Source organism: Bacillus sp. SYZHCR11 (genome assembly GCF_057196865.1).
In genome coordinates this window covers 226,800-406,056 of record NZ_JBXUND010000004.1, presented here as the reverse complement: position 1 = coordinate 406,056, position 179,257 = coordinate 226,800, and the positions used below count along the sequence as shown (strand labels likewise).

Sequence of the window (179,257 nt, the reverse complement as noted above, 5' to 3'; positions counted from 1 at the left end):
CCGAACACGGAAGTTAAGCTCTTCAGCGCCGATGGTAGTCGGGGGTTTCCCCCTGTGAGAGTAGGACGCCGCCAAGCTGTCTTAAACCAGTTCATGATGAACTGGTTTTTTTATTTGAAAGATCACATAGATATATAAAGCTAATGCCTTTCAAAGGCATTAGCTTTTTTGTTTACATTGATTTTGCTTTGCTGTTGTGATTTTGAAGATTGTTTGATTTTATTGTCTCGAGTATTCTTAAACTGAACACAATCAGCAGCATAAGGAGCATCAGTGCAGTAAACAGCCAGAACGCGGTTTGTGCGGGATATTCATCTAAGCTCCAACCGACGGCGATCGGAAGGAGTGAACCTCCTAATCCGTTTGAAGCGAGCAGAATACTGGTAGTCGTTTCTGTCTTTCCGGGATAAAAATGATTCGTGATGATTAGGGCTATTGCAAACATGCCTGCCATGAACAGCCCTAAAAAGAAGCAAAGGGCAAAACCGAACCATACGTTTTTACTTAGTGCCAATACGGTAAGTGCTGCCAGACCGCCAATGCTTATGAGACGAAGATAACGGTGATATGTCAGCTTTTCTGATACCGGGCCTGTTAATAACCTTCCGATGATCATCCCCGTCCAATACACTGTAACTGTTATCGTTGCCAAAGAGTTGGGGATATCCCATTTCTCAGAGAAAATGGAGGGGATAAAATGTACAATTGAAACTTCACTGCCTCCGTAAAAGAAGAAGTAAGCCCCCGCCAAGGCAATAAACAGCAATCCGTGTGACCGATAACCGGTGCTTTCTTTTTTAGTGTCATCGGAAGAGACCTCTTTTCGGATGAGAAGCTGATCAATACTGCCGAAACTCATCTGCTTCCATGCGATTAAAAGTGCAAAACTGGATAACCCTAATACTAAAAAAGCAATTGTCCACATGTGGTTGTTGATAAGAAAGCCTGAGAGCAGAGGCATGAAAAGCGCACCTAATCCGTAGGCCACTTCCATCTTGCTCATGGCCACAGCCTGTCTTTCTTTAATAGCGGTGAGGATAATCGTGCCTACACAGGATTCCACCAATCCGGCGCCAAGCCCCGCGATGCTGACGAGAAGAAAGAGCAGCGGCCAGGGCGGCAGGAAGGTGATGAACATTTCGCAGCTGATGAGTGCCAGGCCAAAGATAACGACGTTTTTGCGCCCAAGCTTTTTCACCATGTATGGCATGCCAATAACACCGATGAGAAAGCCCATGAACTGAGAGAATACCAATACACCGCCATTACTGTAGCTTTGTGAATAATGTGTGAGTAACTCAGGCAGTACGGCTCCCAGAATAACAAGTGTAAAAGCAATCGATCCATAAGAAAAACAGCTTATCCACAGCAGACGAGATTTCATCATTTTATCTCCTTATTCGTAAAATAATATTTCTCTCTACTCGTATGACATGACGTTTTTACAAAAAATCCAAGTATTGTTACTATATCACATAACTTTTTCTCGTACATCCCTTATGGTAACGTTAACAAATTGTTAACATTTTTTACAAGAAAGATCGTTGACATTATTTTCAATAATTAATACGATAAAAAGCGAAATTCTAATAATTTCATAGGGGTGGTATTTGTGGGAACGAAGGAAATCACGAATCCAGACAGCTTGTATTACAGTGTTGACGATGTAGTAATGGAGCGCGGAGAAGGGATTTACCTGTACGATCAAGAGGGGAATGAGTACATTGATTGCGCTTCTGCCACATTTAACTTGAATTTAGGATACGGTAACAAAGAAGTCATTGATACGGTTAAAGAACAAGCCGATAAGCTGATCCATGTGACATCATCTTTTCAAACAGACGCCGTAAATAAACTGGCAGAAAAACTAGTAGAAATCGCCCCCGATAATCTCACAAAAGTACACCCTAAAGTCAGCAGCGGTTCCGGTGCAAATGAAGGAGCTATTAAAATGGCTCAGTATTACTCCGGAAAAACCGATGTCATCTCCTTATTTCGAAGCCACCTCGGACAAACGTATATGACTTCCGCTTTGTCCGGCAACTCATTCAGAAAAGAACCTTTCCCGCCGCAAATTTCTTTTGGCCTTCAAGTCCCCGATCCGTATTGCAGCCGCTGTTTTTATAATCAGAAACCTGATTCATGCGGTATGCTGTGCGTAGAAAGAATTAATGATTTTATTGAGTATGCGAGCAATGGAAAAATTGCCGCCATGATTATTGAACCGATATCCGGAAACGGTGGAAACGTCGTTCCGCCTAAAGAGTATTTTAAACAGCTGAGACAGCTTTGTGATGAACACGATATCGCCCTGATTTTTGATGAAATTCAGACCGGGTTCGGACGGACGGGCAAAATGTTTGCCGCGGAACACTTCGATGTGAAACCTAATATGATGACGGTAGCAAAAGGGCTCGGGGGCACAGGCTTCCAAGTCGCCGCCACTCTGACGGAGGACAAGTATACCGGGCTTCCGGGGTATACGCACTCCTTCACGTACGGCTCAAATGTGATGGCCGCTGCTGCCGCGTGTAAAACCATAGATATCATGCAGCGTCCGGGATTTTTGGAAAATGTAACGACGGTCGGTCATTATATTATGGATCGCTTAGAAACGATGAAAGAGGATTTCGCTTTTATTTCTGAGGTAAGAGGCGTCGGTCTTATGATCGGTGTGGAGATTGTAAAAGAGAACAATGAACCGGATGTGGAGCTGACCAATTATATTGCAAAACGGGCAATGGATTACGGGCTGATTCTCCGGACATCCCGTTACGGGTTCGGAAATGTATTTAAAATCCGTCCGCCTTTAACCATTACACTTAGTGAAGCCGAAGTGCTCTGCTACAGACTTCGCAAGCTATTGGAGGAAATCAAGTGAGAGACTATATCATCGGGCTTGGACAATTTGTTTATCATAAGGTGAAAAGTCAAAAAGGCACGCTGAAAAACCGGCTCGTAAACGGCTATTCTCCGGGAGGCGACGCCCAATTTAACATAGACGCCGCTGCTGAGGAGGCGGTGCTGGATTATATTCAAGATAAGGGCCATCCGGTTGCTTTTTACACGGAGGATGGCGGCCTGAAGCTGATTGGAGAAGATCCGCAATATATTTTAATTGTAGATCCGATAGACGGAACGCGTCCGGCCGCCGCGGGGCTTGAAATGTCGTGTATTTCGATTGCGCTTGCTTCATATAAGCCAAACGCAAAGATTAAGGATATCGAATTTGCTTTTTTGCTTGAATTGAAATCGGGCGCTTACATGTACGGTGATATTTACAGCGACGCCATTCAGTTTGAGGGGTATCAGGGAGAATTACCGAATTTGAGCGGAGTGCGGGATATTAAAAATATGTTTTGGAGCCTTGAGTTTAACGGGCATCCGGCACAGCTGATGACGGATGCATACGGTCATCTGATTGACCGGTCAGCCAATAATGGCGGGGTTTTTGTTTTCAACAGCGCTTCTTATTCGATTTCACGAATTATCACGGGGCAGATGGATGCTTATGTGGATATCGGCAATCGTCTGCTGAAAGATGATCCGAAGCTGCTTTCAGATTTTCAGCAGGTCGGAAACGGAGAGGTGCTGCATTTGTTTCCTTATGATATTGCCGCAAGCGTCTTTTTGGCGAAGAAAGCAGGAGTGGTCATTACGGATGCATACGGCCGGTCTTTGGACGAAACGCTTCTGACAGATTTAAGTTATCAGAACCAGCAATCATGTATTGCGGCATCAACGAAGGAGCTTCATCAAACATTGTTAGACCAAATCCGCTGGGGCAGAAAGGAAGAGAAATATGAAGGCGTTGGTCTGGACTCCTAATGATAAGCTTGAATATCAAGAGGTGGACGAGCCTCAAATTCGGAAATCCAATGATGTGAAAGTGAAAATTTTCGGCACCGGTATCTGCGGAACGGATTTAAATGTGCTGAAAGGAAAAATGAATGCAACCCATCATATGATTATGGGGCATGAATCGGTGGGAGCGGTCGTGGAAATCGGACCGGACGTGACAAATGTAAAAGTCGGAGACCGCGTCGTGATTGATCCTACGCAGTTTTGCGGGAAATGTCATTATTGCCGGAGAGGGCTGACGTGTTATTGCGAAACCTTCGAGGATTGGCAGCTCGGAATCGGGGCACACGGAACGTTTGCGGAATATTACGTCGGAGAAGACAGGTTCATGTACAGAATTCCGGATTCAATGGAATGGGAGCGGGCCACATTGGTTGAGCCTCTCTCCTGTGTGCTGAATGTTGTGGATAAAGCTTCGATTCAGCCGGAGGACTCGGTCTTGGTTTTGGGGTCCGGACCGATCGGACTGCTTGTGCAAATGATGGTGAAAAAACTGGCGCGATTGACGGTTGCGACTGAAATAGGCAGTTTCCGAAGCGAGGCGGCGAGCCGGATATCGGATTATGTCTACCACCCTGAAGCATTAACCGTGGATGAAGTGAAACGGATTAATCAAGGAAGAAAATTTGATGTAATTTTTGACGCGATCGGCAATCAGCTTGATTGGGCTTATCCTTTTATTGAAAAGGGAGGCAGAATCGTGCCGATGGGCTTTGATGATACGTATGAGATGACAGTCAGGCCGTACCAGCTGCTGTCAAACGGCGTAACGATTGTGGGCACAGGTGAAGCCCGTCAGATCATGGAGGCTGCGTTAGCATGCGCGTCCGACCTTCCGCAGCTCTATGATTTTATTACGGAAAAGACGGAACTGAAGAATTATGAAGAAGCCATTGATCATCTCATGGGCATCGACCCGGTGACAAAAGAAAGAAAGGATATCAGCGCAATAAAAACGATTCTTGTGTCTGATCCGGAACTTTTATAAAAGCGGAAACGGCTCCAGTGAGAGCCGTTTTTTTTCTTATTTATGGTCTTGCACATTTCTTTAAAGTTTAATATGATACTCTTTGTTAACCATTCCTTTCCTCAACGACATTATACTCTGAGCGTGTCCCCTTTTCCCCGTAAGCTTGCCTCATATTCCCCAGATAAAAATCAATGTTTCCAACTGATAGGGTGCGGATTTTTATAGTGAAAAGGAGTCGTTATCATTTGAAAGATTATACGTTACAGCAGCAATGGTTCGGGAATGTCCGTAAAGACATTCTGGCCGGTATTCTGGTTGCTCTCGCTCTGATCCCTGAGGCGATCGGATTTTCAATTATTGCAGGTGTCGATCCGATGGTCGGCCTTTATGCATCATTTTGTATCGCGATTATTATTTCTATCTTCGGCGGCAGACCGGGAATGATTTCAGCCGCTACAGGTTCAATGGCGGTTGTCATGGTGACATTGGTGGCTGATTACGGGCTGCAGTATTTGTTTGCGGCAACCATTTTGACAGGTATTATTCAATTTATTCTTGGTATCAGTAAGATAGCGAAATTGATGAAATTTATTCCGCGTTCGGTCATGATCGGATTTGTGAATGCTTTGGCGATCTTGATTTTTTCTGCGCAGCTGCCGCAGTTCAAAGGAGCTTCATGGGTCATGTACGCCATGCTTGCCGGATCACTGGCTATCATATATCTTTTGCCGAAGGTTACGACGGCTGTACCGTCTCCGCTGGTGGCGATTATTGTCATGACGATCATTGCGGTGGTCTTCCATGCGGATGTCCGCACGGTCGGTGATATGGGCGGGATTACAAGTTCACTTCCGCATTTCTTGATACCGGATGTTCCGTGGACGTTTGAGACATTGCGAATTATTTTCCCGTATTCACTGGCGCTTGCATTCGTCGGATTGCTTGAGTCGTTGCTGACGGCCCAGATCATTGACGAAATGACGGATACGGATAGTGATAAGAACAAAGAAAGCCGCGGACAAGGCATCGCCAATATTGTGAACGGGTTTTTCGGAGGCATGGCCGGATGCGCTATGATCGGCCAGTCTGTCATTAATACGAAAGCCGGCGGTCGCGGCCGGTTGTCGGCTTTTACGGCCGGAGCGTTTTTAATGTTTTTAATTGCCGTATTAAGCGGTATCGTCGTGAAAATTCCGATGGCTGCGCTTGTGGCCGTGATGGTTATGGTGTCCATCGGCACGTTCGACTGGTCATCGATTAAAGGTTTGCGGAAATCGCCCCTTACTGATTCGATCGTTATGGTGATTACCGTCGTGACAGTCGTTCTGACAAATGATTTATCGAAGGGTGTTTTCGCGGGTGTGCTGCTAAGCGCGATCTTTTTTACGGCGAAAATTTCTAAGCTGAAGATTGTGTCACATTCCGAACAGAAAGATGTCAGAACTTATAAGGTAACGGGACAGATCTTTTTTGCTTCCGTGTCTGAACTGATGAATGCCATCGTTTATGATGAAGATGTGAAACGGATTATCATCGATTTGACCGATGCCCACGTGTGGGATGATTCTGGAGCGGCTGCTCTTGAGAAGATTGTCGCCAAATGTAAAGAATACGAAATTGAGGCTGAATTAAAGGGATTAAATCAGAAAAGCCGAGATTTAATGAAACAAATGGCATAGAATTTGTGAAGTCCGGATGAATATATCCGGGCTTTTTTTCGGTTAAATTTGCCGGTGTGCATTGTTATAATGAATGAGACTTGAAAACCGTATATAGGAGACTTGCATATGATGTGGCTTCAGAAGTTGAACCAAGTGTTGGGGAGAATCATGCCGCTTTTGACTCCGTCTAGTGTGGCGGCGGGTGTGCTGTTATCTCAGCATATCAGCTGGATGGCCGGCGCTGTGCCGTGGATATTTGCATTTATTACATTTACGGGCAGTCTGAGTGCCAATTTTCAATCGCTGAAGCGCAGTATCGAGAAGCCGCTCCCGATGATCATGGCATTGTTTGTTCTGCATATTTTCATGCCTGTTTTTGCATGGGGAAGCGGCCATCTGATTTTCAGCGGTGACCCTTTAACTGTGACGGGGCTGATTATGGGTGTGGTGATTCCGACCGGAATTACGAGTTTGATTTGGGCTGCGATGTATAAGGGAAATGTCGGATTGACGCTGTCTATTATCCTGGTTGATACCGTGCTTTCTCCTTTTATCGTACCATTAAGCCTGTCTGTCCTGGCCGGGGCGAATGTTCAGATGGATGTGTGGGGCATGATGAAAGGGCTGGCGGAGATGGTGGTGATTCCGTCCATCGCAGGGATGATGGTTAACCAGTTTTCCCCGCCGGTAAGGACTCAGGCGATAAGCCGGTCACTGTCTCCTTTTTCAAAAATCTGTCTGATGATTGTCATTGCCATTAACAGTTCGGAAATCGCGCCGTATGTCACGCACGTGGATATCAAATTTGCGGGCATCGCAGGCACGGTATTTTTTATTGCCATGACCGGTTATGCCGTGGCTTGGCTGATCGGAAGACTGATGAAGCGGAGCCAGGATGAAATCGTGTCTCTGATTTATACAGGGGGCATGCGCAATATCAGCGCCGGAGCCGTTCTCGCCGTGTCTTTTTTTCCGTCTCAAGTGGCGGTTCCGGTCGTCATCGGGATGCTCTTTCAGCAAATCCTTGCCGCTTTGTTCGGCTATTTGCTGAGACGCTTTGAACTTAAGCCGGTCGTGATCAAGTATGAAAAAAACCGCTCAGTCACGTGAGCGGTTTTTTCCGTACAGCCAGCTTAGTGCTGAATTAAATTGTCGTTTGAACGCTTCTTGATGGTGCACGGCGCCCTCTTCGACAGTGAAAGAGAGCTGAGATTGAGAAAAGCCTTTTTGCCTCAGGCTTTCATGCACTTCTTTATTTTGTCCGATCATGGTGTTTTGGATGTTACATTTTTGCTCTGCTTCACGGCTGCCGACAGACATAAAGATACGCTGCCGTGCCGGCCGCAAAGGTGCGGAGCGGACATAATCTGCTGATTTTTCATACCAGAAGGAACCGGAAATACAGCCGATTCTGCCGAATATTTCAGGCTTTTGCAGCATCGCGTATATCGAAAACAGTCCGCCTAATGACGCACCGATCAGTCCTCTCGTTTCCGGATGCGCAGCAATGTGATGCGTATCTTCAACAGTGGGAATAATGACATTTGTCAGCTCCTCGAGAAAGAGCCTCCCTTTGCCGCCGAAATCATGAAACGCAGGGCTCAGGGAAGGCGCGGGCCACGGTGTGTACTCATCGAGTCTGTCAGCCGGTCTGATGCCGATGAAAATCAATTCGGGAAGTGTTCCGTTCGTAAATTGGGATTCAAGCTTATCTATCTGTTCTAAAAACAAAGAACCCCCGTCAAGTACGTACACACAGGGTAAAGCCCCTGTTTGAACCGAATAGGAAGGAGGAAGATACACAGTGCATTCCCTTCCGTTTATCGGGTGTTCTGTAAGGGTGCCTCTCATGCGTCCATCCCCTTTTTTTGCTTAAACAGAAGAAAAAAGAAATAAGGAACGCCGAGAATTGCAAGGATAATTCCCGCCGGCACTTCTGAAGGCTGAAAGAACAATTTGCCCGCAAAGTCGGCGGATATGACGAGGAGCATACCGACCAGTCCGCTGACCGGTAATGAGTATCTGTGCTCAATCCCGGCGAGCCTGCGGGAAATATGGGGCGCGATCAGTCCGACAAATGCCATGCTGCCCGCTGCGGTTACACATGCGCTGATCAAAGCGATGCAGGCAATGAGCAAAATGGTTTTTTCTTTATTGGTTGAAACACCGAGGCTTTTCACCGTGTCCTCATCGAAACGAATGGTATCCAGCAATGACGTTTTCGCCATAAGAAGAGGAATGAACAAGATCAGCCACGGAAGGATTGCCGTAATGGTCATCCAGTTTGCCGACCAGATGCTGCCGTTTTTCCAAACCATCGCCATCTCATAATCCTGCGGGTCCATTTTTAATGATAGAAATAAAGACAGCGCACTGAATCCGGAATTCATGGCGATCCCGACGAGAATAATTCTGCCCGATTCCAGATGCCCCCGGTGCCAGGCGAAAATATAGATCAGCACGGCCGCCATCAGTCCTCCGATGAGGCCGAAGACAGGCATACCCATCGCAGAGGCAAGTGCCGTCGCTTCAGATTGTCCCTGAAACAGAAGCATAAACGTGACGATTCCCGCTCCGGCTCCTGCATTAATGCCCAAAATACCGGGATCGGCAAGACCGTTTTTGGTAATGGCCTGAATAACGGCTCCGGCTATCCCCAATCCGAGTCCGATGGCAGCAGCCATGACAATGCGCGGCAGCCTCAGCTGAAACAGCAAAATGTCATATTGCGGATTCGGATGGATGCGGAAAAGCGTACTGAGCAGTTCACCCGGCTTTGCGGAAAAAGAACCGCTTGTCATGCTGAAATAACTTACGAGCAATATGAGAGCAATCAGAATGATATAAATTCCTGCCATTTTACGCACCACGCTGATCCCCTCCTTTTCTTTTAATCAAATAAAGAAAGAAAGGAACACCGATGATAGAAGTGACAACTTCAATAGGCGTTTCAAACGGATAATTGATGAATCGGCTCGCAAGGTCGCAAAGGGTCAGAAAGACGCCGCCGATAATGCACGCGCATGGGATCAGCCTGCTGTAGTCCGATCCGACGAGAAAACGTGTGATGTGCGGAACGACTAAACCGACAAAGGCAATTTTTCCGGCGAGCGCCACCGAGCTTCCGGTCAATATGACAACAGCCGCCATCGCCATGAGTTTGATGGTTCTTTTCTGCTGTCCCAGACTTTTTGAAATGTCGTCTCCTAATGATACGGCAGTGACCTTTTTGCTGAGAATCATGGCCGTAATGATTCCGATCGCAAAAAACGGGACGGCCAGTTTCAAAAAATCAAGGTTCATTTGATGCAGTCTCGCACTGTACCAAAAACTGAGATCCTGCGAAATTTGAAAATAAATCGAAAGCGCAGCCGACAGACTGCTGAGAAGCATACTGGTCACCGTTCCGATAATGGCAAGCTGCACCGGGGTAAAACCGCCGGGAAGAATGGAGGCCAGCCCGAAAACAAGAGCGGCGCCGAATGCGGAACCGATAAACGAGTAGATGATCATTTCAATGGATGTCGATTGAGGGAGCAATACCATGCAAAGGGTGATGATAAAAGCGGAGCCGTCCGACACACCCATGATCGAAGGCGAGGCCAGATAGTTCCGTGTGATTCCCTGCATGAGCGCTCCGGAAACAGCAAGGGCGGCGCCGATAAACATAGCGCCGGCAGCCCTCGGGATTCTTGAATGCCATATGATCTGATGGTCGGTATTCTCCGGATTAAAGTGCAGCAATGCGGAGAACACGGTATGGATGTCAAGCTGCTTTGCGCCGTATAAAACGGAAAGGAGCAGTGACAGAACAATGGCAATCGGTGAAGCAATGATAATAATGTGTGTCCGCCGTTTTGCATACATGTGAAAAACCTACTCTTTATTAGTCTTGAGTCAATTTGTCAGCCGCAACCTGTAAGAAGCTGATTTTACTCCACGCGGTTCCGCCTTGGGCTAATGGATCAATCGTATTGACGTATACATGGTCTTTTTTGACTGCCTTCAGGCTCTTCCAGATCGGATTTTTCTCTAAGTCTTTCAAAGCGTCAGGCTTATCTGCGTTTTCGTCATCAGAAAATTGTACGAAGATATGGTCAGGGTTCATTTCGCTTAATTTTTCAAGAGAAATCAGTTCCTGCGCTTTCGCCGCTTTGACTTCGTCCGGCGCCTTCAGGCCTAAATCACCGTAAAGCGTGGAGTTGAAATAAACTTGCTCAGGATAAATATAAATATTGCCTTGTCTGATTCTGATAACCAGCGCGTTTGACTGTTTCGCTTTGCTGTTGATCTTTGTTTTTGTCTTTTTCAGGTCCTGTTCGTAATCTGCGATGATTTTTTTCGCTTTTTTCTCTTTATCTGTAAGCTGGGCGAGCAGCATCATGTTTTCTTTCCAGTTTGATGAGATATGAGAGACAGGGATCGTTTCAGCGGTGCCGCTCAATTTTTTCAAGGTTTTTTCCGGGAATTTGGTTGATGCCAGAATGACGTCCGGCTGCAGCTCAAGAATTTTTTCCATATTCGGCTGCATTTTTTCTCCCGTTGATACGGATTTATCTGTAATATCTTTAAACAGTTCCGGGAATTTGCCGGAGAAAGAAATTGCTCCTGCCGGATGAACGTCAAGCAATTTGGCGTCTTCCATTGATTCTACGCTGCCTGTAATGGCGATTTTGTCAGTCGGCGCTTTGACTTCATATGTTTTTCCGAGATATTCGATTTTCTTTTTATCTGAAGAAGCGTCCTTTCCTTTACTTGCTGTATCAGATGTTTCTGAGCTTCCGCAAGCCGCGGCCGTGAAAGCCAAAAGCAAAATCATGAAAGCGAATGCCAATTTCTTCATCTATTGTTCCTCCTGTTCAATTGATAACTATTATCAATTGGAATTATAGAGAATGAATAGGGATAAGACCATGGATAATTTCCGGCATTACCATGGACGATCTTCGGATAAAATGGAAATGCTTTGCTCGATCATCCGCTGATGTCCGCTTGGAGAATATTCAATCCACGGGTCAGATGAAATGGGAAACACGCGTTTATTGCTGACGGCACTAAGGTTCTGCCATATCCCGGACTGCTGAATCCGCTGAAAATAGCGAAGCGTTTCCGGTTCTTTACAAGTGAAAAGCATGATGCAGTCAGCCTGGCAATCCGCCAGCATTTCCAAGGAAATCTTTTCGTCAGGAGCAAAAGATTCCGGTTTTGCGGAGGCAAAGTCTAAATCACCGAAGAAGACTTCCTCAATACTGTTGTTATGGGCGATGTACATATTTTCTTTATATACACGGACAAATAAGAACCGCTGGTGCTGCACGTGTTTAAGAGCATCTTTCGCTGTATGGGTGAGACTTTGATAAGTTTTAAGCCAGTGCCGCGCTTCCTGCTCTTCATTCAGATATGCGGCTGTGCGAAGAAACTGGTCTCTCCAATTCTCTTGAGCCGGAAGATAAAAAACTTCAGTGATGTCATTCAGGCGCTGTTTTTCTTCTTCACTGACAGAATCGAGACTGAAAATGATGTCTGGGGCAGCTTGAGACAGCGTATGCAGGTTGTCTTCCCAATTTGCATTATAGCGGTAAGCGCTCAGGTGAACCGGAATATCGGAAGAGAATTGTTTGTAATAATAGGCCGTCCATTTCGGGTGCAGCGCCGCAGCGTAAGGCACGTGATGCAGGGGAATCAGATGCCCCATCGTTTCTTTTCCGTACGCGGCCATTTTTGTTCGTCTTTTTTTCATATAGCTTGTAGGTGAGCTGCCGGTATGTTTTTTAAAGATGCGGCTGAAATAAAATTCGTCCTGGTAGCCGATTTGATGAGCGATTTCCCGCAGTTTGCAGCTTGCCTTGGCCATCAGTTTTTTCGCATTGGTTATGCGGATGTCTGTGATATATTCAGTTACGCTCTGCCCGTATAGTTTTTTAAAGGTTTCACTGTAATGCTTGGGACTGATTCCCGCCATATGAGCGAGCTGGGTGAGCGTGATTTTTGTGTCGGACTGAGCATGTATGAATTGTTTTGTCTGTTCGATCGCCGCTTTCGTATTATTTTGATGGCATATTTTTGCGGCATAAAGGTCGTACATCAGCTGCTGAAAGTCGGCGGTATATTTCATTTTCTGCAATCCATCCGCCGATCGCACGTTTTCAGAAAGTGATTGAAGCCGGCTTGTCAAATGATCAACCGTTTGTAAATTCATTTGCTGAAGTCCGTGGAAGATGTCTTCCCCGTTATCCGGAAGCATCGCTTCATCATCTGAGGAATAGGAGAAAACACGGAGTCTGACGATATACAAATGGATGCCGCCTGACGATATAGGGGCAATATTGAATGTCTCATCACAAGGACAGATGTAGAGCGTTTCCTTCTGCAGCGGAAAGCTGTCTGTTCCGATATCAATTTGTCCCTCGCCTTTCACATGAAAGATCAATACGGGGGAATCAGTGAGCTGATGCTCTGACAGAAGGTCGGCTGTTTTTTTCGCGGAGATGATATCAATGGGCTGAAAGAATAATGTGTTTTTCATGAGAAACCACCTTTTAAGAAACATTCATTTAAATGATAACTGTTATCAATTAAATTGTACCAAATAAATGAATGTTTTCCTATAAAAAGCGGAAATGTGAAATGCGACAAAATGTTACACGTGTAACACGGATGTTGTCAGTATATGAGGTATTGTTTTCTTAGAGTTTTGAATTGGTCCAGCCGGCGTTGATATGTGCCGGTGATGTCTTCAATGGAAGCGCCTTTTTCTATTTTTTTGCGTACCCAGCCGTTACCGATCAGCTTGTCAAAAGAGCCTGTCGGCAAGAATGAAAAGTCATTCGGATATAAGTCATGCATGGTTTTCAGAATGGAGAGCCCTGTTTTTGCCGCTTCAAATGTGTTTCTGTTTGTTACGTAGACTTGTACGCCGTGGCACAGCTTGCCCTGGTGCTTGGAGAAGCTGGGGATGAATGAAGCGGCTCTGAAGGTGACGCCCGGAAGCTTGAGACTGTTCAGGCGTTCTTCGAGCTCGGTGCTTTTCATATAAGGCGCGCCGATAAGTTCAAACGGCTTTGTCGAGCCCCTTCCTTCGGACACGTTTGTGCCTTCGATTAGTCCTGTTGCCGAATATGCAAATATGCTGTCCGGGGTCGGGATATTAGGCGAAGGGAGGACGAACGGCAGTCCGGTATCTTCAATCGTCATCGTCCGCTTCCAGCGCTTCATTTTTACGACGGTGAGGTCGGCGCCAATATGAAACTCTTTATTGAATAAAAGAGCAAGCTCACCGATCGTCATGCCGTGCTTCAGCGGGATCGGATACAGTCCGACAAATGAAGCGTAATCCGGTTCAAGAACCGGGCCGTCCGGATTTCGTCCGTCTTGCGGATTCGGCCGGTCCAAGACATAAAAAGGAATGCCCTTTTCTTTGGCCGCTTCCATGGCATAGGCCATTGTATAAATGTAGGTGTAGTACCGGGTTCCGACATCCTGAATATCGAAAATCAGCACATCTGTATCTTTCAGCATGTCAGGTGTCGGTTTCCTCGTCTCCCCGTATAGGCTGTAGACGGGAAGCCCTGTTTTTTCGTCTATATAGGATGTGACTTTATCTCCGGCCTGAGCATCGCCGCGGACACCGTGCTCCGGTCCGAATAATGCCGTCAGGCGGATGTCTGGCGCCTCATACAGCACGTCAACGCTGCTTTTCAATGATGCGTTCACACCGGTCGGGTTGGTGATCAGCCCGACTCTTTTTCCCTTCAGTTCCTGTTTATAATCTTTCAGCAGGCGGTCGATGCCTGTTTGGATGCTTGGTTTCTTGGCGGTATGAAGGTTTCTGTCAGAAGCCGCCGAGACTGCCGACATAGCACTGATGACGACAAGTCCGGCGAGAAGTGCAGCCGTATGTGTTTTCATAATCAGCCCTCCTGTTTAAAGCGGTTTTCCGGTCTTCAGATTGATACCGAAACCATAAGGATACAGTGTCGTTCCCGGATGCGTGACGGAAGGAATGTCAGCGGGCAGCCTGCCTTGCGGTGTTGTCTCTCCGAATATCGCTTCAATGCCTGCCGGAATGTTTGGCTGGAGGAATTGTCCGTCTGTATATCCTCTAAAGCCGTAGACTGCGATAAGGGCTTCAGCTTCTTCAAAATTCGCGGCGTCGTAAGGATTACGCAGGCTCATCAGCACAAAGGGTTTTTGGTTCGATTGTGCGGCTTTCATGACGGCCCGCGGAAATGCGGTCGTCCACTTGCCGGGATCTGTGACGGAATCGTCAATCACGCCGTCGTTTACGACAGGGTCATTTTTTACGACATAGGAGCCTGTAATCACGTAATCCGCGTCGGATACCAGCTTTTTGTGTTCATCATGAAATGTGCGCTCGGCGAAGTTCATTTTACTGATGGTTACCGGCCGGATTTTTTTCTTCTTGATGAGCTGCCGAATGGTTTGTTCCATTGCCGCTGTTTGATCTTCATAAGGAGCGGCAATGAGAACGCGGCTGTTCTTTTTCGGTTTGAATGGGAGCGTGCGGTTTTTGTTTTGTAAGACGGTGACGGATCTTTCCGCGATTTGTTTTTCAGCTTTCAGGTGATTTTTGCTGCCGACGGTTTTCTTTGCTTTTGCAATCTTCTTTTTCAGATTTGTCTCTTTCGGTGCGGGATATATCCCTCGTTTTATTTTCAGGGAAATGATGCGTTCCGCTGATTTGTTAATTTGCTGCAGCGGAATATCCCCTTTTTGTACCGCCTTTTTTAACGCGGAATGAACCCGGGCAAAGCGGTTTTCCGTTTGCAGCGATGTCACTTGGGCCGGCATCAGGGCAATATCGACTCCTGCTTTTACTGCCATGACGACCGCCTCTTCCTGACCGAAATGATCGGCAATGGCTTTCATATTTAATGCATCCGTAACGATGACGCCGTTAAATCCCATTTCCTTACGGAGAAGATGAGTCATCACTTTTTTCGAGAGTGTGGCGGGTACGAGGATGTCTGAACCGTCCAGCTTGCTTTTATAGGTTGTATCGTCAAAAGCGGGAAATTGCACATGGGCTGTCATGATCATATCAGCTCCGGCCTGAATGGCCTGCCGGAACGGATAAAGTTCAATCTGACGCAGCCTTTCTTGATTGTGGGTGACAAGCGGAAGACCGTAGTGGCTGTCGACATCCGTGTCGCCGTGTCCCGGGAAATGTTTGACGGCGGCAGCGACATTCTGCTTTTGCTGAGCCTTCATTGAGGCAAGGCCGAGTGAAGCTGTCAGATCACGGTCTGAACTGAACGACCTGACGCCGATGACAGGGTTTCCGGGATTATTATTGATATCGAGAACGGGAGCGAAATTCGTATTAATGCCCAGTGCTTTCAGTTCTTTCCCGATAATGGCGCCGGTCTGGGACGCATAGGCTGTTTTCCTAGCGGCCCCGAGCGCCATATTGCCTGGGAAATGAGTGCCCTCACCAAGTCTAGTTACGATGCCGCCCTCCTGATCAATGCTTAATAATAGCGGAATGTCAGGGCTCGCCTTTTGAAAGGCATCTGTCAGGCGTACCGTTTGCTCAGTATTTTTTACATTTTCTGCAAATAAGATAACGCCGCCGAACCGGTACTTTTGAATAAGCCTTGCGACTTCGTCATTCATTTGGGTAAGAGCCTCAGGTGATGACTGCCCCTTTTTTTGCCAATTTCGAAAATCAGGCATGAGCATCTGCCCTAATTTTTCATCTAATGTCATACGGGATACCGCTTGTTCCGCCTGTGACGGAATGTCCGGTTTTGTTGATGCATGATGCGTGCCGAATACAATGAACAACAGTAATACAGCTGAGATGAAAAGTTTCATGATGGTGCCCTCCTGCCGTCATAGTTTGGACAAAAGACATGGGTTGTCATTCAATGGCTTCATAAATCGCTTTTATGACGCTGCCGTAGCTTCCGGTCGGGAAAAGATCCCCTTCAAAAACATTCGGGTTTTCACCGGGGCTGACGACGGGGGAATGCTTTTTATTGGTCAAAAGTGCGATCCCCAGCTTATAAGCGGGATCAATAATCGTGATGGTGCCGGTCCATCCCGTATGGCCGTATGCCTGCCTGCTTGCATAAGGTCCGAACATCCACTCCATATCCGGGCTGCCGTTTTTCCGCCAGCCGAGAGCGAAAGTCGGATCAGAGGATGCCGCCGTTGTGAACAAATCGGCCGTTCTTTTATTGAAGAGAGAAACGTGTTTATAACTGCCTCTGTTCAGCATGACTTGAAGAAGGACGGCCATATCATCAGCTCTGGAAAACAGCCCGGCGTGACCGGACACCCCTCCCATTGAGTAAAATGCTTTTTCATCGTGAACTTCCCCCTGCAGCGTATACGTCCTGATGTGAGGGAAATGGATGACTCCGTCACGTGTGTTGCCTAAACGTTCAGTAGCTGCGAATGCTTTTTCTTTGAAACCTTTTTGCAGCGGATTGAACAGTGTGTGCGTCAGTTTCAGCGGTTTGTACAGTTCTTGTTCCGCATAGGTATCAAGGGTTTTTCCGGTTATGTTTTCAATGATGCAGCCGAGAATCATGTAACCGATATCGCTGTATACGTGTTTTGTTCCCGGCTTGTATTCAAGCGGGATTTGGGTGAGAAAACGGATCGTTTTATCCCGTTCTTGTGAATATAAAGGGCCTGCGGTGTCCGGCTGATAGAAATAAAAGCTTGCCGGCAGACCGGATTGATGCTGGAGCACATCGATGACGCGTATGCGGTCTTTTTCTTGAATCGGATCGCTTTTTCTGTCTTTGAAATCAGGAAGGTAAGCCGAGACTTTTTGATACACATCAAGCTTTCCCTGGCTGACGAGTCGCTGTAGTGCAAAATTGGCCGCGTACATTTTTGTATTGGAAGCTAAATCAAACATGGTTGATGTTTTCATTTTTTTCGGACGAGATAAAAGGGTGTTCCCATCATATTTTTTGCTGTAGCCGTATGCTTTCTTTTTGATCACCCGTCCGTCCTTTACGACGACGAGGACGGCTCCGGGGAATCCTGCTGCGATGTCTTTTTCAATCATTTGATCAACCTTTCTGAGCTTTGCTGCGTCGTATAATTTGGATTGGGCTTCGGCTTTGTGCTGCGGCAGAAAAGAGAGGCTGATGACCATTGTGAGTATGGCGGCTGTCAGTGTTTTCATATTCTGATCCCTCCCGGTTTATTCAAATTCAGCAGCCATGTCATCCTTAAATCCGAACGCATAAGTGAAGACAAAGCCCGCCGCGTAAGAGATGAAGAGACCGATGATATACATAACGATTTGAGCCGGCTGTACGAGAAACGAGAGCGGAAGGCCGGAGACACCGATTGAAAAAGTCGCCACTTGAAAATGGGCTTGAAAGGCGCCGCCTATACCCGCTCCTAAACACGCCGTCAAAAACGGCCGGCCGAGCGGGAGCGTGACGCCGAAGATAAGCGGCTCCCCGATTCCGAGCAGACCGGATGGAAGTCCGCCGCCGATCGCTCTTTTTAATGAGGCTTTTTTTGTTTTCATAAAGATGGCGAAGGCCGCGCCTACTTGACCCGCGCCTCCCATCGCGAGAATCGGAAGAAGCGGGTCATCTCCGATTGATCGGATTAATTCCAAATGTACGGGAGTCAAGCCCTGATGCAGGCCGGTGACGACAAGAGGCAGGAAGGCGGCTCCCAGTACAAACCCTGAGAGCACTCCCCCGATATTCAGCAGCGACAATAAACCTGATGTAATCAGATCAGAAATAAAACCGCCTGCAGGGATAAAAACGACATATGTCACCAGCCCGGTGATAAGTAAAGACAATGTAGGCGTGACGATAATGTCGATGGATTGATGGACGTGCTTTCTGATAAACCGTTCGGTATAAGCGATAAAAACCGCCGCGAAAAGAACGCCGATTAATCCTCCCCTGCCAGGGAGCAGATTCTCTCCGAACAAACTGATATTGGCGATCTCAGGGTTAAGGATCAATATGCCCGCAAGGCCGCCCAACGCGGGTGTCCCGCCGAATTCCTTCGCCGCATTGATGCCGACAAGGACGCCGAGGTAAGCGAACAAGCCTGAACCGATAACCGTTAAAATAAGTGCGATTTGGGATTCTTTCGGGAGCCAGCCGGCCTGAATGACGGCTTTCGTAATACCGGTGATTAAACCTGATGCAATGAGTGCGGGAATAAGGGGAATGAAGATGCTTGATATTTTTCTCAGAAACAATTTGATGGGTGTGGTGTTTTTTCTGTTGAGATCGGCTTTTTTCCGTGAGGCGGCTTCTTTTAAATCAATGTTTTTTCCGGATGGCATAAGTTTTGCGAAAGCGTCGGCGACATGATTGACGACACCCGTGCCGAGAATGATCTGCAGTGTTTCGGCTTCGACGACGCCTATTACCCCGTCAAGCCGTTTCAGCGCCTCAATATCCGTTTTGTCCCGATCTAAAGGTGTAATCCTCAGGCGTGTCATACAGTGGGTAAAGCCTGAAATATTCGATGAACCGCCGCAATTGTCCAGGATATCTTTGGCCAGTGACTGATAAAATGCCTCTTTGCTCATGGAGATCCTCCTTTTTCCGTACGATTTTTCCCGGGGAGCTATGCCTGAAACGCGTCCTAAAAGCGCCTGCGCCGAACATGAAAACGGCGCGGGCTCGTAAAAGCACAATATTTTTCACCAAAGAACGATCAGCGTTCTTTTTCTCTTGAAACGTGCTGTTCAATGGCTTTATCAATGAATCCTTCTGATTCTTTGAGCAGTGCCTTCGCGTGTGTTTCGTCCGAATTCGTCTTCAGCATGACGATTGCCGTTTTGACATGGCTGCCTGCGGCCTCAAGCGTTTCTTTTGCCTTGTCGTACGGAACGCCCGTGATGCTTTGGATAATGCCGATTGCGCGTTCTTTCAATTTTTCGTTGCTGACATGAACGTCCACCATTAAATTTTCGTACACTTTGCCGCTTTTAATCATCACGGCCGTGGAAATCATGTTCAGAATCATTTTATGTGCCGTCGCGGCTTTCATTCGTGTTGACCCTGTAATCACTTCGGGGCCGACAATGACTTCGATGCTGTGATCGGCAAAGGTGCTGATCAAGGAGTTCTTATTGCATGTGAGCGCGACGGTTTTGGCGCCGATTGTTTTTGCATATTTCAGCGCACCGGCCGCATACGGCGTGCGCCCGCTTGCCGCGATGGCGATCACGGTGTCTTCTGCGGTAAGCCCGATCGTTTTGAGATCGAGAGCGCCGGTTTCCTCGCTGTCTTCTATACCTTCAGCCGCTTGCAAAAAGGCGTCTGCCCCTCCGGCCATCAGACCGATGACGGTGTCGGGACTTACGCTGTATGTAGGCGGGCATTCAACCGCATCCAGTACACCGAGTCTGCCGCTTGTCCCCGCTCCCGCATAAATCAGCCTGCCGTTTCGCCGTAAGGACTGATGGGCGAATTGAACGGCAATCTGAATATCGGGCAGCACCTGCTGAACGGCTTCAGCCACTTTGAAATCCTCTTCGTTAATGATGCGGAGAATTTCCATTGTGTCTGCCTGATGGATTGAAGCGGTCTGCGGATTTCTGGTTTCTGTGGTCAATCTGTGAATGTTAAGCCGGTCTGTCATGATTGTACCCTCCCAAGTCGTTAATACTTGAAGTATATGGGCTTCTGAATAGATGTTTCAAGAAAAATCGGCAAGGATGAGATGAATAATCAAGCGCTTTCACAAAAAATGATGCAGAATGTGCTGTTCACCGATCGGGCCGATCCTGCGCCGCCCTTTGTCAATAAAACCGGAAGACCGGTACAGGTTCTTTGCACGTTGATTGCGATGGTTTACAGCAAGCACGATTTCATCACACCAAGGAAAGTAATTTGCAACAAAAGCGGGGAGCTGCAGCATCGCTTGTTTGGCATAACCTTTTCCCTGATGCGGCGCATGTAATGACAGCGCACTCAGCAAAATGGCAGACACATTGTTCGAATACGGAGCAATGGTTTCTTTTGAGGTATGTAAAATAAAAAAACCGACGGGGCGGTCTTCTTTTAAAATGACTGTCGGGTAGCGATCCCGGATGACAAGCGCCTGCGGCAGGACATCTATCGGCAGAGCTGTGAACTTTTTATCTTCTTCACTCAGCACAAACCCGTTCAGCCCGTCTGCATGCTCCGGTTTATAAAAGGACAGGGCTACATCCATGATATCTACTCTCCTTTTTTATAATTGATCCAATTCATCTTCTGATAGAACACGGTAGCCTGCCCGTTTTAAAAGAGCGGAAGTGATGCCGTCTCCGAGTATTTTTTTTCCTGAGAAAGTGCCGTCATAGATAAAGCTGCTGCCGCAGGACGGACTGTTTTCTTTAAGGATGACCGTTGCGGCGCCTATTTCTTTTGCGTATGCTAACGTTTTTTCCGCGCCGTCCATATATAAAGCTGTAACGTCTTCGCCTGATGCCGTTACGATTCTTGCCGCTCCGTTCAGCACGTCTTCACCCGTGCCGCCGATGATTTCCGCCGGTTCGCGGGGAGTGGTGAAGCCGCCCAAAAGTTCGGGGCAGACCATAACAGCTTTCTTTTCTTCTACGAGTCTGCGGATTTTTTCCGAAGCGGCGTGAGAGCCGTTATATCTGCATTCGATACCGCCGAGACAAGAGCTGACTAAGATCATCTGTGTCCATTCCCTTCAATATTTTGATACTTTCATCATAAATGAAATAAGAGAGGAGGGATGAGTTTTTCAGTTAAAAAACGGGTAAAAAAGTTTGAAAATAAAAAAAATAATTTTTCTCTTTACAAATGGGGTACAACCTGTATATAATAACTTTTGTCAGCTCGACGCGGACACAGCGGCCCGTTGGTCAAGCGGTTAAGACACCGCCCTTTCACGGCGGTAACACGGGTTCGAATCCCGTACGGGTCATATGGAGGATTAGCTCAGCTGGGAGAGCATCTGCCTTACAAGCAGAGGGTCGGCGGTTCGAGCCCGTCATCCTCCACCATATTTGCCGGCCTAGCTCAATTGGTAGAGCAACTGACTTGTAATCAGTAGGTTGGGGGTTCAAGTCCTCTGGCCGGCACTGTTTTCCAAAAAAATACGGAGGGGTAGCGAAGTGGCTAAACGCGGCGGACTGTAAATCCGCTCCCTCAGGGTTCGGCAGTTCGAATCTGCCCCCCTCCACCATTTTTGGGCTATAGCCAAGCGGTAAGGCAACGGACTTTGACTCCGTCATGCGTTGGTTCGAATCCAGCTAGCCCAGTCTCAGACACCTTTTGCATAAAGGTGTCTTTTTTTATCGGCATTTTGTTTCGATTTTTGATTGTTCATCAGATATACTATTTTTAAGCTGCTGTTAAGGCAGTATATTCTGTATTTTCCATCTACACCCTGCCTGAAATTTGGTAAAATAAATGTAATAAAAAAATGAAACCTTTTAAAACAATCAACGTATAGATACAGACCGGTGAAGGGCAGAGGTAAGATAAAACATGGAAAACCTGATTAAAAAAAGAATCAAGCAAGTCAAAAAAGGCGATCAAAATGCGTTTGCAGAAATCGTTGACCTTTATAAAGATAAGATTTACCAGCTTTGCTACCGCATGCTCGGCAATGTGCACGAAGCGGAAGATATTGCGCAGGAAGCTTTTATCAGAGCGTATGTCAATATCGACAGTTTCGATATCAACAGAAAGTTTTCAACGTGGCTTTACAGAATTGCGACCAACCTGACCATTGACCGCATCCGCAAGAAAAAGCCTGATTACTATCTGGACGCAGAAGTAGCGGGAGCAGAAGGGCTGACGATGTATTCGCAGATCGCCGCGGACGGGGTTCTCCCTGAAGACGCCGTATTGTCATTGGAGCTGTCGGACACAATTCAGAAAAAGATTTTAAAGCTGCCTGACAAGTACAGAACGGTTATTGTATTAAAGTATATTGACGAACTCTCTTTAATTGAAATCGGGGAGATTCTGAATATCCCTGTCGGCACCGTCAAGACAAGGATACACAGAGGCAGAGAGGCTCTTAGAAAACAATTGAGGGATCTTTAAGTGGGGTGATGAAATGAGCTGTCCTGAACAGATTGTGCAGCTTATGCATAAGCATCTTGATGGAGATATCCTTCCTGAAGATGAAAACGTATTAAAACAACATTTGCAGTCATGCGGGAATTGCAAACGGCATTTTCATGAAATGGAGAAATCCGTAGCACTCGTCCGAAGCACATCGCATGTCACGGCCCCTGCTGATTTTACTGCCAAAGTTATGGCGAATCTTCCAAAAGAGAAAAAACGCGCTTCTGTAAAACGATGGATCAAAACTCATCCGATGATTGCAGCCGCAGCGGTTTTTGTGATTTTAATGGGCGGCGGTTTTTTCAACAGCTGGCATAATGACCACAATTTCAGTGTGTCCAAACAGCCGAACCTTGTCGTGCAGAATCACACGGTCACCGTCCCTGAAGGCGAGACCGTAAAGGGCGATGTCACAGTAAAAAACGGCAAGCTGTTCATTGAAGGAAAAGTCGACGGCAATGTGACCGTCGTCAACGGAGAAAAATACATGGCCTCAGCCGGACAAGTCACCGGGCAGATTGAAGAGATTAACCAATTGTTTGACTGGGTCTGGTACGAACTGAAATCGGCGGGACAGGGCGTCGTAAGCGCTTTGGACCCGAATGAAGATGAGTAAAGCGTATAATCGCTTTACTCTTTTTTTGTGCAACGCCGCGCCGGCTCATTTCACTTGAGAAATCAAAATGTGGTATAATGAGCACGCTATATGATGTACATATTGCTCATGCAGCACAATTCATAACGGAAAAAACGAAATGACTGAATTCTTGGAGGACGAGGAAATGGCTTTTGAGGACATCCCATTTTTGCAATACCTCGGCAATGCCGTTGATATTCTCCTTGTTTGGTATGTGATATATAAATTAATCATGGTCATACGCGGGACGAAGGCGGTTCAGCTTTTAAAAGGAATCGTCGTCATCGTATTGGTCCGGATGGCCAGTTCATATTTGGGACTCAGCACGCTTCAGTGGCTGATGGACCAAGCGATAACATGGGGATTTTTAGCGATCATCATTATATTCCAGCCTGAGCTGAGACGGGCGCTTGAACAGCTCGGACGGGGCCGGTTCTTTTCCAGGAGCGGAACCCCCGTGGAGGAAGCGCAGCATAAGACAATTGAAGCGATTACAAAATCGATCAGCTACATGGCGAAACGCCGCATCGGCGCACTCATCGCCATTGAGCGCGATACGGGAATGGGCGATTATATTGAGACGGGCATCCCGCTTAATGCGCAGGTCAGCTCGGAGCTTTTGATTAATATCTTCATCCCGAATACACCGCTGCATGATGGAGCGGTCATTATGAAAAATAACGAGATTGCGGCGGCTGCCTGTTATCTGCCGCTTTCTGAAAGCCCGTTTATTTCAAAGGAGCTGGGGACGCGTCACAGAGCGGCTGTCGGCATCAGTGAAGTGACGGACAGCTTAACCATTATTGTATCTGAAGAGACGGGCGCCATCAGTGTGGCCAAAAACGGAGACCTTCACAGAGAATTGACGGAAGAAGCACTGAAAGAAATGCTTGAAGCCGAGTTTAAGAAGAACGCCAGAGACACTTCTTCTAACCGCTGGTACTGGAGGGGCAAGAAAAATGGATAAATTCTTAAACAACCGCTGGGCTGTAAAGATCATTGCATTGCTCTTGGCGCTGCTGCTTTACGTTGCGGTTAACAACAACCAGGCGCCGACTCCGAAAAAGCCGGGGGAATCCTTTTTTCCGACATCAACGACTGACGAGGCTACGCTTACTGATATTCCTGTAAAAGCATACTACGATGAAGCGAACTATGTCGTCACCGGCGTGCCCCAGACGGTAAATGTCACGATTAAAGGCTCGACAAGCGCGGTGAAAAAGGCGAGACAGACGAAGAATTTTGAGATATACGCCGATATGAATAAGCTGAAGACCGGGACTCATAAGGTCGAATTGAAGGCGAAAAACGTATCGGACGGACTGACGATCTCCATTAACCCATCAGTCACGACGGTTACGATTCAGGAAAAAACGGCTGAGAGTTTTCCCGTGGAAGTTGAATACTACAATAAAAGCAAAATGAAAAAGGGATATACCCCTCAGCAGCCGATTATCAGCCCGAAAAACGTGCAGATTACAGGTTCGAAAAATGTGATTGATAACATTTCGCTTGTCAAAGCATCCGTGAACCTTGAAAATGCAAATGAGACCATTGAAAAGGAAGTGAAGGTGACCGTCTATGACAAAGACGGCAACGCACTTCCTGTTGATGTTGAACCGTCAGTCATTAAAGTGACGGTTCCCGTAGCCAGTCCGAGCAAAAAGCTTCCTTTCAAAATCGAAAGGAAGGGAAGTCTTCCGGACGGGGTGAGTGTTGCGAGTATTGACTCGAATCCGAGTGAGGTGACGGTTTACGGCCCGCAGGATGTGCTGGATTCACTGGAATTTATTGACGGCGTATCTCTTGATTTAGGCAAAATTGATAAAGATACCGATATCAATGCCGATATCCCGCTTCCTAAGGGCGTCACTAAGGTATCACCGGAAAAAATCACGCTTCATGTTAAAGTGGACAGTGAAGACAAAAAGGATTTTGACAATGTCGCAATCAAGACGGTCGGACTGGGAGGCTCACAGCAGATTGAGTTTCTCGACCCTGAATCGCAGGCGATAAATATTACGGCCAAAGGCTCTCCCGCCAACATTAAGGCGCTGAAAAAGTCGGACATTGAATTGTATGCCAATGTCTCGGACTTGGATGACGGAGAGCACTCTGTAAAGCTTGAAGTAAACGGCCCGCAAAACGTCACATGGTCCCTGTCAAAAGACACGGTTAAGATCAAGCTGACTTCTAAGAAAAACACAAGTTCAAATAAAAATGACGGCGGCTCCGCTGATTCCGGCAATAAGAACGGCACAAGCGGAGACGCAGACAAAGACAAGAGCAAGAACCGGGAAGACGACACTGACAGCGATCAGAATAAAAGTCAAAACCAGGATCAAAATCAAGACCAGGATGAAGACGGATCAAGCGCTGATTCTTCTTCAACAGAATGAAAAAGGAGCGATACAAAATGGGCAAGTATTTTGGAACAGATGGTGTAAGAGGTGTTGCCAACAGCGAGCTTACGCCAGAGCTGGCCTTTAAAGTGGGGCGTTTTGGCGGTTATGTCCTGACCAAAGATAAGCAGCGCCCGAAAGTGCTGATCGGCCGTGATACACGTATCTCCGGACATATGCTGGAGGGAGCCCTTGTCGCCGGACTTTTATCGATCGGAGCTGAAGTGATGCGCCTCGGCGTTATTTCTACGCCGGGGGTATCCTATTTAACGAAAGCCATGGATGCTGAGGCGGGCGTCATGATCTCCGCTTCTCACAACCCCGTACAGGATAACGGAATTAAATTTTTCGGAGGGGACGGCTTTAAGCTTTCTGATGAGCAGGAGGCCGAGATTGAACGTCTCATGGAGGAACCGGAAGATAAGCTGCCGAGACCGACAGGCGCGGACCTCGGGCTTGTGAACGATTATTTTGAAGGCGTTCAAAAGTATCTGCAATTTTTAAAACAGACGGCGGACGAAGATTTTACAGGCATTCATGTAGCGCTTGACTGCGCCCATGGTGCGACATCTTCCATTGCGACGCACCTTTTTGCCGATCTCGATGCTGACGTATCTACAATGGGGACGTCTCCGAACGGATTAAACATTAATGATGGCGTCGGTTCTACACACCCGGAAGCGCTGAGTGCTTTCGTCAAAGAAAAAAACGCCGATATCGGCCTTGCGTTTGACGGAGACGGCGACCGCCTCATTGCCGTTGATGAAAAAGGAAACATCGTCGACGGCGATCAGATCATGTACATATGCGCGAAGTATTTGAAATCAGAAGGCCGTCTGAAGGATGATACCGTCGTATCGACCGTGATGAGCAACCTCGGTTTCTACAAAGCGCTTGAAAAAGAAGAAATCAAAAGCGTTCAAACGGCAGTCGGCGATCGCTATGTCGTAGAAGCGATGAAAAAAGACGGCTATAATGTCGGCGGCGAGCAGTCAGGGCACCTTATTTTCCTTGATTACAACACTACCGGCGACGGTCTTTTGTCCGCGATCATGCTTGTGAATACGCTGAAGGCGTCCGGCAAAACCCTTTCAGAACTTGCGGATGAAATGAAAAAATTCCCGCAGCTCTTAGTGAACGTGAAAGTGACGGATAAATATAAGGTAGAAGAAAACGCTAAGGTGAAGGCCGTGATTTCTGAAGTGGAAAAAGAAATGAACGGAGACGGCCGGATTTTAGTGCGCCCGTCAGGCACCGAACCGCTCGTACGCGTGATGGCGGAAGCGAGAACAAAAGAGCTTTGTGACGAATATGTCACAAAAATCGTGGATGTCGTGCGGACAGAAATGGGAGCGGAGTAGCGAAGTTTATAAGCAGAGAGCGAACAAGACAAGTGCGATCAGCATAAAATGATAGTAAACATGATGCCGGGGCGGCAAAAAATAATTGACCGTCCTTGGCACATGCTGTAAAATCAAGCTTGTTCAGCCTTTGTTTTTCACTTGCAGGAAAGGCGGGATTGTTTGCATCTTTTATAATTACAGCGCCCGAACTAAGCGCCCGAAAAACGGCTTAGTTGACGAGGATGGAGGTTATCGAATTTTCGGCGGATGCCTCCCGGCTGATTCATTTAGATCACAGCCGTAAGGATTTCTTCAAACCGGAGGGGCGACTCTCCGAACAAAGGGAAATCACATGATCTTCCAAAAAAACATGTGGGAGGGGACGATTGAAAGTCCCCTTGTAATTTGACTTTCTTCGTCTCCTTTTACACCTTTAGGAGGAAGAAAATATGTGTGGAATTGTAGGTTACATCGGTCAGCTTGATGCGAAAGAGATTTTGTTAAAAGGATTAGAGAAGCTTGAGTACCGCGGCTATGACTCTGCCGGTATCGCTGTGGCGAATGAGCAGGGCGTGCATGTGTACAAAGAAAAAGGCCGCATCGCCGACCTTCGTGAAGTGGTGGATCACACGGTTGAATCTCAAGCGGGAATCGGCCATACACGCTGGGCGACTCACGGCGAACCAAGCTTCCTGAACGCTCACCCGCATCAAAGCGCACTCGGCCGCTTTACACTTGTTCATAACGGTGTGATCGAGAACTATGTTCAGCTGAAGCGCGAGTATCTTGAAAACGTTGAACTGAAAAGCGACACGGACACTGAAGTAGTCGTTCAAATGATCGAGCAATTTGTGGCGGGAGGACTCAGCACAGAAGAAGCGTTCCGCAAAACACTGACTCTGTTAAAAGGCTCTTACGCAATTGCATTATTTGACGGTGAAAACACAGACACCATTTACGTTGCAAAAAACAAAAGCCCTCTGTTAATCGGCCTTGGAGATACGTTTAACGTCGTGGCATCTGACGCGATGGCTATGCTTCAAGTAACGAATGAATACGTTGAGCTTTTGGACAAAGAAATGGTGATCGTGACAAAAGACGAAGCCGTGATTAAAAATCTTGACGGTGAAGTCATGACACGTGCGTCTTATATCGCTGAGCTTGACGCCAGTGATATCGAAAAAGGCACATACCCTCACTACATGTTAAAAGAAACGGATGAGCAGCCGCTTGTTATGCGCAAAATCATCCAAACGTATCAGGACGAAAACGGCAGACTGGCCGTGGCGGGCGATGTCGCTGACGCCGTGGCGGAAGCGGACCGCATTTATATCGTGGCTTGCGGAACGAGCTATCACGCCGGTCTTGTCGGGAAACAATATATTGAAATGTGGGCAAACGTACCGGTTGAAGTGCATGTAGCGAGTGAATTCTCTTACAACATGCCGCTTCTGTCTAAGAAGCCGCTCTTTATCTTCCTTTCTCAAAGCGGAGAAACAGCGGACAGCCGCGCCGTGCTTGTTCAAGTCAAAGCGCTGGGTCACAAAGCGCTGACGATTACAAACGTTCCGGGATCAACGCTTTCCCGTGAAGCGGATTACACATTGCTTCTGCACGCAGGCCCTGAGATCGCCGTGGCATCAACAAAAGCGTATACGGCTCAGATTGCCGTGCTTGCGATCCTTGCGTCCGTTGCAGCAGAACGCAACGGCGTTGATATCGGTTTTGATTTAGTCAAAGAATTAGGTATCGCGGCAAATGCCATGGAAGCTCTCTGCGACCAGAAGGACGAAATGGAAATGATCGCGCGTGAGTACCTGACTGTTTCAAGAAACGCTTTCTTCATCGGCCGCGGCATCGACTACTTCGTTTGTGTCGAAGGCGCCCTGAAGCTGAAAGAGATTTCTTACATCCAGGCGGAAGGCTTCGCCGGCGGCGAGCTGAAGCATGGAACAATCGCTCTGATTGAAGAAGGAACACCGGTCTTTGCGCTTGCGACACAAGAACACGTCAACCTGAGCATCCGCGGAAACGTGAAGGAAGTCGCAGCCCGCGGCGCCAACACTTGCATCATCTCGCTGAAAGGCTTAGAAGACGCAGACGACAGATTCATCCTGCCGGAAGTCAACCCTGCGCTTGCTCCGTTGGTATCTGTTGTGCCATTGCAGCTGATCGCTTACTACGCTGCGCTGCACCGCGGCTGTGACGTTGATAAACCGCGCAACCTTGCGAAGAGTGTGACTGTGGAATAGGAATAAATAATTCACGATAAACTTAAAATATAGTCGGAAAGTTTGACCCCTCTGGTTTTAGATAAACCAGAGGGGTTTTTAGTATGAAAATAAGAAGTGTTCGCCTGTTGATAAACTGAAGAATTTTATATTTATAAAGAAATCCCCATATATATATTGAAAAGAAGTAACGCCTATTTTATAATATAAATATATTCCAGTTTAAACCCATAAATGTAACCATTAGTAAAGAATGGTAGCGATCAAATATTGGTTTTTGAATAAGTATTTGTTTGGTGTTTTATTCCCATGTCTGATTACTTGGACATACTTCACTCTTGAACGGGCTACTCAATTAGACAATAAATCTGTTATCTGATGAGACTACATATATAGATTATAGAATACACATTTTCTTTTCCAGCATGTAAGTCACCTCCAGCAGTTTTCATTATGAATATCCCATTATATAAACCTAATCAATCGATTACACTTCCATATTATGCTTAAGACTTTAAAATCCCTTTTGTATTTCCCGACTCCTGATCCATTATGAATACCTAGACCAGATATGAAAATCACAACATTTTTGCAATAATCCGGTTCAATTCTTAAAAAAGTCCTGACAACAATGATAGGAGTGGAATGATGTCAAACCTTTTAGAAATCAGAAACATCAGCAAATCTTTTGGTCATAAAGCTGTTTTAAAGGATGTTACATTCAATGTGCCTGCCGGATCAATTGTCGGTTTTATCGGTGATAACGGCGCAGGCAAGTCAACAACATTTAAAACGATATTAGGATTAATTTCTCAGGATAGAGGTAAAGTGAAAATCTTTGGTAAAGAGAATCTGAATAAACATATAAAGTTTAAAGAAGATATTGGGGTCGTATTTGATGCGATGAATCTTCCTGCGCACCTTACGATAAAGCAGCTGAATCATGTATTTAAGAAACTGTTCGACGCTTGGGACCAAGATCAATTTTACCAGTTGGTTCATTCTTTCTCTTTACCTATGGACAAAAAAGTGAATACATTCTCGCGCGGCATGTCAATGAAGTTATCTGTAGCTGTTGCTTTGTCGCATAATGCAAAATTATTACTTCTGGATGAAGCAACGGGAGGGCTTGATCCCTCTTCAAGAGATGATCTGTTAAATGAATTAAAAAGCTTTGTGAGTAAAAGCAACGGAGGTATTTTACTTTCATCGCACATTATGACTGATGTCGAGAAGATAGCCAGCCATATCATTATTATGAAAGATGGCGAAATTTTATTAAATGAAGAGAAAGATAAGGTTCTTGAAAGCTATACCGTTATAGACGTTGATGAAGGTCAATTGGCTGAGATTGACGAAGATATCGTTCTAGCAAAAAGGAATCATGGATCTTATTGGAGTGTGCTTGTATCGGATCAACAGAAATTGCCTTATGGCGTAACGGCCAACACCATTTCCATAGAAAAAATCAGCGTCTTTTTAACGAGGAGTGAAAACATTGAGAGGTCTGTTACTGACTAACTATTACTTGGTTTATCGGAGTTTCTTTGCATACACGGGGTTGGCCATATTGGTATCAGCAGTCATTTTTTATTTTGGGGATGCTTCAATGCATCGTTTTGTTGCTATGCTGATTATTTTGTTTGTCGTTATGCCCGCACTTGAGGTTATAAAGTATGAGAGCAAGTCAGGCTATGACAGGTATGTTCTGACTTTACCGGTCAGCAGAACAAATATTGTTCAAAGTCACTATTTCTTTTATCTTTTGATTGTTGTGATCGGAGCTGTAATATCTTATGGTATTTTCCTTGTATACAGCCTGGGTTCTGATGAACCAATTGACGGTATATTTAATATTGTCTCTTTTGGAACGTTCATCGTTCTCTTTGCCGGTGCAATCGTTTATCCTCTTCTCTACATGATAGGCCCGGAAAAATCCGATGCTATCGTGATTGGAGGGGCAATGGGGGGACTTTTTGCTACCTTTGGATTACAAAGTGTCGTTGGGTATGCAGCAGAACAAGTACCGCTGTCATTTTTGCACATAAATCCTTCTTTATATGTCCCGATTATATATCTCATGATCGGCGTTATCTTATATATCATTTCATTTTTCATCGCCGCAGCTATATATCATAAAAAAGAATTTTAGCGCGTGTGTATTGATTTTATGCTGATCAAGTTATAACAGGATAAGGTGTTGTCTTTGCATATAAAGAACTTTGTGACCTTGAGGGTTAATATTTAGTATATAAAAATGGGGGGGCTTTTATGGAAGGCAACATGCTATATCATCAATATCTGAAGGCGAATTCCGAGTATTTCGGGAAACAAGAGATGACAATGAATACATATGAAGTGAATGACATCCCTGATACATATACTGTTATCTCAGATAGTAACTCAGTATGGAAATATTATCATGTTAAGGGTGTATCGTTACCAGAGCAGGGGTGGAAAATTCATTTAACTTCATTGTTAGAGGACGCACAAAGTGTATTGGATAGGGTTGCCCGCTTTTGTATGGGTAAGAAAATTGAATTTAAACACCTAAAGGATATGCATAGTTTTATTAACATGAATTCAAAAAATGCAAATCGAGCTTCTTCCGGCAAATTTATAACGGTGTACCCGGCTAATGAAGAAATCTTTGTTGAATTGTTGCAAGACTTATCTGAAATAACAAAGGATTTCAAAAAAGGTCCCTATATACTCAGTGATAAGAGGTGGAATAATACTAATGTATTTTACAGATATGGCGGATTTAAGCTTATTTTTAATGAACATGGTGAGCACTGTATTAGGGATGAAAGTGGTAATTTAATTAAGGATCAAAGAACACCCTTTTATCAGATCCCTGATTTTGTAAAAGACTTTGATGATTATCTTAATACGATCAATCATTCTGACGACTCAGAACAACAGGGGGAAAGCCATTTAGCGAAGTATGATATCATTACTGCACTGAGCTACAGTAACGCAGGGGGGGTATATCTTGCGACTCGAAAGAAAGATAACTTGAAAGTTATTCTTAAAGAAGCCAGACCAAATGCTGGTTTAGATGGAGGACCCAGAGATGCGTTAGAAAGGCAAAAAATTGAATATGATACTTTAAAAAAGCTTAAGAACATACATGGCGTGGTCAATCTAATTGAGTACTTCCAAGAATGGGAACATTACTTTTTAGTAGAGGAATTCATTGAAGGAAGAGATTTGAGACAATGGATTGCACAAGAGTATCCATTCTTTAGAGATGAAGATGGCGATAGTATATGTAATCATGCTAAGAATATAAAAAAAATATTGTTACAACTCTTTGCTCTGATAGATCAAATGCATAATAACGGAGTTGCTATGGGTGATTTGCAGCCAGCAAATGTGATGGTAACTGAAGACTTAACCGTTAAGATAATAGATTTTGAGACTGCAATGCCCGTAGAGTCTGAAGAAAAACCTAGTATGGCAACAATCGGGTTTGTTTCTCAAGAAATGAAGGCAGGTGGTTCTAGAGACTGGTTTGGGTTAAAGAGATTAATAAGATATTTAGCCCTGCCAGTGCTCTCTTCAGACGATATGGATGGGTATCTGCAAGATAACCATTTATACTGGATAAAGATGAATTATGGAGAATCATTTTATCATTTCATTTTAGAGTTGCAAAAAAAATGTGATGATAAAATAAAAGGTTATCACAAATATCTTCCCCGAGAGATTAACCTTTATAACAAGAAAAGGGATATCAACTTATATTCCATGATTAATAAGTTGATAAAGGGTCTAGAAAACAATTTAATAGATGATGAAAGGCTCGTAAACGGTGACATTCGTCAGTTTGAAATGAACGGAGGAAAATTCAACTTTCTCACTGGGGGGAGTGGCGCTGCCTATATTCTTACCAGATGTAACTCGAAGTCTGAGAATGTAGATAATTGGATTCAAAGTTTTTTGGTGGATAACCTATCGAGTGGCGATGATAATGGTTTATTAACTGGAAAAACAGGAATGCTGGCTCTGCTTTATGAGAAGGGGTACAAGGAAACTGTTTTAAATGAATTGAATGTTCTGAGAAGTAATGTAAATGAAACAACCAACATTTCTTTACGATCAGGTCTTTCAGGAATAGGCCTGTTCTTAATCAGTTTATATTTTGAGACGGAAAGTAAAGAATACTTGGAGTTTGCGAAAGAGATAGAAAAATTGATTGACCTAAATAAGGTTAAAGACGAGTCATTAAAAGTTAATGACTGGATGGCGGTAGGTATAGGTTTAATTGATGGGTTATCTGGCGTCTCTCTGTTTTATTCAGCGCTTTATTCAGCAACCAATAATAAAAGATATTTAGAGGAAGCTGAGTTATTTTTAAAGAAAGACTTGGAAAAGACAAAAAAAGATGATGTAACCGGTGTATTACAGACTTTAGATGATAGAAACCGATTATTGCCATATCTCTCTGGAGGGTCTATTGGAGTCGCTGCGTCAATTTGGTTTTTAAACCATGTAAGTGGACAAGATCTATTTAAAGAAGAATTTAGAGCCATTTTAAATCTATCAAAGATACGCTGCACAATCAGTGGAGGTTTATTTGATGGTGCAGGAAGCTTCCTTTTAATCCCTTCTATGGTTGATAATAGAAAAATGCGGGAGGGAATTCTTATGGAAGTAATGGATCTGCTTAATATCTTTTTAATTGAGAAAAATGATTATTATGTTTATCCGGGGCAATTTTCTTATAGATTATCTGATGATGTTTATACAGGCAGCTCAGGTATAGTGTTAGCATTAATGGGAATTGTTAAAAGCAATCCACTTTATTGGTTACCATTGGTCAACACAGATAAATTTTTAGCGGAAACAAAAATGAAAGATATTCCAGTTGGAATAAATTGATAATATTATCCCCATTAGATGATAAATGAATGTCTGTTAACACTCGAAAGGAGGTGAGAAAAGTGAATGATGTTTTGGAATTGCAAAAGTTAGAGAAAGAGACAGATGGTAAAGGTATAGCTGTGGATGCGACAATTACAACGACATGGACAGTAACAACAACTAGCGGTTTTGTTTCTTCAGTAAGTAATCATTGTTAAAACAATCTTGCTTCATTAAATATTAATGAAGTATAAATGATGAACACTGTATTGGACTGTCGGAGAAGCCTTAAGTTTATCATTTCTTGGGTGCTTGTAGTTAAAATCAGCACCCAAGAGTTCTTAATTATAATTAACAAATCATGAAAAAACTATAGAAGGTGACAACAATTAAAAAGTTATTAGAATTGGCAAAAAACCCTGAACCATTTGAAGAAGGCACACAAGAGGTATGGCTTGATCCAGATAGAGCTGAACTTGTTTTGAAATCACATTTTGATGAGAATATACCCGGCGGCAGCAAAGGGAGCTCATTTGTTGATGAGACTGTGGATTTTATTACAAAAATAGCACCAATAGAATGTAATAATAAAATTATTGACTTAGGATGTGGCCCGGGGCTCTATTCTCAAAATTTAGCATTAAAAGGCTACAACGTGACTGGTGTAGATTATAATAAAAAATCAATCGATTATGCTATTAGTGAAGCGGATAAAATGAATTTACAAATAGATTATAAGATTGAAGATATTACGAATCTCGAAATCGAAAGTGAATTTGATGTAGCTCTGCTCATTTATCAAATCTATGGTGTTTTTAGTCCGACCAACAGAAGAAAAATACTTAACAACATCTATCGCGGTTTAAAACCTGGAGGATTAGTTCTATTAGATGTCTTATCAGAGAAGAGTTATGAAAAATTTGAAGAGAATTTAATGTGGTTCCTATCAAAAAAGGACAGTCTGATATCGGATAAGGAACATTTGACCTTATACGCTGCAATTAAATATCCTGATAATGTTACTTTGGCAAAAAATGTTTTGATTTTTGACGATGGGAAATTAGTGAATTATAATTATTGGAACCAGCATTTTAGCATTGAAAATTTAGAAAAAGAAGTGAATGAAGCAGGGTTTAACCTTGAAAAAGTCTATGCAGATGTCAATGGCGAGGAATATAAAAATAACGGAGAGTTTTTTGCAGCCGTCTTAAAGAAAAAATAAGGACTAAACGTATCTAAAAATAGCCGAGTTGAGTACTTAAAATAAATATTCCATTTAGGATTCAGTGTTAGCCATAATAGATGAAAGGTGTACTCCTTATGGCTCTAACACTGAGTGTTAAAATTGATAGGCCTTTAAGCCATATTGAAATCGTACATTGTGTTTGTTAGCGAGAACTAGATAAAGATTCAGAAAAAAGCTGACGAATGATGCCGTCAGCTTTTCTTTATGTGTTTTTTTAAAACTCCTCATACTCCGCCGGGTCTTGGCCGTTTATGCGTCCGTGGGGGCGGGTAAGCGAGTCGATGATGTTCATGTCGTTTTCATCAAGGGAGAAATCAAAAACAGAGATGTTTTCAAGCTGGCGCTCGGGCGATGCTGATTTTGGAATCGGGATGGCGCCCAGCTGGATATGCCAGCGCAAAATGACTTGAGAAATGGTTTTGCCGTATTTGTCCGCAATCTGTCCGAGTTTTTGATCGTTTAATACTTCGCCGGCGCGGGATAACGGACTCCATGATTCTGTCACGATGCCCTGTTCTTCGTGCCATTGGCGCTGCTGCTGCTGATTAAAAGCGGGATGCAGTTCAATTTGGTTGATGCCTGGCTTTACGCCGGTTTCACGTTCGAGCCGTTCGATATGCTCAGGCAGGAAATTACAGACGCCGATGGAGCGGATCAGGCCCCATTTTTTCGCATCAATCAGTGCCTGCCATGCTTCCAGATAGCGGTCTTGTTTCGGATTCGGCCAATGGACGAGATACAGGTCATAGTAGTCCAGACCGGCGCGGTATAAAGATTCTTGGATGGTTTGTACAGCTTTGTCATAGTCATGGTAGCGCCCGGGCAGCTTGGACGTCACGTATAGCTGTTCTCTCGGAACAGAACTTCTGCGGATGGCTTCTCCGACCGTCCCTTCATTTTCATAGTTATAAGCGGTATCAATCAGACGGTAGCCGATATCAATGGCGCTGGTAATGGCATGAACGCCATTGTTTCCATTAAGAGCGTATGTACCGAAGCCGATCGCGGGAATGTTTGTCCCATCCAGCAGTTTCTTTTGCGGAATTGTCCCAGTCATCATTAAATCCCTCCTTGTTTTCTACTTTACCATTATTCTTACAAATGAAACATAATAATGGAAGGAAATGAAGTGATCCGCACATGAAAAAAGCTGACGGAGAACCGCCGGCTTTAAATTTGAAACATCCATGCTACGACGGGGCCGAAGACCGATCCTAACACGGCGCAGAGCGTCATGGATACAGAACTCATGGAGACCGTTAATTCTCCGTACTCCATTGCTTTTGAGGTGCCGAGCGCATGGGAAGCGCTCCCGAATGCAATTCCTTTCCCGAGTGAGCTGCGGATGCGGATCCACTTGAGAAGCAGCGGTCCTAAGATAACGCCGGAAAACCCTGCGATCATGACGAATACGACTGTCATGGAAGGGACACCGCCGATACCGGACGCAATCTGTATGGCGACAGGCGTCGTAATTGATTTTGGGATAATTGACAAAATCAAACTCCGGCTGATGCCGAACAGCTCTGCAAATAGCAGGCCGCTGACCATTCCGGAGAATAAACCGGCCAACACGCCGCCGATGATCGGAAACATATACTTGATTAACACCCGGCGCTGCTTATAAAGCGGGTATGCCAAAGCCACCACGGCGGGGCCGAGCAGTGAATTGATCCATTGCCCGCCGATCATATAGTCTTTATACGGAATATGAAAAACAAGCAGCACGGCGATAATGAAAATCGTAGTCGTCAAAACCGGTATGAGAAAGGGATATGGAAAGCGCACATATAATTTCACCATAGCCAGATAGGCGGCGGCCGTGAACAAAATTATAAGGATTGCGATACATGCTTGCTGCACTTCTTTTTCTCCTTTCTCTGATTGGCTTTATGCTCTAACAGCTGGCTGGCGTACCCTGCAGCGATCATTGTGACGATGGTGCTCAGCACGATGATCAGAAACAGAGCAGCCCCGCTGGCGGAAAACAGTGACGGGTAATTGATGACGCCCGTCATGGCCGGAATGAATAACAGCGGAAGAAAAGACAGCAAAAATCCGGCTCCGTCTTCAATCATTTTGACGGGAATGATCTTAACCGATAAACATATGATCAGCAGGATCAAACCGATGATGCTTCCGGGAATGGGCAGGTGAAAGAACTGCTGAACGGCTCCCCCGATAAAAGAAAATGCGAATAAAATAATGATTTGCAAGATGATGCGTATGACTTTCACGACAATGCTGTTCTTTGGAGAAGAGCAGCTTCCCCCTTTCTTGATGTTTCTATAAGTTTCTTTACTTTTGGCACATATATTTGTACTATACAAATATATGTATGCAAAATATTTCTATATGTTTTCTGAGTAAATGTGCATATGTTTGTATTATACAACTAATATTGCTGTTGTCAATGTAAGGAGTGAGGCGTTTGTCAAAACAAGATCCGATTGAATTAATTGAATATGAGCTCACCACTTTTATCAGGAGAGCTGTTTATCTGGATAACTCCGACCGTAAAATCGGACATCTGGAAAGAGCTGCGTATTTGTTATTACGGCAGCTGGATGAATTCGGGCCGGCGCGTGTGAAGGAATTGGCCGAATCATTTAAGCTGGATATTTCCACATTATCACGCCAGGCAGCGGCCTTGGAGTCGAAAGAGCTGATCCAGCGTTTTTCTGATCCTTCTGACGGGCGGGTCAGTCTGTTTGCGATTACGAAGCTTGGCAAACAGAGGTTAAAAGCTGATAAAAAGATGCGTCTTGAGCGGTATCATCGTATGCTTGACGATTGGTCCGGCGATGAAAAAGAAATGTTCGGCCGGCTTTTGCTGCGGCTGAATGAGGCATTTATCGATTAATGCATGATTTTTGCCGGGTTAAGCAGGATTATGGCGTATACAAGGGAGAATGGAAGAGAGTAAGGCTTTACGCCATTCTGCTTAGCAAAAATAATATTGGATAGGGGGCGGAAAACGTTTCTCCTGGGAAATAATGTTTCTCGGAGGCTGCGGCAGTTATTATCTCAATATTCACAATTCAATAAAAATGAAAGCGCTTTATTTTTAGTCCGTTGGTTCAGAGTGTAAGGTGTTTGCCTGAAAAAAACAATTGTATTTTCCACGAAAATTTATTATGATGGAATAAGGAAATTGGAGATTATATAACGATAGGAAGATAGAATATTTCCAATATTGCGGGAAATGAAGAGTGAGTTAGGTTCAACAGGTGCACCTTCTGCTTCATTATTTCACATATATCAGAGCTGTTAAGAGGAGGAAGCGAAGTGGCAAACAAAGAATTAAAGAGAGGCTTAGGCGCTCGTCATATACAGATGATTGCGCTGGGCGGCACGATCGGTGTCGGTTTATTCATGGGGTCATCCAGCACGATCGGATGGACCGGACCGTCTGTCCTGCTGGCTTATGCGATCTCGGGTATCTTTATCTTTTTTATCATGCGTGCGATGGGCGAAATGCTCTATGTAGAGCCGAGTACAGGGTCGTTTGCGACATTCGGCCATAAGTATATACATCCGTTAGCCGGCTATATGACGGCGTGGAGCAACTGGTTTCAATGGGTGATCGTCGGGATGTCTGAAATTATCGCCGTCGGTTCGTATATGAAATATTGGTTTCCTGATCTGCCGGCATGGATTCCCGGCATTATCGCCATGGCCATTCTCGGTGCGGCGAATTTAATTTCAGTAAAATCTTTCGGTGAGTTTGAATTTTGGTTTGCCATGATCAAAATCGTCACCATTATTCTGATGATTGTGGCCGGAATCGGAATTATTTTCTTCGGTTTCGGTAACGGAGGGCATGCGATCGGATTATCTAATTTATGGTCGCACGGCGGTTTCTTTACAAATGGTTTTTCAGGATTTTTCTTTGCTTTGTCTTTGGTTGTTGCGGCCTATCAAGGGGTCGAGCTGATCGGAATTACGGCAGGGGAAGCGAAGGACCCGCAAAAAACGCTGCGAAGCGCGATTCAGAGTATTATCTGGCGGATTTTGATTTTTTACATCGGTGCGATTTTCGTAATCGTTACCGTATATCCGTGGAATGAGCTTCACTCACTCGGCAGTCCGTTTGTTTCGACATTTGCGAAAGTCGGGATTACGGCGGCGGCCGGTTTGATTAACTTTGTGGTGATTACCGCTGCGATGTCCGGATGCAACAGCGGGATATTCAGTGCGGGACGTATGCTTTATACGTTAGGCGTGAACGGACAGGCACCGAAATTCTTTAAGAAAGTTTCTTCGAGCGGTGTGCCGATATTCGGTACGCTTGCGGTATTAATCGGACTTGTGATCGGTGTCGTGCTGAACTACATCGCGCCTCCGAAAATCTTTGTTTATGTGTACAGCGCGAGTGTGCTGCCGGGAATGATTCCGTGGTTCGTCATTTTGATCAGCCATCTCGGTTTCAGAAGAGCGAAAGGCGCTGAGCTTGATAAGCATCCGTTTAAAATGCCTTTTGCGCCGTTTACAAACTATTTGACGATCGCTTTCTTACTCATGGTATTGATCGGCATGTGGTTTAACAAAGATACGCGGATTTCTTTGGTTGTCGGGGTGATTTTCCTGGCGATTGTGACGGTCAGCTATTATGCGTTCGGTATCGGCAAGCGCATGCCTGGTGAAAAATCGAAAATAGAAGACGCTGTATAATTCAAAAAGACACCTCTCTTACAGGGGTGTCTTTTTCGGCTTGTCCGCGAGTGGTATACTGGTTAAAAAAAGCAGAACCGGGGGAAACATCGATGAGTCATTACCGTACGTTATTATTTGATATAGACAATACGCTGCTGGATTTTACCGCTTCAGAAACCGATGCTCTTCAAAAATTGTTCCAAGGTTCAAAGCTGGAGCTGACGGCAGAGGTGGAAGCCCGTTATAAAGCGTTAAATCAAGGGCTGTGGAAGGCGTTTGAAGAGGGGGAAATGACCCGCGATGAAGTGGTGAATACACGGTTTGCCCTTTTGTTTAAAGAATACGGCCTTGAAGCCGACGGCGTGCTGATGAATCAGGCGTACCGCCAATACTTAGAAGAAGGGCACCAGATGATAGACGGAGCTTATGAGCTGATTGAACGGCTGAGTCCTTTATTTGATTTATACATCGTGACGAACGGCGTCTCAACATCACAATATAAGCGGCTGGGCGACTCCGGTCTGTATCCGTTTTTTAAAGATGTGTTTGTATCTGAGGACACGGGTTTTCAAAAGCCGATGAAGGAATACTTTGATTATGTATTTGCGAGAATTCCCGGTTTTTCTGCCGGGCACGGGCTTATTATCGGCGATTCATTGAGCGCGGACATAAAAGGCGGTCAGATGGCGGGAATGGATACGTGCTGGTTTAATCCCGGAAAGAAAGCAAATGAGTCCGGGATCATCCCGACGTATGAAATTCATTCGCTTGATGAGCTGTATGATGTGCTGAACGTGGAGCGAAAAGCCGCCGCTCATCTGTAAGGAGAATACGATGAAGATTGCACATACGAAGTTACTGATCAGGGGTTTTGCATTACTATCAATCTTTCATGCGATTCTTCAGCTTCCTCCCGGCCGGGGGGAGCTGAAGGTTTTTTTGTCTGTGCTCGTGATGATGCTGACGGCTAATGACTGCCTGCGGCCGCTATATATGAAGAGAAGGCCGGCTGTATATCAAGGCTCTTTTCTCCTGAGCAACGTTATCGCGGGAGTTCTTTTGTACAATGTCTATAGTGTGGGGACACAGGCCGTAATGGTGCTTTTATTGGCGGAGGTGCTTATTACTGATCAGCAGATTCCGGCTGTTTTGTTAACGGTGAATGCCGCCGCATTTGCAGCAGCTTTATACGCCGGAGGAGCGGGTGTCAGTGATATCGTGCCGCCATACTTCATCATGTTTGCGGTGATTTATTTATATCGGAAGAACCTGCAGGAGAAGTCGAAGGTAGAATTGCTGAACCGAGAGCTGAAAACCGCTAATGACACACTGAAGGAATATTCAGACCGGATTGAGGAACTGGCCGTTACGAAAGAAAGAACAAGAATTGCGCAGGAGCTGCATGATTCTCTCGGTCATTATCTGGCTGCTCTGAAAATGAATTTAGAATTTGCCGGGAAGACAGCCGGGCATCAGCCGGACAAAGTGAAGCAGATCATTCATAAGGCGCATGATCTTACGAAAGAATCTATTTTAAAGCTTCGCCAGGCGGTTACGCTGCTGCAGGGCTCTTTGTCCGGGCGGGCGTTTGAGCAAGAGCTCCGTGACATTTTCAGTCATTTTCAAGAGGCGGGAGGCATTCGCTTCGAGCTGGAGACGGACGCGGCCATAGAAGCGGAACAGCCGGATGTGAAGCATTGTCTTTATCAATCCGTTCAGGAAACGATTACGAATGCGATAAAGCATGGACATGCTTCATATGTTTCTGTCCGGATTCAAAAAAACCGAAACATGATATTGGCGCATATTCATAATAACGGCTCAGCCTGCGGAACGATCATAAAATCAAATGGTCTGAAAGGAATTGAGAAAAGAGCGGCCGCACTTGGCGGAGAGGCTGTTTTCTCTTCCGGGAAGGAAACGGGTTTTGACGTGAAAATAAGGATTCCATGCAAGGAGGAATAATCAAGTGAATGTCATGATTGCAGACGACCAGTCCATTGTGAGAGAGGGGCTGAAAATGATTCTGAGTCTTCACGAAGGAATTCAAATATCGGGAGAGGCTTCTTGCGGCGAAGAGGTTCTCCGGCTGCTTTCTCAAACCGAAACCGATGTGATTTTGATGGATATCAGAATGCCCGGTATGGACGGAATCGAAACGACAAAAGCGGTAAAAGCGCGATATCCTTCCGTAAAAGTCATCATTCTGACAACGTTTGAAGATGATCACTATATTTTTGCCGGGCTGAAAAGCGGAGCCGACGGCTATCTCTTGAAGGATGCTGATTCAGATGAAATTACCGCCTCCCTTCAAGCCGTTTATGAAGGGAAAATGATGCTGAATCCCAAAATCACGGTTTCCGTCGTAAAAGCGCTGAACAACATGGAGATCCCTGCGGTGCAGAAAGAGCCGCGGTCAAAGCTGAAGGAGATTCTCACGCCGAGAGAGCTTGATGTGGCGAAACACATTATGGAAGGCAAAAGCAATAAACGCATTGCCGCAGACTTATTTCTGACTGAAGGCACTGTGAAAAACTATGTATCCAGAATCCTCGATAAACTTGAAGTGTCAAACAGAACCGAGCTTACTTTATATTTGCAAAAATTGCTATAACCCCGCTTCACCCTCCTCTCTCCCTTTTTATCACTAAACATATGACGAAAGTAATACCCATATCGAGTACGAAAGTGAATAGAAAACAAGGATCGCCAAGAGTAGAATAAGTGCAGACATGACACAAGGAGTGCTGCACGAATGCTCGAATTAACGGATTTGACAAAAAAGTACGGCGATTTTACCGCTGTCAATCATATATCACTGCGCATCGAAAAAGGAGAGATATTCGGTCTGCTGGGACCAAACGGCGCCGGTAAATCAACAACGGTGTCGATGATCAGCACCGTGCTCCCGCCGACGGGCGGAACAATCTGCATTGACGGAATCTCATTACAGGAGCAGCCTGCGGCCATAAAAAAAGTGATGGGAGTCGTCCCGCAGGAAATCGCTTTATATCAAGCGTTAAGCGCAAAGGATAATTTGGCTTTTTTTGGAAGTCTGTACGGACTTTCCGGTAAGGAACTTTGTAAACGGGTTGATGAAGTGCTGGACATCATCGAATTACAGGAACAGCGAAATCAAAGAATATCTGAGTTTTCGGGCGGCATGAAAAGACGGGTGAATATCGGTGCCGCGCTAATGAATGAACCGAAACTATTCATTTTAGATGAACCGACCGTCGGAATTGATCCGCAATCCAGACACCACATTCTTGAAACCGTGAAGACGTTAAATCAAGAAAAAGGGATGACCGTCATCTACACGAGTCATTACATGGAAGAGGTCGAATACCTCTGTGAAAAAGCGGCGATCATGGATCACGGCTCAATCATTGCCTGCGGGACGAAAGACGAATTGAAGCAGTCAGCCAAAGCCTCTGATACCCTGACCGTGAATGCAGAGGGGCTGAATGATGATGCCGTTAAAAAAATCCGCCGCATTCCCGGTGTTGCCGAGGCTGCTGTCAGCCGGCAGACCATTACGATGCTCGTCTCTGCGGCAGATCGCAATATCCTTGATATTGCGGATGATATCAGGAAAACCGGTATCACCATTAAGGGCATTCATTTCGAGGAAGCCAATCTGGAAAGCATTTTCCTCCGGCTCACCGGCAAAACGCTGCGGGATTCATAGGGGGCGTCATGAAAATATTATTCAGGCTGATCTTATTAGATTTTCGGTTATTGGCCGGCGCAAAGTCTTTCTATATAAAACTGCTTCTGTTTCCGGCGCTGATGATTTTCATTTTAGGAACGGTTTTTCACGGCGATTCAAAAGTGAAGCCATTTCAGACTGCGTTTTATAATGCGGATCACGCGGAGAGTTCTTTGGGTGACCAATTAAAGAATGACGTGCTGAACCAAAACGATCTCATCCGTGTAAAAGATATAGGCAGTTACCAAGAAGGGAAACAGCTTGTCGAAAGCGGTAAAGTCTCCGTTTTTGTATACGTGCCGAAAGGCTTTGCAAAAGCGGCGGAACACAATGAAAAAACAAGTATCAAAGTCATCTCGGACCAACAAGGCTCTGTAAACGGAGACATTGTGGAAATGATGGCCGATTCGTTTGTCACCAGAGTAAAAGCGGAATTCAGCGAAGAAAAAGCGGTGCTGAAGCAGTCGGGACATCTGTCAAAGGGAGATGTCAGCAAAATCATCAGCGGCCTTTCGGGTGAACGTGGACAGACTGTCACCATTCCGAAACAGTCGGCCGGCAATCACGCGGCTCCGATTGATGCGATGCAGTATTATTCAATCGCAATGGTCGTCATGTTCTCCATTATGACCGCGTTTGCGCTCATTCACGGGATAGTGGAAGAGAGACAGCAGCACACGTTATTCAGAATCAAATCAATGCCTGTTTTACGTATCCAATACGTGGCGGGTAAGCTTTTGGGAATCATGTTTGCCATCCTGATGCAAATGGCTGCCGTCATCATCGCAAGCAGCATCTTGTATCAGGTAAAATGGGGCAATTTGTTTGAAGTATTGCTGGTGACGATCGTTTATTCATTTGCGATCGGCAGTATTGTGCTCCTTTGGGGGGTTACTGCAAAAAACCACGAGACCGTCTCAAGCATGGCGGCTCCTATTCTGTATGGCTTCAGTTTTTTAGGCGGAAGTTTTATCGCAAAAGACGGCTTGCCTGACAGTTTGAAAATCGTGCAGGAGCTGATACCGAACGGCAAAGCGATCAACAGCTATGTCAGTGTCACGCAGCATGCCGGTCTGAGCGGTATTGCGGCGGATTTGGCAGAGCTTGCCGCCATCGGCGCCGTGTTTTTATGTTTGACCGTCTGGGTGTTTAAACGGAAGGAGGCTGTTTCATGATGCAGCTGTTATTCATGATCAGACATCAGCTGAAACTGATGCTGCAAAATCGGGCTGCCATCTTTGCGACGATTTCCGCTCCGCTCCTTCTCACATATTTCTTTTCCTTTTCTGCGGATGGCAGTCAGCAGAAGGAAGTATATGTAGCTGATGAGGATCAGAGCGCCTATTCAGCGCAATTTATGAAAATGATTCAGACAGCCGGCCATATAAAAGTCACGAAGGTCACGGAGGACGTATTAAAAACAAAGGTTAATCATCAGGATATATCCTTTGGATTGCTGATCGGCTCTCATTTTGAAGAGACATTATTTTCCGGAGATGAATTGAACGTTTCATTTATTCAGAATGAAGAAAAGGGTGATGCTGTTTTGACAGAGCAGCTGATTGCGCAGCAGGCGGGCGCGCTGAAAAAAATAGTCCGCGATGCAAAAGTGATATCCCGTACGCTGCACACCGATGGAAAGCAGGCGGCAGCTGATCTCTTGAAGGATATTCAGGGTCATTCCGCCGTCACCGTTGACCGCCATCACGTTTATGCAGGCGGGCAGGCGGCTGACAGACTCATCGGATTTTTAGTGATGTTTATCTGGTTCGTTGCAGTCCAAAGCCTGCGATCATTTATAGATGAACAAGAAAATCATACATACGACAGATTGCTGAGCACGCCCGTTTCCTATACGGCATATGCCATCTCTAAGTTTGCGGCGGCGTATCTTTTCGGACTTCTCCATATTATCGTGATTCTCGCTGCCGGAACATTCATGCTGCACATCCGTTTTGCTGATCATGTTTTTGCTGCTGGAGCGGTGCTTGCGGCCTGCTCGTTTGCGCTGACTGCTGTAACGATGGCCGTGATACCGTTCATGAAGAGCCAAAAGCAATTCACGTCGCTTGCTTCCGTTTTTATAGCTGTCACGGGTTTATTGGGAGGGGCTTTCTTCACATTAGACACGGCTCCGGAGTACATGCGGATGCTGTCATTGTTTACCCCTGAAAAATGGGCGATCGGTGCATTTCAAAACAATGGCGGAGACAGCATGCAGATAGTGACGCTGAGCCTGTTTCTTGCCGCCGGTGCAGCGTCATTGGTTTTATCACTCTATTTGATAAACCGTAATATGAAAAAACACAGTTAGGAGGATGGCTGCTTTGTATATGGCAGAAATCATCGGAATCATAGAAGTGCTTGCTGGAGCCGCAATGAACGTATGGATCGGCTGGCTCGGAAAAACCTTTTTCGGTAAGGATGACAGAAGCTCAAGAGTCGTGTTAAGAATCTGCGGCATCTTTCTCATAATCAATGGCGTTTCCAGAGCGTTTCATATCTAGTTCACAAAATATTCCGGACTCTTTTATGAAATGTAATCTTTTTCCTTGGGAATCATGTAAAATAGTATAGGATTCTACGAAAAGATTAAGAGGAGGAAGAAACATGAAAAAGAGACTCGTTATGCTATTTGCCGCGGCCGCCGCTGCTTTGTTGCTTGTGAGCGGGTTGTGGGTTCCGTCAGCGTCTGCGGCGCCGGCTCCTGCTTTAACACAAATCCGTATTATCGGTGTGACGTCTGACGGTCAGAATTACCAATGGGAAAATATCGGTCCGAACCAAATCAGCGCATCAAAACCGATGAAGGGGACAACGGGTTATTTAGCCGTATATTTCCAAGGGTATCCGAACAATAATACGATCCAGGCGTTTAACAACGGAACGAATATTACAAATCTTACGTCAAAAGCGCTGGAAGATGAATATACGAAAAACGGCAATATCGTTACAGGCTATATTAAATATTACAGCGTTCCTCTTTCTTATGTCAGTTCAGGAACGTTCTCTTTCTCCGCAACGGGGCTGAACGGGCCGTACACGCCGTTAAGCAGCGGATTTTTCTCCATTCAGGTACAGAGTTAAAACAGCCGCCCGGTGCTTTCATGTATAGTTTTCCTCTCTTTCCGGGAAGCTATTCCTAAAGAAAAGGGAGGGCTTACATGATGGACAGGACACTCGGATATTTGCGCGAGTCGCTTTCGAACCACTTGGAGCATGATGTGTGCCGGGGGATTTATAAAAAGCTTCAGGTGAAGCATTATGCAAATGAGGGCGAGTTCGTGAAAGATCTAAATGATCTGGAAATGGATGCGTTGAATCAGGTGCTTGAAAAGGAAATCAAATATGCTGAGAACGAGCAGGATGAGAAGCGCACGATGGAATTGAATGAAGTATATGAGCTTCTATTTTAAAGAGCCTCCCGGCGGCCGGGAGGCTTTTTATTGTTTCGGAACCAGTTTACAGAATCATCCAACCCTTTGTATAATGGATAGTTGTGAAAAACACAGACGGAGGAGAAACATGAACGAAATAAAAAAACAGACGGTTCTTGAGTTGTCATCGGTTGAAAAAGCTTTGGTTTATCTGGTGCCGCCATTATTGGGGCTGGTCATCGGATGGTTTCTGCCGGTCATTGCGAAGTGGGCCGTAACATTGGATTGGCTGCCTTTTCACGGGCCGCTGGAAATAATCGCTTCCTTTCACGGATGGAAGGCTGCGGCTGCAACCGCCGTTATCGGCTTAATTGGGGGAGTGTGGCTGACGCGGGCAGCTTTTAAAGAAAGTCTTGTGGCAGTCGTGACGGACAGCGAGGTGTCCTTAACCATATATAATGAAGAAAGCGTGTTTTCGAAAGACAGCATTTCCGGTGTGTTTACGGATGGGAAGTATCTTGTCTTATTAGGCACTGAAGGACAGGAGCTTTTTCGGGAGAAGCTTGAGCCGGCGGTTGAAAAAGCGGCTGATGCGTTTCGCGCGCATGGGTATGTCTGGCTGGGGACGGAAGATCCTTTTAAAGAAGAATACAAACGGTGGGTGCCGGACACGCCGGATTTGGAGCCTGGGGCAAATGCTCTTTTAAAAGCGAGAGAAAAGGCGCTGAAAGAGGAGGAAAAGGCTGATGCGAAAGAGCTGAAAGCGGAAATATCCAAACTGGGCATTACCGTGCGGGAGAAAGGATCGCGCCAATATTGGCGGATCTATAAAACGCCGTCTGCATAAAAAAAGCTGCCGCCGTTTGATACGGCCGGGCAGCCCGGGAACAGATTATTTCTTCTTGTCATCATAATATTGAACCGGGTACATGGAGCCTTCGGATACCATTTTGTTATCTTCAATATCTTCGGGATGCGGGTTGCCTGCTTTGTTGACGGGGAATGATTCAATATCCTGCTTCCCGGAGAGCGATGTTTTCATATTGCGGATAAAGTTCATCACCTTTTGGCGGTTTGATTTATCTTTGAGCAGGTAGGAAGTCACTCCGACAGTCGACACGGCAAGTCCTGAAATGAGCAGTTTTTGTTTCACGATAAAAACTCCTTTCTATTTCTGGCTTGCAGTAGTTATTCCCGCTTAACGGCTGTTTAAACATCGGAAGGTTAATTTTGGCTTGCCGCTTTAATGCGATAAAGATTGACAAAACTATTTTCAGAATAATATTATAAATATATGATAGCGCTGGAGTCATATTTTAATTGAAAGGTGTTAACTTTATGAATCAATTACATCGCAGAATGGGAACGTTTGCACTCATGATGGTCGGACTTGGGTCGATGATTGGCTCCGGTTGGTTATTCGGGGCGTGGCGGGCGGCTCAGATTGCGGGACCTGCCGCAATTATTTCCTGGATTATCGGTATGATCGTTATTTTGTTTATCGCACTTTCTTACAGTGAATTGGGTTCAATGTTCCCGGAAGCCGGGGGAATGGTAAAATATACTCAATATTCTCATGGATCATTTATTGGATTTATCGCAGGATGGGCAAACTGGATTGCGATTGTTTCCGTTATTCCGGTGGAGGCGGTTGCGTCTGTTCAATATATGAGCTCATGGCCGTGGGACTGGGCAAAGTGGACAAGCAATCTCGTTCACAACGGCACACTTACGGGAGAGGGGCTCGGCTTCGCATCCGTATTGCTGATTATTTACTTTTTACTGAATTATTGGACAGTTAACTTGTTTTCAAAAGCGAATTCATTGATTACCATCTTTAAAATTATTATTCCGGGGCTGACAATCGGAGCGCTGCTGTTTACCGGTTTTCACGGCGGAAACTTCACATCCGGTTCAAGCATTGCGCCGAACGGCTGGGCGAGCGTGCTGACGGCGGTGGCCACATCAGGTATCGTATTTGCGTTTAACGGGTTTCAAAGCCCGATTAACATGGCCGGAGAAGCAAAAAATCCCGGCAAATCGATTCCGATTGCGGTTGTCGGTTCGCTGCTGGTCGCAACTGTCATTTACGTCCTATTGCAAATCGCATTTATCGGTGCGGTTGAACCTTCCATGATCGTTCACGGCTGGAGTCACCTGAACTTTAACTCTCCATTTGCCGATTTGGCGATCGCATTGAATATCAACTGGCTTGTCATTATTCTTTATGCGGATGCGTTCGTATCTCCGTCGGGAACGGGTATCACATATACCGCTACGACGTCACGCATGATTTACGGCATGGAAAAAAATAAATATATGCCGAGCATTTTCGGAAAGCTTCATCCGCTGTACGGCGTGCCGCGCCAAGCGATGATTTTCAACCTGATCGTATCGTTTATCTTTCTGTTTTTATTCAGAGGATGGGGCGTGCTTGCTGAAATCATTTCCGTAGCGACGCTGATTTCTTATATCACGGGTCCCGTGACGGTAATGACGCTGCGGAGGACGGCGGCGGATTTGTACAGGCCTCTCCGTCTGAAAGGACTCAGCGTGGTTGCACCGCTCGGCTTCGTGTTCGCGTCTCTCGTGCTGTATTGGGCGCGCTGGCCGTTAACAGGGCAGGTGCTGTTTATCATTTTGATCGGCCTTCCGATTTATTTCTACTACCAAGCGAAAGCGAAGTGGAAAGGATTCCGCAGAAACTTTAAAGGCGGCGTTTGGATGGTTGTCTATCTGCTCAGCATGATGGTCATTTCATGGCTCGGAAGTGAAAAATTCGGCGGTCTGAACATCATTCCGTACGGATGGGATATGGGGCTGATCGCAATCGTTGCCCTTGCCTTCTATGCGTGGGCGCTGAAGAGCGGATTCAAGACTGAGTATTTGAAAGACGCCAAAGCAATCAACGATCAATTAAAAGGCGGGCAGGCGGAAGCCGCTGCCGGAAAAGAATAATGATTGATAAAAACCTTGCGGTAACGTTTCCGCAAGGTTTTTTGATCAGGCAAAAAAACATGGGTTCGGCATCATCTCCGAACCCATGCTGGCTTTATGATTTATATTCTTTTTTAACCTTTTGAAATATATCCGCATAGTTGGTAAACACACCGGTTACGCCCCAATTCAGCAGACGGCGCATGTCCGTCTCGCTGTTCACGGTGTAAGGGTGAAGCAGTAGGCCGTGGCTGCGAATGTTTCGGACATTTTGAGCGTTCAGCGCTTTGTAATCCGGTCCGATTCCGACGGCATATGTTTTGATGTCTGTTAAATCTGCGTCAGTCATTGAGGTCATCTGTTCCGCTTCAAGCAATTGGACGGCGGGAAGTTTCGGATCGAGCTGTTTGATTTTCAGAAGGCTCTCCCTGCTGAAAGACTGAATGATAACTTGTCCAAGTTTCGCATGCTTACCTGCCAGTTTGTATTTTTTCAGTGAGGCGATCAGTTTTTCTTCCATACCCGGATATGTTTCGGGCGCCTTTGTTTCAATATAATAGTTTGCATGTCTGCCGAACCGTTTTAACACGTCATCAAGTGTGGGAACGCGAAGTCCGGCGTATTGCGGTTTTGCTTTTTCCGGATAGGCCTTATTGAACCAAGAACCGGCGTCGAGCTTTTGAATCTCTGCTAATGTATGATCCTTCACCCAGCCTTGTCCGTTTGTGGTGCGGTCCAGTTTTTCATCATGCATGACGATCAGCTTGCCGTCTTTTGTCATTTGTAAATCCAGCTCAATATAGTCAGCCTTCATTTTTTGCGCAGTTTCATAAGAAAGGATCGTGTGCTCCGGGACATACCCCGAAGCACCGCGATGGGCAATGGTTAAAATTCTGTCAGGAGACAAGAGGTTTCCTTTTCCCGCCGCCGATACAGGCGTGACGATGAATGACAATAAACCGAATGAAAGCAATACCAAAGCAAACAACTTATGTTTCCGCATGTTTTCTTCCCCCTTAAAAATCAATATCTGTCTCTAGTGTAGAAAATCGTTGTAAATGCTGTACTGCAAAAATATTAATCTTTTATGTTGTTTTCTTACACATGCTCCGCCCGCTTGCCCGTATTCCACGTCATCGCCAAGAAGACGATGGACAGCACGCATGAGGAGATAAGCATGATAAAGCCGCCGTTCCAGTCAAAGCGGTCTACGACATAACCCATGATGGCGTTGGCGAAAGCAGAGCCACCGATGTAGCCGAAAAACCCGGTTAAGCCGGCTGCTGTTCCCGCCGCTTTTTTAGGCGCAAGGTCAATGGCCTGAAGTCCGATCAGCATGACAGGCCCATAGATTAAGAATCCGATGCTGATCAGCGCGATATTATCGATGAGCGGATGACCGGCAGGGTTAAGCCAGTAGACCAATACAGCGATAAATACGCCGGCCATGAACAGCACGCCGGCCGGTGCGCGGCGGCTTTTGAAAAATCGGTCGCTGATCCAGCCGCACAAAATCGTTCCCGGAATTCCCGCATATTCATAAAGGAAATAAGACCATCTGGAATCTTCAGGAGAGAACCCTTTCGCTTCCGTCAAATAAGTCGGCGCCCAGTCAACGACACCGTACCGCACGAAATAAACAAAGACATTGGCAAATGCGATATACCACAGAAATTTATTATTCAGCACGTATTTGAAAAGAATTTCTTTGGTCGTCATCTCTTTTTCCTGGTCTTTGAACGCATGTTTCGGATAGTCATTCCGGTATTCTTCAATCGGCGGAAGCCCGCAGGATTGCGGCGTGTCCCGAACGAGAAGAACAATCACAAATGAAATGACGATGGCGATAATCGCCGGAAAGAAAAATACGCTTTTCCAAGTAACAAACATGGCGATGCCGAGAGTCACGAGCGGGGCGAGAATACCTCCGCCTATGTTATGGGCGACATTCCATATCGACATTTTCGTTCCGCGTTCACTGATGGAAAACCAATGAGCCATCGTCCGTCCGCAAGGCGGCCAGCCCATCCCTTGAAACCATCCGTTAATAAACATAAAAATGAACATAATCGTCACGCTTGACGTGACCCATGGCATGGAAACAAATAAAATGTTGACGACACCTGACAAAAACAGACCTGTCGCAAGGAAATACCTCGGGTTGCAGCGGTCAGACACCATCCCCATAATAAATTTGCTGAAGCCGTAAGCGATTGATACGGCCGCAAGCACCAAGCCAAGTTCCCCTTTTGAAAACCCTTGTTCCTGAAAATAAGGAATAGCGAAGGCAAAGTTTTTGCGAAGTAAATAATACCCGGCATACCCGATGAAAATCCCCAAAAACACCTGCAGCCTGAGCCGTTTATAGGCCGCATCCGTCTTTGAATCATCCAATCTCTCAATATGCGGAGCCGGCTTGAACAATTGAAACATCATATCCTCCCCTTTGCTGAACGTCTATCATGATGTATGTATGACTCCTTTCCTTGAAAATGACAAAAAGAACCAGAAATCACCCTTATGAAAGGGCGCGGTTTCCTGGTTCTCCTCATCTCCATCCAAAAATCATTAACTTGTATATGATAGCGCTTTCTTAAATTATCACAGTCTGGCGTGAATGTAAACGCTTTAAGGAAAGTTTTCATTTTTTTGAATAAATAACCGGAGGGAATATCAGCCGGAGCGCGAAAGATTTGATGTACTCGATTTTGTACTCAGGCATAAGATGTGTTAGGCCGAACTAAGAAAAGCGAAGGGAGTGCATCTGTTGATTGATGAATTGGATTTTGCGTTCGGTGTTCTGCCGCTTTGTATCATCATCCTGTCAGTCGCCGGAACGTACCTGTTTAAAAACGCGTTCATTATGCCGGCTGCCGCTTTGGCCGTTTGCCTTATATGCACCTTTACCATATTGAATTTCTCGTTTATCGGGTGGGCCGTCGTGTACACGCTCGTCTCTTTCGCGTTATCGCATATTACGATGGTGGTGATCAGCCAAAATAAAAAATAGGATCGGCGGCAGCCGATCCAGCTATCAAAAGCAGAGATGCGTTCTCTGCTTTGTTTTATTTATGAATGTGCAGGAATTCCTTGATGACCGCGGTCTGTTCTTCTTTCGGATAGCTTCTGTACAGATGGCTGGCTAAGCGGACGGGGTCACCGAAGAAGTACCGCTCATATTGTGTCTGTCTTGTTCCAAAGGGGCTCATGGTCAAATCCCATGCGAGGCGGAACACTTTTACCCGGTCCTCAGCGTTCAATTCGGCCGCCTGTAAATATTGGTCAAGGTCTCCTCTGATGTCGGAACGGAACGCTTTTTCAGTCGGCAAAGTCACCATTCCGCTTGCCCCGATCAGCTGGATGATTTCCGTGAAGCGCGGGTAGATGTCAGGGAAAATCGCGCTGACCACGCGAAGCGGAGTGACACTCGGACGCATATAACCCCATTCGTCTGTTTCCGCATCATTCTCCGACTTTTCCAAAAGGGCTTTCATCGTTTCCAGACCGGTGATGATCTCAGCCATCTTGGCCTGAATATGCTGATATTCCCCCACATCTATCGCATCGACAAGCGTTTGGGCGAGGCCCAGGAGAAACTCCGTCTTTACAATTTGTCTCGTGATAACTTGATGAAATGCGAAGGCGTTAAAAGAGCTTTTCATATTAAAATCAAAAGCCGCCTCATAATTATTGTAAAAAAATACGCGTTCCCAAGGGACCAAAACGTGATCAAATACAACGATAGAATCCATTTCTTCATATCTTGAGCTGAGCGGATAATCAAACGATGATTTTCCGAGTACGAAAGATTCCCTGCAGATGAATTTTACTCCTTTTGTATTGGAAGGGATTGAAAAAGCGAACGCTTCATCCGATTCAAAATACATCTTAGGCAGAGAAACCACGAGCACTTCATCCGTCAGGCCGCCTTGTGTGGCTAAAATCCGCGCGCCGTGTATGATAAGGCCTTTTTCATTTTTATCGACGACTTTTGCCGAGATAGGTGTCGGCGATACGTTTACACCCATTTGTGAACGATTCACCTGAGGGGTGATAAACGTGTGCGTAAAAGAAAGATCCTGTGCGGCAGCGCGTTCGTACAGCGCTTGAACATGTTCCGGAAAACAATGATCACGGTCTTTCAAAAGCGCGGCAGAGGAGGCGAAGCTCATCAGCACGGTATTCATATAATCCGGGCTTCGTCCCATCATTCCGTGCGTGTGTCTGGCCCAATGTTCGAACATGTTTCTTCTTCTTTTTACGTCTTCTTTCGTTTTCGGCTGCAGGTATGAAAGCCCGGCCCGTTCTTTTTTACCGGGAAGACTGTAAGTCATTTGATCTTTCATGTCCGGTTTCGTTTGCAAATCATAAAGAGAGCGCTTCGTTTCCAGAAGGCCCTTAAATGCGGGATGTTCAGAAATCTGTCCCTCGATCTTTTCACCATCAAGCCAAATCTCATTTCCTAGCTGATTTAATCGGTCAATGAACATTTTGCCATTAATGATACCCATCATGTCGCCCTTCTTTCTTTGCAGATCCACTACCTCATTATATTGAAAACGAAATTGGGTGTTCCGGTTATTTCCAAAGGGGAAGAGCCTTTTTTGATAAGGGGGGTGAAGGGATTGCATCATAAAAAAACCCCTTAAGCAGAGGGGTTTTTAACTGATCATGTCTTTGTATCGTTGTTCGAGGACAAAGTCTATCATTCCGGTGATACGGGTGTTTTCAGATTTTTGTCTGAAACGGTCAGACACTTGGATTTTCCTTGAAAACGGAAATACAGCAAAAATCCAAACAAGGCCGGCCAGGCCAAAAACCATCTGCAGAGCCATTTCAATCAAATCATTAAAATGAGTGCTGAAAAAAAAGATATATAACGTGATGAATGTGACTGTACATACGATTTTGACAGTATGTTGGAAGGTGAGGAGCGGTTCAGTGAAACACATTTTCATTTGATTCAGTGTGAGCGAATCTTGTTTCATTAAATATGTAAGCAGTTCTTTGTCATTTTGACTTCGCGGAATCAAATCATTTTCTATTTTTTGAACGGTGTCCTTGTATGTCTGCATATCAATCTTCATACGAATCCTCCTTAAAAAATAACTCCAAGAATACTCATTGAGCATTCCTGGAGCAAGGAGCTGCCTGTTCAATTATAGAAATAGTGATAAAACTGTGCTGAACAAGGCTGCAGCTCCTCCTAATTCAGGTGCTAAAACGACTAAAGCACCGATCCCTACAATAACAATAATTCCTGCGCCTGCAATAGCCATGGTATTCACGACAGAATCCCAATCCGGAGAGTACACCTCTTCGGAATCCGGCAATCTGAAGCTCTTTTGTTTTATTTTAAATGTAATGGTAGTTGTTAGTCCAGTAGTAGCACTGTCACCGACCGGAATATCAGGTGTATAAATTTTAAATTGAATATTCAGCGATCCCGCAGCCGGATTGACATACACTTCTAAATAACCGTTGCGGACTGACAAGCTCAGACTGTTAAGCAGGTTTTGATACGAATCAATTTGTGATGCTGTAAAAGAGACTTGTGAATCTCCCATCAGACCGGTAATATAAGCTCCCGGTTTGCCATTTGTAATGGTAACTGTGTTGGGAGAACCTTCGCTTGGCACTGTTGCCAAAAGTGAAGTAGATAAAAGAATATCCATTTCAGGTGATGCATAAATGGTTTCTGTCTTGTCGAATTCAAACATGGCATTCGCAAGATTCGATATATTTTCTAAAGCAGGAATGGTTGTTAAAATGTCCGTCAGTGTGCGCAGTCTTGCATCATACACGGGATCAGAAGGCGGATGGACGCTGCTTGCACCCGAGTCTTTTCCGGAGTATCCGTCTTTGTCAATGGCGACTTTTCCCGCTCCGCTTCCGATCGTTCCTTCATAAAATTGATCAAAAGCCCAGTTTTTCGGCATCGGGTATCCGAGGTTGCCGCTGAATCCGGTCGACATGTTAGCCGTAAAGCTATATTTGGTCAGACCTGCTTCTGACGTCCGGATACAAATGTTTCTCGGTCCGTATACCCCGATTTCATATTTCGGCGCAGTTGAGAACGCCTGCATTTTCATAAAAGCTGACTTGATTTCTTGGAAGTAAGGGATGATTTTATCCGTGACTTCATAATCATACGCATCAAAATCGACGGCAAAGTAAATGGTCGTTCCTGACGGAAAACCTAATCTTCGGGCGGCTGATGCAGCACTGTACGCATCTCTCGTTCCTTGGTCTTTTACAAAATAAGAAGATTCATAGCCGCCGTCCTGATAAATCGGAAACACGCTTAAGCCGGCATTGAAAATCGCGGAAAGTTCTTTTGACGTTAACGCTTTCGATGTCAGTCCGCTGCTTGTCCGCACATTCCCGGTCAGATATCTTCCCACGATCTTATAGCCATTCTCACGCAAAGTTTTAGCCGTATCTGCCGTCAAAATGGCAGCGGTGTCACAAGCTGAAGCAGCCCGCGTTGTGTCACCTGAGCTTGATAATAAAGCTTTAATCGTCGGCATGTCCGCATAACCTGTCTGCGGCAGGCACATAAATTCTTGGAAAGCTTTCACTGCCGATACAACTCCGACGCCGTATTTTCCGTCGAATTCACCGGGGTCAAATGATTTCCCATTACAGTAAAGCGCGTATTGAACAATCAAAACAAAGCCTGTCCGTGAATCGCCGGGAGTCAAGGTAGGACATAAGCTGGTCGTTCCGTTCCCGAAAAATCCATTGGCGACGCTTGTGCTCATGCCTTCTTCTTTTTGCAGAGCATAGATGAGAGCCTTGTTTGTATCGCGGGCATATAAGCCGTCACAAGGCATCAAGCCGATGTAGTCATTGTAATCCCGGTTCAGGTTCTGCTGGATTTGGCGGATTCTTTTGTCGCCTCCCGCTACTAACCGAAAAGCGCTCATATCCAGCAAAGCCTTCATAATGAGTGCCGTGACGATGCCGTCTTGCTTAGTGAGCCCGGCCGCTTTTTGAAACTCTTTTACAGCGCTTTCGGTATTTTCATAGAAAACGCCAGAAAATCCGCCCGGGTTAAAACCTTTACACCACAGCGCCCCCTGCAGAATGTAATTCATGTTTGTCGGCTTAGAATCGGGAGCCTGCTTTTTCAACGGTTTAAACAATCTTTGTGTCGTCGGTCCGAAGTTATCGGCGGGTTCTGAAATACCGAGCTCAATTTGAAGCGCCCGTGTCAGACCGTAAATGGTATCCCAGCCTGTTTTTCCGTTTTCCGGCACCTTGTTGTACCCGTGTCTGCCTTTGTACGTCTCATTCAGCCATTGTTGTGTTTCCAGGACCATTTCGTCCATTGCAATCCCTCCATTACGTGTAGTGTGCGTTCATTCATAGGTGGCAAACGTATGACAGTTTGTCATGGGCGCAGGAGTTTGTCAGAGGACAGCCCCATCATACAAACGCCGATAGAGAGGCATTGATAGGTAAAGATCTCTCTATGACAATTGATACAAAAACAGCAAAATGGATAGCGCTTTAAAGTAACTTTATCACTTAATCAAAAATAACAAGAATCATAAGTATTAGTCATATAGTCATTTTCAGGGCTGTTCTCATCTCTTCCTGCAATCAAAATGGTTAGTTGGACGGATTTATGATTAGCTATATTGTCATTAACATAAATAGGGTAAATAGTTACAGGAAGGAAGGATTTTCTCGATGAAAAGCAAAAAGATTTTTAAGTCGCTCATCATTATTTTTACTCTTTTAATCAGCGGAATTGGTTTTATGGGTTTTTCTTCTCCGCAAAAAGCAGAGGCTAAAGACTGGCTTCATACTTATAAAAGCGGGTATTTCACTAACTATGTGATCAATACATATCATCCTAAATTCACTAAGACGACAAAAAAGTACAGCTTGAGAGCCGTCACTTTTAAATCCAACAGTAAAGGGAAGGGCACGTATAAAATATACGTTCAAAAGCAAGTCAACGGCAAAGGTGCCTGGAAAACAATCAAAACCGCCAATGCAAAGAAAAATGGAACGACTTATTTTGAAACACCTTTGTTAAAAAAAGGAGATTCATACCGATTTAAAATGGTCAATCAAGGTTCGAAAAAACGTGTCAATTATAGTGCGAGTTGGATTGTATTCGCTTCATAATTTTGATTTTCAGCTTATAATGTTTTAGCTGCCGCAGCTGCGGCAGCTTTTTATTTTCTCCGGAGCTCAACCGCCAGGGAGCCCGCACCTGTCTCTTCGGGCGTACGTTTGTATTCACCGCATCATTCTGGATTATGCGGAAAGGTACATCGCTTCAATGAAAAGCCGATCCCGGGTCCTTTTGATTTGTTTGAAAATGTTCTGATATAAAAAAGGCGTGCCGCGGTGTAAAATGGCTATATTGATAAAAATGGAGGTTGAGATGGATCAAGATTATATGACTGAGCTTGTCTCAGTCCAGCTGAAGAAAATCCGGTCGGAGAGAGGCTACACACAGGAGAAAATGGCGGATGTGATCGGCCTTTCTAAAAAGTCGCTGGTGCAGATTGAGAAAGGGCGGGCGCTTGCGGAATGGCCGCACGTTGTGGCGGTTTGCGCGCTTTTCAGATCAAGTGAAACACTGCAATCCGTATTAGGAGATGATCCGCTGGAGGTCATTGAAACGGTTGCTCACCGCACAATTGACAGGCCGAAGGGGAAGACGATGGGCGGCAAGGTGTGGTGGAAAGCCATCGAGAAAAAAGGCGAGTTCCGCTTGCAGCAGCATTTGATTTCCCACCATTACCGCATCCTTGATTCTTATGATGATCTGTGGTTCAGCAGTTTTGAAAAGGCAGAAGCTTTGGAGCGGCTTGATGAGCTGTTTTTGGAGGCGGAGGAAGCGAAGCGCTGACGCACCTCCGGTTGATGTATTTTCTGACAAGTGAGAAAATATGTATAAATTCCAGCCAAAGGAGAGATTCGCATGAAGCCTGAAGATATCGTCCGAAGCGGCCCGAATCAGTACATATGCAAGGAAGGAATCGCAAAAGAACTTCCGGGGCTGCTGGAGACATTCAGAAAACCCGTTATTGTGACCGGAATCAAATCTTATCAGGCGTTTTCCGATTACGGCGGCGGTTCTTCCTGGGATGTGATTCAGCACAAAGGATACTGTTCACCTGAGGCGGTGCGTAAGGTCTGCGGGCAGGCGGAAGACGCGGATGTGATCATCGGTATCGGAGGCGGCACGATTTTGGATTTGGCAAAAGCGGCGGCAGACCGGCTTGATATTGAGGCTGTGATGCTTCCTTCCATTGCGGGGACGTGTGCGGCAAGTACGCCGTTGAGTGTCATATATGATGAGAGCGGCAATTTTATCAGAGTTGATTATCACAAGCGTTCAAGCTATTTGACGCTTGTTGATCCGCTGTTTTTGCTTTCCTCTCCCATTGAATATATGAAAAGCGGGATCGGTGATACGCTGGCGAAATGGTATGAGGCCGAGGCGGTCATCAGAAATACGGAGGAAGCGCCGCCGCTGATGGCGCAGGCGGGACTGAGACAGGCGGAATATATCCGTCATCTGTTATTGCGTTACAGTGAAGCCGCCGTCGTAAGCATGGAGAAAGGCGAGCTGTCCGTGCCGTTCATCCATACGGCGGAAACGATCATTATGCTTGCGGGAACGGTCGGCGGGTATGGCGGCCGTTTGTGCAGGATGGCAGGGGCGCATGCGGTCCACAACGGCCTCAGTTTTCTTCAGGAGACACATCAGGTGCTGCACGGCCAGAAGGTTGCTTACGGCATATTGGTGCAGCTCGCGCTTGAGAATCGGAGACATGAGATTGAAGAGCTGCTTCCGTTTTACCGCCGGCTCGGTTTCCCCGTCAGTCTCTGTGCTCTCGGCATCCTTGACAACCATGAGGAAGCAAAGCGCCGCATCGCTTCTCACGCCTGCCGGGCGGAAGAATCGTTATGCTTAATGGGGCAATATTGCGGGAAGGACGTGTCAGCGGCGATTGAATCGCTCGAATCAGCACAAAAGACAGGATAGAGCTTGTAATCTGTCTTGTCTTTATTTTTTGAATATTTCCGTTATAATGAGTGGGGTAAAGAAAGGGAGGGGCCAAAGGACATGTATCAGGCGAAGAAGATGTTGTTATTAGGATCAGGCGAGCTGGGGAAAGAAGTCGTCATTGAAGCGCAGCGGCTCGGGGTTGTCACTGTAGCCGTTGACAGCTATGAGCATGCTCCCGCCATGCAGGCCGCGCACAAAAGCTATGTGATTGATATGCTTGATAAAGCGCAGGTCAGAGAAGTCATTGAGAAAGAAAAACCGGACCTGATCGTGCCGGAAGTGGAAGCCATTGCGACGGATGAGCTGCTGAAGCTTGAGGAAGAAGGGTTTCACGTCATTCCGAATGCGCGTGCGGCAAAGCTGACGATGGACCGTGAAGGCATCAGACGGCTTGCGGCAGAGACGCTTCATCTTCCGACTGCCGGCTATGAATTCGCGAATACATATGAAGAATTTAAAGAAGCGGCGGAAACAATCGGCTTTCCGTGCGTGGTAAAACCGCTGATGAGCTCTTCCGGAAAAGGGCAAAGCGTGTGCCGCTCGGCTTCCGGGCTGAAAAGCTGCTGGGACATGGCAATGGAAGGCGGCCGGGTGAAAAACGGCCGGGTCATCATTGAGGAATTCATTCCGTTTGAATCAGAAATCACTCTTCTGACAGTGCGCGCGGCGAACGGTACGTCCTTTTGCGCGCCGATCGGACATGAACAAAAAGACGGTGACTATATTGAATCATGGCAGCCTCATCATATGACGGAACAGCAGATTGAAGAGGCGAAACACATTGCGAAAAGCATAACGGACGAGCTCGGCGGATACGGTTTGTTCGGGGTGGAGCTTTTCCTTACTGAAGATAAAGTATATTTCAGCGAGGTGTCTCCCCGTCCGCATGATACGGGGCTCGTAACGCTTGTGACGCAAAATTTGTCAGAGTTTGCGCTGCATGTCCGCGCGGTATTGGGATTCCCGGTTCCGGAAATCATTCAGCTGTCGCCGGGGGCAAGCCGTCCGCTGAAGGCGCCCAAAGAGCTTGCTGATTATGCGGTTGAAGGTTTGGAGAAAGCTTTGGCGGTAAAAAGCACTCAGATCCGCGTATTCGGTAAACCCGTCACGAAAGTCGGACGCCGTATGGCGGTTGCGCTTTCTGCAGCCGAGACCGTTGAAGAGGCCAGAGAAAGAGCGGCCGAAGCACTCAGTCATTTATCAATTACATAAAATGATCTTAAAAGGCGTTTTGACCGTAATGGTAAGGCGCCTTTTTTGTTTGGACAGACTATATACTGGAAAACGGGGTTGTGAGATAATGTATGAGGCCGTTTTGTGCCGGTTTTTTAATTCTTGAAACTTTTTATGTCCGCAATCGTTATATGTAATGTTCTCATTTCACGGAGAAGGAAATAACAATACATCATACGGCTTTTCATTCATCAAGAACGGACAATCCGGATCGCAGCATGGAATATTTAAGCAGGGTAATCCGGAATAGAGGAAACCATGATTGCTTACCTTAATATGAACGGCGAAAAAACAAAAATCACCAGATTAGATTGTTCAAATAACACCAAATGCTGTATAATAAAAGAATTTGAATGATAGCATTGAAAGGATTTCATTTTATGTTTCCGTAAAATGGAGTCTTTATGCATACGCAGTCCGATTTGATATGGTTTTAATTGGAGGTTTGTGTAAACTGTGAATTATATACCTAGTATGATTACAATTGGAAATTTTATTTGCGGGCTCTTATCGATTCATTCCCTTTTGTATCATAATATACACTCTGCGGTGATCTTTATTTTCACCGGGATGTTTCTTGATTTCTTTGACGGTTTGGCCGCCCGTAAGCTGAACGCGGTATCGGAGATGGGAAGGGAGCTTGACTCTTTTGCTGATCTCGTGACGTTCGGCGTAGCGCCGTCCATGCTCGCTTACAGTGTTTCACTATATACGCTTCCGTTCATCGGAATTTTAATCGCGCTTTCCTACAGCATCTGCGGGATGATCCGTCTTTCCAGATTTAATATTGAACAAAGCAAGCTGCCGACGTTTATCGGGATGCCGATTCCGTTTGCGGGTATGTGTCTTGTCATTTTGAGCTTTATCAATAACGCTTTTCTTCTGGGGGCGGGAACGATCGCGCTCGGTTATTTAATGGTCAGCAACATTAGATTTCCGCACTTTAAAAAACAGGCGCCTGAAAACCTGGAGAGCAGAAGATGGAATTAGTTCAGCAATTAATATCCGATTACGGATATATCGCGATTTTTCTTATGCTGACACTCGGTATTATCGGATTGCCTATTCCGGATGAAGTCATGATGACGCTTGTGGGTTACTTCGCTCATTTAAACGTGCTGAATTACGGGCTCTCCATTCTGATCAGCTTTATCGGAGCGCTCCTTGGGATGATTATCAGCTACTTCATCGGCAGAAAAGCCGGCCGGCCGTTTATTAATAAGTTCGGGAAATGGGTCGGCCTGAAGGAAAAGAGGATGGAGAAAGTAGACAGGTGGATGAAGAAGTACGGGCCGTACACCATTATTTTAGGTTATTTCATCCCCGGCATCAGACACGTGACCTGCTACTTTTCCGGAATCGGCAGAATGGAATTCAAAACCTACTTATGCTTCGCCGCCATCGGAGCGTTTTTATGGTGTTTTATTTTTATTACTATAGGAAAATTCATAGGAGTAATCAATGTTTAATACTGCCGCTAAAGTTCTTTACCGTTCATTGATTGAACTGACTAATAATCGATTGACGTCTTATCTCATTAAAAACTTCTGTGAATCGAAACTGAGCAAGCCGATGATTCCGCTGTTTTCCAAACACTATCGCATTAACTGGAATGAAACGGAACGCACGGCTTCTGACTTTGATTCACTGGCGTCATTTTTCATTCGTGATATTAATTTGAATCTCCGCCCCGTGGCAAAAGAGAAGAACGCCATCGTCAGCCCGGTGGACGGCGTCGTTCAGACGGTGGGCATGATTAATCCCAATCAAACTTTCATGGTAAAAGGGAAGGATTATTCGTTCGCCGAACTGACGGGGTTTAAAAGCGCCGATCACAAATATAACGGCGGGTGTTTTGCCGTGCTTTACCTGAGCCCGAGACATTACCACCGTTTCCATTCTCCCGTCAGCTGCACGTATAAAAAGCTGGCCGAGCTGGGGAAACGCTCCTATCCCGTTAATACGATGGGGTTAAAGTACGGGAAAGATGTGCTCTCAAAAAATTACCGTTATGTGTACGAGCTGACCCGTGCTGATCAGCAGATGCTCATGATTCCGGTAGGTGCGATGAATATTAACTCGATCGTTCAGACAAACACCGGAAACCGGCTTGAGACGGGGGAAGAGCTTGGCTATTTTTCATTTGGATCGACCGTTATTTTAGTATTCGAGAAAGGTATGTTTACCCCTTCGGATAACCTGACTGAAGGCCGTGAATTACAGGTCGGTCAGATCATCGGTTATGCGGAGTCACAGGAGGAGGCGTCCGCTTTATAAAAGCTGCTCCTCTTTTTTATATGGTGTAAGGAAGTGGACTTTATGGAAGAAAAGGATTTGGGAAAGCTGATCGAACAGTACCGGCATACAGGCGATCAGCAAATTCTTGAAGCGGTGCGGGATGCATGCCGGCCTGTCGTTGAGGCGCTCATCTCAGAACTGGCTGAAGACAGCGCCGATCTTCTGCGGGCAAAAGGCCGTGACCGTTTTCCGTTTATTATCGGCAAGTATCAGACCGCGGCCGGCCTTTCGCTTGAGACCTTTTTGCGCAATACGTATCGGTTTTATTTTCAGCAGGTTTTAAAAGGCGAAGCGTGACTGGAAGAAAGAGTACGGACGGAAATGTTCATCTTTCGCCCGTTTTCCTGTATGATATAGTATAGTGTGCGTGATCATTAATATAATTGAACAGGGTGTATAAATCATGGAAAAACAATATAGAGTTTTACTTTATTATAAATATGTAAAGATTGATGAGCCTGAAGAGTTCACGGCTCAGCATTTGAAGTTTTGTAAGGAGCTCGGTCTGTTAGGCCGTATTTTGATTTCTGAGGAAGGCATTAACGGCACGGTGTCCGGAACGGTTGAACAGACGGAACAATACATGAATGCGCTGAAAGCTGATCCGCGTTTTGCCGACATGCCGATCAAAATTGACGAGGCTGACGGCCATGCATTCCGCAAAATGTTTGTGCGCCATAAAAAAGAATTGGTGACGCTTCGTCTCGAAGATGATGTTGATCCGAATGTCACGACGGGCAAGCATTTGAAACCGAAAGATTTTTATGAGCAAATGCAGGATCCTGACACGATCGTGATCGACGCCAGAAACGACTATGAGTATGACCTCGGTCATTTCCGCGGAGCGGTCAGACCTGATATTGAGGCGTTCCGTGAGCTGCCGGACTGGATTGAAGAACACAAAGACATGCTTGAAGGCAAAAAAATCCTCACGTACTGCACAGGCGGCGTACGCTGTGAGAAATTTTCCGGCTGGCTGCTGAAGCAGGGATTTGAAGACGTGTCCCAGCTTGACGGCGGTATCGTCACTTACGGTAAAGATCCTGAAGTGCAAGGGCAGCTGTGGGACGGACAGTGCTATGTGTTTGACGAAAGAATCAGCGTACCGGTCAACCGCGTAGAGCACGTTATCATCGGAAAAGATTATTTCACGGGCGAGCCGTGCGAGCGTTATGTGAACTGCGCAAATCCGGCATGTAATAAAAAAATGATCTGCACACCTGAGAATGAATACAAATACATGCGCAGCTGCAGTCACGAATGCCGTACGAACGAACGCAACATGTATGTGAAAGAGCACGAAATGACTCAGGAAGAAATCAATGAACGCCTTGCTTTGATTGAAAAAGAGGATCATGCGGCGATTGATTAATAGAAAAGACCACCAATGAGGTGGTCTTTTTTGTGTTTACATACTTTCTGTCCGGGCGGTCTGGTCTGCCGTGACGGGTCCTTTATATGTGAAGGCTTTTTCCCATTTGGATACGACGATGCAGGCGACCGCATGGCCGGGCACGTTGACACCGGTTCGCGCCATGTCCATGACGCGGTCGACACCGGCAATGATGGCGACGCCTTCCGCAGGGAGACCGACGGCATTCGCTGTCGCCAGAAGCACGACGAGTGAGCCTGACGGGACGGCGGCAATGCCTTTGCTTGTCATGACGAGCACAAGCATCATCAGAAGCTGCTGAGAAAGCGGCATCTCCACATGAAACGCCTGCGCCAGGAAAATACAGGACACCGATAAATAGAGGCTTGAACCGTCACAGTTAAGCGATAAACCTGACGGAACCACAAAGGAGACGACCCGCTTCGGACAGCCGTATTTCTCCATCCGATCCATCAGCTGAGGCAGAATGGTTTCTGTGCTTGTCGTGGAGAAAGCGATCAAAAACAGATCCCAAATCATTTTCAGCACTTCAAAGTACTTGATTTTAAAGATAAGCCCCACGATCGGAAACAGAACGAAAAGGATCAGGAACAGCCCGAGAAACACTGTGCCGATCAGCTTCAGCATCGGGAGCAGAAGCGCGATTCCGAATTGCCCGACGGAGGCGGCCATCAGGGCGAGAACGCCGATCGGAGCGGTGACCATCACCATCTGCGTCAGCTTGAACATAATATTTGCCGTGGATTCAAAGAAATTCATGACAGGTGCGGAGGCTTTGCCGATGCCGGCTGCGGCAACACCGAATAGGATCGCGAAAAAAATGACGGCGAGAAGATCATTTTTCGCCATAACGTCAATGATGTTAACGGGGATAATATCAAGAAGCATTTGTTTCAGATCGACTACTTTTTTCGTATAGCCGGAAAGCTCGTGAATGTCTTTTTTAGCAAGATGAGAGAGGTTAAGTCCGACTCCCGGCTTCAGCACGTTCGCTAATAACAGACCGAGCGCCAGAACGAGCGTCGTAATCACTTCAAACCAAATAATCGTTTTGATGCCGAGACTGCCCATTTTTTTCATACTGCCGCTGCCGGCGGCTCCGATAACAATGGTCGAAAACACGATCGGCACGACAATCATTTTAATCAGGCGGATAAATCCGTCTCCTACGGGCCGCAGCGCCATCCCAAAATCCGGGAAGAAATGGCCGATCAATGCTCCGATGGCTAAAGCGATCAAAATCTGGAATGCGATAAATTTTTTCAAGCGAATCCCCCTTTTACTTGCGCATTTCTTACGTAATTCGTGAAGCAGGCGGCAACCACCTTCCTGTCCGCCATAAATTTGTCACATTATTGACTGTGCGAAAGGAAGGATTGCTTTACATTATGTAAGCGCAATCATTGAATATGACAGAAAGTCCTCATTGAAAAAAATGAAGGAGCATAAGAATAAAGAAAGATTTCCGCTGAAAATATTAAAAATTTTGATAATTATCCTCTTATAAGTGGTATATTTGATATGATATGGTCAACTGCATTCTCATATATCTGTGCATACAAGATTCGGGACAGAAAAAACATGCAGCCCAGAGAAGACTGAAAATTTAAACAATTAGAAGAAAGGTGTGCTTTTGTTGAATCAACTGATTGAAAGACGTAAGGTCACAGCTAGAAAAGAAAAACCGGATTCCGCTTCATTGGGATTTGGCAAGTACTTCACAGATTACATGTTTGTCATGGATTACGAAGAGGGGAGAGGGTGGCATGATCCGAGAATCACACCTTATGAACCGGTCCATCTGGATCCTTCCGCATCGGTTTTCCATTACGGGCAGGCCGTATTTGAAGGGCTGAAGGCTTACAGGTCAGAAGACGGACGGGTGTTGATGTTCCGTCCTGACCAAAATATAAAACGGCTGAATAAATCGTTACGGCGGATGAGCATGCCGCCTCTTGACGAGAAGCTGGCGCTGGAAGCATTGATACAATTGGTGGAGCTGGAGCAGGAATGGATACCGATAGAAAAAGGAACCTCTTTATATATCCGTCCGTTTGTGATTGCGACTGAGCCTTCTTTAGGCGTCCGGCCTTCAAAGCGTTACAAGTTCATGGTTGTTCTGACGCCGGTCGGTTCGTATTACGGCGATCAGCTGAAACCGATCCGCATTTATGTGGAGGATGAGTATGTGCGTGCCGTCACCGGCGGAGTGGGCGACGTCAAAACGTCCGGAAATTATGCGGCCAGCTTACAGGCTCAGCGGAAAGCCGAAGAACTGGGGTATGATCAGGTGCTTTGGCTCGACGGGGTGGAAAAGAAATATGCCGAAGAGGTAGGCAGTATGAATATCTTTTTCATCATAAACGGAGAGGCCGTAACGCCGGCGTTAAACGGAAGCATTCTCGGGGGCATCACACGCGCATCTGTGATAGAGCTGTTAAAAAGCTGGGGCATCCGTGTCAGAGAAGAACAGGTCGCCATTGATGACATCTATGAGGCTGCAATGAGAGGCGAGGTGTCAGAAGTATTCGGTACGGGAACCGCGGCCGTCATCTCGCCGGTCGGCGCGCTGCATATTCACGGAGAAACGATTGAGCTGAATAACGGTTTGATCGGTGAAGTGTCAGAAAAGCTCTATGAAACGATTGCCGGCATCCAAGTCGGGAAGGTGCGGGATTCGTTCAGATGGGTCGTTGAAGTATAAATGAAAAAAGAACCCTTGCGCCGCAGGGTTCTTTTTTTGGTTATTGGGATTTTACGGCTTGCACGCGGGCTCTGCTTTTCCGGTTTTTCAAGTAATAAGCGGTGTAGCAAACGGCCATAAATACAATTCCGCAATAAAGGGCGATGGCCTGGTTCGGATCAAAAGCGATGCCGATACAGGAGGCGAGGCATAGGAGAAAGGCCGCTATCGGTACGGCCGGATATCCCGGCGTCCTGTATTTCAAGTCTGAAAGCTGGTGCCCTTCTTTAAGAAATCGTCTTCTGAACAAAAATTGTGATGCGGCGATGCTCATCCACACAGCCACTACCGCAAATCCTGAGACGGAGACGAGAACAAGATAGACTGTATCCGCTGCAAATACGCTTGACAACAACGACAGAATGCCGCCGATCATACTGAAGATCAGAGCGTTAAAAGGAATGCCTTTAGAGGTCAGCCTGGCAAAGGCGGGATGAAGCTCCCCTTCTTTAGACAGGGACCACAGCATACGTGATGACGCGTACAGCCCTGAATTGGCCGCGGACAGAAGCGCCGTTAAAATGACGAAATTCATCAGATCGGCCGCATAAGGCACGCCGACTCTGTCAAATACCGTGACAAACGGGCTTTCAATCACACCGGCTTCCTTGATGGAGATCATCCCTGACAGCACAAAAATCGTTCCGATAAAGAAAAGCGCCAGCCGCCAGACTGTGGTCTTAATGGCGCGCGGAACGGTTTTTTCCGGATCGGCGCTTTCCCCGGCGGCGATTCCGATCAATTCCGTCCCTGAAAAGGCGAAGTTTACTGAAAGCATCGTCATCAGTATCGGGAAAAAGCCATTTGGAAAAAGGCTGCCGCCATCCGTAAAGTTCGACAGCATAGGTGCGGCCTCACCGCTTTTCATCGGGACGAGGCCGAACATCGCCGCTCCGCCCAATAAAATAAACAGTAAGATGGCTAAGACTTTAATGCTTGAGAACCAAAACTCCGATTCAGCAAAAAATTTCACGGAGAAGGCGTTTAATAAAAAGATGAAAAGAGCGAATACCGCACTCCACATCCAAACTGAAGTATGCGGGAACCAGCGCTGCATGAAGAGCCCGGCCGCCGTGAATTCAGAGCCCAGCGCCACCGCCCACGTCAGCCAGTACAGCCATGCGACCGTAAAGCCCGTCGCGGGCCCGATATAGGTCTTCGCATAGGTGTGGAATGCGCCCGTCACCGGCATGGCCACTGACAGTTCACCGAGGCAAAGCATGACAAGATAGACGATGCCCGCGCCCAAAAGGTAAGCGAAAATGGTGCCCGCCGGACCCGCCTGATGAATGGTATACCCAGAGCTTAAAAACAGCCCCGTTCCGATCACACCTCCGAGTGATAGCATAAAGAGGTGTCTGCTTTTCATACTTCTCTGAAAATTCGTCTCGTTCTTGTTGTTCATTGTTTTCCAACTTTCTGCGAGGGCCGTTCTAATAAAAAATCTCATGCCGGCGAACGGCACGAGATTCCGGCGAACCGGCTTTTTGAATAGAATATACAAACTATTCCGATTAGTCAAGTTGTTTTTAAGGTCTTGGCCCAATCGGCAATGGCTTGGATGTCCGCGGGTTTCGTCCGGCAGCAGCCTCCGATCAGGCTCACGCCGTTTTCGTACCAGCTTTGCGCGCTTTTTCCGAAATGGTTTTCGCACGCTGCGCCTTTCCAGGTTTTTGTCACCGGGTCATATTGTTCGCCGGAGTTCGGATAGGCGATAATCGGTTTGGATGCTGCCTGTTTGATTTCTTCTATCAGCGGCGGAATATATTCGATCGGTGTGCAGTTGATGCCGATCGCTGCGATTTGGCTGCAGGAGTCAAGCAGGGCCGCGCATTCGGAAATAGGCGTGCCTTCGCTGATATGCCGCCCGTCTTTGGCGCTGAAGCTGATCCATGCGTAAGTGCCGGGGAATTCCTCCAGCAGCCTTGTGATCGCTTTTGCTTCTGACAGGCACGGAATGGTCTCACAGGCCAAAAGATCGGCGCCGGATTCTATGAGGGCTTTCATCCGGGGGCGGTGAAAGCTGATCAGCTCATCTTCCGTCAGTCCGTAATGCCCGCGATATTCAGAGCCGTCAGCGAGGCTCGCGCCGTAAGGTCCGATAGAAGCGGCGACCAAAGGTTTGGGCCGGTGTAAACGGTTTTCTTCATGCGCCCAAAATTCATCGCGTGCTTGTGCGGCAAGTTCAACAGATGTCTGAATGAGACGTATCGCATCGGTTTCCGGGATGCCGCGCGCTGCAAATCCTTCAATTGTCGATTGATAACTGGCGGTGATCGCGCAATCAGCGCCGGCGGCAAAATATTCTGCATGCACCTGTTTGATCAGTTCGGGTCTCTCCAAAAGAATTTTGGCCGACCACAGATCGTCATGTAAATCACAGCCCATCCGCTCAAGCTCGGTTGCCATCGCGCCGTCTATGATCATAACCGGGTATTCATTTAATATTTGTGTAATGGGATTCATAGGCCTTCCTTTCTGACTTTACTGAAAATATATAAAAAGGGTAATGGACGCTATTCTCTTTGTCAATGAACCGGCGGAAAAAAGGTGTTCAGGACGCTGCCCGAACACCTTTTGTTTAGGAAATGTTTTTGCCTTTCGCGCTTTTCGCGATATCTGAATACTCCCAGCATTCGATCCCGTCATCATCAGGGAGCACATCTCTGTAAAAGACGGGGTCCTTTCCGGCTTTCTTTTGCCGGGCATAATCGCTCAAAGCGGCAAACGCTTTTTTCGACAGAAGGAAAATCGCGATTAAGTTCACGACCACCATTAAACCCATGAACAAGTCAGCCATATCCCACACAAGCTGGACTTTGGAAATACAGCCGAACAGTACCATTCCGAGCACGCAGATGCGGTAAATGAACAGCCACTTTTTGTTCTGGCTTAAAAATCCGATATTGGTTTCTCCGTAATAATAGTTGCCCATCAGAGCGCTGAAGCCGAACAAAAGCATTAAGACGGCAAGGAAACCTGACGCCCACGCGCCGACATGATCGCTCAAGGCGGCCTGAGAAAGCGCGATGCCGCTCAGTCCCGGCTGGTGATAAGCGTCTGAAAATAAAATGATAAGCGCCGTGCTTGTACAAATGACGAGCGTATCCGTCAGGACGCCGAATGCCTGAATGAGCCCCTGTTTCACCGGGTGGCTCGTCGTAGCTGTCGCCGCCGCGTTCGGAGCGCTTCCCATACCCGCTTCATTTGAGAAAATCCCGCGTCTTACACCTTGCATCAAGGCCGCACCTAAAGCGCCGCCCGCTGCCTGATCAATGCCGAACGCATTTTTTACGATTAGCGACAGAACGCCGGGCAATTGGGTGATATTCGTCAGAATGACAAAGAAAGCGACACCGATATATAAAACGGCCAAGACGACTACGATGTATTCCGCCATTTTCGCAATTCGTTTGACGCCGCCGAAGATTACGCCGCCGAAAACCAAGATTAAAATAATGCCCAATGTAAGCCGGCTGGTGCCGAACGCGTTTTGAAAGGCGACGCTGATCGTATTGGATTGAACGGAATTAAAAACAACCCCGAATGACAGTGTGATTAATACGGCGAACAGCGCGCCCATCCAGCGTTTCTTCAGGCCTTTTTCCATGTAATAGGCCGGGCCCCCGCGGAATCCGTTTTGATCTTTTACTTTATAAATTTGGGCCAGCGTGCTTTCAACAAAGCTTGAAGCCGAACCGATGACTGCGATGATCCACATCCAGAAAATAGCGCCCGGACCGCCGAGTGCGATCGCAATGGCGATTCCGGTAATATTCCCGGTTCCGACACGCGCCGCCATACTGATGCAAAATGCCTGAAACGGGGAAATGCTGTTTTTTGTCCGGGCGGCCGCGCCTTCCTTCAAAACCCGGATCATTTCCTTCAGCATGCGGACTTGCAGACCCTTTGATCTGAACGTAAAAAACAGTCCCAGAGAAAGAAGCAGTACGATTAACAGTTTTGACCATAAAAAATCATTTGCCGAGCCGATTACATTTTCAAGGAATTCCTGCATCCAATCACCTCTTGGTTCATTTGATTAAAAAATACTGAGCTCCCACTCCTGTGCGATATGTTTCAGCAGCATGCCGCCGGTCAGGCTGTTGCCGTATTCATCAATGGCCGGACCGTAAATGCCGATGCCGCAGCCGTTATGAAAAGGCTGCTCTCTTCTGGCGCTTGGGGGAACCAATGCCATGATGCCGCCGGATACCCCGCTTTTGGCCGGGACGCCGACGAAAGCCGCATATTTGCCTGACGCATTGTACATCCCGCACGTCAGCATCAGGGCTTTGGCGAGTTTCGCGACATCTTTCGGAATGACCTGTTCCCGTCGGATCGGATGGTAGCCGTCATGGGCAAGTATCAATCCGATTAAAGCGATGTCCTCGGTTGTACCCTCCATGGCGCACTGCTTTAAATACACTTCAAGCGTTTCTTCCACATCCGCCTCGAGAAAGTTCGTTTCTTTTAAATAGTAGGCGAGCGCTCTGTTCCGATGCGCGGTCTGCCATTCAGAACGGAAGACCTCCTCGTGAATGTGAGGCCGTTTTCCTATTAATTTTTCAAAAACGGAAAAGAGATATTCTAATTTATTATGCGCCGTTTCACCCGGAAGCAGCGAGGCGACGGTAATGGCGCCGGCATTGATCATCGGATTGAAGGGCTTCCCGGGTTTATGGATTTCAAGCCGGATGATAGAATTAAACGCATCACCCGTCGGCTCCACGTCCACACGATCGAGCACATAAGGAATGCCTCTGGACATGCATGCGGCAATAAAGCTGATGACTTTTGAGATGCTCTGCAATGTGAACGGCACATTCCATTCACCGGCATGAATCATTGAGCCATCCGGCTCTAATATGCAAATGCCCAGCTGAGAGTCGTTGATTTCTCCGAGGGCGGGTATATAATTTGCGCTTTTTCCATTGACGGAAAACGGTCGGTAATGCTCGACCCAATCTTGTAAAAGTGAAGCCAGTTCCTCTTTTTCAAGGCGCTCTCTGACCATATCTTTCATAACATTCCTCCTCTATTGCAAGCCTGTCCGAAGCGGAAACCGGTCTTGGAAAACGTTTTCAAAAATAGCGTGTTCCATGTTAATGTATAATGACATCTACAGAATCATACAAAATACGACAAAATCATTCTTAAAATAAGCCGATAGATTTATAAATCAGCCGGAGTGTCCCGCCATTCGGGTCTAAAGAAATTTGCGGACTGTATCGGTCTTGTTCAAAATAGACAGAAGAAGGAAGTGATTATGATCAGGCTCGACTATTTACTGAAAAAAGACGGCTATCTTTTCGCTCTTATGCTGATCACCGTGCCGCTGGCGGGGGAACTGAAATTTTACCCCCTGAATGAGGTATATCGGATCAGCTTCGGCGCCCCGGCTTTTTTCTTTTTTCTTCTGCTGCTTCGGCATGTGCCGGCGGTATTGTCAGGGCTGTTGACAGGTGCAGCCGTTGTGGGATTCCGGATCGGCCTGGCGTGCTGGGGGGGAGAGCATGCCGGATTTACGGCGGCTTTTTTCAGCCAATATCCCAGTTTCTTTTTTTACTTTACATATGCCTGTTTGTTTTATGTGCTGAAGGTCAGGCTTTTTTGGGATCGGCCGCTCATGATCGGGTTTCTCGGTTTTCTCATTGAAATGGCGTCCGATGCCGTTGAAATGACGGTTCAGTTTTCCGGCGGCAAGCAGATTATGATGCCGGACAAGCTGGCGGATATTGCGGTTATCGCTGTTTCTCACACATTTATTGTGCTGAGTTTTTTCAACGTGATGAAGCTGCACGAATCTCAGGTCAGGGAAAAACAAACGAGAAAGCAGCATGAGCACATGCTGATGATTGTGTCTAACTTATATGAAGAAACGATTCATCTGAAAAAAACGCTGAAAACGACGGAGCATGTGACGAAAGAATCCTATCAGCTGTATCGGGAAATGAGCGGGAACGACCGGGAGCTCGGGAGCCGAATGCTGCGCCTTGCGGGAGAAATTCATGAAGTGAAAAAAGACAATCAGCGAATATTCGCCGGCCTGTCGAAGCTGATTTCAAATGAGAGATTCCGGGATTACATGAATGCCGCCGATCTGGTCGGCCTCGTTATCCGCATCAATGAAAAATACGCCGAATCTTTAGGCAAAGACATTCAATTCAAAAGCGTGATTGAAGGAGAACACCCCGATTATCACGTCTTTACCGTCCTGTCGATCTTAAATAATCTGACCGCCAATGCCGTCGAAGCCATGGGTGACAGGGGTGAGATCCGCCTCGCGCTGCGCAGGGCTGAGGGGGGGATGGCCGAATTTGAGGCGGAAGATGACGGTCCCGGCATTCCGGAAAAAATCGGAGAGGTCGTTTATGATCCCGGTTTTACGTCCAAATACGATGAATTCGGCACACCTTCAACGGGCATCGGGCTTTCATACGTGAAGGAAATCGTAACCGAACTTGACGGAGACATTTCCTTTCATAACAAGCCAAAAGGCGTCATATTTACGATTAAGCTGCCGGTGAAGCATTTGATTGCAGAAAGGATGAACTCATAATATGCGTTTTTTTATAGCTGATGATGACCGGGCGATCCGTTCCATTTTAAAACAGATGATCGAGGACGAGGACTTAGGAGAAGTCGTCGGTGAGGCAGAGGACGGAAGCCAGATTGAAGGGCATTATCTCCATTTCAAACAAGTCGATATTTTATTAATTGATCTGCTGATGCCGGGCCGGGACGGGATTGAGACGATCCGGCATCTTCAGGGGGCGTACAACGGAAAAGCAGTGATGATATCGCAGGTGGAGGCAAAGGAAATGGTGGGAGAAGCTTATTCTCTCGGCATCGAATACTTTATCCATAAACCGATCAACAAAATCGAGATCGTCACCGTTTTGCGAAAAGTAAAAGAGCGGATTGAACTGGAAACCTCGATCGGCGACATCCAACATTCGTTAAGCCGTCTTATTCAGCGGAATGAACCGAAAAAAAGCGGGCCGGGGGGGATGCACGAGAAATCAATCAAAGAAACAGGAAAATTTCTTTTGTCGGAATTAGGCATCGTGGGAGAAAGCGGGGCGCATGACCTCATGGCCGTCCTTCACTATTTATTTGAGGATGATCAGGCGGAAAGAAACATCCCGTCTTTAAAGCAGATGTTTACAAACGCCGCCATCCGGAAGCTGGGACCTGCGGCGGCACAAGCCGAGGTTAACAGAGAAATCAAAGCCTCGGAACAGCGGATCAGAAGAGCGATCATTCATTCGTTAAACCATTTCGCTTCATTGGGCACAACTGATTTTTCAAACCCCAAATTTGAATATTACGCCTCGAAATTTTTTGATTTCCCCGCTGTCAGCAAGAGAATGAAAGAAATGCAGGCCAAGGAAACCGTGCCGCTTTCTCCGGTTAAAGTGAATATGAAAAAATTCATTCACGTCTTTTTTTTGGAGGCGAAAGATTTACGCGAAGGATCAAAATTTGTCAGCGGAGGCAGCCGGTAAGCTGATAAATAGAGTTTACGTATATAAGGTTTTTGTGTAAAATAATGTTAAATAAGAAGGAACGGAGGGATCCTGATGGCTGATCAAATTCCGGTTTTCGCACTAATGAAATAGTGTCAAAGTCTCTGCCTTGAGCGCGGAGGAAACCGGGATTGTCTGCCTGAATAAGGAACCTGACAGTAATAGTGAGGGGGCGGCGATTATGCCGCCCTCTTTTTGGCGTCTTCACACATCTCTTTCTCCTCCGCCTAAAGGAGAAGCTCTGTGTCAGTCAATAAGGGAAATGGGGAAACAAGATGACAAAAAAACAAAGGGAAATAGAATCCGTTTTGAACATCGCAAAGGAAAATGGCTTACGGTTAAAATATGAAGGGGCGGACATAAATGAAACGGGTATGGACTTCCAAGTCGTATTTGCTGAAGATGACAGCGGCGTGACATGGGTGCTCCGAAAGCCGCGCCGTCCTGATGTTATCGAAAGAGCGGCTGCAGAAAGCGATGTTCTCGCGTTTCTCCGCAGCCATGCCGCGGTATCAGTCCCCGATTGGCGGATTCATACACCGGAACTGATCGCTTATCCGAAACTGGACGGAATACCGGCTGCCGCAATTGATCTGGATAAGAAACAGTATGTCTGGAATATGGAACACGAGCCGCCTTCAGACGGTTTTGTCGGCTCGCTTGCCGCAACATTAGCCGGGATGCACGGGGCAGACCCGGATGCGGCCTCCAGATCCGGAATTGAAATCATAAAACCGGATGACGTCAGGCAAAGGGCGGCGGAATCAATGGATCATATAAAAAAAGAAATCGGGGTTTCAGAACAGCTTTGGAAAAGATGGCAAACGTGGATAAATGACAGCTCGTACTGGCCTGATTTTTCCGCGCTGACCCATGGCGACTTGCATCCTCCGCATATTTTGATCGGCGAAAATCAGCGTGTGACGGGTCTCCTCGATTGGACGGAGGCAAAGGTTGCCGATCCGGCCAAGGATTTTGTCCTTTATCAAGTGATATTAGGAGAAAAAGAAACAAAACGGCTGATGAAGAGCTACGAAGCTGAGGGCGGGCGCGTCTGGCCGAAAATGCAGGAGCATGTGTCAGAATGGCAGGCCGCTTACCCTGTGGAAACGGCGAAGTTCGCGCTTCAGACGGGGCAAGAGGAGCATATGCAAATGGCGCGGGACATGCTCGGACTGTCCGATCCGAAAGGTTATTGACTTCCGCCGGATGACAGCGTATGATACATTTTAAAATCATAGAACGGATGAACAATGCTGAGGAAGAGTAAGTACGCATCAGCGCGCGGGGTTCAGAGAGTCGGTGGCCGCTGTGAACCGATCCCCGTCCGGTGCCGAATGGGCTTCTGAATTGCTGCGCTGAAATAACAGTAGGCGGTGCCGGGATTCTTTCCCCGTTATCAAGAAAGGAGTATTGAAACCCTGAGTTTCTGTACTATTTGAGAGAATGGCTCTTCAGCCGTTAATAAAGGTGGCACCGCGAAAACCTCGTCCTTTGATGGACGGGGTTTTTTTGCGTTGTTAAGGAGGTGATGACCATGGAAAGTGACTGGAGACGGACAGACAATCAAAAAAGGAGGGATATTCATGGTGATCGCAACCGACGATCTTGAGCTCACATGTCCGCATTGTGAAGGAACCGGCGAGGAGAAAGAAGGGACGCCCTGTCCGAAGTGCGGCGCGAAGGGCGTCATATTGACCGCTCAAGGAAACACGCTGCTGCATTTTATCAGAAAGCATATGGATCAGTGAAATCAAACGAATATGTAAAGAAACTGCACAAAACAAAAAAGCTTGTAGAAAAAACATCGTTTTCTCTACAAGCTGCTTTTTCATTCTTCAAAATAAGGATTCACATGGATGAGCACTTCTTCAACATCTGAAAAGTGTCTTTTGATTTCATTTCGGATTTCCCGGGCTATATCGTGTCCCTGCTTAATCGTCAAATCATGATCCAAAGATAACCGGACATCAAGCAATTTATAGTGGCCGTGTTCTCTTGCTCGGATTTTATCGAGCCGTTTGACTTGAGGGCAATCCAAAATAACCGCTTTATATTCCTCTATCAGTTCGGGATCAACACTTTTTTCCATGAGAACGTCAACAGACGGCCTGATTAATTCCATTGAAATCTTAAAAATGAGGTACGCCACGATGACACTGGCAATTGCATCGGCGTACAACAGATAGGACCATCCGCGTGTGTTCCCGATAATCGCCAATAGGACGCCGATAAAAGCGGCAAGAGAGGCAACGATATCGCCTTTATGATCGTATGCAATCGCTATAATCGCTTTACTGTTCCATTTTTCCCCTTGTTTGATCGAATAACGATATAAGATCTGCTTAGCCACGTAGGATATCAGAGCCGCAAACAATGCGCTGTATTGCGGGATGCTTGGACCTTCAACAAAGGACGAAATCGCTTCTATCAGAATATACACGGAAACGAGCACTAATATGATTCCTACAATCGCTTCGCTGATGACCTCAGCTTTGCCATGCCCGAAAGGATGGTCTTGATCGGGCGGCTTATTAGAAATGCCGATGACGGCCAGGACAGCAATTGAAGCCACGACATCCGCTGCAGAATGTATACCGTCGGCAAAAACTGCTTCACTATCGCCTATCAGTCCAAAAAAGATCTTTCCTGCCATTAAGATCAGATTGGCTATCAATGCAATCAAAGCAACTTTTTTGCTTATTTGTTCTCTTTCACTTGTCATTTTTTCCTCCTATAAAACTGCACAAAAAAATAGGAGCGCTCTTGATTCGCTCTCCGTATCCTTTCTTGTGTAATCACTTTGCTTATCATATCAATTCAGTTTCGAGTGGGTCTATAGCAAGGTTGTTTCCTGTTTACTAATAAATAAGGTGACAGAAAAAAAGTTGGAGCAGGGCTAAATAGTACATAAACAAAATTGCGCTGAATTTAAAAATGAACTGTTGACATTTGAGTATTTATCTTTTATTATTATCCTGAATTCAAGATATTTTAATTCGAGACAATTTAATTAGAGTGCAGGATAAGAACCTGCCGATCGTTTTGTTTTTTGATCATACATTATTTGATTTTTTATACCATAATATCTCGAATTCGAGATAAAGGGGAGTGCGAGAGAAATGGCTGAATTTGTACAGCTGGTGAATGAAAGAAGATCTGCAAGCAACTTTCTTCCAGAACATCCAATCACAAGAGATGAGCTCAACGAAATGTTTGAATTGGTTGCGTTGGCTCCATCAGCTTTTAATTTGCAGCATACAAAATATGTGACGGTTCTTGACCCGGAGGTAAAAGAAAAGCTGAAGCAGGCCGCAAACGGACAATATAAAGTGTTCAGCTCATCAGCGGTTCTTTTGGTTTTAGGGGATAAGCAGGCATATCAGCAAGCGGCTGACATCTATGAAGGATTGAAGGTGCTGGGGGTATTAAATAAACAAGAGTATGATCACATGGTTCAAAACACCGTTTCGTTTTATGAAAACAGGGGAGAACTGTTTAAGAGAGATGAGGCGATAAGAAATGCTTCACTTTCTGCGATGATGTTTATGCTGAGTGCTAAGGAAAAAGGCTGGGACACCTGTCCGATGATAGGGTTTGATCCTGAAGCCGTGAAACAGATTTTGAATATAGATGATCAATTTGAGGTCGTCATGATGATTACAATCGGGAAAGAAAAAATAGAAAGCAGAAGGCCGCGCGGCTACCGAAAGCCTGTGAATGAGTTTGTGGAGTATATTTAAATATTTATAAAGGAGCGCATAAAAATGGCTAAAAAAACGATGGGAATCCATCATATTACAGCAATTGTCGGCCACCCTCAAGAGAATGCTGATTTCTACGCTGGAGTGCTGGGGCTGCGATTGGTCAAGCAAACGGTCAATTTTGATGATCCGGGTACGTATCACCTTTATTTCGGGGATGAAGGCGGGAAGCCGGGAACAATCATCACATTCTTTCCGTGGGCGGACGCCCGTCAAGGCATCATTGGAGACGGACAGGTTGGCGTGACATCTTACGTCGTGCCGAGAGGTGCTATGGCGTTTTGGGAAAAGAGACTTGAAAAGTTCAACGTGCCATACACAAAAATCGAGCGTTTTGGGGAACAATATATAGAATTTGATGACCCGCATGGCCTGCATTTAGAAATCGTGGAAAGAGAAGCAGGGGAGGCCAATACGTGGACTTTCGGAGATGTAACCCCGGATGTTGCCATTAAAGGCTTTGGCGGTGCAACCCTGTTATCAGCACAGCCTGAAAAAACAGGTGAACTGCTGGAAAACATCATGGGGCTTGAGCGAGTCGGCAAGGAAGGAGACTTCGTTCGTTATCGTTCTGCCGGTGATATCGGGAATGTGATTGATCTTAAATTAACGCCGATCGGCCGCGGACAAATGGGTGTCGGCACAGTGCATCACATCGCTTGGCGGGCTCAGGATGACGAAGATCAATTAGATTGGCAAAGATTCATTGCTGCGCACGGATATGGTGTGACTCCTGTTCAGGATAGAAACTATTTTAATGCGGTTTACTTCAGAGAACATGGGGAAATCTTATTTGAGATCGCAACTGATCCGCCGGGCTTTGCCCATGATGAGTCACAAGAAACAATGGGCGGAAAATTGATGCTCCCTGAGCAGTATGAACCGCACCGGGCACAAATTGAACAAGGGCTGCTGCCGTTTGAAGTAAGAGAATTAGATTGATTTGACACATAAAAAATAAAGAAACATATAGTCAATTGATGATTGCTGGATGGTACCGTCCAGCAAAGAATCAGATGAAATCAAAGATGAGGAGAGATAAAAATGGAAGATGCAGGACTATTACTTATTCGAATCATGATTGGTGTGGTGTTTCTGTTTTATGGATCACAAAAATTATTCGGCTGGTTTGGCGGATACGGGATTAAAGGAACCGGACAATGGTTCGAGTCAATTGGAGTTAAACCAGGCAATGCCGCGGCCGCTTTATCAGGTCTCGGGGAACTCGCAAGCGGAATTTTATTTATTTTAGGTGTATTCCTCCCGCTTGGAGCTGCTATCATAACGATCATTATGTTAGGTGCCATTGTAAAAGTTCATGGAGCGAAAGGGTTTGCGAACGGTGCCGGCGGTTTTGAATATAACTTGGTGCTGATTGCAGTCTCCATCGGAGTTGCACTCATCGGTTCAGGAGCTTACGCTTTGCATTTTTAATATAAGTATCTAAGAACAGTTACTGAAAAGCGGTAACTGTTCTTTTATTTTTCAAGCACGACGTTAAGGTGCTCTGAATCGCAAAAAAGCGGATATGATCCATATAAATGTGTATAGTGAATGTACGAGTATTGATGAGCTTGGTCATGAAAGACGAGCCGATTTGAAGGAGGGTTTTGATGAAAGAGCTGACAGACTTACATTCATTAGATTCTATCGAGAATTTTATTAAGCAGCATCAATTCAGTTTTATCTACATTTCAAGACCTGCCTGTACAGTATGTCACGCTGTTCTGCCGCAGCTCAGAAAAGTTTTGGAGCAGTTTCCGAATATCAACTTGGGGCATACCGACGCTGACGAGGTAGAAGAGGTAGCCGGCAGATTTTCAGTCTTCACTGTCCCCGTGCTTCTTTTGTTCATTGATGGGACTGAGTTTCTGAGAGAAGCCCGCTTTGTTCATTTTGAACAGCTCGAAAAAAGGCTGAAAAGGGTTTATCAGTTATATCAAGATGTATAAAGCGTTTATACTTTACAATGCGGGAGTGCTTTTTCTGCACCTGAAATAGATGAATATGTAAAGAAACAGCAAAAAACAAAAAAGCTTGCAGAAAAAACATCATTTTCTCTACAAGCTGAAGGCCGCTATCCGGCCTTTTTTACATTATTCGGACCGGGGTTCTAAAAAACGGGACCCTCCCAAGTCTTTTCTCATCAGATAGATATGGAAAAAATATTCTCCGACGGCGATGATGACGGCGGAAATGAGAGCGGCAAACGCCAGTCTTCCTCCGGAAATGCCCATGGACAGCGGCATTCCCATCAGCCAGACAACAAGAAACGCGATTCCGAAATCAGCGGACGCCGCCGTGATATTATTCCATCTCGGAAGCACGTACAGGTCGCCCGTAAAGTAGGAAACGGCTCCCAGCACAATGGTCATCAGCAGCACGTCACCGAATGTAAAGCGAAAACCTAAGCCGAGTATCAGATACAGAATAATGATGGTCATAATGCCTTTAATGGCAAGCGCTTTAATGTGTTCCATTCGAATTCCTCCTTATGGAAATCATGTTAGTATGTTTCCTCATAACGTGAAATATAAACCCTTTTTTCGTGAACATTTGTTTTCTGGCTTTTGGCTGTCATCACTGGGCCGCTGTTGAATATGATGAAAGGAGAAAATACGGGAGGTGTCATGATGGCAGTCGTAAAAGCGTCGAGCGCCGATGTCGATCTAATGGCAAGGCTGCTCAGGGCGGAAGCGGAAGGCGAAGGGAAGCAGGGAATGCTTTTGGTCGGCAATGTGGGAATCAATCGGGTGCGGGCGAATTGTTCTGATTTTAAAGGCCTGCGCACCATCAGGCAGATGGTGTTTCAGCCGCACGCGTTTGAAGCGGTGACTCACGGATACTTTTACCAGAGACCGCGTGAATCCGAGCGGAGGCTTGCCCGCAGGAACATTAACGGAGAACGGTTTTGGCCGGCTAAGTTCAGTCTGTGGTACTTTAAGCCGCCGGGCAACTGCCCGCAGACTTGGTATGGCCAGCCGTTTGTCGCCAGATTCAGATCCCACTGCTTCTATCAGCCGACAGGTGAGACGTGCGAAAACGTGTACAATACATTTTAATCCCGGGGGCACCGTTCTTAAAATGAACGGTGTTTTTTTAATGTTTTGTGAAGAAAAATAGGAAAAAAGTGCGCTTGACGGATGACAAGCCAAAAAGAAACAGAGGGGGTTTTCTCCCGGCGGGGCAAGGTTTGTCGAAACAATGTGAAAAATGTCTCCCGCCGTTCATTTTTCAGCCTTACAAACCCTTCACACTTCTTCATAGCGGTTTAACATTTCTTTTTTATAATAAGGGCGATCAATAAGACGAAAGGGGAACTGACATGACACATGACGGCCGTTTAGATGAATGGATCAAGGAATTGGAGAACAAAAGCTTTCAGAACAATACGTTTGACCGCCGCGCATTTATACAGGGCGCCGGGAAAATCGCCGGTCTTTCCCTCGGGTTAGCGATCGCGCAATCCATCGGCGCGTTTGAAGTGAATGCCGCTCCGAAATTTTCAAACTATCCGTTCACCCTCGGCGTAGCTTCCGGCGACCCGCTGTCTGACAGCGTCATTCTCTGGACGCGTCTTGCCCCTGACCCGCTGAATGGGGGCGGCATGCCGAAGCAGGCCGTGCCGGTAAAATGGGAAATCGCCGCAGATGAACATTTCCGTCACATCGTCAAACGCGGAACGGAAATGGCCAAGCCGAATCTCGGACACTCTGTCCATGTCGAGGCGGACGGGCTCAAGCCCAATAAAGTGTACTATTACCGGTTTAAAAGCGGGCATGAGCTCAGTCCCGTCGGCCGGACGAAAACGCTGCCCGCTCCAGGCGCTGACGTATCCGCCATGACGTTTGCATTTGCCTCCTGCCAGCAGTATGAACACGGCTATTATACGGCGTATAAACATATGGCGAAGGAAAAGCTTGATCTCGTATTCCATCTCGGAGATTACATTTATGAATACGGACCGAACGAATATGTGTCAAAAACGGGAAATGTCAGGACGCACAGCAGCGCCGAAGTGTACACACTGTCAGATTACCGCAACCGTCACGCCCAATACCGCTCTGATGCCAATCTGAAAGCCGCCCACGCCGCATTTCCGTGGGTCGTGACGTGGGACGATCATGAGGTGGAAAACAATTATGCCAATGTTATCCCTGAAAAAGGCCAATCCGTTGAAGCGTTTGTGCTCAGGAGGGCCGCAGCTTATCAGGCTTATTATGAACACATGCCGCTCAGGCGCATGTCATTGCCGAACGGTCCTGATATGCGGCTGTACAGGCAATTTTCTTATGGCAATTTAGCATCGTTCAATGTGCTTGATACAAGACAGTACAGAGATGATCAGGCCAACGGCGACGGGAATAAGCCGCCTTCTGATGAGTGGAGAGACCCGAAGCGCACATTGATGGGGACAGAGCAGGAGCAATGGCTCTTCGAAAATTTAGCCGCCTCAAAAGCGAAGTGGAATGTGCTGGCGCAGCAAATCTTTTTTGCGCAATGGAATTTCGGAACAACCGCCAATCCGATATACAGCATGGATTCATGGGACGGCTACCCGGCTCAGCGGGAGCGGGTCATCAATTTTATAAAAAGCAAAAACCTGAACAATGTCATCGTGCTGACGGGTGATGTTCATGCAAGCTGGGCGTCAAACCTGCATACCGATTTTAATCAAACGAATTCAAAAATTTTCGGGGCCGAATTCGTCGGGACCTCCATTACATCTGGAGGAAACGGGGCGGATAAACGGGCCGATACGGATCAGATCTTAAAACAAAACCCGCATATTAAGTTTTTCAACGATTACCGCGGCTATGTCCGCTGTACGGTGACTCCTGCCCAATGGAGAGCGGATTACAGAGTGGTGCCGTACGTGACGGAGCCGGGGGCTGAGGTATCCACGCGGGCTTCATTCATTTATCAGAAAGACCAGACGGGGATTCGGAAGGTCTCTCAAGCGGCGGTTGCAGGCGGTTTAAAGCAGTCAAACGAGGTGGAAGAGGATCGTTTCTTCGCCCATAACAATGCGCATGAAAAGCAAATGAGAAAGAAACGGGCCAAAATCTCACAATAAGGAGGCGCACTCATGTTTTCAAATATCGGCATTCCCGGGTTGATCCTGATTTTCGTCATCGCTCTCATCATTTTCGGACCTTCAAAACTTCCGGAAATCGGCCGTGCCGCCGGCCGCACGCTGCTTGAATTTAAAAGCGCCGCAAAAACATTGGTCTCAAATGAAGAGCCGGACAAGCAGACGGCTGAGAAAGACAAAACGGCAGGCTGAATCCTGACATGGGGGCAGACGAATCCGCTTCTGCCTCTTTCTCTATAAGGAGGATGTACGATTGGATAAAAAAGAAACCCACTTGATCGGGCATTTAGAAGAAGTCCGGCAGCGTCTCATTAAAACCGTTATCGCCTTTCTCGTGTTTTTTATCGGCGCCTGCTGGTTTGTGCAGGATATTTATGACTGGCTGATCAAGGATTTGCATGGCAGGCTGGCCGTTTTAGGGCCGAGCGAGATTTTATGGGTGTATATGATGATTGCGGGAATATGCGCCCTTACGGCAGCGATTCCGGTTGCGGCCTTTCAGCTCTGGCGTTTTACGGCGCCGGCTTTGACCCCGTTCGAACGCCGCGCCGCTTTGCTTTACATTCCGGGGCTTTCGCTTTTGTTTATTATCGGAATTTCCTTCGGGTATTTTGTGCTGTTTCCGATTGTGCTCGGATTTTTAACACAATTATCCGCCGGCCATTTTGACATGGTATTTACGGCGGACAAGTATTTTACCTTTATGCTGAATCTTACATTGCCGTTCGGATTTTTGTTTGAAATGCCTCTGGCCGTCATGTTTCTGACACGGCTCGGAATCGTGAATCCAACCCGGCTGGCAAAGGCGCGGAAGCTTTCGTATTTTTTGCTGATCGTCGTCTCGGTGCTGATTACGCCTCCGGATTTTATGTCTGACTTTCTCGTCATGATTCCGCTGCTCGTCCTCTATGAAATCAGTGTGACGCTGTCCCGCATCGTTTACCGGAAGAAATGGGCCGAGGCGGCGTCTGCAGCTTAGTGAAGTTCGCCTCCGCCGGTCTCAATATCGTCCTCATGCGCCGCGGCGGTCACCGCGGCGATTTTGAGCGCTTTTGTCACGAGATCCAGGCTGAGGCTCGGCGCAGACTTCTGCAAGGTTTGCTCCGGAATGTACGGGATGTGTATAAACCCGCCGCGGATGTGCGGATGATGGCGGGCGATTTCATCCATCAGCCCGTAAAAGAGATGATTGCATACAAACGTCCCCGCCGTGTAGGATACAGCCGCGGGAATGCCTTCCTTTTTGATTTCCTCAACGATCCGTTTGATCGGAAGGCCGGTCCAATAGGCCGCGGGACCCTCTTGAGAAATGTTTTCCCCGACAGGCTGGTTTCCTTCGTTATCCGGTATGCGCGCCTCATTCAGATTGATCGCGACCCGTTCCGGCGTGATCTGCATTCTGCCGCCTGCCTGGCCGACACAAATGATAATGTCAGGCTGATGCTTTTTGACCGCTTCGCGCAGCACGGCAAGAGACTTATAAAAAACGGTCGGCACTTGTTCGGATACGATAGAGGCAGGGCCTTCATGAGAACCGTCCAGCCGTTTGACCGCTTCCCATGAAGGATTGACCGTTTCCCCGCCGAAGGGGTCAAAGCCTGTCAGTAATACTTTTTTCTCCATATAAAACCCTCCTTTTCTTTTTACCATACTCTATAATGGACATATATTCCTGCCGAAGGGGGAAACATGTCTTGAATTCGCCTCTGGTGCAATACCGATCTTTATTTCCGGTGCTCCGCACACATACGATGCTCGCCAGCTGCTCTCAAAGCGCTCTTGCCCTGCCGGTTTCAAAAGCGGTCAATGACTATCAGGAAAGCCTGCTTCAGCATGGCGGAAACTGGGAAGAAGCCATTGGACGTACGGAGCAGGCAAAGTGTGAATTTGCGAAATTGATCGGCGCCCATCCTGAAGAAATCGCCGTTTTACCTTCAGTAACGGCTGCTGTCTCTGCCGTCGTTTCTGCTTTACCGGATTGCCGAATGAAACAGGCGGTGTATACGGAATTGGATTTTCCGGCGATCGCCCACATTTTGAAGGCACAGACTGAGATGGAGCTTTCAGTCGTGCCGTCTGAAGATGGAATGATCCCGTTAGAGCGGTATGAGACGTACATATCGGAGCAGACGCTTTTCACCTGTGTGCCCCATGTGTCATATACGTCGGGTTTTGTCCAGGATATAAAGCGCATTGCCGAGATATCCGCAAAGAAGGGATCGCTTCTTTTTGTCGATGCTTATCAATCGGCGGGGCACATCCCGATTGATGTAAAAGAATGGGGAGTTGATATGCTGGCCGCGGGTGCGAGAAAGTATATGCTCGGCATACCGGGAACGGCGTTTCTTTATGTCAGAAAGGAACTTGCCGAACGGCTGAAGCCGAAAGTCACCGGATGGTTCGGGCAGCAGCGGGCGTCGATGCCGGATTTAACCCGTTTTTCTTATGCGGACGGAGCCAAACGCTTTGAGACCGGAACCCCGGCATTTATCAGCATATATGCGGCACAGGCGGCTTTATCTCTATTAAACGATGCCGGTACAGACCGCATTCACCAAGAAGTAAAAAAACTCAGCGCATTTGCGTATGAATACGCTTCTGAAAAAGGACTGAACCTCACAGGGCCGCAGTCTGCCGATGACAGACCCGGCATGATTTCCATACGGGATGAAAAAGCGGCGGAAACGGCTGCGCTGTTGAGGCGGAAAAACATCGTATGCGCATCCAGCGGACAAATCATCCGGCTGGCGCCTCATTTCTATAACACAGCTGACGATCTGATCTATGCGATTGATGAACTGGCTGAAGCGCGAGGTATATAAAAAACAGCAGACTCCCGGGGAGTCTGCTGTTTTCTTATGAATGATTCACTTTGACCCGTTTCATAAAGAAAGCGCTGATCAAGCCGATAACGGCGACAATCATCGCGAAGATAAAGGCATGCTGGACGCCCGCAATCAGCGCGTGAGAGTATGCGGAAGGATCATTCGGGTTTTTCGCGGTGCTCATATAATTCTTCTGGCCGGCAGCCATGATGCTGACCGCCACCGCAGTGCCGATTGCGCCGGCCATCTGCTGGAGCGTATTCATAATGGCTGTTCCGTCCGGGTAAAATTCCGGCGGCAGCTGATTTAAGCCGTTCGTTTGCGCCGGCATCATGATCATGGAAATGCCGATCATCAGGCATGTATGAAGCGCGACAATCAGAAGCGCCGTAGAAGCGCCGTTAATGTTTGAGAAAAACGAAAGCACAGTTGCCGTGATGACAAACCCGGGAATGACAAGCCACTTCGGCCCGTATTTATCAAACAGACGCCCCGTCACCGGAGACATAAAGCCGTTTAAAATACCGCCCGGCAGCAGGATGAGCCCGGACGTAAACGCCGTCAGCATCAGTCCGCTTTGTAAATACATAGGCAATAGGAGCATTGTCGATAAGATAACCATCATACAGATAAACACAATCACGACACCGAGAACAAACATCGGATAGCGGAAAGCGCGCAGATTCATCATCGGCTGCTTCATTGTCAGCTGCCTGATGGAAAATAAGATGAGCGCGATCGCGCCGACAGTGAGCGAACCGATAACCGTCGGGCTTGACCAGCCGTCTGATCCTTCGCCCGCATTGCTGAATCCGAATACGATGCCGCCGAACCCGATCGTAGACAGAATAATGGAAAGCACGTCAATTTTCGGTTTTGTAATGTCAGACACGTTCTGCATGTAGGCGATGCCGAATAAAAGAGCCAACACAAGAAACGGCAGGGAAATCCAGAAAATCCAATGCCAGTTCAAATGCTCTAGCACAAGCCCTGAAAATGTCGGACCGATCGCAGGAGCGAACATAATGACAAGCCCGATCGTCCCCATCGCCGCTCCGCGCTTATGCGGCGGGAAGATGACGAGGATTGTATTAAACATCAGCGGCAGCAGCAGCCCGGTTCCTAAAGCCTGCACGATTCTTGCCGCCAAAAGAAACGGAAAGCTCGGCGCAAGCGCTGCAATCAGCGTGCCGATAATGGAAAAAGCGAGTGAAACGATGAACAGCTGTCTCGTCGTAAACCATTGCAAAAGCAGACCCGATACCGGCACAAGAATACCGAGAACGAGCAGATAGCCCGTCGTCAGCCACTGGACGGTCGCAGGAGTGATATGTAGCTCCTTCATCAGATCAGTCAGGGCGATATTCAGCGCCGTTTCACTGAACATGCCGATAAACCCTGCCGTCAGCAAAGAAATCATGATCGGCATGACTTTATATTGTTTGGAAGGCTGAGCGTTTTCCAAAATCATTCTCCTCTCTTTCTATACGTACATGTCTCTCGTATTTTATGTCTTCAGCAGGTTGGGGATTTGTTTAGAAATATGGAGGATCGGCATTTTGTCTTTTTTGGCTAAGGACACAATGATGCCGCCTTCTATCATGGCATTTAAAACAGTGCTGATTTCCGCCGCTTTCTCATCAGAAAAACCGGCTGATCTTAATTTGCCCGCGAACAGATTCTCCCATTCCTGATAAGCGTTTTGACAGGCCTGCCGGAGCTTTTCGCTCTTTAAAGCAGTCTCGGCAGCCAGTAAACCGACAGGAAACCCTTCAAAGTTCTCCGGACATGTGAATTGCCGTGATAAGTCCTGTAAAAACGCTTGAATGCTTTCCGCCGGATCAGGATGGGCATCAAGGCTTTCTTTTATTTTCATACGGATATAATGGCTCATTTCATTGACAGCCTCAATGGCGAGCTGCTCTTTGCCGTCCGGAAAATGATAGTAAAGAGAACCTTTCGGCGCCCCGCTTTCTTTAATAATCTGATTCAGTCCCGTGCCGTAATACCCCTGAAGCTGAAACAGCCTGGTTGCTGCGGCGAGGATTTTTTCACGAGAATCTCCATAGCTCATAATGTTCCCACCTTACTGATTTGTGACAAATTTAAAATATAGTGACTGGTCTATTATCTTGATTTCGCATGGCGGTGTCAAGGTTTTTTAACGGTTATTTTCTTCGGAAGGTTGTCTGACAAGCGCGTTGACCGGTGAGAGGAAAATCTTCATAAATAAAGAAAAGGAGAGAAAAGAATGAAAAAACAATTCATGCCCTTCATTACATTTATCTCAGCTCTGCTCTTCATCGCGGCCGGCTGCTCCCAATCTCCTCAAACGAAAGAAGCGCCGCCCCAGATGGCAGCCGCAGCCTCTGCGAAAAAAGACGGACTTCCGAATATTAAAATTCTTGCCACCGGCGGCACAATTGCAGGCGCTGCTCCTTCAAAGACGTCCGCTACGGAGTACAGGGCGGGGGCAATCGGAGTTGATGCCCTGATTCAGGCCGTTCCGGAGATAAAAGAGGCCGCGCATGTGAGCGGAGAACAGGTTGTGAATATCGGCAGCCAGAATATGAATAACGAGACACTGCTGAAACTTGCAAAACGGGTAAACAAGCTGCTCAAGTCTGATGATACAGACGGCATTGTCATTACACATGGAACAGACACACTTGAGGAAACCGCCTACTTTCTCAATCTGACGGTCAAGAGTGACAAACCCGTTGTTGTCGCCGGGTCAATGCGGCCGTCCACGGCGATCGGAGCGGACGGGCCATCCAACTTATATAACGCGGTAAAAACAGCGGCTGCGCCTGAGGCGAAAGGCAAGGGGACGCTTGTCGTATTAAATGACAGAATCGCTTCGGCGCGTTATGTGACAAAAACCAATACAACCGCGACCGACACTTTCAAATCGGAAGAAATGGGTTATATCGGAACAATTGCTGATGACGTCTATTTTAATAACATCATCACCCGAAAGCATACGAAGGATACAGATTTCAAGATAGATAAACTTGATAAACTGCCGCAGGTCGATATTATATACGGCTATCAAAATGACGGAAGCTATCTCTTTGAAGCCGCCGCAAAATCAGGGGCGCAAGGCATTATTTTTGCAGGCCCGGGAAACGGCTCAATGTCTGATGCGGCGCTAAAAGGCGCTGTAAAGTCGGTCAAAAGCGGGCTGGCGGTCGTCCGCTCCACAAGGACGGGAAACGGGGCGGTAACACCGAATCGAGAGTATGAAAAAGACCATTTGACAGCTTCAAACTCTCTCAACCCTCAAAAAGCGCGGATTCTTCTCATGCTCGCGCTGACAAAAACGCATGATCCCAAGCGGATTCAAACCTATTTCAATGAGTACTAGGAGTAGAGAACCGGGTGTTCTCTCCTTTGTCGGTATGCCGTATTAAAGCATAAGCGTGCTTTCGGGAAAGGGGCGTCTTTCTCATTTTTCCGCTCTTTTTTAATTGTTGAAAACAGTAAAAAATACACTATTTTTTCCTTTTCTTCTCTAATAGAATGAAAACTGCAAAAATATTACATAGCAGGAGGAAAGTTCATGAAACATATAAAAAGCAAAATCCTAGTCATCCTTACAGTTTGTATGCTGTCCGTCATTTCCGTATTTGCCTTCCAGCCGACCGTATCGAAAGCCTCCTCAGGGCATAACCCTGTTGTCATGGTTCACGGAATCGGCGGGGCGTCTTTTAACTTTGCGGGAATCAAAACATACTTGGCATCCCAAGGCTGGTCAAGAAAAGAGATGTACGCTATTGATTTCTTAGACAAAACCGGAAACAACAGACACAATGCGCCGAGACTGTCCAATTACGTGAAAAAAGTGCTCAGCGAAACAGGTGCGAAAAAAGTCGATATCGTCGCGCACAGCATGGGCGGCGCCAACACGCTCTATTACATTAAAAATCTTGACGGCGGAGACAAAATCGCCAACGTCGTGACACTCGGCGGAGCGAACGGCCTTGTGACCAACCGGGCGCTTCCGGGGACTGATCCGAACCAAAAGATTTTATATACATCGATTTACAGCTCAGCGGACTTGATCGTTCTGAACCCGCTGTCACGACTGATCGGCGGGAAAAACGTGCAGATTCACGGTGTCGGACACATCGGACTTTTGATGAACAGCCAAGTAAACGGGCTGATTAAAGAAGGTCTGAACGGCGGCGGACAAAATACAAATTAACAGTTTCAAAGCCCCGGAGAATGAGAATATCCCGGGGTCTTTTTTTCTTCCATATTCTTTTTTCGCCGTAAACCAAGCCCTCTGAAGTTATTTTTGTTAAAATAATAAAGTTATATCAGAATTCGGAGGGTTTATTGTGGGAAAAGTGAAAAGAAATGCCCCTTGCCCATGCGGCAGCGGGAAGAAATATAAAAAATGCTGCGGAAGCAAAGAAGCTGCCATTCCGGCAGACATCGCGGCAAAAGAAGCGAAACAGATTCAGGAAAGCTTAATGGAGTACGCCTTTACAGCACATAGAGACGGCATATCATCATTTATTAACCAGCATGAGTTCATTACGGAGCTGGACAGACAGACTAAAGACATCGGAGTCTTCAACCTCGGTATCTGGGGAATTTTCTTCCGTCCGCTGGCAGGCGGCAAGACGATTTTTGAAGAATATCTTCAGAAAAAAGCCGGCGGCATCAACCGTCCGAAAACACGGGAAATCGTTGAATCATGGAAAAGCATGACACCAGCGGTTATGGTGCTTGAAGATGTGAAAGAAGGAATGATTCACTTTGAAGATGTGATGACAAAGAAACAATTCAAAGTGGAAATGGACGTCAGCCAGCAGGATCTTCCGCCGGCGGGAAGCCTGATTCTCGGCTATCCGATCCACGAAGCGGAAAAAGCGGAGTTCTTCATGCAGTTTACGATCTTCCCTGTGAAGCGGACCGAAGCTCTAATCAGCAAAGTGAAAAAGGCGGCTGCCCCGGCCCTTGCGGAAGGAAAATCGCCTGAGCGCTTTATGCAGGAGGACTTCGACACTGTGCTGGCCGCTCTTTTAGGAACGGCGGAAGAGCCTGAGCAGGCTGCTGAAGAAAAACAGACGGAGTGGGCGAACGACATGGAGAAGGAAACGGCGGATGCCATTGAAAAAGGCCTGAGCGGGGATGAATACCCGGCTGAGCTGGTTCCGGCCGTTATTGACCTGTGGAAAACGTTCTGTGTCAAAAAAACACCGACGATCAGAAAGCCGGAAGCTTTCGCGGCGGCGGTTGAATATTACGTAAACAGTATTTCTCTGAACGGCGCGTCCGTTTCTCAAGCCAAGCTGGCGAAGAAGTACGGCGTCAGCGCCTCAACGATTTCCAGCCGCTATAAGGAAATCGAAGGTGCTCTCACAGATGAAGCCGAACGCTTCGCCGCAGCTCTGACATCTTAAGACACAGCCAAAAAACCTTGAAGGGCACATGCTTTTCAAGGTTTTTTCTGCAGAAATGCTCTCGGGGCAGGATAATTCTTACCGATTATCTAATACTAAACAGAGCGATAAAAGGAAGGGAGCCTGAGCCATGGATGAGACACGTACGCTGGGCAGGACGGATTTACGGGTAAAGCGTATCGGCTTTGGCGCTAATGCGGTCGGAGGACATAATCTGTTTCCGAATCTTAATGATGAAACGGGAAAAGAACTCATCCGCACAGCGTTGGACGGCGGCGTCAATTTTATTGATACGGCGTTTATATACGGTTTGGGGCGTTCCGAAGAGTTAATCGGTGAAGTTGTCGCAGAGCGCGGCGTGCGGGACAGCCTCGTGATTGCGTCAAAAGGCGCGCACAAAGAGGTCAACGGACAAATCGAGCTGGACAACAGCCGTGAATTTCTCCGTAATGAGGCGGAAAACAGCCTGAAGCGGCTGAAAACAGACGTGATTGATTTGTATTACGTCCACTTCCCTGACGGCAAAACACCGCTCTCCGAAGTGGCGGGCACGCTAAAAGAACTGAAGGACGAAGGGAAAATCAGAGCAATCGGCGCGTCCAATCTCAGCTTCGGGCAATTGCAGGAGTTTAACGCCGACGGTTATTTAGAGGTTTTTCAATCAGAATATTCACTGATTCAGCGTGAGGCGGAGCATGATCTGCTGCCTTATTGTGAAAAGAACGGTATTTCTTTTATTCCTTATTTTCCGCTTGCTTCCGGCTTGCTGACGGGAAAGTTTACAAAAGACACAGTCTTTGAGGACAGCCGAAAAAACAGGCCGCCGTTTCAGGGAGAAGCTTTTCACCAAAACCTGGAGCGAGTGGATAAGCTTCGGGCCGTTGCGGAAGAAAAAGGGGCGCAGACAGCGCATATCGCACTCGCGTGGCTTCTGTCGCAGCCGGCGGTGGATGCGATCATTCCCGGAGCCAAACGCCCCGGCCAGCTGAAACACAATCTGGGCGCGCTTGATGTGCAATTGACCGAGGATGAGGTTCAATATATCAGTGACATCTTCAAGTGAAAATAAAAAAAGGAAATAGCCTGCGCTATTTCCTTTCTTGCTGTCAGGACGTTTTCAAAAACGCTTCTGTCAATCCTTCCAGATCGGCGTCTGTATCCAGATACCACTGGCCGCGGGCGTTTTTCTTCATCTCGATTTCTCTTGTTACGGAAGAAGAAGCCGGTTTCAGGCGCATAAACTCTTCCGGATAGACAGAAAGCAGGTGGCTGACAATTTCGTTTTCATCAGCATCGGGGTGCTTTCCGGCATAGTCTTGCACGCGGTCTTGCAGCTGGCCCGCGAGCGGAGACATATCAAGCGGCGTCACTTTTGCTTCAAGGACGGCTTTTTTGCCTGACATGGATTTGGTATGCACCTTGAGCTCTGTGTTATCCCGAAGCGCTGATGACATGGCGTCAATAATAGCGGAAATGGCTTTTGAATCCGCCTGTTCTTGTGAAATGCCTGCAGAAGCGATAAAGCTGGCTTTCGCCGATTCCTGATATGCGGCGGCCGTCATTTTTTCATTTACACCGGTCAGGCGGGTGAAATCTTTATTGTGCTTGCCGTACAGCATCACATCAATGTATGCGGATAATGCGTCCGCCGGGTCAGGTTTTGCGTTTGAGGCTGTGCCTTTGACTTTCAGTTTATAAGATAAAGGCTTCGCGTCTTTTGCCTGCGGCTGATATACCAATTCATATGATTTGCCTTCGTCAGCCGTGAAGTACAGATTGCCCGTCACTGTCTTGCCCGCATGAAGCGTGCCGCTCTGCATCTGGTCATCCTTATCGGCCGCCGCTGTTTTCGCGTCATCCTGATAAAGCGAGAAGTCGCTGCTTTTGACGGTAAGCGGGTCTTTGCCCGTATTTTTGACGGTGACCGTTACTTTCAGCGCGGCCGGATGTTCAGTATCGTCTGAAGCGGCCCATGCCGTCTCTTTTATTTTCACTTTCGCCGTGCTGCTTTCCTGGCCGCCGCTCGTTTCGCTGCTGCATGCGGCGGTAAATGCCGTGAGAAGCAGTATGAAAAACACGGCGCTCATTTTTTTGATGGACATCTGGTTTACCCCCTGTTGTTATAATGATTAATTCAATAGTCATGAAGACAGACAGGTTAATTATACTAGTTTTGTATAAAAGAGTCTTGGTAATCATCAATCTTTTTGGAAGAAAAGGAAGTGTTATGATGAAAAAAGAAGAATTGAAACAGCTGGCTCTCCGGATCGGTAACGTACCTGCCCGCTACGAGAGTAATGTGGAAGAATACCAAGAAGATGAGGTTTTGTTTTGGTGGGAAGATAAGAATGATCCGGAAGCCGGCATCATGGTCGAATTGGACCGGGACGGAAAACTGAAATCCTTATCCCGTCCGGCTTTCCGGACTGATCTGCCGGCTCTTTCGGAATCGGACATAGAAGAACGGATGCGGGCGTTTGTAGAAACCCATCGTCCGGGGGCATTGGCTGAGTTCGAATTGGAGAAAAAAAGCTCCGCAAATGATGGTGATGTGAGATATTCCTATGTTCAGATGGCTGACGGTCTGCCGCTTCCGCTGACCGGGTTTTACGCCGACCTGTCTTTGACAGGGGAAGTAACCGGCTTTTCTTACCATGGGAAGGCTGATAATCTCTTAAGACCCGGAACAATTGCGGACAAGCGGGAAGCATTGGCTCACTTTATCAAACATATTGAAGCGGAGCTGTTGTTCACCGTACTGCATCAGTCCGTCTATGTGCAGGGGGATGACAAGCCTCATCTCGTCTATGAAATCGTGTCTCCGACGCGGCCGATATCGGCTGACCTGAAGGAAGAGAATGCAGAAATAGACGAATATGAAGGGCTGGAAGACGACATGCTGCTGTATGTCCCGATTTCACGCCCTGCACCTGAAGCGGAAAATATGAGCATCAATGACATGATCGGGCTGCACGACGGTTTTTATAAAGAGAGGGAAACTGATCTTGGAGACGGCCGCATCGGCATTGCATGGCGTCCTGAAAAAACAAAATCCGTCCGGAAAGATAAAAGCTTAGAAAGTCTGTTTAAAGAACGGAATGAACATGTATTGAAAACAATGCATGATAGAGAATCGGGCCGGCTCGCCGGAGTGATGTCATTTATACATAGTGAAGGCGAACCGGAGTTTTCCGAGGAAGAATGCCATCACATGGCCATCCGCTTTTTATTCGCCATGTTTCCGGAAGCGAATCAGTATTTCCGGGTTCAATATGATGAGCCGGATGATGAAGGAGAAAACGTGGGACTTACATATAAGGCTTGTTCGGGCGGCGTTGATTTGCGATTCGGAGAGGGGAGAATCTGTGTCAGCAAAAAGACGGGTCTTGTCACTGTATATATGCCGCCGGAAATTGATCCGAAAGAGCTGGAGGAAATCGATCCCGTTCCTTCATTGACAATGGAAGAGGCGAAGGACGCGATCCGCCGGGCCATCAAAGCCGAGCTCGCTTGGGATCGTTGTTACGATGACGGCAGCTGCGGAAAAGTGTACAGGCTCGTATACAAGCCGGTTTTCCCGCGGTTTATTGAGGCCCATACGGGAGAAGTGATCACGAGTTTAATAGGCTGAAGGTCATGGGCGTTCGTCCCGGGTCTTTTGCGGGAAGTGTGACTATTGTATGAAAAACAGCCGCTCTGAATACGGCTCTTTTCCCTCTTTGCTAAAAATAGACACATAAAAGGCACTTTCTTCCCTTTAAAAGGATAAGGACGTTTTTATATAATTAAAAACAGTTCTTTTTTATACACTCTTCTGAAAGGATGACCCCATTGCTGAAAGAACATCTGAGAAAAAAAGCGCTGGAGATCGGGAACATACCGCCGCACTATGAGCTTGAAATAGAAGATTATGATGAAAAACAAAAAACGAGAGCCTATTATATATGGAAAGATCGTAACCATCCGGATAAAACGGTAACGATTGAGCTGGGCGACGACGGATCTTTGCTTACCTATTCACGCAACGACTGTCCGGGTTCAGACATGCAGCTGTCAGACGCCGAATTAAAGCTGACGGCTCTTCGGTTTGCGGCGAGACACCGCCCGCTTACTTTTATGAATTTCATCTTTCAGGCGAGGGAAGAACGCAATGGGTGCATCCGATTTATCTATACAAAAAAAGTGCTCGGCCGGCCGCTTCCCGATTCAGGTTTTTTCGTTGATGTAACCAGGAGCGGCTTCGTCGTGCAGTTTATCTATTACGGGGATAAGGGTGAAGCGCCCGTCCCGGAAACATTCGTCGATCGGGAAAAAGTCGTCTCGCATTATATGAGTGTGCTGACATTCAGTCTCGTCTATGATGTGGTCAATTTTGAGAACATACCGCGTCTCGTCTATGAACCGATTCTGCCGGCTTACAGCTATCCGGCCGGTGAAGATGATATCGTGCCGGATCAGCAGCTTTGCGAAGACAGGAATGAGCCGGCAAAACCGCTTCCCGCGTTTGAACATAAACGGGAAATCAGCCTGGATGAATTGATGGGGTTTACCTCGGATATGGTTCAGACGCGCCGGCGCGATCTCGGGGATGAGATCGGAACGACATGGCGGAAAGGGTCGGTTCCGGAACGGAAAGATTTGAGTATCGAAAGCTATTTTGAAACCAGCAACAAAAATACAATGAAGATGAAAACGGACAAAAAGACAGGGAAAATGACAGCCTTTAAATCTTTTATTGAGCATCAGGGCCCGGCCTTTTATTCTGCGGAAGAGTGTGAGGCCGTCGCGCTTCAATTTTTATACAAGCTTTATCCGAGAGCGGACGAGTTTTTTAAAATGAACCCGCTGAAAACGGACGGAAGGGGCAGGTTCCGCTTCCATTTTTCCGTATGGCATCAGGATATTCCGCTGCGGTTCGGCGCTGCGAGAATACTTGTCAGTCCCGTAACGGGGCTTGTGGAAGCTTATATGGCGCCTGACATTGACCCGGAGCAGCTGGAGAAGATCAATCCGGTGCCGGCCGTTACTCCCGAAGAAGCAAAGGCCGCTTTTTTATCCGATTTCCATCTGCGGCTGGAGTGGCAGCGCGATTTTACGCCGTCCGGCAATGAAGGATATAAGCTTGTGTACAGGCCTGTCTATCCTCCGTACATTGATGCGCAGAAGCGAAAAAAGAAAAGGTTTTATTAGCCAGGGATCATTTGTAAATGAGGATAATCTTTAAAGCCTCTCCAATCGCCTCCCCAATCAAAACCGAGCGTTTTGGCAATCGATACGACCTCAAGCCAATCGGGCGTGCCGTTTCGGTTTCCGTCGTGCGTCATATCCCACATCAGGCTTCCATCCTTTTTTTGCAGGGCGAAGTCGATCGCAAGGCCGTAATTGTGGTAAGATTCCCCGCCTTTTGCGTAGGTGACGATATTTCCTTTTTTTGAACGTCCTTGACGGTACAATTCGTTTTGTTCCTCAATTGATCTGAAACCCTCTGTGATAACGACGGTGATGCCTTTTTTCAGAGCGGCCGTCCGCAATAGCTCCGCATTCTGTTTCACGAGCGGATGAAGAGCGCTTGGAATGGCTCTATCTTGTAATGCCGTCTGCGGCCTCAATTCTTTCTGCACATAGGAAAAACATAGGTCTGCGGAAAAGAAGAGGATCAGAAGCAGCGAAATTCTGACTGGTAGTTTCATGGTGAATTCTCTCTTTCTTTAATTGATTAAAATCTTTGTTTGCTCACTGCCATAAATTTGCTATGATAAAATATAACATAATTAGTAGCCGGAGGAAGGAGGCAAATCTATGAAATCCAAGATTCCATCTGAAGAAGTGGCCGTAAAGATGAATGAATGGTATAAGCTGATCCGCGCGTTTGAAGCCGATAAAGCTGAAGCGCTGAAGCGGGAGATTCAATATGAACTCGAAGATATGGAAGAAAATCAGGATTTATTGTTGTATTTTTCATTGATGGAATTTAGGCACCGCATCATGCTGGATAAATTAAAACCCATGAAAGACGGCGACTGCCAGCCTCCGTTCTCTGAAATGCTCACTGAGATTGAGATGAACCAGCAAAAGCTGACCGGCTTACTGGAATATTATTTTTACTATTTCAGAGGAATGTATGAATTTAAGCAGAAAAACTTCATCTCAGCGATTTCTCATTATAAGCGGGCTGAGGAAAAACTTGAATATGTGGAAGATGACATAGAGAAAGCCGAGTTTCTGTATAAAATTTCTGAGGTGTACTATCATATCAAGCAGACTTTCTTTTCGATGAATTACGCGGGGCAGGCGCTTGATATTTACAAGAAATATGAATTATACGGAATGAGAAGGGTGCAGTGCAAATTTATCATTGCCGGAAATCTGATGGACGCCCAGCAGCATAAAAAAGCGCTGGAATACCTCGAATGCGCCTTGGAGCACGCGGAGCGGCTTGATGATCAATATATGATTGCTGCGGCCTATTATAATATCGGGCACTGTATGTACAGTCTGGGTGACTTTTGCAAGGCGGCGGAGGATTTTGAACGGGCGGCTGCCGGATTTGAAGCACACAGCTTCCGGCAGGTCATCCAGGCTGTTTTTTCACTCACGCATATCTACTTTAAAACGGAAAAATACAGTGAAGCCGCCGCCAGCTGCGCGCGGGGCATGAGAAGCGCGGCGGAGTGGGAAGATGAGATCTATATGACAAAATTCCGTCTGATTAAAGAGCTTTATCAGGGGGAAGGCGGACAGGATTCGCTCAAAGAGTATTTTGACATCCTGGAATCAAAAGAGCTGTTGGCTGACACAGAGGAACTGCTTCAGGACGCGGCTCATTTCTTTCATAAACGGGAGAACTACAAAGCGGCATCTTATTTTTTCAGCAGGCTTGTCGGCGTGCAAAAAAGGCTGCAAATGAACAACTACGCATAATGAAAAAAAGAACGAGGGAGCTTCGGTTTCATCGTTCTTTTTATGATTCCTTTTGTTTTCAGCCGATTAAAACCGGGTACATGCTCTGTATTAACATCAGGGAGGAAATGAGACAATGTATCAGGATTTACAGGGAAAAACAGCGATTGTAACAGGTTCTTCGAAAGGAATCGGAAAAGCCATTGCCGAACGCTTCGGCAAGGAGCGGATGAATGTGGTTGTGAACTACCTCGGTGATTCCGCCGGAGCGGAAGAAGCGGCGGACATCATTGAGAAAGCGGGAGGCAGAGCCGTCACCGTAAAAGCCGATGTATCCTCAGAAGAAGGGATTCAGGCGCTGTTTAATGCCGCGCAGGAGCATTTCGGGGGCGTGGACGTGATGGTCAACAATTCCGGCTTTAACGGAGCCGAAGCGATGCCCCATGAAATGAGCCTGGAGGATTGGCAAAGGGTCATCGACGTCAACGTGACCGGCACCTTTTTGGGGGCGAAAGCGGCACTGAAACATATGCTCGAGCACGGCAAAAAAGGAACGGTCTTAAACACATCGAGCGTTCATCAGCAAATACCGCGTCCTGAAAACGTGCAGTACTCGGCATCCAAAGGCGGGATCAAAATGATGACGGAAACGATGGCGCTCAATTACGCAGACAAAGGCATCCGGGTGAATGCCATCGCTCCCGGCACGATCGCCACGGAGTCCAATAAGGATCTGGAAGATGAAACACATAAACAGGCCCAGCTGAAAAAAATTCCGATGAACGCCTTCGGAAAACCGGAAGAAGTCGCCGCGGCCGCCGCATGGATGGTGTCGGAAGAAGCGAGTTACGTAACCGGAACGACACTTTTCGTAGACGGAGGCATGACGCTTTATCCGTCCCAGCTGGAAAGATAAAAGAGGAGGGGAAACCTTCTCTTTTTTGTTTAGAGAAGGGTCATAAAGGAAATGGTTCTCTAAAAAACAGGAGGGCCGCAAGATGGCGAATGACTGGTGGAAAGACGCCGTTGTCTATCAAATCTATCCGCGAAGCTTCCAAGATACGAACGGCGACGGCATAGGCGACCTGCGGGGGATTATCGCGCGTCTCGATTATATAAAAGAGCTTGGCGCCGATGTGATATGGATCTGCCCGATTTACCCGTCGCCAAACGTCGATAACGGCTACGATGTGACGGATCATCAAGCGATTATGGAATCATACGGAACGATGGAGGACTTTCACGATCTGCTTACAGAATGCCGCAGCCGCGGATTAAAGCTTGTGATGGACTTCGTTTTAAATCATACATCCACGGAGCATCCTTGGTTCAAAGAGGCGGAAATGAATCCGGACAGCAAATACCGCGATTATTATATTTGGCGGCCGGGCACCGCGGAGGGCCCGCCGACCGATTGGGTGTCGGATTACGGACAATCCGTCTGGCAGTACGAAGAACATACGGGCGAATATTACCTGCATATGAACGCCGTTAAACAAGCCGATCTGAATTGGGAAAATCCCGAGGTTCGGCAATCAGTATACGAGATGATGAGATTTTGGCTCGATAAAGGCGTGGACGGATTGCGAATAGACCAGCTTCATCTTCTGTCAAAAAAAGAATACTTGCCGCCATATGAAGATTACATCGCCCGCCGGGCAGATCCGAAGCCTTTCCGGCCAAACGGAGCACGGATACATGATTACTTAAAGGAAATGACGAAAGAGGTATTTTCCAAATATGACGTGATGTCGGTCGGCGAGGCCGGATCAGTGACGCCTGAGGAGGGGCTGGTTTACACGGGAACCGATGAGCATGAACTGAATATGATTTTTCATTTTCAGCATATGGAGCTTGATCAAAAGCCGGGCCAAGAGCATTGGGATGTAAAACCGCTTGAGCTGTCCGATTTGAAGAAAGTGCTCACAGACTGGCAGGAAAAACTGGAACATCAAGGCTGGAATACGCTGTATTGGTGCAATCATGACCAGCCCCGGATCGTATCCCGCTTCGGAGACGAAGGCAAATACCGAAAGGCATCAGCCAAAATGCTTGCCGCCCTGCTTTATTTCATGAAAGGCACGCCGTACATTTATCAGGGAGAAGAACTCGGCATGACAAACGCCCCGTTTGACAGAATAGAGGATTATCAAGATATTCAGACCGTCAATATGTATCACAAAAGGGTATTTGAAATGGGCCGCAACAGGGAAGAAGTCATGGCGTCCATTATGGCGAAAAGCCGGGACCATGCCCGTACACCGATGCAGTGGGACGGCAGCAAGAATGCCGGATTTACGGAGGGCGAACCGTGGCTGAAGGTCAATCCCAATTACAAAACCGTCAATGCGGCCGAGGCTCAGGATGATCCCGATTCTATATTGAACTTTTACAAAAAACTGATCCGCCTGCGAAAACAGTATGCTGATATCATAAAAGGCAGCTACACGCTGCTGTTTCCCGATGACCCGCAGCTGTTTGTGTATGAAAGACAGGCAAACGGACAAAAAATCATATCCATCAGCAACGTATCGAAAGAAGAAGCCGCCTTTTATTGGCCGGACGGCTCCGAATCTGAAAGGGCCGAGCTGCTTCTCAGCAACTATGAAAATAACGGCGGCGCGGAATCCTGCATCACGTTCCGCCCTTACGAAACAAGAGTTTATCTGCTTGCCTGATATGTGTGTGATACGACGCCCCCGTCCATACATGGCGGGGGCTTTTTAGGTAAATCGGTTATCAATTTAGAAAAAAATTACTTGCAAAACGTAATTACTTCGTTTTATTATGGTATAGGTAACAAATGAACGAGAAAGTACGCTTTGGAAATCGTCATCATTCTGATTTACAGAACAGGGGGAAACGGCTTGTTTAAAAAATGGAGCGGAATCATTGTCATTGCGGCATGCTTTTTAATCGCGGCGGGCTGCGGCAATTCATCTTCAAAAGGTTCGTCAGGTTCTTCGAAAAGCGGCAAACTGCACGTCGTGACGACCTTTTATCCTATGTACGAATTCACGAAACAAATTGTCAAAGACAAAGGCGATGTAGACATTCTCATCCCGTCTTCGGTCGAACCCCATGATTGGGAGCCGACGCCGAAGGATATCGCCGGCATTCAAAATGCCGATCTTTTCGTATACAACAGCGAATATATGGAGACATGGGTTCCTTCAGCGGAAAAAAGCATGAGCTCTGATCATGCGAAGTTTGTAAAGGCGTCGAAAGGAATTGACTTGCTCGAAGGTTCGGATGAAGAGGAAGAGGAACATGGACACGGCGGTCATGACCACAGCCACGGCATGGACCCTCACGTGTGGCTCAGCCCGGTTCTTGCGCAAAAAGAGGTCAAAACCATTACGGCGCAGATCGTAAAACAGGACCCGAAGAATAAAGCATACTATGAGAAAAATAGTAAAGAATATATTGCAAAACTGCAGGATCTTGATAAACTATACCGTACAACATTAAATAAAGCGTCGAAAAAAGAATTGATCACACAGCACGCGGCATTCAGCTATCTCGCCAAAGAATACGGCTTAAAACAAGTCGCGATTGCAGGCCTTTCTCCTGAAGAAGAGCCGAGTGCGGCCAAACTGGCGGATCTCAAAACGTTTGCCAAAAAGCATGATGTGAAGATCATCTATTTTGAAGAAGTTGCATCGCCTAAAGTTGCAGATACACTTGCCGGTGAAATCGGCGCGAAAACGGAAGTGCTCAATACACTGGAAGGTTTAAGCCAAAAAGAACGGGATAAAGGCATCGGTTATATCGACATTATGGAGAAAAACCTTGATGCACTGAAAGATTCGCTATTGGTTAAATAACATAGTGTGCGCCGCGGGGTGCACACTATTTCTATGCGGGAAAGGAAGGTCAGCATGAATCTCGTTACATTACAGGATATCGTTTTTGGTTATTCGCATACACCGGTGCTTGACGGCGTGTCGCTGGAAATCAAAAGCGGCGAATTCGTCGGCATTACAGGACCGAACGGCGCGTCAAAATCGACGCTGATGAAAGTCATGCTCGGCATGCTCAGACCTTGGGAAGGAACGGCCGAGATCAGTAAAAAAAACGCTGCCGGAAAACGCCTGACAATCGGCTATGTTCCGCAGCAGATTTCTTCATTTAACGCAGGATTCCCAAGCACAGTTCTGGAGCTTGTGCAATCAGGCCGTTATACGAAAGGAAAATGGTTTAAACGATTGAACGAAACAGATCACCACGAGGTGGAAAACGCGTTGAAGATGGTGGAAATGTGGGATTTCCGCCACCGGAAAATCGGCGATTTATCCGGCGGACAGAAGCAGAAAATCTGCATTGCGAGAATGCTTGCAAGCAATCCGGATCTGCTGATGCTTGATGAACCGACAACCGCGGTTGATTATGAGAGCAGACAGGGTTTCTACGAATTTATGCATCATCAGGTGAAAAATCACAACCGCACCGTCGTCATGGTGACACACGAACAAAACGAAGTACAGCAGTATTTGGATAAAGTCATACGGCTTGAGAGGGGGGAAAAAGGCGGATGGAAATGTTTGACTTGGAATTCATGCGACGAGCTTTTCTAGCGGGAAGCATGATCGGAATTATGGCGCCGATATTAGGCGTATATCTCGTGCTGAGAAGACAGGCGCTGATGGCGGATACGCTGTCTCATATTTCATTGTCGGGCGTGGCCATCGGTTTTTTTCTCAGTACCAATATTACGGCGGCGAGCATCGTTGTCGTCACGATCGGAGCGATCGGCATCGAATATATGCGGCGGGCATACCGTACATATTCAGAGGTATCCATCGCAATCTTAATGGCGGCCGGGCTGTCGTTTGCGATGTTTCTGATCAGCCTGTCAAAAGGCGGCGCATCGATGAGCATCGATCAATATTTATTTGGATCGCTTGTCACGGTCAGCCAGCAGCAGGTCTATATTATCGGAGGCATTACCCTGCTGATCCTGCTTTATTTCATTATATTAAACAGACCGCTCTATCTCCTTACCTTTGACGAGGCGACGGCGAAGACATCAGGTATTAACACAAACCTCCTGTCAATGTCATTCAGCATCGTGACGGGGCTGGCGATTTCGGTCATTATTCCGATTATCGGCGTGCTGCTTGTTTCCGCGCTCCTCGTACTGCCCGCGGCTTTTGCAATCCGTATCGCCAAAGGGTTTAAATGGGTGTTTGCGGCGGCCATTATTATTTCTCTTTTCAGTGTGTTCATGGGGCTGACGTCTTCGTACCAGCTCGGAACGCCTCCGGGGCCGTCAATCACTTTACTGTTAATCATTCTGCTTCTGCTCGGCTTTATGCTGCAGGGGATTTGGAATGCGTTTAAAAAAGGAAAAGAACGAAAAAACCGCCGTTAAGCGGTGCAGCAGTCTCATCTGCTGCGCCGTTTGACGGCTTTTTTTACAGAAATATATCAGCAAGACGCTCATATGACTCTTTTTTTGCTTCGAAATCAAAGACGTTGCACAGCACCATCATCTCTTTTGTCTGATAACGTTCGGAAAGTTCAAGCAGACGGCGTTTCACTGCGGCAGCAGAGCCGATCACCATCCGCTTCCTATTTTCTGCAATCTGTTTACGGTCCTCCGGCGAATACGGATAAGCCTTCGCTTCTTCCACACTCGGCACGCGGCTGTCGGCGCCTTTTCCGATACGAAGAAGCCATAAATCCTGGCTTAAGGCGAGTTCTTCCGCTTTCTCATCCGTAGCTGCGCATATGACGAAAATGGCACAGAGTGAGGCCGGAGCGGAAAAATGGGAGGAGGCCCGGAAATGGTCCCGATAGATCTGAAAGGCTTTTACCCCGCGTTCCGGATTAATGAAATGGCCGAAGACATAGCCCGCACCTCGAAGAGCGGCGCGTCTGGCGCTGTTTTCCCCGAGGCCCAGCACCCAAAGCTGCGGGGCTGTTTCAATCAAAGGCGCTGTTTTTATTCCGGCATAAGCATGGTCCGAGGGAACCGAATCTGTCAGAAAGGATGATAAATCCTGAAGCTGCCTGTTGAACTCGGTCATACTTTTCTTTACCCCGTCTGTGAGGGCGAGCCGGATTTTCGTCGTGCCGCCCGGTGAGCGTCCGACCCCAAGGTCAATCCGGTTCGGATGCAGCGCCTCAAGCTGACGGAAAGTTTCCGCGACTTTATAGGGGCTGTACTGCGGCAGCAGCACGCCGCCTGATCCGACACGGATGGATGTTGTGGCTGCGGCGGTATGAGCGATCATAATTTCCGGCGAAACGCTTGCGAGCCCTCTTGTGCCGTGATGCTCGGCAAACCAGTACCGCTTATAGCCCCAACCTTCGCTGAGGCGGGCGAGCTCCGCTGAACGGCGGAGCGTCTCGTGCGGCCCGTTTCCTTTGGATACGGGCGCCTGATCAAGTATGCTTAAATCAATCACTCGTCTGCCCCTTTCCTGACATGTATTGATACAAGGATAGGAAAAATGTTCAGTCCCCGTCAATTTCTTTGTTTTCTCTATTCTCTCCGGAACGAAGGAGAATATAGGAAGTAATTTTTCGCCGTTTTTCGCCAAAAATTCTTATGTTTTATGAAACTTTGATATAATAAAAGACGTATATCTTAATAAACACCGGGATTCTTGTCCCGGAATTTAGTAAAAATGCGCACTTGCGGCGTGCTTAGCGGCACCCTTACAGAATAGGAGTGAATCATATGGCGATCTCTTTACAAAAAGGACAGCGGATTGATTTAACAAAAGGAAAAGCCGGCCTGTCAAAACTGCTGGTCGGACTCGGCTGGGACCCTGTATCATCCGGCGGCTTTTTCGGAAAGCTGTTCGGCGGAGGCGGTGCCAATATCGACTGTGACGCTTCCGTACTGATGCTTGAAAATGATAAAATGACAGACAGCAAAAACGTCATCTATTTCGGCAATCTGAAAAGCCGGTGCGGCGGTGTCGTACATACGGGTGACAACCTGACGGGTGAAGGCGACGGCGATGATGAACAAATTCTCATCGATTTGGCGAAAGTGCCCGCTCAGATTAATAAACTTGTGTTTGTCGTCAATATTTACGACTGCGTCAGACGAAAACAGGACTTCGGCATGATTCAAAACGCGTTCATCCGCGTCGTTGATCAGGCTAATCGCGAAGAACTGGTGACTTACAATTTAAGAGATAACTATTCAGGCAGAACGAGCCTGATCGCGGCTGAAATCTACCGCGAGGACGGCGAGTGGAAATTCGCCGCGGTGGGAGAAGGCACAAACGATACAAAAATCGGCGATATCGTTAACCGATACGCCTAAACGATAAAAAGGAGAGTGCACACATGGCAATTTCATTGGCAAAAGGACAAAAAGTAGATTTGACTAAAACAAATCCGGGTCTTTCTAAAGTCGTTGTCGGCCTTGGCTGGGATACAAACAAATACGATGGCGGACATGATTTTGATTTAGATTCCAGCGTCTTTCTATTAAATGAAGCAGGAAGATGCGCGTCGCCCGATGATTTTATTTTCTATAATCAGCTTGAAGGCGGAAACGGCTCTGTCGCACATTCAGGCGACAACCTTACAGGCCAGGGCGAGGGCGATGACGAAAGTGTAAGGGTCAACCTGAGCGCGGTGCCTGCCGCTATTGATAAAATTTCATTCGTCATCACGATTCATGAAGCGGAAGCGCGCGGCCAAAACTTCGGACAAGTTTCCAACGCGTTCGTTCGCATTGTCAATGAAGAGACAAATGAAGAGCTGATCCGCTACGATCTGGCTGAAGATTTCTCAATTGAAACAGCCATTATCGCAGGGGAGCTTTACAGACATAACGGCGAATGGAAATTTTCCGCGATCGGCTCAGGCTATCAAGGCGGACTGGCCCGTATTGCGACAGATTACGGCCTGCAAATCGGCTAAAACCATATCAAGCACAGAAGGGAGAGACGGCACATGGCTATTCAATTGGCGAAAGGACAGCGTGTTGATCTGACAAAAACGAACCCCGGTCTTACAAAAGCGGTGATCGGCTTAGGCTGGGATACGAACAAGTACTCCGGAGGGCATGACTTTGACCTTGACGCGTCGGCTTTTCTTGTCGATGCCCATGACAACTGTGTAAATGATCTTGACTTTGTTTTCTACAATAACCTGGAACACCCGAGCGGCGGCGTCATCCATACGGGAGACAACCGGACGGGCGAGGGAGAGGGAGACGATGAACAAATTATCGTCGATTTCTCAAAAATACCCGCAAATATTGAAAAGATCGGCATCACCGTCACGATTCATGATGCGGAAGCGCGCGGCCAAAATTTCGGACAAGTTTCGAACGCGTTCGTGCGCGTCGTCGATGAAAACAGCCAGAATGAACTGCTTCGTTTCGATTTAGGGGAAGACTTCTCGATTGAAACGGCGGTTGTCGTTTGTGAGCTTTACCGCCATGGGGCTGAATGGAAGTTTAACGCCATCGGCAGCGGGTTTTCCGGCGGTCTGGCATCACTTTGCCGGAATTACGGCTTGCAGGTGTAAGCAGGAAATTACCGTTTTACTAAATAGGAGGAAAAAACTTGGATTTTCTACATCATATTATGTCGACCTACGCTTCCTTTTTTGATTGGAAAATGTGGGGTGAGGTGCTGACTGACCCTGTATCATGGGGGCTGATCGGTTCCTTGGTTCTGCTGGAAGGGCTGCTGTCGGCCGACAATGCGTTAGTGCTTGCGGTTATGGTAAGGCATCTGCCTGAAAAACAGCGGAAGAAAGCATTAACATACGGATTGTTCGGGGCATATATTTTCCGTTTTATCTTTATCGGAATCGGGATGCTGCTCATTAAGTTCTGGTGGATCAAAGTGCTCGGCGCGCTGTACCTGGCTTGGCTCGTCATTAAGCATTTCTGGATCGGAGAAGGTGATGACGATACGGAAGGCATGAAGAAAAATTCATGGATGGTCCGTACGTTCGGAATTTTCTGGGCCACTGTCGTTTCAGTTGAGTTAATGGATCTGGCCTTCTCTGTTGACAGCATTTTAGCCGCGTTTGCGGTATCGGAAAAAGTGTGGGTGCTCTTGATCGGCGGTATGCTCGGCATTCTCATGATGCGTACAGTCGCAAAAGTATTCCTTGTGTTAATTGATAAAATCCCTGAGCTTGAAAACACGGCTTTTGTGCTGATCGGGATTATCGCCGTGAAAATGGCGGCGAGCGCCTTTGATTATGAAATGCCGCACGTGGTGTTCTTCGGAATCATCATCGCTGCATTTGTGGTCACGTTTATTATCCACTATTTCAACAAACAAAAGCAGGTTCAGGAGCAGACGGCTGCATCTAAAGAAGAATAAAACAAAAAAGGAGGGAGAGTTCATTTCCTTCCTTTTTTGTACCGATTATCATGAAGAGAAAGGAGGAAAATGATGAAGCAGGAAGAATTGGTGATCCGAAAGGCCGAGCCGGAAAACGATGACTGGGAAACGTTTCTGATGCGGCCGCTGCCGGAACGTCCCGGTTACGAGCGGGAAAACGGGCTGGCGTTTACCCGGCTTGCCGTCCGGATTTTGGGCACTCCTTATGATGAGACGGAGTATTACAGTAAGCTTTTCGAGCTGTCTTCTCATGAAAACATCCATGTGTTGAGCGAGACGCTGGATAAGACCATCGCGCCGGAAACGTTTCAGGCGCTGCAGCACATTCATTCGGTCAATCAAAAAGAGAAAGGGCTTTCGGTTTCCAGGTTTGTCGCGTTTCTCGATGGGGGCAGGCTGCTTGCCAAACACGCTGATCCGCTTATGCACCGCCGACTGAGGACCGCGTTTATGACGCTTTTGGAAACCTTTGCGGACCGGCATGAAAACGGGCTGAATCATCCCGATTTCCGGCGTGTGCTCTTGGATGTGTCAAAGTTTTCGCTGAACCACCTGAATCCATGGCTCGAACAAGCCGATATAGAGCGTGAGATGCCGAAGGTGGTGTGGTATGGAGACGCGACCAAAAGCCAGCTCTATTTTCTCTATTATCTCATGCTGATCGGCTGTGATGTCCTATTGTTTCATCCGGCTGCGGAAGATCCGTTCAGCTTGATTGATCCGGATGAGGAGCTCAGCTTTGTGATAAAGCTCCCCGCGACAGGCGGTCTTGAGCCTTTTCCGAAAGAAAAGCCGGACAGAACGTCCACGACGGCCTACCGGTCAACGAAAGAAATTGAGCATGTGCTGAACCATGAGGAATCCATGATGTATAAGCCTTGGCAGTTCAGGGAGCACACCCCGCAGTCCGTGACCTTAAAAACGACGTATGATGAGTTATTTCTCATTGCGAAGGAGCGGGCGTTTATCCGGCCGCAATTTAAAGCGGACAGGGAGCGGGTGGCCGTTCCGAACCTTTTTGCGAAAGTGATGGGGGTTTCCAAAGATACGAAAGAATATTGGAACAGACTCCATACCGCCGCGGACTATCAGGAGACACACATGATCCGCAGTTTTCCGTTTACGGAAGAGCTGAAAGCCAACTACCAGTATCACTACAGTCAGGTTTTAAATGAAAAAGGAGAGATTGACGCGGACAGGCTGAAAAGAAGCAACATCTGGCAGTACAAGCATCTGCCTTCAGGTGTGCAGAGCGCCATCGCCAATGTGATTTCTGACATGTGCAGAAACCCAGGGCTGAAGGCTTTGCCCGGGGAGCAGTCAAGGGATGCCGCAATCTATTTGTTCCGCCAGGCGACGAATCTGCCCGCTTCGCTGCTGCAATTGATTCAGACGTTTGATTACGCCCAAACCGTTCCGAAACTCGTTTTATATCATACGGAACAAAATGGCGAACTCACACGTTCTGATGCCGCCGCTCTTTTGTTTTTAAATAAATTCGGCGTCGATATCATCTTGTATAATCCGCCGGGCCATCAGGACATTGAGCATTATATTGAAGAAAGCCAATTTGATGTCCATTGGCTGGAGGACATGGTGTTTCGGCAGGAATATAAGGAGCCGTCACTCGTAAGAAAGCTGTTTAGAACCATTACGCAAAAGCAGGGAGAGTAAATAAATATGACAGAAAATCAAAATCCGCTTGTTCTTGATAAAAATGAAGAGATTTCTGAACAAAAAGCAGATGACATCAGGGCGCAGCTGCGCCAAGACCCTGAGGTGCAGCGCATTTCGCAGCAGATTGACGTGAAAAACCAAATGGAGCTGCTTGAGTACGGAAAAGAACCGGCAGTTGAAATCTCGAAGTTCTCCGACCGCATCTTAAATATGATGAAAACAACAAGTGTCACGGATTCAGGCACAATGCTGACGCAGCTCGGAAAAATCATGGACCGTTTCGACAAAAATGATTTCGATGAACCAAAAGGATTTCTCGCTAAAATGTTCAAACGCGGCAACAGCATGATTGAAAAGATTTTTCAAAAGTACCGCACCCTGGGCGGAGAAATTGAAAAAATCCACGTCGAAATTTCGAAATACAAAGATGAAATGGCAAAGACGAACCATACGCTTGAAGAGATGTATGAAAACAACATTAACTACTACATGGAGCTTGAAAAATATGTTGTCGCCGGGCAGATGAAGCTTGAGGAAATGCAGGCGCTCATTCCTTCTTATGAAGAAAAAGCGGCCGGCGGAAACCAGCTTGCGCAAATGCAGCTTGATACGCTGCGTGACGGGCTTCAGGCGCTTGAGGAACGTGTCTATGATTTAGATATGGCGCGGATGGTGGCGCTGCAGACAGCGCCGCAGATCCGCCTCCTTCAGCGCGGAAATACGAAGCTCATCGGAAAAATCAATTCCGCTTTCGTCATTACGATTCCGATTTTCAAAAACGGCATCATTCAGGCTGTCACAGTCAAACGGCAAAAGCTTGTGGCTGATTCAATGAGCGAGCTGGACCGCCGCACGAATGAAATGCTGAAGCGCAACGCTGAAAATATTTCAAACCAAAGCGTGGAGATTGCCCGTATGGCAGGCCGTCCGAGCATTGACATTGAGACGATTGAAACGTCTTGGAATACGATTGTCAGCGGTATGCAGGAAACGAAACAGATCGAGGAAGAGAACAGACGTATCAGAGAAGACGGAGCGAAACGGATTCAACAGCTTCAGGATAATATTAAAAACGCAGTCTTAAAGAATTAACACACACCCCGCTTGCTTACGGCAAGCGGGATTTTTTTGTGAAAAAGGTAATGACAATGTGTAAAGACAGGTGTAAACTTATACGGTAATCATTTTCGATTTGAGGTGCTGCTTATGAACAAACAACCTGCCGTCACTCCGCGAAAACTTCTGGCGATTGCCGGAATGGGCTGGCTGTTTGATGCGATGGATGTCGGAATTTTATCGTTTATTATCGCCGCGCTTCACACTGATTGGAATTTAACACCCGATCAAATGAAATGGATCGGAAGCGTCAATTCCATCGGTATGGCAGCGGGCGCCTTTGTATTCGGAATGCTGGCCGACAGGATCGGCCGGAAAAAAGTGTTTATGATCACGCTGTTATTCTTTTCTGTCGGAAGCGGCATATCCGCTTTTGCAACGGGATTGACGGTTTTTCTCATATTGCGTTTTCTGATCGGAATGGGGCTTGGCGGGGAACTGCCTGTCGCCTCGACGCTCGTGTCAGAAGCGTCCGCTCCCGAAAAGCGGGGACGGATCATCGTGCTGCTTGAGAGCTTTTGGGCAGCGGGCTGGCTTCTTGCGGCGGTGATTTCCTACTTTGTCATACCGTCATTCGGCTGGCAGGCCGCACTGCTCTTAACGGCGCTGGCCGCGTTTTATGCGCTGTACTTGCGGAAAAGCCTTCCGGAATCACCGGCGCATCAGGCATTGACGCAGAAAAAAAGCATACGCGGGCAGGCGGGAAGTGTCTGGACGAAACCGTATATCCGGCCGACGGTGCTGCTGTCTGTCGTTTGGTTCTGTGTCGTCTTTTCTTATTACGGCATGTTTTTATGGCTGCCGAGCGTGATGCTGATGAAAGGCTACAGCATGATTGAGAGCTTCGAATACGTCCTTCTGATGACGCTTGCCCAGCTTCCCGGATATTTCTCAGCGGCGTGGCTGATCGAAAAAGCGGGGCGGAAGACCATCTTAGTCATCTATTTGCTCGGAACGGCGGGCAGCGCTTATTTCTTCGGTGCCGCGGATTCATTGGCCATGCTGCTCACGGCTGGCATGCTGCTGTCCTTTTTCAATCTCGGCGCATGGGGCGTGCTTTACGCCTATACACCGGAGCAGTACCCTGCGGCGATCCGCGCGACCGGTTCCGGAACAACCGCGGCCGTCGGCAGAATCGGCGGCATTTTCGGTCCGCTTCTCGTCGGATCGCTTGCAGCACGGAACGTTTCGTTTACAGCTATTTTCGCTGTCTTTTGTGCGGCCATCCTGATTGCCGTCATCACCATTATTATTCTCGGAAAAGAAACGAAACAGACAGAGCTTGCGCAATGAGCACCCTTTTGGGGTGCTTTTTTTAGTGAGCTGTCTGTTGGCAGACCTATATTTTTCCTTAAAACCCCTTATTTTTAGGAGGCGAAAACTTCTTTTTCCGGGACAATGTCGCAAAAAAATTCTTGTATTTGTAAAAAAAGGATAGGAAATCAGTTTGCAGCACATTCGATGGAAACGTTCTCAAGCCTGATAAAAGCCCGATTTCCTTTATAATTTATCCTCAATAAGGAGGATTAGAGAGTATTTAGAAGCATACCAGAGGAAAATAAGACACAGGGATGTTTTTAAAGTAATGATACAAAATAAACGGGATTATGATGTTTGTTTGACTTATTACAAACGTGTTACGGTATTAAAGATTGCTTATTATGGAGGGAAAATATGAATTTGGATGAGAAACCAATTAAGATAAAAGTCGAAAATGTATCTAAGGTTTTCGGAAAACAGACAAAAAAAGCCATTCAGATGCTGTCCAGCGGAAAAAACAAAAAAGAGATCCTGAAAGCGACCGGATCAACCGTTGGTGTCAATCAAGCAAACTTTGATGTATATGATGGGGAGATATTTGTCATCATGGGTCTATCGGGGAGCGGTAAATCAACTTTAGTTCGGCTGTTAAACCGGCTTATTGAACCGACTGCCGGGAATATTTATATTGATGGTGACATGATAACAAATATGTCAAAAGACCAGCTCCGGGAAGTGCGCCGGAAAAAAATCAGCATGGTCTTTCAAAAATTTGCGCTGTTTCCGCACAGAACGATTCTTGAAAATACGGAATACGGGTTGGAACTCCAAGGCGTCGACAAAAAAGAGCGTGAGCAAAAAGCGCTTGATTCGCTTAAACTTGTCGGTCTTGAAGGCTTTGAACACCAATTCCCAGATCAGCTCAGCGGAGGAATGCAGCAGCGTGTCGGACTTGCCCGCGCATTGACGAATGATCCTGACATTCTTCTGATGGATGAAGCTTTCAGTGCGCTTGATCCGCTGATCCGCAAAGACATGCAGGATGAGCTTTTAGACCTTCATGACTCTGTCGGCAAGACGATCATCTTCATCACGCATGATCTTGATGAAGCATTGCGCATCGGCGACAGAATCGTGCTGATGAAAGACGGTAACATCGTTCAGATCGGGACGCCTGAAGAAATTCTGATGAGCCCGTCCAATGAATACGTTGAGAAATTCGTTGAGGACGTTGACTTATCCAAAGTTCTGACAGCGGGCCACATCATGAAGCGCGCTGAAACCGTGCGGATTGACAAAGGGCCTCGTGTAGCGCTGCAGCTCATGAAGAATCTCGGTATTTCTTCTATTTACGCCGTTGATAAACAGAAACAGCTTCTCGGCGTCATTCACGCGGCGGATGCGAAAAAAGCGGTGGAATCCGACTTATCGCTTCAGGATATTTTAAATACTGAATTTACGACTGTGCATGAAAGCACATACTTGACGGAAATTTTCGATGTCGTGTCTGATGCGAATATTCCGATCGCCGTCACGGACGATAAGGACCGCATGAAAGGCATTGTTGTAAAAGGCGCATTAATCGGCGCGCTTTCAGGAAATAACGATTATATAAATGTTGAAGATTCTGCTGAACAAGCTCAGGATTCTTCTGTTCAGGGGGTGAAGTAAATGGACAGATTGCCTAGAATTCCGTTAGCAGATATCGTTGACCGGTTTGTTGACTGGCTTACCATGACGTTCGGAGGTTTCTTTGACGGAATCTCAAACGGCTTGGCCGCTTTCGTAAACGCGATTGTGAGCGGTTTGGGTTTCATCCCGTCTATTTTATTGACTGTTATTTTTGCAGCTCTCGCTTGGTGGATCAGTACGAGAGGAATTGCACTCTTTACGCTAATCGGATTCCTTGTTATTGATTATTTGGGTTATTGGTCGCCGATGCTGCAAACGTTGGCGCTTGTCGTCACATCTGTTTTGATTTCGATTATTATTGGGGTTCCGATCGGCATATGGGCGTCTCAGAAAGAAACAGTCCGCCGCATTGTCACACCGATTCTGGATTTAATGCAGACCATGCCGGCTTTCGTATACCTGCTGCCTGCAATTTTCTTCTTTAATATCGGGGTTGTTCCAGGCGTTGTGGCATCTGTTATTTTCGCGATGCCTCCGACGATCCGCATGACGGTTCTCGGTATTAAACAGGTTCCGGCTGATCTGATTGAAGCGACGGAAGCATTCGGTTCAACGACGTCTCAGCGTCTGTTCAAGGTGCAGCTTCCGCTTGCCACAAAAACAATTCTTGCCGGTATTAACCAAAGCATCATGCTTGCTTTGTCAATGGTCGTTATCGCGGCCATGGTCGGTGCGCCGGGCCTCGGTTCTGAAGTATACAGCGCCGTGACACAGTTGAAAACCGGTGTCGGAGTGGAAGCGGGTATCGCGATCGTTATCGTAGCGATTACACTCGACCGTATCACGCAAAACATTAAAGTGAAGAAGAAGAGCAGGGGGAATGCCTGATGCTTAAGAAAATCATCGGTGTCGGCGTTACCGCTGCGCTGGCTCTTTCTTTGGCTGCCTGCGGTTCGCAGACTGATGATAAGGCAACGGCTGCGGACCAGGTGAACAAAACCATTATCGGTATCGATCCGGGATCGGGGATCATGGCCCTGACGGATGAGGCCGTGAAGGATTACGGATTGAAAGACTGGAATGTCATCACGGCGTCAAGTGCCGCCATGACGGCGACATTGAAGAAATCATATGACCGGAAAAAGCCGATCATCGTAACGGGCTGGACGCCGCACTGGATGTTCTCCAGATACAAGCTGAAGTTCCTTGATGATCCGAAAAAAACGTACGGAACTGCCGAGCAGATTCATACGATTACAAGAACCGGCTTCAGTAAGAAACAGCCTAACGCGGCCAAAGTTCTCAGCCAGTTCAAATGGACGCAGGACGATATGGGAGAAGTCATGATTGCCGTTGAGGAAGGCGAAAAGCCGGCCAAAGCCGCAGCTGAATATGTGAAAAAACATAAAGACCAAGTGGCTCAATGGACAAAAGGCGCCCATAAAGTCAAAGGGGATAAAATCAACCTGGCTTATGTGGCATGGGACAGTGAAATCGCAAGTACGAATGTAATCGGAAAAGTATTTCAAGACCTCGGCTATGACGTGAAGCTGACGCAAGTGGAGGCAGGACCGATGTGGACTGCGATTGCGACAGGCAGCGCGGATGCGTCATTGTCTGCTTGGCTTCCGAATACCCATAAGGCATATGCGTCTAAATATAAAGGCAAATATGAAGATGTAGGAACGAGTCTGACAGGCGTCAAGATGGGTCTGGTCGTTCCTCAGTACATGAAAAACGTCAATTCAATTGAAGATCTGAAGAAGTAATGAAGAAAAGCAGCCCTGTAACGGGCTGCTTTTTTTTATGCTTCAAACGATTTGAGGACGGCGGCCGTTAATATCTCAGCGCCAGTAAAGATGGCGCTTCGGTCAAATGTCATTTGGGGATGGTGAAGTCCAGGCTCCAGACCGCATCCTAGGCCGAGCATCGTCGTTTTCAAGTTCGGCACCTTTAACCCGTAAAAGTGAAAATCCTCTCCTCCGGTTGTCACAAGAGGTTCATCCACATGTTCTTCTCCGAGAATGCTGCTGATCGCAGATGTCATGATGGCTTCCGCCTCCTTGTTTCGCTCGGCTGCCGGGAGGCTGTGTTCTTTTTGCAGTTCGATTTTTGCGCCGAATGCGGCAGCCGCCGCCTCACAGGCTCTTTCGGTTTCGGCGGTTAATTTCTCCATGGCGGCATTGGTTTGTGCGCGGAGATCAAGGCTGAACGATGCTTTTCCCGGAATGATATTGGAACTTTCTCCGCCTGCCTGAAGCTTTGTCATCTTCACGGAATGCGGGATGCCGGGATCAAGATGAATGAAGCTGAGTTTTTGGACGAGAAGAGCGGCGATTTCGATACTGTTAAGCCCGAGATGCGGTCTCGCGCCGTGGGCTTCTTCTCCGATAATCAGGCCTTCTATATGCCGGCTTGAGCCATGCAGAATGGACGGTGCGCATCGGCCGTTTGCCGTTTCCTGTACGGGGCGCACGTGCACGCCGTATAAGAAGTCAACATCATCCAGTACGCCTTTTTCAATCATTTTCAGCGCTCCGCCGCCTTTTTCTTCAGCCGGCTGAAAAATAAAGCGGATGGTGCCCTTCGGAAGCTTCGGCTGACTCTTTAAAAGCATCATCGTGCCGAGCGCCATCGTCATATGTGAATCATGTCCGCATGAATGGTTCGCCTGAAAGACACCGTCCACTTCCTGCCACAGCGCGTCAATATCCGCCCGGACAGCCACAACGGGCGAGCCTTCTCCGATTTCGCCGACAACACCGGTGCAATCATCAAACGTACGGATCCGGCAGCCGGCCTCTTTCAGTTTTTCAGTCAGATATTCAGTTGTTTGATATTCTTTCCAGCTTACTTCGGGATTGGCGTGCAGGTGGTCAAAAATGTCCATAATGACTTGCTTTTCATGCTCTGTGAGTCTGTTCATGCCGTAAGTCCTCCTTCAAAAGCTGTCTGTTTTTTATTTTTGATATTGAAAACAGGCAATCGGTCTGTATATAATATAGCACATATCTGTATTTTCTGAATAGTTTATAAATTCAAAGCGGGATGGTGATGTTATGGCTGTGCCGAAGGCCGAACCTGTATTGAAAAAGAAAAAATTGTTTGTGATGCCTGATGCTTATGTGCTGCTGTTCATTGTCGCTTTACTATGCGCGATAGCATCATACATCGTTCCTGCGGGGGAATTTGACAGGGTGACAAAGGGCAGTGTGACGTCCGCCGTTCCGGGAAGTTATCATTCTTTAGACCAGTCTCCTGTCAGCCCGATCGCTTTTTTTACCGCGATTCAGGAAGGGATGACAAGTTCCGCGCCGATTATTTTTTTAATCCTGTTTACGGGCGGCACCATTGCGATTTTGGAGAAAACGGGCGCTATCAATGGATTGATCAGTAATGTCATCAGTACGTTCCGCACCAAACAGCTGCTGTTTATTGCAATTGTCGGATCTCTATTTTCGATCCTCGGCACAACCGGCATCGTCGTTAATTCCGTGATCGGTTTTATTCCGATCGGCCTGATCGTCGCCCGTTCGCTGAAATGGGACGCTGTGGCCGGAGCGGCCGTCATTTATATCGGCTGCTATGCCGGGTTTAACGCGACGATTTTATCACCTTCACCGCTCGGGTTATCACAAAGCATCGCGGAGCTGCCGCTGTTTTCCGGCATCGGCCTGCGGATTGCCGTCTACATTTGTTTTCTGCTATCATCTATTTTATATATTTATCGGTATACGAGAAGGCTCAGAAAAGCAAAGGACGCCAGTCTGCTGGGGAACGATTGGTTTCCGGCGGCAGGTTCAATCCCGCAGGCTTCAGATCCGGAGGACAAGCCAGTCCCGTTTACCGTCCGCCATAAATTGATTCTGGCTGTCGCGGCTTTGTCGCTTGCCGGCTTTTTATACGGCGCGCTTACTCTTGGCTGGTCTGATTCAGAGATGGCCGCCGTGTTCATTTTTATCTCAATCGTGTCAGGCCTGATTGCGGGAATGGCGGCAAATGATATCGCAAAAACGTTTATTACAGGCTGTCAGGGGCTCGTTTACGGCGCGCTGATCGTCGGAATGGCGAGAAGCATTTCCGTTATTCTGGAACACGGAAAGCTGCTTGATACGGTAGTCAATGGACTTGCGTCACTGCTGCACGGTTTCAGCCCGATGGCAGGCGCAATCGGAATGTATATTTCCAGCGCCCTGCTTCATTTTCTGATATCATCGGGCTCAGGGGAGGCGGTCGTATTTATTCCGATTTTGGCGCCGCTTGCCGATTTGATGGGCATCACGAGACAGGTCGCGGTTGAAGCGGTCATGCTTGGGGAAGGCGTCGTAAACTGTGTCAATCCGACTTCCGGCGTGCTGATGGCCGTACTGGCTGCCAGCGGCATTCCGTACGTAAAGTGGCTTCGCTTCATGGTTCCGCTGGCGCTGATTTGGTTTGTCATCGGCCTTGTGTTTATCTGCATAGGCGTCCTGATCAATTGGGGCCCTTATTAACATTTTTGTCAATGATATTTCGGTTTATCATTATGAATCGGCAAGATATAATGGGAGTTGTAAGCCATTCTTAATAGTACGGGAGGAAGTCATGAATCAGCGTCGGAACAGACTTTCAAACGTGAATGGAAAGAGTGAGAGTGTGAAAGAGAAAGAACGAATGATTTGGTCAGAAGTCGGAATGCTTGTGGGCACACTGTCTTTGCTTGACATCATCGTACGCGGACTTGTTCTGAACTGTCCGTTTAGGGAATGGGCCGGAAGCTTGGCGGTTTTCTTCATTATAATTGTTTATTATTGCATCAGGGCGGGAGCGTCGGGAATGCTCATGCCGAGAATAGACACCAAAGAAGAACTGAAAAAGCGGGTGAAGCAGCAGCGGATAGATTCAATAGCAGTCACTTTTGCGGTGGCGGCGCTTACGATGTACGACAGGGGGTTTCCCCATACATTCTTTGCTTGGCTGAAAATGATCTTTCTTTTTATCGTCTGCGGAGGCATTCTGTTTCTGCTTCGGTATGTCATTGTGAAGCTGTCTTACAGAAGAGCGATAAAAGAAATAAAAAAGAAATCATCTTGACAGGTGGTTTCTTTTTTTGTTTGAAAGCGGGAAGTCTTTTTAATTGATAGGAATATAGATTTGAATTCACTCTGCCGCGTTGCTTTGATAGAGAGAGTGTGATAAGTTGAAATGTAAGCGTTAACAGAATTCTCCAGTCTTCACAACAGTTGAAAGGAGCTGAAGAAAGAGTAAGAGGAATTTTTGACTCCGCAGTCAGTCTTCAAAAATGAAATAAGGAGTGTCAAAAATGTTTGAAAAACGATTCAAAACCTCTTTACTGCCGTTATTCGCCGGATTTTTATTGCTGTTTCATTTGGTTTTGTCAGGCCCGGCGGCTGCAAACGCTGAAACTGCAAACAAATCGAATGAGGTGGCCGCGTCATCGGTCAAAAACGGGACCATCCTTCATGCCTGGAATTGGTCGTTCAATACGTTAACACAAAATATGAAAGAGATTCGTGATGCGGGCTATGCAGCCATTCAGACGTCTCCGATTAACCAAGTAAAGGAAGGGAACCAAGGAGATAAAAGCATGAGGAACTGGTACTGGCTGTATCAGCCGACATCGTACCAAATCGGCAACCGTTACTTAGGCACTGAACAAGAATTTAAGGACATGTGTGCAGCCGCGGAAAAATATGGCGTAAAAGTCATTGTTGATGCGGTTATCAATCATACCACCAGCGATTACGCCGCGATTTCTGACGAGATTAAGCGTATTCCAAACTGGACCCATGGAAACACACAAATTAAAAATTGGTCGGACAGGTGGGACGTCACTCAAAATTCATTGCTTGGGCTGTATGATTGGAATACACAGAATACTGAGGTACAAACCTATCTGAAACATTTCTTGGAAAGAGCATTGAATGACGGAGCGGACGGGTTCCGCTATGATGCCGCCAAGCATATAGAGCTTCCGGATGATGGGAATTACGGCAGCCGATTTTGGCCGAATATCACAAATACATCGGCGGAGTTCCAATACGGAGAAATCCTGCAAGACAGCGCGTCCAGAGATACTGCTTATGCGAATTATATGAATGTGACGGCTTCTAACTATGGGCATTCCATCAGATCCGCTTTAAAGAACCGTAATCTGAGTGTGTCGAATATCTCCCATTATGCATCTGACGTGTCTGCGGACAAGTTGGTCACATGGGTGGAATCACATGATACGTATGCCAATGATGAGGAAGAGTCCACATGGATGAGTGATGACGATATTCGTTTAGGCTGGGCAGTGATTGGTTCCCGCTCAGGAAGCACGCCTCTTTTCTTTTCCAGACCTGAGGGCGGAGGAAATGGTGTAAGATTTCCTGGAAAAAGTCAAATAGGAGATCGCGGGAGCGCCTTATTTAAAGATCAGACGATCACTGCGGTCAATCAATTTCACAATGTAATGGCCGGGCAGCCTGAGGAACTCTCGAATCCGAATGGGAACAATCAAATATTGATGAATCAGCGCGGCTCAAAAGGCGTTGTGCTGGCTAATGCGGGATCGTCTTCTGTCACCGTCAATACTTCAACGAAATTGCCTGACGGCAGGTATGATAATAGGGCCGGCGCCGGTTCATTTCAAGTAGCGAACGGCAAACTGACAGGTACGATCAATGCCAGATCCGCGGCTGTTCTTTATTCTGATGATATTGGAAATGCGCCTCAGGTCTTTCTTGAGAATTACCAAACGGGGGCAGTCCATTCTTTCAATGATCAGCTGACGGTCACCCTGCGTGCAAATGCGAAAACAACAAAAGCCGTTTACCAAATCAATAATGGGCAGCAGACAGCATTTAAGGATGGAGACCGATTAACGATCGGGAAAGGAGATCCAATCGGCACGACATACAACATCAAGTTAACCGGAACGAACGGCGAGGGTGCAGCGAGAACCCAAGAATACACGTTTGTCAAAAAAGACCCGGCCCAAACCAACATCATTGGCTATCAAAATCCGGATCATTGGGGCCAGGTAAATGCTTATATTTACAAACATGATGGAGGCGGGGCCATAGAATTAACCGGATCGTGGCCGGGGAAAGCAATGACTAAGAATGCAAATGGAATTTACACGCTGACGCTGCCTGCGAATGCGGATACGGCCAATGCCAAAGTGATTTTTAACAATGGCAGCGCCCAAGTGCCCGGGCAGAACCAGCCCGGATTTGATTATGTGCAGAATGGTTTGTATAACAACTCCGGTTTAAACGGTTATCTTCCGCATTAATGGATAGGGCTATCATCACATCAGCGTGCCGGCAAACCCTCGCTTCTGGGAAAAGGACAGCACGTCTTCAATCACGCTGAAAAGATACAACATCCTAAAACGGTTCCGTTTTAGGATGTTGTCAACAATCTGGAAACCATCATCGATATTTTTTGTCCAAAAATCAAACTTTTCTCTTGCAAAAGTTTGTGAAGTGTTGCACAATATAAATGTGAAATACTTCACAAGTTAAAAACAGACACCACGAAACACTGGAGGATGAGCATACATGATGAACGAACGAGTGAACAAAGTAGCATTAATCGGAGCAGGTTTTGTTGGAAGCAGTTATGCATTTGCGTTAATTAACCAAGGGATCACAGATGAGCTTGTGATCATTGATGTAAATAGAGAAAAAGCCATGGGCGATGTCATGGATTTAAATCACGGAAAGGCATTTGCACCTCATCCGGTGAAAACGTCTTACGGAACATATGAAGATTGCAAGGATGCCGATATCGTATGCATCTGTGCCGGAGCCAATCAAAAACCGGGCGAAACGAGACTTGAGCTGGTCGAAAAAAATCTCGCCATTTTCAAAAGCATTGTCGGTGAAGTAATGGCAAGCGGATTTGACGGCATCTTCCTCGTTGCCACAAACCCGGTCGACATTCTCACTTATGCGACATGGACATTCAGCGGTCTGCCGAAAGAACGCGTCATCGGCAGCGGCACGACACTGGATTCTGCGCGATTCCGTTATATGCTGAGTGAATATTTCGGAGCCGCTCCGCAAAACGTACACGCCCACATTATCGGCGAGCACGGCGATACCGAGCTTCCTGTATGGAGTCACGCCAATATCGGCGGAGTGCCGGTGCAGCAGTTGCTGGAGAAAAATGCAGCTTACAAACAGGACGAGCTGGATCAGATCGTGGACGATGTGAAAAACGCCGCCTATCATATTATTGAGAAAAAAGGCGCGACATATTACGGAGTGGCGATGAGCCTCGCCCGCATCACAAAAGCGATTTTGCGTAATGAAAACAGTATTTTAACCGTCAGCACATATCTGGACGGGCAATACGGTGTAAACGACGTCTTTATCGGCATTCCGGCTGTCGTCAATCGGAACGGCATCGCCGGTGTGACGGAACTTGAGCTGAATGAAACAGAACAGCGTCAATTCAACCATAGCGCAAACGTGCTGAAAGACATTCTCGCTCCGCATTTCGCGGAGTAAACAAAAAAGCAGTACATGACAAACGCCATGTACTGCTTTTTTTAATTCGCTTTTTTCGCCATTTCCTGAGAGGTTTTTACTCTCGCTTTTCCCATAAACAAAATGGTAACGGCCGCAATGACGATCGGCGCCAGCGCAAGCGTGAATACATATGTGATGCTTTGCGACATGGCGTCAATAATGCGATCCAGAATGTGCGGCGGAATATGGGCGCGCGTGCCGGCCTGGAAAATCTCCTGCGGATTTCCGATGTTCTGCATCGCGCCGCCCGCTCCTTTCATGCCGCTGAATGAATCTGTGAGCTTGTTGGTAAACACATTCGTCTGGATGGTCCCGAAAATCGTCACACCGAGCGTCATACCGAATGATCTCAAAAACGAGTTTGTTGAGTTGGCGCTTCCGCGGTAACGCGGCTCCAGATCGTTCATGGACGCAGCCGGCAGCAGTGAGAAGTTGAAGCCGACGCCGAATCCTGAGATCAGCATGAATACCGTCAGCATCGTACGCGCCGTATCCGGAGTCATATTGGAAAGCAGCAGCATTCCGATAAAGAAAGCGACCACGGAAATCAGCATCAAATTACGGAACCGCACTTTCGTCTGGAAAATTCCGCCGATCATACTTCCGATAACAGAACCGATCATCATCGGTGTCAAAATAAAGCCCGCGCTCGTCGCGGTGCTGCCGTACACAGCCTGAACGAAAATCGGGATAAATACCGCTAAAATCACAAATGTGGCTCCGTAAAGGAACGCCAGAATCTGTGCCGTGGCAAATAAACGGTTTTTAAACATCCAAAATGAGATAATCGGTTCTTCCGCTTTTCTTTCCACGATAAAAAAGGCGATAAAGAACACGGCGAACACAGCGAACAGACCGATGATCTGAACGGAGTTCCAATCATACGTTTTTCCGCCGAGCTCAAGAGCGAACATCAGACCGACAATGGAAACCACCAGCGTAATCGCGCCGGCCCAGTCGATTTTCTGCTTCTTGTGTTCAAGGGATTCTTTATAATAACGAAGAATGAAAAACAATGATAAAATACCGATCGGCACGTTGATATAAAACACCCAGTGCCAGCTGATGGAGTCGGTAATGAGCGCGCCTAAAAGCGGCCCGAGAACGCTGGAAAGGCCGAAAACGGCACCGAACATGCCCGACATTTTTCCGCGTTTTTCCGGCGGAAATAAATCAAAAATGATCGTGAAGGCGATCGGCATCAGCGCACCTCCGCCGATTCCCTGAATGACGCGGTAAATAATGAGCTGATCCATTGTTTGAGCGATTCCGCATAATGCAGATCCGATTAAGAAAAGAATAAGACCGAATAAAAAGAAACGCTTGCGTCCGTACATATCGGACAGTTTTCCGTAAATCGGCATACCGGCCATAACGGCTACCATGTATGATGCCGTCACCCACGCGAACTTATCGAAACTTCCGAGGTCCGCCACGATATTTCCCATCGCAGTGGCAACGATTGTATTATCCATAGCCGACATTAAAATGCCCAGCAAAAGACCGATGACGACAAACTTCGTCGAGGCGTCCTTCGCGGCTGTTTGTTCCATGCTTTTTCCTCCCATACTTACTTTTGATCATTAAATTTGCTATGATCATATTAGATTTGCCGAAAATTATCTTGATCGTCAAGATAAATTGATTTTATAGGGAGGCCTGTCAGTTGTCAACAAGAAATACCAGAAGCGAGACGGAGGAAACCGCCATACAGTTATTCCGGAAGATGGCCACAAGGACGATCCTGTTTCATCAGGCGGCCGCTCAATCTCTCGGTCTGTTTCCGACCGATTTGAAATCAGCTGATATCTTAAATGAAGCAGGCCCGATGACCGCAGGCGAGCTCGGGAAAAAAACCGGCCTCAGCACAGGTTCGGTAACGGCGCTCATTGACCGGCTCGAAAAAGCGGGATATGTCATGAGGAAAAAAGACCCCGAAGACAAACGGCGGGTGATCATCGTGCCGCTGACAGCCGGAAAAGCAAATGTGAAGCAATTGTTCAGCTCCTTATCCCAGTCCACGATCAGCCTTTGCCGGCAATATAAAGAAGAAGAACTGCGGCTGATATTCGATTTTTTAGGAAAAGCGACGGACATGATGGAAGACGAGCTTGAGAAATTAAAATAATGTATCATAGCACGGTCCATTCATGAATAACTTGTACAAGTTGCATGAATGAGGGGGAAGCCAATGAACATCTTTTTAAGCTACATCGTTCTCGGGCTGTCATTGTCAGCACCTGTCGGACCGGTCAATGCGGCGCAAATTGACAAAGGCATCAAAAACGGCTTTTGGCATGCATGGATTTTCGGTCTCGGCGCCATGGCCGCGGACGGGCTGTATATGATTCTGATCTATTTCGGGCTGTCTCAATTTTTGACCGCTCCTTTTGTAAAAACGTTTTTGTGGCTCTTCGGTTTTTTCGTGCTGACCTACACGGGAGTCGAAACGTTAAAAAATATAAGGGAAGCCATGAATGTCAGAAGCGGAAAAGGAAAACCGGCTTTTTACAAAACTTTCGGCGCGGGGTTTTTTATTTCTCTTTCCAATCCGCTGAGCATTTTATTCTGGCTCGGCATATACGGGAGCATTCTCGCCAAAACCGCTGAATCCTTCGATGCAAATCAGCTTTTGATTTACAGCTCCGGCATTCTTCTCGGCATTTTGATCTGGGATTTCTGCATGGCGGTCGCCGCGAGCACTTTCAGAAATCTCCTTCATAAAAAAGCGCTCCGCTGGCTGACGGGAGCGGCGGGTGTGTCTTTGATCGTTTTCGGGTTTTATTTCGGATGGCAGGGGATTCAAATGCTCATCTCATAAATAGAAGAGTCACCCATCGCCTATCTCCGTCATAACGTATCATGACGATACTGGAGGTGGGCCGATGGCAAGCGGGCTGTACACAAAAAGTTGCCTTGAGGAAAAGTTATTGGATTTGCCAAATTGGCAGAGAGTCGCTTTTGAACTTCTATCAGAAAAAGTAGGCGATAAAGCGGACGCGTTTCCGTGCATTCCGGGACGTCAGGGATTTTTGACAGATCAGCTCCGGATATCCTTTGCGGGTGATCCCCGCGAAGAGGGAACCCCGGAGGAAGTGGGGATGCTGCTGTCCGAGTACGGAAAGATCTCAAGGAATACCGGAAAATACGCGTCGCTGCTTGTGATTTTTGATACGCCTGAGGATTTAGCTGAGCATTATTCCGTTGAGGCGTATGAAGAGCTGTTCTGGTCTTTTTTAAACCGGCTGAGCGGCTGCGACCCGAAAGACTGGCCGGAAGACATACCGGAAGACCCTGAACATTATAAATGGGAGTTCTGCTTTGACGGCGAGCCGTATTTTATTCTGTGCGCGACGCCTGCGCATGAAGCGAGACAAAGCAGAAGCTTCCCGTTTTTTATGCTCGCGTTTCAGCCGAGATGGGTTTTCGAAGGATTAAATGATTCAACCGCGTTCGGACGAAACATGAGCCGGCTGATCAGAAAACGTTTAGAGGCGTATGATGAAGCCCCTCTTCATCCCCGATTGGGGTGGTACGGAGGAAAAGACAATTTAGAATGGAAGCAATATTTCCTCCGTGATGATGAGACGCAAGTGTCAAAGTGTCCCTTTTCTTATTTGAAGAGACTGTTTAAACCGACGAAATAAGCTATGATCCGGCAGGGCTGTGTCCCTGCTTTTTTTGTACGATCCATGTCACGATCGCAATGACGGCGAGAAAACAAAGGCTGACCAGAAAACCGGGCCGGCTCGATTTCTCAAACAGCGTCCCGGAGACGGCCGCGACAATCAGCACAAGAGCGATAACAATCTGTACGGTTCCCATCTTTGTCGTTTCAAGAAGTTTCTTGCCCGAGAACAAAATGAACAGCCACGTATAAAGAAGCATGAGGCCCGCCGCGGTTGTCATGTGTTCATATATGTTTTTCGGCAGCACCAATGACAGGATGATGGAGACGATGAGTCCGGCAAACGTCAATCCGAGCGCGGGCCAGCAGATTTTTTTGTTTTCCTTTAATCTGAAGCATTTCGGCGCATCTCCGTCATCTGCCATCGTACAAAGCAATGTCGTCACGGCAAACAGCGAGGCGACGAGCGTGGAAAATCCCGCAATAATAAAAATCCCGTTAAAAATATCAAGAATGATATCTAAATGAAAACCCTTCAGCGATGTAATAAACGGGCTGTCCTGTTCGGTGAATTTGCCCAGCGGCACTAACAGCAGCGCCAGGCCGAGAGAAATGACGTAAATCACCGCAAGAACGGCAAGCATCAGCCGGCCTGATTTTGAGGCTTCCTCCGGTTTTTTCAAGTGGACGGTCATCAGCCCCAAGACTTCAATTCCTCCGAAGGCGTAAAACGCATAAATCAATCCCGTCCATAACCCCATCGCTCCGTGCGGGAACAAATCCTTTGATTCGTTCGGCACCTGCACATCCGGTTTATGAGAAAATATACCGCACAGCGCCAATATGGCGATGACGATAAACATAACAATCGCCGCCGTCTTGACAACAGCGAGCACATTTTCCGTTTTTTGAAAAACGGACAGCCCCGTAAATATAATCAAAAGACCGAGCACCGCATAGATGGAGGCGAAAATCCACAGCGGCACATTCGGAAACCAATGCTTCGTAAACAGCGAGATCGCTGTCAGCTGGCTTCCCGTGATCAGCATCTCGGACGACCAGTACACCCATCCGTTGCTGAAACCGGCCCAAGTGCCGAAAGCCTTTCTCGCATAAGCGCAAAAAGACCCCTTTTCGGGCTGTTTAGCCGAAAGCTTCGCGAGCTGCTCAAAGACAAAATAGGTGCCAAGCCCGGCAATAAGAAATGAGATCAGCGCGGAATATCCGCTTTTGACAATAGCGATGCTGGACCCGAGAAAAAAGCCCGTCCCGATTGTGCAGCCGACGCCGATTAAGGAGAGCTGCCACCAAGCGAGATTTCCTTTAGGCTGGTCCTGTGATTTACTCATGAAGTTCAACCCCTTTATCAAAGCTTAGATTGCGGCCGTCAGAAGGGGAATATACATCCAATAAATTGCTTTACATGAAACAAACGGCCGGAGTTCATAATAGAAGAAAAAAAGGAGCAGTCTGATGACACAGCAATTTATCGTACCGCCGAAAAAAGGGCTAGGCCTGAGGGTTCACAAAGGGCAGATTATAAAAGTAGTCGATGTGGAAGGGCAGCAGGTGGCTGATTTTACGGCGTATCATGCCAAGGACTTTTATGAACATCTTGATCAGGGCGCGACGATCGATGCCAACCAGTCCATTCATGTAAAAACGGGTGATCATATTTATTCGAATTTATACAAGCCGATGCTGACGCTGATTGAGGATACAGTCGGCAAGCATGACCTGCTGCTTCCCGCCTGCCGTCCGGATATGAACAGGCTTTTATACGGAAAGCATAAAGACGAGCTCCAGGATACGTGCTATGACAATATGAGCGGGGCGCTTGAACCGTTCGGGGTGCCGCGGCCGCATATGCATTACCCATTTGCCATCTTTATGAACACGGTGCTCGATGAGAAGGGGAACTTATCAGTCGAAACCCCTCTTTCTGACGCGGGTGATTATGTACGGCTCCGTGCGGAAATGGATCTCGTCGTCGCGTTTTCATCCTGTCCGATTGAAAAAGGAAAATGCAACGGAGACAGCATCACGGCGCTGCGGGTGGAAATCAGCTGATCCCGGTGTATTTGGTTCACTTAAAAACTGCACCTGTGCTATATTTAACAAAGAGTCGTACATAGTGGCATGATTCATTTTCAGTATGAACGGGAAATGAATCATAAAGAAACAATGCAGGAGGAGTGATTGGGATGAGCATCCAGAAACAAATTATGAATGATCTCCATGTAAAACCCTCAATTGATCCGAAACAAGAAATTGAGGACAGAGTGAACTTTCTGAAACAATATTTGAAAAAAACAGGTGCCAAAGGCTTTGTGCTCGGCATCAGCGGGGGGCAGGATTCCACGCTTGCGGGACGCCTCGCCCAATTGGCGGCTGAAAGCATCAGAGAAGAAGGCGGAAACGCGGAATTTATCGCCGTCCGTCTTCCGCACGGCACACAGCAAGATGAGGATGACGCCCAATTGGCGCTCAAATTCATTAAACCTGATAAATCATGGACATTTGATATTAAGTCCGCTGTCAGCGCGTTCGCTGATCAGTATAAAAAAGACACGGGCGATCAGCTGTCTGACTTTAACAAAGGAAATGTAAAAGCCAGAATGAGAATGATCGCTCAATATGCCATCGGCGGACAAGAGGGGCTGCTTGTCATCGGAACCGACCATGCGGCCGAGGCGGTGACCGGTTTCTTCACGAAATATGGTGACGGCGGAGCTGATCTGCTGCCGCTGACCGGATTAACGAAACGCCAGGGCAGACGTTTATTAGAAGAACTCGGCGCGCCGGAACGCCTGTATTTGAAATTACCGACGGCCGATCTGCTTGATGAAAAACCGCAGCAGACGGATGAGACCGAACTCGGCATCACATACAATGACATTGATGATTATTTAGAAGGCAAGGATGTTTCTTCCGAAGTGATTGAGGCGCTGGAAAAACGCTACCTCAGTACGGAGCACAAGCGCCAGGTGCCGGCATCGATGTTTGATGATTGGTGGAAATAGAATGAAAAAACCTCCCTTTTGAAAGGGAGGTTTTTGTTTATCGTTTTTATTTATCTACACTTTCATAAATTCCTACCCAATACCCTTTGCTGCTGTCATAGTATTTGCTTTTGAAAATCCACTTTGTTCCATCTAAAACGAAAGAAGCAGCGAAGTTGCCGTTAGGGCTTTGAACGAGTTTGATGGCATTAATGCCGGCATCTGCTTTCGTTGAGATTGGGCTATTTTCCACGGATGCGGATGCTGTTGGTGATGCGGCAAAGGCAGGAGCGGCAGACATCAGTAAGGCAAGAGACAGCGCAGAACCGGTTAACACTTTTTTGAATTTCATTTCGAACACTCCCTTTTCAAATGAAATGTATTACAGTGTTAATAATTAGATGATTATCCATATAATTCCTTCTTTATTTCTAAAATTTTTTTCTTAATTTGAAAAAACACCCCTTCAGAGGGGCTTTTTATTTATTGATCCATTTGCATGGATCAGGGACATGTTTTCAAAACGTTTTTTTATTTGATACGGATATGATTCAGCTTCACCATTAATTTGTCGGTGAATCTTCGAAGGCTGCCTCTCGAATCAGGCTCAAGAGGCAGATTTGCTTGGGCAGCGATTGTTTCTGCGGCCTGCTGAATAGACATTTGGTCTGTATGGAGATGTTCTGTGAAGAGGCTATCAGACAGGCTGTTGATGCAGCGGTCGATTTGTTTTGCGGCCCAGGAGTTTTTTCCTTCCGCTCTGGTGCGCAGGCGTTTCAGCAATATTTCCTTTGAAGCCAGCAGGGTAAAGTGGTGAATGGTCCGGCCATCCTGTCTCAGCCTGCTGATAATGTCATGGAAGTATTGATCGTTCGTAATGGTCATGGGCACAATGATGATGCCCTGATATGTATCTGACAAATAGGAAAGCATGCTGTAATTGAATTCCCGCCACAGAGGGTAGCTTTGAAAGTCATCTTCAGCGATATCCGGCGGTATCATCGAACGCATCGCAAACCCCATCTTTTCAGGATCATATACGTAAGACGGTTTCAGTCTTCTGTGCAGTTCAAACGCTGTTTGTGTTTTTCCGGAACCGAAAGCCCCATTTATCCAAATGATCATCATGATATCCCCCTTTTTCTATATGATACAAAAAAAAGACCCTTCGATCGAAGAGTCAGCGGGAAAAAACAGACGTATATTCCCGGAGCGATTCCTTTATATGCGTAAATGCATGTTCTCCAAAATACTCAAGAGAAACAAAACCGTCATATTGTCTGTTCATCAGCTCTTTTAAAAATGCTTTTTGATCGAGATCTCCTTGGAAAATCGGAGTTGGCTTGCTGAGATACCAGTTGTCAAAATTCCAGTGATAGTTTTTCAGATGAATATGGCTGACGGTATGATACAGCTTTTCTAAAGCGGACATTTGGTCAACGTGATTGACGTGTAGGTTGGAGCCGTCAAAAATGGTGCGGACCCGCGGATGTCCGACATCCTCCAAAAATGCCAGTGCCGCCTCCGGTGTATCCGCGTACGTATCGTAATGAATCTCAAGCCCGATATCGACTTCATAGTCATCTGCGAGCCGTGCCGCCTGCTGAAATTGATCAACCGCACGTTGCCACTTTTCCGGTGACGTCCGATGCGAAGGAAGATTGCCGGCAAAGACTCTGATCAAGGGGCTGTGCAGCTGTCGTGCCGCGCTTAATGCCCCTTGAACATCCTTTAACGCCTGCCTTTCATCCTGAGCGGCGAAGTCAGTGTACAAACTGACGGCAGGCACCCCGAGGCCTTCCTCCTGAAGCTGCTGATCAAGCCTGTCGAGCGGGCCGATTTCCTCTATATATTGTTTAGCGTGTCCGTACCACAGTTCGATTCCGTCAAAGGAGTGCTCCTTCGCGAAAGAAATGATGTCGAAAATATGCTTTTTTTTAAATCCTGTCGTGCAAAAACTCAGTTTCATCGGTAATCCTCCCGTAACTGTCTATCATATGTGTACTTTTCCCCGGGTGAGATACGGATAAACAGGTGAAAAGGGCAGACACTTTTATAAGCGGAGTGTCAGTGCGGCGCACAAATTGTTTAGCGCTTTTTTGCGTCAAAGTATTAAATAATTGACCGAAGTGTTGTACAATTAATTTCATTCGAGTAAGGGGGGAGAAGCCATTGAAAAATGAAACGGAGCTGACGGACTTCAGTCCCGTCCGCAATAAACCGACTCGCGCTCGTTATGTGATACTGTTTCTTTTGTTTTTTATCACTGCGATTAATTATATAGACCGTGCCAGTGTATCCATCGCCGCCCCGTCCATTCAGACATCGCTGAACATAAGCCCCGCGCTTTTGGGCGTCGTCTTTTCCGCATTCAGCTGGACCTATACGGGTATGCAGATTCCCGGCGGGCTCATTTTGGACAAATTCGGATCAAAACGGACGTACGGCGTTTCTTTAATGATCTGGTCTGTTTTCACCGGAGTGCAGGCTTTTGCGGCCAGTTTCGGATTTTTATTCGGCTGCCGCCTGATTATCGGGCTGGCTGAATCGCCTGCGTTTCCGGCAAACAATCGGATTGTCACGACATGGTTTCCAAGGCGGGAACGCGCCTTTGCCACGGGTGTTTATACGGCGGGGGAATATGTGGGACTGGCGTTCGCCACACCGGTTTTATTCTGGGTGTTAACGGCATTTGACTGGCGCGCCGTCTTTATTTCTTCAGGCGTGCTCGGGCTTGTTTTCTCCGTTTTCTGGTTCAAAATGTATCACGAGCCGAATCGGTACCGGAAAGTGAACCGGGAAGAGCTTGATTATATTAGAGAAGGCGGCGGACTGACAGAGGTGTCTGAATCAGCCGGCAGGATCACGTGGCGGGATTTCGTCCAGCTTCTTAAATACCGCAAGCTTGTCGGCTTGTATATCGGCCAATTCGCCGTAGCCTCCACGCTGTTCTTCTTTTTGACATGGTTTCCGACTTATCTGGCGGAGGCAAAGCACATGGCATTCTTAAAAGTCGGCTTCGCCGCATCAATCCCGTATATCGCCGCCTTTTTCGGCGTATTGTTCGGCGGATATTGGTCTGACGGAATGATGAAACGGGGCGTGTCGGTGAACGTTGCCCGGAAAACGCCCGTCATCCTCGGTCTTCTGCTGACAGGCTCCATCGTGCTCGCGAATGTTACGGATTCTGCTCCTGCGGTTTTGACGATCTTATCCATTGCTTCTTTTGCGCAGGGCATGTCCAATATATCCTGGACGATGCTGAGTGAGGTGGCGCCAAGCGAAACAATCGGATTGGCAGGAGGCGTGTTTAACTTTTTCGCCAATATGGCCGGCATTATCACCCCGCTTATCATCGGGTTTATCGTTTCTGCGACCGGTTCATATAACGGAGCGATTCTGTTTGTCGGCGCTGTCGCATTTATCGGGGCATTTTCTTATATTTTCATTGTCGGAAAGGTGGAACGCATTACGCTCCGATAGAAAGAAAAACTCATCTCTTCTTATAAAGGATGGGTTTTCTTTCATTGCATTATCTCTATATTTCAATATTGGGTTATCATATAATAAACATAACTTTTTCATTTCTTAGGAGGATTTCGCCGAAGATGAACGCAAAACGTGCCATTCCCGTAAGAGAAAGAAACATCGTACTGATCGGATTCATGGGTGTCGGAAAGACAACAATCGGCCAGCTGGTCGCTAAGAAATTATACAGAGACTTCATTGATATTGATTTGCAGATTGAGAAAGATTTCAATATGTCCATCCCTGAAATGTTTGAGAAAAAAGGTGAAGCCTTTTTCCGTCAGACCGAAAAGGATTATATATTAGATATCTGCCGCAATACGAAATTCAAGATCGTGTCACTTGGGGGCGGTTCGTTTAAACAAGAGGAAATCAGACAGTGCTGCCTTGAAAACTGTCTCGTGCTCCATCTTGATTTATCATGGGAGAATTGGAAGCAGCGGGCTGACCTGCTGATTGAAAGCCGTCCCGTTCTGCATAACCGTTCCATGGATGAAATGCAGCAGCTCTTTAACGAGCGCCAAAGCATCTATGATAAACATAATTCAAAAGTGGCGACGGATAATCTGGAACCAGAAGAAATCGCCGATTATATCGTAGAAACGTTAAAAATCGGCTGGGATCTGTATCAGCCGATGTAAAAAGAGCCGTGACGCTGTGAGCGTACGGCTTTTTTGTTTTCTTTTAAACAAACGTTTATTAAAATGTTTAGAAAATGAGTGTAAAATCGTGTTAAGATAGAGTCAGAAAATTAAATCTTATAAAACAAAGGAGAATAATCGGATATGCAATTATACGACTTGCCGCTCGACCAACTGCAAACCTATAAACCAAATAAAACCGCTCCTCATGACTTTTCGGATTTTTGGGCATCATCATTACATGAGCTTGCAAAGGTAGAGGCAAAGCCTGAATTGACGGCTGAAAGCTACCCGGCTGACGGCGTGAAAGTATTCCGGCTGACATACCGAAGCTTCGGCAAGGCGGAAATTGAGGGATGGTACGCCGTTCCCGACCGGCAAGGACCGCATCCGGCCATCGTGAAATATCACGGCTACAACGCGAGCTATGACGGGGATATACATGACATCGTAAATTGGGCGCTTCACGGATATGCCGCGTTCGGCATGCTTGTCCGCGGCCAGCACAGCAGCACAGATACAAGCGTTTCACCGCACGGACACGTTCCCGGCTGGATGACGAAAGGGATTTTAGATAAAGATACATATTATTACCGCGGCGTGTACTTAGACGCCGTCCGGGCTTTGGAAGTCATCAGCGGCTTTGATGAAGTGGATGAGACGAGAATCGCCGTCATCGGGGGGAGCCAGGGAGGCGGACTTTCAATCGCCGCGGCGGCACTATCTGACATTCCGAGAGCGGTTGCGGCCGATTATCCTTATTTAAGCAATTTTGAGCGGGCCATTGATGTCGCTCTTGATGAGCCGTATCTTGAGATTAACTCCTTTTTCAGAAAGAACGGCAGCCCTGAGACGGAGAAGGCCGCGATGAATACACTGGCCTATTTTGATATCATGAATCTGGCGGACCGCGTAAAAGTTCCGGTGCTCATGTCTATCGGGCTGATTGACCGCGTGACTCCGCCGTCGACGGTGTTTGCCGCTTACAATCATCTGGAAACGGAAAAAGAATTGAAGGTTTACCGGTATTTCGGACATGAATACATACCTTCTTTCCATACGGAAAAGCTGGCCTTTCTGAAAGCGCATCTGAAAGGCTGACGACAGCGAAAAGCCCAAGTACTTGGGCTTTTTTCAGGAATGATCACGGAAAAGGACGGATACAGATGAAACAAAGGATCATCGAAGAATTAAAACGAATTGAAGCACAGCACGGCGTCAAGGTGCTTTACGCCGTAGAATCAGGGAGCCGCGCATGGGGATTTCCGTCAAGCGACAGCGACTACGATGTGCGGTTTCTCTATGTGCCGAAAAAAGAATGGTACTTTTCGATCGAACCGCATAGGGATGTCATAGAAGAGCCGATTCATGACATGCTTGACATCAGCGGCTGGGAACTGAGAAAAGCGCTGCGGCTTTTTAAAAAATCAAATCCGCCTCTTTTGGAATGGCTCTCTTCTGAGATGATCTATTATGAAGCTTTCTCAGCGGCTGAAAAGCTTCGAAAACTGAAAATCCGCGCCTTTTCGCCTGAAGCCGGCATTTATCATTATCTCAATATGGCAAAACGGAATGAAAAAACGGAATTGCAGGGCAGTGAAGTGAAGATTAAAAAGTATTTTTATGTTTTGCGTCCTCTCCTTGCCTGCAGATGGATTGAAACGTTCGGCTCCGTACCGCCGATGTCATTTCCCGTACTGGCCGATGCCTTATTGACGGATGAAGCGCTCATTTCTGAAATCAATACACTGCTTACAAGGAAAAAAAGCGGTCAGGAGCTGGCTCCGGAACCGAGAAATACGATCATTCACGGTTTTATAGAAGAAGAAATAGAACGCATCGGGCACTATGTCAAAACGATCAAAACACCGAAACCTGACATAACGGAGGAACTGAATCAGCTATTGATTCAGACCGTCGAAGAGGCGTGGGGGGAAAAAGGCGGAAATTGACGATTGCCGTCATTTCCGTCCGCCTTTTTTCGGCATAATCCGCCTGCTATCTAAGAAGCTGATTGTGGTAAAACCACAAAAATTTATCAGAATCTTTGTATTTTTAGAATATTGTGAGAGGATGTTTTGTCCATTTACAATAGACTCATACAAATACTTCTTAGATTGCGGGGTGTTAAGGTTGGAAGTGATTACAAGAGATTTTTTCTTATTTTTATCCAAGAGCAGCTTTCTCAATAAGATGGCGCGAAGCTGGGGAAGCCGTGTGGCAGCCGGCAAAATCATCGGAGGAATGGATTTCCGCAGTTCTATCCCGACAATCCGACATTTGAACAGCCAGGGGCTGTCAGTTACTGTCGATCATTTGGGGGAATTTGTCAACAGCGGTGACGTCGCGAAAGAACGCACCGAGGAGTGCATGCAGACCATCGCCTTAATTGCTGATGAACAGCTGAATTCCCAAGTGTCATTAAAAATGACGTCTTTAGGTCTTGATATAGATCTCGATCTCGTCTATGAAAATATGACGAAAATCCTCCAGACGGCTGAAAAACATAAAGTCATGGTGACGATTGACATGGAAGATGAAACGAGATGCCAGAAAACGCTGGATATCTTTAAAGACTTCCGGAGCCGGTATGAATATGTAAGCACCGTGGTGCAGGCTTATCTGTACAGAACGGAGAAGGATCTTGATGACCTCAGCCCGCTGAATCCGTTTCTGCGGCTTGTCAAAGGAGCCTATAAAGAATCGGAAAAGGTGGCCTATCCTGAAAAAAGCGACGTCGATGAAAATTATAAAAGACTCATCCGCAAACAGCTTTTAAAAGGACATTATACGGCAGTCGCCACGCATGATGACAAAATGATCGAGTTTACAAAACAGCTTGCCGAAGAGCACGGCATTCCAAACGACCGTTTTGAGTTTCAGATGCTGTACGGCATGCGCTCGCAAACCCAGCTCAGCCTGGTGGAAGAAGGATACCGCATGAGAGTCTACCTGCCTTACGGGGATGACTGGTACGGCTATTTCATGAGACGGCTCGCCGAACGCCCCTCAAACATCGCATTCGCCTTTAAAGGAATGACTAAGAAGTAAAAAAGGGAGAGATGACAATGACTACACCTTATAAACACGAACCATTCACGAATTTCCAAGATCAATCGAACGTTGAAGAATTTAAGAAAGCGCTTGCGACGGTAAATGAGTATCTGGGAAAAGATTATCCGCTCGTCATCAACGGTGAAAAGGTAGAGACGGAAGCAAAAATCGTTTCAATCAATCCGGCTGATAAAGAAGAAGTCGTCGGAAAAGTGTCAAAGGCGTCCCAGGAGCACGCTGAGCAGGCGATTGAAGCGGCTGCGAAAGCGTTCGAAGAGTGGAGATACACATCCCCTGAAGAAAGAGCTGCCGTTTTGTTCCGCGCGGCTGCCAAAGTCCGCCGCAGAAAGCACGAATTCTCCGCCCTGCTCGTCAAGGAAGCAGGAAAGCCTTGGAATGAAGCTGATGCGGATACGGCGGAAGCCATCGACTTTATGGAATACTACGCGCGCCAGATGGTTGAATTGGCAAAAGGCAAGCCGGTCAACAGCCGCGAAGGCGAGAAGAACCAATATGTCTACACACCGACCGGCGTAACGGTCGTCATTCCGCCATGGAACTTCCTCTTTGCGATTATGGCGGGAACGACGGTGGCACCGATCGTAACGGGCAACACGGTCGTTCTTAAACCGGCAAGCGCGACACCGGTCATCGCGGCGAAATTCGTAGAAGTGCTTGAGGAATCAGGTCTTCCGAAGGGCGTTGTCAACTTTGTGCCGGGAAGCGGAGCGGAAGTGGGAGACTATCTCGTCGATCACCCGAAAACAAGCATCATTACGTTTACGGGATCACGTGAAGTCGGTACGAGAATTTTCGAACGCGCGGCGAAAGTGCAGCCGGGCCAGCAGCACTTAAAGCGTGTTATCGCTGAAATGGGCGGTAAAGATACGGTTGTTGTCGATGAGGACGCGGACATTGAATTGGCGGCTCAATCCATCTTTACATCAGCATTCGGCTTCGCTGGACAAAAATGTTCTGCAGGTTCACGTGCAGTTGTCCATGAAAAAGTGTATGATCAAGTATTAGAGCGCGTCATCGAAATCACTGAATCAAAAGTGACGGCAAGCCCTGACAGCGCTGACGTGTATATGGGACCTGTCATCGACCAAGGTTCTTACGACAAGATCATGAGCTACATTGAAATCGGAAAAGAAGAAGGCCGTTTAGTAAGCGGCGGCACCGGAGATGATTCAAAAGGCTACTTTATCAAGCCGACGATCTTCGCTGACCTTGATCCGAAAGCCAGACTCATGCAGGAAGAAATTTTCGGGCCGGTCGTGGCGTTTTCTAAAGTATCAAACTTTGATGAAGCGCTGGAAGTGGCCAACAATACTGAATACGGTTTGACAGGCGCGGTCATTACAAATAACCGCAAACATATTGAACGGGCGAAACAGGAATTCCATGTCGGCAACCTGTACTTCAACCGCAATTGTACGGGAGCGATTGTCGGCTACCATCCGTTCGGAGGCTTCAAAATGTCCGGCACTGATTCAAAAGCGGGCGGCCCGGATTATTTGGCCCTCCACATGCAGGCGAAAACAATCAGTGAAATGTTTTAAGAGGGACTGAATGGGCATCCTCCTCGCGGGGGGTGTCCATTTCACCATAAACATATAAAGCGGAGGAGGAAATGCCATAGCAAACATTCAGTTGATTATTTCCATTTGTATTTATATGGCGGGCATGCTGTTTATCGGTTATTTCGCCTACAGACGGACGTCAAATCTGACGGATTACATGCTCGGGGGGCGTTCTTTAGGCCCTGCCGTCACAGCGCTCAGCGCGGGGGCGGCGGATATGAGCGGATGGCTCTTGATGGGGCTTCCGGGCGCCATGTTCTCAACGGGATTAAGCGGCGCTTGGATTGTGATCGGACTTGTGCTCGGGGCGTGGGCGAACTGGCTTTTCGTCGCGCCGAGACTGAGAACGTATACCGAAAAAGCGGGGAATTCCATCACCATTCCGGGTTTCCTTGAAAACCGTTTCGGTGATCATACGAAGCTTCTCAGACTGTTTTCGGGTCTCGTCATTCTCGTCTTTTTCACTTTTTACGTATCATCCGGCATGGTGTCCGGAGGTGTCTTATTCAACAGCATTTTAGGGTTGAATTACCACACGGGACTGTGGGTCGTGACAGGCGTCGTTGTCGCCTACACCTTGTTCGGGGGCTTTTTGGCGGTAAGCTGGACGGACTTTGTTCAAGGGATCATTATGTTTGCGGCGCTTATTCTTGTGCCGATTGTGACGATTTTCCATACGGGCGGCCCGGGGGAAACCGTTGCCGATATCCGTTCCGTCAACCCGGAACTGTTTAATATGTTCAAAGGGACGACCGTCCTCGGCATTATTTCTTTATTTGCGTGGGGGCTCGGCTATTTCGGGCAGCCGCATATTATTGTGCGTTTTATGGCGATCACATCTGTGAAAGAGATCAAACGCGCCAGACGGATCGGAATGGGATGGATGATTTTGTCTGCACTCGGCGCGCTGTTTACGGGTCTTGCGGGAATCGCGTATTACCACCAGCGCGGGTTGAAGCTGGCTGATCCGGAAACCATTTTTATTCAGCTCGGCAACATTCTGTTCCACCCGATTATTACGGGATTTCTCATTTCTGCGATTTTAGCGGCCATTATGAGTACGATTTCGTCTCAGCTGCTCGTTACGTCCAGTTCTTTAGTAGAGGATTTGTATAAGTCCATGTTCAGGCGTTCAGCTTCTGATAAGGAACTCGTATTTCTGGGGAGAATGGCAGTGCTTGCGGTGTCAATCATCGCTTTGGTGCTCGCCTGGGAGAAAAACAACACGATACTTGGTCTTGTCAGCTATGCATGGGCGGGATTCGGCGCTTCATTCGGGCCGGTCGTACTGCTCAGTTTATTTTGGAAACGGATGACGAAATGGGGGGCACTCGCCGGCATGATTGCGGGAGCGATTACCGTAATCATTTGGGCGAATGCCGGTCTTTCAGACTTTTTGTACGAAATCATTCCGGGCTTTGCTGTAAGCCTTGCAGCTGTATTTGTCGTCAGCTTATTGACACAGGCTCCGTCAAAAGATGTCACAGATCAGTTTCATGACTACCGTGATACACTTTCTCAATAAAAGCAAGGAACGAGAGGAAGAAGGGACCGCCCTTTTTCCTCTTTTCACGATACAGGCTTTCGGATCATTCCGTTTTGGGAGTATATGAATTTTTTTCTATACAAAAAGTCACCCCTCAGAGTATGATAAAGATAAAAAGAGCATAGGAGAAATAGGTATGGAAGAGCTTTTAGAGAGAGTTTTTTCATTTACGGACATTGATAAATTAATTGATTTCATCAGTTATGAATTGCAGAAGCCCGTTATTCTGGAAAGCGCGGATTTCTTTTTGCTTGCCTATAATTCTTATTACATTAATCACTTCGACTCCGCCAACCAGCAGACGATATTCTCAAAAAAATGCCCCGTGCAGATTTTTGAAAGGTTTCTGAAGGACGGGGTGATCGAAAAGCTGAAAACCGTTCCTGAACCGTTCCGTGTCGAAAAAATAGACAGTATCGGATTGAATCAGAGAGTGGTTGTAAGCGCAAAACATAAAGGGGAAGTGATGGGCTACATCTGGATTCAGGAGCTCGACCGAAACTTGACGGACGAGGAGCTTGATTTTTTATATGAAACTTCATTCCATGTCGGAAAAATCATCTACAAAACGAACCGGCTGAAACAGGAAAAAGAAGAGAGAGCGGAAGACCTGGTGAAACGGGCGATCTTTCAGCAATTCTCCTCTGAAAAGGAGTTCAGGCGGGAAGCGGAAAAGATGAACGCCGTGCTGCCGTCGGTTTTTTCGGTAGTCGTCCTGCACGCCGCGAATGGGGATGGGGAGGCAGTCGAAGATGTAAAGGAAAATATCAAATCGTACTTGAATTTGCGGGATAAAGTCAGCCACGTCTTAACCATTGATTCCAATATTGTCATCGTCGTCGCAAGCTTCTCGCAAAAAAGCTCCGGCACTTCGGCAGCATCTGAATTCATCCACAAACTGCTGACTCATTTTCACTTTCAGAAGATCCCCACTCCCATCTATATCGGAATCGGCAATGAATACAGCAGCATCCTGAAGCTCGGCAAAAGTTATATAGAAGCCCTTGAAGTCATAAAGGCTGCCGAAATTACCGGAAACCAGGAAAATATCCCGTACGAATACAGTAAGCTCGGGATTTACCGCTATCTTGAAAGCATCGAAGAAAAAAACGCCTCACTGGAATATGTAAACGATGATTTAGCGTTATTAAAAGCCAAAGACAGAGAAAGCAGCACCGAACTGCTGAAAACGTTAGAAATCTATCTCCTCAATAACTGCAAAACAAAACCAGCCGCAGAACAGCTTTTTATTCATCAAAACACATTGAACTACCGCATCAAACAGATTCTTGACATGACATCAATTAATTTAAACGACTTCAGGACAAGGTGCCAGCTGTATCTCGATATCATGCTGATGAAAAAGAGATAAAAAAGAAACCAGTCGCCGTACTGGTTTCAGTTTTAATACCTTCCCGCTTATCAATCTCAGAACCTCACTTCTGAATCACTCCTTTCCCGCAAGATGAGAAATGAATAAACACTGCTCCTCAATATGTGTTATACTTTCATTGATATTGATTCTCAATTAAAAAAGTATGAAGTATAGATATAACGGGAGGCACAACGATGGCGGAAAATCATGAGGTGTACGACGTCACGATTATAGGCGGAGGCCCGATCGGCCTGTTTGCGGCTTTTTATTGCGGGATGCGGGAGCTGAAAACGAAAGTGATCGAGTTTTTACCGCGGCTCGGGGGAAAGGTGTCTATGTTTTTTCCTGAAAAAATCATCCGTGATATCGGCGGAATACCCGGGATTGCCGGGGAACAGCTGATTAAGCAGCTGAAGGAGCAGGCGGCGACATTTGAGCCGGATATCGTGTTGAATCAGCGGGTGGCCGGATTTGAACGGCTGGAAGACGGAACCATTGTGCTGGAAAGTTCCGAAGGGGAAAAGCACTATACGCGCACGGTGATTTTGGCCGTCGGCATGGGGACGCTTGAGGTCAATGAACTTGACAGCGCGGATGCGAGCCGTTATTCAGGAAAGAACCTTCATTATAAGGTGGAGAAGCTTGATGCGTTTCGAGATAAGCATGTCGTGATTTCCGGAGGGGGAGATACCGCGGTTGACTGGGCGAATGAGCTGGAACCGATTGCGGCGTCTGTTACCGTCTTGCACCGCCGTGAGGAGTTTGGCGGTTTGGAAAGCAGCGTGGCGAAAATGAAGCGGTCTTCCGTGCGGGTGCTTGCGCCGTATCGTCTGAAGCATCTCAACGGCACCGGGGAACGGATCGAGAGCGTCACCGTTTGCCAAACTGAGTCCGGACTTTCTGAAGTCATCAAGCTTGATGAGCTCATTATCAACCACGGGTTTAAAATTGATCTCGGTCCGATGAAGGACTGGGGGCTTGAGATAGAAGAAGGCAGGATTAAAGCTGACAGGCATATGCGCACGAATCTTCCGGGCGTGTTTGTCGCCGGTGACGCCGCCCATTATGAAAGCAAGCTCAGACTGATTGCCGGCGGTTTCACGGAGGGGCCGACCGCAGTGAACAGCGCCAAAGCCTATTTGGACCCGCAGGCGGATCAGATGGCGATGTATTCGACTCATCATAAAAAATTGGTGACACAATAAAAAAGGGCTGCCCCCCGATGCTGGGTCCGGGGGTCAGAAAAGCATTCCGGCGTATCAGCTGTGAACGAGCATGTCTTTCATTTCATTTCGTATAAACGCAAATAACTGTTCCTGATTTTTCACGGCGGTAAACCCGCAGCCGGCGGGGAGGTCTTCGCCCATGCAGATGACGGGAGGGCGGTTTCCTCTCGGGTTCGGTGATATGCCGATTTGTTTTCCGGCGCTGATCAAATGCTGAGCGGATTCTTTGCCCGTACAGATAATCATTTGCAGAGGTGACTCACTGATCGTGCGTTCGATCATGGAAGTGAATCGCTCATCCGCGATATGTTCATGGGTGATATAAAACGGGCATGATTTTGAGTCTGGCAAGTTTTCTGCTGCTTGACGGCTCCCTACAATGAGAGAATGCGGAGAATCATTTTGCCATTCGGATAGGAGAAAGCCCCGTTTTGTCAGTTCCGTCTTTGCGGCTTCGGTCGCTGCATTCAGGCATGCGGTCACCCGGCGGATGTCGATCTGCTTGAAAGCCAGTGTGTCAAAGAATTCGCATACCGCAAGGCGTGATGTGAAAAATAGTTGTTCAAAGGTGCTGATCTGTTTCAGGATGTTTTCGTTTGCGGGCATTTTTTTAACGATCCGCTTCGGCCATTCAATAACATCGGCGCCATACTCGCGCAGCTTGTCTGTCAATGTATGTTCATCATCCCCATGAGTGACCACCATGATATGCCGTCCGATGAACGGTTTGCTTTCAAACCAGCTGTGTGTTTGAAAATTGACAATATCACCGATGACGATAATGGCAGGGTTGGTGATGTTTTGGCTTTGAACTTTTTCATGGATATCCTGAAGCGTTCCTTTAACGCTCCGCTGCCGTCCCCACGTCCCCCATTGAATGACGAGTACGGGAACGGAAGGGGATTTTCCGTACTCCATAAGCTTCCGGCATATAAATGACAGATTTTTAACGCCCATATAAAACACAAGCGTTTGAACGCTTCGGGCAAGCCCTTCCCAGTCGAGATTCGGCCTGCCGTGCAATGATGTATCATGAGCGGTGATCATCGCGAAGGACGAAGCGAAATCACGATGGGTGACGGGGACTCCCGCATACAGCGGCGCTGCAATTCCCGAGGTGATGCCGGGCACCATTTCGTAGCGGATGCCGTGCTGATGAAGCGCCTCTGCCTCTTCGCCGACCCTGCCGAACACACTTGGATCTCCGCCTTTCAAGCGGACGACGGTGTAGCCCTCCGCCGCTTTTTCAATCAGCAGGGCATTTATCTCAGACTGTTTCATAAAATGGCGTTCGGGCAGCTTTCCGCAATAAATGAACCGGCAGTCCGGTGAGGCGTATTCTAGAAACTTTGGGTTTGCGAGCCGGTCATACAAAATGATATCCGCTTTCTCCAGAGCCTGTTTTCCTTTTACGGTGATCAGCCCCGGGTCTCCTGGTCCGGCACCGACAAAGTATACGATTCCGTTTTTCATGATGGCGTCATCCCTTCAGCAATTTAAAAAATGAAGGACCACTTGGAAAAGTGATCCGGTCTTTGATCAATACAGGAGGTATACATTCTCTCCTTCGATCAGTGTTTCGTATGTTTTGACACAGCCATGATCCGGCTCTTGGACTTTTCCGTCTTCTAAGGAAATCTTCCAGTCATGCATCGGACAGAAGACGTATTCTCCGCTGACGATGCCTTCAGCCAGGACGCCCCCTTTATGGGGACAGCGGTTTTCGACGGCGCGGACGCTCCCGTCAGAAAGCTTAAATACGGCAAGCTCTTTATCTTCTATATATACGGTTTTTCCTAACTCCTCGGGTAATTCGTTTACATTGCCTATGCAAACCTTTGTCATATCTTTATTAACCATGTCCGTTCCCCCTTACTGTTTTATGAAGTCGTGACGACATTTTCGAATAGATCTTTAGAAGCTTTTTTATCTTTAAGGAAGTATTGCCACGGATCTTTGTGGACAGAGAGTGTCTCATTCATTCTGTCGTTGAGCTCCTGCCGTTTTTCCGGATCGTTTAATACGGATTGGACATGAGATAAACCGACGCGCTCAAGCCATGCGGATGTCCGCTCCAGATAGTTTGCCGTTTCTCTGTAGTACTGAAGGTAAGCACCCGCGTATTCTAAGACTTCTTCATTCGTTTTTACTTTCATCAGCAAATCACCGGCGCGCAAATGGGTTCCGCCGTTTCCGCCGACATAAAGCTCCCAGCCTCCGTCGATGCCGACAACGCCAAGGTCCTTAATGCCTGATTCCGCACAGTTCCGCGGGCAGGCGGACACGGCCATTTTAACCTTATGAGGCGTATTGAGCCCTTCGAATTTTTTCTCAAGCGCAATACCCAGTGCCATGGAGTCTTGTGTGCCGAAGCGGCAGAATTGTTCGCCTACGCACGTTTTTACCGTGCGGAGTGTTTTTCCGTACGCGTAGCCTGACGGCATATCAAGCTCGGCCCATACTTTCGGCAGATCTTCTTTTTTTACGCCGATGAGATCAATTCGCTGGCCGCCGGTCATTTTAACGAGCGGGATTTCATACTTGTCGACGACATCGGCGATCTTGCGGAGATCTTGAGAGTTGGTTACGCCCCCGTACATCCGGGGAACGACTGAGTATGTTCCGTCTTTTTGAATATTGGCGTGCATCCGTTCGTTCACAAAACGGGATGTTCTGTCATCCTCGTATGCAGCCGGATTAATCATGCCTAAGTAGTAGTTGAGGGCAGGCCGGCATTTGGAGCAGCCTTCCGGCGTTTTCCAGCCGAGCACGTTCATGATTTCTCTCGTATGTGAGAGCCCTTTGGCTTTGATTTCTTCTACGACTTCATCTCTCGACAGTGAGGTACAGCCGCAAATCGCTTCTTTTTGCGCGGATGAGTCAAATTCTGATCCCAGTGTATATTGAAGAATGTCTTCTACGAGCGGTTTACAGCCTCCGCAGGAACGGGATGCCCCGGTGCATGCTTTGATTTCGTCCGTTGATGTGCAGCCTTTTTCCTGAATGGCTTGAATAATCGCACCTTTTGAAACGCCGTTGCAGCCGCAGATGATTTCATCGTCGCTCATCGCCGCGGTCATGCTTGCGCCTGCTTCCTGATCAAGAGGCTGTAAGATTGATATTTTGGAGGTTTCAGAGATATCTGCTTCTTTTTGAATCATAGAAAACAGGCGGTTGCCTTCGCTGCTGTCTCCGAACAAAACAGCGCCGACAATTTGATTGCCCCTCAGGACGATTTTTTTATAAATGCCGTCCTGTTCATCGAACACTTTTATTGCCTTTTTGTCCTCTGATTCATCAAAGTCGCCGGCAGAGAAGACCTCGACGCCTGATACCTTTAATTGAGTGGAGAGAACGGAGCCTTCGTACGGTTTTGTTTCAATGCCGCAAATATGTTTGGCCAGCACTTTTGCCTGTTCATAGAGCGGCGCCACAAGACCGTACGCGATTCCGCGGTGCTCGGCACATTCACCGACCGCGTAAATGTGCGGAATTTCAGTCTGCATATAATCGTTGACAATGATTCCGCGGTTTACCGGGATGCCGCTTTCTGTGCCAAGCTGTGTATTCGGGCGGATGCCGACCGCCATGACGACCAGATCAGCTTCGATGCTTGTGCCGTCTTTAAAGCGTACGCCTTCGACACGGTCAGTACCGAGAATTTCTTCGGTTTGTTTTTCAAGGAAAAAGGTCATGCCTTGTTTTTCTAACTCGTTTTGCAGCAGGCGTCCCGCCGCTGCGTCAAGCTGGCGCTCCATCAGGAATGGGGCGAGGTGGATGACAGACACGTCCATGCCGAGATTCAGCAGTCCGCGCGCGGCTTCCAAACCCAGCAGTCCGCCGCCGATGACGGCTGCTTTTTTATATTGTTTTGACGCGGCGAGCATCGTGTCGGTATCTTTTATGTCCCGGAATGCCGTGACGCCTTGTTTGTCTGCGCCCGGAATCGGAAGGATAAAAGGGACAGAGCCTGTCGCCAGAATGAGTTCATCGTAAGGCTGGATTCTGTCTGCATCGGTGATGACGGTTTGGTTTTCCGTGTCGACTTTGATGACTGTTTCACCGGTATACAGCTGAATGTTGTTTTCTTTGTACCAGTTCCAATCGTTTAACGTAATGTCTTGAATGTCGGTATCGCCTTGCAGCACTTTTGACAGAAGGATTCGGTTATAGTTGGGATGAGGTTCGGCCCCGAATATTGTAATCTCAAATTCGTCTTTTGAAACACGCAGTATTTCTTCAATCGCTCTTACCCCGGCCATTCCATTTCCAACAAGGACTAGCTGTTTTTTTCCCATCAGATGATCCGCTCCTTATCTTTGTTTTTTTCAGCGTAGCACAGCAAAAACAAATATTTAAGATGCATGTTATGAAATGTAACAAAAAATACGAAAAAATCTAAAAATTTTATGAAAATTAGATAGGGCTGATTCGTACCGCACACATCTTAAAACCGGGCATTTTACAGTCCGGATCCAAGGCTTCACCAATTAAATCGTTGACGTTTTGCGTGTCAGACCAATGGATGGGGACAAACAACGTGTGATGTGTCTGACTTTTACTTGATTTTAAACGGAGAATACATCAAAATAAATAGTAACGATTACGATTTAAAACTATGTACATCATGATGAAAATAAGGCAGTTGCGAGATATAAATCGTAATTATTCTATTTTGTCAGGGGGCTATTGATATGAAAAAAATTCCGGTTACAGTATTGAGCGGCTATCTTGGTGCCGGAAAGACGACCGTTTTGAATCATATTTTACAAAACCGCAACGGTTTAAAAATTGCCGTCATCGTCAATGACATGAGCGAAGTAAATATAGACGCGGGCTTGGTGAAGCAGGGAGGCGGTTTGTCAAGGACGGATGAGGAACTAGTAGAATTATCCAACGGCTGTATCTGCTGCACGCTGCGTGAAGATTTATTAGTCGAAGTTGAGAAACTCGCGAAAGACGGCAGGTTTGATTATATTGTCATTGAATCAACAGGGATCAGCGAACCGATTCCCGTTGCCCAGACATTTTCTTATATAGATGAAGAAATGGGCATTGATCTGACAACATTCTGCAGGCTGGACACAATGGTGACCGTGGTGGATGCAAACCGCTTCTGGCATGATTTCCAGTCCGGTGACAGCCTTCTTGACCGGAAGGAAGCGGCGGGAGAAGAGGATGAACGGGAGATTGCCGATTTATTAATTGACCAAATTGAGTTTTGTGATGTGCTCATTTTAAATAAATGCGACATGGTGGGCGAAAAAGAGCTTGAACAGCTGGAAACGGTTCTTCGCGCATTACAGCCCCGTGCCAGACTGATCCGGTCCGTTCGCGGAGAAGTGCCCGCCGAATGCATATTGAATACCGGTTTATTTGAGTTTGAGGAAGCGAGTTCATCAGCAGGATGGATAAAGGAACTGACGGCAGGTCATGAAGCGCACACTCCGGAAACGGAAGAGTACGGCATCACTTCGTTTGTGTACTCGCGGCGTCTGCCGTTTCATACCGTTCGTTTTGACAGCTGGCTGCATCAATCAATGCCTGACAACATTGTGCGCGCAAAAGGAATTGTTTGGTGCGCAACCCGCAACAGCCTTGCGCTGCTGATGTCTCAGGCGGGTCCGGCGGTTTCGATTGAGCCTGTTTCTTATTGGGTGGCGGCAATGCCGAAACTTGAGCAGGAGCAGATCAAAAAGCAGGAACCGGAGATTCTGGAAGATTGGGACGACCAATTCGGAGATCGTCATACGAACTTGGTGTTTATCGGAACAGATTTAGATGAAGCCGCCATTACAAAGGAATTGGATCAGTGCCTGCTCACGCCGTCTGAGTTCGATTCCGACTGGTCGCAGCTTGAAGATCCTTTTCAATGGGATATTCAGCGGGCCGAATAACATACCGGCCAAGTTTAGAAGCAGGTGAAAAGGGAAGGAGTGATGAAAAAGGAGCTGACCAAGTGTGAAAGCATTGACATACCAAGGAAAAGAACATATGGAAGTGAAAGAAGTCCCGGCACCCGCCATTCAAGATGAGAGAGATGTCATCGTTCGAATCACCGCAACCGGGATATGCGGTTCAGACCTTCATTTATATAAAAACGGAATACCCGCCGATCCGGGTTATATTGTCGGGCATGAGCCGATGGGAATCGTTGAAGAAACGGGCAGTCAAGTCAAAAAGCTGAAAAAAGGCGACCGGGTCGTGATTCCTTTTAACATCGGCTGCGGAGAATGTCATTACTGCAAGCACCAGATGGAAAGCCAGTGTGATGAATCAAACCCAAATCCTCATACAGATGCCGGCGGTTTATTCGGTTTTTCGGAGTTTAACGGTAATTATCCCGGCGGGCAGGCTGAATATTTACGTGTTCCTTTTGCTGATTTCTCTTCTTTTCTGGTTCCGGCAGACAGTGAGCTTGAAGATGAGCAGGTGCTGCTTCTGTCAGATGTCATGCCGACCGCCTTTTGGAGCGTTCAGCACAGCGGAGTGAAAAAAGGAGATACAGTCGTTATTTTGGGATCAGGTCCGATCGGCTTAATGGCGCAAAAATTCGCCTGGAAAAAAGGAGCTAAACGGGTTATCGCAGTTGATCAAGTCCCGCATCGCCTTGAACATGCGAGACGCATAAACGGAGCAGAGACCTTCAATTTTTCAGAACATGATGAGATCGGGAAACTGCTGCTCGAACAAACGTCAGGGGGCGCGGATGTAGTGATTGATTGTGTCGGAATGGACGGCACGCCGCTTTCAAAAGAAAAAGCAGAGCAAAAACCGAATCAGTTCGGAACGATCAGCCCGATTCTTACAGCATCAGAAGCCGTTAAGAAGTTCGGAACCGTGCAGCTCACGGGCGCATACATTTCTGAAGCGGACGGCTTTCCGCTCGGTGATTTTTTTACACGCAACGTTTCTTTAAAAATGGGCCAGGCACCCGTTATTCATCTGATGCCGATGCTGTATCAAATGATTGAACAAAATGAAATTGATCCGACGGATATCATTACACACAAAATGAGTCTTGCGGAAGCTCCTGCTGCATATGATATATTTGACAAAAAAGAAGATGGCAACATTAAAGTGATTTTGAAGCCATAGCGAGGGGAAACATGATGAATATTTACAGACCGGCGGGATTTTGGATCAGATTGGGAGCCGTTGTACTCGACTATTTAATTACTTCAGTGCCTTTGGCGATTATTTTTATGCTGGCAACAGGAAAAGACCCGAATGAGAGCGCAATGATCAGCATCATTTTGACTCTTTATGGAATTTTGCTCCCTGTATACTGGAACGGCTATGTTATCGGCAAAAAGATCTGCGGTATCCGCATCGTCAAAAAAGACGGAACCCAGGCAGGCTTTCTTACTATGATTTTGAGAGTGCTTGTGGGCGGCCTGATATATGGCGTGACGTTTGGAATCGGTGTGATCGTGAGCGCATTCATGGTCGGAATGAGAGAAGATAAACGGTCAATCCACGATTTTGTAGCGGGAACGTATGTCACATACGCACTGCCGGACGAATCGATTGAAAAGAGCGAATAATTTCGCTCTTTTTTTGCATAAAAAATGGATGAGGGAGCAACATATAACAAACGTTAAAGGAGGAAAGAGTCATGAAAAAAGCTGCATTGTCTTTAGCTGCGTTTTTCATTACAGCAATGGTTTTCACAATGCCGGCACACGCCGAAACAAAAATGCCTTCAACAATGTCACTCACGGAACAGCAGAAAAAAGAAATTGAATCACTTGAAAAAGAAGTGCTCGAAAAACGCAAACATGTCATATCCAAATATGTTGAGTACGGGGTCCTGCCGAAAGAAAAAGCAGAACATATTAAACAGCATATGGACAGGCGCTTTAATATGATGAAACAAAATGGCTTTGTCCCGAAGCCTCCGCCTCATAAATTGGAAAAGCGGCATCATCATTCTTAAGCATCCGGCAAGCCGGATGCTTTTTTGTTTTTATCGGGATTGCTCTGAAATGCGTTTCAAAACGTATGATATCAATATCATACGCATCAGGAGGATGAAACACATGATACATAAAAAACAGGGTCTGTTCCCTGATACATTTCTATGGGGGTCAGCTTCGGCTGCCTATCAGGTTGAAGGAGCTTAGAATAAGACGGTAAAGGACCTTCAGTATGGGTGAACTGTGCAGAGAGGCTATTAGTGACGGAGTTCATCTCATCGGCTGCTGCAGCTGGTCATTCACGGATCTGTTTAAGCTGGCTGAACGGCTATCAAAAACGCTACGGTTTTGTGTATATCAATCGAGATGAAGAAGATGAAAAAGACTTGAAACGGATCAGGAAAACAGTTTTTATTGGTACCAGAATGTAATTGAAACAAACGGTAAAAGTTTATAAAAGTTCCCTGAGAGAAATATGATTCTCTCAGGGATTTCTTTTACATTGCGTCTGCATCAATAATATACGTATCCGCATGAAGATCGGATATTTCGGCAGGCACTGAATAACAGGTAAGGCTGTATCGGCCTTTCGGAATATTAAAGAAAAGCCGCTTTGACATCACGCTTTCAATCTCAATTCCATCTTTTACAGCCTCAAAGGGAACAGTCGCTTTTTTCTCATAGGATAGTACCGGTTCACTTGTGTTAAGCCTGAGGACGATAAATGCCCTCGTATTTCTCCTTGCTTCGAATGAAACAGCTCCGTCAGCTTCCGCATATCCTTTTTCAATGGCTTCATCGGTCCAATCGATAACAGGCGGTTCTGAATCTTTTTGGAAGATTGTAAATTGATGATACGAAATGGCCAGTTCTTGCGGTTTCCATGATTTATTCAATGCGCTGTTCCTCCTGTTTTTTTACTTGATTTTAAATAATACTCTCGTTCCGTCGGGATCATTGGTAAGCTGGTGTCCGACCCAAGAGCCGGCTCCGCGGTTGTCTGCCGGAGAAATATATTCTACGGAGGCATTGTTTCCGCCCTGTTTACAAACCGCCATCGGCCATTCATCCCTATCGTATCCCGTTTTGACAGGCACATGTTTAAGAGATTGCTCACGCCGCTTATGTACTCCGTCTCTATCAATGGTGCAAATGCTGGAATGCCCTTCTTTTATTGCGTCCTTAATATGCTTTGCTGTTTCCGGATATCGATCGGACGGAAATAGGATTACTTTGTCGTAATCACTCTTCTGAACGGTCTGCTCGTTATCTGAGAAAAGATCACCCTTGATCAGGGCCGCGACTGCTCCGGCAATGATGATAAGAACAAGCAGCAGTGCTTTTAATGTTTTCAAGAGTATCAATCACCTCCAGTTTTAAATTGCTGTAAAGCTGGTCCAAGAATAAAGCAGAATCCGCCGGCTGTAAAGCTGTTAAAATATATTTCTCAGCCGCAATTCAGCTGAATATCTGTAAAACCATCCGCACAAATCAATTTTATTCATTAAATATCCGATCAGAAAGTGTTTTTTGCCGTTTCCCTATTCAGAAATGAACGGTTGCGGCCGTATCGTCAATTGACTTATTATAGCGATAAGCTCACCGGCAGGATATCTTCGTCTGCGAGTGTCCGACCTGAAAACCTTGGCCTGCATGACCGTACGCAACAAGACGATAAAAAGACGGCCATCTGATAAGAAGGCCGTCAGCAAATCATTCCAGATTTGCATGCTTTGTAAACATGTCTGCTGAATTCAGTTCTTTTTTCTCCATGATTTTTAGAATAACCGCATCGTAAAACAGCAGAAGAGTTTGTTCGAATAAAGAACCCATCGGCTGAATCGTCTTTCTGTCTCCGCCGGTCTCTTCCTTAGGAGAGCCGGGAATCGTTATCGTAAGATCCGCAAGTTTGCCGAGACTTGAATCGGGGTTAATCGTTAATGCAGTGATGATGCCGTTAAGGCTTTTGGCTTTTTCAGCTGTATGAAGCAGACTTTTTGTTTCGCCTGAGCCTGAGCCGATGATGACGAGACCGCCTTCTTGGAGGGGAGGGGTAAGCGTCTCACCGACGATGTAAGCGTTCAGGCCGATGTGCATCATCCTCATGGCGAACGCTTTAGCCATAAAGCCGGAACGCCCCGCTCCGGACGTGAAGATTTGATCTGCCGATAAAATCTCATCTGCAAGCTTGTCAGCTTCACTGTCGGCTATTAATGCTGCGGTGCGGGATATTTCATTGAGTATTTCATGTAAGTATTCAGTCGTTTTCATGATCCTTGTGAAATCAGCTGTTTCATTTTAGCAGCAGCATCCGCTTTATTGTCAGCTCCCGTAATGCCTCCGCCGACAATGATTAAATCTGGGTTTTGTTTGATGGCTTCAGGAAGCGTATCAAGTTTAATGCCTCCGGCAATTGCGGTTTTAGCGCTCTTGACCGCTTTTTTAATCGCCGTCAGTTCCTCGAATGAATTCTTTCCTTCTGCTTGAAGATCATAACCTGTGTGAACACAAATATAATCAACACCGAGTTGGTCAATTTCTTTTGCCCGTGTTTCAAGGTTTTTTACGTTAATCATGTCGACGAGAATTTTTTTCTGCTGTTTTTTTGCTTCGGCAACCGCCCCTTTGATCGTTGAGTCGTCTGTCGCTCCTAAAACGGTGATGATGTCGGCGCCCGCTTCTGCCGCTTTCATGATCTCGTAGCCGCCTGCATCCATGATTTTAAGATCGGCAAGCACTTTCAGGTGAGGAAAGGCTGATTTCATTTCCTGTACGGCTTTCAGGCCTTCATTAATGACAACGGGAGTGCCGATTTCTACAACATCTATATATTGTTCGACCTCTTTCACAAGTTCAATTGCTTCCGGGATATTCACTAAGTCTAATGCCAGCTGTAATTCCACTTTATATCCACTCCTCTTTTTCATGTATTTACATTCTATAGAGTGCCCCGCATGTTGAGAAGTACGCACTTTGAAGTCTAATAGTTACTTTGAGGATACTGTCCCCGCAGGCAATGCGCTTTGTTTCAGCAAAACTGCGTGGTAGTATAAACTGATGAAAGTTGTGTAAAAAAGTAAGCGTGTATGAATAGATGATGAACGTACAAAAAGTAAGAGGAAGGAGAATGGCCCGTGAGCCGAATGGATGAGAAAACGTTTAATTGCGAAAAGGAATTGACGCTTGCCGTGATAGGCGGGAAGTGGAAAATGCTGATTATGTGGCACCTGGGAAAAGAAGGAACAAAGCGGTTTAATGAGCTGAAAGCTTTAATTCCGGATATTACGCACAAAATTCTTGTGAATCAGCTCAGGGAGCTGGAGCAGGATCTGATCGTTCACAGGGAAGTTTACCCTGTCGTCCCTCCGAAAGTGGAGTACTCATTAACGGAGCAAGGAGAGACCCTTATGCCGATTTTGGACGCCATGTATAAGTGGGGAAAAGAATATATGGAATTAATCAACATTGATAAAACTGCAATAAAGGAATCTTTTTGAAGCGCTCTATGTAAAATAGAGTGCTTTTTTTGCGGTTTAATGAAATCATATTGCGAACGATTAAATCTCCTGTTTCGGTTCTTGCGCTGTTTTTTCCCCATCAGCTCATATATGAAAACTATTTTCATTCTGCCATAACTGGATATTCGAGAGATTTATACTATAGTTTAAAGATTTTTAATTTTACATAAATAATATTTTTAAAAATAAATTGCGGGATGCCGCAAAATACCCTCTGGAATTGTCGGAATTTTTTTCGGTGTGCCGAATGAAACTTTTCACCCATTTTTCGGTGATAAAAACAATAATTTCATATAAAGTGAACGTAAGTAGATATATAGTAATTCATGAAGAAATAGGTAAACCCTGTTGCTTACAAACATTGGATTCTTGTCTTGATTTCTCATAAATTTGAGCCGCATTTCGGACTGTGCGGGTGAGTGGATTGCGGATTTCGGCGGTGATTGAATCGGGATCGTTTTGGAGGTAAGTGGTTCTTTTGGCTTGATAATGAGTTAGGGACATTGAGGGAGGCTGTTTCTAAGGGAGAATTGACAATTTTATCTTAAAAAGGGGAGGCGCACACATATGGAAATAACTTTTTATCCTTTAACAAATGCTCAAAAACGTATCTGGTATACAGAAAAATTCTATCCGAACACAAGTATTTCAAATCTTGCCGGGTTCGGGAAACTCATTTCTGATGACGGCGTACAGGCTCATTACGTTGAGAAAGCGATACAGGAATTCGTCCGGCGGTATGAGTCGATGAGAATCCGTCTGCGGCTTGATGATGAGGGGGAGCCCGTTCAATATGTGAGCGAATACCGTCCGCTGACTATCGAACATACAGACATCAGGCAAGCCGGCTGCTCTGCGGAAGAGCTGTCAAAATGGGGACGTGACGAGGCAAGCAAGCCTCTGGCATTATATGATCAGGATTTATTCCGTTTTTCCGTGTATACCATCAGCGAAAATGAGGTCTGGTTCTACGTTAATGTGCATCACGTTATTTCAGACGGGATTTCCATGACGATTCTGGGCAATGCGATTACTGATATTTATTTGGAGCTTTCGGGCGGAGCAAGTATGGAACAGACGGAGATTCCTTCCTTTATCGAGCATGTGCTGACTGAGCAGGAATATGTGCAGTCGAAGCGGTTTAAAAAGGATCGGGATTTTTGGAACGGGCAGTTTGAGACCGTGCCGGAGCTTGTGTCCCTGAAACGGAGCCAGGCAGATGCGGGTCTTGATGCGAAACGGTTTTCTCAAGAAATTCCTCACGACTTATACGGCCGCATTCATTCATTCTGCGAGGAGCATAAAGTCAGCGTACTATCTCTGTTCCAATCAGCTTTGATCACTTATCTCTACAAAGTGACCGGCCGGGATGACGTTGTCACGGGTACGTTTATGGGAAACCGGACGAATGCGAAAGAAAAGCAGATGCTCGGGATGTTCGTATCTACGGTTCCTGTGCGGACAAGCGTTGACGGAGGACAGTCGTTCTTGGAATTCGTTAAAGGCCGGATGAAGGATCTGATGAAAATTCTCCGCCACCAAAAGTATCCGTATAACCTGCTTGTCAATGATTTGCGCGCTTCGAAAAGTTCGCTGAGCAGATTGTTTACGGTGGCTCTGGAGTACCAGGTGATGCAGTGGCAGAAAAAAGAGAATCTGTCCTTTCTGACAGACCCTATTTTCAGCGGAAGCGGTACAAATGATATTTCGATTCATGTGAAGGAACGATGGGACACTGGGAAATTGACGATTGATTTTGACTATCGCAGCGACATATTCAAGGGAGAGGAGATTGTATCTGTTTCTGAACGTTTGATCACGCTGATTGAAGATGCGATTTCATCTCCTGATCGCATAATTGATGAGCTTACTCTTCTTTCTGAATCCGAGAAAGAGCGGCTGCTGACACGGGCCTCAGGCAATCCGGTGAATTACCGCGGGGAGATGACGATACCGGGGCTGTTTGAAGAGAAAGTGAAGTCACTGTCTGACAAACCGGCGGTGGTGTATGAAGGCCGAACATTGTCCTATCGCACATTGCATGAACAGTCAGGCCGAATTGCCGGACGCCTTCTTAAAGCCGGGATATCAGCCGATTCTCCTGTCGCGGTGCTGCTTGGCCGTTCTGAGCGTGTTATTGCGGCAATATTGGGAATTTTGAAAGCGGGCGGCGCCTATGTGCCGATAGATCCTGACTTTCCGGCGGATCGGATTCAGTACATTTTGGAGGACAGCGGAGCGAAGGCTGTTCTGACGGAGGCCGGAATACAGGCGCCTGCAGCGGATGCCGAACGGATTGATTTTGACGAGGCTGTTCAGTTTGAAACGGCTGCGGACGGTGTCAGTACACAATCAGACCGGCTGGCTTACATCATCTACACGTCAGGTACAACGGGGCGGCCGAAAGGCGTGATGATTGAGCACCGGCAAGTTCATCATCTGGTGCAATCACTGCAGCAGGAGATTTATCAATGCGGTGAGCAGACATTAAGAATGGCGCTTTTGGCTCCGTTTCATTTTGATGCGTCCGTCAAACAGATTTTTGCCTCGCTTCTTTTGGGGCAGACGCTTTATATCGTGCCGAAAACGACTGTAACGAATGGCTCGGCACTGCTGGACTATTATCGTCAAAACCGGATTGAAGCCACTGACGGAACCCCTGCGCATCTGCAGATGATGGTTGCGGCGGGAGATGTCAGCGGAATTGAATTGCGCCACATGCTCATTGGGGGAGAGGGCCTGTCCGCCGCTGTTGCTGAACAGCTGATGAACCTCTTTCATCAATCGGGCAGGGCGCCGCGTCTGACGAATGTCTACGGGCCGACAGAAACGTGCGTAGATGCGTCCGTGCATCAGGTGTCAGCCGATAACGGAATGAATCAACAGGCGGCGTACGTTCCGATCGGAAAACCGCTCGGCAACGCCCGTCTGTATATATTGGATAAGCACCAGCGGCTTCAGCCCGACGGCACGGCCGGTGAGCTGTATATCGCGGGTGACGGTGTAGGCCGCGGCTATTTAAATCTTCCGGATTTGACCGCAGAGAAGTTTTTGCAAGATCCGTTTAACGGAAGCGGCCGCATGTACCGCACGGGTGATATGGCGCGCTGGCTGCCGGACGGGACGATCGAATATATCGGCCGTGAAGATGATCAGGTGAAAGTCCGCGGCTACCGTATTGAGCTGGGAGAAATTGAAACGGTGCTCAGAAAAGCTCCGGGGGCGGCGCAGGCCGTCGTGCTGGCACGGCCGGATCAGCAGGGCAGCTTAGATGTTTGCGCATATATCGTTCAGGAAAAAGGAACCGAGTTTCACCCTGCCGAGTACAGGGAGTATGTGTCCAAGCACCTTCCTGATTACATGGTGCCCGCTTACTTTACAAAAACGGACGAAATTCCGCTCACGCCGAGCGGGAAGGCGGACCGCAAAAAGCTGTTTGCGCTTGATGTGCAGGCTGTCAGCTCATCCGAATATGCCGCGCCGAGAAACGAAACGGAGGAAACGCTCACCGTCATCTGGCAGGAAGTCCTCGGAATGGACAAGGCGGGCATTTATGATCATTTCTTCGAGTCAGGCGGTCATTCATTAAAGGCAATGACGCTTCTGACGAAAATTCATAAGCAAATGGGCGTTGAAATTCCGCTGCAATACTTGTTTGAGCATCCGACGATTGCGGCGCTTGCCGATTATGCGGAAAACCGAAACGAAGGACCGGCATTCAGGGCGATTGAGCCGGCTGAGAAGCAGGCGAGCTATCCGCTTTCGCTCGCTCAGCAGCGGACTTATATCGCGAGCCAATTTGAAGATGCGGGAGTCGGATATAACATGCCGGCTGCGGCCGTGATTGAGGGCGCTTTAGACCTTGAAAAGCTCGAGCGTGCATTTTCTGCCTTAATCAGCAGGCATGAAGCGCTCAGAACATCGTTTCAATCGGAGGACGGCACGCCGAGACAGGTGGTTCACGAACATGTTCCGTTTCATATTGAAATGCTCGAAGCGCGCGGAAGAACGAATGAACAGGTCATGAAGGACTTTGTGCGCCGTTTTGATTTATCTGAGGCGCCGCTGTTCAGAATCGGCCTGCAAACGCTAGGTCACAATCGCCATATGCTGCTGTTTGATATGCATCACCTGATTTCTGACGGGGTGTCTATTTCCATCATGCTGAAGGAACTGGCTGACATCTACGGCGGAAATCAGCTGCCTGAATTGCGCATTCAATATAAAGATTATGCCGTATGGCAGGCGGAACGGGCGAAAGAAGGCTACAAGAAGGAGCGGGCGTACTGGAAAGAAGTCTTCAGCGGCGAACTGCCGGTGCTTCAGCTGCTCCCTGATTATCCGCGGCCGCAAGTGCAAAGCTTTGAAGGTGACCGCGTGTCCGCCAAGCTGCCGAAAATGCTGCGGGAACGGCTGCAGAAGCTTGCCGAGAAAAACGGAGCCACCCTTTACATGGTGCTGTTATCGGCATACTATACGCTGCTTTCTAAGTATTCGGGACAGGAAGACATCATCGTGGGAACACCGTCAGCGGGAAGAAATCACTCTGATACCGAGGGGCTTATCGGGATGTTTGTCAACACGCTTGCGCTGCGAAGCTCCGTGAAGCAGGATCAGACATTTGCCGGCTTGTTAGGTCATGTGCGCAAACAGGTGCTGGACGCGTTTTCCCATCAGGATTATCCGTTTGAGTGGCTGACCGAGGAGCTGAACGTGCCCCGGGACATGAGCAGGCATCCGATATTTGACACGATGTTCAGTCTGCAAAATGCTTCGGACGGAATTCCGGAGATCGGCAACCTGACGCTGTCTCTTCATGAAACCAACTTCAATATCGCTAAATTCGATCTGACAATGCAGGCCCGGGAAACAGCGGAAGGCATTGCGCTCGATTTGGATTATTGCACGAAGCTGTTTAAGCGCTCAACTGCGGATCGCATGCTTGCGCACTATGTCCGTCTGCTGGAGAGTGCGGCAGCTCAGCCGGATGCGAAAATCAGCGAATATGATCTGCTTTCTGAACGGGAGGCTTTGAACCAATTACAGCGGTTCAATCCGGAGCGCACGGCATACCCGAAAGAGCAAACGATCGTGCAGATCTTTGAAGAACAGGCCCGAAAGAACCCTGACCGGACAGCTCTTCAGTTCGAAGGGGATACTCTGTCGTATCAGCAGCTGAATGAACGCGCCAACAGGCTTGCGCGGCATATTCTTTCGGTCGGAGGCGGCGGGGAAACCGCGGCTGTTTTATGTGAACGGTCAATGGACATGATTGTTTCCATTATGGCTGTGTTAAAAGCGGGGTCCGCCTATGTGCCGATTGATCCTGAGCATCCGGTTCAGCGGATTCAGCATTTCTTCCGCGACAGCGGGGCGAATGTGCTCCTGACTCAGCAAAGCCTCAAGCCGCTTGCGGAAAAGGCCGGTTTTCAAGGCGTCATTGTGCTTGCTGATGATGAGGCGAGCTATGAAAAGGACTCTCGCAATCCAGCATTGCCGTTTGATTCCAAAACGATTGCCAATCTCACGTATACATCAGGCACGACGGGAACGCCGAAAGGAAACATCGTCACACATGCCAACATTTTGCGGACGGTAAAAAACACGAACTATTTGACCGTTTCTGAAGAGGACACAGTGCTCGGTCTGTCAAACTACGTCTTTGACGCTTTTATGTTTGATATGTTCGGTTCGCTGTTAAACGGTGCAAAGCTTGTGATCGTTCCGAAAGATACGGTGCTGGACATGTCGCGCCTGTCCCGTGTGATCAAACGGGAGAACGTCAGCATTCTGATGATTACGACGGCCCTGTTCCACCTGCTTGTTGATATGGAGCCGTCCTGTCTGACGACGCTTCGGAAAATCATGTTCGGGGGCGAAAGAGCGTCTGTAGAACATGTCAAAAAGGCGCTGGCGGCAGTCGGGAAAGGAAGACTGCTTCATATGTACGGTCCGTCGGAAAGCACGGTGTTTGCGACATACCATCCGGTGGATGTCATTGAAGAGGATACGCTCTCCGTTCCGATCGGTAAACCGGTCAGCAATACGGAAGTCTTTATTATGAACTCAGCCGGACGCATTCAGCCGGCGGGTATCGCGGGAGAGCTGTGCGTCAGCGGGGAAGGTCTCGTAGAAGGCTACTACAACCGTCCTGAACTGACGGAAGAAAAATTTGTAAAGCATCCGTTTAAGGAAGGTGAACGGATGTATAAAACGGGCGACTTGGCCAGATGGCTTCCGAATGGCGATATCGAGTTTATCGGACGCATCGACCATCAGGTGAAAATCCGCGGTCAGCGGATTGAGCTTGGCGAAATTGAGCATCAGCTTCAAAGCCATGATCAGATTCAGGAATGCATTGTGCTCGCTGTGGATCAGGGCGCGGGTGACAAACTTCTTTGCGCGTATTTTGTCGGCCTCAGGGAAATATCTTCCCGGGAGCTGAGGGAGCATACGGCGAAGGATCTTCCGGCTTATATGATTCCGTCCGTCTTTATTCAATTGGATGAACTGCCTCTTACAGGGAACGGAAAAATCGACAGGCGGGCGCTGCCGATGCCGGATGTGACCGCAGCGAATGCCGTGTCATATACGGCGCCGCGCAATGAAACAGAAAAAAAACTGGCGGATATTTGGGCTGAGGTGCTGCAAATGGAACGGGTCGGCGTCCATGATCAGTTCTTTGAGATCGGGGGCCACTCGTTAGCGGGGATGAAACTGCTGGCCCTTATCCAGAAGACATTCGGCGTGCAGCTTACCTTAAAGGACCTGTTCACTTCTCCGACGGCTGCTGGGCTGGCGCAGCTGATTGAAGGGGCTGAGCGGAAGGCGGCTGAGAGCATCGCACCGGCTGCGGAGCGGGAAACGTATCCGGTTTCTTCACCGCAGAAGCGGATGTTCGTGCTTCAGCAGCTGGAAGGCGCTGAAACAAGCTATAACATGCCGTCTGTGCTCCGCTTAAAAGGAAAGCTTGATGCAGAAAAGCTGAAATCCGTCATGAAACAGCTGACAGAACGCCATGAAGCCTTCAGAACGACATTTGACATAAAGGATGGAGAAACGGTTCAGCGTATATGGGCGGAAGCTGGTATCGACATGGAATATTATGAAGCCTCTGAAGAAGATGCTGAACAGATTATTCAGAGCTTTATCCGGCCGTTCCGTCTGGATCAGCTTCCTCTCGTCAGAACGGGGCTGGTCAAGCTGGCTGAACATGACCACCTGCTGCTGTTTGATGTGCACCATATCATTTCGGACGGCGCTTCAGTCGGCGTGCTGATAGATGAACTGTCCCGCTTGTATGGCGGCGAAACGCTTGAGCCGCTGCGGATTCATTATAAAGACTATGCGGTATGGCAGCAGAAATTTATTCAATCAGAGCAGTACCGCAAGCAGGAGGAGCATTGGCTTCGGGAGCTTGACGGCGAGCTTCCGGTATTGACGCTGCCGGCTGATTACAGCCGTCCGGCCGTGCAAACCTTTGAAGGAGACAAGCTGGTCTTTTCTCTGACTGAGGAACAGACGTCGGCTCTTCGCAGTCTTGCGAAACAAACGGATTCTACCATGTACATGGTGCTCCTGGCGTCGTACAGCGCCTTTCTCTCAAAACTGAGCGGACAGCATGACATCATTGTCGGCTCGCCGGTTGCGGGACGGTCACATGCGGATCTCGCAAACGTCATCGGTGTTTTTGTGAATACACTCGCGCTTCGTACGTATCCGGAAGCGGACAAAACGTTCACGGATTATCTTAAAGAAGTGAAACAAACCGCTTTACATGCATTTGACGCGCAGGATTATCCGCTTGAAGACCTTCTGCAAAAGGTTGAGGTGCAGCGTGATACGAGCCGAAATCCGCTGTTTGATGCGGTATTCTCAATGCAAAATGCAAATGCTGAAGATCTGGTCATGGAAGGAATTGAGCTGAAGCACCATCCGTTTGACAGAAAAACAGCCAAGTTTGACCTGACGATGACGGCTGAGGACACAGACGAAGGTTTAACGTTTGTGCTTGAATATAACACCGCGCTGTTTAAACCGGAAACAGCAGAGACGTGGAAGCATTATTGGCTTCAACTGTTAAAAGCCGCAACGGAAAATCCGGCTGCGAAGCTTTCTGAGCTTTCATTGGTGAATGAAACAGAAAAACAAGCCCTCCTTGACGCATGGAAAGGAAAAACACTCTCTGTGCCGCAGGACAAAACGGTTCACCGTCTCTTTGAAGAAACGGCCGCCCGATATGCGAACCGGCCGGCCGCGGCATATAACGGCGCGAAATGGACGTACGGCGAGCTGAACGCAAGGGCGAACCGGATCGCGCGCATTCTCATAGACTGCGGCGTCACGGCTGACGAACGTGTCGGCATTTTGACGAAACCGTCCTTGGAAATGGCCGCGGGCGTACTCGGCGTCTTAAAAGCGGGCGCGGCATTTGTGCCGATTGACCCCGACTACCCACAAGAGCGGATCAGCTACATTCTGCAGGACAGCGGCGCCAAGCTTCTTCTCACACAGGAAGCGCTGGACGTGCCGAATGGCTACACAGGAGAAACGATTCTGCTTGACGGCGGACGCTCCATTCTGAGCCTGCCGCTTGATGAAAACGATGAAGCGAACCCGCAGACTGAAACAACGGCGGATCATCTCGCTTATATGATTTACACGTCAGGAACGACCGGACAGCCGAAGGGTGTCATGGTCGAACACCATGCGCTGGTGAACCTGTGCTTCTGGCATCACGACGCATTCGCCATGACGGCGGATGATAAAAGCGCCAAATACGCGGGCTTCGGTTTTGACGCCTCCATCTGGGAGATGTTCCCGACATGGACCATCGGCGCGGAGCTTCATGTCATTGACGAAGCGATCCGGCTGGATATCACCCGCTTAAATCACTATTTCGAAGAGCACGGCGTGACCATCACCTTCCTGCCGACGCAGCTGGCCGAACAATTTATGGAGCTGGAAAATACCTCTCTCCGCATGCTTCTCGTCGGCGGCGACAAGCTGAAACGGGCGGTGAAACAGCCGTACACGATCGTCAACAACTACGGCCCGACGGAAAACACCGTCGTCGCGACAAGCGGCGTCATCAATCCTGAGGAAGGATCGCTTTCGATCGGACGGGCGATTGCCAATACGAGAGCTTATATTCTCGGCGACGGCGATCAGGTGCAGCCGGAAGGCATTGCCGGCGAATTGTGCGTGGCCGGCCGCGGTCTGGCACGCGGATACCTGAACCGTGAAGAAGAAACGGCGAAGCGGTTTACCGCAGATCCGTTCGTGCCCGGCGAGCGCATGTACCGGACCGGCGACCTCGTCAAATGGAACGCGCAGAGCGGCATCGAATACATCGGCCGTATCGACCAGCAGGTCAAAGTGCGGGGCTACCGGATCGAGCTTTCAGAAATCGAAGTCCGCCTCGCCCAGCTTGCGGACGTTCATGACGCAGCGGTGACGGCGGTGGAAGACAAAGCGGGCAATACCGCGCTTTGCGCCTATGTCGCGCCTCGGCAGGACGATATTGAAGCGCTCAAAGCCGCGCTGAAAGACACGCTTCCGGACTACATGGTGCCGGCGTTCTGGGTGGAGATGGACGAGCTTCCGGTCACCGCAAACGGAAAGATTGACAAAAAAGCCCTGCCGGAACCGGACATTGAAGCGGGAAGCGCCGCTTACAAAGCGCCGGAAACGGAGATGGAGACGCTGCTTTCCGACATTTGGCAGGAAGTGCTCGGTCTTGGTCAGATCGGCGTAAGCGATAATTTCTTCACCCTCGGCGGCGACTCGATCAAAGGCATCCAAATGGCGAGCCGCCTGAACCAGCACGGCTACAAGCTGGAAATGAAAGATCTCTTCCAGCACCCGACCATCGAAGAGCTCGTCTCTTATGTGGAGCGGACGGAAGGCAAGCAGGCCGATCAGGGACCTGTCGAAGGCGAAGCGGAGTTAACGCCGATCCAGCGCTGGTTCTTTGAGAAAAACTTCACGGACAAACACCACTGGAATCAATCCGTCATGCTTCATGCGAAAGACGGCTTTGATCCGGAGATAACAGAAAAAACATTACATGTCCTGACGGTGCACCATGATGCGCTCCGGATGATTTATCGTGAACAAAAACCGTATTACAGAGGGCTTGAGGATGCGTCTGTTGAACTGAACGTCTTTGAGCTGAACGGACCTGCTGAAGATCATGAGGACCGTATCGAACGGGAAGCAGACCGTCTTCAAAGCAGTATTTCACTGGAAACAGGACATCTGCTGAAGGCCGGGCTCTTCCGGGCTGAAGATGGAGACCACCTTCTTCTCGCAATCCATCACTTAGTCGTGGATGGTGTATCTTGGCGGATTTTACTGGAGGACTTCACGTCCGTTTATACGCAGCTGAAACAAGGCAATGAACCGGCGCTGCCTCCGAAAACACATTCATTCGCCGAATTTGCTGAGAGAATCAAAGAATACGCAAATACGAAGGCGTTTTTGAAAGAAGCGGATTACTGGAGGGGGCTTGAGGAGAAAGAGGTATGCACTCAGCTTCCGAAAGACAGGCAGTCTGGCGATCAGCGCATGAGACATACGAGAACGGTCAGTTTCTCTCTGACGCCTGAACAAACTGAACAGCTGACGACAAACGTACATGAAGCCTACCATACGGAAATGAACGACATCCTGCTCACGGCGCTCGGACTGGCGCTGAAAGAGTGGACGGGTGAAGACACGATCGGCGTTCATTTGGAAGGCCACGGGCGCGAAGACATTCTTGACGGCCTGAATATCACCCGGACGGTCGGATGGTTTACGAGCATGTATCCGATGATCCTTGAGATGAAGCACGCCGACGATCTTTCATATCAGCTGAAACAAATGAAAGAAGACATCAGACACATCCCGAACAAAGGAGTCGGCTACGGCATTCTGCGTTATGTAACGGCGCCTGAGCATAAAGAGGGTCTTTCATTTGAGATTGATCCGGATATCAGCTTTAACTACTTAGGCCAGTTTAATGAGATGTCGGATTCCGGCTTATTTACAAGATCCGGGATGCCGTCAGGACAATCGCTGAGCCCTGACACAGAGAAGCCGAATGCGCTTGATATTGTCGGATTTATAGAAAATGGGCAGATGACGATGACGTTTGCCTATCATTCTCTCGAATTTCATGAAAAAACCATTCAATCGTTCAGTGACAGCTTTAAAGGGCACCTCTTGAAAATCATAGATCACTGCCTGGCCCAAGACGGACCTGAGCTTACGCCTAGCGATCTTGGCGATGATGATCTGACGCTTGATGAACTTGATAAATTAATGGAAATTCTCTAACAGAAAAGACAGAGGTGACATATGAGCAAAAAATCGATTCAAAAGGTGTATGCACTCACACCGATGCAGGAGGGAATGCTGTATCATGCGCTGCTTGATCCGCATTCTTCCTCCTACTTCACACAATTAGAGCTTAGGATTCACGGAAGCTTTCAGCTTGAGCTTTTTGAAAAAAGTGTCAATGAGCTGATTCGGACATATGACATCCTGCGTACGGTATTCGTGCACCAGCAGCTTCAAAAACCGCGCCAAGTCGTATTAGCAGAGCGGAAGACGAAGGTGCACTATGAAGATATCAGTCAATTAGATGAAGCGCGCCAAACCGAATATATTGAACGCTATAAACGCGATGTGCAGCAGCAGGGCTTTCATCTGGCGAAGGATATTCTCTTTAAAGCGGCGGTGTTCAGGCTCAGTGAGAAGGAACTGTATCTCGTCTGGAGCAATCATCATATCGTCATGGACGGCTGGAGTATGGGCGTTTTGATGAAAAGCCTGTTTCAAAACTATGAAGCGCTTCGTGCCGGCCGGCCCGCCGGGGGAAGCCAGGGCAAACCTTACTCTGACTATATCAAATGGCTCGGAGGCAGGGATTATGAGGAGGCGGAACAATATTGGAGCAGCCGCCTGGCGGATTTCGAACAGCCGAGCCTGCTCCCGGGCCGTCTGGCATCAGAAAAGAAAGACTACCAAAATGAAGAATATTCTTTTGTCTGGGATGAAGAGCTGGTCGCGCAGATTCAGCAGACCGCCAACCGGCATCAAGTCACGGGGCCTAACCTGTTTCAGGCCGTTTGGGGTGCGGTGCTCAGCAAATACAACTATACAGACGATGTGGTGTTCGGCACCGTCGTATCAGGCCGTCCTTCAGAAATCAACGGCATTGAAACGATGGCGGGGCTGTTCATCAATACGATTCCTGTCAGAATCAAGATTGACAAAGATGCAGCCTTTTCTGACGTGATGGCGGCAGTTCAGAAAAACGCCGTGGAAGCCGAGCGCTATGATTATGTGCCGCTCTATGACATTCAAAAGCGCTCCGCTCTGGACGGCAGCCTCTTGAATCATTTGGTCGCGTTTGAAAACTATCCGCTGGACAAAGAGCTGGAAAACGGGGGCATGGAGGAAAGACTCGGCTTTTCCATTAAAGTTGAACATGCTTTTGAGCAGACGAGCTTTGATTTCAATCTCATCGTGTATCCGGGAAAAACGTGGACCGTCAAAATCAAATACAACGGAGCGGCTTTCGCACATGATGCCATCGAACGAACGGCGCACCATCTGACCTGCATGATGAAAGCGGCGGTCGGAACGCCTGACGCGCCCGTGCGGGAACTCGGCCTTGTTTCAGGCGAAGAAGAGCGGCAGATTGTTGAGATATTCAATGATACGAAAACGGCGCTTCCGGAAGAGGAGGCCGTTCACCGTTTGTTTGAAGCACAGGCAAACCGGACGCCTGCAAGCATCGCGATAAAAGAAGAGGGACGCGAATGGACCTACCGTGAAGTGAACGAAGCGGCCAACCGCCTGGCGAGACACCTTGTGAAGAGCGGGCTGGAAAAAGGCCGGACCGCCGCTATTATGAACGACCGGTCTGCGGAAACCGTTATCGGAATGCTTGCCGTCCTAAAAGCAGGCGGCGCCTATGTGCCGATTGATCCGGCTTTTCCGGAGGACCGTCTCCGCTTTATGGCGGCAGACAGCTCGATTCGGCTCGTGCTGACAGTTCAGGACTATCAAGAACAAGCGGGCACATTGCAAGTCCCGATTGTCATGCTGAATGAAAGCGCGGATGAAACGGTAAGCGGAACAGACTTGAATCTCCCGGCCGGCGGCAACGACTTGGCGTATATCATGTATACATCCGGATCGACCGGCAAACCGAAAGGCGTCATGATTGAACACAGAAATATCATCAGGCTCGTCAAACCTTCGAATTACGTGCCGGTTCATGAAGAAGACCGGATGGCGCAAACGGGAGCCATCAGCTTTGATGCCGGAACCTTTGAAGTCTTCGGCGCATTGCTGAACGGAGCGGCATTGCACCCGGTGAAAAAAGAGACGCTGCTTGACGCCGGACGATTCGCCCAATTTCTGAAAGAGCAGCGGATCACGACCATGTGGCTGACGTCTCCGCTGTTTAATCAGCTTGCCCAAAAGGATGCCGGCATGTTTAACACGCTCCGGCACCTCATCATCGGCGGTGATGCGCTTGTGCCGCATATCGTCAGCAAAGTGAGGAAGGCATCACCGGAGCTGTCGCTTTGGAACGGCTACGGGCCGACGGAGAATACGACGTTTTCGACGAGTTTTCTCATTGATCAGGACTACGACGGTTCGATCCCGATCGGGAAGCCGATCGGAAATTCCACTGCGTACATTATGGACGAAAACCGCAACCTCCAGCCGATCGGCGCGCCCGGGGAGCTGTGTGTCGGCGGAAGCGGAGTGGCAAGAGGCTATGTGAATCTGCCTGAATTAACGGAGAAGCAGTTTGTCCGCGATCCGTTCAGACCGGATGAAACGATATACCGGACGGGGGACTTGGCGAAGTGGCTTCCGGACGGCACGATCGAGTTTCTCGGCAGAATTGACAACCAAGTAAAGGTCCGCGGTTTCAGAATCGAGCTCGGCGAAATTGAGGCGAAAATCAGCCAGGCGGAGAATGTGACGGAATCTGCGGCTGTGATCCGGAAAAATAAAGCGGATGAAAATGAAATCTGCGCTTACTTTACCGCAGACCAAGCCCTTTCGCCGGAAGACCTGCGCAAAACGCTTTCGGAATCACTTCCGGAATACATGATTCCCGCGCACTTCATCCAGATGAATCAGTTTCCGCTGACGGCGAACGGAAAGATTGATAAAAAAGCGCTGCCTGAGCCTCAGGCTGAAGCCGTTCAAAAAGAATACGAAGCGCCGAAAACGGAAGCGGAGCAGAAACTCGCGGACATTTGGGAAGGTATTCTCGGTGTAAAAGCGGGTGTGACTGACAATTTCTTCACGATTGGCGGACATTCTTTAAAAGCCATGATGATGACCGCTAAAATCCAGGAGCACTTTCAAAAAGAAGTGCCGATTAAAGTGTTATTTGAAAAGCCGACCATTCAGGAGCTTGCGCATTATTTGGAGCATGAGACCGAGGAGGAACAGCAGTTTGAACCGATCCGACAAGCGCCTTATCAGAAGCATTATCCTGTTTCCTCAGCACAGCGCAGGATGTATATCCTTAATCAGCTCGGACAGGCCAGCACGAGCTACAACGTCCCTGCTGTACTTCTGCTGGAAGGATCAGTAGACAAAAACCGTCTTGAGGAGGCCATGCAGGCATTAATCAACCGTCATGAGACACTGCGTACGTCGTTTGACATGGCAGATGGAGAAGTCGTGCAGACCATTCATAAAAATGTGTCGTTTGAGCTTGAAACCGCCGAGGGCCGAGAAGAAGATGCAGAAGAGCTGACAAAAGCCTTTATCAGGCCGTTTGCGCTCAATCGTGCGCCGCTGGTCCGTTCGAAGCTGATCCGGCTTGAAGAAGACCGGCATCTTCTGCTGATTGACATGCACCACATTATTACGGACGGGAGCTCAATGGGCATTTTCATCGGTGATCTTGCGAAGCTTTATCAAGGCACGGAGCTTGAGCTGCCAAAGATTCATTATAAGGATTTTTCAGTCTGGCAGCGTGAAAAAGCAAATCTTGATCAGCACGAAGCTTACTGGCTTGATACGTTCAAAGGCGATCTGCCGGTGCTGGATCTGCCGCTTGATTTCCCGCGTCCTGCCGAGCGCAGTTTTGAAGGGGAACGCGTCATCTTCGGGCTTGATAAACAGGTGACGGCGCAGATTAAGAAGCTGCTGGCTGATACGGATACGACGATGTACATGTTCTTGTTAGCCGCTTTTCAAGTGCTGCTGTCCAAATATTCGGGGCAGGAAGACATCATAGTCGGGTCTCCGGCGGCCGGAAGACAGCATCCTGATCTCCAAGACGTGCCGGGCATGTTTGTCAACACAGTTGCGCTTCGGTCGCGTCCTGCCGGCAAAAAAACGTTCAAGCAATTTCTGGATGAAGTGAAAACGGCGAGCCTTCAAGCTTTTGAGCATCAAAGCTATCCGCTTGAAGAATTAATTGAAAAACTGCCGTTAACGAGGGACACAAGCCGGAGTCCGCTGTTCAGCGTGTTATTTAATATGCAGAACATGGAGATCCCGGCCCTGCGGCTCGGAGATTTGGAGGTTTCTTCTTACTCCATGCATCATCATGTCGCTAAATTTGATCTTTCCTTAGAAGCGGCTGAGCGCGGAGAAGAGGTCGGATTGAGCTTTGATTACGCGAAAGCCTTATTTGCGGACGAAACCATCCGCCGCTGGAGCGCTCATTTTGTCAATCTGATTAAAGCCTGCGCCGAAAATCCGGATATTCAGCTGGCCGACGCAAGCCTGCTGTCCGCTCCTGAGCGGGAAGCGCTCCTTTCTGATGAAAAACGGACGGAAGCGGATCTGCCTGAGGGCACTTTTGTTTCGCTGTTTGAACGGCAAGCGCAAAAAACGCCTGATCTCACGGCGGTTGCGGGCGGAACAAGTCTGACATATCGTGAGCTTGATGAACGCTCGAACCGGTTTGCCCGACACCTTCAGGCTTGCGGAACGGGCAGTGAGGACATCGTGGCCATTATGATGGATCGTTCGGCCGACTTGATTACCGCGATTCTCGGCGTCATGAAAGCCGGAGCGGCATTTCTCCCGATTGATCCGGAGACTCCTGAAGAGAGAATCCGCTACTCTCTCGAAGACAGCGGAACGAAGCTTCTGGTCGTCAATGAGAGAAACATGACCGCGGCCGCCGTTTATAAAGGAAAAACGGTCGTAATGGAAGACGGAGAATGGCAGAACGAAAGCGCCGACCGGCTTGAAACGGAGTCCGGCGCCGACCGGCTTGCCTATATCATTTATACCTCGGGAACAACGGGCAAACCGAAAGGCGTCCAGCTGGAGCACCGCAATCTAATCAATTATGTCACATGGTTCAGCCGTGAAGCCGGTTTGACCGAAGCTGACAAATCCGTGCTGCTGTCTTCTTACGCATTTGATCTCGGCTATACGGCCATATTCCCGATTCTTCAGGCGGGCGGCGAGCTGCACATTGTGCCGAAAGAGACGTACACCGCGCCTGATCAGCTTGGTGAGTATATACAGAAAAACGGCATTACGTATATGAAACTGACGCCGTCATTGTTCCATATGATCGTCAATACAGCCCGTTTTACGTCAGAACGCCGTTTCAGCCCGCTTCGTTTAGTGGTGCTCGGCGGAGAAAAGATCATCACGTCCGATGTCCGCAAGTTTCATGACGTATACGCCCATACCGACTTCATCAATCACTACGGGCCGACGGAAACGACGATCGGCGCCATTGCGGAACGGATCAATATGGAGCGTCTTGATCAATATGAGCAGCGTCCCGTCATCGGCCGCCCGATCACAAATACCGGCGCGCTTGTATTGGACGGAGCAATGCAGCTCGTTCCTCCGGGCGCAAGCGGCGAGCTTTATATTACCGGGAAGGGGCTTGCCAGAGGATATCTTCACCGTCCGCAGCTGACGGCGGAGAAATTTCTTTCAAATCCTTTTTCACCGGACAGCCTGATGTACAAAACGGGAGATGTCGTCCGCAGGCTTCCTGACGGGACGATTGAATTTATCGGCCGTGCGGATGATCAGGTGAAAATCCGGGGCTACCGCATTGAATTAAAAGAGGTTGAAACCGTGCTGTTAAGCGTAAACGGCATTCAGGAGGCGGTCGTTCTCGCAGTCAGCGAAGGCGGGCTGCCGGAACTGTGCGCGTACTATAAAGCCGACAGCGGGCTGAAAGGCTCTGAGCTTCGCAAACGGCTTTCCGAAACACTGCCGTCTCATATGATTCCGGCCTATTTCGTACAGGTAGACCGCATTCCGCTCACAGCCAACGGAAAAACCGATAAAAACGCCCTCCCGAAACCGGGCGTCAGCCAAACGGCGCAAACAGCTTCAGCCTTGCCGGAAACGGAATTGGAGAAAAAGCTGTGCCGCATTTGGAAACAGACACTCGGTACGGATACGCTCGGCATCGACGATAATTTCTTCGATTACGGCGGGCACTCTTTAAAAGGCATGATGCTCCTCGCCAATATTCAGGCTGAACTGGACAAAACGGTTCCGTTAAAAGCGCTGTTCGAACAGCCGACTGTCCGCCTGCTTGCCGCATATATCGAAAAATCGGCGGTATCTGAGGGATATCGGATGATCACACCGGCAGACAGTGCAGACGCGTACCCGTTATCATCCGCCCAAAAACGGATGTACGTCCTGAACCAGCTTGACCGGGAGACAATCAGCTATAATATGCCGTCCGTTCTTCTGATGGAAGGAGAAGTCAATATTTCAAGGCTTCAGAAAGCGCTCAATCAGATGATCAACCGCCACGAATCTTTGCGGACGTCCTTTATCGATCAAAAAGGCCAGCCGATGCAGCAGATCGCAGAACAGGCTGACATTGACCTGCACATCTTTGAAGCAGCGGACGAGGAGAAGGCGGATCTTATCATTCAGGCATTCATTAAGCCGTTTGATCTGAGCGCGGCTCCGCTCATTCGGGCCGCTCTTGTCAGACTGAATGAAAAGAAACACCTGCTGCTGCTGGATATGCATCATATCATTGCCGACGGCGTGTCCAGGAGCATGCTGGTCAAAGAGCTCGCTCACCTTTACAAAGGCGGAAGTCTGCCGTCGCCGAACCTGCACTATAAAGACTTCGCCGTCTGGCAGAATGAACCCGGGCAGGCCGAACGGATGAAAGACCATGAGCGTTATTGGCTCTCGGCATTTTCCGGCGAGCTTCCTGAATTGAATCTGCCGACCGATTTTCCGCGTCCGCCGGTTCAAAGTTTTAAAGGACAATCCGTCCGTTTCAGAGCGGGGCGTGAGACGGAAAAAGCGGTGCGTGAATTAATGGAATCATCGGGAGCGACTCTTCATATGGTGCTTCACGCCGCGTTCCATGTCTTTTTGAGCAAAATCACGGGACAGCGCGATATCATTATCGGTTCGGTGACCGCGGGAAGAACGAGCGCCGAAGTTCAGGAAATGCCGGGGATGTTTGTCAATACGCTTGCGCTTCGCAATGAAACGCAAAAAGAGCAGACCTTCGCCGGGCTGCTCGAACGGGTGAAACAAACCAATCTCGACGCGCTGGCGCATCAGGATTATCCGTTTGAGGATCTGATCGGAAAGCTTGACCTGCCGAGAGATATGAGCCGCAACCCGCTGTTCCAGGTGATGGTGACGACAGAAGATCCGGATAAAGAAACACTGGAACTGGAGAACCTGCGCATCACTCCGTATGAGTCAAACCAAGGCACGGCGAAATTCGATCTGACACTCGGCGGCTTTACGGATCAAGAAGGTCTCGGCCTTCAGTTTGAATATGCGACTGATCTGTTTAAAAAAGAAACCATTGAAAAGTGGAGCGCCGGGTTCCTGCGGATTCTGAAGCAAGCGGCGGAAAGCCCGGACAGAAAGCTGCCTGAGATTTCACTGATCAGCGATGCTGAAAAACAAGCCCTCCTTGACGCATGGAAAGGAAAAACACTCTCTGTGCCGCAGGACAAAACGGTTCACCGTCTCTTTGAAGAAACAGCCGCCCGCTACGCGAACCGGCCGGCCGCGGCATATAACGGCGCGAAATGGACGTACGGCGAGCTGAACGCAAGGGCGAACCGGATCGCGCGCATTCTCATGGACTGCGGCGTCACGGCTGACGAACGTGTCGGCATTTTGACGAAACCGTCCTTGGAAATGGCCGCGGGCGTACTCGGCGTCCTGAAAGCGGGCGCGGCATTTGTGCCGATTGACCCCGCCTACCCACAAGAGCGGATCAGCTACATTCTGCAGGACAGCGGCGCCAAGCTTCTTCTCACACAGGAAGCGCTGGACGTGCCGGATGGCTACACAGGAGATACGATTCTGCTTGACGGCGGACGCTCCATTCTGAGCCTGCCGCTTGATGAAAACGATGAAGCGAACCCGCAGACTGAAACAACGGCGGATCAGCTCGCTTATATGATTTACACGTCAGGAACGACCGGACAGCCGAAGGGTGTCATGGTCGAACACCATGCGCTGGTGAACCTGTGCTTCTGGCATCACGACGCATTCGCCATGACGGCGGATGATAAAAGCGCCAAATACGCGGGCTTCGGTTTTGACGCCTCCATCTGGGAGATGTTCCCGACATGGACCATCGGCGCGGAGCTTCATGTCATTGACGAAGCGATCCGGCTGGATATCACCCGCTTAAATCACTATTTCGAAGAGCACGGCGTAACCATCACCTTCCTGCCGACGCAGCTGGCCGAACAATTTATGGAGCTGGAAAATACCTCTCTCCGCATGCTTCTCGTCGGCGGCGACAAGCTGAAGCGGGCGGTGAAACAGCCGTACACGATCGTCAACAACTACGGCCCGACGGAAAACACCGTCGTCGCGACAAGCGGCGTCATCAATCCTGAGGAAGGATCGCTTTCGATCGGACGGGCGATTGCCAATACGAGAGCTTATATTCTCGGCGACGGCGATCAGGTGCAGCCGGAAGGCATTGCCGGCGAATTGTGCGTGGCCGGCCGCGGTCTGGCACGCGGATACCTGAACCGTGAAGAAGAGACGGCGAAGCGGTTTACCGCAGATCCGTTCGTGCCCGGCGAGCGCATGTACCGGACCGGCGACCTCGTCAAATGGAACGCGCAGAGCGGCATCGAATACATCGGCCGTATCGACCAGCAGGTCAAAGTGCGGGGCTACCGGATCGAGCTTTCAGAAATCGAAGTCCGCCTCGCCCAGCTTGCGGATGTTCATGACGCAGCGGTGACGGCGGTGGAAGACAAAGCGGGCAATGCCGCGCTTTGCGCCTATGTCGCGCCTCGGCAGGACGATATTGAAGCGCTCAAAGCCGCGCTGAAAGACACGCTTCCGGACTACATGGTGCCGGCGTTCTGGGTGGAGATGGACGAGCTTCCGGTCACCGCAAACGGAAAGATTGACAAAAAAGCCCTGCCGGAACCGGACATTGAAGCGGGAAGCGCCGCTTACAAAGCGCCGGAAACGGAGATGGAGACGCTGCTTTCCGACATTTGGCAGGAAGTGCTCGGTCTTGATCAGATCGGCGTAAGCGATAATTTCTTCACCCTCGGCGGTGACTCGATCAAAGGCATCCAAATGGCGAGCCGCCTGAACCAGCACGGCTACAAGCTGGAAATGAAGGATCTCTTCCAGCACCCGACCATCGAAGAGCTCGTCTCCTATGTGGAGCGGACGGAAGGCAAGCAGGCCGATCAGGGACCTGTCGAAGGCGAAGCGGAGTTAACGCCGATCCAGCGCTGGTTCTTTGAGAAAAACTTCACGGACAAACACCACTGGAACCAATCCGTCATGCTTCATGCGAAAGACGGCTTTGATCCGGACCTGGTGGAAAAAACCCTGCAAGCATTGATTGAACACCATGATGCGCTCCGCATGGTTTACCGTGAAGAAAGGGAAGGCATCATTCAGACATACCTCCCTGTCACAGAATGCAAGGCAAGCTTTGAAATCGTTGATCTGTACGGAACGGACGAGGATATGCTGAAAAGCCAGATTCAGCGGCTTGCCGATCATCTTCAGGGCAGTCTTGATCTGGAGAACGGCCCGCTGTTAAAAGCGGAGCAATACCGGACAGAACAAGGCGATCATCTGTTAATCGCGGTTCACCATCTCGTCGTGGACGGGGTTTCATGGAGAATTCTGCTGGAGGATTTCGCTTCAGGTTATAAACAGGCGCAGCAGCAAAACAGCATCGTCCTCCCGCAAAAAACCCACTCCTTTAAAGATTGGGCGGAGGCGCTGAACACGTTTGCGCAATCAGAAGAGCTGAAAAAGCAGGCGGATTATTGGGCGCAGGCAGATGCGGAAGAACTGCGGCCGCTGCCGAAAGACCATGATCCGGACAAACGGCTCGTCAAACATACGGCGGCCGTGAAATGTGAATTGACTGAGGAAGAAACAGCACAGCTGCTGACAGATGTTCATCATCCGTACGGAACGGAAATCAACGACATTCTGCTCAGCGCGCTCGGCTTAACGATCGGTGAATGGACGGAAAACGGCAAAGTCGGCATCAACTTAGAAGGACACGGCCGGGAAGAAATCATACCGAATGTCAATATTTCACGGACGGTCGGCTGGTTTACGGCCCAATATCCGTTGATTCTGCAGATCAGCAAGGAAGACGGCGTCTCTTCCGTCATTAAAACGGTAAAAGAGACAGTGCGGCGCGTTCCAGCTAAAGGTGTAGGATACGGGATTCTCCGGTATCTGTCATCCGATGAAACAGAAAAAGGCGCCGCGCCTGAAATCAGTTTTAACTACTTGGGGCAGTTTGACAATGAAGTGAAAACGGAATGGTTTGAGCCGTCTCCATATGATATGGGACGTCAAGTCAGCGAAGAGTCAGAGGCGTTATACGCACTGAGCTTCAGCGGGATGGTTACAGGCGGCCGCTTCGTCATTTCCTGCTCATACAATCAGGAAGAATATGAAAGAAGCACCGTCGAAACACAGATGCAGCGGTTTAAAGACAATCTTTTAATGATCATCCGCCATTGCACGGCCAAAGAGGAGAAAGAATTTACGCCGAGCGATTTCAGCGCGCAGGATCTTGAGATGGATGAAATGGGAGACATCTTTGACATGCTTGAGGAGAATTTAACGTGACAAAAACAGTTAACAGAAGGGGGGAGCGGAGCAGATGAGCCAGTTCAAAAAAGATCAAGTTCAGGACATGTATTATTTGTCGCCGATGCAGGAGGGAATGCTGTTTCATACTCTCCTGAATCCCGGCCAAAGCTTTTACATCGAACAAATGACAATGAGAGTAAAAGGCAGCTTGAATATCAAATGCCTTGAAGAAAGCATGAATGTGATCATGGACCGGTACGATGTATTTCGTACCGTGTTCATTCACGAAAAAGTAAAAAGGCCGGTCCAAGTCGTATTGAAAAAACGGCAGTTTCAGATAGAAGAAATCGATCTGACACACTTAACGGGCAGCGAGCAAGCATCCAAAATTAATGAATACAAAGAACAGGATAAGATCAAGGGCTTTGATTTGACGCGGGATATTCCGATGCGGGCAGCCATCTTTAAAAAATCGGAAGAAAGCTTTGAATGGGTGTGGAGCTACCACCACATCATTTTGGACGGCTGGTGCTTCGGCATCGTCGTGCAGGATCTGTTTAAGGTATACAATGCCCTGCGAGAACAAAAGCCGTACAGCCTGCCGCCGGTCAAACCGTATAAAGACTATATCAAGTGGCTTGAAAAGCAGGATAAACAAGCATCACTGCATTACTGGCGCGGGTACTTAGAAGATTTTGAAGGACAAACGACATTTGCGGAGCAAAGAAAGAAACAAGAGAACGGCTATGAGCCGAAAGAGCTGCTCTTCTCACTGCCGGAGGCGGAAACAAAAGCATTTACCGAGCTTGCAAAATCGCAGCATACCACTTTGAGTACGGCGCTGCAGGCGGTTTGGAGTGTATTAATCAGCCGCTACCAGCAGTCCGGCGATTTGATCTTCGGCACAGTCGTTTCCGGGCGTCCCGCAGAAATCAAAGGCGTTGAACATATGGTCGGGCTGTTTATCAATGCTGTTCCGAGGCGGGTGAAGCTGTCTGAGGATACTACATTTAACGGCTTGCTCAAGCAGCTGCAGGAGCAATCGCTGCAGTCTGAGCCTCATCAATATGTGCCGCTCTATGACATCCAAAGCCAGGCCGATCAGCCAAAGCTGATTGATCATATCATTGTGTTTGAAAATTATCCGCTTCAGGATGCAAAAAATGAAGAAAACAGTGAAAACGGCTTTGATATGGAGGACGTCCATGTTTTTGAGAAATCGAATTATGATCTCAACCTGATGGCTTCTCCAGGTGATGAGATGCTGATTAAGCTTGCCTATAACGGGAATGTGTTTGATGAGGCGTTTATCCTGCGCTTAAAATCTCAGCTTCTCACAGCGATTCAGCAGCTCATCCAGAAGCCGGATCACCCTGTCAATACGATCAGACTTGTTGATGAAAAGGAAAGAGAGCTTCTGCTTACCGGCTTAAACCCGCCGGCTGAGACTCATCAGGCGAAGCCTCTGACGGATTGGTTCAAGGAAGCGGTGAATGTAAATCCTGATGCACCGGCGCTTACGTATTCCGGCCAGACTCTTTCCTATCGCGAATTAGATGAGGAAGCGAACCGTCTTGCGCGCCGTTTGCAAAAACAAGGTGCGGGTAAAGACACCGTTGTCGCGTTGTACACGAAGCGCTCGCTTGAACTGGTGATCGGCATTCTCGGCGTATTAAAAGCGGGAGCGGCTTATCTGCCGGTTGATCCGAAGCTGCCGGAGGACCGAATCTCGTATATGCTGACTGACAGTGCGGCTGCCTGTCTGCTGACACATCAGGAGATGAAAGAAAAAGCGGCTCAGCTGCCGTATACAGGAACAACACTCATCATCGATGATCAAGCACGGTTTGAGGAACAGGCAAGCGATCCTGCAGCCGCAATTGATCCCGATGATCCGGCGTATATTATGTATACGTCCGGCACAACCGGAAAGCCGAAGGGCAATATCACCACTCATGCCAATATACAAGGATTGGTCAAGCATGTAGACTACATGGCATTTTCTGAACAAGATACGTTCTTATCTGTTTCGAATTACGCCTTTGACGCATTTACTTTTGATTTCTACGCATCAATCCTGAATGCGGCACGGCTCATTATCGCAGATGAACATACACTGCTTGATACAGAACGGCTCACTGATCTGATCCGGCAGGAGAATGTCAATGTCATGTTTGCGACAACCGCACTTTTTAATCTTCTCACCGATGCGGGAGAGGAGTGGCTGAAGGAGCTCCGCTGTGTGTTATTCGGGGGTGAGCGCGCGTCTGTGCCTCACGTCAGAAAGGCGCTTGAGATCATGGGGCCTGGCAAGCTGATTAATTGCTACGGGCCGACTGAGGGAACGGTGTTTGCGACAGCTCACGTCGTGCATGATATACCGGATTCCATTTCCTCATTGCCGATCGGAAAGCCGATCAGCAATGCAAGTATTTATATTCTTAACGGGCAAAACCAGCTTCAGCCGTTTGGAGCTGTCGGTGAACTGTGCATCAGCGGAATGGGTGTATCAAAAGGGTATCTGAACCGTCACGACCTGACGAAGCAAACGTTTATCCCAAATCCGTTCAAGCCGGGAGAAACGCTTTACCGCACAGGGGATTTAGCACGCTGGCTGCCGGATGGAACGATTGAATACGCCGGGCGTATTGACGACCAGGTCAAAATACGCGGTCACCGGATTGAACTTGAAGAAATCGAAAAGCAGCTGCAGGAATACCCGGGTGTGAAAGATGCGGTCGTTGTTGCAGACCGCCATGAGTCCGGAGATGCATCAATCAACGCCTATCTCGTGAACCGGACGCCGCTTTCAGCTGAAGACGTAAAGAGGCACTTGAAAAAACAGCTTCCTGCTTACATGGTGCCGCAAACCTTTACTTTCTTAGAAGAGCTTCCTTTAACGACAAACGGGAAGGTCAATAAACGGCAGCTGCCGAAACCGGATCAGGCTCAGGCGGCGAAAGAATGGATCGGGCCTCGAAACGCGACGGAAGAAACGATTGCACACATCTGGTCCGAGATTCTCGGCAGACAGCAGATCGGGATTCATGATGATTTCTTCGCGCTCGGAGGCCATTCCTTAAAAGCGATGACGGCAGCGTCGCGCATTAAAAAAGAGCTCGGTACGGACATCCCGGTGCAGCTGTTATTCGAAGCGACGACAATCGCAGACATTGCCGGTTATCTGCTTCACGGTGAAGAAAAAGGAATGAAAGATCTCACCATCATGAATAAAAATCAGTCTGACACACTGTTTGCGTTCCCGCCGGTTCTCGGTTACGGGCTGATGTACCAGCCGCTGGCAAAACAGCTGTCCGGCTATAGAATCTGTGCGTTTGATTTTATCGAGGAAGACAACCGCATCGAACGCTACACAGAGCTGATCAATCAGCTCCAGCCGGAAGGATCGGTCAAGCTGT

General features: G+C 47.6%; 151 protein-coding genes, 5 tRNA genes, 1 rRNA gene, 1 pseudogene and 1 other annotated feature (1 of these 159 running past the window's edge). Of the genes and pseudogenes, 109 read left to right on the top strand and 49 right to left on the bottom strand.

Going from position 1 to position 179,257, the window contains the following annotated elements:
• Window positions 1–77 (top strand): 5S ribosomal RNA (rrf, locus tag AC2CGA_RS16760); the annotation flags it as partial.
• Between the two features lie 95 nt (window positions 78–172).
• Here the strand turns inward: rrf and AC2CGA_RS16755 are convergent.
• The gene (locus AC2CGA_RS16755; protein WP_003156787.1) at window positions 173–1,384 is read right to left on the bottom strand and encodes an MFS transporter; all 1,212 of its coding nucleotides are present in this window, start codon (window positions 1,382–1,384) and stop codon (window positions 173–175) included.
• A 228-nt stretch (window positions 1,385–1,612) separates the two neighbouring features.
• Here AC2CGA_RS16755 and AC2CGA_RS16750 point away from each other — a divergent pair, with 228 nt between their 5' ends.
• From AC2CGA_RS16750 to AC2CGA_RS16730, 5 genes are all read left to right on the top strand, one after another.
• Window positions 1,613–2,881, top strand: a complete 1,269-nt coding sequence (locus tag AC2CGA_RS16750; protein WP_014304227.1) for an aspartate aminotransferase family protein — start codon at window positions 1,613–1,615, stop codon at window positions 2,879–2,881.
• Window positions 2,878–3,828, top strand: coding sequence for an inositol monophosphatase family protein (locus AC2CGA_RS16745; RefSeq protein WP_015388773.1), 951 nt, complete (start codon window positions 2,878–2,880; stop codon window positions 3,826–3,828). Before AC2CGA_RS16750 ends, AC2CGA_RS16745 begins: the two co-directional genes overlap by 4 nt.
• Entirely contained in the window at window positions 3,803–4,849 is a 1,047-nt protein-coding gene (locus AC2CGA_RS16740; protein ID WP_003156784.1) for a zinc-dependent alcohol dehydrogenase, read from the top strand. The genes AC2CGA_RS16745 and AC2CGA_RS16740 overlap by 26 nt, the downstream gene beginning before the upstream one ends.
• Window positions 4,850–5,076: 227 nt before the next feature.
• On the top strand, window positions 5,077–6,510 hold the full coding sequence (locus AC2CGA_RS16735; protein WP_139885571.1) for a SulP family inorganic anion transporter: 1,434 nt from the start codon (window positions 5,077–5,079) through the stop codon (window positions 6,508–6,510).
• 150 nt (window positions 6,511–6,660) lie between these two features.
• Window positions 6,661–7,602: a bile acid:sodium symporter family protein gene (locus tag AC2CGA_RS16730; RefSeq protein ID WP_088005472.1), complete on the top strand. Its 942-nt coding sequence runs from the start codon at window positions 6,661–6,663 to the stop codon at window positions 7,600–7,602.
• Here the strand turns inward: AC2CGA_RS16730 and AC2CGA_RS16725 are convergent.
• From AC2CGA_RS16725 to AC2CGA_RS16670, 12 genes are all read right to left on the bottom strand, one after another.
• On the bottom strand, window positions 7,591–8,343 hold the full coding sequence (locus tag AC2CGA_RS16725; protein ID WP_484480246.1) for an alpha/beta hydrolase: 753 nt from the start codon (window positions 8,341–8,343) through the stop codon (window positions 7,591–7,593). The genes AC2CGA_RS16730 and AC2CGA_RS16725 overlap by 12 nt on opposite strands.
• Window positions 8,340–9,350 (bottom strand): iron ABC transporter permease FeuC, encoded by a 1,011-nt coding sequence (feuC, locus tag AC2CGA_RS16720; RefSeq protein ID WP_025853830.1) that lies wholly within the window; start codon window positions 9,348–9,350, stop codon window positions 8,340–8,342. Before feuC ends, AC2CGA_RS16725 begins: the two co-directional genes overlap by 4 nt.
• Window position 9,351: 1 nt before the next feature.
• Window positions 9,352–10,359: a FecCD family ABC transporter permease gene (locus AC2CGA_RS16715; RefSeq protein WP_484480245.1), complete on the bottom strand. Its 1,008-nt coding sequence runs from the start codon at window positions 10,357–10,359 to the stop codon at window positions 9,352–9,354.
• A gap of 19 nt (window positions 10,360–10,378) precedes the next feature.
• Window positions 10,379–11,335: an ABC transporter substrate-binding protein gene (locus tag AC2CGA_RS16710; RefSeq protein WP_003156778.1), complete on the bottom strand. Its 957-nt coding sequence runs from the start codon at window positions 11,333–11,335 to the stop codon at window positions 10,379–10,381.
• A gap of 87 nt (window positions 11,336–11,422) precedes the next feature.
• Complete coding sequence (gene btr / locus AC2CGA_RS16705; RefSeq protein WP_484480244.1) at window positions 11,423–13,018, bottom strand: bacillibactin transport transcriptional regulator Btr; 1,596 nt, start codon at window positions 13,016–13,018, stop codon at window positions 11,423–11,425.
• Window positions 13,019–13,155: 137 nt separating this feature from the next.
• Complete coding sequence (locus AC2CGA_RS16700) at window positions 13,156–14,400, bottom strand: exo-beta-N-acetylmuramidase NamZ family protein (protein ID WP_484480243.1); 1,245 nt, start codon at window positions 14,398–14,400, stop codon at window positions 13,156–13,158.
• A gap of 15 nt (window positions 14,401–14,415) precedes the next feature.
• Window positions 14,416–16,329 carry a glycoside hydrolase family 3 protein gene (locus tag AC2CGA_RS16695; protein WP_484480242.1) on the bottom strand — a complete coding sequence of 638 codons (1,914 nt, stop codon included), beginning with the start codon at window positions 16,327–16,329 and terminating at the stop codon, window positions 14,416–14,418.
• A 46-nt stretch (window positions 16,330–16,375) separates the two neighbouring features.
• Window positions 16,376–17,659: a penicillin binding protein PBP4B gene (gene pbp4b / locus AC2CGA_RS16690; RefSeq protein WP_139885568.1), complete on the bottom strand. Its 1,284-nt coding sequence runs from the start codon at window positions 17,657–17,659 to the stop codon at window positions 16,376–16,378.
• 18 nt (window positions 17,660–17,677) lie between these two features.
• Window positions 17,678–19,045, bottom strand: a complete 1,368-nt coding sequence (locus AC2CGA_RS16685; RefSeq protein WP_139885567.1) for a PTS transporter subunit EIIC — start codon at window positions 19,043–19,045, stop codon at window positions 17,678–17,680.
• A 128-nt stretch (window positions 19,046–19,173) separates the two neighbouring features.
• On the bottom strand, window positions 19,174–20,103 hold the full coding sequence (murQ, locus tag AC2CGA_RS16680; protein WP_070081289.1) for an N-acetylmuramic acid 6-phosphate etherase: 930 nt from the start codon (window positions 20,101–20,103) through the stop codon (window positions 19,174–19,176).
• A 99-nt stretch (window positions 20,104–20,202) separates the two neighbouring features.
• The gene (locus tag AC2CGA_RS16675; protein WP_014304238.1) at window positions 20,203–20,679 is read right to left on the bottom strand and encodes a GNAT family N-acetyltransferase; all 477 of its coding nucleotides are present in this window, start codon (window positions 20,677–20,679) and stop codon (window positions 20,203–20,205) included.
• A gap of 18 nt (window positions 20,680–20,697) precedes the next feature.
• Window positions 20,698–21,150, bottom strand: coding sequence for a 2-thiouracil desulfurase family protein (locus AC2CGA_RS16670; protein ID WP_484480241.1), 453 nt, complete (start codon window positions 21,148–21,150; stop codon window positions 20,698–20,700).
• Window positions 21,151–21,330: 180 nt separating this feature from the next.
• Here AC2CGA_RS16670 and AC2CGA_RS16665 point away from each other — a divergent pair.
• From AC2CGA_RS16665 to AC2CGA_RS16590, 16 genes are all read left to right on the top strand, one after another.
• Window positions 21,331–21,402 (top strand) — tRNA-Glu (locus AC2CGA_RS16665).
• A 3-nt stretch (window positions 21,403–21,405) separates the two neighbouring features.
• Window positions 21,406–21,481, top strand: a tRNA-Val gene (locus AC2CGA_RS16660).
• Between the two features lie 5 nt (window positions 21,482–21,486).
• Window positions 21,487–21,559, top strand: a tRNA-Thr gene (locus AC2CGA_RS16655).
• Between the two features lie 19 nt (window positions 21,560–21,578).
• Window positions 21,579–21,663 (top strand) — tRNA-Tyr (locus AC2CGA_RS16650).
• Between the two features lie 4 nt (window positions 21,664–21,667).
• Window positions 21,668–21,739, top strand: a tRNA-Gln gene (locus AC2CGA_RS16645).
• A 229-nt stretch (window positions 21,740–21,968) separates the two neighbouring features.
• Complete coding sequence (gene sigW, locus AC2CGA_RS16640) at window positions 21,969–22,532, top strand: RNA polymerase sigma factor SigW (protein ID WP_003156766.1); 564 nt, start codon at window positions 21,969–21,971, stop codon at window positions 22,530–22,532.
• A 13-nt stretch (window positions 22,533–22,545) separates the two neighbouring features.
• Window positions 22,546–23,172, top strand: a complete 627-nt coding sequence (rsiW, locus tag AC2CGA_RS16635) for an anti-sigma-W factor RsiW (RefSeq protein WP_003156765.1) — start codon at window positions 22,546–22,548, stop codon at window positions 23,170–23,172.
• A gap of 166 nt (window positions 23,173–23,338) precedes the next feature.
• Window positions 23,339–24,160 (top strand): diadenylate cyclase CdaA, encoded by an 822-nt coding sequence (cdaA, locus tag AC2CGA_RS16630; protein WP_003156763.1) that lies wholly within the window; start codon window positions 23,339–23,341, stop codon window positions 24,158–24,160.
• Window positions 24,153–25,592: a CdaA regulatory protein CdaR gene (gene cdaR, locus AC2CGA_RS16625; protein WP_003156761.1), complete on the top strand. Its 1,440-nt coding sequence runs from the start codon at window positions 24,153–24,155 to the stop codon at window positions 25,590–25,592. The genes cdaA and cdaR overlap by 8 nt, the downstream gene beginning before the upstream one ends.
• Window positions 25,593–25,609: 17 nt before the next feature.
• On the top strand, window positions 25,610–26,956 hold the full coding sequence (glmM, locus tag AC2CGA_RS16620) for a phosphoglucosamine mutase (RefSeq protein WP_003156759.1): 1,347 nt from the start codon (window positions 25,610–25,612) through the stop codon (window positions 26,954–26,956).
• 431 nt (window positions 26,957–27,387) lie between these two features.
• Window positions 27,388–29,190: a glutamine--fructose-6-phosphate transaminase (isomerizing) gene (gene glmS / locus AC2CGA_RS16615; protein WP_139885566.1), complete on the top strand. Its 1,803-nt coding sequence runs from the start codon at window positions 27,388–27,390 to the stop codon at window positions 29,188–29,190.
• Between the two features lie 627 nt (window positions 29,191–29,817).
• A complete protein-coding gene (locus AC2CGA_RS16610) occupies window positions 29,818–30,690 on the top strand; it encodes an ABC transporter ATP-binding protein (RefSeq protein ID WP_057080162.1) in 873 nt (290 codons plus the stop codon).
• Entirely contained in the window at window positions 30,668–31,321 is a 654-nt protein-coding gene (locus tag AC2CGA_RS16605) for an ABC-2 transporter permease (RefSeq protein ID WP_024084818.1), read from the top strand. The genes AC2CGA_RS16610 and AC2CGA_RS16605 overlap by 23 nt, the downstream gene beginning before the upstream one ends.
• Before the next feature lie 119 nt (window positions 31,322–31,440).
• Window positions 31,441–34,056 (top strand): class III lanthionine synthetase LanKC, encoded by a 2,616-nt coding sequence (gene lanKC, locus AC2CGA_RS16600; RefSeq protein ID WP_057080163.1) that lies wholly within the window; start codon window positions 31,441–31,443, stop codon window positions 34,054–34,056.
• 62 nt (window positions 34,057–34,118) lie between these two features.
• Window positions 34,119–34,256, top strand: coding sequence for a class III lanthipeptide (locus AC2CGA_RS16595; protein WP_020955245.1), 138 nt, complete (start codon window positions 34,119–34,121; stop codon window positions 34,254–34,256).
• 161 nt (window positions 34,257–34,417) lie between these two features.
• A complete protein-coding gene (locus AC2CGA_RS16590) occupies window positions 34,418–35,260 on the top strand; it encodes a class I SAM-dependent methyltransferase (protein WP_079979106.1) in 843 nt (280 codons plus the stop codon).
• Between the two features lie 238 nt (window positions 35,261–35,498).
• On the opposite strand, the gene AC2CGA_RS16585 is transcribed toward AC2CGA_RS16590, so the two are convergent.
• The 3 genes from AC2CGA_RS16585 to AC2CGA_RS16575 all read right to left on the bottom strand — a co-directional run bounded on the left by AC2CGA_RS16585 (window position 35,499) and on the right by AC2CGA_RS16575 (window position 37,521).
• Window positions 35,499–36,344: an aldo/keto reductase gene (locus tag AC2CGA_RS16585; RefSeq protein WP_082181313.1), complete on the bottom strand. Its 846-nt coding sequence runs from the start codon at window positions 36,342–36,344 to the stop codon at window positions 35,499–35,501.
• A gap of 110 nt (window positions 36,345–36,454) precedes the next feature.
• Complete coding sequence (locus AC2CGA_RS16580) at window positions 36,455–37,147, bottom strand: LrgB family protein (protein ID WP_003156752.1); 693 nt, start codon at window positions 37,145–37,147, stop codon at window positions 36,455–36,457.
• Window positions 37,117–37,521, bottom strand: a complete 405-nt coding sequence (locus AC2CGA_RS16575; RefSeq protein WP_003156751.1) for a CidA/LrgA family holin-like protein — start codon at window positions 37,519–37,521, stop codon at window positions 37,117–37,119. Before AC2CGA_RS16575 ends, AC2CGA_RS16580 begins: the two co-directional genes overlap by 31 nt.
• 194 nt (window positions 37,522–37,715) lie before the next feature.
• Between AC2CGA_RS16575 and AC2CGA_RS16570 the strand changes: the two genes are divergently transcribed.
• The 12 genes from AC2CGA_RS16570 to AC2CGA_RS16515 all read left to right on the top strand — a co-directional run bounded on the left by AC2CGA_RS16570 (window position 37,716) and on the right by AC2CGA_RS16515 (window position 47,876).
• Window positions 37,716–38,147: a MarR family winged helix-turn-helix transcriptional regulator gene (locus AC2CGA_RS16570; protein WP_003156749.1), complete on the top strand. Its 432-nt coding sequence runs from the start codon at window positions 37,716–37,718 to the stop codon at window positions 38,145–38,147.
• Between the two features lie 425 nt (window positions 38,148–38,572).
• Window positions 38,573–39,958 carry an amino acid permease gene (locus tag AC2CGA_RS16565; RefSeq protein ID WP_003156747.1) on the top strand — a complete coding sequence of 462 codons (1,386 nt, stop codon included), beginning with the start codon at window positions 38,573–38,575 and terminating at the stop codon, window positions 39,956–39,958.
• Window positions 39,959–40,050: 92 nt separating this feature from the next.
• A complete protein-coding gene (locus AC2CGA_RS16560) occupies window positions 40,051–40,764 on the top strand; it encodes a YjjG family noncanonical pyrimidine nucleotidase (protein WP_003156746.1) in 714 nt (237 codons plus the stop codon).
• A gap of 10 nt (window positions 40,765–40,774) precedes the next feature.
• Complete coding sequence (locus AC2CGA_RS16555; RefSeq protein ID WP_003156744.1) at window positions 40,775–41,905, top strand: sensor histidine kinase; 1,131 nt, start codon at window positions 40,775–40,777, stop codon at window positions 41,903–41,905.
• 4 nt (window positions 41,906–41,909) lie between these two features.
• A complete protein-coding gene (locus tag AC2CGA_RS16550; protein WP_025853817.1) occupies window positions 41,910–42,554 on the top strand; it encodes a response regulator in 645 nt (214 codons plus the stop codon).
• Window positions 42,555–42,695: 141 nt separating this feature from the next.
• Window positions 42,696–43,631, top strand: a complete 936-nt coding sequence (locus tag AC2CGA_RS16545) for an ABC transporter ATP-binding protein (RefSeq protein ID WP_107994567.1) — start codon at window positions 42,696–42,698, stop codon at window positions 43,629–43,631.
• An 8-nt stretch (window positions 43,632–43,639) separates the two neighbouring features.
• Window positions 43,640–44,827 (top strand): ABC transporter permease, encoded by a 1,188-nt coding sequence (locus AC2CGA_RS16540; protein ID WP_032859050.1) that lies wholly within the window; start codon window positions 43,640–43,642, stop codon window positions 44,825–44,827.
• Window positions 44,824–45,966, top strand: coding sequence for an ABC transporter permease (locus tag AC2CGA_RS16535; protein ID WP_003156740.1), 1,143 nt, complete (start codon window positions 44,824–44,826; stop codon window positions 45,964–45,966). Before AC2CGA_RS16540 ends, AC2CGA_RS16535 begins: the two co-directional genes overlap by 4 nt.
• A 13-nt stretch (window positions 45,967–45,979) precedes the next feature.
• Window positions 45,980–46,159 (top strand): hypothetical protein, encoded by a 180-nt coding sequence (locus AC2CGA_RS16530; RefSeq protein WP_003156739.1) that lies wholly within the window; start codon window positions 45,980–45,982, stop codon window positions 46,157–46,159.
• A gap of 103 nt (window positions 46,160–46,262) precedes the next feature.
• Window positions 46,263–46,739, top strand: coding sequence for a DUF4879 domain-containing protein (locus tag AC2CGA_RS16525; protein WP_003156737.1), 477 nt, complete (start codon window positions 46,263–46,265; stop codon window positions 46,737–46,739).
• Between the two features lie 80 nt (window positions 46,740–46,819).
• On the top strand, window positions 46,820–47,068 hold the full coding sequence (locus AC2CGA_RS16520; protein ID WP_007408989.1) for a sigma-G-dependent sporulation-specific acid-soluble spore protein CsgA: 249 nt from the start codon (window positions 46,820–46,822) through the stop codon (window positions 47,066–47,068).
• Between the two features lie 109 nt (window positions 47,069–47,177).
• A complete protein-coding gene (locus tag AC2CGA_RS16515; protein ID WP_024084838.1) occupies window positions 47,178–47,876 on the top strand; it encodes a YqeB family protein in 699 nt (232 codons plus the stop codon).
• A 45-nt stretch (window positions 47,877–47,921) separates the two neighbouring features.
• Here AC2CGA_RS16515 and AC2CGA_RS16510 read toward each other — a convergent pair whose 3' ends face one another.
• Window positions 47,922–48,182: a hypothetical protein gene (locus AC2CGA_RS16510; RefSeq protein WP_003156732.1), complete on the bottom strand. Its 261-nt coding sequence runs from the start codon at window positions 48,180–48,182 to the stop codon at window positions 47,922–47,924.
• Between the two features lie 185 nt (window positions 48,183–48,367).
• On the opposite strand from AC2CGA_RS16510, the gene aimA reads away from it, so the two are divergent.
• Window positions 48,368–49,987 (top strand): glutamate/serine transporter AimA, encoded by a 1,620-nt coding sequence (aimA, locus tag AC2CGA_RS16505; protein ID WP_003156729.1) that lies wholly within the window; start codon window positions 48,368–48,370, stop codon window positions 49,985–49,987.
• A gap of 94 nt (window positions 49,988–50,081) precedes the next feature.
• On the opposite strand, the gene AC2CGA_RS16500 is transcribed toward aimA, so the two are convergent.
• Both AC2CGA_RS16500 and glpT read right to left on the bottom strand, forming a co-directional pair.
• Window positions 50,082–50,969: a glycerophosphodiester phosphodiesterase gene (locus tag AC2CGA_RS16500; protein WP_003156727.1), complete on the bottom strand. Its 888-nt coding sequence runs from the start codon at window positions 50,967–50,969 to the stop codon at window positions 50,082–50,084.
• A gap of 95 nt (window positions 50,970–51,064) precedes the next feature.
• Window positions 51,065–52,399: a glycerol-3-phosphate transporter gene (gene glpT, locus AC2CGA_RS16495; RefSeq protein WP_003156725.1), complete on the bottom strand. Its 1,335-nt coding sequence runs from the start codon at window positions 52,397–52,399 to the stop codon at window positions 51,065–51,067.
• 334 nt (window positions 52,400–52,733) lie between these two features.
• Here glpT and AC2CGA_RS16490 point away from each other — a divergent pair, with 334 nt between their 5' ends.
• Window positions 52,734–52,976 carry a DUF2651 family protein gene (locus AC2CGA_RS16490; protein WP_003156724.1) on the top strand — a complete coding sequence of 81 codons (243 nt, stop codon included), beginning with the start codon at window positions 52,734–52,736 and terminating at the stop codon, window positions 52,974–52,976.
• 55 nt (window positions 52,977–53,031) lie between these two features.
• On the opposite strand, the gene hpaB is transcribed toward AC2CGA_RS16490, so the two are convergent.
• The 3 genes from hpaB to AC2CGA_RS16475 form a co-directional block, all read right to left on the bottom strand.
• Window positions 53,032–54,477, bottom strand: a complete 1,446-nt coding sequence (hpaB, locus tag AC2CGA_RS16485; protein WP_015388754.1) for a 4-hydroxyphenylacetate 3-monooxygenase, oxygenase component — start codon at window positions 54,475–54,477, stop codon at window positions 53,032–53,034.
• 150 nt (window positions 54,478–54,627) lie between these two features.
• Window positions 54,628–55,053 carry a hypothetical protein gene (locus AC2CGA_RS16480; RefSeq protein WP_015388753.1) on the bottom strand — a complete coding sequence of 142 codons (426 nt, stop codon included), beginning with the start codon at window positions 55,051–55,053 and terminating at the stop codon, window positions 54,628–54,630.
• A 72-nt stretch (window positions 55,054–55,125) separates the two neighbouring features.
• Window positions 55,126–57,300, bottom strand: a complete 2,175-nt coding sequence (locus AC2CGA_RS16475; RefSeq protein WP_024084842.1) for a glycoside hydrolase domain-containing protein — start codon at window positions 57,298–57,300, stop codon at window positions 55,126–55,128.
• A 364-nt stretch (window positions 57,301–57,664) separates the two neighbouring features.
• Between AC2CGA_RS16475 and AC2CGA_RS16470 the strand changes: the two genes are divergently transcribed.
• From AC2CGA_RS16470 to trhO, 9 genes are all read left to right on the top strand, one after another.
• A complete protein-coding gene (locus AC2CGA_RS16470) occupies window positions 57,665–58,108 on the top strand; it encodes a hypothetical protein (RefSeq protein ID WP_014304257.1) in 444 nt (147 codons plus the stop codon).
• A gap of 262 nt (window positions 58,109–58,370) precedes the next feature.
• Window positions 58,371–58,841, top strand: coding sequence for a helix-turn-helix transcriptional regulator (locus AC2CGA_RS16465; RefSeq protein ID WP_003156718.1), 471 nt, complete (start codon window positions 58,371–58,373; stop codon window positions 58,839–58,841).
• A gap of 72 nt (window positions 58,842–58,913) precedes the next feature.
• A complete protein-coding gene (locus AC2CGA_RS16460; protein WP_208558002.1) occupies window positions 58,914–59,984 on the top strand; it encodes an iron-containing alcohol dehydrogenase family protein in 1,071 nt (356 codons plus the stop codon).
• Between the two features lie 81 nt (window positions 59,985–60,065).
• Window positions 60,066–61,220, top strand: coding sequence for a phosphoribosylglycinamide formyltransferase 2 (purT, locus tag AC2CGA_RS16455; RefSeq protein WP_484480240.1), 1,155 nt, complete (start codon window positions 60,066–60,068; stop codon window positions 61,218–61,220).
• A 477-nt stretch (window positions 61,221–61,697) separates the two neighbouring features.
• A complete protein-coding gene (gene pssA, locus AC2CGA_RS16450; RefSeq protein WP_484480239.1) occupies window positions 61,698–62,231 on the top strand; it encodes a CDP-diacylglycerol--serine O-phosphatidyltransferase in 534 nt (177 codons plus the stop codon).
• Window positions 62,222–62,710 carry a DedA family protein gene (locus AC2CGA_RS16445; RefSeq protein ID WP_003156711.1) on the top strand — a complete coding sequence of 163 codons (489 nt, stop codon included), beginning with the start codon at window positions 62,222–62,224 and terminating at the stop codon, window positions 62,708–62,710. The genes pssA and AC2CGA_RS16445 overlap by 10 nt, the downstream gene beginning before the upstream one ends.
• Window positions 62,703–63,518 carry a phosphatidylserine decarboxylase gene (locus AC2CGA_RS16440; protein ID WP_003156710.1) on the top strand — a complete coding sequence of 272 codons (816 nt, stop codon included), beginning with the start codon at window positions 62,703–62,705 and terminating at the stop codon, window positions 63,516–63,518. Before AC2CGA_RS16445 ends, AC2CGA_RS16440 begins: the two co-directional genes overlap by 8 nt.
• Before the next feature lie 42 nt (window positions 63,519–63,560).
• Entirely contained in the window at window positions 63,561–63,836 is a 276-nt protein-coding gene (locus tag AC2CGA_RS16435; protein ID WP_003156709.1) for a hypothetical protein, read from the top strand.
• Window positions 63,837–63,942: 106 nt separating this feature from the next.
• Window positions 63,943–64,911 (top strand): oxygen-dependent tRNA uridine(34) hydroxylase TrhO, encoded by a 969-nt coding sequence (gene trhO, locus AC2CGA_RS16430; protein WP_003156708.1) that lies wholly within the window; start codon window positions 63,943–63,945, stop codon window positions 64,909–64,911.
• A 36-nt stretch (window positions 64,912–64,947) separates the two neighbouring features.
• Here the strand turns inward: trhO and gltP are convergent, their stop codons facing one another.
• Window positions 64,948–66,198, bottom strand: coding sequence for a glutamate-aspartate/proton symporter GltP (gene gltP / locus AC2CGA_RS16425; RefSeq protein ID WP_484480238.1), 1,251 nt, complete (start codon window positions 66,196–66,198; stop codon window positions 64,948–64,950).
• 370 nt (window positions 66,199–66,568) lie between these two features.
• Here gltP and AC2CGA_RS16420 point away from each other — a divergent pair, with 370 nt between their 5' ends.
• Complete coding sequence (locus AC2CGA_RS16420; protein ID WP_003156706.1) at window positions 66,569–67,636, top strand: branched-chain amino acid aminotransferase; 1,068 nt, start codon at window positions 66,569–66,571, stop codon at window positions 67,634–67,636.
• A 40-nt stretch (window positions 67,637–67,676) separates the two neighbouring features.
• Here the strand turns inward: AC2CGA_RS16420 and AC2CGA_RS16415 are convergent, their stop codons facing one another.
• The 4 genes from AC2CGA_RS16415 to AC2CGA_RS16400 all read right to left on the bottom strand — a co-directional run bounded on the left by AC2CGA_RS16415 (window position 67,677) and on the right by AC2CGA_RS16400 (window position 72,701).
• Window positions 67,677–69,080 carry an amino acid permease gene (locus AC2CGA_RS16415; RefSeq protein WP_024084846.1) on the bottom strand — a complete coding sequence of 468 codons (1,404 nt, stop codon included), beginning with the start codon at window positions 69,078–69,080 and terminating at the stop codon, window positions 67,677–67,679.
• A 113-nt stretch (window positions 69,081–69,193) separates the two neighbouring features.
• A complete protein-coding gene (gene mmuM, locus AC2CGA_RS16410) occupies window positions 69,194–70,141 on the bottom strand; it encodes a homocysteine S-methyltransferase (protein ID WP_107994558.1) in 948 nt (315 codons plus the stop codon).
• A 115-nt stretch (window positions 70,142–70,256) separates the two neighbouring features.
• Window positions 70,257–71,693 carry an alanine/glycine:cation symporter family protein gene (locus AC2CGA_RS16405; protein WP_014304265.1) on the bottom strand — a complete coding sequence of 479 codons (1,437 nt, stop codon included), beginning with the start codon at window positions 71,691–71,693 and terminating at the stop codon, window positions 70,257–70,259.
• Window positions 71,694–71,717: 24 nt separating this feature from the next.
• The gene (locus AC2CGA_RS16400) at window positions 71,718–72,701 is read right to left on the bottom strand and encodes a glutaminase (RefSeq protein ID WP_003156697.1); all 984 of its coding nucleotides are present in this window, start codon (window positions 72,699–72,701) and stop codon (window positions 71,718–71,720) included.
• Between the two features lie 243 nt (window positions 72,702–72,944).
• On the opposite strand from AC2CGA_RS16400, the gene glnK reads away from it, so the two are divergent.
• The 4 genes from glnK to AC2CGA_RS16380 all read left to right on the top strand — a co-directional run bounded on the left by glnK (window position 72,945) and on the right by AC2CGA_RS16380 (window position 76,958).
• The gene (gene glnK, locus AC2CGA_RS16395) at window positions 72,945–74,237 is read left to right on the top strand and encodes a two-component system sensor histidine kinase GlnK (RefSeq protein WP_014304266.1); all 1,293 of its coding nucleotides are present in this window, start codon (window positions 72,945–72,947) and stop codon (window positions 74,235–74,237) included.
• Between the two features lies 1 nt (window position 74,238).
• Window positions 74,239–75,186 carry a glutamine utilization two-component system response regulator GlnL gene (gene glnL, locus AC2CGA_RS16390; protein WP_003156695.1) on the top strand — a complete coding sequence of 316 codons (948 nt, stop codon included), beginning with the start codon at window positions 74,239–74,241 and terminating at the stop codon, window positions 75,184–75,186.
• 296 nt (window positions 75,187–75,482) lie between these two features.
• Window positions 75,483–76,406: a macrolide 2'-phosphotransferase gene (locus AC2CGA_RS16385; RefSeq protein WP_484480237.1), complete on the top strand. Its 924-nt coding sequence runs from the start codon at window positions 75,483–75,485 to the stop codon at window positions 76,404–76,406.
• A 48-nt stretch (window positions 76,407–76,454) separates the two neighbouring features.
• Window positions 76,455–76,705, top strand: a binding site (T-box leader).
• 88 nt (window positions 76,706–76,793) lie between these two features.
• A complete protein-coding gene (locus AC2CGA_RS16380) occupies window positions 76,794–76,958 on the top strand; it encodes a tryptophan RNA-binding attenuator protein inhibitory protein (RefSeq protein WP_015388747.1) in 165 nt (54 codons plus the stop codon).
• Window positions 76,959–77,038: 80 nt separating this feature from the next.
• Here the strand turns inward: AC2CGA_RS16380 and AC2CGA_RS16375 are convergent, their stop codons facing one another.
• A complete protein-coding gene (locus AC2CGA_RS16375; protein ID WP_014304270.1) occupies window positions 77,039–77,932 on the bottom strand; it encodes a cation diffusion facilitator family transporter in 894 nt (297 codons plus the stop codon).
• A 397-nt stretch (window positions 77,933–78,329) separates the two neighbouring features.
• Between AC2CGA_RS16375 and AC2CGA_RS16370 the strand changes: the two genes are divergently transcribed.
• From AC2CGA_RS16370 to AC2CGA_RS16355, 4 genes are all read left to right on the top strand, one after another.
• On the top strand, window positions 78,330–78,950 hold the full coding sequence (locus AC2CGA_RS16370; protein ID WP_003156691.1) for a nitroreductase family protein: 621 nt from the start codon (window positions 78,330–78,332) through the stop codon (window positions 78,948–78,950).
• 24 nt (window positions 78,951–78,974) lie between these two features.
• Window positions 78,975–79,913: a ring-cleaving dioxygenase gene (locus AC2CGA_RS16365; protein ID WP_044053421.1), complete on the top strand. Its 939-nt coding sequence runs from the start codon at window positions 78,975–78,977 to the stop codon at window positions 79,911–79,913.
• A gap of 102 nt (window positions 79,914–80,015) precedes the next feature.
• Entirely contained in the window at window positions 80,016–80,405 is a 390-nt protein-coding gene (locus tag AC2CGA_RS16360) for a DoxX family protein (protein WP_007609195.1), read from the top strand.
• Between the two features lie 179 nt (window positions 80,406–80,584).
• On the top strand, window positions 80,585–80,923 hold the full coding sequence (locus AC2CGA_RS16355; protein WP_139885563.1) for a thioredoxin family protein: 339 nt from the start codon (window positions 80,585–80,587) through the stop codon (window positions 80,921–80,923).
• Between the two features lie 144 nt (window positions 80,924–81,067).
• Here AC2CGA_RS16355 and AC2CGA_RS16350 read toward each other — a convergent pair whose 3' ends face one another.
• Window positions 81,068–81,451 carry a DUF2512 family protein gene (locus AC2CGA_RS16350; protein ID WP_003156684.1) on the bottom strand — a complete coding sequence of 128 codons (384 nt, stop codon included), beginning with the start codon at window positions 81,449–81,451 and terminating at the stop codon, window positions 81,068–81,070.
• A gap of 153 nt (window positions 81,452–81,604) precedes the next feature.
• On the opposite strand from AC2CGA_RS16350, the gene AC2CGA_RS16345 reads away from it, so the two are divergent.
• The 4 genes from AC2CGA_RS16345 to tatC all read left to right on the top strand — a co-directional run bounded on the left by AC2CGA_RS16345 (window position 81,605) and on the right by tatC (window position 85,045).
• On the top strand, window positions 81,605–82,033 hold the full coding sequence (locus tag AC2CGA_RS16345) for a cell wall hydrolase (protein ID WP_003156683.1): 429 nt from the start codon (window positions 81,605–81,607) through the stop codon (window positions 82,031–82,033).
• Between the two features lie 263 nt (window positions 82,034–82,296).
• Entirely contained in the window at window positions 82,297–84,048 is a 1,752-nt protein-coding gene (locus tag AC2CGA_RS16340) for an alkaline phosphatase D family protein (protein WP_043866804.1), read from the top strand.
• A 12-nt stretch (window positions 84,049–84,060) separates the two neighbouring features.
• Window positions 84,061–84,258 carry a twin-arginine translocase TatA/TatE family subunit gene (locus tag AC2CGA_RS16335; RefSeq protein WP_003156681.1) on the top strand — a complete coding sequence of 66 codons (198 nt, stop codon included), beginning with the start codon at window positions 84,061–84,063 and terminating at the stop codon, window positions 84,256–84,258.
• Window positions 84,259–84,319: 61 nt separating this feature from the next.
• Window positions 84,320–85,045: a twin-arginine translocase subunit TatC gene (gene tatC / locus AC2CGA_RS16330; protein WP_003156680.1), complete on the top strand. Its 726-nt coding sequence runs from the start codon at window positions 84,320–84,322 to the stop codon at window positions 85,043–85,045.
• Here tatC and pcp read toward each other — a convergent pair.
• Window positions 85,042–85,689: a pyroglutamyl-peptidase I gene (pcp, locus tag AC2CGA_RS16325; RefSeq protein WP_088037479.1), complete on the bottom strand. Its 648-nt coding sequence runs from the start codon at window positions 85,687–85,689 to the stop codon at window positions 85,042–85,044. The genes tatC and pcp overlap by 4 nt on opposite strands.
• A gap of 71 nt (window positions 85,690–85,760) precedes the next feature.
• On the opposite strand from pcp, the gene AC2CGA_RS16320 reads away from it, so the two are divergent.
• Entirely contained in the window at window positions 85,761–86,888 is a 1,128-nt protein-coding gene (locus tag AC2CGA_RS16320) for an aminotransferase class V-fold PLP-dependent enzyme (RefSeq protein ID WP_349686298.1), read from the top strand.
• Window positions 86,889–86,922: 34 nt separating this feature from the next.
• Here the strand turns inward: AC2CGA_RS16320 and lmr(B) are convergent, their stop codons facing one another.
• Complete coding sequence (gene lmr(B) / locus AC2CGA_RS16315) at window positions 86,923–88,362, bottom strand: lincomycin efflux MFS transporter Lmr(B) (RefSeq protein ID WP_007609218.1); 1,440 nt, start codon at window positions 88,360–88,362, stop codon at window positions 86,923–86,925.
• A gap of 36 nt (window positions 88,363–88,398) precedes the next feature.
• A complete protein-coding gene (lmrA, locus tag AC2CGA_RS16310) occupies window positions 88,399–88,965 on the bottom strand; it encodes a transcriptional regulator LmrA (RefSeq protein ID WP_003156676.1) in 567 nt (188 codons plus the stop codon).
• Window positions 88,966–89,142: 177 nt separating this feature from the next.
• On the opposite strand from lmrA, the gene AC2CGA_RS16305 reads away from it, so the two are divergent.
• The 4 genes from AC2CGA_RS16305 (at window position 89,143) to AC2CGA_RS16290 (ending at window position 93,368) form a co-directional block, all read left to right on the top strand.
• Window positions 89,143–90,258, top strand: coding sequence for a type II asparaginase (locus tag AC2CGA_RS16305; RefSeq protein WP_073982022.1), 1,116 nt, complete (start codon window positions 89,143–89,145; stop codon window positions 90,256–90,258).
• A 195-nt stretch (window positions 90,259–90,453) separates the two neighbouring features.
• Window positions 90,454–91,098, top strand: a complete 645-nt coding sequence (estA, locus tag AC2CGA_RS16300) for a lipase EstA (RefSeq protein ID WP_003156672.1) — start codon at window positions 90,454–90,456, stop codon at window positions 91,096–91,098.
• Window positions 91,099–91,234: 136 nt separating this feature from the next.
• A complete protein-coding gene (locus tag AC2CGA_RS16295; RefSeq protein ID WP_003156670.1) occupies window positions 91,235–92,305 on the top strand; it encodes a helix-turn-helix domain-containing protein in 1,071 nt (356 codons plus the stop codon).
• Window positions 92,306–92,435: 130 nt separating this feature from the next.
• Window positions 92,436–93,368: an aldo/keto reductase gene (locus AC2CGA_RS16290; protein ID WP_003156667.1), complete on the top strand. Its 933-nt coding sequence runs from the start codon at window positions 92,436–92,438 to the stop codon at window positions 93,366–93,368.
• A 43-nt stretch (window positions 93,369–93,411) separates the two neighbouring features.
• On the opposite strand, the gene AC2CGA_RS16285 is transcribed toward AC2CGA_RS16290, so the two are convergent.
• Window positions 93,412–94,407 (bottom strand): DUF5105 domain-containing protein, encoded by a 996-nt coding sequence (locus tag AC2CGA_RS16285; protein ID WP_014304282.1) that lies wholly within the window; start codon window positions 94,405–94,407, stop codon window positions 93,412–93,414.
• 128 nt (window positions 94,408–94,535) lie between these two features.
• On the opposite strand from AC2CGA_RS16285, the gene AC2CGA_RS16280 reads away from it, so the two are divergent.
• Window positions 94,536–95,936: a YcdB/YcdC domain-containing protein gene (locus tag AC2CGA_RS16280; RefSeq protein ID WP_484480236.1), complete on the top strand. Its 1,401-nt coding sequence runs from the start codon at window positions 94,536–94,538 to the stop codon at window positions 95,934–95,936.
• Between the two features lie 200 nt (window positions 95,937–96,136).
• Complete coding sequence (locus AC2CGA_RS16275; RefSeq protein ID WP_003156662.1) at window positions 96,137–97,495, top strand: YcdB/YcdC domain-containing protein; 1,359 nt, start codon at window positions 96,137–96,139, stop codon at window positions 97,493–97,495.
• Here AC2CGA_RS16275 and cwlK read toward each other — a convergent pair.
• Entirely contained in the window at window positions 97,492–97,995 is a 504-nt protein-coding gene (cwlK, locus tag AC2CGA_RS16270; protein WP_015388738.1) for a peptidoglycan L-alanyl-D-glutamate endopeptidase CwlK, read from the bottom strand. The genes AC2CGA_RS16275 and cwlK overlap by 4 nt on opposite strands.
• 109 nt (window positions 97,996–98,104) lie before the next feature.
• Between cwlK and AC2CGA_RS16265 the strand changes: the two genes are divergently transcribed.
• The 6 genes from AC2CGA_RS16265 to AC2CGA_RS16240 all read left to right on the top strand — a co-directional run bounded on the left by AC2CGA_RS16265 (window position 98,105) and on the right by AC2CGA_RS16240 (window position 104,579).
• Window positions 98,105–99,226, top strand: a complete 1,122-nt coding sequence (locus AC2CGA_RS16265) for a response regulator aspartate phosphatase (protein WP_003156660.1) — start codon at window positions 98,105–98,107, stop codon at window positions 99,224–99,226.
• 115 nt (window positions 99,227–99,341) lie between these two features.
• Complete coding sequence (locus AC2CGA_RS16260) at window positions 99,342–100,121, top strand: glucose 1-dehydrogenase (RefSeq protein ID WP_484480235.1); 780 nt, start codon at window positions 99,342–99,344, stop codon at window positions 100,119–100,121.
• An 82-nt stretch (window positions 100,122–100,203) separates the two neighbouring features.
• Complete coding sequence (locus AC2CGA_RS16255) at window positions 100,204–101,883, top strand: glycoside hydrolase family 13 protein (RefSeq protein ID WP_208558007.1); 1,680 nt, start codon at window positions 100,204–100,206, stop codon at window positions 101,881–101,883.
• A 189-nt stretch (window positions 101,884–102,072) separates the two neighbouring features.
• Window positions 102,073–103,032 carry a metal ABC transporter substrate-binding protein gene (locus AC2CGA_RS16250; RefSeq protein ID WP_014304291.1) on the top strand — a complete coding sequence of 320 codons (960 nt, stop codon included), beginning with the start codon at window positions 102,073–102,075 and terminating at the stop codon, window positions 103,030–103,032.
• A gap of 54 nt (window positions 103,033–103,086) precedes the next feature.
• Window positions 103,087–103,782 carry a metal ABC transporter ATP-binding protein gene (locus AC2CGA_RS16245; RefSeq protein ID WP_003156655.1) on the top strand — a complete coding sequence of 232 codons (696 nt, stop codon included), beginning with the start codon at window positions 103,087–103,089 and terminating at the stop codon, window positions 103,780–103,782.
• Window positions 103,740–104,579: a metal ABC transporter permease gene (locus AC2CGA_RS16240; RefSeq protein ID WP_003156653.1), complete on the top strand. Its 840-nt coding sequence runs from the start codon at window positions 103,740–103,742 to the stop codon at window positions 104,577–104,579. The genes AC2CGA_RS16245 and AC2CGA_RS16240 overlap by 43 nt, the downstream gene beginning before the upstream one ends.
• A gap of 43 nt (window positions 104,580–104,622) precedes the next feature.
• Here the strand turns inward: AC2CGA_RS16240 and AC2CGA_RS16235 are convergent, their stop codons facing one another.
• A complete protein-coding gene (locus AC2CGA_RS16235; protein WP_094760583.1) occupies window positions 104,623–105,618 on the bottom strand; it encodes an LLM class flavin-dependent oxidoreductase in 996 nt (331 codons plus the stop codon).
• Window positions 105,619–105,893: 275 nt separating this feature from the next.
• Between AC2CGA_RS16235 and AC2CGA_RS16230 the strand changes: the two genes are divergently transcribed.
• From AC2CGA_RS16230 to AC2CGA_RS16185, 10 genes are all read left to right on the top strand, one after another.
• The gene (locus AC2CGA_RS16230; RefSeq protein ID WP_003156649.1) at window positions 105,894–106,490 is read left to right on the top strand and encodes a TerD family protein; all 597 of its coding nucleotides are present in this window, start codon (window positions 105,894–105,896) and stop codon (window positions 106,488–106,490) included.
• A 23-nt stretch (window positions 106,491–106,513) separates the two neighbouring features.
• Window positions 106,514–107,095: a TerD family protein gene (locus tag AC2CGA_RS16225; RefSeq protein WP_003156648.1), complete on the top strand. Its 582-nt coding sequence runs from the start codon at window positions 106,514–106,516 to the stop codon at window positions 107,093–107,095.
• 33 nt (window positions 107,096–107,128) lie between these two features.
• Window positions 107,129–107,707, top strand: coding sequence for a TerD family protein (locus AC2CGA_RS16220; protein WP_003156645.1), 579 nt, complete (start codon window positions 107,129–107,131; stop codon window positions 107,705–107,707).
• A 38-nt stretch (window positions 107,708–107,745) separates the two neighbouring features.
• Complete coding sequence (locus AC2CGA_RS16215; protein ID WP_003156644.1) at window positions 107,746–108,519, top strand: TerC family protein; 774 nt, start codon at window positions 107,746–107,748, stop codon at window positions 108,517–108,519.
• A gap of 72 nt (window positions 108,520–108,591) precedes the next feature.
• Complete coding sequence (locus tag AC2CGA_RS16210) at window positions 108,592–110,214, top strand: YceG family protein (RefSeq protein WP_025853796.1); 1,623 nt, start codon at window positions 108,592–108,594, stop codon at window positions 110,212–110,214.
• Window positions 110,215–110,220: 6 nt separating this feature from the next.
• Window positions 110,221–111,309: a toxic anion resistance protein gene (locus AC2CGA_RS16205; RefSeq protein ID WP_032857831.1), complete on the top strand. Its 1,089-nt coding sequence runs from the start codon at window positions 110,221–110,223 to the stop codon at window positions 111,307–111,309.
• A gap of 114 nt (window positions 111,310–111,423) precedes the next feature.
• Window positions 111,424–112,626, top strand: a complete 1,203-nt coding sequence (locus AC2CGA_RS16200; RefSeq protein ID WP_003156641.1) for an MFS transporter — start codon at window positions 111,424–111,426, stop codon at window positions 112,624–112,626.
• Between the two features lie 381 nt (window positions 112,627–113,007).
• Window positions 113,008–114,264: a glycine/proline betaine ABC transporter ATP-binding protein OpuAA gene (gene opuAA / locus AC2CGA_RS16195; RefSeq protein ID WP_003156640.1), complete on the top strand. Its 1,257-nt coding sequence runs from the start codon at window positions 113,008–113,010 to the stop codon at window positions 114,262–114,264.
• Window positions 114,265–115,113 (top strand): glycine/proline betaine ABC transporter permease subunit OpuAB, encoded by an 849-nt coding sequence (gene opuAB / locus AC2CGA_RS16190; protein ID WP_003156639.1) that lies wholly within the window; start codon window positions 114,265–114,267, stop codon window positions 115,111–115,113.
• Window positions 115,113–115,994 carry a glycine betaine ABC transporter substrate-binding protein gene (locus AC2CGA_RS16185; protein WP_484480234.1) on the top strand — a complete coding sequence of 294 codons (882 nt, stop codon included), beginning with the start codon at window positions 115,113–115,115 and terminating at the stop codon, window positions 115,992–115,994. Before opuAB ends, AC2CGA_RS16185 begins: the two co-directional genes overlap by 1 nt.
• 35 nt (window positions 115,995–116,029) lie before the next feature.
• On the opposite strand, the gene AC2CGA_RS16180 is transcribed toward AC2CGA_RS16185, so the two are convergent.
• Window positions 116,030–117,151, bottom strand: coding sequence for a M20 peptidase aminoacylase family protein (locus AC2CGA_RS16180; RefSeq protein ID WP_015388731.1), 1,122 nt, complete (start codon window positions 117,149–117,151; stop codon window positions 116,030–116,032).
• A 133-nt stretch (window positions 117,152–117,284) separates the two neighbouring features.
• Here AC2CGA_RS16180 and AC2CGA_RS16175 point away from each other — a divergent pair, with 133 nt between their 5' ends.
• From AC2CGA_RS16175 to AC2CGA_RS16160, 4 genes are all read left to right on the top strand, one after another.
• A complete protein-coding gene (locus AC2CGA_RS16175) occupies window positions 117,285–118,718 on the top strand; it encodes a YfcC family protein (protein WP_139885560.1) in 1,434 nt (477 codons plus the stop codon).
• A gap of 91 nt (window positions 118,719–118,809) precedes the next feature.
• Window positions 118,810–119,298, top strand: coding sequence for a DUF6773 family protein (locus AC2CGA_RS16170; RefSeq protein WP_003156631.1), 489 nt, complete (start codon window positions 118,810–118,812; stop codon window positions 119,296–119,298).
• A 229-nt stretch (window positions 119,299–119,527) separates the two neighbouring features.
• Complete coding sequence (gene amyE, locus AC2CGA_RS16165) at window positions 119,528–121,507, top strand: alpha-amylase (protein WP_300949960.1); 1,980 nt, start codon at window positions 119,528–119,530, stop codon at window positions 121,505–121,507.
• Between the two features lie 268 nt (window positions 121,508–121,775).
• Window positions 121,776–122,729, top strand: coding sequence for an L-lactate dehydrogenase (locus tag AC2CGA_RS16160; protein ID WP_024084867.1), 954 nt, complete (start codon window positions 121,776–121,778; stop codon window positions 122,727–122,729).
• 41 nt (window positions 122,730–122,770) lie between these two features.
• Here the strand turns inward: AC2CGA_RS16160 and AC2CGA_RS16155 are convergent, their stop codons facing one another.
• Window positions 122,771–124,303, bottom strand: a complete 1,533-nt coding sequence (locus tag AC2CGA_RS16155; protein WP_003156627.1) for an MDR family MFS transporter — start codon at window positions 124,301–124,303, stop codon at window positions 122,771–122,773.
• Window positions 124,304–124,416: 113 nt separating this feature from the next.
• Here AC2CGA_RS16155 and AC2CGA_RS16150 point away from each other — a divergent pair, with 113 nt between their 5' ends.
• From AC2CGA_RS16150 to AC2CGA_RS16140, 3 genes are all read left to right on the top strand, one after another.
• Window positions 124,417–124,878, top strand: coding sequence for a MarR family transcriptional regulator (locus AC2CGA_RS16150; protein WP_003156626.1), 462 nt, complete (start codon window positions 124,417–124,419; stop codon window positions 124,876–124,878).
• 63 nt (window positions 124,879–124,941) lie between these two features.
• Window positions 124,942–125,571, top strand: a complete 630-nt coding sequence (locus tag AC2CGA_RS16145) for a LysE family translocator (RefSeq protein WP_484480233.1) — start codon at window positions 124,942–124,944, stop codon at window positions 125,569–125,571.
• Window positions 125,572–125,635: 64 nt separating this feature from the next.
• Window positions 125,636–126,397 (top strand): YqcI/YcgG family protein, encoded by a 762-nt coding sequence (locus AC2CGA_RS16140; protein ID WP_015388727.1) that lies wholly within the window; start codon window positions 125,636–125,638, stop codon window positions 126,395–126,397.
• 1 nt (window position 126,398) lies between these two features.
• Here AC2CGA_RS16140 and AC2CGA_RS16135 read toward each other — a convergent pair whose 3' ends face one another.
• The gene (locus AC2CGA_RS16135; protein ID WP_003156623.1) at window positions 126,399–127,727 is read right to left on the bottom strand and encodes an amino acid permease; all 1,329 of its coding nucleotides are present in this window, start codon (window positions 127,725–127,727) and stop codon (window positions 126,399–126,401) included.
• Between the two features lie 124 nt (window positions 127,728–127,851).
• Here AC2CGA_RS16135 and AC2CGA_RS16130 point away from each other — a divergent pair, with 124 nt between their 5' ends.
• Both AC2CGA_RS16130 and nadE read left to right on the top strand, forming a co-directional pair.
• Window positions 127,852–128,448, top strand: a complete 597-nt coding sequence (locus AC2CGA_RS16130; RefSeq protein WP_003156621.1) for a DUF1989 domain-containing protein — start codon at window positions 127,852–127,854, stop codon at window positions 128,446–128,448.
• 134 nt (window positions 128,449–128,582) lie between these two features.
• On the top strand, window positions 128,583–129,401 hold the full coding sequence (nadE, locus tag AC2CGA_RS16125; protein WP_007409061.1) for an ammonia-dependent NAD(+) synthetase: 819 nt from the start codon (window positions 128,583–128,585) through the stop codon (window positions 129,399–129,401).
• A gap of 46 nt (window positions 129,402–129,447) precedes the next feature.
• On the opposite strand, the gene AC2CGA_RS16120 is transcribed toward nadE, so the two are convergent.
• The 3 genes from AC2CGA_RS16120 to AC2CGA_RS16110 form a co-directional block, all read right to left on the bottom strand.
• Window positions 129,448–129,732, bottom strand: a complete 285-nt coding sequence (locus tag AC2CGA_RS16120; protein ID WP_003156618.1) for an antimicrobial peptide LCI — start codon at window positions 129,730–129,732, stop codon at window positions 129,448–129,450.
• A 179-nt stretch (window positions 129,733–129,911) separates the two neighbouring features.
• Window positions 129,912–130,505, bottom strand: coding sequence for a tunicamycin resistance ATP-binding TmrB (gene tmrB / locus AC2CGA_RS16115; protein ID WP_484480247.1), 594 nt, complete (start codon window positions 130,503–130,505; stop codon window positions 129,912–129,914).
• 55 nt (window positions 130,506–130,560) lie between these two features.
• The gene (locus AC2CGA_RS16110; protein WP_003156612.1) at window positions 130,561–131,349 is read right to left on the bottom strand and encodes a sugar phosphate isomerase/epimerase family protein; all 789 of its coding nucleotides are present in this window, start codon (window positions 131,347–131,349) and stop codon (window positions 130,561–130,563) included.
• Between the two features lie 203 nt (window positions 131,350–131,552).
• Here AC2CGA_RS16110 and AC2CGA_RS16105 point away from each other — a divergent pair, with 203 nt between their 5' ends.
• The 9 genes from AC2CGA_RS16105 (at window position 131,553) to AC2CGA_RS16065 (ending at window position 142,312) form a co-directional block, all read left to right on the top strand.
• Complete coding sequence (locus tag AC2CGA_RS16105; RefSeq protein WP_032857845.1) at window positions 131,553–132,863, top strand: MFS transporter; 1,311 nt, start codon at window positions 131,553–131,555, stop codon at window positions 132,861–132,863.
• Window positions 132,864–132,988: 125 nt separating this feature from the next.
• Window positions 132,989–133,549: a shikimate kinase gene (locus AC2CGA_RS16100; protein WP_003156609.1), complete on the top strand. Its 561-nt coding sequence runs from the start codon at window positions 132,989–132,991 to the stop codon at window positions 133,547–133,549.
• Window positions 133,550–133,693: 144 nt separating this feature from the next.
• Window positions 133,694–134,650, top strand: a complete 957-nt coding sequence (cah, locus tag AC2CGA_RS16095) for a cephalosporin C deacetylase (RefSeq protein WP_003156607.1) — start codon at window positions 133,694–133,696, stop codon at window positions 134,648–134,650.
• A 65-nt stretch (window positions 134,651–134,715) separates the two neighbouring features.
• Window positions 134,716–135,501 carry a nucleotidyltransferase domain-containing protein gene (locus AC2CGA_RS16090; protein ID WP_003156605.1) on the top strand — a complete coding sequence of 262 codons (786 nt, stop codon included), beginning with the start codon at window positions 134,716–134,718 and terminating at the stop codon, window positions 135,499–135,501.
• Between the two features lie 187 nt (window positions 135,502–135,688).
• A complete protein-coding gene (locus AC2CGA_RS16085) occupies window positions 135,689–136,600 on the top strand; it encodes a proline dehydrogenase family protein (RefSeq protein ID WP_088037528.1) in 912 nt (303 codons plus the stop codon).
• A 17-nt stretch (window positions 136,601–136,617) separates the two neighbouring features.
• A complete protein-coding gene (gene pruA, locus AC2CGA_RS16080) occupies window positions 136,618–138,165 on the top strand; it encodes an L-glutamate gamma-semialdehyde dehydrogenase (RefSeq protein WP_003156602.1) in 1,548 nt (515 codons plus the stop codon).
• A 91-nt stretch (window positions 138,166–138,256) separates the two neighbouring features.
• Window positions 138,257–139,711 (top strand): sodium/proline symporter PutP, encoded by a 1,455-nt coding sequence (gene putP, locus AC2CGA_RS16075; protein ID WP_003156601.1) that lies wholly within the window; start codon window positions 138,257–138,259, stop codon window positions 139,709–139,711.
• Between the two features lie 157 nt (window positions 139,712–139,868).
• Window positions 139,869–141,104, top strand: coding sequence for a proline utilization transcriptional regulator PutR (gene putR / locus AC2CGA_RS16070; protein WP_003156600.1), 1,236 nt, complete (start codon window positions 139,869–139,871; stop codon window positions 141,102–141,104).
• A gap of 197 nt (window positions 141,105–141,301) precedes the next feature.
• A complete protein-coding gene (locus AC2CGA_RS16065; protein ID WP_014304310.1) occupies window positions 141,302–142,312 on the top strand; it encodes an NAD(P)/FAD-dependent oxidoreductase in 1,011 nt (336 codons plus the stop codon).
• A 54-nt stretch (window positions 142,313–142,366) separates the two neighbouring features.
• Here AC2CGA_RS16065 and cobA read toward each other — a convergent pair whose 3' ends face one another.
• From cobA to AC2CGA_RS16045, 4 genes are all read right to left on the bottom strand, one after another.
• Window positions 142,367–143,806, bottom strand: a complete 1,440-nt coding sequence (gene cobA / locus AC2CGA_RS16060; RefSeq protein ID WP_046559334.1) for a uroporphyrinogen-III C-methyltransferase — start codon at window positions 143,804–143,806, stop codon at window positions 142,367–142,369.
• Between the two features lie 66 nt (window positions 143,807–143,872).
• Window positions 143,873–144,193 (bottom strand): nitrite reductase small subunit NirD, encoded by a 321-nt coding sequence (gene nirD, locus AC2CGA_RS16055; RefSeq protein ID WP_003156597.1) that lies wholly within the window; start codon window positions 144,191–144,193, stop codon window positions 143,873–143,875.
• A gap of 20 nt (window positions 144,194–144,213) precedes the next feature.
• Window positions 144,214–146,631, bottom strand: a complete 2,418-nt coding sequence (gene nasD / locus AC2CGA_RS16050) for an NADPH-nitrite reductase (protein ID WP_032857852.1) — start codon at window positions 146,629–146,631, stop codon at window positions 144,214–144,216.
• 118 nt (window positions 146,632–146,749) lie between these two features.
• Complete coding sequence (locus tag AC2CGA_RS16045) at window positions 146,750–146,914, bottom strand: molybdopterin dinucleotide binding domain-containing protein (RefSeq protein WP_370648487.1); 165 nt, start codon at window positions 146,912–146,914, stop codon at window positions 146,750–146,752.
• Window positions 146,915–147,027: 113 nt separating this feature from the next.
• On the opposite strand from AC2CGA_RS16045, the gene AC2CGA_RS16040 reads away from it, so the two are divergent.
• The 6 genes and pseudogenes from AC2CGA_RS16040 to AC2CGA_RS16015 form a co-directional block, all read left to right on the top strand.
• Window positions 147,028–148,230 (top strand): GTP-binding protein, encoded by a 1,203-nt coding sequence (locus AC2CGA_RS16040; protein ID WP_024084872.1) that lies wholly within the window; start codon window positions 147,028–147,030, stop codon window positions 148,228–148,230.
• A 64-nt stretch (window positions 148,231–148,294) separates the two neighbouring features.
• On the top strand, window positions 148,295–149,431 hold the full coding sequence (locus tag AC2CGA_RS16035) for a zinc-dependent alcohol dehydrogenase (RefSeq protein WP_484480232.1): 1,137 nt from the start codon (window positions 148,295–148,297) through the stop codon (window positions 149,429–149,431).
• Window positions 149,432–149,445: 14 nt separating this feature from the next.
• Window positions 149,446–149,880 carry an RDD family protein gene (locus AC2CGA_RS16030; RefSeq protein ID WP_003156592.1) on the top strand — a complete coding sequence of 145 codons (435 nt, stop codon included), beginning with the start codon at window positions 149,446–149,448 and terminating at the stop codon, window positions 149,878–149,880.
• A gap of 116 nt (window positions 149,881–149,996) precedes the next feature.
• Window positions 149,997–150,272 (top strand): YckD family protein, encoded by a 276-nt coding sequence (locus tag AC2CGA_RS16025; protein WP_369719109.1) that lies wholly within the window; start codon window positions 149,997–149,999, stop codon window positions 150,270–150,272.
• A complete protein-coding gene (locus AC2CGA_RS16020; RefSeq protein ID WP_109567708.1) occupies window positions 150,214–150,459 on the top strand; it encodes a family 1 glycosylhydrolase in 246 nt (81 codons plus the stop codon). Before AC2CGA_RS16025 ends, AC2CGA_RS16020 begins: the two co-directional genes overlap by 59 nt.
• Before the next feature lie 31 nt (window positions 150,460–150,490).
• Window positions 150,491–150,709: pseudogene (locus tag AC2CGA_RS16015) on the top strand (family 1 glycosylhydrolase); the annotation flags it as partial.
• Window positions 150,710–150,749: 40 nt separating this feature from the next.
• On the opposite strand, the gene comJ reads toward AC2CGA_RS16015, so the two are convergent.
• The 4 genes from comJ to hxlA form a co-directional block, all read right to left on the bottom strand.
• Window positions 150,750–151,148 (bottom strand): competence protein ComJ, encoded by a 399-nt coding sequence (comJ, locus tag AC2CGA_RS16010; protein ID WP_043866822.1) that lies wholly within the window; start codon window positions 151,146–151,148, stop codon window positions 150,750–150,752.
• A 21-nt stretch (window positions 151,149–151,169) separates the two neighbouring features.
• Complete coding sequence (locus tag AC2CGA_RS16005) at window positions 151,170–151,607, bottom strand: NucA/NucB deoxyribonuclease domain-containing protein (protein ID WP_003156588.1); 438 nt, start codon at window positions 151,605–151,607, stop codon at window positions 151,170–151,172.
• Window positions 151,608–151,965: 358 nt separating this feature from the next.
• Entirely contained in the window at window positions 151,966–152,523 is a 558-nt protein-coding gene (gene hxlB / locus AC2CGA_RS16000) for a 6-phospho-3-hexuloisomerase (protein WP_014304318.1), read from the bottom strand.
• Window positions 152,520–153,155, bottom strand: a complete 636-nt coding sequence (gene hxlA / locus AC2CGA_RS15995) for a 3-hexulose-6-phosphate synthase (RefSeq protein WP_014304319.1) — start codon at window positions 153,153–153,155, stop codon at window positions 152,520–152,522. The genes hxlB and hxlA overlap by 4 nt, the downstream gene beginning before the upstream one ends.
• A 231-nt stretch (window positions 153,156–153,386) precedes the next feature.
• Here hxlA and hxlR point away from each other — a divergent pair, with 231 nt between their 5' ends.
• The 4 genes from hxlR to srfAC form a co-directional block, all read left to right on the top strand.
• Complete coding sequence (gene hxlR, locus AC2CGA_RS15990) at window positions 153,387–153,749, top strand: transcriptional activator HxlR (protein ID WP_014304320.1); 363 nt, start codon at window positions 153,387–153,389, stop codon at window positions 153,747–153,749.
• 588 nt (window positions 153,750–154,337) lie between these two features.
• Window positions 154,338–165,092, top strand: a complete 10,755-nt coding sequence (gene srfAA, locus AC2CGA_RS15985) for a surfactin non-ribosomal peptide synthetase SrfAA (protein WP_484480231.1) — start codon at window positions 154,338–154,340, stop codon at window positions 165,090–165,092.
• A 21-nt stretch (window positions 165,093–165,113) separates the two neighbouring features.
• Complete coding sequence (gene srfAB, locus AC2CGA_RS15980) at window positions 165,114–175,874, top strand: surfactin non-ribosomal peptide synthetase SrfAB (protein ID WP_484480230.1); 10,761 nt, start codon at window positions 165,114–165,116, stop codon at window positions 175,872–175,874.
• Between the two features lie 34 nt (window positions 175,875–175,908).
• Window positions 175,909–179,257, top strand: partial view of a surfactin non-ribosomal peptide synthetase SrfAC gene (gene srfAC, locus AC2CGA_RS15975; protein WP_484480229.1) — the 5' portion only. The gene runs 488 nt beyond the window's last position; 3,349 of the gene's 3,837 nt are visible here — the first part of the coding sequence; its start codon is at window positions 175,909–175,911; its stop codon lies beyond the right edge, outside the window.

Excerpts from the sequence above, each read along its gene's own strand:
- AC2CGA_RS16380 (WP_015388747.1), top strand. The coding sequence starts at position 76,794 with ATGGTGATCGCAACCGACGATCTTGAGCTCACATGTCCGCATTGTGAA.
- AC2CGA_RS16230 (WP_003156649.1), top strand. The coding sequence starts at position 105,894 with ATGGCGATCTCTTTACAAAAAGGACAGCGGATTGATTTAACAAAAGGA.
- AC2CGA_RS16285 (WP_014304282.1), bottom strand. The coding sequence starts at position 94,407 with ATGTCCATCAAAAAAATGAGCGCCGTGTTTTTCATACTGCTTCTCACG.
- srfAB (WP_484480230.1), top strand. The coding sequence starts at position 165,114 with ATGAGCAAAAAATCGATTCAAAAGGTGTATGCACTCACACCGATGCAG.
- cwlK (WP_015388738.1), bottom strand. The coding sequence starts at position 97,995 with ATGAAACTACCAGTCAGAATTTCGCTGCTTCTGATCCTCTTCTTTTCC.
- AC2CGA_RS16475 (WP_024084842.1), bottom strand. The coding sequence starts at position 57,300 with ATGGACGAAATGGTCCTGGAAACACAACAATGGCTGAATGAGACGTAC.
- AC2CGA_RS16460 (WP_208558002.1), top strand. The coding sequence starts at position 58,914 with ATGAAGCCTGAAGATATCGTCCGAAGCGGCCCGAATCAGTACATATGC.
- nirD (WP_003156597.1), bottom strand. The coding sequence starts at position 144,193 with ATGGTTAATAAAGATATGACAAAGGTTTGCATAGGCAATGTAAACGAA.
- AC2CGA_RS16205 (WP_032857831.1), top strand. The coding sequence starts at position 110,221 with ATGACAGAAAATCAAAATCCGCTTGTTCTTGATAAAAATGAAGAGATT.
- feuC (WP_025853830.1), bottom strand. The coding sequence starts at position 9,350 with ATGGCAGGAATTTATATCATTCTGATTGCTCTCATATTGCTCGTAAGT.
- AC2CGA_RS16200 (WP_003156641.1), top strand. The coding sequence starts at position 111,424 with ATGAACAAACAACCTGCCGTCACTCCGCGAAAACTTCTGGCGATTGCC.
- AC2CGA_RS16025 (WP_369719109.1), top strand. The coding sequence starts at position 149,997 with ATGGTTTTCACAATGCCGGCACACGCCGAAACAAAAATGCCTTCAACA.
- AC2CGA_RS16385 (WP_484480237.1), top strand. The coding sequence starts at position 75,483 with ATGACAAAAAAACAAAGGGAAATAGAATCCGTTTTGAACATCGCAAAG.
- AC2CGA_RS16740 (WP_003156784.1), top strand. The coding sequence starts at position 3,803 with ATGAAGGCGTTGGTCTGGACTCCTAATGATAAGCTTGAATATCAAGAG.
- AC2CGA_RS16715 (WP_484480245.1), bottom strand. The coding sequence starts at position 10,359 with ATGTATGCAAAACGGCGGACACACATTATTATCATTGCTTCACCGATT.
- AC2CGA_RS16260 (WP_484480235.1), top strand. The coding sequence starts at position 99,342 with ATGTATCAGGATTTACAGGGAAAAACAGCGATTGTAACAGGTTCTTCG.
- trhO (WP_003156708.1), top strand. The coding sequence starts at position 63,943 with ATGGAAAAACAATATAGAGTTTTACTTTATTATAAATATGTAAAGATT.
- AC2CGA_RS16400 (WP_003156697.1), bottom strand. The coding sequence starts at position 72,701 with ATGAAAGATATGGTCAGAGAGCGCCTTGAAAAAGAGGAACTGGCTTCA.
- AC2CGA_RS16170 (WP_003156631.1), top strand. The coding sequence starts at position 118,810 with ATGAATCAGCGTCGGAACAGACTTTCAAACGTGAATGGAAAGAGTGAG.
- cdaA (WP_003156763.1), top strand. The coding sequence starts at position 23,339 with ATGGCTTTTGAGGACATCCCATTTTTGCAATACCTCGGCAATGCCGTT.
- AC2CGA_RS16525 (WP_003156737.1), top strand. The coding sequence starts at position 46,263 with ATGAAAAAGAGACTCGTTATGCTATTTGCCGCGGCCGCCGCTGCTTTG.
- AC2CGA_RS16365 (WP_044053421.1), top strand. The coding sequence starts at position 78,975 with ATGGCTAAAAAAACGATGGGAATCCATCATATTACAGCAATTGTCGGC.
- AC2CGA_RS16210 (WP_025853796.1), top strand. The coding sequence starts at position 108,592 with ATGAAGCAGGAAGAATTGGTGATCCGAAAGGCCGAGCCGGAAAACGAT.
- lanKC (WP_057080163.1), top strand. The coding sequence starts at position 31,441 with ATGGAAGGCAACATGCTATATCATCAATATCTGAAGGCGAATTCCGAG.
- AC2CGA_RS16555 (WP_003156744.1), top strand. The coding sequence starts at position 40,775 with ATGAAGATTGCACATACGAAGTTACTGATCAGGGGTTTTGCATTACTA.
- AC2CGA_RS16240 (WP_003156653.1), top strand. The coding sequence starts at position 103,740 with ATGGAAATGTTTGACTTGGAATTCATGCGACGAGCTTTTCTAGCGGGA.
- lmrA (WP_003156676.1), bottom strand. The coding sequence starts at position 88,965 with ATGAGCTATGGAGATTCTCGTGAAAAAATCCTCGCCGCAGCAACCAGG.
- hxlB (WP_014304318.1), bottom strand. The coding sequence starts at position 152,523 with ATGAAAACGACTGAATACTTACATGAAATACTCAATGAAATATCCCGC.
- AC2CGA_RS16340 (WP_043866804.1), top strand. The coding sequence starts at position 82,297 with ATGACACATGACGGCCGTTTAGATGAATGGATCAAGGAATTGGAGAAC.
- AC2CGA_RS16180 (WP_015388731.1), bottom strand. The coding sequence starts at position 117,151 with ATGAACAGACTCACAGAGCATGAAAAGCAAGTCATTATGGACATTTTT.
- cobA (WP_046559334.1), bottom strand. The coding sequence starts at position 143,806 with ATGAAAAACGGAATCGTATACTTTGTCGGTGCCGGACCAGGAGACCCG.
- srfAA (WP_484480231.1), top strand. The coding sequence starts at position 154,338 with ATGGAAATAACTTTTTATCCTTTAACAAATGCTCAAAAACGTATCTGG.
- opuAB (WP_003156639.1), top strand. The coding sequence starts at position 114,265 with ATGGACAGATTGCCTAGAATTCCGTTAGCAGATATCGTTGACCGGTTT.
- AC2CGA_RS16415 (WP_024084846.1), bottom strand. The coding sequence starts at position 69,080 with ATGAACAACAAGAACGAGACGAATTTTCAGAGAAGTATGAAAAGCAGA.
- btr (WP_484480244.1), bottom strand. The coding sequence starts at position 13,018 with ATGAAAAACACATTATTCTTTCAGCCCATTGATATCATCTCCGCGAAA.
- AC2CGA_RS16465 (WP_003156718.1), top strand. The coding sequence starts at position 58,371 with ATGGATCAAGATTATATGACTGAGCTTGTCTCAGTCCAGCTGAAGAAA.
- AC2CGA_RS16755 (WP_003156787.1), bottom strand. The coding sequence starts at position 1,384 with ATGAAATCTCGTCTGCTGTGGATAAGCTGTTTTTCTTATGGATCGATT.
- AC2CGA_RS16185 (WP_484480234.1), top strand. The coding sequence starts at position 115,113 with ATGCTTAAGAAAATCATCGGTGTCGGCGTTACCGCTGCGCTGGCTCTT.
- hpaB (WP_015388754.1), bottom strand. The coding sequence starts at position 54,477 with ATGGGTATCATTAATGGCAAAATGTTCATTGACCGATTAAATCAGCTA.
- AC2CGA_RS16145 (WP_484480233.1), top strand. The coding sequence starts at position 124,942 with ATGAACATCTTTTTAAGCTACATCGTTCTCGGGCTGTCATTGTCAGCA.
- AC2CGA_RS16355 (WP_139885563.1), top strand. The coding sequence starts at position 80,585 with ATGAAAGAGCTGACAGACTTACATTCATTAGATTCTATCGAGAATTTT.
- pcp (WP_088037479.1), bottom strand. The coding sequence starts at position 85,689 with ATGGAGAAAAAAGTATTACTGACAGGCTTTGACCCCTTCGGCGGGGAA.
- mmuM (WP_107994558.1), bottom strand. The coding sequence starts at position 70,141 with ATGAATCCCATTACACAAATATTAAATGAATACCCGGTTATGATCATA.
- AC2CGA_RS16220 (WP_003156645.1), top strand. The coding sequence starts at position 107,129 with ATGGCTATTCAATTGGCGAAAGGACAGCGTGTTGATCTGACAAAAACG.
- putR (WP_003156600.1), top strand. The coding sequence starts at position 139,869 with ATGGAAGAGCTTTTAGAGAGAGTTTTTTCATTTACGGACATTGATAAA.
- AC2CGA_RS16610 (WP_057080162.1), top strand. The coding sequence starts at position 29,818 with ATGTCAAACCTTTTAGAAATCAGAAACATCAGCAAATCTTTTGGTCAT.
- AC2CGA_RS16290 (WP_003156667.1), top strand. The coding sequence starts at position 92,436 with ATGGATGAGACACGTACGCTGGGCAGGACGGATTTACGGGTAAAGCGT.
- glmM (WP_003156759.1), top strand. The coding sequence starts at position 25,610 with ATGGGCAAGTATTTTGGAACAGATGGTGTAAGAGGTGTTGCCAACAGC.
- AC2CGA_RS16370 (WP_003156691.1), top strand. The coding sequence starts at position 78,330 with ATGGCTGAATTTGTACAGCTGGTGAATGAAAGAAGATCTGCAAGCAAC.
- AC2CGA_RS16110 (WP_003156612.1), bottom strand. The coding sequence starts at position 131,349 with ATGAAACTGAGTTTTTGCACGACAGGATTTAAAAAAAAGCATATTTTC.
- AC2CGA_RS16520 (WP_007408989.1), top strand. The coding sequence starts at position 46,820 with ATGGACAGGACACTCGGATATTTGCGCGAGTCGCTTTCGAACCACTTG.
- AC2CGA_RS16560 (WP_003156746.1), top strand. The coding sequence starts at position 40,051 with ATGAGTCATTACCGTACGTTATTATTTGATATAGACAATACGCTGCTG.
- glnL (WP_003156695.1), top strand. The coding sequence starts at position 74,239 with ATGCGTTTTTTTATAGCTGATGATGACCGGGCGATCCGTTCCATTTTA.
- AC2CGA_RS16685 (WP_139885567.1), bottom strand. The coding sequence starts at position 19,045 with ATGAGCAAAGAGGCATTTTATCAGTCACTGGCCAAAGATATCCTGGAC.
- AC2CGA_RS16470 (WP_014304257.1), top strand. The coding sequence starts at position 57,665 with ATGAAAAGCAAAAAGATTTTTAAGTCGCTCATCATTATTTTTACTCTT.
- glnK (WP_014304266.1), top strand. The coding sequence starts at position 72,945 with ATGATCAGGCTCGACTATTTACTGAAAAAAGACGGCTATCTTTTCGCT.
- AC2CGA_RS16305 (WP_073982022.1), top strand. The coding sequence starts at position 89,143 with ATGAAAAAACAATTCATGCCCTTCATTACATTTATCTCAGCTCTGCTC.
- AC2CGA_RS16375 (WP_014304270.1), bottom strand. The coding sequence starts at position 77,932 with ATGACAAGTGAAAGAGAACAAATAAGCAAAAAAGTTGCTTTGATTGCA.
- amyE (WP_300949960.1), top strand. The coding sequence starts at position 119,528 with ATGTTTGAAAAACGATTCAAAACCTCTTTACTGCCGTTATTCGCCGGA.
- AC2CGA_RS16445 (WP_003156711.1), top strand. The coding sequence starts at position 62,222 with ATGGAATTAGTTCAGCAATTAATATCCGATTACGGATATATCGCGATT.
- AC2CGA_RS16020 (WP_109567708.1), top strand. The coding sequence starts at position 150,214 with ATGGCTTTGTCCCGAAGCCTCCGCCTCATAAATTGGAAAAGCGGCATC.
- AC2CGA_RS16160 (WP_024084867.1), top strand. The coding sequence starts at position 121,776 with ATGATGAACGAACGAGTGAACAAAGTAGCATTAATCGGAGCAGGTTTT.
- aimA (WP_003156729.1), top strand. The coding sequence starts at position 48,368 with ATGAATCAATTACATCGCAGAATGGGAACGTTTGCACTCATGATGGTC.
- AC2CGA_RS16130 (WP_003156621.1), top strand. The coding sequence starts at position 127,852 with ATGACACAGCAATTTATCGTACCGCCGAAAAAAGGGCTAGGCCTGAGG.
- AC2CGA_RS16440 (WP_003156710.1), top strand. The coding sequence starts at position 62,703 with ATGTTTAATACTGCCGCTAAAGTTCTTTACCGTTCATTGATTGAACTG.
- AC2CGA_RS16090 (WP_003156605.1), top strand. The coding sequence starts at position 134,716 with ATGAAACAAAGGATCATCGAAGAATTAAAACGAATTGAAGCACAGCAC.
- pruA (WP_003156602.1), top strand. The coding sequence starts at position 136,618 with ATGACTACACCTTATAAACACGAACCATTCACGAATTTCCAAGATCAA.
- AC2CGA_RS16480 (WP_015388753.1), bottom strand. The coding sequence starts at position 55,053 with ATGAAGATTGATATGCAGACATACAAGGACACCGTTCAAAAAATAGAA.
- AC2CGA_RS16360 (WP_007609195.1), top strand. The coding sequence starts at position 80,016 with ATGGAAGATGCAGGACTATTACTTATTCGAATCATGATTGGTGTGGTG.
- AC2CGA_RS16265 (WP_003156660.1), top strand. The coding sequence starts at position 98,105 with ATGAAATCCAAGATTCCATCTGAAGAAGTGGCCGTAAAGATGAATGAA.
- AC2CGA_RS16225 (WP_003156648.1), top strand. The coding sequence starts at position 106,514 with ATGGCAATTTCATTGGCAAAAGGACAAAAAGTAGATTTGACTAAAACA.
- AC2CGA_RS16545 (WP_107994567.1), top strand. The coding sequence starts at position 42,696 with ATGCTCGAATTAACGGATTTGACAAAAAAGTACGGCGATTTTACCGCT.
- AC2CGA_RS16040 (WP_024084872.1), top strand. The coding sequence starts at position 147,028 with ATGAAAAAAATTCCGGTTACAGTATTGAGCGGCTATCTTGGTGCCGGA.
- AC2CGA_RS16710 (WP_003156778.1), bottom strand. The coding sequence starts at position 11,335 with ATGAAGAAATTGGCATTCGCTTTCATGATTTTGCTTTTGGCTTTCACG.
- AC2CGA_RS16435 (WP_003156709.1), top strand. The coding sequence starts at position 63,561 with ATGGAAGAAAAGGATTTGGGAAAGCTGATCGAACAGTACCGGCATACA.
- AC2CGA_RS16500 (WP_003156727.1), bottom strand. The coding sequence starts at position 50,969 with ATGCGGAAACATAAGTTGTTTGCTTTGGTATTGCTTTCATTCGGTTTA.
- AC2CGA_RS16350 (WP_003156684.1), bottom strand. The coding sequence starts at position 81,451 with ATGGAACACATTAAAGCGCTTGCCATTAAAGGCATTATGACCATCATT.
- nasD (WP_032857852.1), bottom strand. The coding sequence starts at position 146,631 with ATGGGAAAAAAACAGCTAGTCCTTGTTGGAAATGGAATGGCCGGGGTA.
- AC2CGA_RS16100 (WP_003156609.1), top strand. The coding sequence starts at position 132,989 with ATGAACGCAAAACGTGCCATTCCCGTAAGAGAAAGAAACATCGTACTG.
- AC2CGA_RS16515 (WP_024084838.1), top strand. The coding sequence starts at position 47,178 with ATGAACGAAATAAAAAAACAGACGGTTCTTGAGTTGTCATCGGTTGAA.
- AC2CGA_RS16155 (WP_003156627.1), bottom strand. The coding sequence starts at position 124,303 with ATGGAACAAACAGCCGCGAAGGACGCCTCGACGAAGTTTGTCGTCATC.
- AC2CGA_RS16175 (WP_139885560.1), top strand. The coding sequence starts at position 117,285 with ATGGCTGTGCCGAAGGCCGAACCTGTATTGAAAAAGAAAAAATTGTTT.
- tmrB (WP_484480247.1), bottom strand. The coding sequence starts at position 130,505 with ATGATCATTTGGATAAATGGGGCTTTCGGTTCCGGAAAAACACAAACA.
- AC2CGA_RS16585 (WP_082181313.1), bottom strand. The coding sequence starts at position 36,344 with ATGATGACTGGGACAATTCCGCAAAAGAAACTGCTGGATGGGACAAAC.
- AC2CGA_RS16725 (WP_484480246.1), bottom strand. The coding sequence starts at position 8,343 with ATGAGAGGCACCCTTACAGAACACCCGATAAACGGAAGGGAATGCACT.
- opuAA (WP_003156640.1), top strand. The coding sequence starts at position 113,008 with ATGAATTTGGATGAGAAACCAATTAAGATAAAAGTCGAAAATGTATCT.
- AC2CGA_RS16030 (WP_003156592.1), top strand. The coding sequence starts at position 149,446 with ATGAATATTTACAGACCGGCGGGATTTTGGATCAGATTGGGAGCCGTT.
- AC2CGA_RS16335 (WP_003156681.1), top strand. The coding sequence starts at position 84,061 with ATGTTTTCAAATATCGGCATTCCCGGGTTGATCCTGATTTTCGTCATC.
- AC2CGA_RS16700 (WP_484480243.1), bottom strand. The coding sequence starts at position 14,400 with ATGAAAACACATACGGCTGCACTTCTCGCCGGACTTGTCGTCATCAGT.
- estA (WP_003156672.1), top strand. The coding sequence starts at position 90,454 with ATGAAACATATAAAAAGCAAAATCCTAGTCATCCTTACAGTTTGTATG.
- AC2CGA_RS16695 (WP_484480242.1), bottom strand. The coding sequence starts at position 16,329 with ATGAAACTTTTCATCTCAGCTGTATTACTGTTGTTCATTGTATTCGGC.
- AC2CGA_RS16345 (WP_003156683.1), top strand. The coding sequence starts at position 81,605 with ATGGCAGTCGTAAAAGCGTCGAGCGCCGATGTCGATCTAATGGCAAGG.
- cdaR (WP_003156761.1), top strand. The coding sequence starts at position 24,153 with ATGGATAAATTCTTAAACAACCGCTGGGCTGTAAAGATCATTGCATTG.
- cah (WP_003156607.1), top strand. The coding sequence starts at position 133,694 with ATGCAATTATACGACTTGCCGCTCGACCAACTGCAAACCTATAAACCA.
- AC2CGA_RS16670 (WP_484480241.1), bottom strand. The coding sequence starts at position 21,150 with ATGATCTTAGTCAGCTCTTGTCTCGGCGGTATCGAATGCAGATATAAC.
- AC2CGA_RS16120 (WP_003156618.1), bottom strand. The coding sequence starts at position 129,732 with ATGAAATTCAAAAAAGTGTTAACCGGTTCTGCGCTGTCTCTTGCCTTA.
- nadE (WP_007409061.1), top strand. The coding sequence starts at position 128,583 with ATGAGCATCCAGAAACAAATTATGAATGATCTCCATGTAAAACCCTCA.
- glpT (WP_003156725.1), bottom strand. The coding sequence starts at position 52,399 with ATGTTTCAATTGTTCAAGCCGGCTCCGCATATTGAGAGATTGGATGAT.
- AC2CGA_RS16280 (WP_484480236.1), top strand. The coding sequence starts at position 94,536 with ATGAAAAAAGAAGAATTGAAACAGCTGGCTCTCCGGATCGGTAACGTA.
- AC2CGA_RS16675 (WP_014304238.1), bottom strand. The coding sequence starts at position 20,679 with ATGGATGTAGCCCTGTCCTTTTATAAACCGGAGCATGCAGACGGGCTG.
- AC2CGA_RS16535 (WP_003156740.1), top strand. The coding sequence starts at position 44,824 with ATGATGCAGCTGTTATTCATGATCAGACATCAGCTGAAACTGATGCTG.
- glmS (WP_139885566.1), top strand. The coding sequence starts at position 27,388 with ATGTGTGGAATTGTAGGTTACATCGGTCAGCTTGATGCGAAAGAGATT.
- AC2CGA_RS16135 (WP_003156623.1), bottom strand. The coding sequence starts at position 127,727 with ATGAGTAAATCACAGGACCAGCCTAAAGGAAATCTCGCTTGGTGGCAG.
- purT (WP_484480240.1), top strand. The coding sequence starts at position 60,066 with ATGTATCAGGCGAAGAAGATGTTGTTATTAGGATCAGGCGAGCTGGGG.
- AC2CGA_RS16405 (WP_014304265.1), bottom strand. The coding sequence starts at position 71,693 with ATGCAGGAATTCCTTGAAAATGTAATCGGCTCGGCAAATGATTTTTTA.
- AC2CGA_RS16255 (WP_208558007.1), top strand. The coding sequence starts at position 100,204 with ATGGCGAATGACTGGTGGAAAGACGCCGTTGTCTATCAAATCTATCCG.
- murQ (WP_070081289.1), bottom strand. The coding sequence starts at position 20,103 with ATGACAGACCGGCTTAACATTCACAGATTGACCACAGAAACCAGAAAT.
- AC2CGA_RS16730 (WP_088005472.1), top strand. The coding sequence starts at position 6,661 with ATGCCGCTTTTGACTCCGTCTAGTGTGGCGGCGGGTGTGCTGTTATCT.
- pbp4b (WP_139885568.1), bottom strand. The coding sequence starts at position 17,659 with ATGAAAACACTGACAGCCGCCATACTCACAATGGTCATCAGCCTCTCT.
- AC2CGA_RS16065 (WP_014304310.1), top strand. The coding sequence starts at position 141,302 with ATGGCGGAAAATCATGAGGTGTACGACGTCACGATTATAGGCGGAGGC.
- AC2CGA_RS16540 (WP_032859050.1), top strand. The coding sequence starts at position 43,640 with ATGAAAATATTATTCAGGCTGATCTTATTAGATTTTCGGTTATTGGCC.
- AC2CGA_RS16140 (WP_015388727.1), top strand. The coding sequence starts at position 125,636 with ATGGCAAGCGGGCTGTACACAAAAAGTTGCCTTGAGGAAAAGTTATTG.
- AC2CGA_RS16245 (WP_003156655.1), top strand. The coding sequence starts at position 103,087 with ATGAATCTCGTTACATTACAGGATATCGTTTTTGGTTATTCGCATACA.
- sigW (WP_003156766.1), top strand. The coding sequence starts at position 21,969 with ATGGAAAACCTGATTAAAAAAAGAATCAAGCAAGTCAAAAAAGGCGAT.
- rsiW (WP_003156765.1), top strand. The coding sequence starts at position 22,546 with ATGAGCTGTCCTGAACAGATTGTGCAGCTTATGCATAAGCATCTTGAT.